Below are 230,686 nucleotides of genomic sequence, written 5' to 3'. Positions count from 1 at the left end.
TCGCGATGCTGCAGTTGAAGCCAGGTTGCCGCGCCGTCACCACCGACGTCTGCGTGCCGATCTCGCGCCTCGCCGAATGCGTGGTCGAAACGGAGCAGGATCTGTTGGCCTCGCCGCTGCCCTGCCCGATCGTCGGCCATGTCGGCGACGGCAATTTCCACGTCGCGATCCTGATCGATCCCGACAAGCCCGAAGAACTGGTCGAAGCCGAACGGCTCAACCATCGCATCGTCGAACGCGCGTTGCGGATGGACGGCACCTGCACGGGCGAACACGGCGTCGGCCTGCACAAGATGGGCTTTCTGCTCGAAGAACACGGCGAAGTCGCGGTCGATACCATGCGCTCGATCAAACACGCGCTCGATCCGCGCAACCTGATGAATCCCGGCAAGATCTTCCTGTGGTCGGCCGCGTAAAGGCACGTACGACGCCGGATTAGTCGCTGTAGGAATCGAGGTTGCGCGGCTGCGGATACATCCGCAAATCCGATAAGAACCGCCCGCGGCCTCGCGCGTGCCACACAATCGCAGCACGTTGCGCAGGAGGAGACGACCCATGAACGCACCCACCGATCTGTCGGCCGAAGTGCTCGCGCAACGCCAGCGCGAAGTCGTGCAGGCGTTGATGGCGGTGCTGCCCACGCATTGCCTGCTGTATCGCGAAGAAGACACGGTCGCGTACGAATGCGATGGGCTCGCCGCCTACCGACGGCTGCCGCTTGCCGTCGCGCTGCCCGAAACGGAATCGCAGGTGCAGCGGATCGTGCAGATCTGTCATCGGCTCGATGTGCCGATCGTGCCGCGCGGCGCGGGCACCGGTCTGTCGGGCGGCGCGATGCCGATCCGTCACGGCGTGGTGGTGTCGCTCGCGCGCTTTCGCAAGATCGTCGATGTCGATCCCTACGCGCGCATCGCAATCGTCCAGCCGGGCGTGCGCAACCTTGCCATTTCCGAAGCCGCCGCACCTTACGGGCTGTACTACGCGCCCGATCCGTCGTCGCAGATTGCGTGCACGATCGGCGGCAACGTGTCGGAAAACTCCGGCGGCGTCCATTGCCTGAAGTACGGTCTGACGGTGCACAACGTGTTGCGCGTCAGAGCGGTCACGATGGAAGGCGAGATCGTCGAGTTCGGTTCACTTGGGCCGGACGCGCCGGGGCTCGATCTGCTGGCGGTGCTGATCGGCAGCGAAGGCATGTTCGCGATCGTCACCGAAGTCACGGTTCGCCTGATCCCGAAGCCGCAAACCGCGCAGGTCATCATGGCGAGTTTCGACGACGTCGTGAAAGGCGGCGATGCGGTGGCCGGCATCATCGCGGCGGGCATCATCCCGGCCGGTCTCGAAATGATGGACAAGGCGGCCACGCAGGCGGTCGAGGAATTCGTGAAGGCCGGTTACGACCTCGACGCGGCGGCGATCCTGCTGTGCGAATCGGACGGCACGGCGGAAGAAGTCGCCGACGAGATCGTCAGGATGACGGCCGTGCTGCGCGAACATGGCGCGACGCGTATCCAGATTTCGCGCAACGAGAGCGAGCGGCTGCGCTTCTGGTCCGGCCGCAAGAATGCGTTTCCGGCGGCGGGACGGATTTCGCCTGACTACTACTGCATGGACGGCACGGTGCCGCGTCGCAGTATCGGGCCGCTGCTCGCGCGCATCGAGGCGATGGAAAAGACCTACCGGCTGCGCTGCATCAACGTGTTCCATGCGGGCGACGGCAACATGCACCCGCTGATCCTCTTCAACGGCAACGATCTCGACGAGTGGCATCGCGCGGAGGCATTCGGCTCCGACATTCTCGAAGCCTGCGTCGAACTGGGCGGCACCGTGACGGGCGAGCACGGCGTCGGCATCGAGAAGATCAACTCGATGTGCGTGCAGTTTTCGCCGGAAGAGCGTGACGCGTTCCATGCGGTGAAACGCGCCTTCGACCCGCCCGGCCTGCTTAATCCCGACAAGGGCATCCCCACCCGCGCGCGCTGCGCCGAGTACGGCAAGATGCACGTGCGCGGCGGACTGCTGCCGCATCCCGATCTACCCCGCTTCTAGGCCACCGCCCGGCAGCCCGCCGCCTTCGCGGCTGCGGGCTCCGTGGCGCAACGCTTTCAAACCCTTCCCTGATTACCCGATACGGGTCCGTTCCGGGTTGTCAGCATGGTCGTGCCAGGTACAATCGAACGACAAACAACGAAGGACACCATGGAAGAGGACGACATCGTGGCCGGTTGGGCCGGGCGCATCCGCTCGGCAAGCGGGGAAGGCCGCACGCTGCGCATACGCGGCGGCGGTACCAAAGACTGGTACGGCCAGGCCCTGGAAGGCGAACTCCTCGACACCTGCGCTTACCGCGGCATCATCGCGTACGACCCGGCCGAACTGGTGATCACCGCGCGGGCCGGTACGCCGCTCGTGGAGATCGAGGCAAAGCTCGCCGAGCATCATCAGATGTTGCCGTTCGAGCCGCCGCACTTCGGCCCGGACGCCACCTTCGGCGGCTGCATCGCGGCGGGGATCGCCGGGCCGCGCCGGCCGTCGGCGGGCGCGGCGCGCGACTTCGTGCTCGGCGCGGTCGTCATGAACGGACAAGGCCAGGTGCTTCATTTCGGCGGTCAGGTCGTCAAGAACGTCGCGGGTTACGACGTGTCGCGGCTGATGGCAGGCTCGCTCGGCACGCTCGGGCTGATCCTCGAACTGTCGGTCAAGGTGCTGCCGCGTCCGCAGGCGGAAGCCACACTCAAATTCGATATGAACGGCACCGACGCCGTGCGCAAGCTCAACGAATGGGGCGGTCATCCGCTGCCGATCACCGGCAGCGCGTGGCGCAACGGCACGCTCGCCGTGCGTCTCGCGGGTGCGGAGAGCGCGGTGAAAAGCGCGCGCACGTCGCTGGGCGGCGAAGTCGTCGATGCGGTCGAAGCCGATCGTTTCTGGGCCGGCCTGCGCGAACAGACCGATCCATTTTTTGCGGCGATCTCGCCGAAAGCCGCGTTATGGCGACTGTCGTTGCCGACGGTCACCGAGCCGTTGCAACTGCCCGGCGCGCAATTGATGGAATGGGGCGGCGGCCAGCGCTGGTGGATCACCGACACCGACGCGCAAACCGTGCGCATCAGCGCGAAACAGGCCGGCGGCCACGCGACGATCTTCCGTACCGGCGCAGGCTTCGACCGAAGCGCCGGGGTGTTCACGCCGTTGCCCGCACCGCTGATGAAAATCCATCGCGGCCTGAAGGCAGCGTTCGACCCCGCGCGCATCTTCAACCGCGGCCGGCTGTATCCCGACTTTTGAGCACGCGATGCAAACCAACCTCGCGGACTTCGTTCGCCACACTCCCGACGGCGTCGAAGCGGACGCCATTCTGCGCAAGTGCGTGCATTGCGGCTTTTGCACCGCGACCTGCCCGACCTATCAACTGCTCGGCGACGAACTCGACGGTCCGCGTGGCCGCATCTATCTGATCAAGCAGATGGTCGAAGGCGCGGAAGTGACGCGCAGTACGCAAGTGCATCTGGACCGCTGCCTGACCTGCCGCAATTGCGAGACGACGTGCCCGTCCGGCGTGGAATACGGAAGACTGGTCGAGATCGGCCGCAAGCTGACCGAAGAAAAAGTGCCGCGTCCGTTCGGCCAGCGTCTGACGCGTCGTCTGCTGGCGAGCTTCGTGCCGAACGAAGCGCTGTTCACGCCCGCGATACGCATCGGACAGCACGTGCGCGCGCTGCTGCCGAAGAAGCTGCGCGACAAGGTGCCCGCGCGGCAACGCCCGCTCACGTGGCCGACCGCGACACACGCGCGCAAGATGCTGATGCTCGCGGGTTGCGTGCAACCGTCGATGATGCCGAACGTCAATATCGCGACCGCACGCGTGCTGGACCGGCTCGGCATCGAGACGGTGATTGCGCCGGAGGCCGGTTGCTGCGGCGCGATCCGTCTGCATCTCGGCTACAACGACGACGCGCTCGACGACATCCGCGCGAATATCGACGCGTGGTGGCCGTATGTCGAACAGGGTGTCGAAGCCATCGTGATGAACGCGTCGGGCTGCGGCGCGACCGTCAAGGAATATGCGCATCTGCTGCGCGACGATCCGGCGTATGCGCAAAAGGCCGCGCGCATCACCGGGCTGACCCGCGATCTCGCGGAAATCCTGCCCGAATTCGAGGACGCGCTGGCCGCCGCGACGCGTCAGCGTTCGGTGCATACCGTCGCGTTTCATCCGCCGTGCACGTTGCAGCACGGCCAGCAGATTCGCGGCAAGGTCGAGCATCTGCTCGGCGCACTCGGCATCGATGTCCGGCTGCCTGCGGATAGTCACTTGTGCTGCGGATCGGCGGGCACGTATTCGCTGACGCAACCAAAACTGTCCTATGCGCTGCGCGATCAGAAACTCGATCGGCTGCATGCCCAGGATCCGCAAGTGATCGTGTCGGCGAACGTCGGCTGCATCGCGCATCTGCAAAGCGGCACGTCTACGCCGGTCGCGCATTGGATCGAACTCGTCGAGCACATGCTGTCTCCCACCGACCACGGGTGAAACGATCGGCGCAGCGTCCGTATAATCGGGGATATCGCTTTCTGAACGACACCTCAGGTTCATGCCCGATCTCGTACACAACCTCGACGCGGTGCAGCAGCGCATCGCCCTCGCCGCGCACGTGGCCGGACGCGATCCGCGTTCGGTGACCCTGCTGGCCGTCGCCAAAACCTTCCCCGCCGAAGACGTGCGCGCCGCGCATGCCGCCGGTCAACGGGCGTTCGGTGAAAACTACCTGCAGGAAGCGCTGACCAAAATCGACGCGTTGGCCGATTTGCGGACATCGCTCGAATGGCATTTCATCGGGCCGTTGCAGTCGAACAAGACGCGCCCGGTCGCCGAGCACTTCGACTGGGTGCATTCGGTCGATCGTCTCAAGATCGCGCAACGGCTGGCCGAACAGCGCCCCGCGTCGATGCCGCCGCTCAACGTCTGTCTGCAGGTCAACATCAGCGGCGAAGCGTCGAAAAGCGGCGTAACGGCCGCCGAAGCATCCGAAGTCGCCCACGCGATCGCCGCGATGCCGCAACTGCGTCTGCGCGGCCTGATGGCGATTCCCGAACCGGCCGGCAGCATCGAGACGCAACGCGAGCCGCACCGGAAGTTGCGCGAACTGTTCGAGCAGTTGAATGCGGACGGCCTTGCGCTCGACACGCTGTCGATGGGCATGTCCGACGATCTCGAAGCCGCCGTTCTCGAAGGCGCCACCATCGTGCGGGTCGGCACAGCCATTTTCGGCGCACGCGACTACTCCAACTGATTACCCGGAACATCATGAAAATTGCATTTATCGGCGGCGGCAACATGGCTGCGGCGCTGATCGGCGGCCTTATCAAACGCGGCGTCGCGCCGTCGGATGTCTATGTGATCGACCCGAACCAGGCGGCGCGCGAGCGCAACGTGCAACAGTTCGGCGTCACGACCGGCGAAGCCATCGACGGAACGCTGTCGAACTTCGATGCAATCATGCTGGCCGTCAAACCGCAAGGCGCCAAAGATGTCGCCGGGGCGCTCGCGCCGCATCTGAACGGCTCGCAACTGGTGATCAGCATCATGGCCGGGATTCGCAGCATCGACCTGGCGCGCTGGCTGAACGGCCATGCACGGATCGTCCGCGTGATGCCGAATACGCCTGCGCTGATCGGCATGGGTGTGTCGGGCCTCGCGGCCACCGGCGATGTCGACGAAAGCGGTCGCGCGCTCGCGACGCAAGTGCTCGGCGCGGTCGGCGAAACCGTCTGGTTCGACGATGAATCGAAGATCGATGCGGTCACGGGCATTTCAGGCAGCGGCCCGGCCTACGTGTTCTATTTCATCGAAGCGTTGCAGGAAGCCGCTCGTCAGCTCGGCTTGGACGACGAGCAAGGCCGCGCGCTCGCGGTCGCGACCTTCACGGGCGCGGCGCAACTGGCCGCGCAATCGGACGAACCGGCGAGTGTGTTGCGTGAACGCGTGACGTCGAAAGGCGGCACGACAGCCGCTGCGTTGGCCGCCTTCGACGCGCTCGGCGTGAAGGATGCGATCGTGCGCGGCGCGCTCGCCGCCGACGCCCGCGCGAAGGAAATGGGCGAGGAATTCGGTCAGCAGTAACGCGGCGCGTTCGCGCGGTAACCGGAAATGAAAAAGGCGACGGGATTTCCCGTCGCCTTTTTTGCATTCGTCCAGCGAAACCACCGCCTAGAACGATGCGATCGCGTAATGCGCGGCGATCCCGGCGAACAGCGCGCCGCCCAGCCAGTTGTTGTGTTTGAACGCGGCGAAACACGGCATGCGTTCGCGGTTGCGAATCAGCGTGTAGTGATAGACCGCACACCCCGCGGCCGCCGCGAGTCCGAGCCAGTACAGCACGCCGAACGCGAGCGAAACCCCGATCCACGCGTAGATGCCCAGCGTGACCGCGTAGCACAGCATGATCGCGGCGACGTCGAAGCGGCCGAAGGTCAGCGCCGACGTGCGAATGCCGATCTTGATGTCGTCGTCGCGATCGACCATCGCGTATTCGGTGTCGTACGCGACCGACCAGAACACGTTGGCAATCAGCATGATCCACGCGAGCATCGGCACGTGATTCTGCACGGCCGCGAACGCCATCGGAATCCCGAAGCCGAACGCGATGCCCAGATACGCCTGCGGAATGGCGAAAAAACGTTTCGTGAACGGATAGCTACCCGCGACGAACAACGCCGCCACCGACAACTCTTTCGTCAGCGCATTGAGCGGCAGGATCAGCAAAAACGCGACCAGCGCGAGTCCAGCGGCGAGCGCGACGGCTTCCCACGAACGGATCTTGCCGGAGGTCAGCGGACGGTTTTCGGTGCGCTTCACGTAGCGGTCGAAGTCGCGGTCGGCGTAATCGTTGATCGCACAGCCGGCCGAGCGCATCAGCACCGTGCCGACCGCGAAGATCAGCAATAGCGACAGCGACGGGCGTCCGTCCGACGCAATCCACAACGCGTTGAGCGTCGGCCACAGCAGCAGCAGGCTGCCGATCGGCTTGTCCATCCGGATAAGACGCCAATAGAGCGGGAGTCGGGCTAGCATGATGAACCTGAGGCGTTGAGCGATGCGATAAGTGGCGCGATGCCACGCGATGCCGCTATTTTAGCGGCTATCGCGATGCGGACCGGTTGTCGGCTGCATCGCGGCGACGGACAGGCGCGAAGGCGCACCCGTCAACGAAAAAGCCCCGCGCGGGGCGGGGCTTTTCGCTGTGCTGCGTGTGCATCGGAACCCGCGGTGTGTCGCGATGTTGCGCGTGACGTGCCGGGTTCCGGTTGCGCTCAAGCCAGCATCGAACGCAACATCCACGCGGTTTTTTCGTGCGTTTGCATGCGTTGCGTCAGCAGGTCGGCAGTCGGTTCGTCGTTCGCGGCTTCCGTCGACGGGAAGATTGCGCGTGCGGTACGGACCACGGCTTCCTGACCTTCCACCAGCTGGCGGATCATTTCTTCGGCAGCCGGAACGCCGTCCGCTTCCGGGATCGACGACAGCTTTGCGAAATCACGATAGCTGCCCGGCGCATGCACGCCCAGCGCACGGATGCGTTCCGCGATCGAATCGACTGCGAGCGCGAGTTCGTTGTACTGCGTCTCGAACATCAGATGCAGTGTGTTGAACATCGGACCCGTGACGTTCCAGTGGAAGTTGTGGGTCTTCAGGTAAAGCGTGTACGTGTCGGCCAGCAGATGCGACAGACCTTCGGCAATTTTCTTGCGGTCTTTGTCGCTGATACCGATGTTGACGTGCTGGACGGGTGCGGCTTCTTTCTTGGCCATGATGACTCCTTTGAAGAGTGATTCGAACCAGTCGGCGGTTCTATGGTGATGTGTGTGAAAGCATCAACGCTTGAACGACCGATAGTTTAGCCTGAATCAACGCAGCGACAACGCGGGACTCGCTGCTGCGCGCTGTGGCGCAAGCGCGCAGCAGCGCCCGGTCAGCCGCCGAATGCGTGCTGCACGCCCTGCGCGACGATGACCGCGAAACCGCTCGTGACGATCGCGAGGCCGAGCGCGGTGCGCGACATCGCGCTGTTCGTGACCAGTGTGCGCTGAATCGCATGGACCATGATTCTTCTCCTTGAGTCTGCACGGTTCAGAACGCGCGCCCGACGCGCGCGTTCTGCTTACTTCGTTTCCGCGAGCGCCGCGATCGCGGCGATCACACCTTCGGCATAAGCCGGGTCCGCCTTGCGGAAATGCTCGATCTGACGCGCGACGATCTCCTTCGGCACGCCGGCGACGTGACGGGCGATGTTGCCGAACAGCCGTTGACGTTGCGCATCGTCGAACAGCGCGAACAGCATGCCCGGCTGCGTGTAGTAATCGCCGTCATCACGATGATCGTAACGGTCCACCGCGCCCGCTGCGAGCGGCGGCTCCGACGCGTTGCGGTCTTGCGCGAAGTCGCCGAAGCGATTCGGCTCGTAGTTCACGTTGCCGCCCAGATTGCCGTCCACGCGCATGCCGCCGTCACGATGGAACGAGTGCGGGTTGGCGACGCGCGACGCATTCACCGGAATCTGGTGATGGTTGATGCCAAGGCGATAACGCTGCGTATCGCCGTACGAGAACAGACGCCCTTGCAACAGACGGTCCGGCGAAAAGCCGATGCCCGGCACGACGTTGGCGGGCGTAAATGCAGCCTGCTCGACGTCCGCGAAATAGTTCTGCGCATTACGGTTCAACTCGATCGTGCCGACGTCGATCAACGGATAGTCTTTCTGCGACCAGACTTTCGTGATGTCGAACGGGTTGAAGCGGTAGGTCGCGGCTTCGGCTTCCGGCATCACCTGGATGGCGAAGCGCCACTTCGGGAAATTGCCCTCGTCGATGTTGCCGATCAGATCGCGCTGTGCGCTTTCACGGTCGTTCGCGACCACTTGCGCCGCTTCGGCATCCGTGAAGTTCTCGACGCCTTGCATCGACTTGAAGTGGAACTTCACCCAGAAACGCTCGTTGTTCGCGTTGATAAACGAGTACGTGTGCGAACCGAAACCATGCATCTGACGGAAGTTCTGCGGAATGCCGCGATCACTCATCAGGATCGTCACCTGATGCAGCGATTCCGGATGACGCGACCAGAAGTCCCACGCGGCGACGTTGCTGCGCATGTTGGTGTACGGATCGCGCTTTTGCGTGTGGATAAAGTCCGGAAACTTCAGCGGATCGCGGATAAAGAACACCGGCGTGTTGTTGCCGACGATGTCCCAGTTGCCCTCTTCCGTGTAGAACTTGATCGAGAAACCGCGCACGTCGCGTTCGGCGTCTGCGGCACCGCGCTCGCCGGCAACCGTCGAAAAGCGCATGAACATCGGCGTTTGCTTGCCGACTTCGGCGAACACATTGGCCTTCGTGAAACGCGAGATGTCCTGCGTGACGGTCAGCGTGCCGAATGCGCCCGAACCCTTCGCGTGAACGCGGCGCTCGGGAATCACTTCGCGGTCGAAGTGGGCGAGCTTTTCGAGCAACCACACGTCTTGCAGCACGACCGGGCCGCGCGGGCCGGCGGTGACGGAGTTCTGGTTATCGGCGACGGGTGCGCCGGCAGCGGTGGTGAGATTGCGTTCGGTCATCGTGGGAACTCCAGGTCTTATTGTGGGAATCGACGGAACGTCGAAGCAAAAGCGAATGGACGGTAACGGGAGGGCTCAGCCTGCCAGCGCGCGATCGACCAGCAACGACACCGCGACGGTGCGCAAGCTACCGAACGACGCGGCAAAACCGGTCGAGGCCGCGGCAGGTTGCGTAGCAGTGGGCTGGGATGGCTGCGTGTGGGGTTGCGTCATGGTGTCCTCCGGTGTGGTCGGATCAGGCGACCCGTGAGGAACACTATAACAATGCTATCGAATTAGCGTGGTTGATTAACTTAATCTATTCGATAGGGGGCGGCATCAGCCGCCTTTTTGCGCTCGCGCGCGGTGCGCGCGGCGCACGGAATCACCGGGCGGGCGCCCGGCTCCGTTCAGTTTCCGCTCAGTTGACGGCAGCGGGCATGTCGAGCTTTTTGACGCCCGGCAGGTCGCACGCGGCGATCGCGTCGCAGATTGCATCGATGGCGGGCATGCGTGTGAAGCTCTTGCGCCACGCGAGCACCACGCGGCGATCCGGCACCGGATCGTCGAACGCGACATAGCTGAGCAGACCGGCATCGATCCCGCCCGCATGCGGCTTGACCTCATGCACCGACATGCGCGGCAGCACGGTAATGCCCACGCCGCTTGCCACCATGTGACGAATCGTTTCCAGCGACGAGCCTTCGAACGTTTTCTGGATACCGTCCGCGTTTTGCGAAAAACGCATCAGTTCCGGACAGACGCCGAGCACATGGTCGCGGAAGCAGTGACCACTGCCGAGCAGCAGCATGGTTTCCTGCTTGAGGTCGTCCGGATCGATCTTCGGACGCGTTTCCCACGCATGACCCGACGGCAGCGCGACGACGAACGGTTCGTCGTACAGCGAACGCAGCATAAGACCGGTTTCGGGGAACGGCAACGCCATGATCGCGACGTCGATTTCACCTTGCTTGAGCAGTTCGATCAGCTTCAGCGTGTAATTTTCCTGAAGCATCAACGGCATCTGCGGGACGCGCTTGATCATCTGCTTGACCAGCGTGGGCAGCAGATACGGCCCGATCGTATAGATCACGCCCAGACGCAGCGGCCCGACCAGCGGATCCTTGCCCTGCTTCGCGATTTCCTTGATGGCGAGCGTCTGTTCGAGCACGCGTTGCGCCTGCGTGACGATCTGCTCGCCGATCGGCGTCACGCTGACTTCGCTCGTGCCGCGCTCGAAGATCTGCACGTTGAGCTCGTCTTCGAGCTTCTTGATTGCGACCGACAGCGTCGGCTGGCTGACGAAACACGCCTCGGCCGCGCGGCCGAAATGCCGTTCGCGGGCAACCGCGACGATGTATTTCAATTCAGTGAGCGTCATTGGGGACCAATCAGTGCGGTGGATCGATAGGTTTCAGTTATGTGAGTTATACACTGTATGGGGTCGATTCGCCAAGTTCTGGCCGCTCGGTGCGCAGCGGGTCCGTGCGAGGCTTGTGCGGCGGCTCGTCCGCGACCGCACCGCCAGTCGGTTTGCAGCTTTTTACCGTTCGATGACGCGTCAGGGTTTCTTTGCAAAAGCGTGTCGAAATCGTTAGAAAGTGCCAACGCATCACGCGCATGCCGCTCAGGCCTTGAGAAACTGCTCGCGGTTCGCGAGCCAGCGCGTCAGGTGCTGCGTGACCACCAGCGGGTATTCCGCCAGCAGCACGCCCGCGGCTTCCCGCGCAGGTTCGATCAACCAGCCGTCGTTTTCGAGGTCGGCGAAGCGCAGCATCGCCGCGCCCGACTGCCGCGCGCCGAGGAATTCGCCCGGACCGCGAATCTCCAGATCCCGCCGCGCGATCTCGAAGCCGTCGGTGGTTTCGCGCATCGTCTGCAATCGCGCGCGGCCGGTCATCGACAGTGGGCCGGTGTAGAGCAGCACACACACCGACGCCGCCGTGCCCCGCCCCACGCGTCCGCGCAACTGATGCAACTGCGCGAGCCCGAACCGCTCGGCGTGTTCGATCACCATCAACGACGCATTCGGCACGTCCACGCCGACTTCGATCACCGTCGTCGCGACCAGCAGTTGCACTTCGTTGCGCGAAAACGCATCCATCACCGACGCTTTCTCGCCTGGCGCGAGGCGTCCGTGGACCAGTCCGACGTTCAACTCCGGCAACGCGGCGACCAGCGTTTCGTAAGTCTCGACCGCCGTCTGCAGCTGCAAGGTCTCGCTTTCCTCGATCAGCGGACACACCCAATACACCTGACGCCCCGTCAACGCTGCCTCGCGCACCCGCGCGATCACTTCTTCGCGGCGCGCGTCGGACACCAGCTTGGTCAGGATCGGTGTGCGGCCGGGCGGCAATTCGTCGATGGTGGAGACGTCGAGATCGGCGTAGTACGTCATCGCGAGCGTGCGCGGAATCGGCGTCGCGGACATCATCAGTTGATGCGGCTGAAAATCGTGCGCGCCGTCCGACGCGTTCTGCGCCTTGGCCCGCAACGCAAGCCGCTGCGCAACGCCGAACCGGTGCTGTTCGTCGACGATCACCAGACCGAGGCGCGCGAATTCCACTGCGTCCTGAATGATGGCGTGCGTGCCGATCACGAGTTGCGCCGTGCCGAGCGCGGCGGCTTCGATCGCGGCGCGCTTCTCTTTCGCCTTCAGACTGCCGGCCAGCCATGCCACCGACACGCCCAACGGTTCCAGCCAGCCGCGCAACTTGCGCGCGTGCTGTTCCGCGAGGATTTCGGTGGGCGCCATCAGCGCGGCCTGGTAGCCGGCGTCGATGGCCTGCGTGGCGGCGAGCGCGGCCACGATGGTCTTGCCGCTGCCGACGTCGCCCTGCAACAGACGCTGCATCGGATGCGGCTGCGTCAGATCCAGCGCAATCTCGCCGCCGACGCGCTGCTGCGCCGCCGTCAGCGAAAACGGCAAGGTGTCGAGCAAACGCCTGACGAGCGAAGTGGGATCGTCCGACGCGCGACGCGGCATTGTCGGCGCGGTGCGTCGGCGGCGCTCTTCGTGCGCGCGCTTCAGCGACAGTTGCTGCGCGAGCAATTCCTCGAACTTGATACGCGTCCACGCCGGATGCGTGCCGTCGATCAGCGCGGTTTCGTCCGAGCTCGCGTCGGGATGATGCAGCGTGCGCACCGCGTCCATCAGGCCGGGCACGCCGAGCGGCGCCATGTAGGTTCGGGCGATCGCGTCGGGCAGCAATTCGGGCAAGGACGTGCGTGCGAGCGCGCTGTCGATCGCCTTGCGCAAATAGGCTTGCGACACGCCGGCCGTGCTCGGATAAACGGGCGTCAGCGCTTGCGGCAACGGCGTGTCGTCGTCTACGACGCGTACGGCCGGATGCACCATCTCCATGCCGAAAAAGCCGCCGCGCACGTCGCCGCGCACCCGCAGACGCTTGCCGATCGCCATTTGCGAGACTTGCGAGCCGTAGAAATTCAGAAAGCGCAGGATCAGTTCGTCGCCGGCGTCGTCGTGCATCTTGACCAGCAACTGGCGACGCGGCCGGTACGCGATTTCGTTGTCGTACACGACGCCTTCGGTCTGCGCGATGCCGCCCGGCAGCAGATGGCCGATCGGCGTCAGCGAGGTTTCGTCCTCGTAGCGCATCGGCAGATGGAGCACCAGATCGATGTCGCGCGTGAGCCCGAGTTTCGCGAGTTTGTCGACGGTTTTGGCGGGCGCCGGTTTCCTCTTCGCGTCTTTGGCCGCGGACTTCGCCTGGGCCTTCGAGCTGTCGTTCGCGGTGGCCTGAGCGGATTCGCTCGCGGCTTCTTTCGTGCGGTCCATCATGGGCGCGTCGCCGCCCGCGCCCGGCTCGCCGCTCGCCGTCCTGCCTCGCGCGGCGCGGCGCTTCGGCGCGGCCTCGACTTCATCGGCATCGGGAGACGGACGGTGTTCGGACAAGGGCATGGGTCGCTTCGCAAGTACAATATCGGCTTTCAATGGTATGGCCGCTCAGCGCGCCGGTACGCGGGTCGCTGCGGCGTCCCGCAATCATAGCCGCTCGCTGCACGGCTTCGCGCCATTCCGTTCCGTTTTCGCATCCAGTTGGCCCGCATGTTCACGCTTTCCGATTTCGATTTCGACCTGCCGCCCGAATTGATCGCGCAGGTCGCGCTGCCCGAGCGCAGCGCCAGCCGTCTACTCGAAGTAGACGGCACCCGCACGCCCGCGCACTTTACCGACCGCGGTTTCGCGGCACTGCCCGCGTGCATCGCGCCGGGCGATCTGCTCGTCTTCAACGACACCAAGGTGTTGAAGGCGCGTTTCCTTGGCCAGAAGGCCAGCGGCGGCAAGATCGAAGTGCTGGTCGAACGGTTGACCGGAGAACGCACCGCGCTCGCGCAGATTCGCGCCAGCAAAAGCCCGGTGACGGGCACCACGCTGCGTCTCGCCGACGCGTTCGACGTCACGGTCGGCGAGCGTGTCGAGCCGTTCTACACGCTGCATTTCCCCGACGACTGCCTGACGCTGATCGAGCAGTTCGGCCGTCTGCCGCTGCCGCCGTACATCGAGCACACGCCCGACGCCAACGACGAAACCCGCTATCAGACCGTATTCGCGCAGAATCCGGGCGCGGTTGCCGCGCCCACGGCCGGTCTGCATTTCGACGACGCCCTGCTCGCGCAACTCGACGAGCGCGGCGTGCAGCGTGCCGCGCTGACGCTGCACGTCGGCGCGGGGACGTTCCAGCCGGTGCGCGTCGACAATATCGCCGAGCACAAGATGCACAGCGAGTGGTATCAGTTGCCGCAAACGCTGGTGGACCGGATTGCCGAGACGAAGGCGCGCGGCAACAAGGTGATCGCGGTCGGCACGACATCGATGCGCGCGCTCGAAGCCGCCGCACGCGACGCCGCCGACGCAGGCCACCCGCTCGCCGCCACCGCCGCCGAAACCGATATCTTCATCACGCCGGGTTATCAGTTCCGCGTGGTCGACCGGCTGGTGACGAACTTCCATCTGCCGAAATCGACCTTGCTGATGCTGGTGTCGGCATTCGCCGGCGTCGAGACGATTCGCGCCGCGTATCGCCACGCAATCGAAGAGCGTTACCGCTTCTTCAGTTACGGCGACGCAATGCTGCTGACGCGCAGCGACACGCCGCTGCAGGCTTGAACGCGGCCGCGATCCGCTGAGTTTGCACACCGGACGGGCGGCCCGCCGCCACGTCCGGTACGCGAAATCGTGAAACCGTGACGCCGCACCACCGTAACACCCGCAGCGTTCTCCGCCACCGCGCCCCGCGCGACGGCGTTTATTGTTTGCGCCGGACTGTTCTCCGGTAGCACGAGGAGTTTCCCCATGACCGACGGTCATCTGCATGCCCCGGCGGCCGACAACGCCGCCAACGCGCACGTTCCGCCCGCGAACGGCCTCAAGTTCGATCTGCTCGCCACCGACGGCCAGGCCCGTCGCGGCCGGCTGACGCTGAATCACGGCGTGGTCGAAACGCCGATCTTCATGCCGGTCGGCACTTACGGCACGGTGAAAGCCGTGCAGCCGCGCGAACTCGAAGAGATGCACGCGCAGATCATTCTCGGCAACACCTTCCACCTGTGGCTGCGCCCCGGGCTCGAAACGATCGGCGCGCACGGCGGCCTGCATCGCTTCATGGGCTGGAACAAGCCGATCCTGACGGATTCGGGCGGCTTTCAGGTGTTTTCGCTCGGCGATCTGCGCAAGATCACCGAAGATGGCGTCACGTTCGCATCGCCGATCAACGGCGACAAGCTGTTCCTGTCGCCGGAAGTGTCGATGCAAGTCCAGAAGGTGCTGAATTCGGACGTCGTGATGCAGTTCGACGAATGCACGCCCTACGCAACCAACGACATCCCCACGTCGCATCAGGACGCGGCCGATTCGATGCGCATGTCGATGCGTTGGGCCCAGCGCTCGATCGACGAATTCAAGCGTCTCGACAATCCGAACGCGCTGTTCGGCATCGTCCAGGGCGGCATGTTCGAAGACCTGCGCGACGAATCGCTGGCCGGTCTGGCGGACATGGATTTCCACGGCCTCGCGATCGGCGGCCTGTCGGTCGGTGAGCCGAAGGAAGACATGATGCGCGTGCTGAATCACATCGGCCCGAAGCTCCCGGCCGACAAACCGCACTATCTGATGGGCGTGGGAACGCCGGAAGATCTGGTGGCCGGCGTCGCGGCCGGCGTCGATATGTTCGACTGCGTGATGCCTACTCGCAACGCGCGCAACGGCTGGCTGTTCACGCGTTTCGGCGACATCAAGATCCGCAACGCGGCGCACAAGAACTCGCTGCGCCCCCTCGACGAACAATGCGGTTGCTATACGTGTCGCAATTTCACGCGCGGCTATCTGCATCACCTGCATCGCGTCGGCGAAATCCTCGGTGCGCAACTGAACACGATCCACAACCTGCACTACTACCTCGAGTTGATGCAGGAAATGCGCGATTCGATCGAAGCGAAAATGTTCGACGCATTCCGCAAGCGCTTTCACGAAAATCGCGCACGGGGTGTCGAGCAGCCCGGCTAGCCGCGCACAGCAAGGCTTGCGGCCGGCGTGACCGGCCGCGCGCGGCGATTCGTCCGGTGAATTTCCGTGTATGCGGCACCAGACCTTACAATCCCACTACAGCGCGTCCGGCAAAGGGCTTTAACAGCTTGATCGTAAAGCCGATTTGCGGCGCGTTCGTCGCAAAGGCCGGTGGTAGAATAACCGGCTGATTTTTTTAGTCGTTTTATAACGGAGAGACCAACGTGTCGTTCATTTCAAACGCCTTCGCCCAAGGCAGCGCAGGTGGCGCTGAATCGAGCCTGATGAGCTTCCTGCCGCTGATCCTGATGTTCGGCGTGCTGTACTTCATCATGATCCGTCCGCAGATGAAGCGTCAAAAAGAACATCGCAACATGCTGTCTGCGATGGCAAAAGGCGATGAAGTCGTGACGAACGGCGGCATCGTCGGCAAGGTGACGAAGGTCGGCGAAGCTTACGTCGGCGTCGAAATCTCCGAAGGCACTGAAATCACCGTTCAGAAAGCGTCGGTCACGACGATTCTCCCGAAGGGCACGATCAAGTCGCTGTAAGGCCTGCTCTCTCGCGTCCGGCGCGGCCTCGCCGGGGCTGAAGCGCCAGGTCATCCAACCTCGCTTCGGCCCTCGCGCTCATCGCCGGACGCATCGCTTCCAAGCCAACCTTCCCGTTGGACCACTCCATGAATCGTTACCCCCTCTGGAAATACGTCGTGATGCTGGTGGCGCTCGCCATCGGCCTCGTGTACACGCTGCCCAATTTCTTCGGCGAAGCGCCGGCGGTGCAGGTGTCGAGCGGCAAGGCGACGGTCAAGCTCGACTCGTCCACGTTGTCGGCGGTCGAAGCCGCGTTGACGTCGGCGCAGGTCAAGCCTGACGACATCACGTTCGACACCTCGTCGAGCAACGCGAACATCCGTGTGCGTCTGCCGGACACCGACACGCAACTGCGCGTGAAAGACCTGCTGCAAAAGTCGCTGAACAGCGACCCGAACGATCCGCAATACATCGTCGCGCTGAATCTGCAAAGCGCCTCGCCGCGCTGGCTGACCGCGCTGCACGCGTTGCCGATGTACCTCGGTCTCGATCTGCGCGGCGGCGTCCACTTCCTGCTGCAGGTCGACATGGCCGGCGCGCTGAACAAGAAGCTCGATTCCGACGCTTCCGACGCACGCACGACGCTGCGTGACCAGAACATTCGCGACGGCGGCGTGAACCGCGTCGGGCAATCGGTGGTGATCAATTTCGCCGACGAATCCGTCGCCGAAACCGCGCGCAAGCAGCTCACCACGAGCCTCTCCGAACTCCAGTGGGAGACGCAACCCGCATCCGGTGGCGGCTTCCAGCTGGTCGGCACGTTCACGCCGGCAGTGCAGAAGGCCGTTCAGGACGCAGCGCTCAAGCAGAACATCACGACGCTGCATAACCGGGTGAACGAACTCGGCGTGGCCGAACCGGTGATCCAGCAGCAAGGCTCCGACCGTATCGTGGTCGAACTGCCGGGCGTGCAGGACACCGCGAAGGCGAAGGACATCATCGGCCGCACGGCGACGCTCGAAGCGCGTCTGGCCGATCCGGTCAACCTGCATCCGAACCCGTCCGATCCGGTCCCGCCGGGCGACGAACTGTTCACGCAGGGCGCGCAAACGCCGGTGCTGTTGCGCAAGCAGATCATCTTCACGGGCGACCGCATCATCGACGCGTCGTCGGGTTTCGACGAACATCAGCGTCCGTCGGTGAATATCCGCCTCGACGGTCCGGGCGGACGCGCCGTGCGTGCCGTGTCGCGCGACAACATCGGCAAGCCGATGGCGATGGTGCTGTTCGAAAAGGGCAAGGGCGAAGTGCTGACGGTGGCGACCATCCAGTCGGAACTGGGCGACCGCTTCCAGATCACCGGCCAGCCTAACCCGCAAGCCGCCGCCGACCTCGCGCTGCTGCTGCGCGCCGGTTCGCTGGCCGCGCCGATGGATATCATCGAAGAACGCACAATCGGCCCGAGCCTCGGCGCGGACAACATCAGCAAGGGCTTCCATTCCGTCGAATGGGGTTTTGTCGCGATCGCCGTGTTCATGGTCGCGTACTACATGCTGTTCGGCGTGATCTCGATGATCGGGCTGTCGGTCAACCTGTTGCTGCTGGTCGCGGTGCTGTCCATGTTGCAGGCCACGCTGACGCTGCCGGGTATCGCCGCTATCGCGCTCGCGCTCGGTATGGCGATCGACGCGAACGTGCTGATCAACGAGCGCGTGCGCGAAGAACTGCGTAACGGCGCGCCGCCGCAACTCGCCATCCAGAACGGCTACGCGCACGCATGGGCGACCATTCTGGACTCGAACGTCACGACGCTGATCGCTGGTCTTGCGCTGCTCGCATTCGGCTCCGGCCCGGTGCGCGGCTTCGCGATCGTCCACTGTATCGGCATCCTGACGTCGATGTTCTCGGCGGTGTTCTTCTCGCGCGGTCTCGTGAACCTCTGGTACGGCGGCAAGAAGAAGCTGAAGTCGCTGGCGATCGGTCAGGTGTGGCGTCCGGAGACGGCAGGCAACGCGGCCGCGTTGACGTCGGACGAAGACACCCAGGCCGCCGACGCCGCCCGAGCCGTGATGGCGTCGAGCGCGAACCGCGCGAAAGCGCAGGCGCGTGCCGGCAAGCCGACCGTGCGTCGTCGCACCGACGCGGACGGTTCGCCGCGCAAACCGGGTTCGCCCCGCTGAGCCCCGGAGATCAGGAACATGGAATTTTTCCGCATTCGTAAAGACATTCCGTTCATGCAGCGCGCGTTGGTGTTCAACGCGATCTCGCTGCTGACGTTTATCCTCGCCGTGTTTTTCCTGCTGCATCGCGGGCTGCATCTGTCGGTGGAATTCACCGGTGGCACGGTCATCGAAGTGCAGTATCCGAACGCGGTGCCGCTCGAACCGCTGCGCGATTCGCTCGGCAAGATGGGTTACGCCGATGCGCAGGTACAGAACTTCGGCACCTCGCGCGACGTGCTGATCCGTTTGCCGCTGAAGCAGGGCTTGACCTCGGCGCAGCAGAGCGATCAGGTGATGGACGGCCTGAAGTCGCAAGACGCGTCGGTGAAATTGCAGCGCGTCGAGTTCGTCGGACCGCAGGTCGGCAAGGAACTCGCCACCGACGGCCTGCTCGCGCTCGCGTGCGTGGTCGCCGGCATCGTGATCTATCTGTCGTTCCGCTTCGAATGGAAGTATGCGGTGGCCGGCGTGATCGCCAACCTGCACGACGTGGTGATCATTCTCGGCTTCTTCGCGTTCTTCCAGTGGGAGTTCTCGCTGTCGGTGCTGGCTGCGGTGCTCGCGGTGCTCGGCTACTCGGTGAACGAATCCGTGGTTATCTTCGACCGGATTCGCGAGACCTTCAAACGCGAACGCAAGATGACGGTCATGGAAGTCATCAACCACGCGATCACCAGCACGATGTCGCGCACGATCATCACGCACGGTTGTACGCAGATGATGGTGCTGTCGATGTTCCTGTTCGGCGGTCCGACGCTGCACTACTTCGCGCTCGCGCTGACGGTCGGTATTCTGTTCGGTATCTACTCGTCGGTGTTCGTCGCGGCGGCGCTGGCGATGTGGTTCGGCGTCAAGCGTGAAGATCTGGTGAAAGACAAGAAAGAACGTCACGATCCGGACGATCCTAACGCCGGCGCGCAAGTCTGATCGCGCACGCGTAGTCCACGCTCGCGCATAAAAAAAGGCCGGTTCTGTCGAACCGGCCTTTTGCATTTCAACGCCGGAATCGAGCCCGGCATGTGCGCGTCGGATTACCGGAAACCCAACCGGCGACGCGCCATCAGCAACGCGATCAGACTGATGATCGCCGCGAAGATCAGGTAGAAACTCGGCGCCGCTTTCGAGCCGGTCGCACCGATCAACCACGCGATGATGAACGGCCCGAAGCCGCCGAAAATCGTCACCGCGACGTTATACGCGAGCGACATGCCGGTGGTGCGCGTCTGCACCGGAAACATCTCCGACAGCAATCCCGGCAAGGCGATCCGAAATAGCCAGTCATCAGCAGACCGAAGACCGCCTGCAACGCCAGCAAGGTGCCGAAAGTGGGATGCGCGATCAGATACAGGAACGCCGGGTAGATCAGCACCAGCAGCAACACGGCGGGCAGCAGCATGATGCGCACGCGCCCGTAACGGTCCGACCAGTGTCCGACGATCGGCGCGAACACCAGCTGGATAGCGCCCGTCAGCCCGATCGCCGTGAACGCAACCGACGGCGCGAGTCCCAGTTGTCTGATGCCGTAGGTCGGCATGAACAGCACCAGATACGTCGCCACCGTGCCCAGCACCACCGTACCGATTGCGATCAGCAGCCGTTCGGTTTGCCCGGTCAGCGTGTCGCGGATCGGCGTGCGGGTCGGTTCGACCGCGAGAAACTCAGGCGTTTCGTCGAGTTGCGTGCGGATGTACCACGCCACCGGCCCGATCAGCAGCCCGAAAAAGAACGGCACGCGCCAGCCCCACGCCGCCATCTGAGCCGCGCTCAGCTGGGTCGTCAGCAATACGCCGAAGCCTGCGGCGAGCAGCGTCGTGAGACCTTGGCTCGCAACCTGCCAGCTCGCGAAAAAGCCGCGTCGCTCGGGCATATGTTCGGCGAGAAAAGCCGTCGCACTGCCGAACTCGCCGCCCGCCGAGAAACCCTGCATCAGCCGCGCGAGCACGAGAATCACCGGCGCGGCGAGGCCGATGCTTTGATACGTCGGCAAGATCGCGATCACCAGCGTGCCGGTCATCATCAGCAGGATGGACAGCGTCAACGCCGCCTTGCGCCCGGCCCTGTCCGCGTACGCGCCCAGCACGATCGCGCCGAGCGGCCGCATGAAGAACGCCACGCCGAACGTGCCGAGCGTCACGAGCAGCGACACCGTGTCGTTGCCCGCCGGAAAAAACAGCTTCGCGATCACGACCGCGAAGAAACCGTAGACCACCAGATCGAACCATTCGAGCGCGTTGCCGATCGATGCCGCGACCACCGTGCGCCATGAACCCGTTCGGCCTGCCGCGAGCGGCGAGGACGTCGTTGCTTGCATGCGGATCTCCATCCTGTAAGTTTGTTGTGATGCGCCACATGTACCTTAAAAATTAAAAGCACGCGAGCGGCAAAAACCCATCCCGGACGGCGCGGCACGGCACGGCGTCGCAAAACGCGCGCCGATAAAAAAACCGCTTCGTCGCAAAGCGAACGAAGCGGTCTGGCGGTCATGCGCCGACGCGGCGCGCCGGCGTGAATCCCGCGTGGCGACGCTTACTGCTTGATGCCTTCGGCCTGGATATGCAGCTTGGTGTCGAGGTTGAAGCCGTACTTCTTGCCGAATTCCATACCGTAATCGCCACGGTCGAAATGCGCGCTGGCTTCGACGCCGCACACTTCACGCTTGAGCATCGGATGCGGCATGCACTTGAACGATTCGATGGTCAGGTTCAGCGGCTTCGTGATGCCGTGCATCGTCAGCGTGCCGACCACTTCGACCGGCTTGTCGCCGTCGAAACGGATCGACGTGCCCTTGTATTCGGCGCTCGGGAATTTCGCGACGTCGAAGAATTCCGGCGTCTTCAGATGGTCGTCGAGCTTCGCGTTGCCGGTCTGCACCGACGCGGGATCGATCGTCACGTCCACCGTGCCGGTTTTCGCGGCGCGGTCGAGCGTCACCGTGCCCGAGCTTTTCGTGAACTTGCCGCGCCACACCGACAGGCCGCCGAAGTGATCCGCCTCGAAACTCGGATAGGTGTGGGTCGGATCGAGCATATAGGTGTCGGCCGCAAACGCGCCGAACGAAGCCGAAGCCGTCACTGCACCTACGATGCCCACTGCGATCAACAGGTTCTTTTTCAACTCAATCTCCTTGCAATTGCATGCTGCCGCACGCGCCGGCAACGCATTGCCGATGGCGCGCGGCCCAGGTTATCGATGCCGGACGCGCTGCTTCACGATGTCACGATTTGCGTGCGGCGACGATATGAAACTTGATCAGCACTTCGTCGGCGACCACCGACGTATCTTTCCATTCGCCCGTACCGATATCGAATTGCGAGCGTTTGATCGGCAGGCTGCCGTCGAACGTCTGGGTTGCGCCCTGCTGCGTCACCGTGACCGGCACCACGACCGTCTGCGACTTGCCCTTGATGGTCAGCTTGCCCGTCACCTTGAACTGGTTCGGGCCGCCGGCCGGTGCAATCGCGCTGGAGACGAAGGTGGCGCTCGGATAGGTCTTCGCGTCGAACCATTCCTTGCCGCGCACCTGTTCGTTGTAGCTTTCGTCGCCGAGATCGTAGCTCCCGGTGTCGATGGTGAATTGCGCGCTGCCGTCGGCGGGTTTGGCCGGATCGAACTTCACCTGTGCGCTGAACTTGCCGAACTTGCCCTCGACCGGCACATTCATCTGCTTCGAGGTTGCCGTGACGGTGCTTTTCGTGGCGTCGACCTGAGCGAGCGCACTGCCCGCCGCCGTCAACGAAGCCGCCGCAAACGCGGCCAGCATGTAGCGATAGAACGAAACCTTCATGTCTTTCCTTTTGTCCTTATTTGATGAAAGGGATCATCCGCGACAGCAAGCCGTCGCGGTCCAGCCATTGATGCTTGAGCGCGGCCACCACGTGCAGGATCACCAGCACGAGCAGCGTGTAGTTCAGCGTGATGTGAACCGTCTTCAGGATTTCCTTCAGCGCGGGATCGGGCGCAATCAGCCGGGGCAACGGCACGAGGCCGAGATAGACGACCGGCACGTTCGCCGCCGAGCTGTACAGATAACCCGACGCCGGAATTGCAATCATCAGCACATACAGCAGCAAATGCACGAAGTGCGCGGCACCGCGCTGCCACACGGGCATGCGCCGGGGCATCGGCGGCGCGGCATGGGTGGCGCGCCAGAGAATGCGAAAAATTGCCAACGCGAACACCGTCACGCCGATCCATTTGTGCCACGAGAAATATTTGAGCTTGGTGGGCGTGAAGCCGGGGATATCGGTCATCACCCAGCCGAGTGCGAAGCCGCACACGATCAGCAGCGCAATCAGCCAGTGAAACGCGATGGCGGTGCGCGTGTAAGTCTCGCGGCTGCCGAAGGAAGGACTCATTGCCATGACGGGTCGACGCACGTTGTAGAGCCCGCCGAAAAGCGGCCTCCGGGTTTAACGACATATGAACGACACAGGCAGGCCGCTTATTCCGTTGCGGTTTCCGGCATGTCGGGTCGGACTGTTTTCTTTCTAAGCCTTTCGTCGCGCGCGGGGTTCGCACGGCCGCCACCGACTGCCGTGCGACCGGTCTCCACCCCCGGCTGCGATTTGCCCGTGACGGACGTCACGGCCGCCATGCTACCGCATGCGCGAAAAGCGCGTGAGCGCATCGCTTCGCCTTCTATCATGGGGCTTACAGCCGGCATGCAGTCTGTTGCAGGACAGCTTCGCCATGCCGGAATCCGGCCGCATCGGAAATTGAACAATTGGGGCCACACATTGTCCGACAAGCCAGAGCATTCCGTTGCTGCCGACGTGGCCTGGCCCGTGCTAGCGCATCCTCAGGGTTGCCTTTGGTACTATTGCTGGACGTTTCTCGCCGGCCCTTGCCGTGTCCGTCTGCGTTACCTGTAACGCCCACAATGCCTCGCCCTTCTGCCGCATGGACCATGAGAATCTGATCGCGTGTCATGAGTGCGACACGCTGTTTCGCAAGCCACGGCTCCTGGGCCGTCGCACCGTCGCGCGTTGCCCGCGCTGCGGTGCATCGTTGTATCGCAGCGTGTCGGCGCGGCTCGACCTCGTCACCGCGATGACAATGGCCGCGCTGATCACCTTCGTGATCGCGCAGGGCTATCCGATCGTCGAACTCGAAACCAACGGCATCACGTCGCAAACCACGCTGTTCGGCGCGTTGATCGCGCTGTGGAACGAGGATATGCAGATCGTCGCCGTGATGGTGTTCTGCTCGACGCTGCTGTTTCCGCTGACCGAACTCGTTGCGCTGCTGTACGTGCTGATGCCGATCCGCGCGGGCTACGTGCCGCCCGGCTTCAATACTGTGCTGCGCGCCATCCAGTTCGTGCGGCCGTGGGGCATGATCGAAGTGTTCATGCTCGGCGTGCTGGTCACGCTGGTCAAAATGGTCAGTCTCGCGCGCGTGATTCCCGAAGCCGCGCTGTTCGCGTTCGGCGTGCTGACGCTGATGTTCGCCGTCGTCGTGGCGTTCGATCCCCGCACGCTGTGGGATATCGCCGACGAAATCGCCGGTGGCCGCCGCCGCGTGCCGCCGCGCACCGCGGCCGACAGCGCCGCGATCGCCGTCGCCGACATGCAACCGGACGTCGCCGAGATTCCCGATACGCCCGATACGCCCGATACTCGAGCCGAGCCTGCGGCCCCGAGCGGCCCAGGCGCCGTCGGCGGCCCGGCCGCCGCCCCTCGCAACGGATGAGCGCCGGATGAAATACATCACCGCGTCCCGCGCGGGCTACGTTTCCTGTCACGCTTGCGGACGGGTCGAGCCGCGTATCCGCTCCGTGACCACCCAGCATTGCGGGCGTTGCGGCGCCGTGCTGCACCGGCGCAATCCCGACAGCCTCACGCGCACATGGGCGCTGCTGATCGCGGCCGCGCTGCTCTACATTCCCGCCAATCTGTTGCCGGTGATGCACACCGCGTCGCTGATCGGTTCGGAAGACGACACGATCATGAGCGGCGTCGTCTATTTCTGGACCTCCGGCGACTGGCCGCTCGCGGTGATCGTGTTCATCGCCAGTATTCTGGTGCCGATGCTCAAGCTCAGCGTGCTCGGGCTGCTGACCATCACCGCGCAGCGCCGCTCGCGCTGGCGGCCGTTACAGCGCACCAAGCTGTACCGGATCGTCGAGAAGATCGGCCGCTGGTCGATGCTCGACGTATTCGTCGTCACGCTGACGGTGGCGCTGGTGCGCTTCAACTCGCTCGCGGTGATCACCGCCGGACCCGGCGCGATCGCGTTCGGCTCGGTCGTGATCCTGACGATGCTCGCGTCGATGCAGTTCGATCCGCGCCTGATCTGGGACAACGTCCGCACCAGCTTCGACGAACCCGAAGAAGCGCACGCCGAATCGACCGGCAACGAAGCCGAAGCCCATCCCGAAGCCGCCGACGCTGACGCGACGGACGCCGCGCAGACAGCGCACGCGCCCGACGCGCCCGACGCACCCCCGCATTCTCACGACAACAGCGCGACCGGCGACGCCGCCCGGAACGCGCGACGCAGCACCCCAAACTCTCAGGATCCCGACCATGACTAGCCCGCAAGGACCGACGCCCGCCAACGCGCCGCGCAACGATTCGAACGGACCCACGTTGCCCCCAAATCTGCCCGATCCGGAGATCGAACCGCGCAGCCGCTGGCTGCCGTCGCTGGTCTGGGTGATACCGCTGGTGGCCGCGCTGATCGGCATCGCGCTCGTGATCAAGTCGGTGTCGGAGAAAGGTCCGACCATCACGATTTCGTTTTCGAGCGCCGAAGGGCTGGAGCCGGGCAAGACCAAGGTCAAGTACAAGGACGTCGATATCGGTTCGGTGAAAACCATCCGTCTGTCGAAGAATCTCGCGCGCGTGCTGGTCGAAGTGCAACTGACCAAGGAAGCCGAAAACTTCGCGGTCAAGGACACGCGTTTCTGGGTCGTGCGTCCGCGCGTCGGCGCGAGCGGCGTGTCGGGCTTGAGCACGCTGCTGTCCGGCGCGTACATCGGCGTCGATGCCGGACGCTCGCCCGACGAGCTGAAAGACTTCGTCGGACTGGAGACGCCTCCACCCATCACCACTGACCAGAAGGGCCATCAGTACACGTTGCACGGCGATTCGCTGGGCTCGATCGATATCGGCTCGCCGGTGTTCTATCGACGCGTGCAGGTCGGTCAGGTGGTCGGTTTCTCGCTGGACAAGGACGGCACCGGCGTGACGATGCAAGTCTTCGTGTCCGCGCCGTTCGACCAGTACGTCGGCTCGAACACGCGCTGGTGGCACGCCAGCGGCGTCGATCTGCGTCTCGATTCGAGCGGCTTCAAGCTGAACACGCAATCGCTCGCGACGGTCCTCGTCGGCGGTTTGTCGTTCCAGTCGCCGCCGGGTCAGGCAATGGGTCCGCAAGCCGCGAACAACATGACCTTCCGTCTCGGCTCCGACGAATCCGACGCGATGCGCGAACCGGACGGCGAACCGCTGCGCGTCGTGATGAACTTCAACCAGTCTCTGCGCGGCCTGTCGGTCGGCGCGCCGGTCGATTTCCGCGGCATCGTGCTTGGTCAGGTGACGAACATCGGCATCGACTACGATCCGAAAACCCGCAGCTTCACGATGCCGGTGACGATGAACGTGTATCCGGACCGACTCGGCAAACGCTTCCGCGACACCGCGCCGGAGCCGGGCAGTTTCGCCGGACAGCAACTGCTGCAACAACTCGTCAAGCATGGTCTGCGCGGCCAGTTGCGTACCGGCAACCTGATCACGAGCCAGTTGTACGTGGCGCTGGATATCTTCCCGAAGGCGGCGCCGGTCACCGTCGACGTGAAGCGTGAACCGCTCGAACTGCCGACCATTCCGAACACGCTCGACGAACTGCAACTGCAAGTCGCCGACATCGCGAAGAAGCTCGACAAGGTGCCGTTCGACGAGATCGGCAACAACCTGAACAGTGCGCTCGGCAACGCCGACAAGCTGTTCAAGCGCCTCGACACGGAAGTCGTACCGGAAGCGCGCGACACGCTCGCCGCCGCGAAGCAGACCTTCGGCTCGGCGCAGGCCACACTGCAACAGGATTCGCCGCTGCAATCGGACGTCCATCAGGCGCTTCAGGAACTGACGCGCACGCTGCAATCGCTGAATGCGCTGTCGGACTATCTGGAACGTCACCCCGAATCGCTGTTGCGCGGTAAATCAGGAGATAAATAATGACCATTGCCCGCCCGACCGCCAAACGGACCGTCCCGCCGACGCTGGCCCGCACGGGCTTGCGCGCGAGCGCATGCGCCGCCGTGCTGGCGCTGGCCGCATGCGCGTCGCCGCCCAGCAACTTCTACACGCTGAGCGGCAGCGACGCCGCGACGGGCGCGACCGCGGCCGTCCCGACAGCAGCCGCCGCGTCGAACACGGCGAATCCGTCGCTGCTGATCGAAGTCGCGCCGGTCGATGTGCCGCCGCAGGACGCGAAGAATCAGATGGTCGTGCAGACCGGCCCGACCCAGGTGAAAGTGCTCGAAGACGAACGCTGGGCGTCGCTGCCCGGCGACGAAATCCGTCGCGCGCTGTCGGCCAGCCTGACGCAGCAACTCAATACCATCGACGTCTACGGTACCGCCTACACGCCGGGCAAAGCGGCGTATCGCGTCAGCATGAACGTGCAGCGCTTCGAATCGTGGCCCGGCTCGCACGCGTTGATCGACGCGGTGTGGAGCGTGCGTTCGCTGCGCAGTCAGGCCGTGATGACGTGCCGCAGCGTGGTCCAGGAGCCGGTATCGAGCGGTTACGCGGCGCTGGCGGGCGGTCATCGTCTGGCCGTGCAGGAAATCTCCACGCAGATCGCCGGTGCCGTGCGCGCATTCGATTCGATACCGCAAGCCGCGATGTCCACGACCACGGGCAAGAGCGCGTCCGGCAGCGCGTCCAGCCCGTCGCCGGCTACGCCGCCGTGTCCGATGACCGGCGCGAGCGCCGCACCGAGCGCTTCGGCGATCGGCATCGGCGGACGGTCGAACGGTTGAGCCCGTGCGGCGCGACTCCGGTCGCGCCGCCTGAACACCGCGCTGCACGCCGCACGCGTTCGTCACATTCTCCGTCGCCCGACGCCGCCCACGCGCGGTGTCGCGTGCGCACTTTCAGCCATTTCCGATGCGCGGACGCGATACGATCCTCCGCGGGATTGCGCATCGTTGCGCATGGCAACGCTTCTTCCATTTTTCCGCCCGACACGCAGACCGATCCCGCTCCACCGGTTCGGCCCGCTTGTCTGACGGCGTTTCAGGTCGCCTTTCATGTTTCACTCCATCACCACGTTCATCAGAAAATGGCGCGCGTCGCGTAACAGCGGTCAGCAACTCGACGCGCTACTCGCCACCGCGGATCGTCACGCGCCCTATCCGGAGCGCAGCGAATGGCTGATCGAACTCGCGCACTGGCTGCAGCGCGGCGGCACCGTGCAGGGCGAGCCGCTCGACGCCGCATCGTCCGGGCAACCGGAGCAACCGGTTCGTCCGCTCGCCGCGCATACGCGGCTGCGTTATCTGCTGAACGTGCTCGACCGCAATCCCGCGTGGCGCGCGAACGTGGCCGGCATCCTGCGCGGCCTGCTGCGCGACAGCGACTCGATCTCGTTGCTGTGCGACGCGGGCATGCCGGTGCACTCGGGCTTTTTCGGCGCGTTGTTCGAACGGCTCGAAGCGTCGCTGGTTTCGCCCGCGCCGAACCGGCGCGATCTGGCGGCAATCTGCACGCTGATGTTTCCGGCCGGTTGCGACGCCGGATGGATCGCGTCGCTGCCCGTCGATCTGCTGACGCGGGTGCGGGCGCTGTTCGACTACGCGGTGCACGACGATCCGGGCGCGAATCATCGATCGCAACCGGCAAATCCGCACGACAGCGCGTTCTCGTTCGATCTGCTGGCCGCGCTGCACAACCTGACCTGCCAGATCAGTTCGACCGGTCTGTCGCAAACCGTTCGCAGCCGTCTCGACGACGCCGACGCGCACGTCGCGATGACGCGTCAGCCGTTCTACCGGCTGACGCGCGCGATGCTCGCCGTCGAAGTCGCGCACCAGGCGCTCGACAGCGGCGGCGATCCGGTCGCGTTGCTGCGCGAGGTCAACTATCTGCGGGTGCTGCTCGACGAATGCCGCAACGCGACGCACACCGTGTTCGCGCATCTGGACCGCAACGGCGTCAGCGTCGATATCGTGTTTCAGGTCGAGCGGATGCGGATGCGCATCGAGCGCGCCGAACGGCTGCTCGACGCGTGGCTCGCGTCGTCCGACCCGCACGCCGATCCGCACGCAGCCGCGCGGCTCGCGGCGGAACTGTTGACGGCCAATCAGGCGAGCCAGAGCGTCGCGCATTTGCTGCGCAGCAATTTCTCGCTGCTCGCGCGCAAGGTGGTCGAATACAGCGCGGACACCGGCGAGCACTACATCACGCGCAATCGCGCCGACTATCTGAAGATGCTGCGGCTCGCGGCGGGCGGCGGCCTCGTCACGGTCGTCACCGTGTGCGTGAAGTTCGCGATCACCGGCCAGCACTTCCAGGCGATGTTCGAAGGCGTGCTGGCCGGGATCAACTACGCGGCCAGCTTTCTGCTGATGCACTTTCTGCACTTCACGCTCGCCACCAAGCAACCCGCAATGACCGCGCCAACGCTCGCGCGCGAACTCGACGAAACCGGCAGCGCGGACGGCGTCGAGCGTTTCGTGACGTCGGTGGTGGCGCTGATCCGTACGCAGGCGGCCGCCGTGCTCGGAAACGTGCTGGTGGTGTTGCCGGTGTGTCTCGCGGTGCAGGTGCTGTGGCGTCTGACGTTTCACTCGGACCTGATCACGCCCGCGAAGGCGCACGCCACGCTGCATTCGTTCTCGCTGCTCGGCCCGACACCGTTCTACGCGGCGCTGACCGGCGTGTTGCTGTGGTCGTCCAGTTTGCTGGCCGGTTGGGCGGACAACTGGTTCATGCTGCATCGCGTCGGCGATGCGCTCGCGTACAACCGCCGTTTGCGGCTGACGCTCGGCGCGGCGGGCGCGGCGCGGTTCGCGCGTTTTTGCCGCTCCAACGTGGCGGGCGTAGTGGGCAATGTGACGCTCGGAATGATGCTCGGCCTCGTGCCGGCGATCGTCACGGCGTTCGCGTTCAGCTTCGAGGTGCGTCACGTGACGCTGAGCGCGGGGTCGATCGGCGTGGTGCTCGGCGTGCTCGGCAGTGGCGCGCTGCGGCTGCCGGAACTGTGGTGGGCGGTGGCGGGCGTCGGCAGCATGGCCGTGCTCAACGTGGCCGTGAGTTTCGCGCTGGCGTTCCAGATGGCGCTGCGTTCGCGCGATGTCCGCTCGGCCGGCGCGCGCGCGTTGCGACGGGCGATCTGGCAACGCGTGTTCCAGCGTCCGCGCGATCTGGTGTGGCCGATGCGCGAGCGTCAGCCGACGCACCCCGACCGCGTACAATAGCGCCTTATTCAACGCCTCCTGGCAAGCTCAATGTCATTCGATTTTTTCCTCCCCTGCCCACGCGGCCTCGAAGCCGCCCTCGCGGCTGAACTCGCCGACATCGCCACGCGCCATCTGAACGGCGCGGCGTTCACCGCTGGCGCGCAGGTGCCGGGCGGCGTGCATTTCCGTGGCGGCTGGGCGGCCGGCATGGCCGCCAACCTGCATTCGCGTATTGCGAGCCGCGTGATGCTGAAGATCGCGCACCGTCCGTATCGCAGCGAACAGGATATTTACGCGCTCGCGCTCGAACAGCGCTGGGAACAATGGTTCTCCGCCAACGAGACGCTGCGCGTGGACGTCACCGCGATCAAGTCGCCGCTGCGCAGCCTCGAATTCACCACGCTGCGGGTGAAGGACGCCATTTGCGACCGTCTGCGCGACGTCAGCGGCGCGCGTCCGAACATCGACACCGCGACGCCGGATGTGCGCGTGTTCGCGTTCCTGACCGCGACAGATTGCACGCTTTACCTGGACACGTCGGGCGAGCCGCTGTTCAAGCGCGGCTGGCGTCTGGACAAGGGCGCGGCGCCGCTGCGCGAAAATCTCGCGGCGGGCATCCTGCGTCTGACCGGCTGGGCGCCGGGCACGCCGCTGTACGACCCGATGTGCGGCAGCGGCACGTTCCTCGCGGAAGCCGCGCAAGTGGCGCTGAACATCGCGCCGGGCGCCGACCGTCAATTCGGTTTCGAGAAGTTCAAACAGTTCGAAACGAAGGTGTGGCAATCGCTGAAAGGCGCGGCGCAGGAGGCCAAGCGTTCGGCCCGCAGCGCGCGCGACGACTTCCAGATCTACGGCAGCGATATTTCCGGCGACATGCTGATCAAGGCGCGCGCGAATTTCGAACGCGCGGGTTTGCCGGCAATCGCGTTCAAGCAGCTCGACGCGCGTGGCATGACGCCGCCGTCGAAGGAACCGGGCATTCTGGTCGCGAACCCGCCGTATGGCGAGCGGATCGAAGTGCGCGGCCGCAACGCGCGCGGCGAATTGCGCGAACCGCGCGAACCGGCCGGCGGCCGCGAATCGCGTGGCCGTGAAGAAGAACGTTTCCATCGGGTTCAGGAAGACGCGCCGGATCCGGAGTTCTTCAATGCGATGGGCGATGCGCTGAAGCAACGCTTTACCGGCTGGCACGCGTTCATCCTCACGTCCGACCGGAAGTTGCCGGGCCAGATGCGTCTGCGTGAATCGACGAAGACGCCGCTGTTCAACGGCGCGCTCGAATGCCGTCTGTTCCGCTTCGATCTGATCGCGGGCAGCGTGCGGCAACGTCCGGCGGCGGATAAGCCGGCGGAGTAAGCGTCGGCAACACGCAGCAAAAATGCAAACGGCAGCGGACTCAACATCCGCTGCCGTTTTTCTTTGCTGGAGCGTGTCGGCTAATCGACCGCCTTCACCATATCTTCGATCACTTTCTTCGCGTCGCCGAACACCATCATGGTTTTGTCCATGTAGAACAGGTCGTTGTCGAGACCGGCGTAGCCCGCCGCCATCGAACGCTTGTTGACGATCACCGTGCGCGCCTTGTACGCCTCGATGATCGGCATGCCCGCGATCGGCGATTTCGGGTCGTTCTTCGCGGCCGGATTCACCACGTCGTTCGCGCCCAGCACCAGCACGACGTCCGCCTGACCGAACTCGCCGTTGATGTCGTCCATCTCGAACACCATGTCGTACGGGACTTCGGCTTCGGCCAGCAACACGTTCATGTGACCGGGCATCCGGCCCGCGACCGGGTGGATCGCATATTTCACCTCGATGCCCTTCTCGACCAGCTTGTCCGTCAATTCCTTCAGCGCATGCTGCGCGCGTGCGACCGCGAGACCGTAGCCCGGCACGATCACGACCGTTTCCGCGTTGCCGAGCATGAACGACGCATCGTCCGCCGAGCCGGATTTCACCGGACGCTGCTCGGTCGCGCCGCCCGTCGCCGTCCCCGCTTCGTTGCCGAAGCCGCCCAGGATCACGTTGAAGAACGACCGGTTCATCGCGCGGCACATGATGTAAGACAGGATCGCGCCGGACGAGCCGACCAGCGAACCCGCGATGATCAGCATCGGATTGTTCAGCGAGAAGCCGATACCCGCCGCCGCCCAGCCCGAGTACGAATTGAGCATCGACACGACCACCGGCATATCCGCGCCGCCGATCGGGATGATGATCAGCACGCCCAGCACGAACGCGATGATCGTCATCACGATAAACGGCAGCCACGCCTGCGTGAGAAAGAAGATCACGCCGAAGCCGAGCATGGCGATCGCGAGCAGCAGGTTGATCAGGTGCTGGCCGGGATAGACCACCGGCGCGCCCTGAAACAGCCGGAACTTGTACTTGCCCGACAGTTTGCCGAACGCGATCACCGAGCCCGAGAACGTGATTGCGCCGACGAACGTGCCGATAAACAGTTCGATCCGGTTGCCGTACGGCAGAAAGCCTGGAAGCGGATTATCCGGATCGATCAGGCCGAACGCCGACGGTTCCGACACGACCGCATACGCGATGCAGACCGCCGCGAGACCGATCAGCGAGTGCATCGCCGCGACCAGTTCGGGCATTTTGGTCATCTCGACGCGCGCCGCGACGAACGCCCCGACCGCGCCGCCGACGATCAGCGCCGCGAACAGCAGGCCGAGTCCGAGCGACAGGTTCGAGCCGAGCGCGGTGGCCTGTCTGGCGATCAGCGCGATGGTCGTGAGGATGGCGATCGCCATGCCGGCCATACCGAAGGTATTGCCGATGCGCGCCGTTTTGGGATTGGACAGCCCTTTGAGCGCCTGGATAAAACACACCGACGCGACGAGATACAGCAGTGTGACGACGTTCAGACTCATCGTGCGTTCTCCTTGCTGGCGGCGATCAGTTTCTTCGGTTCTTTTTTCCTGAACATTTCCAGCATTCGACGGGTGACGAGGAAGCCGCCGAACACGTTGACCGCAGCGAGCGCGACCGCGAGCGTGCCGAAAAATTTGCCGGTACCGCCGAGCGTGAGACCCGCCGCGAGCATGGCGCCGACGATCACGATCGCGGAGATGGCGTTGGTGACAGCCATCAGTGGCGTGTGGAGCGCGGGCGTCACGTTCCAGACCACGTGATAGCCAACGTAGATTGCGAGGACGAAGATGATCAGGTTGATCACCGTGTGATTGATGATTTCCATCGCCAGTCTCCTGTGTCGGCCGGAGTTGGGGCTTTAGCCCCTTACTCCGGCCCCATGCAATTTATTGCCGTCGACGGGAGTTAGGGCTTTAGCCCTTACTCCCGTCCCATGCAATTTATTGCGGTCGGCCGGAGTTGGGGCTTTAGCCCCTTACTCCGGCCCCATGCAATTTATTGCGGGCGACGGGAGTTGGCGCTTTAGCGCCCGACTCCCGTCCCATGCAATTTATTTGCGGTCAGCCGGAGTTAGGGCTTTAGCGCCTTACTCCCGCCCGATACATCAACGTTCCGTTCAACCCTTACGCGTCACAACGCCATCACGGGCCAACAGCGTGGCGGCGACGATATCGTCGGCGAGATCGATGTTCAGCGCGCCCTCTTTCGTGACGATCAGCTTCATGAAATCGAGCAGATTGCGCGCGTACAGCGACGACGCATCCGACGCGACCATCGACGCGAGGTTCGTGTAGCCGACCAGTTGCACGCCGTGCCTGATCACCACCTTGTCGGGTTCGGTGAGCGGACAGTTGCCGCCGCGCAGACCCGAGCCGGGTTCCGTTTCCGGGCCGCGCCCGGCGGCGAGATCGACCAGCACGGAGCCGGGTTTCATCGCCATGACGGTTTCGGTGGAGATCAGCGTCGGCGCGGGGCGGCCGGGAATCAGCGCGGTCGAGATGACGATATCGGCCTGCTTCGCGCGCTCGTGGACCAGCGCGGACTGGCGTTGCAGCCAGCCGGGCGGCATCGGCCGCGCGTAGCCGCCGACGCCTTGTGCGGCGTCGCGTTCTTCGTCGGTTTCGTACGGGACATCGAGAAACTTGCCGCCGAGCGATTCGATCTGCTCTTTCACGGCGGGTCGGACGTCGGACGCTTCGATCACCGCGCCGAGGCGTTTGGCCGTCGCGATTGCCTGCAAGCCGGCGACGCCCGCGCCGAGAATCAGCACGCGCGCGGCTTTGACCGTTCCCGCCGCCGTCATCAGCATCGGCATGAAGCGCGGATAGAGCGTGGCGGCGATCAGCACCGCCTTATATCCGGCGATATTCGCCTGCGACGACAGCACGTCGAGGCTTTGCGCGCGCGTGGTACGCGGCGCGGCTTCGAGCGCGAAGGCGGTGACGCGCGCCGCGGCGAGTTTCGCGGCGTTATCGAGGTTAAACGGATCGAGCATGCCGACCACCGTGGCACCCGGTTTGAGCAGAGCCAGTTCGGGATCGGTCGGAGATTGGACCTTGAGGACGATTTCAGCACCGAACGCCGTACCGACATCGACGATTTCGGCACCGGCCGCGGCAAAGGCGTCGTCGGGAAAGCTGGCGCCGGTTCCGGCACCACTCTGTAGGGAGACCCGATGACCTTGGGCGACGTATTTCCTGACCGTCTCGGGCGTCGCGGCAACGCGGGTTTCGTGCGCGCGTGTCTCTGCTGGCACTCCGATATGCATCGTTGAATCCTCCACGGTTCGGGGCCGGCGCGGACGCCGGCGTGGTGTTGCAACGGCTACGGTTTTGATTCTTTGTGCTTTTTTCTGGATTCGGCGAGACGGTTTCTGGTTTTACTTTTGTTTCCGGCTTGCTGGCACTTTAACTTAAACGGTCGGGGAAATGGGGGTAGGGTTGATGCGCGGTGGTTTGGTTTTTTTTGGTTTGTTTAAGGTTTGGCTTTTGGGTTGGTTTGGTTGTCCCGTATTCACGTCGGTCTGCCTGGATCGTCCCTGTGCGGGACCGCACCTACTTTTCTTTGCTCGCGCAAAGAAAAGTAGGCAAAAGAAAGCGCGTTTACCTCGCGCTTCGTAGCGAGTGGCGTCTAGTATTTTTCGGGTAGTGGTCCGCGCACGATTTGAGTTGCCGCACCGCTTAACTCGGTGACAAGGCAGTCATTCGTTCCGGCTGTTCGCTCCGCGACAGCCGACGGGCACAGCCCCGTCTTTCACTCCCAACGCCATTCGCGCGCCCCACTCCGTCCGTCACAAAACCCACTTTCCTGGCAGGCTCCAGGCGCCAGGCTGGTCTCGCGCGCAAATTCCTGGCAACCCGGAACGTCGAAACCATTAAAGGCGAATCAATGCCCTGGCGCATTCCGGACCTTGAGTCGGGCGCTGGAACGGACGTGAACGCGGGCGAATGGTGTGGCGAAAACCGGGCTTTGGTCCGGGCGCCGGAACCGTCGAAAGGGTGTGCAAGTGACGTGGTGAAAATGGGCTAATGCCGCGGGGGCAAACGGGGCTTTGAGCTAGGCGCCAGAACCGTCGAAGAAGCAGGGAATGCCGGAGCGCAAACGGGATTTTGAAGTGGGCTACCGCCGCGAAGCGGGCGGGATGTGCGGGCGCGGACCACCGCGCCAGGCGGCGCGGCAACTCCAAACGTGCGCGGTCCACTACCCGTTCTGGAAGGACGCCACTCGCTACGAAGTGTCGGTGTAAACGCGCTTTCTTTTGCCTACTTTTCTTTGCGCGAGCAAAGAAAAGTAGGTGCGGTCCCGCACAGGGACGATCCAGGCAGACCAGCGTGAAACCGGGACACGCACAAAACCAGAACCAAAACCGCAATCAAAAAACCCCACTAAACCCTGGAAAAGCCAGAAAAAACCGCCCCCCTGCACCCTCCCCCCGAACCCGGTAAAATCCCCACCCATGGAAAACTGGTCAGCCCACGTCACAGTCGCGTCGATCATCGAGCGCAATGGTCGCTTCCTGCTGGTCGAGGAGCACACCCCGGCGGGCTTGCGCCTGAACCAGCCGGCCGGCCACCTCGAACCGGGCGAAACCCTCGAACAGGCCGCGATCCGCGAAACCCGCGAGGAAACCGGCTTCGACTTCGTTCCGCAAGCGCTGACAGGCGTCTATATGACCCATTTCCCCCATCCGGAAGGGCAAAAAGACGCCGGGCCCGGCACGACCTATCTGCGGTTCACGTACATCGGCAGCGCCGCCGAACCGCAAGAAACGCGAGCGCTCGATCCCGATATCGTCCGCACCGTCTGGATGAGCGCCGACGAACTCCGCGCATGCACCGAACGGCATCGAACGCCGCTCGTCATGCGCTGTATCGACGATTGCCTCGCCGGCCAGCAATTTCCGCTCGACTTCGTGCATACGCATTCGGTCGGGCCAGTCCGATCAAGCCAGTCAGGCACGTAGCAAGCACGCAGTGAGCAACCAATGAGCAAGCAGAAAGTCGTAGTAGGCATGTCGGGCGGCGTCGATTCGTCGGTCACCGCGTGGCTGCTCAAGGAACAAGGCTACGACGTCGTCGGCCTGTTCATGAAAAACTGGGAAGACGACGACGACGGCGAGTACTGCTCGACCCGTCAGGACTGGATCGACGTCGTGTCGGTCGCGGACCTGATCGGTATCGACGTCGAAGCCGTCAACTTCGCCGCCGAATACAAAGACCGCGTATTCGCCGAATTCCTGCGCGAATATTCGGCCGGCCGCACGCCGAATCCCGATGTGCTGTGCAACGCCGAAATCAAGTTCAAGGCGTTTCTCGATCACGCCATGTCGCTCGGCGCGGCAACCATCGCGACGGGCCACTACGCGCGCGTCCGCGAAAACAACGGCCGCCACGAACTGCTGAAAGCGTTCGATCACACCAAAGACCAGTCGTACTTCCTGCATCGCCTGAACCAGGCGCAACTGTCGAAGACGCTGTTCCCGCTCGGCGAGATTCCGAAGACGAAAGTGCGCGAAATCGCCGAACAGATCGGGCTGCCGAACGCGAAAAAGAAAGATTCGACCGGCATCTGCTTTATCGGCGAACGACCGTTCCGCGACTTCCTCAACCGCTATCTGCCCACCCAGCCCGGCCCGATGCGCACCACCGACGGCAAGCGCGTCGGCGAACACATCGGTCTCGCGTTCTACACCTTCGGCCAGCGCAAAGGCATCGGACTCGGCGGCAGCAAGGACGGCAGCGGCGAACCGTGGTTCGTCGCGGGCAAGGACATCCCGTCGAACACGCTGTACGTCGCCCAGGGCCACGAGCACCCGTGGCTGCTGAGCCACACGCTGACAGCCGGCAATACCAGCTGGGTGGCGGGCGAAGCCCCCGCCGAAGGCCTCGTCTGCGGCGCGAAAACCCGCTACCGCCAGGCCGACGCGAACTGCGCGTTCAGCGCCGCGAACCAGCCCGCCGGCCTGTTCGAACTGCGTTTCGACGACGCGCAGTGGGCTGTCACACCAGGGCAATCGGCCGTGCTCTACGATGGCGACGTTTGCCTCGGCGGCGGCATCATCGAATCCGCGGCAACCGGCCAGCCCGTCGCGCGCAAACCGCAAACCGCCGCGCTCCTGAGCGCGCGCTAACGCGGTTTTAGCGTCCCGGCGCATCGCGCGCGGCCCGACCGGCCGCGCGCGATGCGTGGTCAGCAACACGCACACCTTCAGTCTTTCGTTTCACCTCACGCGGACCCGTTCTGCGCCGAAACCTGGCCATTCAGGGCGACCCCGCTGTGAGCATACTCATAGAAAAATGGAGTCCCCATGCTGTCCAGACGTTATCTCGCCATGTGGTGCGCGTTCGTGTTGCTCGCGATCTGCGTGGCGCTCGCCGTTACCCACCACCTAGCCTGGTATTGCGCAATCGTCCCCGCGCTGCTGGTCGCGCTCGGCCTCGCCGATCTCACGCAACAACGTCACGCGATCCTCCGCAACTATCCGTTGTGGGGCCATTTCCGCTTTATGTTCGAGTTCATCCGGCCGGAAATCCGCCAGTATTTCGTCGAAAACGATACGGACGAAAAGCCGTTCTCGCGCGCGCAACGCAGCATCGTCTATCAACGTGCGAAAAACGACGTGGATAGCCGTCCGTACGGCACCGAACTCGACGTCAAGGCGGTCGCGCACGAATGGATCAGCCACTCGCTCGCGCCAACCCGGCTCGACAGCGCCGACTTCCGGATCGTCGTCGGACCGGATCGCGCGCAACCCTATTCGATGTCGATCTTCAACGTATCGGCGATGAGCTTCGGGTCGTTGTCGGCCAACGCGATCATGGCGCTGAACCTCGGCGCGAAAAAAGGCAACTTCGCGCACGACACCGGCGAAGGCTCGATGTCGAAATATCACCGCGAACACGGCGGCGACATCATCTGGGAAATCGCGTCGGGCTACTTCGGATGCCGCAACGACGACGGCACGTTCAACCCGGAAAAATTCGCGAAGCAGGCCAAAGAGCCGCAAGTGAAGATGATCGAAATCAAGCTGTCGCAAGGCGCGAAACCGGGCCACGGCGGTGTGTTGCCGGCCGCGAAAATCACGCCGGAAATCGCGGAAACGCGCGGCGTGCCGATGGGTCGCGACTGCATTTCGCCCGCCACGCATTCCGAGTTTTCCACGCCGCGCGAACTGCTCGAATTCGTCGAGCGGCTGCGCAACCTGTCGGGCGGCAAGCCGACCGGTTTCAAGCTGTGCATCGGTCATCCGTGGGAATTTTTCGGTATCGCGAAGGCGATGCTGGAGACCGGCATCCTGCCGGACTTTATCGTCGTCGACGGTGCGGAAGGCGGCACGGGCGCTGCGCCGCTCGAATTCACCGACCACGTCGGCGTGCCGTTGCAGGAAGGCTTGCTGCTGGTTCACAACACGCTGGTCGGAATCGGCTTGCGGCAAAAAATCCGCATCGGCGCGAGCGGCAAGATGATCACGGCATTCGATATCACGAAGACGCTCGCGATCGGCGCGGACTGGGTCAACGCGGCGCGCGGCTTCATGTTCGCGGTGGGCTGCATTCAGGCGCAGACGTGTCACACCGGCCGTTGTCCGACCGGCGTCGCGACGCAAGACCCGGTCCGCCAACGTGCGCTGGTGGTGCCGGACAAAGCGGATCGCGTGTTCAATTTCCATCACAACACCTTGCACGCGTTGCAGGAAATCATTCAGGCCGCCGGGCTCAAACATCCCGCTGAACTGCGCGCCCATCACATCGTGCGACGCGTGTCGTCGCATGAAGTGCAATTGATGTCGGAGCTGCTGAAGTATCTCGAACCGAACGATCTGCTGAACGGCAAGCTGCGCTATTCGCTGTACGAAAAGTACTGGCCGGTCGCGCGGACCGATTCGTTTGCGCCGGCCGTCGAACTGATTGCGACCTGACGCATATCGATGTATCGATAGCGGCCCGCTGAGCATCTGCGTCGCGGCGCGCATGGCGCGCGCCGCGAGCGGATCGTACCGGACCGATCAGATCAGCACGGTATCGATAAACGACTGACGCTGCGCGAGCTTCTGATCGTGCTTGTCGAGGTTCGGGAACTGCTCGCGCCAGTCGAGTTCCGGCATCCGGAAATCGAGGTAGCCGAGCGCGCAACCCACAGCGATATCCGCCAGCGAAAAGCGGTTGCCCGCGCACCAGGTTTTGGCGGCAAGCCCGTGCGACATCGCGACCAGACCGTCTTCGATCTTATGCCGCTGACGTGCGATCCACGCGTCGCTGCGCTGCTCCGGCGTGCGCTGCGTGCCTTCCAGACGGATCAGCACGGCGGCGTCCATCATCCCGTCGGCGAGCGCTTCCCAGCAGCGCACTTCGACACGTTCGCGGCCTGACGGCGGAATCAGTTTTCCGACCGGCGACAAGGTATCCACGTACTCGCAGATCACGCGGGAATCGAATACTGCTTCGCCGTCGTCCATGACCAGACACGGCACTTTGCCGAGCGGGTTGAACGTATGGATGGCCGTATCCGGACTCCAGACGTTTTCCAGCTCCAGCTTGCAGTCGATCTTTTTCTCGGAGAGCACGATTCGCGCCTTGCGGACGAACGGGCTGGAGAGCGAACCGATGAGTTTCATTCCATCTGCCTCTTCTTGAATTGGCCGGAAGTATACGTGCTAAGCGCGCCGGTTCGATGCGAATGCCGAATCTTCGCCGGACGAACGGCTCGCGGCGCGGTCCATGTGCAACATTGCGGCCGCCCGCGCGCGGCGTCCATAGACCGAACAGCTAACGTCGAGGCGAGCGCGTGCAGCGCGGCGAAACAAACGTTTATTGAGCGCTACAATCGCACGATGAACTCGCACCTCGACATCAAGACCGAACCGGTCGCCGCCCTTGACGTGTACCGCCAGCGCCGTGAGCGCGTGCTCGCCGCGCTCCGGGCGGCCGGCGGCGGCGTTGCGATCGTCCCCACCGCGCCCGAAGTGCTGCGCAACCGCGATGCCGACTACCCCTATCGGCACGACAGCTACTTCTACTACCTGACCGGCTTTACCGAACCCGAAGCGACGCTCGTGCTCGACGCGAGCGCCGCGTCCGGCGAGCCCGCATCGGTGCTGTTCTGCCGCGCGAAAAACGTCGAGCGCGAAACGTGGGAAGGCTTCCGCTTCGGGCCGGACGCGGCGCGCGATGCATTCGGCGTAGACGCAGCGTTCACGGTCGATGAAATCGACACGCAGTTGCCGCGCATACTGGCCGGCAAACCCGCGCTGCATTACGCGCTCGGCAGTTCGCCCGCGCTCGACGAAAACGTCCGCCGCTGGCTCGACAGCGTGCGCGCGCTGGGCCGCAGCGGCGTGGTCGCGCCGTCGGCTGCGCACGACCTGCTGCCGCTGCTCGACGACATGCGGCTGATCAAGGACGCGCACGAACTCGACATCATGCGTCGTGCGGGCAAAATTTCGGCGCAGGCGCATCGCCGCGCGATGTCCGCGTGTCATCCGGGCGTGCACGAATACGAACTGGAAGCCGAGCTTCTCTACACGTTCCGCAAACACGGCGCGCAAGCGCCGGCTTACGGGTCGATCGTCGCGGCGGGCGCGAATGCGTGCGTGCTGCACTACCCGGCCGGGAACGCCGTCGCCGCCGAAGGCGACCTGATCCTGATCGACGCCGCGTGCGAACTCGACGGTTACGCGTCCGACATCACGCGCACCTTTCCCGCCAGCGGACGTTTCACGCCGCCGCAGCGCGAGCTGTACGACATCGTGCTGGCCGCGCAGCAAGCCGCGATCGACGCAACCCGCGCCGGCGCCACGTTCGATGCGCCGCATCAGGCCGCGTTGCGCGTGCTGTCGCAAGGCTTGCTCGACACCGGCATTCTCGACGCGCAGAAGTTCGCGAGCGTCGACGACGTGATATCGCAGCGCGCGTATTCGCCGTTCTACATGCATCGCACCGGGCACTGGCTCGGCATGGACGTGCACGATTGCGGCGACTACCGCGACCGCGGTCCGGATGCGCAACCCGACGAACAGGGCGCGCTGCCGTGGCGCACGCTGAAACCCGGCATGACGCTGACCATCGAGCCGGGCTTGTATATCCGTCCGGCGCCAGGCGTGCCGGAGCAATACTGGAACATCGGCATCCGGATCGAAGACGACGCCATCGTCACCGAAACCGGCTGCGAGCTGATCACACGCGACGTGCCGGTCGAAGCAGACGCCATCGAAGCGTTGATGCAACACGCGCAGCACGCGTGATGCACGGTCACGTCCGCGCAAGGGAAACACACTGATATGAACGAAGCTTTGTCATCGGACGCGCACACGGCGCACACCGGCGCACCGTTCGATTTCGACGTGACGATCGTCGGCGCGGGGCCGGTCGGGCTCGCGCTGGCCGGCTGGCTCGCGCGACGCAGCGCGACCCGGCCGATGTCGGTTGCGCTGATCGACGCACGCGATCCCGAAGCCGCCGCGTCCGATCCCCGAGCCATCGCCGTGTCGCAAGGCAGCCGGATGATTCTGGAGCCGCTGTGCTGGCCCGCCGACGCCACCACGATCCAGCGCATTCACGTGTCGCAACGCGGTCATTTCGGACGCACGGTGATCGACCATCGCGAACACGGCCTGCCGGCGCTCGGCTACGTGCTGCGCTACGGCGCGATCGTCCACGCGCTCGCCGACGCGGTCCGTCCTACTCCCGTCCACTGGTTTCGCGGCACGTCGGCGCAAACGCCGGTGCAGGACGCCGACGGCGTCACGCTGTCCATCGAAACCGCGCATGTCACGCGTACGCTGCGCACGCGCATTCTGGTCAATGCCGAGGGCGGCCTGTTCCATCAGCAGAAAACCGGTGACGGCGGCTCGCGCGATTACGGACAAACCGCGCTGGTCGGCACGGTCAGCGTGTCGGCGCCGCAACCGCACGTCGCGTGGGAGCGTTTTACCCGCGAAGGTCCGATTGCGTTGCTGCCCATCGGCGGCGTGCGCGGCGGCGACTACGCGCTGGTCTGGTGCTGCACGCCGGACGAAGCGCAACGACGCACGGCGCTGTCCGACGAAGCGTTCCTGCACGAACTGGGCGCTGCGTTCGGCGACCGCATGGGCAGCTTCACGCAGATCAAGGGGCGCGCATCGTTTCCGCTCGGACTGAATGCGGTGGATGCGCTCGTCAAAGGCCGCGTCGCGGCAATCGGCAATGCGGCGCAGACCTTGCATCCGGTTGCCGGACAAGGGCTGAATCTCGGTTTGCGCGACGCGCACGCACTCGCCGACGCGCTTGCGCAATTCGGCGCGCGTCCGCTGGCGCTGGCCGCGTTCGCACAGCGTCGCGCGCTGGATCGTCGTCTGACGATTGGCGCAACCGACACGCTGGCGCGGCTTTTTACGGTCGATTTCCCGCCGCTCGCCGCTCTGCGCGGCCTCGCGCTGACCGCGCTCGAATTCGTCCCACCGGTGAAAACCGCGCTCGCGCGGCAGATGATGTTCGGGCAGCGTCGCTGACGCCGACGCGCCGGCCACAGGCCCAGCGCGAGTGTCGTCGCGGGCGCTTGCCGGGCGGCTCGTCACACCGCAACAACAAATTTGTTCAAAGTTTTAGCAGCGCTGATCCGGCCCAAAACAGGTACGGGATATTCGTTAACGCTAAAATAGCGGTTTCCCTTGCACCATTTTCGCCATTCCGGACGTCACGGCTTCGTCACGTCCGGCTCGGCTACCTGTCCGCCATGCCCACAATCGGCTCCCACAATTTGCGCAACAACCTGTTCGTCGCCCCGATGGCAGGCGTGACCGACCGGCCGTTCCGCCAGCTGTGCAAACGGCTTGGCGCGGGTTACGCCGTGTCGGAAATGGTCGCGTCGAACGCGCAGTTGTGGAAAAGCGAAAAGACCATGCGTCGCGCGAACCACACGGGCGAAGTCGAGCCGATTTCCGTGCAGATCGCAGGCGCAGATCCGGCCATGATGGCCGAAGCGGCGCGCTACAACGTCGCGAACGGCGCGCAGATCATCGACATCAATATGGGTTGTCCGGCCAAGAAAGTGTGCAACGTCGCGGCGGGTTCCGCGCTGTTGCAGAACGAGCCGCTGGTGCAACGCATCGTCGAGGCGGTGGTGAATGCGGTCGGCGTCGGTCCCGACGCCGTGCCGGTCACGCTGAAGATCCGCACCGGCTGGGACCGCGACAACAGGAATGCGCTGATGATCGCGCATATCGCCGAAAGCGCCGGCATTTCAATGCTGACGGTACACGGCCGCACCCGCGCCGACCTCTATCACGGCGATGCGGAGTACGACACGATTGCCGCAGTCAAGGCCGCCGCGCGCATTCCGGTGGTGGCCAATGGCGACATAACGTCGCCGCAAAAAGCGCGCGACGTGCTGGCCGCGACCGGCGCGGACGCCATCATGATCGGCCGTGCGGCGCAGGGGCGCCCGTGGCTGTTTCGTGAGATCGAGTATTTCCTGCAAACGGGCGAATTGATGCAGTCTCCGCGCATCGATGAAATCCAGCAGGTGATGAACGAGCATCTAGAGGATCACTACGCTTTTTACGGTGAATTTACCGGTGTGCGCACTGCACGCAAGCACATCGGCTGGTACACTCGCGGCCTTTCTGGCGCCAATACGTTCCGGCATCGCATGAACACGCTGGACACCACGCGCGAACAATTACTCGCCGTCAACGAATTTTTCGACGCTCAAAAGGCACTGTCCGACCGTCTCGTCTATGTCGACGACACGCAAGGTCCGAACGGCGAGCCAGACCATACCGACCGACTGGCAGCATGAGTAAAAATAATATTGAACAATCTGTCCGCGACAGCCTGGGGATGTATTTTCAGGATCTCGACGGCTCTAATCCGCACGACGTCTACGACATGGTTATCTCGTGCGTAGAAAAACCGATGCTCGAAGTGGTGCTCGAGCAGGCCGGCGGCAATCAGTCGCTGGCAGCCGAGTATCTCGGCATCAACCGCAACACGTTGCGCAAGAAGTTGCAGCAGCACGGCTTGCTGTAGTTTCCGGCGCCCGCCTTCGTCTCTCATCGGCTTTTCAGTCTTCATCATGATCAAGCAAGCGCTCATCTCCGTTTCCGACAAGTCCGGCATCGTCGATTTCGCCAAATCGCTGTCCGGTCTCGGCGTCAAGATCCTGTCCACGGGCGGCACCGCGAAACTGCTCGCAGACGCGGGCCTCGCCGTCACCGAAGTGGCGGATTACACGGGTTTCCCGGAAATGCTCGACGGGCGCGTGAAAACGCTGCATCCGAAAGTTCACGGCGGCATCCTCGCGCGCCGCGACCTGCCGGAACACATGGCTGCGCTTGAACAGCACGACATCCCGACGATCGATCTGCTGGTGGTGAACCTGTATCCGTTCGTGCAGACGGTGTCGAAAGAAGAGTGCTCGCTGGAAGACGCGATCGAAAACATCGATATCGGCGGTCCGACCATGCTGCGTTCCGCCGCGAAGAATCATCGCGACGTCACCGTGGTGGTCGACCCGGCCGACTACGCGGTCGTTCTCGACGAAATGCGTGCGAACGGCAACGCGGTCGGCTATCCGACCAACTTCCGCCTCGCCACCAAGGTGTTCGCGCACACCGCGCAGTACGACGGCGCGATCACGAACTACCTGACCAGCCTGACCGACGAACTGAAGCACTCGTCGCGCAACACGTATCCGGCCACGTTCAACCTCGCGTTCAACAAGGTGCAGGATCTGCGTTACGGCGAAAACCCGCATCAGAGCGCGGCGTTCTATCGCGATCTGACGGTGCAGTCCGGCGCATTGGCTAACTACAGCCAGTTGCAAGGTAAGGAACTGTCGTACAACAACATCGCGGATTCCGACGCAGCGTGGGAATGCGTGAAGACGTTCGACGTGCCGGCCTGCGTGATCGTCAAGCACGCGAACCCGTGCGGCGTGGCGCTCGGCGCTGACGCGCACGAAGCGTATTCGAAGGCGTTGCAGACCGATCCGACCTCGGCGTTCGGCGGCATCATCGCGTTCAACCGCGAAGTGGACGAAGCAGCAGCGCAAGCGGTGGCCAAGCAGTTCGTCGAAGTGCTGATCGCGCCGTCGTTCAGCGCGGCGGCTCGCCAGGTGTTCGCGGCCAAGCAGAACGTGCGTCTGCTCGAAATCGCGCTCGGCGACGGTCACAACGCATTCGACCTGAAGCGCGTCGGCGGTGGTTTGCTGGTGCAATCGCTGGATTCGAGGAACGTGCAACCGCACGAACTGCGCGTCGTCACCAAGCGTCACCCGACGCCGAAGGAAATGGACGATCTGCTGTTCGCATGGCGCGTCGCGAAGTACGTGAAGTCGAACGCCATCGTGTTCTGCGGCAACGGCATGACGCTCGGCGTCGGTGCGGGCCAGATGAGCCGCGTGGATTCGGCGCGCATCGCGAGCATCAAGGCGCAAAACGCCGGTTTGACGCTGAATGGATCGGCGGTCGCGTCGGATGCGTTCTTCCCGTTCCGCGACGGTCTCGACGTGGTGGTGGCTGCGGGCGCAACCTGCGTGATCCAGCCGGGCGGTTCGATGCGCGACGACGAAGTGGTCGGCGCGGCTGACGAGCACAACATCGCGATGGTGATGACGGGCGTGCGCCACTTCCGTCACTGATCGCACGCGACGGACGCGGCAGATGCACTGCCGCTCCGCCGCTCCGTATTGCAACGGCCCGACCGGTTCACCCGTCGGGCCGTTTTGTTTGATGCGCGGTGTCGCGATTCCGGATGCGTTGTGGCGTCACGAAGTCCGCGATGTTTCCGCGGCGACTGCCGCTCAGTTGCGTTGGCCGTCGGGTGGGCCATTCAGTCTTCCGGCGCCTTGCTCGCGTAGTTGTCGTGCACATCACGATGACTGCTGATGTAAGTCGCGAGTCCGCGTCCCTGCGCCGCAAGCCGCTTTAACGCCGCCAGATGCCGCGCCCCGACGCTCGCCGACGTGTACGTGTAAACGGTGCCCGCGCGAAACCGTACGTCGATGTAATCGTCACCGGTTTCGTACGCATCGACGCCCGACTGACCGTCGAGATTCAGATAGCGCTTCATCCGCGCCCCAGGTTTTCTCGCGCAAGCGACCAGGCCCCGTCCGCCGCACGCCGGGTTCGTTGTAGTATCGCAAGCACTTCGTTCGTATCGCATCTCATGAGAATTCTCGGCATCGACCCCGGCTTGCGCGTCACCGGCTTCGGCGTGATCGAGCAACACGGTCAAAAGCTCAGCTACGTCGCCAGCGGCGTCATCAAGACCGCCGACGGCGACTTGCCGTCGCGCCTCGGCACTATTTTCGAAGGCATTTCGACGCTGATCCGCCAGCACGCGCCCGATCAATCCGCGATCGAAAAAGTGTTCGTCAACGTCAACCCGCAATCGACGCTCCTGCTCGGCCAGGCGCGCGGCGCGGCGATCTGCGGACTGGTGGCGGGCGGCGTGCCGGTTGCCGAATACACCGCGCTGCAACTGAAGCAGGCGGTGGTCGGCTACGGCCGCGCCACCAAAGAGCAGATGCAGCAGATGGTTGTGCGGCTGCTCGCGCTGTCCGGCGTGCCCGGCACCGACGCCGCCGACGCACTCGGCATGGCGATCTGCCATGCACACGGCGGAAGCACGCTCAGTACGCTCGGCGGCATCGCGCCCGCGCTCGCCAAAAAAGGCTTGCGCGTGCGACGCGGAAGGCTGGTCGGCTGACGCTCGCGCCCGTACACTCAAGCTCGCCTTTTCTCTCACTTTCTGACTACTCGAACTCCCCATGATCGGTCGCATTGCCGGCGTCTTGCTGGAAAAAAACCCGCCGCATATTCTGGTCGACTGCAACGGCGTCGGTTATGAAGTCGACGTGCCGATGAGCACGTTCTACAACCTGCCGTCCGCCGGCGAGCGTGTCGTGCTGCTGACGCAGCTGATCGTCCGCGAAGACGCGCATCTGCTGTTCGGCTTCGGCACCGCGCAGGAACGTGCGACCTTCCGCGAACTGCTGAAGATCACCGGAATCGGGGCGCGCATGGCGCTCGGCGTGCTGTCCGGCATGAGCGTCGCCGAACTCGCGCAAACCGTCACGATGCAGGACGCCGCGCGCCTCACGCGCGTGCCCGGCATCGGCAAGAAAACCGCCGAACGCCTGCTGCTCGAACTGAAAGGCAAGCTCGGCGCAGATCTCGGCGCGATGGCGAATGCGGCTTCGGCGTCGGATCATGCGTCCGACATCCTGAATGCGTTGCTGGCATTGGGTTACTCCGAAAAAGAAGCGCTTGCGGCCGTCAAGAACGTGCCGGCCGGAACCGGTGTATCCGAAGGCATCAAGCTGGCATTGAAGGCGCTGTCCAAAGCGTGATTTCGCGTTGCCGCGGCCCACGCGGCACCGCAACGCGTGAAGCATCGCACGACGCATCGGGCGGCGCACCCTGGCCATTCGGCCAGCTTTCGCGGCGAACGTCGCGCGGTACAATGCACGCATGATCGAAACCGACAAACTAGCCGCCGAACGCATCATCGCCGCCACGCCTGTGTCGTCGAACGAGGAAGCTTTCGAGCGCGCGTTGCGCCCGCGCCAGCTCGACGAATACGTCGGCCAGGAAAAAGTGCGCGGCCAGCTCGAAATCTTTATCGAGGCGGCTAAACGCCGTTCCGAATCGCTCGATCACGTGCTGCTGTTCGGGCCGCCGGGTCTCGGCAAAACCACGCTCGCGCACATCATCGCGCGGGAAATGGGCGTGAATCTGCGGCAGACGTCGGGGCCGGTGCTGGAGCGCGCCGGCGACCTCGCCGCGCTGCTGACCAATCTCGAAGCGAACGACGTGCTGTTTATCGACGAAATCCACCGTCTGTCGCCGGTCGTCGAAGAAATCCTGTACCCCGCGCTCGAGGATTACCAGATCGACATCATGATCGGCGAAGGGCCGGCGGCACGCAGCGTCAAGCTCGACTTGCAGCCGTTCACGCTGGTCGGCGCCACCACGCGCGCGGGCATGTTGACCAACCCGTTGCGCGACCGTTTCGGGATCGTCGCGCGGCTGGAGTTTTACAACTCGGAAGAACTGGCGCGCATCGTCACGCGCTCGGCGTCGCTGCTGAATGCGCAGATTCATCCTGACGGCGCGTTCGAAATCGCCAAGCGCGCGCGCGGCACACCGCGTATCGCCAACCGTCTGCTGCGTCGCGTGCGCGATTTCGCCGAGGTCAAGGCGGACGGCAATATTACCGCCACCGTCGCCGACGCGGCGCTGCGCATGCTCGACGTCGATCCGGTCGGCTTCGACCTCATGGACCGCAAGCTGCTCGAAGCGATCCTGTACAAGTTCGACGGCGGCCCGGTCGGCGTCGACAATCTGGCGGCTGCAATCGGCGAAGAACGCGACACGATCGAAGACGTGCTCGAACCGTATCTGATCCAGCAAGGCTTCCTTCAACGCACGCCGCGCGGCCGCGTCGCGACGATGCTGACGTATCGTCACTTCGGTCTGTCGGCGCCGGAAGCGACCAGCCCGGTTCGCGGTGCGTGGGATTCGGGCACGGGAACGGGCAACGGCTCGGGTCCCGGTTCGGGCTCCGGCAAGGCTGGCTGAGTCCGCCGGCTCACAACGGATGTCGGACCAGGCCAGCCAATCCCGCGCACGCGCCAGTTTTGCGCAACAACTCGCACAGCGCGTGCGAACAAAACTGGCGCAAGGCGTAACGAATCTGACAAGCGGCAGCGGTCCGACACTCGACTATTCGTCACCGCCGGGCGATCCCGGTCTTTTCGGTCCCGACGCCGTCTGCTGGAAAGTCCACGCCGACTTCACATCGATGATGGCGGGCGGCATCAGCGCTTTGCTGCTGCAAGCGCTTCACCCGCTGGCGCTCGCCGGCGTCTGGGATCACTCCACGTTTCGAATCGACATCCTCGGCCGTCTACGACGGACCGCGACGTTTATCGCCGGTACGACTTACGGCAACCGGCACGACGCGCTCGCACTGATCGAACGCGTGCGCCTGATCCATCTCGGCGTGACCGGCACCGCGCTCGACGGCACGCCCTATCGCGCGAGCGACCCGTCGTTGCTGACGTGGGTCCATGTCGCGGAGGTGTCGAGCTTCATGGCCGCGTATTTGCGCTACGTGAATCCGGCCTTGCCGGAGGCCGAGCAAGATCGCTACTTCGCCGAAACCGCATCCATCGCAGCGCAGCTGGGCGCTCCGGACGTTCCGCGCACGCGCGCCGCCATCGACGCCTATCTGCTCGCCATGCAGCCTCAATTGCTCGCCAGCGAGCGCACGCGGGAAGTCGTGAAAGTGTTGATGAACGCGCAGCCGCCGAGCGCGCTGATGCGTCCGGCGGGCACGCTGATGCGTCATGCCGGAATCGATTTATTGCCTGACTGGGCTCAGACCATGCTGGGCTTTGCGCGATTTGCCAGGCTGCGGCATGCGCTGGTTCAACCGGGCGTCAAGACGGTCGCTCCGGTGATGCGTTGGGCGCTGGTGAATGGTGTGTCGAAGCGTGCGCGTCGACGGGTTGCGGCGGGGTCGCACGACTAGTCGCCGTGTTCCCGCCATCGTCGCCTCGTCCGCTGTGACGCTTACGACGCTTTCTTCAAGCCGTCGTCGTCGCTTTGACCGTCCAGATGCGTGACGTCGCCCCAGCTTTCGATCGTTGCCTTGCCGTCCGCGAAACGGACCACGTTGAGGCTGGTGTTCAGCAACGGATAGTTGCGCGGCGCGTCGAGCGAACGGCCGGTCGCAAACCGATAGATGCAATCCAGTACGCCGCCATGCGCGACACATGCGATCCGGCCATCGGGATGCGCGGCCACTAACGGTTCGACTGCGTGCAACACGCGGTGATAGAACATCCGCAGCGACTCGCCTTCCGGCGGCGCAAAACCCGGATCACGCGTTTGCCACTCGGCGTACTCGTCCGGAAAACGGGCGGCGATTTCGTCGCTGTCGTGCCCCTGAAACGCGCCATAAGAACGCTCGCGCAAACCTTCACGCAATTGCAGCGACAAACCCAACGCGTCGGCGAACGGCTGCGCGGTTTGCTGCGCGCGTTGCAGGTCGCTCGAATAGACGGCGTCGAGTCGTGCGCCCTGCTTCGCTTCGCGCGCAAAACGCGCGGCCAGTTTTTGCGCCTGTTCGATGCCGCTGGTCGCAAGCGGAATGTCGATATGCCCCTGGATACGCTTGATGCGGTTCCAGTCGGTTTCGCCGTGACGGATAAAGAGGATCTGCGTCGACATGTGGGAGGCGTTGTCAGCCGGTAGAAATAGATCCGCCATTGTCGCAAATATCGCGGCGCGCGATTGCGCCGCCTTGCTGTCGACGCACGCGCGGGGCGTGGTTCACGGCGAGTTCGAGTGGATTGGGTGGATCTGCGCGTCATCGACGCGCTTCATGCGGCGCGCTTCGTTTAGCGCGCTATGACGGCGCTTAAGGCCACGCTTTAAGGCCGCGTTTGCAGCCAGAACGTCACCGGGCCGTCGTTGACGAGCGACACCTGCATGTCGGCGCCGAATTCACCGGTCTCGACGATCGCGTGTTTCGCACGCGCCGCGTTCACGAAGTAATCGAACAACCGACGGCCTTCGTCGGGCGGCGCTGCGGGCGTGAAGCTAGGACGCAGACCGCTGTTGGTATCGGCCGCGAGCGTGAACTGCGACACGAGCAGCAAGCCGCCCGCGCGCCCTTCCCCGTCGATGTTCTGCACGGACAGGTTCATCTTGCCCGCCGCGTCGCTGAAGACGCGGTAGCCGAGCACCTTGGCCAGCAGCTTGTCGGCGGCCGCTTCGGTGTCGCCGCGTTCCGCGCAGACCAAAGCGAGCAGACCCGCCTCGATCGCGCCGGTCACCCGCTCGCCGACGCGTACGTCGGCGCGACGCACGCGCTGGATTAACGCGATCACGCCGTCAGCGTCACGCGTGCAAAGCGGCGCTTGCCGACCTGTACGACGTATTCGCCGGCTTCGATCTTCAAGCCCTTGTCCGACACGGCCGTGCCATCGATCTTCACGCCGTTCTGCTCGATGTTGCGGACCGCTTCGCTGGTCGACGGAACGAGACCGGCCTGCTTCAGCAACTGACCGATGGCCAGCGGCGCGCCGGCCAGCGTGACCGACGGAATATCGTCCGGCACACCGCCCTTCGCGCGATGGTTGAAGTCTTCGAGCGCGCGCTCAGCGTCGGCTTGCGTATGGAAACGGGCAACGATTTCCTGCGCCAGCATCACCTTGAAGTCGCGCGGATTGCGCCCGTCTTCGATCTCGCGCTTGAAACCGCCGATCTCGGTCATCGGGCGGAACGACAGCAACTCGAAGTAACGCCACATCAGCACGTCGGAAATGCTCATCAGCTTGCCGAACATGTCATTCGGTTTTTCGCTGATACCGACGTAGTTGTGCTTCGACTTCGACATCTTTTCGACGCCGTCGAGCCCTTCGAGCAGCGGCATCGTCAAGATGCACTGCTGTTCCTGGCCGTACTGCTTCTGCAGTTCGCGACCAACCAGCAGGTTGAATTTCTGGTCCGTGCCGCCCAGTTCCAGGTCTGCATTCAGCGCGACCGAGTCGTAACCCTGCATCAGCGGGTACAGGAATTCGTGGATCGAAATGGGCACGCCGCCCTGGAAGCGCTTGGTGAAATCTTCGCGTTCCAGAATGCGCGCGACCGTGTAGCGCGACGCCAGTTTGATCATGCCGTCTGCGCCGAGCGGCAGCGACCACTCACTGTTGTAGCGGATTTCGGTCTTCTCGCGATCGAGCACGAGCGCGGCCTGGTCGAAATACGTGCGTGCATTCGATTCGATCTGCTCGCGCGTCAGCGGCGGACGCGTGGCGTTACGGCCCGACGGATCGCCGATCAGCGACGTGAAATCGCCGATCAGGAAGATCACCGTGTGGCCGAGATCCTGAAGCTGACGCATCTTGTTCAGCACGACGGTGTGGCCGATGTGAATGTCGGGCGCCGTCGGATCGAGACCGAGTTTGATGCGCAGCGGCGTACCGGTCGCCGCGCTTTTCGCGAGCTTCTGTGCGAATTCTTCTTCGACCAGCAGTTCGTCGACACCGCGTTTGGTGACGTCGAGCGCGTGACGGACTTCGTCGGTGATCGGGAAGGCGGGAGTGGGCTTGGTGGACTCGGTGCTCATGCTGGAACGTGAGGTCGACAAAAGAAGGATTGTCCCATAGATGTACGCCGCCGCGTCCGCCGACGACGTCGTGCGGCGCTGTTTTACGCCGATCCGCGCACGATCGCGCGGATTGCGGGCGCGAAAACGCGCTGGCGCGACGAATAAACGCAAAACAGTCGTGAATGATGCTCGCGCGCCAGGCTGCACGATGCGTTCCGCACTACCTCGCCCGACGTTGCGCTGCTAATCTGCTGGAAAGTCGCAATCGACGCAAAAAAGGAGCAACAACGTGGCGCAAGCTGTGGCGCAGGAACCGGCAGACGGCGTGTATCTGGGCTTGATGTCCGGCACGAGCATGGACGGCGTGGACGGCATCGCCGTCGAATTCGCGGAAGGCAAACCGCCGGTCGTGCTGGCCGAGGCGTTCGTCGGCTTTTCGGAAGGCGTGCGCAATGCACTGTTCGCGCTTCAGCAACCCGGCGACAACGAGATCGAACGCGAGGCGCTGGCCGCCAACGCGCTCGCCACCCGCTACACCGTGTGCTGTCATGAGTTACTGCGCGGGGCCGGTTTATCGGCGACGGATGTCAGGGCGATTGGCGTGCACGGTCAGACGGTTCGTCACCGACCAGAAAAAGGCTACACGCGACAGATCAACAATCCGGCTTTGCTCGCGGAAATGACGCACATCGACGTGATCGCGGATTTTCGTAGCCGCGATGTCGCGGCCGGCGGTCAGGGCGCGCCGCTGGTGCCCGCGTTCCACGCCACCGTGTTCGGCGCGAAAGACGAGACGCGCGTGGTCTGCAATCTGGGCGGCATCAGCAACATCACGATCCTGTCGGCGACGGGCAGCGTGCGCGGCTTCGATTGCGGTCCGGCGAATGCGTTGCTCGATGAATGGGTGCATCGTCATCTGAAGAAACCGTTCGATGAAAACGGGCAGTTCGCGGCGGCCGGTCAGGTCGATCGAACGCTGCTCAACGCATTTCTCGACGAGCCGTTCTTCGCCGAACAACCGCCGAAAAGCACCGGTCGGGATCTGTTCAATGCCGCGTGGCTCGACGCGAAGCTTGCGCCGTTCGCCGCGTTGTCGCCGGAAGACGTACAGGCGACGCTGGTTGCGCTGACAGCGGTGACGGTCGCGCGTGAAATCGAGCGGCATGCGTCCGATGCGCGCGCGGTATATGTCTGCGGCGGCGGCGCCCGAAATCCCGAGGTCATGAAGGCGCTTCAGACGGCGCTGGAGGAAAGCGGTGTCAGCGGCGTGCCGGTTCTCACCACCGACGCGCTGGGCGTGCCACCGAATCAGGTCGAGCCGCTGGCGTTCGCGTGGCTGGCGATGCGGTGCGTCGCGCGATTGCCGGGCAATTTGCCGGCGGTGACGGGCGCGGCGGGCGAACGCGTGTTGGGCGCGATTTATCCGCGTTAGGCGGACGTTGCGGATACGGCGTGGGCGCGACGACGCTCCCATGCGCGAAAGCCAATAAAAAACGGGGCCGCAGCCCCGTTTTCTTTAGCGAATCGACTTGCGGCCGATACGGCTTACACCGAGAACGACGAACCGCAACCACAGGTGGTCGAGGCATTCGGGTTCTTGATGACGAACTGCGCGCCGTTGATATCGTCCTTGTAGTCGATCTCAGCGCCGACCAGATACTGGTAGCTCATCGAGTCGATCAGCAGCTGGACGCCGCTTTTGTTCATCACGGTGTCGTCTTCGTTGACGGCTTCGTCGAACGTAAAACCGTACTGAAAGCCCGAGCAGCCGCCGCCTTGCACGAAGACGCGCAGCTTCAGGTCCGGGTTGCCTTCTTCTTCGATCAGCTGCTTGACCTTGTCAGCCGCTGAGTCGGTAAACACGAATGGCGCCGGCATTTCGGCCACGGCGGTATCGGTGACTGCGTTCATTCGAACTCTCCAAAAAAGCTTCTAGACGCTATTGTAGGGCTGATCTCGATATCGTGCTGAAGCCCATAAAATCAATAGGTTCTTCAATGAATTCGCAAACCTTTTGCGAAGCATCAAACGACGTGCTCGCGGGGGCTTTGCCGGTTGCCCACGGAGCGCGCGACAACGCCGCGAAATGAAAAAAGCCGCCGACGCGTAACGCGTGGGCGGCTTTTTCGCGACGATTCCACCCGAGGGCGGAACCGCACGAAGCGCGATTAACGCTTCGAGAATTGCTTCCGGCGACGTGCCTTGTGGAAGCCGACCTTCTTTCGTTCGACTTCACGAGCATCACGCGTCACGAAGCCAGCGCTCGACAGCGTGGGCTTCAGCGTTGCGTCGTAGTCCATCAGCGCGCGGGTGATGCCGTGGCGAACCGCACCGGCTTGACCCGTTTCACCGCCACCCGTCACGTTCACCTTGATGTCGAACGTGCCAGCGTGGTTCGTGAGTTCGAGCGGCTGGCGCACGATCATCAGCGAGGTTTCACGCGAGAAGTAGTCAGCGATGGGCTTGCCGTTGACAACGATGGCGCCCGTACCTGCCTTGATGAAGACACGTGCGACGGCGCTCTTGCGGCGGCCCGTACCGTAGTTCCAGTTACCGATCATGTGGGCTCCCCTTAGATCTCGAGCGCTTTCGGCTGTTGTGCCGAATGCGGATGCGTTGCTTCAGCGTAGACCTTCAGCTTCTTGATCATCGCGTAACCGAGCGGGCCCTTCGGCAGCATGCCCTTGACCGCTTTCTCGAGCGCGCGGCCCGGGAAGCGTTCTTGCATTTTGCCGAACGTCGTTTCGTAAATACCGCCCGGGTAACCCGAGTGGCGATAGTACTTCTTGTCCGTCGTCTTGTTGCCCGTGACACGGAGCTTGCCGGCGTTGATAACGATGATGAAATCACCGGTGTCGACGTGCGGAGTGAATTCAGGCTTGTGCTTGCCGCGAAGACGGTGTGCCACTTCGCTGGCGACACGCCCGAGAACCTTATCCGTCGCGTCAATCACGTACCATTCGCGCGTAACCTCATGGGCTTTTGCGGAAAACGTCTTCATGATCGATCCAAAAAAATTGCCGCGCCCTGTGTTTTTTTCCTGCTTGTAGTGTGCGCATCGAGGCGCGTGCAGGCTCTCCCTGTTCTTCCTCCGCGGGCACGAATGCGGAAAAGCCTTGAATTATAGAGGATTTTCGCGATGGAAGTCAAAGTGACGCGGCTTCTGCGGCGAACCGGTCGATTTCGGACGTTTTCACCGTGAAAATGCGTCGGCATCGACGCGTCCGCCAACCCCATCCCTCGTGACGGACGAAAAAAAACCCGAACGATTGGTTCGGGTTTAATCCACCTTTTGGAGGAGGGTGGAGGAGACAAGCGAAGATTGTCGAACTGCGACAACCAATGCAAACGATTATATGGTTTCCCCTAATTCGACGCAACATGATTTGCATTGCGAAATCGACAATCACAATGTGAAATTTCAATCGCACCGATAGTTTTAGACAAGGCCAACCTGAAGCGACCCGAGCCCGTTTCCCATCAACCGATCGGCGACGCGCGCTTTAGAGTTAAACACCTGGAAGCGTGCGAATAATCCCCGAAGCGCCCAGCATGCGGCGCTGCAACATCCTTCCCGCCCCCTGCCCGCCTCCGACACCAGTTCACGGGCGGCGGGCAATCTGGCAAGCCGCTACAATTCCCGTCTTAATTTCAAGCAGAGCAGCAGGGGAATCGCAATGGAATGCAAAGTGAGCTGGATGGGTCAGGACGGGATGGCTTTCGCCGCGGAAACGGGCAGCGGACATCTGGTGACCATGGACGGCGCACCTGAAGGCGGCGGCCGCAATCTCGCCCCGCGTCCGATGGAAATGGTGCTGCTCGGCACCGGCGGCTGCACCGCATACGACGTCGTGATGATCCTGAAGAAGAGCCGTCAGGAAGTGCAAGGTTGCACGGTAACGCTGAAGGCCGAGCGCGCCAGCGAAGATCCGAAAGTCTTCACGAAGATTCACTTCCACTTCACCGTGACTGGCAAGAACCTGAATCCGGCGACCGTCGAGCGCGCGATCAATCTGTCGCACGACAAATATTGCTCGGCGTCGATCATGATCGCGAAAACGGCCGAACTGACGCACTCGTTCGATATCGTCGCGATCTGAAGTCGCAAAAAGCTGCGTCGGAAAAACAAAATGCCGGCGTCCTCACGGACGCCGGCATTTTTACATTCAGTGGCAAAGCAGGTCGATAAGCCGGATTCTGTGCACGCGCCGCGCCGAAGCGCCACGCGCGTGGCAGTCATTCCTCTAGACGCGCCATTGCTGACGCGCTCAAGCTTCCTACCCGCAGACGTGACGGGGGCCCCATCCTGCATCTCGAAGATGCTAGCCTGCCTACTTGGAATTGCTCCGGGTGGAGGTTACCGTGCCGGTCTGCCTCGCAGCAGCCGCGGTGCGCTCTTACCGCACCGTTTCACCCTTACCTGATCCCGACTTGCGCCGGGCCATCGGCGGTTTGCTTTCTGTTGCCCTGTTCCGCGTGTCACCACGGATGGCCGTTAGCCATCACCCTGCCCTGTGGAGTCCGGACTTTCCTCGCCCTCTTCGGCCGAAACCTCGGAGGCCGCGACTGCCTGACCTACTTTGCTGGCCGCGATTCTAACATCGTGAGACTGCGGTGTCGGCGCTTTAGCTGAATCGGCAGGGTGTGCGCGGGATTTTGGGTCAAGCATGAAGCCGTGGACGAATCAGCCGCCAACCGCCCGCGCACCATATCGACCCGCACGGAACACCGACGCGTCGTCGTAAAACGACGCCGTTTCGTTGTCGCGCCACCAGCCCGGAACGCCGAGCACCGGCAATGGCGCGAAACGTCGGCTGCTGAGTTCGCCGTCGCGGGACAGCGCCGCGCTGACCGTGTCGTCCAGCCACGCGTCACGCTCGCCGGACGGCCACGCAAAATAACCGGACGGCGCATCGACGATCCACGCATGGCCGGTACACGCCTTATACGGCCGGATCAGCTTTTCGAGCAGCGCGTGTCCGAAGCAGCGGACCTCGCAGCGCGCGCCCCACGCCGCGCGGTTGTCGACGAACAGGTTGCGCCACGCGAACCCGCGCAGCGCGTCGCGCAAGGCGGGATCGGTGCTGACAAACAACAGCGCGTTTTCGTCGAACAAAGTCAGCGCGTCGCGCAAACCGCCGCGCGTCGGCCCGATGCCGCCTTGCGCGATCGCGTCGGCCTGGCGCGCGTTCAACACCGCCTTGATGCGCGGAAACGCAAACCAGATCGAACCGTTGAAGAAATCGTGGAGATTGTGCCGGGTCGGCACGCAGCCGGTCGCGGCGATATGCGCTTCGTAGGCCGCGCCCGGCGGCAGATCGCCCTGCGCGATAAACGCGAGCGGCTTGCCGCCGCCGGTCGGATGACACGCATTGCGCGCGTCGGCGTTCATCGTGGCGAGCATCGCCGCTTCGCTGTCGAGCGCCGCCGACTGCCAGCGCGCGCCGCGTCCGGCCAACGCGGCAAACCACGGCGCCGACCAGTCGATATCGCCGAAACCCGGCGCAACGTCGGCGCCCGACACGCCGGCAATTCCCAGCGCGCCGCCAGCCCGAGTCCCGACGTTCACCGCGCCGCCCGCACTCAGGCGAGGCGCCAGCCGATCGATTCACCGCCGCGCAACGGCACGACCGGTGTATCGCCAACCGCGATTTCCACCGGCAGCGTCCACTCCTCGCGCAGCAGCGTGACCTGCTCTTCGCTCCGCGGCAGACCGTAGAAGTCTGCGCCGAAGAAACTCGCGAAACCTTCCAGCTTGCCCAGCGCGCCCGCCTTGTCGAAGGCTTCCGCGTACAGCTCCAGCGCGTGCAGCGCCGTGTAGCAACCGGCACAGCCGCACGCGTGCTCCTTCAAACCCTTCGCATGCGGCGCGCTGTCGGTGCCGAGGAAGAATCGCGGATTGCCCGACGTCGCCGCCTCGACCAGCGCGACCCGATGCGTCTCGCGCTTCAACACCGGCAAACAGTAGTAATGCGGGCGAATGCCGCCCTGGAAAATCGCGTTGCGGTTGTACAGCAGATGATGCGCGGTGATCGTCGCGCCCAGCAGGCCCGGCGCGGACGTATCGTCGCGCACGTAATCGGCCGCATCTTTGGTCGTGATGTGCTCGAACACCACCTTCAGACCCGGGAACGCGGCGCGCAGCGGCGTCAGCACACGGTCGATAAACACTTTCTCGCGATCGAACAGGTCGATCGACGCATCCGTCACTTCGCCGTGGATCAACAGCGGCATGCCCACGTCCTGCATCGCTTCGAGCGTTTTCGCGCACTTCATGATGTCGGTGACGCCCGCGTCGGAATTGGTCGTCGCGCCGGCCGGATACAGCTTCACGCCGTGAACGAAACCGCTTTCGCGTGCGCGGCGGATTTCGTCGGGCGGCGTGTTGTCCGTCAGATACAGCGTCATCAGCGGCTCGAACTTCACGCCGGCCGGAATCGCGGCGACGATCCGCTCGCGATACGCCTGCGCCATCGCCGTCGTGGTCACGGGCGGCTTCAGGTTCGGCATGATGATCGCGCGGCCGAACTGGCGCGCGGTGTGCGGCAGCACCGCCGCGAGCATCGCGCCGTCGCGCACGTGCAAATGCCAGTCGTCGGGACGGGCGATGGTCAACGAGGCGGCGGACAGACTGGAAGTGGAAGACGAAGTGGCGGCGGTCATGGCGGAAAGTGAGGGCTTTCTGAAGGCTTTGGCGGCATCACGCGTTCGACAGGTAAAAAGTCCCGCGAACTCGTAAGTTGCGGCATTTCCACATGTCAATTTCGCTTTTTGCCGTTTCTGGCTCGATGATATGCTTGGCTAAACCAATATTGTAACGGGTCACCCTGACCAGGTCGTTCCGGACCGGGCCATCGCCTCGTTCTTCACGCCCTGTTCAAGCATCATGTGCCAACTTCTCGGAATGAACTGCGCCGCGCCCACGGACGTCACGTTCTCGTTCACCGGTTTCGCTGCGCGCGGCGGCGTCACCGATCATCACGCTGACGGGTGGGGCATCGCTTTCTTCGAAGAAAAAGCGTGCCGGCTGTTTATCGATCATCAGGCATCGGCCACATCGCCTATCGCCGAAATGGTCAAGCGTTATCCGATCAAATCCAAAAACACCATCGCGCATATCCGCAAGGCCACGCAAGGCCGGATCGTGCTGGAAAACTGCCATCCGTTCATGCGCGAACTGTGGGGACGTCACTGGATCTTCGCGCACAACGGCGACCTGAAAGACTATTCGCCGTTCCTGACCGGCGTATATCAACCGGTCGGCAGCACCGACAGCGAACTCGCGTTTTGCGCGCTGCTTCAAGGTCTGCGCAAAGCGTTCCCGTCGTCGGAACCGCCGCTCGACGAACTGTTCGCCGCGCTCGAATCGCTGACGCGCGAGATCACGCAATTCGGCGTGTTCAATTTTCTGATGTCCAATGGCCAGGCGCAGTTCGCGCATTGCTCGACGCATCTGCATTACATCGTGCGCCGCTGGCCGTTTTCGACCGCGCATCTGGTCGATGCCGACGTTTCGATCGACTTCGCGAAGTACACGACGCCGGAAGATCGCGTCGCGGTGATCGCCACCCAACCGTTGACCGACAACGAAATCTGGACCGCCTTCAATCCCGGCGACCTGCTGATGTTCCAGCACGGCGAAGTGGTCGGACGCGTGAATATTCCGGTGCCGCAAGTGGTGCTCGACAAGCTGCGCAATCCGTCGAGCGATCCGTCCGCGTCGGCGACCACGGTTGCGCAGCAACAGCAGATCGTCGAAGTCGACCTCGAAGCCGCCGACGACGCCGCCGCGTTCGAGTCCTGAGATCATGACGTCCTGAACCCACGCGGCTTCGACCGCCCAATAAAAAAGCCGCTTCTTTCGAAGCGGCTTTTTTTTGCTGCGGCGGCTGAAACCGCCGCGACAGCATGCAGGCAGAAACGATCAGTGCAGGATTTTCGCCAGAAAATCTTTCGCACGATCCGATTTCGGATTCGCGAAAAAGTCTTCCTTGCGGTCGTCTTCGACGATCAAGCCCTTGTCCATGAAGATCACGCGGTGCGCGACTTTCTTCGCAAAGCCCATTTCGTGCGTGACGCACATCATCGTCATGCCTTCCTGCGCGAGTTCGACCATCACGTCGAGCACTTCGTTGATCATTTCGGGATCGAGTGCGGACGTGGGTTCGTCGAACAGCATCGCGATCGGGTCCATCGACAACGCGCGCGCAATCGCCACGCGTTGCTGCTGTCCGCCGGACAGTTGGCCCGGGAATTTATCCGCATGCGCACGCAGGCCGACGCGATCCAGCAGCTTCAGGCCCTTCGCCGACGCTTCGTCTTTCGAGCGGCCGAGCACCTTGATCTGCGCGAGCGTCAGGTTCTGGACGATCGACAGATGCGGGAACAGTTCGAAATGCTGGAACACCATCCCGACCTTCGAACGCAGCTTCGACAGATTGGTTTTCTTGTCGCCGAGCGCCTGACCGTTGATCACGATCTCGCCCTTCTGGAACGGTTCGAGACCATTGACCGTTTTGATCAGCGTGGATTTGCCCGAACCCGACGGTCCGCACACCACCACCACTTCACCTTTTTTCACTTCCGTCGTGCAGTCGGTCAGCACCTGGAACTGGCCGTACCACTTCGAAACGTTTTTGATAGAGATCATCTTGCGACCTTTTTCTGAAGACCTTTGACAAGGCTCGACGCGACCACGCAGATCACGAAATAGCACGCGCCCGCGAACAGTACCATCTCGACATTCGTCCCGTCACGGTCGCCAATATTCGTGGCGGTGCGGAAGAAATCGGCGAGGCTGATCACGTAGACGAGCGACGTATCCTGAAACAGCACGATGGCTTGCGTCAGCAGCAACGGCACCATCGCGCGAAATGCCTGCGGCAGCACGATCAGGCGCATGGCGGTTGCGTAGTTCATGCCCAGCGCGAACGCGGCATTGACCTGCCCGCGCGGCACAGCCTGAATCCCGGCGCGGATGATTTCCGAGTAATACGCGGCTTCGAACAGCGAAAACGCGACCATCGCCGACGCCAGCCGGATGTCGATATCCGCCGACAGGCCGAGCACGTTCTGCAACAGCTGTGGCACGATCAGGAAGAACCACAGCAGAACCATCACCAGCGGGATCGAACGGAACACCGTGACGTAAATCTTCGCGAACCATTCGAACGGCTTGAACGACGACAGCCGCATGATCGCGATCACGGTGCCCCACAAGATGCCGAACACGATCGCGATCAGCGTGATCTTGAACGTGACGATCGCGCCCGTCCACAGCGTAGGCAGTGCGCCCGGAATACCGCTCCAGTCGAATTGGTGCATTACTTGCCTCCGATATAGCCGGGCAGCCGGGTCTTCGTTTCGACCCAGCGCATCAGTTGCATCACGACCAGATTGATCAGCATGTACGCCACCGTGACCGCGATAAACGACTCATACGTCTGCGACGTGTAGTCGACCAGCTGACGCGCCTGCGCGGACAGTTCCAGCAAGCCGATCGTCGATGCGACCGCCGAGTTCTTGAACACGTTCAGAAACTCGGACGTGAGCGGCGGCACGATGATCCGGTACGCGACCGGCAGCAGCACGTAGCGATACGTCTGCCATTGCGTGAAACCCATCGCGAGACCGGCTGCGCGCTGGCCGCGCGGCAACGCGTTGATGCCCGAGCGCACCTGCTCGCAAACCCGCGCGGCGGTGAACAGTCCCAGACACAAAATGGACGACGAGAAGAACTGCGCGCCCGGCGGCAGTTGCTTGAACCAGTTGCCGATCGAAACCGGCAACAACTCCGGTATCACCAGATACCAGACGAAGAACTGAACGATCAGCGGAATATTGCGGAAGATCGCAACGTAGACGGTGCCGATTCCAGCCAGGGTTTTGTCCGGCACCGTGCGCAGCACGCCGAACAGTGACCCGACGATCAGTGCGATCACCCACGCTGCCAGCGACACCGTAATCGTCACCCAGAATCCGGACAGCAGCCAGCCGAGGTACGTCGTCGGCTCGCCGGTGGAGACCGGACTCAGCAGAATGCCCCAGTTCCAGTGATATGACATGACCTAGACTCCAACAAAAAGAAACGGAAGAAGCGCTTGGCCCCTTCCGTTTCGTGCGACGCAATGAACTGACGGAGGACGGTTAGTCGATCGCCTTGTCGTTCGGGCTCTTGTACAGCGCCTTGATATCGTCGCTTTCCGGGAAGTTCAGGTTCAAGCCCTTCGGCGGGATCGCCGATTCGAACCACTTCTTGTAGATCTTGTCGGCGTCGCCCGAGGTTTCGACCTTGGCGATTGCGTCGTCGACGACCTTCTTGAACTCCGGATCATTCTTGCGCAGCATGCAGCCGTACGCTTCACGCGATTGCGGCGCACCGACGATCACGTAGGTTTCCGGATCCTTCGCCTTCGCACGTTCGCCGGCCAGCAGCGCATCGTCCATCATGAACGCGACGGCACGACCGCTCGACAGCGTCAGGAACGATTCACCGTGATCCTTTGCGCTGATGATGTTCATGCCCATGTTCTTGTCCTGATTCATCTTGCGCAGCAGACGTTCGGACGTAGTGCCAGCCGTCGTCACGACGGTCTTGCCCTTCAGGTCCGCCCAATCCTTGACGCCGGAATCTTTCTTCGTCATCAGGCGCGTGCCGATCACGAAGATGGTGTTCGAGAACGCAGCCTGTTGCTGGCGCTCGAGGTTATTCGTGGTCGAGCCGCATTCGAGGTCGACCGTACCGTTCTGCACCAGCGGAATACGGTTTTGCGACGTGACCGGCGTGAGCTTGACCTTCAGGCCGGGCATGTTCAGCTTCTGCTTGACCGCCTCGACCACCTTCAGCGCGAACTCTTGCGAGTAGCCGATGACTTCCTGCTTGTCGTCATAGTACGAAAACGGAATCGACGATTCGCGGTGACCCAGCGAAATGACGCCCGTATCTTTGATTTTTTTCAGCGTGCCTGCGTCTTGCGCTTGCGCGCCGACAGCGAACAGTCCGAGCGTCGCGAGCAGCAGCGCGGCTTTTTGCATCTTCATTGTGGTGATCTCCTTGGCAGAAACAGCCGCAGTTTAGCAAAGTAACTGTTTTGAAAGTAATCGCTGTGAACCCTGTGTGCATTGGGCCACAGGCTATCTGAAAAAAAAACGGGCGCCATCAGAAAGATGGCGCCCGCCGGGTCATGCGCGCGGTCTTACGAACCATGGCCGGACGTGTCCAAACCGGTCAAAACGACCGGCCGAACGCGTCACGGAAAGATCACGCAAGATTCATCTCGCGCGATGGATCACGGATACAGACCGCGCAGTTCGCGCGCTTGCAAAATCCGTTTGCACGCGACGATAAACGCCGCCGTACGCACCGACACGTTCTGCTCGCTCGACACTTGCCACACGGCCGCAAACGCTTCGCGCATCACGCGATCCAGACGCTGGTTGATCTCGTCTTCGGTCCAGAAGAAGCTGGAGAAGTCCTGCACCCATTCGAAGTACGACACCGTCACGCCGCCCGCGTTGGCCACGACGTCAGGAATCACCAGCACGCCCTTGTCGCGCAGGATGTCGTCGGCGGCGGTCGTGGTCGGGCCGTTCGCGCCTTCGACCACGATCTTCGTCCTGATCTGCGACGCGTTCTTTTCGGTGATCTGGTTTTCCAGCGCGGCCGGAATCAGGATGTCCGACTCGACGCGCCAGAAGTCTTCAGCCGCGATGCTGTCCGCTTCCGCGAAACCGCCGACGCCACCGTTCTTCGCGACGTGATCGAGCAACGCGACCGCGTCGATGCCGTTGGCGCTATACAGCGTGCCGGTGTGATCCTGCACGGCCACGACCTTCGCGCCCGCTTCCTGGAACAGCCGCGCGGCGATGCCGCCGACGTTGCCGAAGCCCTGCACGGCGATCCGCGCGCCTTCGATGTCGAGGCCGGTGCGGCGAGCCGCTTCGGTGCCGACCACGAACACGCCACGGCCGGTCGCTTCCTTACGGCCTAACGAACCGCCGAGCGCGATCGGCTTGCCGGTTACAACGCCCGTGGCCGTTTGGCCCTGGTTCATCGAGTAGGTGTCCATCATCCACGCCATGATCTGTTCGTTCGTGTTGACGTCCGGCGCGGGAATGTCGGTATTCGGTCCGATGATGATGCCGATCTCGCTGGTATAGCGACGCGTCATGCGTTCCAGTTCACCGCGCGACAACGTGCGCGGATCGACACGAATACCGCCTTTCGCGCCGCCGTACGGCACGTTGACCGCCGCGTTCTTCACCGACATCCACGCCGACAAGGCCATCACTTCCGACAGCGTCACGTCCTGGTGATACCGCACACCGCCCTTACCCGGACCGCGCGACACGTTGTGCTGCACGCGATAGCCTTCGAAGTGCGCCACCGTGCCGTTGTCGAGTTCGATCGGTACATCGACGATCAGGATGCGCTTCGGGCGCTTCAGCGTTTCGAGCCAGCGCGACAGCGAGCCGAGGTACGGCGCGACGCGATCGACCTGGCGCAGATAGTTGCCCCAGGGGCCGAGATCGTCGCTATGCAGATAAGACGGGATGGACTGATTGGTGACTGCGGAAGAGGCGGACTGCGGTGTGGTTGACATGCACGCTCCAAGCGTTTTTGACCCGATGCGCCATTGTCGAAAAACCCCTTTTTGAAATCCAATGCCGTTTGATTATCCCATTATGTTTTTTTTGCATAACGCTGCGGAAGCTGTAAATTCGTGTCGCTAACGTCATGAGCGGCAAGGCTTTGCGCGGTGCATGCGCGCATCAACGCCAGCGTCGAAACCCGGGTTTCAAACGCTGCAAAGATCTATTGCGGGTTCGAGGCCAATTCCGCCGCGACCACGTCCCACAGTTGCCGGACCAGCACATGACGCGGATCGTCGCCTTGCGCGGCGAGCTTGTCGCGATACAGGCGAATCTCCATTTCGAGCGTGAACTGACCTTCGGCGACGCCGCGCGTGGCGCGGTCGAGGCGAATCAGACGCCCGTCGGCGACGGCATCTTCGACAGCGCTGTGCGGCAGAAACGCGATGCCGTGTCCGGCCAGCGCCATCGCCTTCAGACCTTCGGCCATATCCGTTTCATACAGACGATCCAGATACAGCCGCTCCGGCGCGGTCGCGAAGATCACTTCGGTCATCCGGCCGAGATAGGCGTTCGGCGTGTACGACAGATACGGCGCCGGTTCGTCGGGCGTGCCCGGCAATGCGTAGCGCGCGCGGCCCGCGCGTGCCGGCGCGGAAAACGGGCTGATCGCTTCGACGCCGAGCGTGAGCATGTCGTAGCGCGCCGGATCGAGTGCAACCGGATGGCTCGGATGGTGATAGCCCATCACCAGATCGCAGCCGCCTTCGACCAGCGACAACACCGCGTCGTGCACGTTCAGCGCGCGCAAACGCGTGTGGATCGGCCCGAGCTGCGCCTCGATACGCTGCAACCAGCGCGGAAAATACGTCAGCGACAACGTATGCGGCACCGCGAATTCGATCGTCGCGGCGGGCGTTGCGGTATGACCGCGCAGCAAGGTTCGCGCTTCGTGGAACTGCGACAGCATCGCCAGCGCCTGCTCGTAGAACACCTGGCCCGCCGCCGTCAGCCGCGTCGGATAGACGGAACGGTCGATCAACTCGGTGCCGAGCCACGCTTCGAGCGCCTGGATGCGCCGCGAAAAAGCTGGCTGCGTCACGTGACGCAATTCCGCGGACCGGCTGAAACTACGCGTCTCCGCGAGCGAAACGAAGTCTTCGAGCCATTTCAGTTCCATGCGGGTCCCGGCGATGAATGCAAAATAGACGGCTGACGAACGCCAGTCAGGAACCCGCCATTCTAGCGGCGCGCCGCGTCCGCGCGCCGGTTCGCGGCGCAACGGTTGCACGGTGGTAAAATTCGCGGTTCTCCCTGCTTTTCCATCTGTTCTATTGCGCCTTCCGGCAGCCCATCATGTCCGATACTCGCCCCGACACTCTGTTCGCGCTGACCGCGCTCTCCCCGCTCGACGGCCGTTACGCGTCGAAAACCGAAGCCTTGCGCGACTGGCTTTCGGAAGCGGCTTTCATGCGCCATCGCGTGACGGTCGAGATTCACTGGCTGATCGCGCTGTCGCGCGCCGGTTTCGCCGAAGTGCCCCGCTTCTCCGACGACGCCGAGCAATTCCTGCTGCAACTGGTCGAGCGCTTCACCGCGCACGACGCCGCGCGCATCAAGGACATCGAGCGCGTGACGAATCACGACGTGAAGGCCGTCGAATACTGGCTGAAGGAATCGGTCAAGGGTCAGCCGGAACTGGAACGCGCGAGCGAGTTCATCCACTTCGCGTGCACGTCGGAAGACATCAACAACACGTCGCACGGTTTGATGCTGGCCGGTGCGCGCGAGCACGTGATTCTGCCCGCGCTGCGCTCGGTGCATCAACGTCTCGTCAAGCTCGCGCACGCGCAAGCCGAACAGCCGATGCTGTCGCGCACGCACGGCCAACCGGCCAGCCCGACCACGCTCGGCAAGGAAATCGCGAACGTCGCGGCGCGTCTGGCTCGCGCGATCGAACGTGTCGAGAAGGTCGAACTGCTCGGCAAGATGAACGGCGCGGTGGGTAACTTCAACGCGCATCTGTCGGCGTATCCGGAATTCGACTGGGAAGCGTTTTCGAAGGAAGTCGTCGAACAGCGGCTGAAGCTGACGTTCAATCCGTACACGATCCAGATCGAGCCGCACGATTACATGGCCGAACTGTTCGACGCGATTTCGCGCGCGAACACGATCCTGCTCGACCTCGATCGCGACGTGTGGGGCTACATCTCGCTCGGTTACTTCAAGCAACGGCTGAAGGCCGGAGAAATCGGTTCGTCGACGATGCCGCACAAGGTCAACCCGATCGACTTCGAGAACTCGGAAGGCAATCTCGGCCTCGCGAACGCGACGCTGCGTCACCTCGCCGACAAGCTGCCGATCTCGCGCTGGCAGCGCGACCTGACCGATTCGACGGTGCTGCGCAATATGGGCGTCGCGTTCGGTTATTCGCTGCTCTCGTACGACGCGCTGATTCGCGGTCTGGACAAGCTCGAAGTGAACCCGGCGCGTCTGAACGAAGATCTGGACAACTGCTGGGAAGTGCTGGCGGAGCCGGTTCAAACGGTGATGCGCCGTTACGGCATCGAAAATCCGTACGAACAGTTGAAGGAACTGACGCGCGGCAAGGGCATCACGCGCGAAGCGCTGCAAAGCTTCGTCACGGGTCTCGCGATTCCGGACGACGCGAAAGCGCGTTTGCTGGCGATGACGCCGGCATCGTATGTCGGCAAGGCGGTTGAACTGGCGAAGCGCATCGCCTGATGCGGTAGCGGCGCTGCGCCGGATGTGAAAAAGGGCTCGCTTGCGCGAGCCCTTTTTTATTGCAGCCGATGCGGGTAGGTGCTTCGGCGGCGGTTCAGCTTAGTACGTGTAGCGGGTTTGAATCATCACCGGTTGGGCTTGCGGCGCGTAGCTGACCTGCTGCGCCTGCTTTGCGTCGTACTGGGCCTTTGCATCGGCATAGCGGGCGGCGAGTTCCGCCTGGAAGGCGGCGTCGGCATCGGCGCTGCGCTGTGCGTCCGCACTCGCGATCTGCTCTTGCATTTGTTGCTGGGCGGCAACCTTCGCTGCGTACTCGGCGTTCTGGCGATCGAACTCCGCACGTTGTGCCGCGGCCTGTTGCTGTGCCGCTGCTGCCTGCGCAGACGCGGCAGCCTGTTGTGCTTCGTATTGCGCCTTCGAAGCGGCCATCATCGCCTCACGTGCTGCGGCCTGTTCGGCTTCGTACGCGATCTGGGCCGGCGACTTCATCACGCCGTTATCGACGACCGGCGGTTGTGGCTGGTTGCCCGAATCCGCTTGCTGCGGATCGACCGGGTTGACCGGCGGCACAGGCGTGTCACCGCCCGCCATTGCCGCTTGTTCAGCGTCCCAGCGCGCCTTCGCTTCAGCTTCGCGTGCTGCACGGTCGGCTGCTGCCGCGACATCGGCCGCTGCCTGACGGTCGGCGTCGGCCTTCGCGATATCTGCGGCGGCTTTTTCGTCGGCGGCGATCTGTGCCGCGTGCTCGGCATTCTGCCGTTCGATCTCGGCACGCTGCGCCGCTTCGGCTGCGTTGCGGGCGATTTCATCCGGGTCCGTCGAAGGATCCATCCGGGCCTTCGCGAGTTGCGCTTGCGCGTACACGTCGTTCACCAACGCGATCTTTTCGGGGTTGCTCAACAACGCGTCGTCCGACGACGGATGGAAGTTGCGCGCGTTTGCCTGTTCGGCAGCAACCGCCAGTTCCTGTTTTTGCAGTTGGAAAATCTGCGCTTCATCGAGGCCGCGATACTGCGTCGGGCGCCACATGTCCAGCGTTTCCGCCATCGACGCGGCGTCCACCGTATAGCTCGCCCCGGTGGAGGTGATCATCCCCTTCGTGGTTCTGTTGAGGTCGGCGTTTCCGAACATCTGCACCGCAAGGCCCCCATGACCCGCAGCAATCACGCCCGCGTTATTCACGCCCAGACCATGCTCCGATCCTTCCAGCACGATCTTGTTCGCGTACATGCCGCCCAGTTCCGACACGTCCAGCGCCACCGTCGGTGCATTCGGCGCCTCGGCGCTCAGCTTGCCGGTGAAGTTGCCGTTCGCGTCGCCGTCGAACTGCGTGCCGTTCTGCGAGTTGATCTTCCAGCCCTTGACCGCCGCGTTCACCAGCGTCGCGCGCGACAGCAGGTTCACCTGACCGGCGCCCACGTCCAGACCCGCTCCGTCGATGGCGATCGTGGCCGGCGTCGCGCGGCTCGTGTCGACCGTCAGGCTCAGCGGATTGGCCGCCGTCGGGTTGAAGCTCGCCGCAGCCAGCGACAGCACCGGCGCGTTGATCGTCGTTGCGCCGTTCACCGAAATGCCCGCCGCATTCGCGATCAGCAGATGCGCCGGCGCGCCTGCCACTTCCATCGCGCCGTTCAGCTTCGAGGCTGTAGCCGAGTTCACGTCGGCAACGATCACCTTCGCGGCCGTGCCGTTCAGGTTCGCGTTCGCCGCCAGCTGACCGGCCAGCTGGCTCACGCCGGCTGCGGTCAGGTTGTTGAAGACCACGCCGTTTTTATCCACGTCGAAGCTGCTGAACGCGTTACGCGAAATGCCTGCGGCATTCGCGCCGGCGATGTTGACGACCGGCGTATTGCCCGGCGTGCTGACCTGCGTCTGGCCGCCCGTGGCGACGATGCCGCCCGCCATTGCGGTGCTCGCTGCACCAACCGTGGCCAGTGCCGCGAGGCTCAGCATATTGAGACGATGTTGTTTCATGGGTAAAACCTTTGATAATTAAAACGAAGAACTCAACTTGAGGTTGAGGACAATCGGATCGGCGTTCAAACGTCGGGGTGCGACGAGCGGCGTGCCGACCGAAACGGTTGCGGCGACGCCTTTCCACGACGCCGACGCGCCGATCGCCGCGCCGACGACGTTGCCGCCTGAATTGGGTTCACCCTCGACGGGCACGACGCGGCCGATATCGACGCCGGCCATCACGGTCATGCGCGCGCCGGACGCGGGCAGCGGCACGGTCCAGTTCACCTCGTTGCGCAGATACGCGCCGGTGTTGCCGTACAGGTACTGATCGCGAAAACCGCGCACCGACGTGTCGCTGCCGACCAGCACGCGCTCGCTGCTGTAGAGCGTCCTCGGCGCAACCTGCGCGTACACGGACGACAGCAGCGCGACGTTTTGCGTGGCCTGCGTGTAAAAGCTGGCGCTTGCCGCCAGCTTCGTGAAACCAGACGACGGGCCGCCACCTTCGCTCATGTCGTGCGTGGCGAACGGCAGGCCTTGCGTGAGTGCGGGACTGAACGTGAAATAACTTCTGCTGCCCACGCGCGTCGCGAAGTTGACGCCGATCTGCGCGGTGCTGGTTCGCTCGGAACTGTTCTGAAGCTGGAATTCTTCGAGGTAGGTCTTGCCGACGTAATTCGATACCGACGCGAACACGTCGATCTTGCGCGACGCGTTGCGCGTGACCGTGCGCGTGACCGTGAAGCGGTTTTGCAGACTGCTGCCGTGGTAGCGCAGCTTCGCGCCGTAGAAATCGAGCGGGACCGCATAGTTGCCCGCCGCGCCCGCATAGCTGAAGCTCCAGTAACCGTACGGCACGGTGGCCCATGCATTGAAGCTGCGGCGAAACCGGTCGCCGTGCAACGCAGGCGTCGTCGACACCGATCCGCCGATCTGTTCCGCGAGGCCGAGCGCGTTGTTCATCGTCGCGGCGGCGCCGAGCATCTCGCGCCCGGTATTTTTCTGACCGCTGTTGTCCACGCTGACGGCGGCATCGAACAGCTTGACCGGCTGGCCGGACAGCACGATGTCGGAATATCCTTGCTGCGGCGCCGCCCGCACCGACGCTTTCACGCCGCCCGGCACGATGCGGTCGATCTGATCGACGCCCTGCTCGACGTCGCGCAGATTCAGCGGCTCGCCGGCCGTGCCACCGAACGCCATCTGCGCGGCGTCGTCGGCGCGGGGCGTGCCGTCGCGGAAATAGACGCGCGACAGCCTGCCCTCCACCGATGCAATCGTCAGCTCGCGGCTGTCGCCGTCACGCTTCGGCAGAAAAGCGTGGCTCGTCACATAGCCATGCGCGACGTACCAGTCGTTGACCGTGTCGAGCAGATGGGCGAGCGCGGCGGTATCGAGACAACGGCCGGATGCGTCCTGCGAGACCGCCTGCTTCAGCGCGTCGGGCAACAGCGCCGCACCGCTGAAACTCACGCTGTCGACCGGCACGCATGCGTCGCCGCCGAGCGCGGCGCGCGTTTGCGCGTCGGTGGCGCGCGGCGCGGCGGCGGGCATGGCCGGCGCCTGCCCGCTCAAACCTTCACGCTGTTCGCGCGCCTGATCGAGCAGGCGTTGCTGCTGCTGATCGAGAATGGCGTGATTGGCCGGGTCCATCGGCTCGAACGCGTGCGCGGCGCCTGCCGCGCTCGCCAGCAACGCGCCGGCATACGTCATCGACGCGAACGTCGGGCGGCCGCGCGGCGACAGGCGAGCGGCCGTCGCACGCAGCGCGCGCGCACGTGCACCGGAAACGTCGCCGCTCGGGCTCGTGGATTGGGGAAATTTCGTTACAGCGTGCACATCTCGTCCGCGAATCAAACGATGCGCCGGGTGGCGCAATCAGTCGCAAACTGTAAGCTGAACGTAGTGTTGGAAGTCTGGGAAACGTCCCAATTGCATGCGCAGAAATTCGCTTCCGCAGAAGACGTCAATCGGCGTTAACACGGTAAAACCCGACAGCGGTTGAGCCCTCAAAAACCGGGCGAAGCACATGCCGACAATAGCGCTGCATTTGCTGGCAAAAACCGGGATATCACGTTGACGCAGACACGCGAGAGAGGCGGAGATCGGGCATGGCGTGGCGAGCACGCCGCGGATCATTGTGCTGTCCAACGCAGGACAGCGACGGTCCGCCTTACCTCGCGCGGTAAGGCGGATCGTCAGCAGGGCAACGAAATATCCTCGCGCCCTGTACGACAAACGCTCAGCGAGCGTCGAGCTGCTTCAGCACTTCATCGACCATCTGTTCCGGCGTGTGCTCGATGCTCACCGTGATCGCTTCGTCCGCGCCCGGTTCTTCGAGCGTATCGAGCTGGCTTTGCAGCAGCGACGGATCGAAGAAATGGCCGGTGCGAGTGGTCAAACGCTCTTCGAGCACTTCACGCGAACCCTTCAGATAAACGAAGCAGACATCCTTGTCGCCATCACGCAGGATGTCGCGATACGAGCGCTTCAGCGACGAACACGTGAACACCGCCGTTTCGCCCGCGTTCTTCTTTTCCTCGATCGCGGCACGGATCGTTTTCAGCCACGGCCAGCGGTCTTCGTCGGTCAACGGAATGCCGTGATGCATCTTTTCCTTGTTGGCCGCGCTGTGGAACGTGTCGCCGTCGGTGAACGCGCACTTCAGCCGTTCGGCGAGCAGCTCGCCGATTCTCGTTTTGCCGGCGCCCGACACGCCCATTGCGATCAAAATCATCAAAAACTCCTTACAGGACCGCCGCCAGAGCGAAGGTCAAACCCAAACCCATCAACGAGATGATGGTTTCCAGCAGCGACCACGTCTTGAAGGTCTGCCCCACCGTCATCCCGAAGTATTCCTTGATCAGCCAGAAACCGCCGTCGTTGACGTGCGAAAAGATCAGCGAGCCCGAACCGGTGGCCAGCACCAGCAATTCCGGCTTGACCTGCACGCCGCTCGCTGCGGCGATAGGCGCAACGATACCGCAAGCGGTCGTCATCGCGACGGTCGCCGAGCCGGTGGCAAGGCGGATCAGCGCGGCGACCAGCCAGCCGAACAGCAGCGGCGACAGATGCATCGCGGTCGCGACGTTGACGATTTCCTTCGAAATACCGCTATCCATCAGCACGCGGCCAAAGCCGCCGCCCGCACCGACGATCAGCGTAATGCCCGCGATCGGCGCGAGACATTCGGAGCAGAACTTCTGGATCTGCTCGCGATTGAAGCCGCGCGATGCGCCGAAGGTCCAGAAGCTGACCAGCACGGCGATCAGCAGCGCGACGTCGGAGTTGCCGGCGAAGCGCAACAGGTCGTTGGGCAGCGTTTTCGGCGTGAACACGAGGTCGGCCCAGCTACCCGCCAGCATCAGGATCACCGGCAGCAGGATCGTGAACAGCGTGATGCCGAAGCTCGGCAACTCGCGCGTCTTGCCTTCCTCGGCGTTGCCGAGGAACTGCTTCGCGAGCGCGTTCTCGTTGGGCAGCTTCACGAAGCGATGGATCAGCAGCGCGAACAGCGGACCGGCGACGATCGCCGTCGGAATCCCGACGATCAGCCCGTAAGCGATCGTCTTGCCGATGTCGGCGTGATATTGCTGCACGGCGAGCATCGCGGCCGGGTGCGGCGGAATCAGACCGTGCACGACCGACAGACCGGCGATCATCGGCAGGCCGATCAGCAGCAGCGATTTGCCGGTGCGCTTGGCGACGTTGAACGCGATCGGAATCAGCAGCACGAAGCCGACTTCGAAGAACACCGGCAAACCGACGATGATCGCCACGCACATCATCGCCCAGTGAATGTTCTTCTCGCCGAACCAGTCGATCAGCGTGGTGGCGATCCGTTCCGCACCGCCCGATTCGGCCATCATCTTGCCGAGCATCGTTCCAAGGCCGACCACGATCGCGATGTGTCCGAGCGTGTTGCCGTTACCGGTTTCGAACGATTTGACGATCGTGCCCATCGGCATGCCGGCGACCAGCCCGAGCAGCAGCGACACGATAATCAGGACGAGAAACGGATAAACCTTGTAGCGCGTGATCATCAGGATCAGCGCGGCGATCGCGATGACCGCATAAACGAGCAGAATGCTGCCGTGAACAGCTTCCATGAAGCTCCTCCTTTGTGTTTGTTAGTCGCGGAACGGAACCGGATTCGCCGCGCTGCGTGGGTTCGCCACGCCGTGTATGACAGGTTGCGCGGGTGTCGCGTGATCCGCGGTCCGCCGGTCTTGTGAACAGCGACATGCGCGAAAATCGCCTGTCGCCTTAGCCGCTGAATTTTACTGTTTGTTGTCGATTAACGCGCGGCTTCCTGACGAAAGCCCTTACATCGTTTATGCGGATAGCAAAAAAAGGAGCCTCGCCGGCGCATTCCGATGGATGCGCGACGAGGCTCCTCGAGTCGAGCCTGACAAGGCGGAGCCGAAACCATCGCAACGACGGCTTCGACCGCGCGCTCAGTTCAATGCGCCGGCGGCGCGAGTTCGGTGGCGGCGCGCGCGAGACGCGTGACTTCGTCCCAGTTTTGCGCGGCCAGCGCGGCCTTCGGCGTCAACCACGAACCGCCGACACACACGACGTTCGGCAGTGCGAGAAAGGTCGGCGCGGTTTCGGCGGAAATGCCGCCGGTCGGGCAGAACTTCAGCGTCGGGAACGGACCGTTGAGCGCCTGCAGCATCGACACGCCGCCTGCCTGCTGGGCCGGGAACAGCTTGACGATTTCATAGCCGAGATCCATTGCGACGAGGATATCGCTCGGCGTCATGACGCCCGGCAGCAGCGGCAAACCGCAGTCGAGCGCGGCCTGATGCAGTTCCTTCGTCAAACCGGGCGACACGCCGAACTGCGCGCCCGCTTTCTTCGCTTGCGCGCAATGCTCGGGCTTCGTCAGCGTACCGACGCCGACCACGATGTCTTCCGCGAGCTGGCTCGCCCGTTCGATCGATTTCAGACCGGCTTCGGTGCGCAGCGTGATTTCCAGCACCTTGACGCCGCCGGCGTGCAGCGCGCGCGATACGTTTTCGCCCTGCTCGACCGATTCGAACGCCAGCACCGGAATCACCGGGCCGAGGCGCACGATGTCGCTTACTTTCTTCATCGTCATAGTCACACTCCTTTGTTCTGCAATGCGGGATTCGCGTGATGCGATCAGGCAGGCTGCCGGGTCTCGTGCGTCACCGGCGCGTCGCTGTGCGCGGGTGCTGCGTGATGCACCTCGCCCACCATAGGGCCGAAGATCGACGCGCCGAGTTCCGCAGGTGCCGCCGCCGCGCGGAACACACCGAACAGTTCGCGACCGAAACCGACTTCGTTTTCCGCCTGATGCAGCGGCTGCGCGACCGGGCGCGCGGCCCATTCGCCGGCATCGATCTCGATGTCGAGCATGCCCGCTTCGGCGTCGATCACCAGCATGTCGCCCGTGACGACCTTGCCGAGCGGCCCTTGCAACAACGCTTCCGGCGACACGTGAATGACGGCGGGCACCTTGCCCGATGCACCGGACATCCGGCCGTCCGTCACCAGCGCGACGTGAAAGCCCTGATCCTGCAACACGCCGAGCAGCGGCGTCAAACGATGCAACTCCGGCATGCCGTTCGCACGCGCGCCCTGGAATCGCACCACCGCGATGAAGTCGCGCTTCAGTTCGCCGTTGTCGAACGCTTCCTGCACGGCTTCCTGCGAATCGAACACGATCGCGGGCGCCCTGACCTTGCGATGCGCCGCCGCGACCGCCGAAATCTTGATCACGCCGCGACCGAGTTTGCCCTGCATCAGACGCAAACCGCCGTCCGGCTGAAACGGTTCGTGAATCGGGCGCAGCACGGCCGTGTCATGGCTTTCCTGCGCGCCGTCGGTCCACGTCAACGCGCCGTCGATCAGCTTCGGTTCCTGCGTGTACAGATGCAAGCCGCGACCCGCAACGGTATTCACGTCGTCGTGCAGCAAACCGCCTTCCAGCAGATTGCGCACCAGGAAACCGACGCCGCCTGCCGCGTGGAAGTGGTTCACGTCGGCCTTGCCGTTCGGGTAGATCTTCGCGAGCAGCGGCACGACTTGCGACAGCGTGTCGAAATCGTCCCAGTCGATCACGATGCCCGCAGCGCGTGCAATCGCCACCAGATGCAGCGTGTGATTGGTCGAACCGCCGGTGGCCAGCAGCGCCACGATGCCGTTGACGATCGCCTTTTCGTCGATCACATGCCCGATCGGCATGTAGTTGCCACGTTCGACCGTCAGATCGAGCACGCGACGCGCGGCTTGCGCAGTCAGCGCGTCACGCAGCGGCGTGTGCGGATGCACGAAAGCGGAACCCGGCAGATGCAGGCCCATCACTTCCATCAGCATCTGGTTGCTGTTCGCGGTGCCGTAGAACGTGCAGGTGCCGTGGCTGTGATACGCGGCGGCTTCGGCTTCGAGCAGCGCGCCACGGTCGCATTGACCGGTTGCGAACGCCTGGCGCGTCTTGGCTTTGTCGTCGTTCGACAAGCCGCTCGTCATCGGGCCGGCCGGCACGAAAATGGTCGGCAGATGGCCGAACTGCAATGCGCCGATCAGCAGGCCCGGCACGATCTTGTCGCAGACGCCGAGGCACAACGCGGCGTCGAACATGTTGTGCGTCAGCGCGACCGCCGTGCTCATCGCGATCACTTCCCGCGAAAACAGCGACAGTTCCATGCCCGCGTTGCCCTGCGTGATGCCGTCGCACATCGCCGGCACGCCGCCCGCGAATTGCGCGACGCCGCCGTTTTCGCGCGCGGCCTTCTTGATGATGTCGGGGAACGTGATGTACGGCGCGTGCGCCGACAGCATTTCGTTGTACGACGACACGATGCCGATATTCGGCTCGCGAATCTGTTTGATGACGAGTTTGTCGTTGCCTTCGAGGCCGGCAAAACCGTGCGCCAGATTTGCGCAGGACAGCGCGCCGCGCGCCGGGAATTTGCCTTGCGCGCGGTCGATCTGCGCGAGATAGGCAGCGCGGGTCGGCTTGCTGCGTTCGATCACGCGCTTCGTGACCTGGGTGAGTTGCGAATGCGGGGAAACCATCGAAGCTCCTTCGTCGCTGGACGGGGCAAACACGCGCAGCGCCAGTTTTAGGTATCGCGGGGGACGTCGGAGTGTTCCGACGCCGTGAGTTTAGTAGAAAAACTACACGATCGCAATGCGCACCTCGATCCAAACCGAACCCTTGACGATCAGGCTACAAGCCAATGTTCATGCCGCACTGCGCCAAAACACCGACAACCTAGGGAATACACCTAGACCTAGCTATGTAGTTTTTGTACCTATTTAGACAATCAGCTATAGTCCACGCATCTTTCAGCATAGTGCGAGTTGTTCAATGATGCTGTCCCAAGTGGAAGCGATGCGCGACCAGCTTCGCCCCTCCGAGCGAAAGCTGGCCGACTACGTGATCGAAGCGCCGCGTGAAGTGCTCGATCTGTCGATGACCGAAGTGGCTGCGCGCGCGGGCGTCAGCCAGCCGACGATCGCGCGCTTTTGCCACGCGCTCGGATTTTCGGGATTTCGCGAGTTCAAGATCCGGCTCGCGCAAGGCATCGCGGCGGGCGTGCAGACGGTATATCGCGACGTGCGGCCGGACGAAGGCGCGCCCGGCTTGATCGCTAAGGTTTTCGACCGGACCATCGGCACGCTGATTCAGGTTCGCAACGGTTTATCGCCGGACAGCGTGGAGTCGTCCGTCGAACTGCTCGCGAACGCGACGCGGATCGAGTTTTACGGTGCGGGCGGCTCCGGCATCGCTGCGCAGGATATCCAGCACAAGTTCTTCCGGCTGGGCATGCCGAGCGTCGCGTATTGCGACCCGCACACGTACTCGATGTCGGCCGCGCTGCTGAAACCGGGCGACGTGGTGGTCGTGGTCTCCAATACGGGGCGCACGCGCGACATCATCGACGCGGCCCGTTCGGCGATCGCGCGCGGCGCGAAGGTCATTGCCATTACCCATGGCAGCTCGCCGCTGGCGCGCGTCGCGACCATTTGCCTGTTCTCGAACGTGGTGGAAGAAGAAGACGTGTTTTCGCCGATGACGTCGCGGATGTCGCATCTCGCGATCGGCGATATTCTCGCGGTCGGCGTGGCGCTCAAGCGCGGTCCCGAGCTGGTCGAGCGTCTCGGTCAGGCGAAAGGCGTGATTGGACGGCTGCGCGTCGACGGCTAACGCTGACGGAAAAGCGAGCGCAAAAGAAAAGGGCCCGCACGATGCGGGCCCTTTGTTTTGGCTGTGTTCACTACGCGGCGAATCGCGATTTATTCCGCGAAAACCTGAACTTCGACGCGGCGGTTAGACATGCGCCCTTCGGCCGTTGCGTTCGATGCGACCGGATCGTCGCTCCCCTTGGCTTGCGCGAGAAACTGCTCGGCTTGCAGACCGCCTTCGCGAAGGTAGTCCGCGACGGAAATCGCGCGCGCCTGCGACAAGGTCCGGTTATGCGCTTCCGGACCGGTGCTGTCGGTGTAGCCCGTCACGGCGACGCGGTGGAAACGCGCACCCTGATTCGCGCTCAGAAAACGGTCGAGACTCGCCGTTGCGGTCGGGTTCAGTTGCGCGCTATCCGTCACGAAGTTTGCGTTGCCTTGCAACATCAATTGACGCTGCGGCGCGGCCTGGCTGACCGGCGGCTGCGGAGCCGGTGCCGGTTGCGCTGGCTTCTGCACGGTGCGCTGACCGCAGAAGAAGGTCAGTTCACGCGGGTCGCTCTTCGGTGCGGCGTCGCTGACGCCGTCGACGAATTCGAGCAACGATACGGGTTGCGCCTTGCAGATTTCCTCCGCCACACGCACGCAGCTCTTCGAGCTTTCAAACAACCCATCGCAGCTGACCCGATAAATCGGTGCCTGCTGATTCGGCATGTTGAGTGCCTTGAGCGTGTAAGTCGGACCGGACTGCGTGGTACACGCGGCAAAACCCGTTACGAGCGCACCCAGCAACGGCGCGCGAAGAAATTTCATCAGATTCATAATTTACTTCCAGAAAACTTGATCAGGTGAAGCGGCGCCCTGCGGCCTGTCCGGCCGACAGGAGCGCGCTCCCCTGCTACATCAACGACCTGCTATCCGGCTGGCGGGACGCGTGTCCCGCCAGCCCCCGACGCTTACCACTGATAAGCGGCACCTGCGCCAACCGTCGTTCCTGTGGCGCTGACACCTGCACCGACCTTCACTTTCAGGTTTTGCGTGATACGCGCCGATGCGCCGACTGCGACAGCCTGGTAGCCCTTATAGCCCGCCGTGCCGACACCGATCGAGAGGTTCTTGTTCGCATCGACATCCGGAATCATCGTCAGCGCAGTGGCTGCCGCGATACCGCTGTACGCATTACGCGACACTTCGCTCATTCCCGACTGGAACTGACGCATGTTGACTGCGTCGGTGCCGGCCTTGCCGTCGGCGACGTTCGTCAAGCGACGCTCGTTGCCTTCGGAACCGAACGACACCGAATTCGCATCGCTCGCCACCGAACCCGAACCGATTGCGACCGAGTTCGCGCCGCTTGCCTGCGCATCGCCACCAATCGCCACCGCGCCGGAGCCGGTTGCCGATGCAGCCGAACCACCGCCGATATCGACCGCCACGCCAGTGCTACCGGTCGTCTGCGCGTTCTGGACAGAATGGCTCAGATCCGACAACTGCTGGTTGGTGCTCCACAACTGCGAACCGGTCACCGCGTCGCTGCTCGTCGCGGACAGATCCGCGTCTTGCAGGTTGGTCAGCTTCACCTTCGCTGCATCGGTCGATCCACCGAGCGTGATCTTGTCGTGCGACGACGCGTCGTACTGCACTGCGTTCGCCACCGATCCGCCGATGTTGTTGATCGTCGTCTGCATGCCGGCGATCTCCGACGAGTTTTGCGACGTACGGTTATCGATGTTGCTGATCGCGTCGCCCATGTTCGTCACGGTCGTGCCACCGACGACATACGTCGGGGCCGTGATCGTGCCGTCCTGGTTGACCGTCGAACCGCCACCCAGCGCCGCCGCCGTGCTGGCCGCGTTCGCATACAGCTGCGAACCGTTGACAGCATCGCTGCTCGACGCGTTGACCGCGCCGGCCGCCACGCCCGTCACCACACGGTTGCCCGCCGTGCCGGCGATGTTGACCCGCGTGCCGTTGGTGCCGGCTGCGATCAGGATGTCATGCGACACCGCATCTTGCGTGACCAGACCGACACCCGCGCTGCCCATCTGCGATTGCAGCGTGGACAGGTTGGCGTCGAGCGAATCGAGCGCACCGCCGACCGTGGTCTGCGTACCGCCTTGCATGTGGTACGTCGGACCGGTCACCCACGTTCTTCGCGATGTCCGACGTGTTCGCTGCGATGTCGGTCGTGTTCTTCGCGATGTCCGACGTGTTCGCTGCGATGTCGGTCGTGTTCGTCGCGATGTTCGACGTGTTCGCTGCGATATCGGTCGTGTTCGTCGCGATGTTCGACGTGTTCGCTGCGATGTCGGTCGTGTTCGTCGCGATGTTCGACGTGTTCGCTGCGATGTTCGACGCGTTCTGATCGACCTTCGCGTTCGTTGCAAACAGCTGCGAACCGTTCACAGCGTCCATGCTGGTCGCCGACAGCGCGCCGGCCTTCACGTTGGCGATCGTCGTACCGTCCGTGCCCTTGAGCGTTACCACGCCCTTGGATGCATCGTCGTAAGCAACAGCGTTCGGATCCGTACCGCCGCCCGTGCCGTCACCGCCGGTTGCTGCCGCAGCCGTGATTGCGTCACCGATATTGGTGTACGTGCTGCCGTTGATCGTGTAGGTCGGCGCCTTCACCGAACCGTCCGCGTTCACCGTCGAACCGCCACCCAGCGCGGTCGTCACACCCTTCAACTGCGATACGTTCACGGCGTCGGTGTCGTTTTGACCCGCTGCCATGTTCACCAGACGACGCGTGTTCGCCTGATTCTGGATGGTGTACGCCTTGCCCTTTGCGTCGTACGCGGTAAACGAACCCGTACCGTCACTACCGATCGAGAACGTGTTGTCCAGGTTCGCTACCGAGCCGGAGCCCACTGCGATCGAATCCGTACCCGAAGCAAGCGCCTGCACACCAACTGCCGTCGACTTCGCACCCTTGCCGTACGCGTTCGAGCCGATCGCGATCGATGCCACACCATCAGCGCGTGCCACGTCGGACGGCGCGGTCGAACCCGTGCTGTCGCCTACACCCGAGACCTGCGAGTAGTACGCGGACGTCTTGTACGCGTAGGTCAGACCCGTCGTATCGATGCCCGAGCCACCGCTGCCAGCCTTCAACACATGAGTCGCCGAGACGCTGTTGTCGCTGGTCTGGTTCATGATGTCGTAGATCTGGCCGACGTTCGCTGCATCGGTATCCTGCACGCCGTTCGCGACGTTGCTGATCACCGTACCCTTCGGCAGCAGACCCTTGCGGCGGTCGCCATCGACGAAGTACTTGCTGTCGCCGTCACCTGCATTCAGCGTGATCTTCGCCGCGCCCGCTTCGATCGAACCCGCGTCGTAAGTGACGGCCGGGTTCGTAACCATGCCCTTGTCGTCGAGCGCGAAGCCCGCCGACTTGAGCTGCGATACGTTCAGCGCGTCGGTATTCGCGAGACCTGCCTTCACGTTCGACAGCATCGAGCCTTCCGCGCCAGCCAGCGTGACCGAGTCGTGCGCCGACGAGTCGTACTTCACGAAGTCGCCCATCTCGCCAGTCAGGTTCGTCACCGTCGTGTTGAGCGTGGTGATGTCGCCTGCGTTCTTCGCGATGTCAGCGGTGTTCGCTGCGATGTCGTCTGCGTGCTTCGCGATGTCGGCGGCGTTGGTCGCGATGTCAGCCGTGTTGGCGGCAATGTCATCTACGTTCTTCGCGATGTCGGCCGTGTTCTGGTCGACCTTGCCGTTCGTGGCGAACAGTTGCGAACCGTTCACTGCGTCCGTGCTCGTTTCCGACAGCTCGCCTGCCTTGACGTTGGTAATCGTCGTGCCGGTCGTGCCGCCCAGCGTCACCAGATCGTGAGCCGACGTGTCGTACTTCACGACGTCGTTCATTGCGTTGTCGAGATTCGTGACACGCGTGTTGACCTTGGTGATGTCGCCGGTGTTCTGAACAACGGTCTGATTGGTTGCGTACAACTGCGAACCGTTGACCGCGTCCTTGCTGGTCGAGGACAGCGTGCCCGCCTTCACGTTGGTGAGGGTCGTGCCTGCCGCGCCGGCCAGCGTCACCTTGTCGTGCACCGAGCTGTCGTACTTGACCACGTCCGCCATCTTGCCGCTCAGCGACGCGATATCGGTGGTGTTCTGGCTGACAACCTGGTTGGTCGCGAACAATTGCGAACCGTTCACCGCGTCCGTGCTCTTTGCCGTGACAGCGCCAGCCTTCACGTTCGAGATCGTCGTGCCGTTTTCGCCGCCGAGCGTCACCTTGCCTTGCGAGACGTCGTCATAAGCAACGAACGCGTTGGTCACATTGCCATCGGTATCGGTCATGAGACCAGCCGACTTCAACTGCGCAACATTCACTGCATCCATATCGGCAACGCCAGCCTTGACGTTGCTGATGGTCGTACCGTTCTCACCGGCAAGGTTGATCGAGCTCTTCGATGCATCGTCGTACGCGACCGCGTTCGGATCGGTGCCCGCACCGGATGCTGCAGCCGCCGTCAATGCATCGCCGACGTTGCTGTAATCCGTACCGTTGATCGTGTACTTCGGTGCCTTGACGGAACCGTCTGCGTTCAGGTCCGAACCACCGCCCAATGCGCCCGTCACACCCTTCAACTGTGCAACGTTCACCGCGTCCTTATCGGCCACGCCTGCGTTCACGTTCTTGATGGTCGTGCCTGCTGCGCCGCCGAGCGTGATCACATCGTGTGCCGATGCGTCGTACTTGACTGCATCGCCCATCTCGCCGCTGAGGTTCGTCACCGTCGTGTTGAGGGTGGTGATGTCGCCGGTGTTTTTGGTGATGTCCGATGTGTTTGCTGCGATGTCGCCGGTGTTCTTGGTGATGTCTGCGGTGTTCGCTGCGATGTCAGTCGTGTTCTTGTCGACGTTCGCGTTCGTGGCGAACAGCTGCGAGCCATTCACTGCTTCGCTGCTATCGGCCGACAAGGTCGCTGCCTTCACGCCGCTAATCGTGCGGTTGCCTTCGGTACCTGCAACGTTCAGTACCGTGCCGTCCAGATCCTTCGCCACCGTAATCGACTTCGTTTCAGCATTCTGCTGCACCAGACCGACTTCGCCTGCGTTCAGCTGATTCGTGATGTTCGTCACCGAACCTTCGACATTCGTGACACGTGCATCCACGTTCGAGATGTCGCCGGTGTTCTTGGCGATGTCCGAGGTGTTCGCTGCGATGTCGGTCGTGTTCTTGTCGACGTTGGCGTTCGTGGCAAACAGTTGCGAACCGTTCACTGCGTCCGAGCTGTCAGCCGAGAGTGCACCTGCCTTCACGTTGCTGATGGTCGTGCCGTCAACGCCGCCAAGCGTGATCACATCATGTGCCGATGTGTCGTACTTGACTGCATCGCCCATCTCGCCGCTTAGGTTCTTCGTCGCGCCTTGCACAACGTAGCTCGGGGCCTTGACCGAGCCGTCTGCATTGACTGCCGCTCCGCCGCCCAGTGCGCCCGTCACGCCCTTGAGTTGCGACACGTTCACCGCATCGGTGTCCGCCGTGCCCTTGGCCATGTTCACGATCTGGCGGGTACTCGCCGTTTGTGTAACGTTACCGTCAACATCCTTGATTTCCTGACGGCCCACCGAGATGGTGTTGTTGCGGTCCGCAACCGAGCTCGAGCCTAATGCCACTGCATCCCAAGCAGTTGCGGAACTGTCGATACCCAATGCCACATTCCTGCGGCCGCCACCTGACGTGTTCGCGCCCGCACCGATCGCAATGCTGGTGAAGTTCGCAGTGGCCGTGTCGCCGATCGCGATCGCACCGCCACCGGCACTCTTTGCGCTATTACCGATTGCGACCGTATTGGTGTATGACGTGGGGTTAAAGTCCGAGTGGGCACTGAAAGCATTGGATCCAGCGCCGATCGCCACCGATTGCGCCTCTGCATACGCATCGTCCGTACCATCCGCCTTGCCGCCAGTCTTGAAATAGCGGGAACCGGAGCCATTGCTGATGTTGTTGACCGTTGTCTGCAGGGTCGAGACGTTCGCGTTGGTCGCAAACAGCTGCGAACCATTCACCGCGTCCGTGCTGGTCGCGCTCAGTCCACCTGCCTTCACGTTCGTGATCGTCGTGCCTGCTGCGCCACCCGCCAGCGTCACCTTGTCTTTGGACGTGCTGTCGTAGGCGACGAATGCGTTCGTGATGTTGCCTGCCGTGTCGGTGCTCAGACCGGCCGACTTCAGTTGTGCAACGTTCACTGCGTCGGTGTCCGTTGTGCCCGCTGCCACATTAACAACCTGACGCCGCTGACTGGAAGAGCCTACCGAGACAGTGTTCGCACGATCCGCCGTTGCATTGACCCCCAGCGCCGTGCTATTTGCAGCGGTCGCATTGGCGCCGCCACCGAACGAACTGGCGCCAGCCGCGCTCGCGTTGGCACCCGCACCAACCGCGGTCGCAAAAGCATTGGATCCATTCGCCGACGCGCTAGCGCCCAACGCCAAATCTCCTACACTCTGCGCTTTCGCAGATTTGCCCACTGCAACCGCATTTGTGGCGCTAGCGGTAGCAAAGGAACCTAATGCATCTGCAAAGTCAGCTGTCGCGTAAGCGTTGAAACCTAAAGCAACCGAGGCTGCTCCCAATGCGTGTGCGGCCGGACCGATTGCAGTCGCACTATTGGCGGTAGCGGAGGCCGAGGGGCCGAATGCTGCGCTTCCCGCTTCGGCATACGAGGACTGACCCACCGCTTCGGATGCACCAGCCGTCGTCGCGCCAACGGCCGTGCCCCCGTCAAGACCGCCGGCGTGGGCCGAGCTCATTACACCTGCCACGGCGAGAGCAGCACTTGCGAGAGCCTTGCTGCTTTTCGTGCGCTTCCCCCGACCCTTCGCACTCTCCGGAGCTGCCACATACGTTCCGGTTGTTTCATTCCAAACTGTCTTGTACGACTTATTCACGATTTCGTCCTGTTGAAAGTGTGATAACTGGTTCTGTTCTGCGGCGGGCCAGGTGGGCGCAGCTCGCGTATCAGTGGGTTACCGAAGGAATGAAAAAGTGGTCGTATGAATGAGAACTTCCGAAACCATCTCATTAACCCCTCGGTTGACAATCCGAATATAGATTTGCATCCATTGAGGTTTAATAAGAGGACTCTTAAAGAGGATTATCCAGAATCAAAACCATCCAAATTTTTTACTACTCTGTTCCTATATTCGCGCATAAACGCCTGCTCAAGATAAATTTATCAGGACCAGTTTGATAACGCTGACACAGACAACACGAACGCCACCCACGCCGTCTAAAGGAGCAAACCGAACGAACCTGGCAAGTCGACTGCCGCATCGGGAACTGGCAAAAGAATCGAGAACGACGAACGAACATCAAAACCAGTCTTAACATCACCCTCAGAAAATAAGAATCTTCCCAGGGCAAATCGGGAAAAACACTCTCAAAATAACTTTCACACAAACAGCGCCAACAAATCACGCAGACGATATTCAAATGCATTTACCAAAAACCAATAACCCGCACCTTAATATCCAGCACACAACAAAACACCCTCTATAAATCAGATCAATTAACCCCCCTCAAAAGGAATCACCATGAAACCCACTCTCCACCTAATCGCAATCGCCTCCCTCGCACTCTCCGCCGCATTCCCGGCCCATGCCGCCGCCGACGACGAAGCCACCTTAAAAACCATCGAACAAACCTGGATCACCGCCGCCTCCACCGCGAATCGCGCCACACTCGACACACTCCTCGACGACACCTTCGTCACCACCACGCCGAGCGGCGCGCGTCGTAGCAAGAGCGACGTATTGCTCGCGCCGCCCACGCCGCCGGGTTCCACCCAAACGCTGATGAATATCGAAGTGCACGTCACCGGCGACACCGCCGTCGTCACCGGCACGAACCACTTCAATCCCGGCGCCCACGCCCAGCCCAGCGACTACGCATTCACCGACGTCTTCGTTCGTCGCGAAAGCGGTTGGCGTGCGGTATCCGCACAGCTGACGCGCCGGTAAGCGTGTCGTCCGCCGTCAAACCCGTCCATTCGAGGAAACAATCATGAAACGCCTGGCTTTTCTGGCCGCTATGGGCCTGTCCACGTGCGTGCTGGCCGTCGGCCTTCACACCGAGGTTCAGGTCGAAGCAAGCCTCGTCGCGATCGAACAGGCGTGGATCGACGCCGCGATCCGCGGCGACCGCGCGACGCTCGACGAACTGCTCGACAGCTCGTTCGTCGAAACGATGCCCAACGGCGCGCGTCGCAGCAAAGCCGACGTGCTGTTCGCGCCCGCGCTGCCGCCGGGCTCCGTGCAGACGCTCAGTGACGTGAAAGTACGTGTAGTGGGAAGTGTCGCGATGGTGTCCGGTGTGAATCACTACACACCGGCATCGGGATTGAAAACGATCGATTACGCGTTCACCGACCTGTATGTGCGTCGTGGCGACACATGGCGTGTCGCGTCGTCACATATGACGCTGGGTCAGGCGCATAACGTCTAGCAGATTGGCGCACAGCCGCACGATGCGGCCGCCGCTTGTAACTGGAAGCCCAGATTAGCCTGAGACTTCGAAGCCGCATCAGAACGGCTTGATCACCACCAGCGCAACCGCTGCCAGCATGCCCAGAACGGGCAGTTCGTTGAACATCCGGTACCACTTGTCCGAGCGACGATTCTCGCCACGCTCGAAGGTCCGCAGCAGCACGCCGCAATACGCGTGATACACCAGCAGCAGCACGACCACGCCGACCTTCGCGTGAATCCAGCCCTGCCCGCGTCCAATCCCGACCGCAAGCCACAGCCACAGCCCGCATGCCAGCGCCGGCACCGCGATAATCGACATGAAGCGGAACAGCTTGCGCGCCATCGTCAACAGACGCGCCGTTGCCGCGGGTTCCGTTTCCATCGCCAGGTTGACGAAGATGCGCGGCAGATAAAACAGTCCGGCAAACCAGGAAGCCACCAGAACGATGTGAAACGTCTTTACCCAAAGCATCGGCGGGTCCTTGTGCGGCTTGTTATGTTGTGGGGAAATCGACGCGGCGCGGCAACGCGCGCCGCGCGGTATTACTGACGGCCTTCGCCGTGTCCAAGCACCACGTATTTCAGCGACGTCAGTCCGTCCAGCCCAACCGGTCCGCGCGCGTGCAGCTTGTCGTTGGAAATGCCGATTTCCGCGCCCAGCCCGAATTCGAAACCGTCCGCGAAACGCGTCGATGCATTGACCATCACGCTCGCCGAATCCACTTCGCGCAGGAAACGCATCGCGCGATCGTGATCTTCGGTGACGATCGCGTCGGTGTGATGCGAGCCGTATTCGTTGATGTGTTCGATCGCCGCGTCGAGGTTCTCCACCACTTTGATCGCCAGCACCGGCGCGAGATATTCGGTGCGCCAGTCTTCTTCCGTCGCATCGACGAGCGGACCCACGCGCGCCGCGTCGAGAATCTGCCGCGCGCTGGCATCCACGCGCAACTCGACTTCCTTGCTGCGATACAGCTTGCCGAGCGCCGGCAAGACTTCCGCTGCAATCCCGCGTGCCACCAGCAACGTTTCCATCGTGTTGCAGGTGCCGTAGCGGTGCGTCTTCGCGTTGTCGCACACCGTCAGCGCCTTCGTGATGTCGGCACGGTCGTCGACGTACACATGGCAGATACCGTCGAGGTGCTTGATCATCGGCACGCGGCCTTCTTCGATCAGGCGCGCAATCAGGCTCTTGCCGCCGCGCGGCACGATCACGTCCACGTACTCGGTCATCGTGATCAGCTTGCCGACCGCCGCGCGATCCGCCGTGCCCACGACCTGCACCGCGTCCTGCGGCAAACCGGCCGCTTCTAGCCCTTCGCCGATCAGTTTCGCCAGCGCCGTATTGCATTCGAGCGCCTCTGAACCACCGCGCAGAATGGTCGCGTTGCCGGATTTCAGGCACAGCGCCGCGGCGTCGATCGTCACGTTCGGACGCGATTCGTAGATGATCCCGATCACGCCGAGCGGCACGCGCATCTGGCCGACCTGGATCCCGGTCGGGCGGAACTTCATGTTGCTGATTTCGCCGATCGGGTCCGGCAGTGCCGCGACTTGCCGCAACCCTTCGACCATCGTTTTGAGCGCCTTGTCCGACAGCGTCAGACGATCGATAAACGCCGCGTCGTGGCCTTTTTCACGGGCCTTCGCGACGTCGCGCGCATTCGCTTCCTTCAGTTGCGCCGCATCGCGCTCGATCGCGCGGGCGACCGCATCGAGCGCCGCGTTCTTGGCTGCCGTCGACGCCCGTGCCATCGCGCGCGATGCGTGACGGGCGCGGCGGCCGAGGTCGGTCATGTACTGGTCGATATCCATGGTGGTTCTCGCGGTGTCCCGCTGACGCGTATCGCTCGATATCGCGTGTCGCGGACAGAAACAATGAGCGTAATCGTTCGGAGGATTGTAAGTCGGGTGACGGCGCTTTGCTCGGCGCCCGTCAATCGCCGCAGCGCGCCCGGCTGGCGTTCAGCGACGCGCGGGCAGTCCTGGCATCGCGCCTGGCCGTGCGCGCGACGGCGGTGGCGACGGCCGTGCTGCCACCGACATCGCCAGTTCGAACAGCCCGTCCCACGGATCGGGCGGCGGATCGTTACGATGATTGCCCGGCGTCGCGCCCGACAAACCCTTCACCTGACGATCGATCTTCGCTGCCAGCGCGAGCGCCTTTTCGAGCGCGGCTTCCGTCACGCGCGACAGCGCCGGTCCGACCAGCCGCTCGCGCGGGCCCCAGACGCGGTTTTCACGCAATAGCACCGCGAGCGGCTTGCCCGCCGCCGCGCCGCGCTTCACCCGCAACAGCGTGCGCACTTCTTCGACGACCGCCCACAGCACCAGCACCGCCGCTTCGCCTTCGCCGCGCAGACCGTCGAGCATCCGCGCCAGACGCCCGACATCGCCGGCCAGCATCGCCTCGTTCAGCTTGAACACGTCGTAACGCGCGACGTTCAGCACGGCATCGTGAATCTGTTCGAAGCTCAACGAACCGGCCGGATACAGCAGACCGAGCTTCTGGATTTCCTGATGCGCCGCCAGCAGATTGCCCTCGACGCGCTCGGCGATGAATTGCAGCGCGCGCCGCCCTTCGTCGCCGGCCGCGACGCGTTGACCTTGCGCCGACAAGCGTTGTCCGACCCAGTTCGGCAATTGCGCACGCTCGACCGGATCGATCTTCAGCGCGACGCCCGCATCGGCGAGCGCGGTGAACCACGCGGCTTTTTGCGTTGCGGCGTCGAGACGCGGCAACGTCACGAGCGTGAGCACGTCGGGATTGACGGCCGACGCGAGCGTTTTCAGCGCGTCGGCGCCTTCCTTGCCGGGCTTGCCGGACGGGATACGCAACTCGACCAGCTGACGGTCGCCGAACAGCGACATCGACTGGCTCGCGCCCAGCAGCGAACTCCAGTCGAAGCCACGCTCGACCGTGAACACGGAACGGTCGGTATAGCCCGCCGCACGTGCCGTCGCGCGAATGCGGTCGCACGCTTCCTGCGCGAGCAGATGCTCGTCGCCGTACACGACGTACAGACCGGCGAGACCTTTCGCGAGGTGCGCTTCGAGCGCGTCAAGACGCAGTTGCATGGCGACAGTTCGACAGAAATAACGGGACCGGCACGACGATGACGACCGTGACGCTCACAGCGGCGGCGGCGGCAACGGCGCGCGCGGATTGACCGCCGGCGCCTGCTGTCCCGGTCCCGGATTCAGCGAGTGCACGACGCCCAGACGGCGCGTCAACTGGTCGACCGCGTCGTTCTGCATGTCGGCGTACAGAATGTCCGCTTCCGCCGACTTCGCCTGCGAGTACTGGTCGCTGTACGTCATGGCCCGATTCAGCGCGATCGAACTTTGCGGAATCAGCTGCACGCCGTTCTTGCCGATCAGCGAATAGATCAGCGTGTAGTTCAGCGCGTATTCCTCGACGACGCCGAGCGAATTCAGCGTCAACGTGGACGTGCCGCGCACTTCCGCGACGTTCAGCACGGCGTCGGCATTCGCCGCCGAATTGACGATCACGGTGTCGCTGCCGCCCTGCACGATCCGCGTCAGACGCGCGGCGAAGGCAGCGGGCGCGCCCGAAATGGCCAGCCGCTTGAACGCGTAATCCTGCTGGCCCCGCAACTGGAAGCCGCAAGCGGACAGCATCATCGCACTGCACGCCAGCGTCAAAAACGATCTGCGAGTCACATTGGCTCCTGGTTCGCAGTAGATCCCGCGCTGCATCGACGTGCCGCCTGACGTGGCAGCACGCGATCGATTGCAGCACTCATTGCACCGCTCATTACACTTCGGATGGCGCGAGCCGTCAGACGACGACGTTCACCAGACGGCCCGGCACGACGATGATCTTCTTCGGCGGATTGCCTTCGCTGAATTTCGCGACCATTTCATGCGCGCGCGCGAGCTGTTCGATCGCCTCGCGCGTCGCGTCTTTCTCGACCTTCAACGCGCCGCGCACCTTGCCGTTCACCTGCAGCACGAGTTCGATTTCGGCCTGTTCGAGCGCCTGTTCGTCGACCTTCGGCCACGGCGCGTCGAGCAACGCGCCGAATTCGTCGGCGTAACCGAGTTCCTGCCACACCTGGAAGGTGATGTGCGGAACCACCGGATACAGCACGCGCAGCATCACGCCGTAGGTTTCGCGCAGCACGGCCGGCGTCGCGTTCTTCGCGCCGTCGATCGCGTTAAGCATCTTCATCGCGGCCGACACGACCGTGTTGTACTGCAGACGCTGATAGTCGAAATCGGCCTGCTTCAACACGGTGTAAATCTCGCGACGCAGCGTCTTGTCGGCTTCGGTCAGTTGCGCCGGATCGAACGATCCGCGCTGGGACAGCGCCGCTTCGTTAGCCTGCGCGAACGACCACACGCGACGCAGGAAGCGGCTCGCGCCTTCGACGCCCGAACCCGACCATTCGAGTTGCTGCTCCGGCGGCGCCGCGAACATCACGAACAGACGCGCGGTGTCGGCGCCATGCTGATCGATCAGCAACTGCGGATCGACGCCGTTGTTCTTCGACTTCGACATTTTTTCGACGCCGCCCAGCACGACCGGCTGGCCGTCCGCGTGCAGCGTTGCACCGACCGGACGACCCTTGTCGTCGAACGTCACGGTGACGTCGGCCGGGTTGTACCAGGTCTTCTTGCCTGCATCGTTTTCACGATAGTAGGTTTCGTTCAGCACCATGCCTTGCGTCAGCAGGTTCTTTGCCGGTTCGCCGAACTTCACGACGCCCAGATCGCGCGACGCCTTGGCCCAGAAACGCGAGTACAGCAAGTGCAGAATGGCGTGTTCGATGCCGCCGATGTACTGGTCCATCGGCATCCAGTATTCGGTGCGCGCATCGACCATGGTCGTCGCGTTGGGCGCGGCGTAGCGGTAGAAATACCACGACGAATCGACGAACGTGTCCATCGTGTCGGTTTCGCGCTTCGCCGCCGTGCCGCAGGTCGGGCACGCGCAGTTGACAAACGCTTCCGACTTCGCGAGCGGGTTGCCCGTGCCGTCCGGCACGAGGTCTTCCGGCAACACGACCGGCAGATCTTTTTCCGGCACCGGCACGTCGCCGCACTTCGGGCAGTGGATGATCGGAATCGGCGTGCCCCAGTAACGCTGACGCGAAATACCCCAGTCGCGCAGACGATACGTGATCTGCTTGTCGCCGAGACCGAGTTCCTTCAGGTCGCCGGCGATCGCATCGACAGCCGCGTCGTACGTCATGCCGTCGTACTTGCCGCTGTTGATCAGCGTGCCGGATTTGTCGCCGTACCACTCCTGCCATGCGTCGTCGGAGAAGGTCTGGCCTTCGACCGCGACGACCTGCTTCAGTGCGATGCCGTATTTCTTGACGAAAGCGAAGTCACGCTCGTCGTGCGCCGGCACGCCCATTACCGCGCCTTCGCCGTAGCTCATCAGCACGTAGTTGCCGATCCACACCGGCACCTGTTCCTGCGTCAGCGGATGCGTGACGAAGAAGCCCGTTGCCATGCCCTTCTTTTCCATCGTCGCGACGTCGGCTTCAGCGACGCCGCCGCGCTTGCATTCGTCGATGAACGCCTGCAATTCCGGCTTGTCCTGTGCGAGACGCGTGGCGAGCGGATGCTCGGCGGCGACTGCGCAGAACGTCACGCCCATAACCGTATCGGCGCGCGTGGTGAACACGCGCAACAGCTTCTGTTCGCCGTCGATTTCATACGGGAAACCGAAGTTCACGCCAAAGCTTTTGCCGATCCAGTTCTGCTGCATGATCTTGACGCGCTCGGGCCAGCCGAGGCCTTCGAGGTCGTTCAGCAGTTCGTCCGCGTACTGCGTGATGCGCATGTAGTACATCGGGATTTCGCGCTTTTGGACGAGCGCGCCCGAGCGCCAACCGCGACCGTCGATCACCTGCTCGTTCGCGAGCACGGTTTGATCGACCGGGTCCCAGTTGACGGTGCCGGTTTTCTTGTACGCGATGCCCTTTTCGAGCATCTTCAGGAACAGCCACTGGTTCCACTTGTAGTAGTCCGGGCTGCAGGTGGCGATTTCACGCGACCAGTCGATCGCGAGACCCATCGACTGCATCTGCTTCTTCATGTAAGCGATGTTGTCGTACGTCCACTGCGCGGGCGGCACGTTGTTGGCCATCGCCGCGTTTTCCGCCGGCATGCCGAACGCGTCCCAGCCCATCGGCATCAGCACGTTGTAGCCGTTCATCCGCAGGTAGCGGTACATCACGTCGTTGATCGTGTAGTTCCGCACGTGACCCATGTGCAGCTTGCCCGACGGGTACGGCAGCATCGAGACGCAATAGAACTTGGGCTTGTCGGTGGTTTCCGTCGTCTTGTAGGCGTCAGTGGCGCGCCATTGCCCTTGCGCGGCGGACTCGACGTCGGAGGGAACGTATTTTTCGTGCATGGTGTGATGGGATCGCTGGGTTCGGTGCTTTCGCACCGGACGGGTGCTCTGCGTGATGGATATGCCGTTTCCCCTTCTGCGAGGGGAAAGGGCTGATTATACCGCCCGCGGACGGGGGTGGCGGCGCAGGGGTGAGGGGTTGAGCCGCCGGGGCGACACGGGTGGATAAACGGCTTTCGATCCCGGCCGGTACTGGTCGATACCGCCCGTTACCGGCCGTTATGCCGGACTCTTCGCCCGCGTCGGCGTGGATTCGGCCAGGAAGGCGTGGTATGGGCGCCGCACTTCTCGCTCTCGGACCTGTCTGCGGCCCCATTTTCGATACAAGCGACATCGCGGACGGCCAATGCTCATCGCCCTTTCCGCGTATTTCGAGATGCTTTAAGAATCCTCTGATCGAGTCTTATACGAGCAATCCATAGACTGGTTTCTGTCGCGCCAAGTTTGTTTAGCACAGTCACTTAGACGGGCGGTTGCAACGTGCAGCCTCCCCTTTTCCGCCGCAGCCAGCGCACTGCACAGAAATCTCGTTATCAGGATCGAATCATGAACGCATCGTTTAAGAGCATTTGGAATGCAGTTACTGGGACTTATGTGGCAGCGCCGGAGAGTGCGAAGGGACGGGGGAAGAAGAGTAAGAGCAAGAAGGTGTTGCTGGCTGCGGTGTTGGCAACTGGCGCGAGCGCTGGTGCTTCGATGGATGCGTATGCCAGTGGGTTGGATGGCGGCACGGTTGCGGTTTCGAATCAGGTTGCGATTGGAACCGGGGCGAAGGTGACTTTGGCTTCAGGTGATGGTGGTCGGGGAGTCGCGATCGGTTGGAATGCGCAGTCGAATGGTGCTTATTCGGTTGCGCTGGGCGGTGATTCCGACGCATCGGGAAACCAGAGTACGGCATTGGGTGTTAAGGCCAATGTTGGGGCGGGCACGGTCAGCAGCACTGCAGTTGGTTATAGCGCGACAGCTACGGGTAGTGGTGCGACCGCGCTTGGCGCTCTATCGCAAGCGTCGAATCTCATGAGTTCGGCCGTAGGTTTGTCTAGCGTTGCCTCGGGATACGTTTCTACTGCGTTAGGCGCAAACAGTGTTGCTTCTGGAAGTAACTCGGTGGCGATCGGTAGCTATTCCGCCGCAACCCGGGATAACACAGTGTCCGTCGGTACGTCTGGGGCAGAGCGCCAGATTGTCAACGTCAAGGCTGGCACGTCGGATACGGATGCAGTGAACGTTGCGCAACTGAAGTCAGCGGGTCTGAGCACCGACACCGCCGGCAACATCACAAACGCATTCGTCGCCTACGACAGCACGTCGAAAGACAAGGTGACGCTGGCGGGTGGCGCAGCAGGCACGACGATCACCAACGTGAAGGCAGGTGGACTGAGCGCGACCAGCACGGACGCGGTGAATGGTTCGCAGCTGTTTGCGACCAACGCGAACGTCTCGACCCTGCAGACAACGGTCAACAACATCAGCAATGGCTCCGGTTCCCGCTATTTCAAGACTGGCGGCAAGGCGGATGGTACGGACGATGCGTATGCAGAGGCGCAATCGGTGGCGATCGGCGCTGGATCCAATGCTTTCAGTGCCCACTCGGACTTTAACCCCACGTCATACACCAATACGGTCGCAATCGGTAATAGCGCAAAGAGTGCCGGTGGCGGTGCGATCGCGATCGGCGACACGGCCACTGCGAACTTCACCAGCATTGCGATCGGTGCGGGCGCGAACACGTCAGGTGGCGGCCGCAGGAATGTGGCATTGGGTATCGACAGTTCCGCAACTGCTTGGGATGCAGTGGCATTAGGCTCGAGCTCGGTTGCGGACCGCAACAACACCATCTCGGTGGGCCGTCAGGAAATCAAGGATGTTGACGGTAACGTTACACAAACGGCGAGTACCCGCCAGATCGTGAACATGGCCAAGGGCACGGCGGACACCGATGCGGTGAACGTGTCGCAACTCAAGGGCGTGACGGGCGCACTGGGCGGCGGAGCGGCAGTCAATGCAGACGGCTCGGTCAAGGCCCCGAGCTACGTTGTGCAAGGCGCGACGAAGAGCGACGTTGGCTTGGCACTGGCCTCGCTGGACACGGCAACGACGAAGAACGCCGGCGATATCACGACGCTGAACACGACGGTCAACAACATCAGCAACGGCACGGCCGGCCTGGTGCAGCAGAACGCGACGACCAAGGCGATCACGGTTGCGGGCACGACGGCAGGCACGACGGTGGACTTCACCGGGACGGCCGGCACGCGTCAGCTGAAGGGTGTGTCGAAGGGCACGTCGGATACGGATGCAGTGAACGTTGCGCAACTGAAGTCAGCGGGTCTGAGCACCGACACCGCCGGCAACATCACGAACGCATTCGTGGCCTACGACAGCACGTCGAAAGACAAGGTGACGCTGGCGGGTGGCGCAGCAGGCACGACGCTCACCAACGTGAAGGCAGGTGGCCTGAGCGCAACCAGCACGGACGCAGTGAACGGTTCGCAGCTGTTCGCAACCAACACGAACGTGTCGACGGCACAAACCACGGCGGATGCAGCGAAGACGGCAGCATCGACGGCGCAGACGACGGCTGACACGGCAGCGGCCGCAGCCTCGAACGCAGTGCAGTTCAGTGCGACCGGCGGTAACGCGGACGTGAAGAACAAGAAGCTGGTGAACGTGGCCGCAGGCACGTCGAACACGGATGCAGTGAACGTCGCGCAACTGAAGGCCGCAGGTCTGAGCACGGACACCGCAGGCAACATCACGAACGCATTCGTCGCCTACGACAGCACGTCGAAAGACACGGTAACACTAGCAGGCGGCGCAGCAGGCACGACGATCACCAACGTGAAAGCCGGCACCCTGAACGCCACGAGCACCGACGCAATCAACGGCTCCCAACTCTTCGCCACCAACGCGAACGTGACGAAAAACACCACCGACCTCACCACCCTGCAAACAACCGTCAACAACATCAGCAACGGCGCAACCGGCTTGGTCCAACAGGACGCAACGACCAACACAATCACCGTAGCCAGCAAAACCGCAGGCACGACCGTCGACTTCACCGGCACCGCAGGTCCGCGCAAACTCGTCGGCGTGGCATCGGGCGCAGCAGACACCGACGCCGTCAACATGTCGCAACTCACAGCGACAAACGACCGTGTCATCGCAGGCGAAGCCGCCATCACCAACCTCGACACCCGCGTCACACAGAACGAATCCGGCATTTCGACGCTGAACACCAATGTCAGCAACCTCGACGGTCGCGTCTCCACTGTCGAAAGCAGCGTCACCAACCTGACTCAACAGTTGAATTCCGGCGACGTCGGCCTCGTCCAGCAAGACGCCTCGACGGGCAACATCACTGTGGCGCACGCTCTCTCCGGCGCAAGCGTCGATTTCGCGGGCACCACGGGCGCGCGCGTTCTCACCGGCGTCGCCGCGGGCACGGTCGGCGCATCCAGCAAGGACGCGGTCAACGGCACCCAGCTCTACAGCGTGAGCACGTCGGTTGCCGACGCGATGGGCGGTGGCTCGACCGTCAACGCGGACGGCTCGATTTCCGCGCCGAGCTATGTGATCGACGGTCAGACCGTGCACAACGCCGGCGATGCGATCGCAAACCTGAACACGCAGATCAGCAACATCAGCACTCAGATCAACACGGGTGGTCTCGGCCTGGTCCAGCAGAACGCGTCCAACGGTTTCATTACGGTCGGCGCGGCCTCCTCGGGTTCCGTCGTGGATTTCAGCGGCACGCAAGGTGCACGTGTCCTGACGGGCGTCGCTGACGGCGCAGTCAACAGCGCCAGCGTCGATGCGGTCAACGGCAGCCAGTTGTTCGCCGTGCAAGAAAATCTCCAACAACAGATCGCCAGCATCGGCACGCAAATGACGATGATCGACGGCCGGGTAACCAACGTCGAAGTCAACGGCATCAGCAATGCCACGGCATCGGGTGACAACAGCACCGCGACCGGCTCGAATTCGACCGCGTCGGGCAGCAACGGCACAGCCAGCGGTGCAAACTCGACGGCTTCGGGCGACAACAGCACGGCGACGGGCGCAAACTCGGCCGCTTCGGGCAACAACAGCACAGCCAGCGGTACAAACTCGATGGCTTCCGGCGACAACAGCACGGCGACGGGCGCAAACTCGACCGCTTCGGGCAACAACAGCACGGCGAACGGTGCGGACTCGATCGCGTCTGGCAACAACAGCACCGCGATGGGCCATCACGCCAAAGCCACCGGCGACAACTCGGTTTCGATCGGTGCGGATTCCGTCGCCGACCGCGACAACACGGTATCGATGGGCACGTCGGGTCACGAGCGTAAGATCACCAACGTCGCAGCGGGCACGCAGGCAACGGACGCGGTCAACCTCGGCCAGATGAACGATGCGCTGAAGAACGCAGTCGGCAATCTGCCGGCCGGCATGTCGGCCAAGGACTACACCGATCAGCAGATCAACACGGTCCAGCACTCGGTCAACACAGTCGCGAAGAACGCATACGCCGGTGTTGCCGCGGCAATGGCCATGCCGAATATGACGCCTTCGGCACCGGGCAAAACGGTCGTCGCCGCCGGCGCGGGTTCTTACAAAAGCGGCGCGGCATTGGGTGTCGGCGCAACGTATCGCTCGCGCAATAACAAGTGGCTGGTCAACGGTGCGGTATCGACGACATCCACGGGCGATATGGGCGTGCGTGCACAGGTCGGCCGTGAGTTCTAAGCGATGAATCCGTCGGAGCGCGCTGCAAGTTAGCGCGGCTCCCGTCGGAAGAAAATGAAGATGTACTTGAGCGCGGCAGGCTGGAAACAGCGTGCCGCGTTTTTATTTGTCGATTCGACTAACGATGCGTGGTTTCACGCAATCACCGATATTTCGCAGGCTGCATCGCGAGCGGCGATCGATCGTTTGATCGCCGCCGACGGGACTCAAGGTGCGAGCTGCGCCGCGCCTGCCGGCGGCGGCGGGTCGGTCACAAAACCAATCCGCTCGAGTCCAGCCTGCTGCGCCGCGCCCATCACCTGCGCGATGACCTCGTAACGCGTCGAACGCTCGGCGCGCAGATGGATTTCGGGCTGATTCGCGGCCGGATCGGAGGCATCGGAGGCATCGGCGGCATCGGCGGAATCGGCGGTGTTTGCGTCTTTGGCGGCTTGCGCGAACTGTGTGCGCATCTGCGCGAGTGTGATCGGCGTGCCGTTCCAGTACAGCTTTCCGGCGGCGTCGATAGACAGCGAAATGGTTTTGGGCGTCTGCTTCACGGGCGCGGCGGCGACCTTCGGCAGATCGAGCCGGATCGCGTGCGTGAACAGCGGCGCGGTAATGATGAAAATCACCAGCAACACCAGCATCACGTCGATCAGCGGCGTCATGTTGATTTCCGCCATCGGCGCTGCCGTCTGTTTCTTGTCGAGTCCGCCGAATGCCATCGAGATCTCCGGATGCGGGACGAGGCTTGGGAGCCGTTTGCGCCGTTTGCGCCGTTTGCGCCGTTTGCGCCGTTTGCGCCGTTTGCGTCGTTAGCGGACGCGGTCCGCCGTCACAGCGCTGGAACGCGTCGTATCGACGCTTTTTTCGGCGGGCGCGCACACGTAGGCGTGCAGATCGTGCGCGAAACCGTCGAGTTCTTCGGACAGTTGACGCGCGAGCCGCCCGAGCACGTTGTAAGCCAATACAGCGGGAATCGCGACGACGAGACCGAACGCGGTCATGATCAGCGCCTCGCCGACCGGACCGGCGACGTTTTCGATCATCGCCTGTCCGCTCGACGCGATGCTACCGAGCGCGTGATAAATGCCCCACACCGTGCCGAGCAAGCCGACGAACGGCGCCGTGCTACCCACCGACGCCAGCAGCACCTGCCCGAACTCCAGCCGGCGTTGCGACGCGTTGAGCGCCTGACGCAACGCGCGCAGCACGCGCTCGCTACGCTCGACGCGCGCCAGCAACGCACCGGGAATCTCGATTTCCGCCGCGGTCAGCGCGGCTTGCGCGAGCGGCGTGAAGACGCGCTCGCTGTCGGTGCGCCGGATTACCGCGACGCCGTCGGCCAGCGTCGACGCTTGCCAGAAACCGGCGATCGCGCGAGCGGCCTGGCGTTTCGCGCGGCCCAGCATCCAGCTTTTGACGAAGATGAAACACCAACTCGCCACCGACATCGCGAGCAGCACGTAAGCCACCGCATGCGTTATCGCGTCGCTGGTTTGCAGATAGTGAACGATGCCTGTGCCTGCCATCGGATCTCACGGTGAATGCTGCGTGAAAGGAATCGGCGAGGAAACGGTGAAGCATTGCGGTTCGGCGCGCGGCAACGATCCGCGCGGCCGGACGACGCCGGATTTACCGCAGGCCGAGCACGTCCTGCATATCGAACAGGCCGTTCGCGTGGCCTTCGAGGAAATGCGCCGCGCGCAACGCGCCTTGCGCGTACGACAGACGGCTTGCCGATTTGTGCGTGATTTCGATGCGTTCGCCGATACCCGCAAACAGCACCGTATGATCGCCGACGATGTCGCCGCCGCGAATGGCCGCGAAACCGATCGTGGACGGATCGCGTTCGCCCGTCACGCCTTCGCGACCGTAGACCGCGCAGTCGTCGAGATTGCGGCCGAGCGCATCGGCGATGACTTCGCCCATGGCCAGCGCAGTGCCCGACGGTGCATCGACCTTATGGCGATGATGCGCTTCGATGATTTCGATGTCGTAACCGGTGGACAGCTGTTTGGCCGCGAATTCGAGCAGTTTTAGCGTGACGTTCACGCCGACGCTCATATTGGCCGCGAACACGATGCCGACCTTTTCCGACGCGGTGCGCAGTTGCGCCTTTTGCGCGTTGTCGAAACCGGTGGTGCCGATCACGAGTTTCACGTCGTGGCGCAGCGCAGCGTCGATGTGCTTCAGCGTGCCTTCCGGACGCGTGAAATCGATCAGGTAATCGGATTCCGCGAACACACGGTCGATGTCGTCCGTCAGCTTGACGCCGGTCTGTTTGCCCAGCAACGCGCCGGCGTCCTCGCCAACGTGCGATGAGCCCGCGGGAACCAGTGCGCCGGACAGCGTGGCTTCGGGATCGTTGAGAACGGTTTCGATCAGCATCCGGCCCATACGGCCCGACGCGCCGGCGATAGCAATTTTCATGGCGGTCATTGTGCGAACGGTGTGCCCACTGCGACGCGCAGGCGCCACAACGAACGAAAGAGCAGAGGAAACGAAACGGATGAAGCGGTGAAACGGTGTGAATGACGGGCCCGCGTTGCGAAGCCCGTCATGGTGACGGACAGCGGAATCAGCCGCCCGTTCCCGACGTCGTCGGGTTGGAGGTCAGCGGCGCGTTGTGCGTCGGACCACCGTTGCTGCTGCTTTGCGTGCCGGACGTGTTGCCGTTGCTGCTGCTCGGCGACGATGCCGGCGTCGGGCCGACCGGATTGTCTTGCGGCTCGCCCTGAATGACCGGCGGCGCCGGACGCTGGATCTGGATCTGCGGCTTGCCGGCCGTCGTGGCGCCCGGCGGCACACCGCCGCCGTTGGCCGTCGGCGTGCTGGCGCGGGCCGACGACGTGATCTTGCCAGTCGGCGCTTGCACCGCGTTCGTCAGACGGTTCGCGGCTTGTGCGGCTTCCGCGTTGGCATCCACTGCTCCCGATGCACCGCCCGCAGGCTGCGCAGGCGCCGTGGCGCTTGCAGCGGCCAGCGGCGCGCTGGCTGCGGCCGGCGCGCTTGCCAGCGTGGTCGGCTTCGCTTTCTTGCCCGCCTTGTCGCCGTCGATTTCCGCGAGCAGTTCGAGGTTGGACGGCAGATCTTCGCCGCCCGTCCAGCTGGCCAGACGGTCACCCGAGAACAGCAAGGTCAGGTCGCGCTGTTGCACGACATTGGTCGAGCCACGCTTGAAATAGAACACGTAGTCCCAGCGGTCCGCATGGAACATATCGGTCAGAAGCGGCGTGCCGAGCAACTGGCGCACTTCCGTCCGCGACATGCCAGCCTTCAGCTGTGCAGCGGTTTCCGCCGACACGAAATTGCCTTGCACGACGGTAATGCGGTACGGCGTGATGCTTTGAGCGACGCGTTGCGTAAGGCTGTCGTAGGTAGAGCAACCCGCCAGTACCGAGACAATTGCCGCGGCGATAAAGGTACCCCGCATGCGGCTCCCCCGGTAGATCAGTTGAGATTTTGAAATCATTTCACTCACCGTGCGGGCCTTCTCAGCCACGCGAGTTTCATTCCATCGAATGATGACCTGAACAGCAAAAACACATTACTATTAGAACCCTGCATTGTACTCTAGGGATCCCTTGTCATGACTAATCCAACCGATCTCAAGAACATCGGGCTCAAGGCGACCCTCCCCCGCCTCAAGATTCTGGAAATTTTCCAGCACAGCCCGGTGCGCCACCTGACCGCTGAAGATGTCTACCGTAATTTGCTGCACGAAGAACTCGATATCGGGCTTGCAACCGTGTATCGCGTTTTGACCCAATTCGAGCAGGCAGGCCTGCTTTCCCGTAGCAACTTCGAATCCGGCAAAGCCGTGTTCGAGCTGAATGAAGGCACGCACCACGACCATCTGGTGTGCCTCGACTGCGGTCTCGTCGAAGAATTTTTCGACCCCGAAATCGAGCGCCGTCAACAATCTGTCGCAACCGAACGCGGCTTCAAGCTGCAGGAACATGCGCTGGCACTGTACGGCGCCTGCACAAAAGAAAACTGTCCCCACCGAAAGCATTGATTGCGTCGGCTGTCACCGGCTTGCACCGGTGACATCTTCGCCGCAAATGAAAAAAAAGCCGCTCATCCGAGCGGCTTTTTTGCTTGCTGAAGCTTACGACGTAATGCCTTACTGACGAAAGCCGTACGTCGCCTTGCCGATGCTTACTTCGCGTTAGCGAGCGCCACTGCCGTATCCAGCATGCGGTTCGAAAAGCCCCATTCGTTGTCGTACCAGCTCGACACCTTCACGAGACGACCCGACACCTTCGTCAGCGTCGAATCGAACGTCGACGAAGCCGGATTGTGGTTGAAGTCGATCGACACCAGCGGTGCGGTGTTGTAACCGAGGATGCCCTTCAACGCGCCTTCCGATGCTTCCTTCATGATCGCGTTGACTTCTTCGACCGTCGTGTCGCGCGCGGCGATAAACGACAGATCGACGACCGACACGTTGATCGTCGGGACGCGGATCGCGTAGCCGTCGAGCTTGCCGTTCAGTTCCGGCAACACCAGACCGACCGCCGAAGCCGCACCGGTCTTGGTCGGGATCTGGCTATGCGTGGCCGAACGCGCGCGGCGCAGGTCTTCGTGATAGACGTCGGTCAGCACCTGGTCGTTCGTGTACGCGTGGATCGTCGTCATCAAACCGTTGACGAGACCGATCTTGTCGTTCAGCGGCTTGACCATCGGTGCCAGGCAGTTGGTCGTGCACGATGCATTCGAGATGACCGTGTCCGATGCCTTCAGCACGTTGTGGTTCACGCCGTAGACGATCGTGGCGTCGACGTCTTTGCCGCCCGGCGCCGAGATGATCACCTTCTTTGCGCCGCCCTTGATGTGCGCGCTGGCCTTTTCCTTGGTCGTGAAAAAGCCCGTGCATTCCATCACGACGTCGACGCCCAGCTCGCCCCACGGCAGTTCTGCCGGGTTGCGGTTGGCCAGCACGCGGATCCTGTCGCCGTTGACGACGAGGTAATCGCCATCCACCGACACTTCGCCCGGGAACTTGCCGTGCGCCGTGTCGTATTGCGTCAGATGGGCGTTGGTCTTGGCGTCGCCGAGGTCGTTGATGGCAACGATCTCGATGTCGTGCTTCTTGCCGTTTTCATAGAAGGCGCGCAGCGTGTTGCGGCCGATCCGGCCGTAGCCGTTGATTGCGACGCGAATCGTCATGGTCTATCTCCTGATGGCTGAAAAAAATTTCGTCCAGACTACATTCGTTGAGTCCGTCGTGGCGCGCTCATAGCGCGGCACGACGACATGCGCTAATCAGTCGAGCGCGGCCTTCGCCGTATTCACCACGTTCTCGACGGTAAAGCCAAAATGCTTGAACAGCACGCCAGCCGGGGCCGATTCGCCGAACGTGTCGATTCCGACCACGCCGCCTTCCAGACCCACGTACTTGCGCCAGAAATCGCTCACGCCCGCTTCGATCGCGACGCGGCGCACGCCCTTCGGCAGCACGCGTTCGCGATATTCGGCGTCCTGGCGATCGAACACCGTCGTAGCCGGCATCGACACCACACGCGCCGCGATGCCTTCGCGCGCCAGCGGCTCGACCGCGTTCAACGCGAGTTCGACTTCCGAACCCGTCGCGATCAGGATGATCTTGCGCGCGACGATTTCGTCGTTCCAGTCGCGCAGCACGTAACCGCCCTTCGCGATATTCGCGATCTGTGCGTCGGTGCGTTCCGAGAACTTCAGGTTCTGACGGCTGAAGATCAGGCACGACGGACCCTTGTGCTCGATAGACTGCGTCCACGACACGGCCGTTTCGACCGTATCCGCCGGACGCCACACGTCCAGATGCGGAATCAGACGCAGGCTGGCGACGTGCTCGATGGACTGGTGCGTCGGGCCGTCTTCACCAAGGCCGATCGAGTCGTGCGTGAACACGAAAATGGACGGCGCCTTCATCAATGCCGCGACGCGCAACGCGTTGCGGCTGTAATCGGAGAACGTCAGGAACGTGCCGCCGAACGGCTTGTAGCCGCCGTGCACGGTCATGCCGTTGATCGCCGCGCTCATGCCGAATTCGCGCACGCCGTAGTTGATGTGGTTGCCCCACTGGATGCCGGTTTCGCCAGCCTTGGGCGCGCGGACCGGCTTCGAGGCCTTCCAGTTGGTCAGGTTCGAACCGGTCAGATCGGCGGAACCGCCCAGGAGTTCCGGCAATGCTGCGGCGAGGCCTTCGATAGCCTGTTGCGATGCCTTGCGGGTGGCGACGGTTTCCGCGCGCTCGTTCGCGCCGGCGATGATCGCCGCGGCCTTTTCCGACCAGTCGGCCGGCAGCTTGCCAGCGGCGCGGCGTTCGAACTCGGCGGCTTCCTGCGGATACTTCGCGCGGTACGCGGCGAACGCGTCGTTCCACGTGCCTTCGAAACGCGCGCCGGCGTCCTTCGCGTCCCATGCGGCATAGACTTCTTCCGGAATGACGAACGGCTCCCACTTCCAGCCGAGCGCTTCGCGGGTGGCCGCGATTTCCTTGTCGCCGAGCGCCGCGCCGTGCACGTCGTGGCTACCCGCCTTGTTCGGCGAGCCTTCGCCGATCACCGTCTTGCAGCAGATCAGCGTCGGCTTGTCCGATGCCTTGGCCTTGACGATTGCCGCGTCGATCGCGTCGACGTCGTGGCCGTTCACGGCCGGGATCACGTTCCAGCCGTACGCTTCGAAGCGCTTCGGCGTGTCGTCGTGGAACCAGTTGACGACGTCGCCGTCGATCGAGATGCCGTTGTCGTCGTAGAACGCGATCAGCTTGTTCAGCTTCAGCGTGCCGGCAAACGAGCAGGCTTCGTGCGAGATGCCTTCCATCAGGCAGCCGTCGCCGACGAACACGTATGTGTGGTGATCGACGATCTTCGCGTCGGCCTTGTTGAATTCAGCCGCGAGCAGCGACTCCGCGAGCGCCATGCCGACAGCGTTCGCCAGACCTTGACCCAGCGGGCCCGTGGTCGTTTCGACGCCCGGCGTGATGCCGAATTCCGGGTGACCCGGCGTCTTCGAATGCATCTGGCGGAAGTTTTTCAGCTCGCCGATCGGCAGGTCGTAGCCGGTCAGATGCAGCAACGAGTACAGCAGCATCGAGCCGTGCCCGTTCGACAGCACGAAGCGGTCGCGGTCGGCCCAATGCGGGTTCGTGGGGTTGTGGCGCAGGTGACGCGACCACAGCGCCACGCCGATCTCGGCCATGCCCATCGGCATGCCGGGGTGACCGGAATTCGCTTGTTGAACGGCGTCCATGGCCAGAGCGCGGATTGCATTGGCCATCAGGGAGGTGGGTGCGGAAGACGGGATCGTCATGTCGAGTCCGGAGAACGAGAAAGCGGTGCGCGCGGCGGTCCGGTTGCTCGGCGGCCAGTCTGCTTCGGCGCACGATGCGGCGCCGGAAGACGCGAAACGGGCAAAGCAATCGGACAAGGCTGCAAAGCAGAGCATTCTAGCAGAAGGCAGCCCGTATTCCCCGCCGAACAGACCGTCGGAAAGCGCCGTCGAGCATTGCCGGGCGGGCCTGACGGATAAAAATGCGGGCGTGCCGGGGACGCGGACGGCGCGCGGACGATCTGTCGATCGCGTGTCGTCGGGGCGTGACGACGTTGCCGAAACCGTGTTGCCGCGCGAGCGATGGTCGGCACCGATCGCGCGGTTGACGGATGCGCTGACGCTGGCCCGTCGCGCGTTGCATGGTTTGGCGGCCCCGTCCGGCCGCGCACCGACGCGCCTCTATAATGTCCGCATCACCGCCCTTCCGCGTTCGACCGCGCCTCGTTTTGAGCCACTCACTCGTGTTTCAGCCGTCTGCGGACGCGATCTACGGTTTTCCCGGCGCGCAGTTGCTCGAACGCGTGGACTCGCCGTTTCAGCGGATCGAGGTGTGGGACACGCCGCGGCTCGGACGTCTGTTCACGCTCGACGGCCGCCCGATGACATCGACCGGCGACGAATTCATCTATCACGAGTCGATGGTGCATCCGGGCGCGATTGCCCATCCCGGACCGGCGCGCGCGCTGGTGCTCGGCGGCGGCGACGGCGGCGCCGCGCGGCAATTGCTGAAGCATCGGGAGATCGAGCGGATCGTCGTCGCGGAACTCGACGCCGACGTGATCCGTCTGACGCAGCAGTATTTGCCCGACGTGCACGGCGGCGCATTCGACGATCCGCGTGTCGAGGTGGTCGTCGGCGATGCCGCGGATTTCGTCGCTCGCGCGAGCATCGATCCGCAGGAGCGTTTCGATCTCGTGATCTTCGATCTCACGCCGCCCGACTCACCTGCCGCCAGCCTGTACACGCCGGCGTTTTACGCACAGATCAAGCGCGTGATGAACCCGCAGGCAACGCTGTCGCTGCACCTCGGTTCGCCGTATTTTCACGCGGCGCGTGTGGCCGCACTGCTCGACGATCTGTGCGCGTCGTTCGACACGGTGCGACCGCTCGCGACGTTCGTGCCGCTGTACGGATCGCCGTGGATGATGGCGTCCGCGAGCGACGCGCTCGACCCCGCCGCGTTGACGGGCGCAGATGTTGCGGACCGGTTGTCCGCCCGACAGATTGAGCATCTGAAGTGGTACGACGCGGCGTCGCACGTGAGCCTGTTCGCCTCAGGTGCCGCGGCCCGCGATAAACTAAGTCAATTCTTAAAGCCATTGAGATAGCGCGGCAGGAGAATGCGTGGTTCGGTTGACCTTTGCAGTACAAGTTGACCTTTCCTGGCATTGCAGTCTTGCTGCGCGTACCAAGATCCGGAGTATTCCATGACCGCCTTCCGCCCAGCCGGTGTGCCCTGGTTGACCCCTTATCTGACGGTCCGCGACGCGCGGACCGCCATTGCGTTCTTCGAGGCCGCGTTCGGCTTCGAAGTGCGCGACAGCGTCCAGGACGACGGTGTCGTAATGCATGTCGAGATGACGTATCAGGATCAACTGATCGTGATGTTTGCGCCGGAAGGCGCGTTCGGTTCGACGGCACGCACACCACGGAGCGCGGGCGCGATTGCACCGCAATCGTTTTATCTCTATGTCGACGATGTCGACGCGGTTTATGCGCGGGCCCTCGCGGCCGGCGCGAAATCGCTGAGCGAGCCACAGGATCAGTTCTGGGGCGACCGGTTCGCCCAGATCGAAGATCTGGACGGCTACCGCTGGGCGCTCGCTCGCCACCTTTCGTGAACTAATGAGTATTTTTCTGATGCCTCGCTTCTTCGTCGGTACCACTCTGAGGCCCGGCGACATCATGCAGCTCCCCGATGACGTCACGCGCCACATCCAGGTTTTACGCCTTCAGGCCGGTGATTCGATCGTGCTTTTCAACGGCGAAGGCGGCGAATACAGCGCCGAACTCGTCGAAGTCGAGCGCCGTTCGGTCACCGTCAAAATCCGCGACTATCGCCAGATCGAGGTCGAACCGCCATACCAACTGACGCTGGCGCAAGGCATCGCGGGCGGCGACAAGATGGACTGGCTGATCGAAAAGGCCGTCGAACTCGGCGTGTCCGGTTTCATCCCGCTGACCACCACGCGCAGCGTCGTGCGCCTGTCCGGCGAACGCGCGCAGCGCCGTCACGCGCATTGGCAAGGCATCGTGCGCGCCGCGTGCGAGCAGTGCGGCCGCAACCGGCTGCCCGAAGTCGCGCCGGTGCGTGAAATCGCGACATGGCTCGGCGCGTTGCCGCGTTCGCCGGAAGAAGGCGAAATGCGTCTGCTGTTGTCGCCGCGTGCGAGTATCAGCTTTTCCGCGCTGCCCACGAGTCCGCCGCATGGCCGCGTGACCTTGCTGGTCGGGCCGGAAGGCGGCTTTTCCGCTGCCGAAGAAGCCGCGGCCACGAGCCACAACTTCACTGCCGTCGGGCTCGGTCCGCGCGTGTTGCGCACGGAAACGGCCGGTATCGCGGTGCTCGCCGCACTCGCCTCGCGATGGGGCGGCTGGTGATTATCCCGCCGTAACTCGTGGGTGAAAATCACACGCAAAAAAAGAAAGGCCCGCATCTGCGGGCCTTTCTTTTTGACGCCGAAGCGTCTGGTTCACGCAAACGAATAGAACACGCGGAACGGCACCTTGCGCTCCGCCCAGAATTCCGCGGCTTCGCGGAACACGTCGAGCAGCGTCTCGCGCCCTTCCTTGTCGAACTTCTGCGCGACCGGCAACGCTTCCAGCACGATCACGAAGCCCGGCTGCGCGCCCGCCTTATGCACGGACTCGGTCAGGCAGTCGTACAACGCGTCGTAGTTCTTGCCAAAATGCTTCGGAAACAGAAACGACGTCGAAATCGTTTCGAGCACTTCCTGCTTGCTTTGCGCGTTCGCCGTGTAGGCGTACAGAAAATGCTGGCCCAGATGGGCCGCTTCGTCGGCCAGATCCTGCACGCGGAACGCGCGAATCGACTGTACGATGTTCGGTCGCACGGTCTTGAAAAGACTCATGGGCTCCTCGTTCGATGTTGGCACAGTGCTGGTTTCGCTCTGGGCGTCCGTGCCCTGGCCGACGCTGCGCATCTGCATGACGCGCTGGAACAGGTTGCCGTCGCCGGCCGCGAACAGATCCGTCGCGACTCCGGTGTCGTGCGCGTAGATGTTGTCGCTCATGCCGTTCATCCCGATGTCATTCAACAATACGTTTAAAACTGGTGTAGTGGTCGTCTGAGTAGTAACAGTTGTCGGTCCGCTGCAATGGACCTCCGCAGACGATGCGGCGCCCGCCGCGATTGCGCGCGCGAGGCGTGGGAACGGTGTATTCGTGGTAATAGCCGCGCCGGTGAGACGCCAGCAACCGCTCGCGATTGCCGAATACGATGCCGTCCTTCTCATACGGATAAGGCCCGCCTGCGGCAATCAAGTTCAAAGTATTGACTGCTTCACGCGGCAATCGCGCCGCCGCGATGGTGGTTTGTGTGTCAAAACCGTTGCTGGCGGATGTTGCATCGCCACGTGCCCACGCCGTCGTGACGCCAGACCCGTAAAAAGTACCGAACATCACAGCGCCCATCAGCACGCTGCCGTAGACCCACTTGCGTGCCATCTTTCAGGTTCCCCGCAATCAAAATCACGAGCTTGACGACCATGAAAGACGTAAGGGTATCGCTAATGGCCTTTGGAATCAACGCTCGTTCGGCAAACGAACAACCGTGCCCGGTTGCGAACGACGCTTCCATCGGCCCAAAAGCCGCGCGGACCGTCGATTTGACAACTCTTGACAGACCTTTCTAGCTTACGCGAGATAAGATTCAACCAACGACGTGTCGATGCAAAAAACCGACGCGTCGGACCTCGGCGTTTTCAGGTTGATCTTTTGGGTGGCAGTCCCCGCTCGCCCGACGGCGTGTCCATTGCGGACACGCTTTTTTTCGGATGAAGCGCGCGGGCAGGCAGCAGACGCTGCGCAAGCGGTAAAACCGGGGCGAATCACCCCAAACCGGCTAAAACAATGCAGTGCGCCGGTCAACCGGCGCACTGTACAGCGCTCAAACTCAGCGCGCCGCCATCACGTCGGCGACCAGCAGCGCCGTCATGTTGACGATCCGGCGAACCGTAGCCGACGCCGTCAGCACGTGCACCGGCTTCGCCGCGCCGAGCAGCATCGGCCCGATCGCAATGTTGTTGCCGGCCGCCGTCTTCAGCAGGTTGTACGAGATGTTGGCTGCGTCGATATTCGGCAGCACCAGCAGGTTCGCGTCGCCTTCCAGCGTCGATTCCGGCAGGATCTCGCGGCGAAGATTCGCGTCCAGCGCGACGTCGCCGTGCATTTCACCGTCAACCTGCAAATCCGGCGCACGTTCTTTCAGCAATTCGAGCGTTGCGCGCATCTTCAGCGCGGTCGGCGCATTGCTCGTGCCGAAGTTCGAATGCGACACCAGCGCAACCTTCGGTTCGATCCCGAAGCGACGCACTTCCTCGGCTGCCATGATCGTGATCTCGGCCAGCTCTTCCGGCGTCGGATCGACGTTCACGTGCGTATCGACGATGAAAATCTGACGGCCCGGCAACACCAGCGCGTTCATCGCGGCGTACACGCTGCAACCTTCGCGCTTGCCGATCACCTGATCGATGAAGTGCAGGTGACGGTGCGTCGTGCTGATCGTGCCGCAGATCATGCCGTCCGCTTCGCCCTTCTTCACCAGCATCGAGCCGATCAGCGTCGTGCGGCGGCGCATTTCCAGCTTCGCCATCTGCGCGCTGATGCCCTTGCGCGCCATCATCTCGTGATACGACTTCCAGAAATCGCGATAGCGCTCGTCGTGATCCGTGTTGACGACCGTGTAATCCTGGCCTGCGACCAGACGCAGGCCATAACGCGCGATACGCTGCTCGATCACCGCCGGACGGCCGATCAGGATCGGCTTCGCAAGCTTTTCGTCGACGACGATCTGCACCGCGCGCAGCACGCGCTCTTCCTCGCCCTCGGCGAACACGATGCGCTTCTTGTCCGACTCGACGCTGCGCGCCAGTTGGAAAATCGGCTTCATCGTCGTACCGCTGTGATAGACGAATTGCTGCAGATGCTGCTCGTACGCGTCCATATCTTCGATAGGACGGGTAGCGACGCCCGAATCCATCGCCGCCTTGGCCACCGCCGGCGCGATCTTGACGATCAGACGCGGATCGAACGGCTTCGGAATCAGGTATTCCGGTCCGAACGACAGATCCTGAATGCCATACGCCGTGGCGACGATATCGCTCTGTTCCTGACGCGCCAGTTCCGCGATGGCATTGACCGTCGCGATTTCCATTTCACGCGTCACCGTCGTCGCGCCCGCATCCAGCGCGCCGCGGAAGATGAACGGGAAACACAGCACGTTGTTGACCTGATTCGGATAGTCCGTGCGGCCCGTGCACAGCACCGCGTCCGGACGCACTTCCAGCGCCAGTTCCGGCAGGATTTCCGGCGTCGGGTTGGCAAGCGCGAGAATCAGCGGCTTGTCACCCATCTTCTTGACCATGTCTTGCTTCAGCACGCCACCGGCGGACAGACCCAGGAAAATGTCGGCGCCTTCGATCGCTTCGGACAGCGTGCGCGCGTCGGTTTCGCGGGCGAAACGCTCCTTGTCCGGGTCCATCAGTTCGACGCGGCCCTTGTAGACCACACCGGCCAGATCTGTCACGAGGATGTTTTCGAGCGACAGGCCGAGGTCGACCAGCAGGTCCAGACAGGCCAGCGCGGCAGCACCTGCGCCCGACGCGACCAGCTTGACCTTCGAAATTTCCTTGTTGACCACTTTCAGGCCATTCGTGATGGCCGCGGCCACGACGATCGCGGTACCGTGCTGGTCGTCGTGGAAGACCGGGATCTTCATGCGCTTGCGCGCTTCGCGTTCGACGATAAAGCAGTCCGGCGCCTTGATGTCTTCGAGGTTGATCCCGCCGAAAGTCGGTTCCAGCGCAGCGATCACATCGACCAGCTTGTGCGGGTCCGATTCGTTCAACTCGATGTCGAACACGTCGATACCGGCGAACTTCTTGAACAGGACAGCCTTGCCTTCCATGACCGGCTTCGACGCGAGCGGGCCGATATTGCCGAGCCCCAGCACCGCGGTGCCGTTGGTCACCACGCCCACGAGGTTGCTGCGCGCGGTGAAGCGGGCTGCGTTCAGCGGATTTTCGACGATCGCTTCGCACGCGAACGCGACGCCGGGCGAATAGGCCAGCGCGAGGTCGCGCTGATTGATCATCTGCTTGGTCGGTGCGATTGCGATTTTCCCGGGTGTCGGGAATTCGTGATAATCGAGGGCTGCTTCGCGGAGTTTGCTATTGGCGGGAGTCGACATAAGGCGGGCTTTGAAGGCAGATTAGAATAGGTGTTCGACCGCATTGTAGCGCCAATCCCCCGGCCAATTCCTTCAATCGAAACACAACTGCCAGGACCGAAACAGCACGACAGATAGCGCAAAGCACATTTGCGAGACACTTGCTGCGTCGCACAAATCGCGCGTCCGGTCCGCCGTCCATGCGTTTGTCGCGCTTATCGCTCCCGGTTTAACCGTTTTTGCTGCACGGACCCTTCCTCATGCTTTCCGAGTTTTCGCTGATCGAACGTTTCTTCGCGCGCCGCGCCGCCACCCGCGCTCACGCTGCGCGCCACCCGGTGCCGGACGCCGCGTCCGCGTTGCTCGGCATCGGTGACGATTGCGCGCTGCTGAGCCCGCGTCCGGGCGAAATGCTGGCCGTTTCGACCGACATGCTGGTCGAAGGCCGCCATTTCTTTCCCGATGTCGATCCGCACGCGCTCGGTCACAAGACGCTCGCGGTGAACCTGTCGGACCTCGCCGCGATGGGCGCCGCGCCGCAAGCGTTCACGCTGGCGTTCGCGTTGCCGCGCGCCGACGAAGCATGGCTTGCCGCCTTCAGCGCCGGGCTGTTCGAACTGGCCGAGCGGTTCGGCTGCGAACTGGTCGGCGGCGACACCACGGCCGGTCCGTTGAATCTATGCGTGACAGTGTTCGGCAGCGTGCCGGCCGACGTCGCGTTGCGCCGCGACGCCGCGCAAGCCGGCGACGACATCTGGGTGTCCGGCACGCTCGGCGATGCGCGCGCCGGTCTCGGCGCGATTCGCGGCGAGTGGTCGGTGGATCATGCGAATCCGGCCTTTGCCGATGCCGATCACGCGCAATTTCGGCGCGCGCTCGAACGTCCGGAGCCGCGCATTCTGCTCGGGCTCGCGTTACGCGGCGTCGCGCGCGCGGCGCTCGATCTGTCGGACGGACTGGCCGGCGATCTGCGCCATATCCTCGAACGGTCGAATATGGCCGCAATCGTCGATGCCGATGCCGTGCCGCGTTCCGACGCGTTGCGCCGGCTAACGCCGGAGATCCAGCGACGTTGCACGCTGTCCGGCGGCGACGATTACGAACTGTGCTTCACCGCGTCGCCGGCGATGCGCGACGCGGTCGAAAACGCGGGGCGCGCAGCGGGCGTCGCGGTGACGCGCATCGGTACAATATGCGCACCGTACAGTGCGCCGCACGCGGCCGCGCCTCACGCCATTGTCTGGCACGACGCAGACGGCGCACCGCTCACCTTGACGTTGCAAGGCTTCGATCATTTCCATGCAGACTGAACTTCCGCTCGGCTCCGCCGACGATCACCCGCCGCTCGCGATGTCCGGCGATCCCACGCCCGCACCCGCGAGCCCGACCGGCCCGGCCTCGTTCGACGGTGCGAGTGGCTCAAACGGCTCAAGCGGCGCCAACGGATCAGGTGGATCGAGCGGCTCCAATGGTCCGAATGGCCCCAACGGCCCCGGCAGCGCGAACCGGCCGAACGGCCCGGACGGCGCGAAAGGCGCGCCGTCCGCCGCGCAGAAACGCCGCGCGACCGCCCGTTTCATGCTGTCGCATCCGCTGCATCTGTTTTCGCTCGGCTTCGGCAGCGGGCTGTCGCCGATCATGCCGGGCACGGTCGGCACGCTGTTCGCGTGGGCGTCGTTCGCGGTGCTCAATCCGCATCTGACCGTTCTCGAATGGGCGGTGCTGATCGTCGTTGGCTTTTTCGCCGGGATCCCGGTCTGCGATTTCACCGCCAGGAGAATGGGCATCGACGATCCGTCGCCGGTCGTCTGGGACGAAATCGTCGCGTTCTGGCTGGTGTTGCTGATGGTGACGCCTGCGACGCCGGTGGGTCAGTTCTGGGCGTTTGTCGTGTTCCGCTTCTTCGACATGGTCAAACCGCCGCCGATCCGTTATTTCGACCGCAGATTGAAAGGTGGATTTGGGATCATGTTCGATGATCTGGTCGCCGCGTTTTTCACGTTGCTCGTGATTGCGTTGTGGCGCATGGCCGTTTGACCTTTAACCCGGCTTCTCCGACCGTTTCCGCCTCGCTGGATACATCATGCCTACCGATTCCGTGGTTCACCAACTTGCAATCCGCGCCGGCAACCGGTTGCGCGACGAACGGCTGATGTTGACGACGGCTGAATCGTGCACCGGCGGCATGGTCGCGACCGCGATCACCGATATTTCCGGCAGCAGCGGCTGGTTCGACCGTGGTTTCGTCACGTATTCGAATCAGGCCAAGAGCGAGATGATCGGCGTGCCCGCCGATCTGATCGACCGACACGGCGCGGTCAGCGAACCGGTGGCGCGTGCGATGGCCGAAGGTGCGTTGCGCAACAGCCGCGCGCAGGTCGCGCTGTCGATCACCGGCGTGGCCGGTCCGGGCGGCGGCACCGAGACGAAACCGGTCGGCATGGTGTCGTTTGCGTGGTGCAACCGGCTGCATACGAACATCGAGACCATCGTATTCAAGGGCGATCGCGAGCAGATTCGGGTGCAGGCGGCCACGCACGCGTTGCGCGGGCTGCTGAAGCTGCTCGACGAGCGCGAGCGCTAGGAAACCGGAGTCCGTCCATGTCGTTCGATCCGTGCGCAGCTTCGACCGTTGCGGCCACGCAAGCCGCACTGATCCGCGAACTCGATCTCGTGCCGCATCCGGAAGGCGGGTTTTATCGCGAGACGTACCGGTCGGCGGCACGCGTGACCCGCGAAGCCGATGCCGATACCGCCGACGCGACACGGTCGGCATCGACGGCGATCTATTACATGCTGTGCGACGGCGCGCACTCGGCGTGGCATCGGATTCGCTCCGACGAGGTCTGGCACTTCTATGCAGGCGATCCGCTCGACGTCCACATGATCGACGACGCGGGCGTCCTGACGACGCATCGGCTCGGCAATCCGCTGACGCAGGCGGGGACGGTGTTTCAGGCGGTCGTGCCGGCGGGTTTCTGGTTCGCCGCGGAATGCCGCGACGCGACCGGTTTCGCGCTGGTGGGCTGCACCGTCGCGCCGGGATTCGAATTCAGCGAATTCGAGATGGCGGACGTGAGTGCGTTGCGCGACGCGTATCCCGCGCACGCGACGTTGATTGCGCGGCTGGGATAGGACGGGTGCGACGGGCGATCAGGCCGCCAGCAATTCGATATGCACACGTCGTCCGAGCGACGTTGCGATGTTCACCAGCGCGTCGAGCGAAAATCGCGATACCCGTCCACGCAACAAGTCGTTCACGCGCGGTTGCGTGACACCGCAGTGCACGGCGGCCTCGGCTTGCGTCCATTCGCCCTGCTGGATCACCGCTGCAATCTGCTGCATCAATTCTGCGCGTGCGCGCAGATTGGCAGCCTCCTCCGGCGTATCGGCGAGTGCATCCCAGACGCTGGTGTAGGTTTCGGTTTTCGTCATTTCATCCCTCTGATCAGTTCATTAAACCGGGTCTTCGCGACATCGATGTCGCGCTGTGACGTGGCTTGAGTCTTTTTCTGGAAGGCATGTAAAACATAAACCGCATCCGCAATTCGCGCCGTGTATACGACGCGCAAATGTTCCGGAGTCGTCCCACACACGGAGTTCCTCAACGCCCCTGCCGATGGTCGGCATGGGTTTGAAGTCGTCCGGCTGCTGGCCGCGCTGGACCTTGTCGAGTTGATAACCCACGTCATGCCTGGCGTCTTCCGGAAACTCGCGCAAGCACTTCAGCGAGTCTCCGAGAAATCGCATTGGCTTCATGCTTCAATTATATCCAAACGGATATAAATCGCAAATTCACCGCCTGACATGTTGTTGACCCGGCGTCCACGGGTCAACGGGACTACGCGGAACATCACCGGTACGCATTGATCCGGTCACGCGTTTCCATCGCCGCTTTCGCCGCTGCGTCCGCGAAATCGTCGCCTTTGCCGGCATAGATGATCGCGCGCGACGAGTTGATCAGCATGCCCGTGCCGTTTGCCGTGCGGCCGGCCTGGACGGTTGCCTGCACGTCGCCGCCTTGCGCGCCGATGCCCGGAATCAGCAAGGGCATATCGCCGACGATCCCGCGCACGATTTCGATTTCCTTCGGGAAGGTCGCGCCCACCACCAGCGAGAGTTGTCCGCTCGCATTCCACTTTTCCGCCGCGAGCTGCGCCACCGTCTGATACAGCGGACGCCCGCCCACATCCAGAAACTGCAGATCGGAGCCGCCCGGATTCGAGGTCCGGCACAGCACGATCACGCCCTTGCCTTCATGCGCCAGATACGGCTCGATCGAGTCGAAACCCATGTACGGGTTCACCGTCACCGCATCGGCGTTATAGCGTTCGAACGCTTCGCGCGCATATTGCTCGGCGGTGCTGCCGATATCGCCGCGCTTCGCGTCGAGCAACACCGGCAAGCCCGGATGATTGGCGTGGATATGCGCGATCAGCTGTTCGAGCTGATCTTCCGCGCGATGCGCGGCGAAATACGCGATTTGCGGCTTGAACGACGACGCATACGGCGCAGTCGCATCGACGATCGTGCGGCAGAATTCGAAAATCGCGTCGGGCCGGTTGGCCAGTGCGCCGGGGAACTTGCTGGGCTCGGGGTCGAGGCCGACGCACAGCAGCGATTGGGTACGCTGCCACGCGTCGTTGAGTGTCTGGATAAAGTTGGACATGGTGAGTCTCGCGCGAGCCAAAGAGAAGGCGCGTATTTTACCCGTCCGCGCCCGCGATACTCATCCGCCGCCGCGCGTTATTGCTGACGACGCCCGGCCTTCGCGCCCGCCATCGCGCGCAAACCCGTGCGCTCGACGGTAAAACGGAACGACCGCGTCAGGCACTCGCCGCGGCCGAGCAGCGTCATGCCATGCGCGACGCCGCCGCCAGGCAGATTCACCGCATTGATCGGATGATCGACCGGCTCGAAGCAGAAAAAGTCTTCGCCGGGCGGCGTGTACAGCACGTAGTAATCGGTATCGGCGGACACCGTCAGCGACAACCGGCGTTTCGGCCACACCACGCTCGCGGTGCCGCTCCACTCGGTGAACGCGTGATTGACGATCGAATCCGGCAACGGATACGCGACGCCGAATTGCCACGCCGGCGGCGCCTGAACGTGACGCGTCGGCAGCCAGTCGCCGCCCGACAGCCACAAGCCGCCCGCCGCCGCCGACAGTTCCGTGCTCGCGTCACGCACGAAATACGGATGGATGCCAAGCCCGAACGGCAACGCGTCGCGTCCGGTGTTTTCGATGTCGAGCGTGATCACGAGCGTCGGGCCGTCGAGCGCGTAGGTTTGCGTCGCGCGATACGCGTACGGCTTGCCGTCGCGACGATCGAGCGTCAGCCGCACGCTTTCACGCTCGACCACGTCGGCGACTTCCCAGTTCGCGAGCCAGCCGTCGCCGTGAATCGGCAGCGTTTCGCCGTCACGATTGCGCGGCACCTCGACGCGCCGTCCGGACGCGCTGAAATGCCCGCCGCCGATCCGGTTCGAATACGGCAGCAACGGATAACACGCGAGCTGTTCGGGATCGGTGTCGACGGCGACGTGGCGGCAACGGCGGAAGATCGGCGTCAACGCGCCGTCGTTGCGATAGTCGAAGCGCGTGAGCCCGCCGCCGAGCGACGGCGCGACGTCGAGCCGCAAATGCGCGTTCGCGAGCGTGACGCAGGCCACTTCGCCGCCGCTCGTCTCGCCGACGGCAACCGCGGAGGTACTCGGACCGGCCAGCACCGGATTGGCCGCAGCAGCCAGCCGCGAGCGGCGCGTCTGCGTGGAAGGAGAAACGAGATGCGCGACAGTCATATCAGGCTCCATCGAGAGGCGTGGGACTTTCCCGTCATCGCTGACAGGGGGTGGTGGGCGACTTGCCGACATCACGTCGCGGCCGCCTCTTCAGGTCCGAACTGCATGCTGCTGGATGCTTTCTTATGGTGTTCACCGCGACTGCATCTACACAACCCAAAACATGGAAAACGGCACAACTGAACCGCGACTGCCCGGATTACCCCGTCGATCGGTCAGTCGACACGCGGCGAACCGGCAAACACCGGTTCCGGCAGACCGCGACGGCCGGGCGTCGCGCTGAACACGCCGCCCGCGTGCGGATCGCCGGCGAGCGCTGCCGCGTCGAGACCGACGCTCGCGCTCGTAATGTACAGCGTGTCGCCGTCCGGACCGCCAATCGCGACGCAACTCGGTTGCGCGGTCGGTACGCTCACGCGTTCGGTCTCGACGCCGTCGGCGCCGTACCGCACCACCCGCGCGCCGCCCCATTGCGCGTTCCACAGGCCGCCGTCGGCGTCGATGGTCGAGCCGTCGGGTTCGCCGCTCGGGTCGGTCAGCGTGACGAATTCGCGGTCGTTCGCGATGCTGCCGTCAGCGCGATAGTCGCATGCGCGGATCGCCAGATCGGGCGAATCGCAGTAATACATCGTCGCGCCGTCGGGACTGAAAGCAATCGAATTCGCAATCGACGGCGCGGGCAACGGCAAGCGTTCGAGCGTCAGATCGTGATTCAGACGATAAAACCCGCCCACTTTCCTCACCGGCGACGCCTCGTCTTTCGTGCCGAACACGAAGCGTCCCTGACGATCGCAGCGACCGTCGTTGGTGCGCGTATTCAGCCCCGGCTCGACATCGACGATCGCCGTGAGCGCTTCGGTCGCAAGATCGAAAAACGCCAACCGCGACGCGAGTCCGAGCAGCAACACGCCCGGATCGTCGCACAACGCGAAGGTGGCGAGACGCTCGGGCATCGCCCACGCGACGACGCTGCCGTCGCGCGGATCGTAACGCGACAGCTGCCGCCCTTCGATATCGGTCCAGTAGAACCGGCCGGTGCGCGCGCACCACGTCGCGCCTTCGCCGAGCGTGTTCTTCGCGTCGATCAGCAAGCTGGCTTGCAGGGATGCCGGTGTGCGTTCGCCCGAACTCATGCCCAGCCTCCGTCCACGATCACGTCTTGCGCGGTCAACATCCGGCTGTCGTCGGCGGCGAGGAACAGCGCCATCCGCGCAATATCTTCCGGCGCGAGTTCCGCGTCGATGCACTGCCCTTCCGCGATTGCCCGGCGGCCCGCGTCGTCGAGCCACAGCTTGCGCTGCTTGTCCGTCAGCACCCAACCCGGCACCAGCGAATTGACACGGATATTGAACGGCCCGAGATCGCGCGCGAGGCCGCGCGTCAAACCTTGCACTGCCGATTTCGACATCACGTAGACCGGATAACCGCCGTTCTTCAACATCCAGCTGATCGAGCCGAGATTGACGATGGAACCGCCGCCCGCCGCTTTCATGTCGTCGATCACGGCTTGCGCGGCGAAAAACTGATGCCGCACGTTGACCGCGATACCGGCGTCGAACGATTCCGGCGTGACGTCGGCGATGGTGTGACGGCGGTCGTTCGCGGCGTTGTTGATCAGCACGCCGATCGGACCGATCGCCGCACGCACGTCGGCGATGGCTCGCCTCAGCGCGTCGATATCGGTCAGATCGCACGACAGAAACAGCGGCGCATGACGCGAATCGCCGAGCCGGCCGGCCAGCGCTTCACCAGCGCTCGCGTCGATATCGAAGAACGCGACGCGCGCACCCTGCGCTGCGAAATGCTCGACGAACGACGCGCCGATGCCGGTCGCGCCGCCGGTGATCAGCACCGTGCGGTCTTCCAGGCTCGGATAGCGCGCGTAAGGGCTGTGGGCCTGACGGGCGGTCGCGTTGGCGGGTGACGACATCGTTACGGTTCCTTGTTTGCGGGTTTCGTGAATGCGGATGCGTGCGCTCAATCGCGCGAGCCGCGGTTCTTCAACTGGTCGAGCAGCACGGCGGCCAGCAGGATCGCGCCGCGCACGAGGTATTGATAGAACGCGTCGATGTTCAGAAGGTTCATCACGTTTTCGACGGTGCCCATGATCAGCACGCCGATCACGACGCCGGAAATCGTCGCGCGGCCGCCGAGCAGCGACACGCCGCCCAGCACGCACGCCGAAATCACGTTCAGCTCGAAGCCTTCCGCCGCGTTCGGCTGACCCGATGTAATACGCGATGCGAGGATCACGCCGGCCAGCGCCGTCACCGCGCCCTGGATCAGGAAAATGTAGACGCGCGTGCGTTCGACATTGATACCGGCCAGTCGCGATGCTTCCGGATTGCCGCCGATCGCCAGCGTGTTACGGCCGTAGACGGTCTGGTTCAGCATCACGCCGAACACGATGAAGCACAGCAGCGTGACCCAGATCGGCAGCGACACGCCGAACATCGACAGTCCGCCCAACGCGATAAACGTATCCGACGACACGCCGACCGCCTGACCGTGCGACACGATAAAGCCGAGGCCGCGCACGATTTCCATCGTGGCCAGCGTCGTGATCAGCGCGTTGATGCGCAGATACGCGATCACCGCGCCGTTGACGAAACCGATCACGCCGCCCGCCGCCACCGCCGCGACGATCGCGATAAACGTGTTGCCGGTCGCGTTGAGCACCATCGCGCACAGCACACCCGCAAACGCGACCGTCGAGCCGACCGACAGGTCGAAGTCGCGCGATGCGAGACAGAACATCATCGTGCACGCGACCATGCCGATCTGCGAGATCGACAGCGCGAGGCCGAGCATGTTCTCGATCGAGAAGAAGTGATCGACGGTCAGCGACATCGTCACGAACATCACGACGAAAATCACGATCAGGCTGTATTCGGTGATCTGCTGCCACCATTTCGCCTTGTCGTTCGGTTGCGGAATCAGCGCATCGGCGGCGCTCTTGGCGGCCTGTTGCGCGAGGTTTTCTCTGGCTTGCATGTGATTGCTCCTCCCGTTCGTCACGGGTCGATCGGTCAATTCGGTGTGGTGTCTACGTTGCTTTATGCCGCTTCCGGCACGGACCGCAATTCGGTCGAGCTTTGCGGCAACGCCAGGCTCAGCACGGACTGCTCGTTCGCCTGCGCGCGCGGCAGTTGTCCGGAAATGCGCCCTTGCCGCATCACGACGATCCGGTCGGACACGCCGAGCACTTCCGGCAATTCCGACGAAATCATCACGATGGCGCAGCCGCGTTCGGCCAGTTGATAAATCACGTTGTAAATTTCGTGCTTCGCGCCGACGTCGATGCCGCGTGTCGGTTCGTCGAGGATCACGACTTTCAGGTCCGGCTCGGCCAGCCAGCGCGACAGAATCGCTTTCTGCTGATTGCCGCCCGACAGAAAACGGATCTTCTGACGGCGGCTCGGCGTCTTGATCTTCAGCAGCTTGATAAACCGGTCGGCGGTTTCCGCTTCCTTCTTGCGGTCGAGGAAAATCCCGCCGCGAAGGTAATGGCGCCGGCAACTGATATTGATGTTTTCCGCCACGGTCGCCATCGCGACGATGCCTTCTTCCTTGCGGTCTTCCGGACACAGCACGATGCCGTGACGGATCGCTTCGCCGGCGCTGCGCACCTTGATCGGCTTGCCGTCGAGCATCAGCTCGCCGGCCTTCTTGCTGTCCGCGCCGTACACGAGGTGCATCAGTTCGCTGCGGCCCGCGCCGACCAGCCCGAAAAAGCCGACGATCTCGCCGCGACGCACTTCGAAGCTCGCCGGTTCTTTCAGCGCGTGACCTTCGATCGCTTCCGCCGCGAAGCGCACTTCGCCGAGTTCGCGCGGCGAGTAGTTATAGATGTCCGCGATTTCGCGCCCGACCATCTCCGAGACGATGGTGTCGCGCTTCACGTCGGCCAGCGACGGATGCGACGCCACCTTGCGGCCATCGCGGAAAATCGTGCACGCGTCGCAGAGTTCGTAGATCTCGTCCATCCGGTGCGAGATATAGATCAGCGCGCGATTGTCGGCGCGCAGATCGCGCACCAGCTTGAACAGCACTTCGGTCTCGCGATGCGACAGCGAACTGGTCGGTTCGTCGAGCGCGATCACGCGCGCGTTGCGCAGCAAGGCCTTGCAGATTTCGACCATCTGACGCTGCGCGATCGACAGCTTGCGCAGCTTCGCGTTCGGATCGAGCCCGACGCCCATCGCCTGCAGACGCTCCTGCACGAAACGCTTCGCCTCGCGCTTCTTCACCCAGCCGAGCGCGTTCGGCAACGCGCCGAGCAGCAGGTTTTCCGCGACTGTCAGGTCGGGGACGTATTGCAGCTCCTGGTGAATCACCGCGATGCCCGATGCGATCGACGCGGCCGCGCTACCGAAGCGCACCTCGTTGCCGTCGATCAGGATCTGGCCGGAATCCGGCTGATATTCACCGCCGAGAATCTTCAGCAGGGTCGATTTCCCTGCGCCGTTTTCGCCCATCAGGCCGTGAACCTGGCCGGCGTTCACGTCGAATGACACGCCGTCGAGCGCACGCACGCCTGGAAACACCTTGCCGATATTGTCAAAACGCAGCGTCGCTGACACTTTGCCTCCTGTTCCATCGAATGAACCGCGCAGCGCCTCGTGGGCGCGGCGCGGTCTGTCTCTACTGCTTCGTCGATTGCTTCTGTTTTTTTGCGTTGCAGCTACGTCACGCCACGCTTACTTCGACGCGAGGCCCATCTTTTCGCGGACTTCGCCGACGTTGTCGCGCGTCGCCAGCATGCCGGTCGTCAGCGTCAGCTTCGGCGGTTCCTTGCCGGCCGTGATCCAGTCGTACATCAGTTCCGAGGTTTCTTCGCCGTGGCGCTTCGGGCTGATGATCACCGTGCCGTAGAAACCGGTCGGGTTCGGCTTCTTGAATTCGTTCATCGCCGATTCCGAACCGCCAATGCCGATGCCGATCATGTTGTCCGCCTTGAAGCCGCGGCCTTCCGCTGCGCGCACTGCGCCGAGCACGCCTTCGTCGTTCAGCGCGTAAGCGACCCAGTGCTTGTACTTCGGGTTCTTCGTCAGCGCGATGTTGGCTGCGTTGAACGCGTTTTCCGTGTCGGTCTTCGCTTGCGGCGCCATGATGATGTTCGCCTTCGGGAAACCGGCGGCGACCAGCGCGTCGGTCGCGCCCGACGTGCGGTCATGCGCGGTCGGCAGCTGTTCGTACGTGACGTCGATGGCACCGACGTCCGCCATGTTCCAGCCGCGCTTCTTGATTTCCGCCGCCAGGCCGTCGCCGACCTGCTTGCCGATGTTGTAAGCCGAGATGCCCATGTGCGGCACGGCTTCGATCGGCTTGCCCGCGCCGTCGACCAGACGATCGTCGACCGTCATCATCTTCAGTCCGTCAGCCTTCGCCTTCGCGACGATGCCCGGTCCGAGCTTCACGTCCGGCGTGCAGATCACGAAGCCTTGCGCCTTTTGGGCGGCCAGGTTGTCGATTGCGCTCATCACCTTCTCGCCCGAAGGCGCGCCGATCTTCACCAGCGTGAAGCCCTTCGCCTTGGCGGCCATTTCGGCGAACTTCCACTCGTCCTGGAACCACGGCTCTTCCGGCTGCTTCACCAGAAAGCCGATCTTGACCGGGTCAGCCGCCTGCGCGACCGGTGCGTTGAACATCACGGCAGCCGCTGCCGCCGTCAGCGTGAGGAAAATCCTGCGTTTCATAATCTTTGTCTCCTGACTATCAGATAACGAGAAGGTATCGGCCGCGTCTTCTTATCCCGGTGTGACGCACGCGGCCAGCGCGTCGTCCGGTAACCGCACTATCTTTTCCGCTGCTACTTTCGTTACTTCGTTATTCGGTGATACGTGTGTTCAGTCGTGATACAGCGCCGAACGACCGCCATCGACGGTGATGCAACTCGCGTTGATAAACGGCGCCTCGTCCGACGCGAGGAACACCGCCGTCATCGCGACTTCTTCCGGCTGGCCGATACGGCCCATTGGTTGCAGATCGAGCGTCGCCTGTTTCGCGGCGACCGGATCGGCCTGGCCGTTCCACCAGTCGAGCGTCAGTTGCGTTTCGATATAGCCGGGCGCAATCGCGTTCACGCGCACGTTGCGCGGCGCGTATTCGATGCCGAGCGCGCGCGTCAGGCCGATCACGCCGTGCTTGGCGACCGGATACGGAAAGCAGCCTGGAATGATCTTGAAACTGTGTGTCGATGCGATGTTGACGATGCTGCCCGCGCGACGTTCGACCATGCCCGGCAACACCGCGCGGCAACCGTTCCACACGCCGTCGAGATCGACCGCGAAGCAGCGGCGCCAGTCGTCGTCGGTCATCGTCAGCGGATCGCAGAACACGTTGATGCCCGCGTTGTTCACCAGCACGTCGATCTTGCCGAACGCATGCTCCGCTTCGCCGACCGCGTGCTGCACCGACGCCGACAGCGTCACGTCGGTCTGGACCGCCCGCACCCGCGCGCCGGAGACGCCGTTCGCCGCGCACGCGTTTTCGATCTGCTTCGCGGTTTGCTGCGCCATGTCGAGATCGAGTTCCGCGAGCACCACGGCCGCGCCTTCGCGGGCGAACGCGAGCGCGATCGCCGCGCCGATGCCGCGCCCGGCGCCGGTGATCATCGCGACCTTGTCGGCGAGACGGTTCATTTCGCCGCGCCTGCCCGCGCGATCCGCAAACCGTTGATGAACGCCTTCGCGTGCGACGCGGTCACGGCCGGCGTCTGGCCCGGCTTGTACAGCGCCGAGCCGAGACCGAAGCCGTTCGCGCCCGCGCTCAGGAACGGGCCCATGTTGTCCGGCGTGATCCCGCCGACCGGCACCAGCGGCACTTCTTTCGCGATCACCGCGCGCCATGCTTTCACGACGATGCAACCGAGTTGCTCGGCCGGGAACATCTTCAGCACGTCGGCACCGTTTTTCAGCGCGATAAACGCTTCGGTCGGCGTGGCGACGCCGGGCGCGCATGCGAGCCCTTGCGCTTTCGCGGCGCGCACCACGTCCGGATCGCTATGCGGCATCACGACCAGTTCGCCGCCCGCCGCTTTCAGATCGTCGACATAGCTCGCGTGCAGCACCGTGCCCGCGCCGACGATCGCGTCGGCGGGCAACACCTGACGGATCGCCGCGATGCTGTCGAACGGCCGCGGCGAATTCAGCGGCACTTCGATGATCCGGAAACCGGCTTCGTACAACGCCTGACCGTGCGCGGCGGCATCGTCGGGCGTGATGCCGCGCATGATCGCGATCAGCGGACACGCGGCGAATGCGGCCATCAGACCGGCGTGCGGTTCGTACGGGCCAGGCAGATTGATGTGAGGTTGCATATCGGTTCCTTGTGTCGTGGCGGCGTTCGTCTGCGGTGTCGCGTGCTGTGTATGTTCGGGCTTCGGGTCTGCGGTCGTGGCGGTCGTGGCTGGCGCTTGGGCGTCGCGCGCTCAGCCCGCGCGCGGCGCGGCCGACGCCGCGTGCACCAGACCTGCTTGCGTGGCGACGCGCCAGAGTCCGCGCTCGGTGGCGTTATCGACCGGCGCTGCATCGACGCAGCCGAATTCGGCCAGCGCGACGCGATAGCGTTCGCACAATCCTTCGTTGCCGATCAGTTGCAGCGACCGGCCCGCGAGCCCGCCCTGCTGCTGCTCGACCAGCGCGGCGTCCAGTCCGGCGAGTTCGTGTCCGATCAGCAGGCCCGACAGATAGTCCGGCTGCCGATCGCCGGCGAGCTGACCGGTCAAGCCCAGCGTGCGCGTGCTGAAAATCGTTGCGAGAACAGCCGGCGCGGCCTTCGTCGCGCGCGATCCGCACGCCGCGCAGAAACGCGTCGCCGTCCGGATGCGCGGGAAGCTGCATCGTGCGTCCGAGAATCGTGTGGTCGCGCAGCGCGGCAAACACTTCGCCCGTCATAAACGTGTGAAAACGTTCGATCCGGCCGGCGCGCACCGTCACCCATTTCGCGTGCGTGCCCGGCAAACCGATCAACGCATCGGGCTGCGCGGCCGCGGCGTTCGCGGCATCGTCGGCGCGCTCGCTCAATGCGCCGAAAATCTGCGTTTCCTCGCCGCGCATCACGTTCGGCAGCTCGCCGCGTTGCAGCACGCCCGGCACGATATTGACGGTCGCGCCCGAAGCGGCCGTCACGCGGACGATGCCCGCGACCAGCGCGTCGGCGGTGGCCGGTGCATCGACATACGGCGCTTCGGTCCAGCCTTGCGCGCTGCCGACCATGCCCGCCGCGATCACCGGCAAACCCGGCGTGCTCGCGAGCCAGTCGCCGCAGACTGAATCGAACGCAGCGTCGAAACCGCCTTCGGCAGCCGGACGCGGCAGATTCATGATGCCCGCCTTCGATTCGCGGGTCGCGAGCACGTTGCCGGTCGCATCGAACAGATAGGCGCGCAGCGAAGTCGTGCCCCAGTCCAGCGCGATCAGCGCGGCCTCGTGTGCGGCTGCGGCGGAAACGCTTGTGACGGGCGTTTCGGCGATGGATTCGGCAGGTGTCACGGTGGCGGGTCGGGTCATCGTTTGATCCTGCGGGTCGCGGGTTGCGGCGCGCGCCAACCGAGTTCCTCGGAGATCGCGCGCGCTTCGCGCTGCACGACTGGAATCAGCTCGTCCATCCGTTCGAGCGACATATACGGAATCGTGCTCGCCACCGACAGCGCCGCGACGATCGCACCCGACGCGTCGCGCACCGGCGCGGCCACGCAACGGATCGACGCTTCGTTTTCTTCCAGATCGAACGTGAAGCCGCCCGTCGAATAGTTCGTCATCCGCTGCATGAAGGTGGTCGCGTCGGGACGGTTGTCGGGCGTGAAGCTGACACCGGCCAGCGCGCGGCGCGATGCGTCGAACATCGACTGCCATGCGTCGGGCGTGAGATCGAGCATCATCGCCTTGCCGATTCCGGTCGATGCGAGCGGCATCCGGTGGCCAACGCGCGAGCGCATTTCAAGGCCGCGCGTGCCGGGAATCTTGTCGATATACAACACGTCGTCGCCGTCGCGCACGCCGAGGTGAATCGTGTCGAGCGTGTGGTCGGCAAGCGCTTCGAGGTGCGGGCGCGCTACCGCCGTCAACGGCATCTGTTCGAGCGCGATGGTGCCGAGTTCGATCAGCTTCGGTCCGAGCAGATAGCCGCCTGGCACCTGGCGCAGATAGCGCGCCTGGACGAGGCTACTGACCAGCCGATGCGTGGTGCTGCGGGTCGTGCCGAGCGCAGCGCCGAACGTACGCAGATCGCGCACGCCGGCGGCCGCGGCTTCGAGAATCGCGAGACCGCGCAACAGCGTTTGCGTGCCGGCCTGCTGCGGCGTGATGTCGAGCAACGTGCTCGGCAAACCGATGCTGTCGCCGGTGGCGGGAAGTGCGGCGAGCTTGCGGGCGGCCTGGCCGCCGTTCGCGCCGTTCGCTGCGGTTGATCCCGTCGAATCGACGGCGGCACGCTCGTGGACGGCGTCCGCTGCCTCGTTTCGCGGCTGCGGCGCGGCGGAGCTTGCGGCTCCGGCGGCGTCATTGGACATCGCTTTGTTCATGGCGAATGACGTTTGCGAGAGGTTGACGTATCGACGTTAGCGCGCGAATTGCGCGGAACGGCCAGTGATGGCGGGCGCCTGAGCCGACGCGCTGACCGCGAACGCGGACGGGCGAGGCTGGGCTGGCAGACGTGCAGCGGACGAAGCGCAGCGTGCGCGTGCGTCCGGTCTGAAAGACTTGAGCATGGTGACTGTCTCCGATTCGTCGCCGGGCGCCCGGTGCAGAGTCTGCAGCGGATCACGCCTGGCACTTTTGCCTGTTGGCTTGTTGGTTCGGATTGTAGGGCGCTTTTTTAGGATTCACCAATATGTGAATGTAAGCGTCAGATAGTGGGATTTCTACGACACGGCGAGCGCTCGCGCCGGTGCGCGCCGCCCTAATCTGACAACGATCGATTATTTCCTGGCGGGGCCTGCAATTTTTCCCGACTTCTTAATTAACGCTCAGCAAATCTGAGGTTAATCAAAAATCCACACGGTGTTGTTTGAGATTCGTCCTATACGATCTCAAGACACGCGCAATTAGTCTCGCTGCAGTTTGGAATTTCATCAGACAGCGCGTCTGAAATCCGGAATTTACATTCCAATAACATTTCAGAATTAGCAGACCTTATTGGGCGTATCGATTTATTCAACTATGTTTAATCTCAAGAAATATCTGATCACTGCGTCAGTTTTAGCGCTCGCAGGTGTAGTACACGTTAATGCACATGCGGATACCGCGACCGACGCACCGACCACGGCAAAGATCGCGGGCGCCGATTTTTCCGGCGTCTATGTGGGTATGAAAACGGGCCGGAATCTTTCGAATGCAGCGGGTCATGTCGCGTTGCCGCGTCACGGCTCGAATTTCGTCGGCGTGACCGCCGGCTATGGCTTCGACGTCGGTCCGCTGATCGTCGGTGCGGAAGCGTTCATGGATCTGCACAACGGTTCGACGACAGGCAAAGACGGCGGCATCGACGCGAAAGTCGGCATGCCGTTTGGCCGCTTCATGCCATATGCGCGCATCGGCATTACCGGTTCGTATCCGAATGCGCGGCTGCATTACGGCATCGGCACCGAGGCGCACGTTTATCGACACCTCAACGTCGCCGCCGAATGGACCACCGATACGTCGCGCACCGAAGGCACGAATCGTCGCAATGACAGCTTTACCATCGGCGTCAAGTATTACTTCGAGTAAATCAGCCAGGTTTATTGGTTCAATCGAAAGCGGCATTCACCGTCCAGTGAATGCCGCTTTTATTTTAGATGGCAAACCGGGCTGCGCGATTCGGCCCGATTGGGCAGAGTCCGATTAACGGCGTCGCGCGTCGCAGGTACTGTCGATAACTCTTAAATAGCAGGAAAAAGACAGCGCCCCGCGAGCCCTTCTCACTGCGCGCCTGTCCACACGTACCATGCAAACCCTGATCGTCACCGCCACCAGCGACGCGTACATGCCGCTGTTTCGTGGGCTCCTCGCGTCGCTGAAACACGCCGGCCAGTTACATCCGTTCGACGGCATCGCCTGCCTGGATGTCGGCTTGAGCCCGCTGAACCGCCATTGGGTCGAGCAGAACGTCACGCACGTCGTCGCGCCCGGCTGGGAGTTGACCGGCATCCACGAGTCCATCAAAGACCGCTCGCCGCATTTGCGTGCGATGACCAGCCGCCCGTTCCTGCCGCGTCATTTTCCCGGCTACGACCTCTATGTGTGGATCGACAGCGACGCCTGGGTGCAAGACCCGTCCGCGCTGCACGCGTTGATCGACGCGGCCACCGGCGGCGCGATCGCGATCGTCCCGGAACTCGATCCGTCCTATGCGGAAGACAGTGAGCGTGATCGGCGCGAGACGCAATTGCGCGAATATTTCGGCGACGCCGCGGCACCGCTTCTGCACTCGAACTTCTATTACAACTCGGGGGTATTCGCGTTGTTGCGCGACGCGCCGCACTGGCAGGCGTGGGCAAACGACATGCAGAAAGGGGTGTCGGCGAGCGGCGGCACCATGCTGTGCGACCAGACCGCGCTGAATCATGCGCTGTGGACGCGGCGGCTGACCGTGCATCCGTTGCCGTCAACCTGCAACTGGATGTGTCATCTGGCCGTCCCGGTGTTCGATCCACAACGGCGCACGCTCAACGATCCGCTGCCGCCGCACGCGCCGATCGGCATCGTGCATCTCGCGGACGAAAGCAAAGATACGCTGGTCAACTACGGTCCGCGTTTTCAGCGGTCGTTGCGCTATCCGCACGACGAAGCGGTGACGGCAAGCTGAGTCACGCGGCCATGCGGGTGTATTGCGTGGCCGCGCAACTTACTGCGGCAATTCGGCCGCGCCCATCCGCCGGGCGATCACGCCGGCGCGCTGGGCCAGATATGCGGAACCGCGATGTTCGTCGAAGTATTTCGGGCGCGGCAGCATCACCGCGAGCCGCGCCGACTGTCCCGCCGTCAGCTTCGACGAGGTCGTCTTGTAGTAGTAATGCGCAGCGGCCTCGGCGCCGTACACGCCGTTGCCCCACTCCACCGAATTCAGATAGATCTCGAAGATACGTTCCTTATCCATCAAGGTTTCGAGCATCCACGTGATGATCAGCTCCTGGCCTTTGCGGATATAGCTTTTCTCGCGCGACAGAAACAGGTTGCGGGCAAGTTGCTGCGTGATCGTCGAACCGCCGCGCACGATCTTGCCGCGCGACTTGTTTTTCTCCCACGCTTGCAGGATCGCATCGGTTTCGTAGCCGTTGTTATTGACGAAGTTCGCGTCTTCGGACGCGATGATCGCGCGCTTCAGATTGCGCGAAATCTGGTCGTACGGCACCCATTGCCGCTGGATCGCGAGGTCGGGCCGATCTTGCGACAAGCGCCACGCGTCGGAGCGGATAAACGCGGTCGACTGCGGATTCACCCAGTTCCATACGGCAATCTGCGCGAAGTAGAACGCCTGCGTCGCCAGCCACGCGAGCGCGACCACGCCCACCAGATACACACACCACCGTGCCGGACCGGGCCGGCTGACGCGTTTTGTCGTTGTCATGTTGGTGCGGGTCGCGTGAGGTTGGCGGGAGAGTGATGTTGATACTGGATGCTCGGGCGGCCGGCCGCGAAATGGACGCGAAACGGACGCGAAACGCACGCTAACCGGGTGCGTCCGGTGCGATCAGCTGTCGGCGTGCGCGTTCAGCATCGCGCGCAATTCCGCCAGCACCGGCGCGCCGTCAGGCCGCACGCCGCGCCAGACGAAGAACGATTCCGCCGCCTGCTCGACCAGCATCCCGAGCCCGTCCGCGGCCCGCGCGCCGAGCTTGCGCGCGTGCTCCATGAACACGGTCGGATGCGCGCTGTACATCATGTCGTACGCGAGCGTGCCCAACCCGAACGCACGATCGTCGCACTCCGGCAGCGACGCGTCGAGACTGCCCGCCGTCGCGTTGACGATCACGTCGTATTGACCCGGCTCGATGGCCTGCGCGCTGCCGCCGCCGATCTTGCACGATGCGTCGCGCGCCGACGTCGCAAACTGTTCGACCAGTTCGCTGGCCCTGGCTGCCGTCCGGTTGACGATCGTCAGCGTATGCGGCGCGCGTTCCAGCATCGGCAACACGACGCCGCGCGCCGCGCCGCCTGCGCCGAGCAGCAAGATACGCGCGCCTTTCAGCGACGTACCGAGATTCGCTTCGATATCGTGGACGAGGCCGAAGCCGTCGGTGTTATCGCCATACACACCCGACGCATCGAACTTCAGCGTTATTGACCGCGCCCGCCGCCGCCGCACGCGCCGACAGGCGCGTGGAAAACGCATGCGCGTCGAGCTTGAACGGCACCGTGACATTCATCCCGCGACCGCCGGCGTCGATAAACGCGCGCACGTGCGGCACGAAGCCGTCCACCGGCGCGAGCAGCCGGCCGTATTCGACGGCCTCGCCGGTTTGCTCGGCAAAGCGCGCGTGAATGGCGGGCGACTTGCTATGCGCGATCGGATTGCCGATCACCGCGTAACGATCGCGCGGCTGACTCGATGACGTGCTCATTGCTCGCGCTCCTGCTCGGGTTGCGGTGCGGCATCGGAGGCATCGGCGTCGGCCGCTGCGCTGTCGGCTTGCGGCGATGCGGCCGCGTTGTCGAGATCGGCTTCGGCCTGCGCTTCGGCTTCGCTTTCCGCCGATGCATCGGCCGCGTCGATCACCTCTTCGTCGCTTTCGTCCGCTTCTTCGGCTTCCGCCTCAGCGCCGCTCGACACGACCGGCGCGTCGAGCACATGCAGCGGACGCACCGACGCTTCCACCGTCAGTTCGTCGATGCCCATCACTTCGAGCATGATCCGCGTACCGCGTGCATGCACGCCGAGACCCGGCACGTGCAGCAGCAGCGGTACTTCTTCGAGACGAACCAGATCGCCCTTCACGACCGACGCGACGACCTGCTTCTTGCCTTCCTGCTTCAGCCAGCGCAAGCACCAGAAATATTCCATCCGGCGCTGATGATCGGCGTATGCCGTGTAAGTGTCGTCAAAACCCTGGACCACCGCGAACAGATCCGCGTCTTTCGGCTTGAACGGCGCGGCCAGCTTCGCGGTGACGCCATGCTGCACGCACGCGAGCAATTGCCACTGATTCACCAGATCGACGTAACGGCGCAGCGGCGACGTGCTCCACGCATATTGCGACACGCCCAGCCCTTCGTGCGGCGCGGCGTTGGTCTGCATCCGCGTGCGCTTCGGGCCGGTCGGCGTGCCGAACGCGCGTTGCGAGCGATAGATGCCCGGCACGCCGTGATCGTGCAGGAACGCGCCCCACGACGAGTTCGCGAGAATCGCCAGTTCCGCGACGATCGTGTCGAGCGGCGAACCGCGACGGCGCGGCGTGATCGTGATGTGTTCTTCGTCGACGTAGAAGTTGAAGTCGGTATTGCGCTGAACTTCGCGCTTCAGCCCGTAACCCGCGCGCGCCGCCTGACGCTTTTCGAACAGCGCCTGCGCGAACGGCCACAGCACCGCGATGTCTTCCTTATGCGGATAGTCGCCGGTGCCGGCGGCCAGCGCCTCTTCCGTCACGAGTTCATCCAGCGTGTTGTGGCGCAGATTGCTCTTGATAAACACACGTTCCGCGCGCGTTTCGCTCGCGACGATTTCCTGCGTCTCGCGATTGACGATCGAATACAGCGACAACGCCGGACGCAACGCGCCTTCACCGAGCGTGAACGCTTCGACGACGCTGTCCGGCAGCATCGTGATCTTGTCGCCGGGCATATAGACGGTCGACAGACGCGTGCGCGCGATCGAATCGACGTCGTCGCCGCGCGCGATGCCGAGCGCGGGCGCGGCAATGTGCACGCCGATCCGCAAGCGACCGTCGGCCAGATGCTCGACCGAGAACGCATCGTCGATTTCGGTGGTGGTGATGTCGTCGATCGAAAACGCCTGGACGTTCGCTTCCGGCAGATCGTCAGGCAGCGCGCCCGGCTTAACAGCCGGAAAACCGACGCCGTGCGGGAAGTATTCCGACAGGAAACGCGCCTCGTGCAATGCACGCGCTGACGGAATGCCGCCGCATTCGAGCATCAGACTCGCCTGCGAAATACCACGCGCGGCGGCGGCGGCTTCGAGCGCCTTGTATTCGATGGTGTTCTTGTCGGGATGCGTCAACAGGCCGAGCGCCTTGCCGACCAATGCGTCCGGCAGTGTGCCGGCCTTCAGTTCTTCCTCGTATTGCGCCTGCACCAGACCTTGCTGACGCTTGCGCTCCAGCGACGCCAACGCCATTTGCAACTGCTCGTGCGGCGCGCGCTGATATTGGCCACGCCCTTTGCGACGGAAATAGATCGGCGCGCCGTGCATTTTCAGCACCAGCGCTGCACGTTCGACCGCGCCGAAACGCTCGCCGAAGTAGTCGGCGCCGAGCGTGGCGAACGGGAATTCGTCGTCGGGCGCGCATTCCCACAGGAAGTCCAGATCGATTTCCTGTGCGGCCGCGTCGGCCTGCTGCATCAGTTCGCCCGCACTCGGCTTGTCGAACTCGATCAGCACATCTTTAGCGCGCACTTTCGCGCGACGGCCGCCCGGCAACTCGACCTGGAACGCGTCGCCCTGCTTCGACAGCACGCTGCCGGCCTTGAAACTGCCCGATTCCTCAAAGAAGACGTTCACTCAATACTCTCGTTCTGGCTTGCTTCTGCCGTCGCGTGACGCTGCGTGATCCTGCCCGCAAGGCCTGCGACGACAACGTGTTCGTGGTGTCCGCCGTGCGCGGCGCGAGTGCGGCTCACGTGGCTGCGTGGCTCGCGGGCTTGCGTCGCGCGGATCGGCGGGATGGTTCTATCTAGTTAGTGGCTCAGTGTGCTTTCGGTGCCTCGCTGCCTTTCGCGTGTCAGGCTGCGGCGCGCGGTGCGTCGGTTGCGGGCGGCGTCGGCGATGCCGCGACGCCGTCGCAAAAGGCGAGGACGTCGTCGAGATACTGCGGAAACTCGCTGATCGCATGGTCGCTGCCTTCGATCAGCGTGGTGCGCGCGCCGGGATAATGCGCGAGCATTTCACGGTAGTCGAGCACCTCGTCGCCGGTCGCGGCAATCAGATAATAGCGTTCGGGACGCGTGACCGACGCCACCCCAAGCGCGCGCAATTCGTCCAGATGACGCGGTTCGACGACGATACTGCCGCCGCCGTGCCACAACGGCTGCTCGCCCAGATACTGGCTCAGGTCGCGCTGCGGCACGACCGCCGGATTCAGCAATACCGCCGGCCAGCCGTGCTTTTCGGCGAGATGCGTGGCGAAATAACCGCCCAGCGAACTGCCGACCACGGTGACGCGTGAAGGCGCGCCGGCGTCGAGCGCTTCTTCGACGCATCGCTCGGCCAGCGCGATCGCGTCGAACGGCGACACGGGCAGCATCGGACAACGCCATTCGGCGCTACGGCCGAGTTCCGCGAGACGCGCCGCCATCACGCGCGCCTTGAACGAATCCGGCGACGAGCGAAAACCGTGCAGATAGAGAATCACGCTGTGCCTCTTACAGTAGCTGATGCGGCGTCCGACGACGTCCGCGACGACAACGCATCGAGCAGCTTCTGATGCACGCCGCCGAAACCGCCGTTGCTCATCACGAGCACCTGATCGCCCGGCCGCGCGACCGTAACCACGGCTTTGACCAGCGCGTCGAGGTTGTCGAACGCCTGCGCTTTCGCGCCGAGCGGTGCAAGCGCTTCGCCCAGATTCCAGCCGAGCGCGTCGCGGCCGGCCGGTGCGCCGTAGCCGAAGACGAGATCGGCATCGGTCAGGCTGGCGGGTAGTTGCGCCTTCATCACGCCGAGCTTCATCGTGTTCGAACGCGGTTCGAGCACGGCGAGAATGCGCGTGTTGTCGCGACCGACGCGCGTGCGCAGTCCGGCGACGGTGGTTTCGATCGCCGTCGGGTGATGCGCGAAGTCGTCGTACACGGTCACGCCGTCTACGCTGCCACGCACTTCCATGCGGCGCTTGACGTTACGGAACGTGGACAGCGACTGCGCGGCTTGGGCGGGCGGCACGCCGACACTGCGCGCGGCGGCGATCGCGGCGATCGCGTTCAGCCGGTTATGCTCGCCCTGCACCTGCCACTCGACGACACCGACGCGCGCGGCATTGTGATACACCGCAAAGCGCTCATCGACGGCGACGCCGTCTTCGGCGGCCAACGCTTCCCAGCCGCCCTGCACGCCGAAGCGTTCGACTTCGCTCCAGCAACCGCGCGACAACACGCGTTGCAACGCGTCCTCGCGGCCATTGCTGACGACCCGGCCAATGCCCGGCACCGTGCGAACCAGGTGATGGAATTGCGTTTCGATGGCCGCGAGATCCGGGAAGATGTCGGCGTGATCGAATTCGAGATTGTTCAGGACAGCAGTGCGCGGCCGGTAATGAACGAACTTGGAACGCTTGTCGAAAAAGGCCGTGTCGTATTCGTCCGCTTCGATCACGAAGAAACTCGAATCGGTCAGCCGCGCCGATACGCCGAAATTCAGCGGCACGCCGCCGATCAGAAAGCCCGGATTGAGGCCGGCGTCTTCGAGCAGCCAGGTCAGCATCGAACTGGTGGTCGTCTTGCCGTGCGTGCCGGCCACGGCCAGCACCCATTTGCCGTTCAGCACGTGCTCGCCGAGCCATTGCGGACCGGATACATACGGCAGACCGCGATTCAGGATCGCTTCCATCAACGGATTGCCGCGCGACACCACGTTTCCGATCACGAACAGATCGGCATCCAGGCCGTTCAACTGATCCGCATCGTAACCCTCGATCAGGCCGATGCCCTGGGCTTCGAGCTGGGTACTCATGGGCGGATAGACGCCGGCATCGCAGCCCGTCACCGTGTGACCGGCCTCGCGCGCGAGAACCGCGAGACCGCCCATGAACGTGCCGCAGATGCCGAGGATGTGGATATGCATAAGCCTGTCGCGCCGCGCGGGCGATGTGTGCGTAGGAAGAGTGCGCCGGAACGGTCCCGCCGGTTCACGCGGACGCCGGTGGTGCGCTGCGACTGTTGCCGCCAATGCGCCCGGAAGCCGCTGAAAGGACCGTCTCGTAAAGAAGGCTATTGTAACCGACCGACTTGCGCCGCCCCACGGGAACGGGGCGCTCCGTCCCCATCGGTTTTCCGGGCGGACCGCCCGGCCCGTGGCCGGTCGAGCGTCGCCGCGCCGCCGACCGCCCGCCTCAAAAGACCGGCCGGGATTCTCTAGTATGATTAAGACATGGTTCGCAAATCACATTTCGATCCCACGCGGGTGCGCGAGGAAATCGCAATCGCCGCGGCGAGGATGATCGCCGAAGACGGTCTGGACTACGCGACGGCAAAGCGCAAAGCGGCGCGTCAGGTAGTGGGAGAGTCGCGCGTGGCCGGTGAATGGCTGCCCGACAACGATCAGATCGAGGAAGAAATCCGCGAGTATCAGGCGCTGTTCCAGGGCGACAGCCAGCCCGCCGTGCTGCGGCGGCTGCGCCAGGTCGCACTCGAATGGATGCGGCGCTTCGAACCGTTCAACCCGTATCTGACGGGCGCGGTGCTCGGCGGCACGGCTGGCGAGCATTCGGACGTGCATCTGCAGGCGTTCTGCGATAACCCGAAAGAAGTCGCGATCTATCTGCTGAACGCCAATATTCAGTACGACGTGTCGGAAACCCGGCATTTCGCGGGACGCGGCTACGTCGAAACCCTCAGTTTCCTGTGGCGACCGCCTCACGAGGGCCGCACCGCCGACCCCGTCGGCGTGCACGTCGCGCTTTACAGTACCGACGACCTGCGCGGCGCAGTGCGCGCCGATGCGCGCGGACGCACCGCGCGCGCGGGCGTGCAAGTCGTTCAGGCGCTGCTCGCCGAGAGCGGCACGGCCTCCTCTCCTAATTAAGCAGACCAGCATGAAAACATCCCGATTTCTGGCAGGCATCGTGGTCGCGGGCATCGCGGGCATCGGCGGTGCCGTGGCGAGCCACTGGCTTTTCAACGACGCCGAAGTCGCGCACGCCGCCGCGCCGTCGCATAGCCCGGTCGATCAACTGTGGGCCGCCCAGGTCACCAACGTCGACGGCAAGCCGCAATCGCTCGCGGCATTCAAAGGTCATCCGGTTGTGATCAACTTCTGGGCGTCGTGGTGCGCGCCGTGCGTCGAAGAGATGCCGTCGCTGTCGGCGCTGCATCGCGAGTATCAGAAAAAAGGCATCGAATTCGTCGGACTCGGCGTCGATTCCGACAAGAACATCAAAGCCTTCCTACAGAAAGTGCAGGTCGATTACCCGGTCTTCGTCACCGGATTCGGCGGCGCCGACCTCGCCCGCGCCTTCGGAAACAACGCCGGCGGCTTGCCTTATACGGTCGTAATTGACGCGAAAGGCAACGTTCGTTCGACAAAATTAGGTCAAATTGTCCCGAAAGAGCTGAAGCAGACGCTCGACGCACTTTGAAACGCAGATTCGCGAGTGCTTGCGTTACAGACCGGAAGCGCGAAATAACCGGCTAATATCGCGAAATTGCCTGAAGTTCGGCGTTCTCCGCGCAGCGCGGAAGCGGCGGAAATGGGTCCGCGACCGCAGGAAACTAGACAAGTTTCTCTAATCGGCGCTAAAGTGCGCCCAATTCCACGGAAAAAGAAGCGACCATGATCCGACTGCAGGCCCGCCACGGCCACCACCCCGATCGTCCCGGCAAGCGGGAATCCGGGGTCGACGGCTGGGCGACGCTTTCGCAGACCGGTTGGACGCAACGCCAGCATCACTCGTATTTCTCCGCGCGTCCGACGGCCGATTCTTACGGCAACGGCGCAACGAGCTATCTGTACGCACGCGATTTCGCGCCCGTCTTTCCGGCAGCGTTGCCGGACGGTTCGTCGCGCGGCTGACTCCAACACACCAATTCGGCGCCGGTTGTCCTGTGACGACCGGCCCTCCACGCATTGAAAGGGGATGCTCATGGATCTACGTAAACTCAAAACTTTGATCGACCTCGTGTCGGAGTCCGGCATTTCCGAACTCGAAGTGACCGAAGGCGAAGGCAAGGTCCGCATCGTCAAGAATGCGCCGCCGGTTTACGTGCAGCCGTCCACTTCGTACGCGCCGCAATTCTCGCAACCGATGCCGATGCATCCTGGTGCCGAAGCCGCTGCAGCCGCACCGGCAGCGCCGGCCGTCGCTGCGCCGCAAGGCCACGTCGTGACGTCGCCGATGGTCGGCACGTTCTACCGCGCGCCGTCGCCGGGCGCCGAGCCGTTCTTCCAGGTCGGCGATACGGTCAAAGAAGGCCAGACCATCTGCATCATCGAAGCGATGAAACTGCTGAACGAAATCGAGTCGGACACGTCCGGCGTGGTGAAGGAAATCCTCGTCGAGAACGGTCAGGCCGTCGAATACGGTCAGCCGCTCTTCGTGGTCGGCTAAACGCGGCACGTCGTTCGTTTGCCGCCCGCGCGCCCGCATCGAGGCGCGCGCCGATCCTCTGGGGCAGCCGCCGTTTAGTCGTCGCGGCGCCTATTGATGAGTCGAAACCCGCTATGTTTGAAAAAATCCTCATCGCCAATCGCGGCGAAATCGCGCTCCGGATTCAACGCGCGTGTCGTGAGCTCGGCGTCAAGACGGTCGTCGTCTACTCCGAAGCCGACAAGGAAGCCAAGTATGTGAAGCTCGCCGACGAAGCCGTCTGTATCGGCCCGGCGCCTTCCAACCTGAGCTACCTGAACATGCCGGCGCTGATCAGCGCCGCCGAAGTGACCGACGCCGAAGCGATTCACCCCGGCTACGGTTTCCTGTCGGAGAACGCCGACTTCGCCGAGCGCGTCGAGCAATCGGGCTTCGTGTTCATCGGACCGCGTCCCGAAACCATCCGCATGATGGGCGACAAGGTCACGGCCAAGCAGACCATGATCAAGACCGGCGTGCCGTGCGTGCCGGGTTCGGAAGGCGCCTTGCCGGACGATCCGAAAGAGATCGTGAAGATTGCCCGCCAGGTCGGCTATCCGGTCATCATCAAGGCGGCCGGCGGCGGCGGCGGTCGTGGCATGCGCGTGGTCCACACCGAAGCGGCGCTGGTCAACGCGGTCAACATGACGCGCGAAGAAGCCGGCCGTGCATTCGGCAATCCGCAGGTCTACATGGAGAAATTCCTGGAGAACCCGCGGCACATCGAAATTCAGATCCTGTCCGACTCGTTCAAGAACGCCGTCTGGCTGGGCGAGCGTGACTGCTCGATGCAGCGTCGTCACCAGAAGGTGATCGAAGAAGCGCCGGCGCCGGGCATCGCGCGCCGTCTGATCGACCGGATCGGCGATCGTTGCGCGGACGCGTGCAAGAAGATGGGCTACCTGGGCGCGGGCACGTTCGAGTTCCTGTACGAAAACGGCGAGTTCTACTTCATCGAAATGAACACGCGCGTGCAGGTCGAGCATCCGGTCACGGAACTGATCACGGGCATCGACATCGTCCAGGAACAGATTCGCATCGCCGCGGGCGAAAAGCTGGCGTTCCGTCAGCGCGACATCCAGTTCAAGGGTCATGCGATCGAATGCCGGATCAACGCAGAAGATCCGTTCAAGTTCATTCCGTCGCCGGGACGCCTGACGTCGTGGCATATGCCGGGCGGCCCCGGCATCCGCGTCGATTCGCACGCGTACAACGGCTATTTCGTTCCGCCGAACTACGATTCGATGATCGGCAAGCTGATCGCCTACGGCGCGACGCGCGAGCAGGCCATCAAGCGGATGCGGATCGCGTTGTCGGAAATGGTGGTCGAAGGTATTTCGACCAACATCCCGTTGCATCGCGAGCTGATGCTGGACGCGAAGTTCGTCGAAGGCGGCACCAGCATCCATTACCTCGAAAACCGTCTGGCCGCGAAGCAGCAGGCCGCACCTGAAGAAGCGTAAGCATGAGCTACCGGGAACTGATCGTCGAGCTGGAACGCGACCGGGCTGAAGCGCTGTCCGATGCATTGCTCGACCTGGGCGCGCTGTCCGTGTCCGTGGAAGACGCGGACGCCGACACGCCCGACGAGCAGCCGCTCTTCGGCGAACCCGGTCTCACGCCGGAACGCACCGCGTGGCAGCACTCGCGCGTGATCGCGCTGCTCGCGGCGGAGCATGATCCGGCGTTGCTGCTGGCGGCCGCCGCGAACGAGCTGTCGCTCGTGCCGACGCCGTCGTTCAGCGTGCGCGATGTCGAGGAACAGGATTGGGTGCGTCTGACCCAATCGCAATTCGATCCGATCAAGATCGGCGAACGGATCTGGGTCGTGCCGTCGTGGCACGACGCGCCGGACCCCGACGCGCTGATCCTCGAACTCGATCCGGGCCTTGCATTCGGCACCGGTAGCCACCCCACCACGCGTCTGTGCATGGAATGGCTCGAGCAGAACGTGACGCCGGAAATCTCGGTACTCGACTACGGTTGCGGCTCGGGCATTCTCGCGATTCTTGCGAAGAAATGCGGCGCCGACCCGGTGACCGGTATCGATATCGACCCGCAAGCGGTCGACTCCGCGCGTCAAAACAGCGAGCGGAACCGCGCAGACGTGACCTACGGCCTGCCCGATGATTGCCCTGCCGGCGAGTTCGATATCGTCGTCGCCAACATTCTGTCGAACCCGCTGAAGCTGATGGCGTCGATGCTGTCGTCGAAGGTAAAACCCGGCGGACGCATCGCGCTGTCGGGGATTCTGGCGCGTCAGGCAGAGGAAGTGGCGCAGGTGTACCGGCAGTGGATCGACATTGCTGTCTGGCGTGAACACGAAGGCTGGGTATGTCTGGCCGGAACACGCCGCGAAAATCATTAGAATAAGCCGTATTGTCAAACCAACGGCCTTCGGGTCAACCGGCTCAATATGCTCCTGGCGACGCGCTGTCCCTTCTGCGAAACCGTTTTCCGGCTCCAGCCCGCGCAGTTGTCGCTGCGTCGCGGGTTGGTCCGGTGCGGACATTGTCAGGAAGTCTTCGACGCATCGAGCAGTCTCTACGAAACCGCCGACGAAGCCGACTTCTCGACCGCCACGCCCATCTCGGCCAGCACTGCGGCAACGCTGGTTGCAGGCCCGCAACCGTTCTCACTGGATTTCTCCGCTGAAGCCTGGAACCCGTGGGCGCCCGCGCCCGACGTAAGGTTCGACGACAGGCTGCGGCATAGCGTCGACAACGTGCCGCTCGCGTCCGTCGCGGCAGGCGTGGCCGTCACGCCGCGTCAGCCGGAGGTCGTGCCGCGCGCACGGGCGGAAGCCCAGGCGTTCGAACCCGAGCTTCGCGAGACTCACGAAGAGCCGGCGTTCACGCACGCGCCCGAACCGGCGATGCCCGACAACGAGCCGATGCTGCATCCCGTCAGTCCGGTCATCGAAGAGCCGGTGGCGGACGAATGGCCGACTGTCTGGCGTCCCATTTCGCGTACGTCGGAAGATCCGACGCTGCATCGCACGCTCGAACCCACGCCGTACACGTCGATCGACGAGCCGCATCTGCATCGCAGCGGCGAGCCCGCCGTCGCCGCTGCCGCCGAACCCTTCACGGTCCATCCGCCGATCGATCCGGTCAATCCGTTTCCGGTCGTGCGCGAAATCCGCGAGATGCCGCCGATGCATCGCGGCCGGATGATGGCGGGCATCGCGATTGCGGTGTTGTTGCTGATCACGCTGCTCGCGCAGATCGCGTGGTGGCAGCGCGAAATGGTGATGGTGTTCTGGCCCGGCGCGCAGGACGCGTACCGCACGGTGTGTGCGCCGCTCGGTTGCCGGATCACGCCGCCGCACGATATCGACGGCTTGCAGGTCGAACCGTCTGATTTGCGTCAGGTCGACGGCGCGCACAAGCTCGAACTGAAGATGCCGCTGCGCAACCGCTTCAACGTCGCGCTCGCGTATCCGGCGATCGAACTCACGCTGCTCGACGCACAGAACAACGTCGCGATCCGGCGCGTGCTGTGGCCGCAAGACTACGTGACGCCTGGCACGTCGATCCCTGCCGGCTTGCCGCCGCGCACCACGCAGACGATGATCGTGCGCCTCGATACCGGCCCGGTCGTCGCATCGAATTTCCGCGTACAGATTTTCTATCCGTAACGCATCCTGATGCGCCCGCTCGCCGTGCGGCGGTGGGCGCATCCCATGTCTAGCGTCGTCATCCGACGACGTCCAACTTTTCGGAGCACAACATGAGTCAGGTCACGCTGGGTGGCAACCCGATCGAAGTCGCCGGTACGTTCCCGTCGGTGGGTGCGAAGGCGCCCGCTTTCTCGCTGGTCGGCAAGGATCTGAAGCCGGTCACGCTCGCCGATTTCGCCGGCAAGCGCAAGGTGCTGAACATCGTGCCGAGCCTCGACACGCCGACCTGCGCCACGTCGACGCGCAAGTTCAACGAAGCCGCAGCGAAGCTGACGAACACGGCCGTGATCGTCGTGTCGGGCGACCTGCCGTTCGCAGCCGGCCGTTTCTGCACGACCGAAGGCATCGAGAACGTCGTCACGGCCTCGACCTTCCGCGGCCATGAGTTCGCGCAAGCTTACGGCGTGGACGTCACGAGCGGCCCGCTGACGGGTCTGACGGCACGCGCCGTCGTCGTGCTGGACGAGAACGACAACGTCGTTCACGCCGAACTGGTCGGCGAGATCAAGAACGAGCCGAACTACGACGCAGCACTCGGCGCATTGAAGTAAATTGACGAACGGCGGGCGGCGCGAGCGTATCGTTGAATACGCCGCCTCGCCCGCCGTTGCACATCTGAAGAATTTTTAGAGGAACGTTTGCCTTGTCTACGCTGATTTGCGGTTCGCTCGCCTACGACAACATCATGACTTTCGAAGGCCGTTTTCGGGAGCAGATCCTGCCCGAGCAGGTGCACATCCTGAATGTGAGCTTTCTCGTGCCGACGATGCGCCGTGAATTCGGCGGTTGCGCCGGCAACATCGGCTATTCGCTGAACCTGCTGGGCGGCGACGCACGCATCATGGGAACGCTCGGCGCGATCGACGCGCAGCCGTACCTCGACCGCTTCGATGCGCTCGGTCTGTCGAAAGACAGCGTGCTGGTACTGAAAGACACGTACTCCGCGCAAGCCATGATCACCACCGATCTCGAGAACAACCAGATCACCGCCTTCCACCCGGGCGCGATGATGCAGTCGCATCTGAATCGCGCCGACGAACCGAAAGGCGTCACGCTCGGCATCGTCGCACCTGACGGCTTCGACGGCATGGTCCAGCACTGCGAGCAGTTTGCCGCCGCGGGCGTGCCGTTCATCTTCGATCCGGGCCAGGGTTTGCCGCTGTTCGACGGCGAGACGCTGCGCCGCATGATTGAACTTGCCACTTACGTTACGGTCAACGATTACGAAGCTAAACTGGTTAGCAACAAGACGGGCTGGTCGGAGCAGGAGATCGCAAGCCGGGTCGACGCACTGATCGTCACGCGCGGAGAACACGGCGCGCAGATCCATCACGCGGGTGGCGTCGAAGAGATTCCTGCCGTTACGGCACAGCAGGTGCTCGACCCGACCGGTTGCGGCGATGCATTCCGCGGCGGCTTGCTGTACGGCATCGAGAACAGCCTCGGCTGGGCCACCACGGGCCGTCTCGCGAGCCTGATGGGCGCGCTGAAGATCGAACACCAGGGACCGCAGAACTACGCGCCCACCCGCGCGGATATCGAAGCACGGTTCAAGCAGGCGTTTGGATACGACCTGCCGTAATACCGTAGACCGAGTTAATTGGAGTACTGGGTATGAAAACAATGAGTCGCTTCGTCGTGGCCGCGCTGGTGGTCAGTTCGCTCGCGATGTCGGGCTGCGCGTACAACAGCAGCTCCGCCGACGTCTACACGGCCTCGCAGGCACAGCGCGAAGAAACGGTCCGCATGGGCACGGTCGACAGCGTGCGTGCGGTGAAGATCAGCACGAACAACGGCCAGCCTAGCGGCCTCGGCGCGATCGGCGGCGGCGCACTCGGCGCGGTGGCCGGCAGCGCGCTCGGCGGCGGTCGCGGCTCGATCGTCACGGGCATCATTGGTGGCCTGGCCGGCGCGATCGCCGGTAACTCGATCGAAAACGGCGCCGCCAATCGCGACGGCCTCGAGATCACCGTGCGTCTGGACAACGGCGATTTGCGCGCCATCACGCAGAGCGCCACCGGCGAGATTTTCCGTGCCGGCGACCGCGTACGCCTGCTGTCGAGCGGCGGCGTGACCCGCGTGACGCACTAACGCATTCAGGCAACCGGGCGAACAGACAGGCACACAGGCACACGCTAACGGCCTCCCGCTTTCCCCACAGCCGAAGCGCCTCTGGCGCAACGGCTGACCTCGAAACGCATGCGCTCCCCTGTGCATGCGTTTTTTTTCGTCTGTGCATCGTGAACGCGCCGGATGCGCAGACGAAAAAAAATCCCGCCGCCGGCAAGCCGGTCGACGGGATCTGATTGAGTAGGTACTACTCAACCGACGGACACATCGCGATGTGTCTGATTCACTGCATCAGATTGTTACGGACGGCTGCCGGTCGGGAACGGCCATGCTGCAGCCGGATTCAACGCGGTCTTCACCGTTGCTGCCGGTGCGCTCGATGCAGCGGGAGCAGCCGGAGCCGGTGCAGCTTTCTTCGCAACAGCCTTCTTCGCAGGCGCAGCCTTCTTGGCCGGTGCAGCAGCCTTCTTGGCCGGTGCCGGTGCCGATGCGGCCGGTGCCGGAGCGGCAGCCGGTGCAGCAGCAGCCTTCTTCGCAGCAGGCGCAGCCTTCTTCGCGGCAGCCTTCTTCGCAGCCGCCGGAGCCTTCTTGGCAGCAGGGGCCTTTTTAGCAGCAGGCGCCTTCTTCGCGGCGGCCTTCTTCGCAGGCGCAGCCTTCTTCGCCGCTGCCTTCTTCGCCGGTGCAGCCTTCTTCGCCGCTGCCTTCTTCGCCGGTGCAGCCTTCTTCGCTGCTGCCTTCTTGGCCGGCGCTGCCTTCTTCGCTGCAACCTTCTTCACTGCAACCTTCTTGGCTGCAACTTTCTTCGCCGGTGCTGCTTTCTTGGCCGGTGCTGCCTTCTTCGCCGCAACCTTCTTCACTGCGACTTTCTTGGCTGCAACCTTCTTCGCCGGTGCTGCTTTCTTCGCCGGCGCTGCCTTCTTCGCTGCAACCTTCTTCACTGCGACTTTCTTTGCAGCAACCTTCTTCACTGCAACTTTCTTCGCTGCAACCTTCTTGGCCGGTGCTGCTTTCTTGGCCGGTGCGACCTTCTTCACTGCTGCTGCCTTCTTGGCGACAGGTTTTTTCTTGGCAGTTGCCATGTTGTGCTCCTTCAGGTTTCAGATGAGAGTCAGTTCAAACTACACCCTTCGTCAAAACCCGCTTCTCGCAGACGCTTCTCAGGGCGCGCGCTACGAAGCGGGCTATTCATCGGCGTACGCAGGTGCTGCGCGCTTACGCTAATGAATACGGCAAGGCGCGCCGTGCCATCGGGCACCGCGCGCCAAATCCAGTCGGCGTCGGATCTCGACGCCGGCAATCGCTTGATCGTGCCGCCGGCCATCCGGCCAGCGGCATTTTCCGGGGGGAAGTTTGCCCAACCCACTGAAGGGCACGCAAAGGGTCTGTCATGTATGTGGACCGCGAAGCCACGCGGCGCACCGGACACGCTTTGCATCAGGCGTTTAAGCTCCTAACCAATTCCGCCGCGGCCGAAGCCGGCGGCATCCCCATCAAAAATGATGTGACGTGCAACACGCTCAGGGTCATTCCCAGGTCAGCGCGCCGCCCGTCTGATATTCAATTACGCGCGTCTCGAAGAAGTTGCGTTCCTTCTTCAAGTCGATCATTTCGCTCATCCACGGGAACGGGTTTTCCTCGTTCGGGTACAGCGGATCGAGACCGATCTGCTGGCAACGGCGGTTGCAGATGAAGCGCAGATAGCTCTTGAACATCGACGCATTGAGGCCGAGCACCCCGCGCGGCATCGTATCTTCTGCGTACCGATATTCCAGCTCCACGGCCTCTTTGAAGATGTCGCGGATTTCCGCGCGGAACTCAGCGGTCCACAGCTGCGGATTTTCGAGCTTGATCTGGTTGATCAGGTCGATGCCGAAATTGCAGTGCATCGACTCGTCGCGCAAGATGTATTGATACTGTTCCGCCGCGCCGGTCATCTTGTTCTGGCGGCCAAGCGCCAGGATTTGTGTAAAGCCGACGTAGAAGAACAGGCCTTCCATCACACATGCGAACACGATCAGCGAGCGCAGCAGCGTCTGGTCGGTCTCAAGCGTGCCGGTCTTGAAACCCGGATCGGTCAGCACGTTGATGTACGGAATCAGGAATTCGTCTTTCTCACGGATCGACTTGACCTCGTGATAGGCGTTGAAGATTTCACCCTCGTCGAGACCCAGCGATTCGACGATGTACTGGTATGCGTGCGTGTGGATCGCTTCTTCGAACGCCTGGCGCAGCAGGAACTGGCGGCATTCGGGCGCCGTGATGTGGCGATAGGTGCCCAGCACGATGTTGTTGGCGGCCAGCGAATCTGCGGTCACGAAGAAACCGAGGTTGCGCTTGACGATGCGGCGCTCGTCTTCGGTCAGCCCGTTCGGGTCTTTCCACAGCGCGATGTCGCGGGACATGTTCACTTCTTGCGGCATCCAGTGGTTGGCGCAACCAGCCAGATACTTTTCCCACGCCCATTTGTATTTGAACGGCACCAGCTGATTGACGTCAGTCTGGCCGTTGATGATGCGCTTGTCGGCAACGTTCACGCGCGCTTCGGTGGATGCAACCGGAGCAGCCGGTGCAGGCACTGCGAAGTCGGCAGCGAAAATGTTTTGAGCCGAAGGCGCCTGGTGAGTGGAGAGTACTCCGCCAGCCGAAACCGCAGCGTCGCGCAACACGTTTTGTTGCGAAGCGCTCGACGGTGTTACGGCAGTGATCTCGTCATCCCAGTTGAGCATAAATGTCACCATCAATTTAGATCGGTTTGTACCATCTTTTCGTGAGCGTTAAAAGAGTTTGCTCACGAAAAATCTTGTTTTCGATTCGCGTTGCCACCTTCATACAACACTTTGTTCAACAGACTGTGAGAGCCATGTTGCGTGATGCTTCGTGAGAAGCGATCGGCTGATGTGTTGAAGAGGTGCTTCGCTGTATCGAACATGCATCGCGTCGTCGTGATTCGATGCACGTCGAAGCTCTGCTACTGCATACGCTGCGCGTACGTTTTGCGTGAGCTTCATGTGTCGTTGCGAATGTGTTGCCGTTGCCTTTTCGTCAGCGCGAGCGAGTCGAAGTTCAACGTTTCGAGAGAGCGCGGTGAAGAAAGTGCGGACCGCCTGGCCGGTGATGCGTGTGCTGCGTACCTGTGTCGCGTCGTGCGATGAAGCGATCACGTTGCGGCGATCGTCGCGTGAGAGGTACGGTGAGTGCAGCGGCATGCTGCGTGCTGCACTCACCATCCTTCTTCTTATCTCCTGCTGCTACTGCGCGCGGACAGTTACCGGTCGACTACTGTCCGCTCCCCGTACCCCGTCTTTATCCTGTTGCGAGACGAAGCGGCGACGCTGCGGTGTTGCGCTGCCGGGTTACTGGCAAGCCTCGCATTCGTCGAAACCCGCATCGCCCGGACGCATCATGCAGACCGGACCTTCCGCTTCCGGCTGCTCCGCGACCGACGCTGCTGCGACTGCCGGTGCTGCCTGAGCGGCTGCCTGATAGCCGCCGTTCGCGCCGCCGTTCGACGACGCGCCGCCGCCGAAGCCGCCTGCTGCACCGCCCGAACCTTCGCCGCCGCCCGAGCTCACCGCGTTCAGCGCGCCGTGTGCCACCGTCGACTTCTCGACGTGCGTTGCCGCCATCGTGCGGAGGTAGTACGTGGTCTTCAGACCGCGCAACCATGCAAGCTTGTAAACCTCGTCGAGCTTCTTGCCCGACGCGCCGCCCATGTAGATGTTCAGCGACTGCGCCTGATCGATCCACTTCTGACGACGCGAGGCCGCTTCGACCACCCACTTCGCGTCGAGTTCGAACGCCGTCGCGTAGATCGCGCGGAGGTCGGCCGGGATGCGGTCGATGCGCGACAGCGTGCCGTCGAAGTACTTCAGGTCGGCGACCATCACTTCGTCCCACAAACCGCGTGCCTTCAGGTCGCGCACCAGGTAGTCGTTGACCACCGTGAATTCGCCCGACAGGTTCGACTTCACGTACAGGTTCTGGAACGTCGGCTCGATACACGCGGACACGCCGATGATGTTCGAGATCGTTGCGGTCGGTGCAATCGCCACGCAGTTCGAGTTGCGCATCCCGTACGTTGCAATGCGGGAACGCAGTTCGGTCCAGTCCATCGATTCGCTGGTGTCGACTTCGACGTAACCGCCGCGCGCTTCTTCCAGCAGCTTCAACGTGTCTTGCGGGAGGATGCCGCGATCCCACAGCGAACCACGGTAGCTGGAGTAACGGCCGCGCTCTTGCGCCAGTTCCGTCGACGCGTAGTACGCGTAGTAGCAGACCGCTTCCATCGACGTATCGGCGAACTTGACCGCTTCGTCCGACGCGTACGGCGTGCGCAGCAGATGCAGGCAGTCCTGGAAGCCCATGATGCCCATGCCGACCGGACGGTGCTTCAGGTTCGAGTTACGTGCCTTGGCGACCGCGTAGTAGTTGATGTCGATCACGTTGTCGAGCATCCGCATCGCGACGCTGATGGTGCGCTTCAGCTTGTCGTGGTCGAGCGTCAGCGAACCGTCGGCTTCTTTCTTCAGGTGAGCGACCAGGTTCACGGAACCCAGGTTGCACACCGCGATTTCGGTGTCGCTGGTGTTCAGCGTGATTTCCGTGCACAGGTTCGACGAGTGCACCACGCCGACGTGTTGCTGCGGCGAACGGATGTTGCACGGATCCTTGAACGTGATCCACGGATGGCCGGTTTCGAACAGCATGCCCAGCATCTTGCGCCACAGTTGCGCCGCCGGAATCTTCTTGAACAGCTTGATCTCGCCGCGCGCTGCCTTGTCTTCGTAAGCGGTGTAAGCCTTTTCGAACGGTGCGCCGAACAGGTCGTGCAGGTCCGGGCAGGTGGACGGCGAGAACAGCGTCCAGTCGCCGCCTTCGTGCACGCGCTTCATGAACAGGTCGGGAATCCAGTTCGCCGTGTTCATGTCGTGCGTACGGCGACGGTCGTCACCGGTGTTCTTGCGCAGCTCGAGGAATTCCTCGATGTCCAGGTGCCACGTTTCCAGGTACGCGCACACCGCGCCCTTGCGCTTGCCGCCCTGGTTCACGGCCACTGCCGTGTCGTTGACGACCTTCAGGAACGGCACGACGCCTTGCGACTTGCCGTTGGTGCCCTTGATGTGCGAACCGAGCGCACGCACGCGCGTCCAGTCGTTGCCCAGACCGCCGGCGAATTTCGACAGCAGCGCGTTTTCCTTCAGCGCTTCGTAGATGCCGTCGAGATCGTCCTCGACCGTGGTCAGGTAGCACGACGACAGTTGCGAGCGGCAGGTGCCCGAGTTGAACAGCGTGGGCGTCGACGACATGAAGTCGAAGCTCGACAGCACGTTGTAGAACTCGATCGCACGCGCTTCACGGTCGATCTCGTTCAGCGACAGACCCATCGCGACACGCATAAAGAATGCCTGCGGCATTTCGATGCGGGTGTTTTCGATGTGCAGGAAGTAGCGGTCGTACAGCGTTTGCAGGCCGAGGTAACCGAATTGCAGGTCGCGATCCGCGTCGAGCGCGGCGCCCAGGCGCTTCAGGTCGAACTGCAGCAGCTTGTCGTCGAGCAGACCGGCTTGCGCGCCCTTCTTGATGAATTGCGGGAAGTACTCGACGTAGCGCTGGCCCATTTCGCCTTGCGCGACTTCTTCTTCGAGGATTTCGCGGCGGATCGTGTGCAGCAGGATGCGAGCGGTGACCTGGCTGTAAGCCGGGTCTTTTTCGATCATCGTGCGCGCAGCGAGAATGGCCGAGTCGTAGACCTGCGTGAGCGGCACGCCGTCGTACAGGTTCTTCACCGTTTCAGCGATGATCGGATCGGCGCTCACGGCGTCGCCGAGGTTCGCGCAGGCGGCTTCGACGATGCCGCGCAGCGCCTGCATGTCCAGCGGACGCACGATACCGTTGTCGGTCACGGTCAGACCCGGCGCGCCGCCCGTCACTTCCGCGTCGTGGTGACGCTCTTGCGAGCGCTTCTCGCGATACAGCACGTAAGCACGCGCGACGTTGTGTTCGCCGCCGCGCATCAGCGCGAGTTCGACCTGATCCTGGATATCTTCGATGTGGAACGTGCCGCCGTTCGGACGGCTGCGCAGCAGTGCGCGCACGACGCTTTGCGTCAGTTGTTCGACCAGTTCGCGCACACGCGCCGACGCTGCGCCCTGACCGCCGTTGACGGCCAGAAATGCCTTGGTCACCGCGATCGCGATTTTCGACGGCTCGAACGACACCACGCTGCCGTTGCGGCGGATCACCTTGTAGTCAGCAAAGGTTGCCTGCGGCGCGAGTGCCTGAGCGTCCTGGCTGCCGGACGGCATGCCGGTGGAAGCGCCCTCGAACCGGGTCGTCACGTTGTCGGTGGTTTGCATGTGCAAAGCTCCTGGTCTTGATAATGTGCGGAGAAACCGCGGATTAGTTCGATCGCTGCGCTGCCGCGCGCGCAAGCGTGAAAGTACGGAAGGCATTGATTTTTTAGTTGCCTGGAATGCGTGCGGCGCCGTGCTCGTCGAGCCGGGCGCCGCCTTGAAACACTATATGTAGTGCCGAAATCTGTTTCCGGCACCAAGTATAGTTAAATTACGAGATGGATCAACGGATTTATTTGGCCACGCGGCCTTGACAGAGCGCGAAGCCAATACGGGCGGGGAAATGCGGCCTGGCGCACATTTGTCGCAGCCCGCGACCCTTGCCGCGAGCGGGACTCAGGCTGCTGAAGGATTGTGCAGATAGGGAAAGAAAGGATTCGCGAGCGCGGTATCGCGTTGCAAACGCGACCAGTCGAAGTGCGGACCGGGATCGGTCTTGCGACCCGGCGCGATGTCGGCGTGACCGGCGAGCGCGCTCACCGGATAACGCGCGGCAAGCGCGTTCACGAGCGCGCCGAGCGTCGCGTATTGCGCGGCTTCGAACGGCGTCGTGTCGCTGCCTTCGAGCTCGATACCGATCGAGAAATCGTTGCAACGTTCGCGGCCGAAAAAATTCGATACGCCCGCATGCCATGCACGCGCGTTGCACGACACGAACTGTTCGAGTGCGCCGTCGCGATGGATCACGAAATGCGCGGACACGCGCACGCCGCGCAGATGCGCGGTCGTAGTACGGATGCGCATCGCAGTCGAGACGGTTCTGGAACAGTTCGGCAATCGCGCTGCCGCCGAATTGATCCGGCGGCAGGCTGATGTTGTGGACGACGATCAGCGTCGGCGCGACGCCTTCCGGACGCGCCTCGCAATTCGGCGACGGCAGGTGCCGCGCGTGCCCGACCCAGCCGTTTTCATCGACGGCGAAGCGGCCGTCCTGCACGACGCTCATCGAGCGTCGCGACCGGTCGGACGCGACGCGTGACGTTGCGCGTGCGCAGTGCAGCAAAACGGCTGCCCAGCGATCACGATCGAATCGCTTTTCGGCGCGTGCACGCCGCACTCGGCGCAACGGATCATCGGCTCGGGGAGTTGCGGCGAGCCGGACGCGCGCTTTTGCGCACCCGGGGCCGCGCCTCGCGCACCTTGATTCGCCTGCGCGTCGTTAGCCGCGCCGTTGCGTTGCGCCGTACGGGCATCGTTACGACGCAGCCCCTTGACGAGCCACTGGCCGACGATGAACAGCAGGATCAGCAGAAAAATTTGTCGCATGAACGTTCACACCACAGGACGGTGCAGCAGCACCTCGAAGACGAACCGGCTGCCGACATACGCCAGCAGCAACGCCACGAACGACGCGAGCACCCAGCGCAACGCCGCGCGACCGCGCCACCCCGACACGCGACGCGCGGTCAGCAGCGCGCCGAACATCACCCACGACAGGATCGCGAACACGGTCTTGTGATCGAGCGACAGTGCGCGGTCGATCAGCTGTTCACTGAACACGATGCCCGATACGAGCGTCAGCGTCAGCAAAACGAAACCGGCGGCGATCAGACGGAACAGCAGCTTTTCGAGCGTCAGCAGCGGCGGGAGCGTGTCGAGCCAGCTCGACAGCCAGCCGTTTCCGGCAGCCGCGGACGCCGCCGCCAGGCGCTGAGCGTTCGTGCCGCGCATCGCATGCAGACGACGCTCGACCAGCAGCATCAGGATAGCGTGCAGTGCGGCGATCGCGAACAGGCCGTACGCGATGTTCGCGATCAGGAAGTGCAGCTTGAACATCGGCGCGGCGGCGTACGGCAGCACGCGCACACCGTTGAAGCCGAGCGGCAGCAGCGACGCGACGAAGGCAAGCGGCAACACCAGCAGCCGCAAACCGTCGAGCGGGAAGAAAAAACTTTCGATCCAGTAGATGCCGGCGCCGAGCCAGAACATCGCCGACAACGCGAACGCGAAACCGAAGTACATCGCGTTGGCCTGGAAAATCGTGGTGTGCAGCAACACGCCGTGCGCGAGCAGCGCCACGGCCAGCAACGCGCGCCCCGTCGCGCTCATGCCCGACGCGGCGGAAATCGCGGTTGCGCCGACAGCCACGCCGCCGACCGGCATGGGCGGCACGCTTTCCATCAGCGGACGCATCGCGGCGTTGCGATGCGAGCGCCACCCTGCGACGGCAAGACCGCCATAGAGGAGCGCAGTGAGGGCATACAGTACAATATCCATATTCGAAGTTTACACTAGGCCCCTTGTCCGCGACGTCTTCCGCTTCGCACTTGCAGCGGGCCCCATCGCTCATCGCTCCCCATGCTCGACAATCTCACTCAACGGATGGCGCGCGTCGTCAAGACGCTGCGCGGCGAAGCCCGGCTCACCGAGGCGAACACGCAGGAAATGTTGCGCGAAGTGCGCCTCGCCCTGCTCGAAGCGGACGTGGCGCTGCCCGTCGTCCGCGACTTCATCGCGAAGGTCAAGGAAAAGGCCCTTGGCGAAGAAGTGATCAGCAGTCTCTCGCCGGGTCAGGCGCTGGTCGGCGTGGTGCAGCGCGAGCTGACCGCGGTGATCGGCGGCGACTACGAAGGCAAGGCGGTCGAGCTCAATCTCGCCGTTACGCCGCCGGCAGTCATCCTGATGGCCGGCCTGCAAGGCGCGGGTAAAACTACCACGGTCGGCAAGCTCGCCAAATTACTGCGCGAGAAGTACAAGAAGAAAGTCCTGACGGTTTCGTGCGACGTTTACCGCCCTGCCGCTATCGCGCAGTTGAAGACGGTGACGGAACAGGTCGGCGCCGACTTCTTCCCGTCGGAACCGGATCAGAAACCGGTCGATATCGCGCGCGCCGCGGTGGATTGGGCCAAGCGCCACTACCACGACGTGCTGCTGGTCGATACGGCCGGCCGTCTCGGTATCGACGAGGCGATGATGGCCGAGATTTCGGCGCTGCACACGCTGCTGAACCCGGCTGAAACGCTGTTCGTCGTCGACGCGATGCTCGGTCAGGACGCGGTCAACACCGCGAAGGCGTTCAGCGACGCGCTGCCGCTCACCGGCGTCGTGCTGACCAAGCTCGACGGCGACTCGCGCGGTGGCGCGGCGCTGTCGGTGCGTCACGTGACCGGCAAGCCGATCAAGTTCGTCGGCGTCGCCGAAAAACTCGACGGTCTCGAAATTTTCTATCCGGACCGGATGGCGAACCGGATCCTCGGCATGGGCGACATTCTCGCGCTCGTCGAGGAAGCCCAGCGCGGCGTCGATGTCCAGGCCGCGCAAAAGCTCGCCGACAAGGTCAAGAAAGGCGGCGATTTCGATCTGAACGATTTCCGCGCGCAGCTTTCGCAGATGAAGAACATGGGCGGTCTGTCCACGCTGATGGATAAACTGCCCGCGCAATTCCAGCAGGCCGCTGCCGGCGCCGACATGGGCCAGGCGGAAAAGCAGATGCGCCGGATGGAAGGCATCATCAATTCGATGACGCCGCAGGAACGCGCGAAGCCCGATCTGATCAAGGCGACGCGCAAGCGTCGTATCGCTGCGGGCGCGGGCGTGCAGGTGCAGGAAGTCAACCGGATGCTGAATCAGTACGACCAGATGCGCACGATGATGAAGAAACTGAAGGGCGGCAATCTGCAAAAGATGATGCGCGGCATGAAGGGCATGATGCCCGGCATGCGTTGAGCGCGTGCCGATCGACGCGGAATTGATGCGTCGATCCACCTGGCGTCGCGGCGCACATCTTCTATGCTATAACGTGCGCCGCCGTTTTCCTCACACTATGTATACAGTCACCGCCTGCCCCACGTCATGAACCGCGAAGAAGCTCTCCACGTTTTTAGTCACTCCGAAGAAATCGTTTCGGCCGCCGACGTCAATGCGTCGATCAGCGGCATGGCCGCTGCGATCCGTGCCGAAATGAGCGAGGACTTCCCGCTCGTGCTGTCGGTGATGGGCGGCGCGGCGGTGTTTACCGGCATGCTGCTGCCGCACCTCGATTTCCCGCTGGAGTTCGATTACATCCACCTCACGCGCTATCGCAACACCACCAAGGGTGGCAGCGAAATGCAATGGCGTGTCGCGCCGGCGGAATCGGTGAAAGATCGCGTCGTGCTGGTGCTCGACGATATCCTCGACGAAGGCGAAACGATGGCCGCGATCCGCGACCGCATTCTCGCGATGGGCGCCAAGCGTTTCATGAGCGCGGTGCTGTGCGAGAAGATCATCCCGAAGGCGAAGCCGTTGCGTCCGGATTTCACGGGTTTCGAAGTGCCGGACCGTTACGTGTTCGGCTGTGGCATGGACGCGCGCGGTTACTGGCGCAATCTGCCGACCATTCGCGCGCTGACCGAAGGCGCGTGATCGCGGTGCTCCGGCGTCGCATAAAAAAAGCGGCCCCGAGGGCCGCTTTTTTTACGTCTGCTGCATGAATGCAGGTTGGGTCGCCGACACGTGTGGTCAAAGCTGATGCACGAAACTGCGGATACCTTCGAGCATCATCTCCACGGAAATCGCCACCAGCACGAGCCCCATCAAGCGCTCGAACGCGGTCATCGCGCGCTCGCCGAGCCATTGCTGAATCCGCTCCGACAGCACCAGCACCAACGCGCAGACGATCATCGTGACCGTCAGCGCGCCGATCCATTCGAGCATCTTGCCCGGCGCCTGTGACGTCAGCAGCATCACCGTGGCCAGCGCCGACGGGCCGGCCAGCGCGGGAATCGCGAGCGGCACGATCAGCGGCTCGCCACCGCGCGCATCGCCGCCGAACGGGCCGTCGGGATGCGGAAACACCATCCGCAGCGCGATCAGGAACAGCACGATGCCGCCACCGATCCGCAGCGACTGATCCGTCAGATGCATCGCACGCAGGAACGTGTTGCCGAGCACCATGAACACCAGCAGGATCACGAACGCGATCGCCACTTCGCGCAGAATGACGATCGCCCGACGATGCGGCGCCACGCTGCGCAAACAGCTGATGAAGATCGGAATGTTGCCGAGTGGATCCGTGATCAGCAGCAGCAGAATGGTGGCGGACAGGAAGGTGTACTCCACCGTCCGCTCCGCTTAGTGCGCCAGCGCCGCGCGGATTTTCTCCGTGACGGTTTGCCCCGCGATGTCGACCGGCAGCAACGTGGCTTCGGTGTCGCGACGACCTTGATACTCGATCTTGCCGTCTTTCAGACCACGATCGCCGATCACCAGACGGTGCGGCACGCCGATCAGTTCCCAGTCGGCGAACATCACGCCCGGACGCTCGCCGCGATCGTCGAGGATCACGTCGATGCCCGCCGCGACCAGTTCCGCGTACAGCTTGTCGGCCTGCTCACGCACGGCTTCGCTGCGGTCGTAACCCATCGGGCACAGCACGACTTCGAACGGTGCGATCGATTCCGGCCAGATGATGCCCTTGTCGTCGAAGTTCTGTTCGATCGCCGCACCCAGGATACGCGTGACGCCGATCCCGTAGCAGCCCATTTCCATCGGTTGCGGCTTGCCGGTTTCGTCGAGGAAGGTTGCGCCCATCGCTTCCGAATACTTCTTACCGAGCTGGAACACGTGGCCCACTTCGATGCCGCGCAGGATGTCGAGCACGCCTTCGCCGTCCGGCGACGGGTCGCCCTTCTGCACGTTGCGGATATCGGCCACGACCGGTTCCGGCAGATCGCGGCCCCAGTTCACGCCGGTAATGTGGAAATCCACCTCGTTCGCGCCGACCACGAAGTCGCTCATGTTCGCGACCGTGCGATCCGCGACCACCTTGACCGGCTTCTTCGTGTTGATCGGGCCGAGATAGCCCGGCGGCGTACCGAAGGTTTCGATGATTTCGGCTTCGGTGGCCATGCGGAAATCGGCGAGGCCCGGCAGCTTGCTAGCCTTGACCTCGTTGAGATCGTGATCGCCGCGCAGCATCAGCAACCAGATGGTGGCGGGCGCGCCTTCGTTTTCCGTGGCGACGATGATGGACTTGATCGTGCGTTGCAGCGGAATGGCGAGCAACTCGGCGACGGCTTCGCACTTGGCCTTGCCCGGCGTGGCCGTTTTCTGCATCGGCTCGGCGGCGTCGGCGCGCGACAGCAGCAACGGCAGTGCGTCGGCCGCTTCGACGTTGGCCGCGTAGCCTGACGTCGTGCTGTACGCGATGTCGTCTTCGCCAGTGTCGGCGATCACGTGGAACTCGTGCGAACCGCTACCGCCGATCGAGCCGTTGTCGGCCGCGACCGCGCGGAAATCCAGACCGAGGCGCGTGAAGATGCGCACGTACGCGTCGTACATCTTCAGATACGAATCCTTCATGCCGGCCGCGTCTTTATCGAACGAGTACGCGTCTTTCATGATGAATTCGCGGCCACGCATCACGCCGAAACGCGGACGGATTTCGTCGCGGAACTTGGTTTGGATCTGATAGAAGTTGACCGGCAACTGACGGTAGCTCTTGATCTGGTTGCGCGCGATGTCGGTGACGACTTCTTCGTGCGTCGGTCCGATCACGAAATCCGTTTGCTTGCGATCCTTGAAGCGCAGCAGTTCGGGGCCGTACTTCACCCAGCGACCCGACTCCTGCCACAACTCGGCCGGTTGCACGGCCGGCATCAACAGTTCGAGACCACCTGCCCGGTTCATTTCTTCACGCACGATCGCTTCCACCTTGCGGATCGAACGCAGACCGATTGGCAGATAGTTGTAAATGCCGCCAGCCACGCGACGGATCATGCCCGCGCGCACCATGAGTTTGTGACTGACGATCTCGGCGTCGGCGGGGGCTTCTTTCAACGTGCCGATAAAGAAACGGGAAGCTTTCATTCAGATTTTCCAAAAGCGGCGGCACCGGTTGGACCGCCCGACAAGATGAAACGGAGGATTCGTGACAGACCCGCACGCGACGCCTTCACGCTGCGTTGTGCCGCGCGTGGCGCACCTGAGGCGCCGTAGACGCCCAGTGTGACCCCGGACACCGACCTCGACGACGAATCGTTCCATTCTGGTGCGAAACGGTGCGTCGGGTCCGTTATCTGTTTATAATCAAAGCAATTTTAAAGGATTCGAAGGTGGTTGTATGCTGGATCGTGAAGGCTTTCGCCCGAACGTCGGCATCATCCTCTTGAACGCGCACAACGAGGTGTTTTGGGGCAAACGGCTGCGTGAACATTCCTGGCAGTTTCCGCAAGGGGGCATCAAATACGGTGAGACCCCCGTGCAAGCGATGTATCGGGAGTTACACGAAGAAACCGGGCTGCTTCCTGAGCACGTCAAGGTGATCGGTCGCACGCGCGACTGGTTGCGTTACGAGGTGCCTGACAAGTTCATCAAGCGTGAAGTCCGCGGGCATTATCGCGGTCAGAAACAGATCTGGTTCCTGCTCAGGATGGTTGGACGCGATTGCGATATCTGCTTGCGCGCCACTGACCACCCCGAGTTCGACGCCTGGCGCTGGAACGAGTATTGGGTGCCGCTCGACTGTGTGATCGAGTTCAAGCGGGATGTATATCAGTTGGCGCTAACGGAGTTATCCCGTTTCCTGCGCCGGGCTGCGCCGCGTACGGAAAAACCTGGCGGGCATCATGGACCTCGTTATCCGCGGATAGCGTCGTCGATGTCGGGGCCGCCGGACTCGTCGGTGACAACCGTGACGGTCGAAACGTCGGTTCGTGTGACGTTCGAAACCGACTGCGGGCCCGCCGACGCATCACCTGGTCGCTCTGGTCTGGGCGATTGACAAACCTGGCGGCTATTCAGGCTGCCCCAGTCGACGCGGCATTGGTTTGCCGCGTCGGCGTTTCGAGGAAACCATATTGAAAGCATTTGCTCTGGCCGTGGCGTGCGTCGCCACTGGCGCCCTGCTGGCTGGTTGTTCGAGTACGAAAGCGCCCTCCAATAAAGACGATAGCGCCTTCACCTATTTGCTGGACCGCCAGGGCAACTGGGTCGAGAACAAGGTCGACACGCTGCCGGCGCTGCCGCAAGACAGCAACCTGATGCCGTTCGAAGTATCGGGCAACACGCCGCTACATTTCTCGATCGACTCGCAATCGTTGACTGTCGGCACCGACGGCGTGGTGCGTTACACCGTCGTCGTCACCAGCCCGAGCGGCGCGCGCAACGTCAACTACGAAGGCATCCGCTGCGATACGTACGAATGGCGTCTGTACGCCGGCCTCAACGCCGACCATAACGGCTGGGACCGCACGGTTCAGAACGACTTCACGCGCATCGAGAACGGCGAACTGAACGCGTATCAGGCGGCGCTGTATCAGGACTATTTCTGCGCGAACAAGATGCCGCAAGGCAAAGCGCCGCAGATTCTCGAGAACATCCACTACAAGCGCACTGCCCGCTCGCAGATTCGTTGATGATTCGCCGCGTCGACGTATCGACGCGGCGATGCTCTAAACGTTGCGCCAAAGAAAAAGCCGTTCCAGCTTGCGCTGGAACGGCTTTTTTTTTCTTCCGCAGAGGCGTCGAAGCGCGCGATTACGCGTTCAAACCAGCACGAGATTGTCGCGATGGATCAGCTCGGGTTCGAGCATATAGCCGAGAACCGATTCGATCTCGCCGCTCGGGCGACGCTGGATCAGCCGCGTTTCCGCGCTGCTGTAGTTCGTCAGGCCGCGCGCCACTTCGACACCCGACGCATTCAGACACGCGATCACCTCACCGCGTGCAAACGCGCCCTGCACACCGACGATGCCGATGGGCAGCAAGCTCTTGCCGCCGTCGGTCAGTTTCTCGACCGCGCCATCGTCGATCACCACGTGTCCGCGAACTTGCAGATGATCGGCCATCCATTGCTTGCGTGCGGCCATGCGTGCCGTGCGCGCGATCAACTGCGTGCCGATCGCCTCACCCGACGACAACCGCACCAGCACGTCCGGCTCGCGACCGCTTGCAATCACCGTGTTCGCGCCGCTGTGCGCCGCGCGTTTCGCCGCCAGAATTTTGGTCAGCATGCCGCCGCGACCCAGACTCGAGCCCGCGCCACCCGCCATCGCCTCGAGATTCAGCGCGCCTGCGTCGGCGTTTTGCACCAGCGTGGCGGTCGGGTCCTTGCGCGGATCGGCGGTGAACAAGCCTTGCTGATCGGTCAGGATGATCAGCGCATCGCCTTCGATCAGGTTCGCCACCAGCGCGCCGAGCGTGTCGTTATCGCCGAACTTGATTTCGTCGGTGACGACGGTGTCGTTCTCGTTGATGATCGGCACCACGCCAAGGCGCAACAACGTCAGCAACGTGGAGCGCGCATTCAGATAGCGCTCGCGGTCCGCGAGGTCGGCGTGTGTCAGCAGAATCTGCGCCGTGCGGATCGAATGCTCGGCAAAACGGCTCTCGTAGACCTGCGCGAGTCCCATTTGTCCGACGGCCGCAGCGGCCTGCAACTCATCGATTTCCCGCGGACGCTTCGTCCAGCCAAGCCGCTGCATACCCTCGGCGATCGCACCGGAACTGACCAGCACGACCTCTTTGCCTTGCGCGCGCAACGCGGCGATCTGCCCGGCCCAACGGCCGATCGCGGCATGATCGAGCCCGCGCCCGTCGTTCGTGACAAGGCTCGAACCCACTTTCACTACCAATCGCCTGGAATCTGCGATGACGGAACGCATTGTGCGTTGTCTCCCAAGATGATGCGTGCGTGATGCGGATGTCGCGCGACCGCCGCGCAAACTTCGAGCGGATGCCGGCGACGATCGCGGCGCTGACTCTCTTACTGCAAACGCTTATTGCTGATGTCCGGCGGATTCGTCCGGCGCATCCGGGACGTCCGCCGCAGCTTCCGGCTTCTCACGGAAACGCACGTCAGCGGCCAGATCTTCGGCCTCCGCCGCACGCTGCGCATCGGAATGCGCTGCGATGTGGTCGTAGACCGCGTAGATCAGCGCCTCGCAACCCTGACCGGTCAGAGCCGAAATTTCGAACACCGGACCATCCCAACCGAAGCCTTCCAGGAACGTGGATACACGCTCCGCACGCTCTTCCGCGGGGACCATGTCGAGCTTGTTCAGCACGAGCCAGCGCGCCTTTTCGTACAGCAATTCGTCGTACTTGCGCAATTCGTTGACGATTGCCTTCGCTTCCGCGACCGGATCGACGGCGTCGTCGAACGGTGCGAGGTCGACGATATGCAGCAACAAGCCGGTGCGCTGCAGATGGCGGAGGAACTGGTGGCCCAAGCCGGCGCCTTCCGCCGCGCCTTCGATCAGGCCGGGAATGTCGGCGATCACGAAGCTTCGGCTCGGACCGACGCGCACCACGCCGAGATTCGGCGCGAGCGTCGTGAACGGGTAGTCGGCGATCTTCGGCTTCGCATTCGACACCGACGCGATGAACGTGGACTTGCCCGCGTTCGGCATGCCGAGCAAACCGACGTCGGCCAGCACCTTCAATTCGAGACGAACCATCCGGCGCTCGCCGGGCTTGCCGTCCGTCTTTTGACGCGGTGCGCGGTTCGTACTGGATTTGAAGTGCAGGTTACCCAGGCCGCCCGAGCCGCCCGCAGCAATCTGCACCGACTGGTTGTGCTCGGTCAGATCGGCGATCAGTTCGCCGGTTTCCATATCTGTGATGGTCGTGCCGACAGGCATGCGCAGCGTGATGTCGTCGCCGCCCTTGCCGTAGCAATCCGCGCCACGGCCGTTTTCGCCGTTACGCGCCAGATGCTTTTTCGAATAGCGGTAGTCGATCAGCGTGTTGATGTTGCGGTCTGCCACCGCGTACACGCTGCCGCCTTTACCGCCGTCGCCGCCGTCCGGTCCGCCAAATGGGACGAACTTCTCGCGGCGCATCGACGCGCTGCCATCCCCTCCGTCGCCGGCGATGACTTCAATCCTCGCTTCGTCAATGAACTTCATGAGTAACTCCGTCCCGTGTGTTTCGCTATTTTGCCGTGCCCGGCATGCGTTGACCAATCGACCGAATGGCCATCCGCGCGGTCATCCGGCAGATGCCTGCGTGAGCCGGGCAATCTGCCCCGCTTCGCGGCAAGACCCTTCCGGATCAAATTCTGTACAACAAATTCTGTGACGCAAAGAAAAAGGCCCCGCTAACTTCGCGGGGCCTTTTTCCGGTCCTGAAGCCCGTGCCTGACTAAACTCAGACTGCTGCCGGGACGACGTTGACCATGTGCTTCTTGGCTGCGCCCTTCGTCGAGAAATTGACGTGGCCGTCCGTCAGCGCGAACAAGGTGTGATCCTTGCCGATGCCGACGTTTTCGCCCGGGTGCATACGCGTGCCGCGTTGACGCACGATGATGCCACCGGCGTTGATAGCCTGGCCGCCGTAAACCTTCACGCCGAGGCGCTTCGATTCAGAGTCGCGGCCGTTGCGGGATGATCCGCCTGCCTTTTTGTGTGCCATTTTTTAGCTCCTTAACCGGTGCGCTTACGCGTTGATCGCGTCGATGCGCAGTTCGGTGTAGTTCTGGCGGTGGCCGCCATGCTTCTGGTAGTGCTTCCGGCGACGCATCTTGAAGATGGTCACTTTTGCGTGACGACCTTGCGACACGACGGTAGCCTTGACGGAAGCCCCACTGACCAGCGGCGTACCGAACTTAATCGATTCGCCTTCGCCCACTGCGAGAACCTGGTCGAGCGTGATTTCAGCGTCAATGTCTGCCGGTATCTGTTCTACTTTAAGTTTTTCGCCGACGGCAACTTTATACTGCTTGCCACCGGTTTTTATGACCGCGTACATTGAGAACCTCACTCTGTGTTCATTTTTCCCGCGCACAGCGCGCGGAAACCCGTGATTATACATAGAGTTAGCGTCTCAGTCAAAACCCATTGACAGGCACGGGAATCCCCTTCCGGCAGCCCCTTCGCGCCCAGTGTGCGGCGATCTTGCAGGCTGCTGGCCGGATTTGTTGCGATTCGCCTTATAATTCGCGGCACTACCCCTATTCGCCATCATGTCGTCGACCGCCATCCCCTCCTCCAACGCCGCCAGCCTGCTCGCCCCGATTGCCGAAGACATGCAGCAGGTGAATCGCGTCATCCGGCACCGTCTGTCGTCCGAGGTGATGCTGATCAATCAGATTTCCGAGTACATCATCGGCGCGGGCGGCAAGCGTCTGCGGCCCGCGCTGCTGCTGCTGGTGGCGGGCGCGCTGGGCGAAACCACCGGTCACCGGCACGAGCTGGCAGCAGTCGTCGAATTCATCCATACGGCTACGTTGCTGCATGACGATGTCGTCGACGAGTCGGATCTGCGGCGCGGCCGGCAAACGGCAAACGCACTGTTCGGCAACGCGGCCAGCGTGCTGGTCGGCGACTTCCTGTATTCACGCTCGTTTCAGATGATGGTGGGCGTCGGCAAGATGCGCGTCATGGAAATCCTGTCGGAAGCGACCAACATCATTTCCGAAGGTGAAGTGCTGCAGTTGCTGAACATGCACGACGCCGACGTCGACGAAGAACGTTACATGCAGGTGATCCGCTATAAGACAGCCAAGCTGTTCGAAGCGGCAGCGCAGCTCGGCGCCGTGCTGGCCGGCGCAGACGCGAGCATCGAAGCGGCCGCGGCGGAATTCGGCCGGCGCATCGGCACGTCGTTCCAGATCATGGACGACTGGCTCGACTACACGGGCACGGCGGAATCGATGGGCAAGAACGCCGGCGACGATCTGCGCGAAGGCAAACCCACGTTGCCACTGATCTGGCTGATCGAACACGGCACGCCCGAGCAATCGGCACTGGCACGCGAAGCAATCGAGCAAGGCGGCACGGATCGCTTCGACACGATCTTCGAAGCGATCACGCGCTCCGGCGCGCTCGACCACACCCTGGAATGTGCGAAAAATGAGGCTCAAGCGGCTGCCGCAGCAATTTCATCGTTTCCCCATTCCATTTACAAAGAAAGCCTGCTAGAATTATGTTCTTACTCGACGACGAGACAGTCTTAAACAAGACTAAAACGAAGTTGGAGTCCAAGCAGTACTGTAGTAAAGATTCGGGGTGTAGCTTAGCCTGGTAGAGCGCTACGTTCGGGACGTAGAGGCCGGAGGTTCGAATCCTCTCACCCCGACCAGAATTTCCTTGTCGAACAAGGCCGAAACCGCCCAACTCTGTTGGGCGGTTTTTTGTTTTCCGCTCCGGTTTTTCTTTGATCGCGACGAGACTTGGTGTTGCTCCGGTCCAGCGCCACATTTCTTTTCCACGTCTTGAACCAACTCAGTCTCACGCAAAAACAATTGCGCTGAGCGACCTCTCGCGCCCGGCCAGTCGTCAAATCGCTTCGGCTTAGACATTCCACTTCTCGCCGTTCGGCCTCAACCGATTGCCTCGAAGGTCAGCGGCCGCCTCGCTGGTTTTCGATCGCCTCGATTCGACGCCCACGGCATTCACATCCCGCATTGATGGCTCATGACGCAATGTCATCGGCCCACACGCTCATTCGTTGTGCACTCAATACCGTCTTCACAAAAAACCACTTTTCTCCCTCCCAAAATAAAGATCGATTCGCATCACTCACAAACATCAAATAGATCAGTCCGTTATAAATAGCAAAGCACCAAGATAAAATCCGCTCGCATTAGATCCAAACTTCATCAACCATAAATTCGCCATCAAATAAATAAGATCAAAATCCCAACAGTTCATTTGCATTGCGAATTATCAAGCAAGTCGATATCTAATTAATTGCAATCGAATTGCCTCCCATCTACCATGATTTTACGCAATCAAATCGCCGATCACTTCGGCATGCAGATTACCGCAATCCATTCATTGTTGAGTAACTCGCTTCATCGTTACCTGCACGACGAACGCGTCTGACCAACAGTGAGTACATATAGGACTCGCAGATGAACGTCGTCCGCACCGAATTGCTTAGCCCTGTTACGCCTGATCGCCCGTGTGGCGAAGCGTTGGACTATGACGCGGCGTTCCTCGCGCTGCAGCGTTCCTCGATAGGCGCCCCCGAGCAGCAATTTGGCGACGCGCTCATTCCGGCTGTCACGCCGGACTGGCAACACATCGGTGTGGAAGCCCTTGCGTTGCTCGAACGCAGTATCGATTTGCGGATCATCGCGCTTTTGACTCGAGCGTGGACGGAAACCCAAGGGCTAGAGGGTTATGCGAAAGGTCTCTCAATCGCAGTCGCTGCAATCGAGGAATACTGGGATTATTTTCACCCACAAATCCAGACAGACGGCGAATTCGACCCACTCGCACGCGTCAACGCAATTACCGCATTCGCCGATCGCCTCGAACTCGGACGTGCGTTACGCGCTGTGCATGTAGTAAGTCTGAGAGGAGTCAACTTACCGCTTCGCGACGTTGCAAGCATCCTCACCGGAAACGCTGTCGGTGGCATGAGCGCAGCACTCTTTTCCTATCCCGGAATTGGCGCGGAATTGCGCGCGGCGCTGGCAACAGAAAGTAAAAAGCTCGAAATAGTCTCGCAGATTATCGGAAGTCTGGATCGCATCGTCGAGCAGTTCAGTTCGAAACTCGGTGCTGAATGGGCGCCCGATTTCAGCGCAGTCCATACGCCGTTGCATATCGTAAATCAGGCATTGAACGTGTCCGGTGCCCCGTCAGGTTTATCCCAGAGCCAGCTTACGGATTTCAGCAATTCGTATTCGCCCACGCGCGACCACCCAAATCACGCCAACGTCTACAACGCCGACGCCGCAATCAATCCGGCCAAACAAACCAACCCGGCTCACTCGCGCAACGAAGCGATGCGCGCGCTCGAAAGCGCATGCCTTTATTTCGAATCGGCGGAGCCCGGGCATCCTGCGCCGCTTTTGATACGCCGCGCGCAACGTCTGATGCGCATGAATTTCTACGAAATTCTTCAGGACATCGCCCCGAACGCACTGCCGCAAATCGACGCGCTCGTCGGCAACGCCGAAGCCCATTCGCCCGCGACGCATCTTTGATGCGCCGCCCATCGCGCCTGCACCTCGCAGTCAACTGAACGGAAACAACTATGGCCAACCGGAATGCGTTATCAGCGAAAGCGACAGGGCAAAAATTCATCGCCCGAAATCGTGCGCCGCGGGTGCAGATCGAATACGACGTCGAGTTGTACGGAAGCGAACATAAGGTCGAAATTCCGTTCGTGATGGGCGTTATCGCCGACCTCGCGGGCAAATCGTTGAAGCCCTTGCCTGAATTGGAGCAACGCAAGTTCCTCGAAGTCGACATCGACAATTTCGACGAGCGGCTGAAATCCATCCAGCCTCGGGTCGCGCTCGACGTCGTCAACAGAATCTCGGGTCAAGGCATGCTCGCCGTCGATCTGAAGTTCGACAGCATGGACGACTTTTCGCCCGCGAGCATCGCCCGGCAAGTGCCTGCGCTCAATCAACTTCTGCAGGCCCGCTCCCAGCTGTCAAACCTGCTGTCCTATATGGACGGCAAAAGCGATGCGGAAGAGTTGATCACACAAGCGTTGCAAAACCCCACGTTACTCGCGGCGCTAGCTGGTACGCCGAAAGCGCTGTCGTCGGATACGGACATGGAAACGGACATGGACAGGTATGCGTCGAACCCCGACGCCGCGCCGGACGCGTCCGGTTCGAACTGACACGCACGCCTACCGTCCAGAACCTCACGCCAGAACTCCGATGAATCACGCCCAGACCGTCACGCACGATCCCATGCTCACGTCGCTGTCGCCGAGCGGCTTTTCCGCCACCTTGGTCAAGGCGCTGAATCCGCGCAGTGAGCAAGCCCAACACGCTATCGACGGCGCGGTGAAAACGCTCGCGCTACAGGCGCTCGAAAATGCCGTGACGATTTCCAACGATGCCTACGAAACCATTCAGGCCATCATCGCGGAGATCGACCGCAAGCTGTCGGAGCAGATCAACACCATCATCCATCACGACGCGTTTCAGAGACTGGAATCGTCGTGGCGCGGGCTGCACTATCTCGTCAACAACACCGAGACAGACGAACAACTCAAAGTCCGTTTTATGCCGCTGTCAAAAACGGAGTTGAGCCGCGTGCTCAAGCGTTACAAAGGGGGCGCGTGGGATCAGAGTCCAATCTTCAAGAAAGTCTACGAAGAAGAATATGGACAGTTCGGCGGGGAGCCGCTCGGTTGTCTGGTCGGCGACTATTACTTCGATCACAGTCCGCCGGATGTCGAAATCCTCGGTGAAATGGCGAAGATCGCGGCGGCCGCGCATTGCCCCTTCATCACTGGCGCATCGCCGTCTGTCATGCAAATGGAATCGTGGCAGGAACTGTCGAACCCTCGCGATCTCACCCGGATATTCCAGAACAGCGAATACGCCAGTTGGCGGGCGTTACGTGAATCCGACGACGCGCGGTATCTCGGCCTCGCACTGCCCCGTTTTCTCGCGCGTTTGCCGTATGGCATCCGCACCAATCCGGTCGATGCGTTCGATTTCGAAGAAGACACCGACGGCGCGAATCACGAACGCTACGCGTGGGTCAATTCCGCGTATGCGATGGCGACCAATATCAACCGTTCGTTCAAGCACTACGGCTGGTGCACGTCGATTCGCGGCGTGGAATCAGGAGGCGCGGTGCCCGATCTGCCGGCGCACACGTTCCCGACCGACGACGGCGGCGTCGATATGAAGTGCCCCACGGAAATCGCAATCAGCGACCGGCGCGAAGCCGAACTCGCGAAGAACGGGTTCATGCCTTTCGTGCATCGCAAGAACTCCGACTTCGCCGCGTTCATCGGCGCGCAATCGCTCCAGCAGGCACACGAGTATCACGATCCGGTCGCCACCGAGAACGCGCGGCTCGCAGCACGTCTGCCCTATCTGTTCGCGTGCTGCCGGTTCGCCCATTACCTCAAATGCATCGTCCGAGACAAGGTGGGTTCGTTCCGGGAGCGCGGCGACATGGAGTCCTGGCTCAACAACTGGATCATGAATTACGTAGACGGCGATCCCGTCAACTCTTCGCAAGACACGAAGGCGCGAAAGCCGCTTGCATCCGCCCAGGTGGTGATCGAGGACGTCGAAGACAACCCCGGCTACTACCGCGCGAAATTCTTCCTGCGTCCGCACTACCAGCTCGAAGGGCTGACCGTTTCTCTGAGGCTGGTTTCGCGCTTGCCCGCACTGACAGACGGCAACACGACCACGCAGGCGCTTTAACGCAGTGAACTTTTCGCTCACACAGGAGCTTCAATCATGTCTGTAGATATGTACTTGCGCGTAGACGGCGTCGTCGGCGAATCCAAGGATGCGAACCACAAAGGCTGGATCGACATCCGGTCCTATTCGTGGGGGGCGGAGCAGCCCGGCAGCATGGCCACCGGCAGCGGCGGCGGAATCGGCAAGGCGAGCTTCAACGATCTCGTCGTCGACACCTTCCTCGACAAGGCAGCGCCAGCCGTTCTCAAGTACTGCGCCAACGGCAAGCACCTGCCCAAGGTCGAAGTGTCGGTATGCAAGGCCGGCGGCTCGCAGATCGAATATCTCCACATCACGCTCTCTCAGGTACTCGTGACATCCGTGCGGCAAAGCGCATCGCGCGGATCGGAAGCGGTCGGCGTCACCTATCAGTTCCAGGCGGCGAAAGTACGCAAGCAGTACTGGGAGCAAACCGATCAAGGCACGAAGGGCGGCGAAAGCGTGCTCGCGTGGGACATCAAGGAAAACCGCGAAGTCTGACCGCGCCGAAGCGCCAATTGCTGAACGTGTTGGCGCCCGTGAAGCCCATGCAGTCGAGCGGCCGTGCAACCGTGCATCGGCTCGGCGACACACGCTAAGGCCGTCCGCGCTCACGCCCTCGCGCCCTCACATTCAACGAGAACCGAAGAGAACCTCTGTGGATCAACTTCACCCCTTGCTCGCGCCGCGCGGCGATCGTACGCAACGGCGCGACGTGCAAACCGACGCGCCGCCGTGTCTGCTCGACCGTCTGACCGCGCGACGTTCGCCGCTCGCGCATGCAGCGTCGTCGGGCGCGGCACGCGCGCAGTTGCGCGACGCCGTGTTGCGCGATCTGGGCTGGTTGATGCACTGCGAGAACCTCACCTCCACCGACGATCTCGCCGCGTTTCCCCACGTCAGGCGTTCGGTGCTGAACTTCGGTGTCGGTGGACTGGCTGGCGTGCGAGCGGTCGATGCAGACTGGCGTACGATCGAAGCCGACGTCCGCGAGGCAATCCTTCGCTTCGAGCCGCGTGTCGTCGCGGACAGTATCGAAGTACGGTGTGTCGTCGGCCGCGAAGCGACGTCCCAGCGGCAAAACCGGTCGCTTGAAATCCTCGGTCAGCTCTGGCCGCGCCACGCATCGCACGCATTCACGTTGCGTATCGACCTCGATCCCGAAAGCGGCGGTCTCGCGCCGGGTCTCGGTGGAGGGACGTGATGGACACACGCTTACTCGATTACTACAACCGCGAACTCGCCTATTTGCGCGAGTCAGGCGCCGAGTTCGCAACCGAATTCCCGAACGTCGCCGGCGAACTGGGAATGCGCGGCAGCGAAATCGACGATCCATACGTCGAGCGTCTGCTGGAAGGCTTCAGCTTTCTGACAGCGCGTATCCATCTGAAGATGGATGCGGAATTTCCGCGCTTTTCACAGCGCATGCTCGACATGGTGTATCCGAACTACGGCGCGCCGTTACCGTCGATGGCAATCGTCGCGATCACGCCGAATCTGCGCGAAGGCAGCTTGCTGGCAGGTCACACCTTGGCCGCCGGAACCTCATTGCGGGCCAATCTGACGCCGGGCGAACAGACCTCGTGCGAGTTCCGCACCGCGCACGAAGTCACGCTATGGCCGCTGCGAATCGTCGACGTCAAACTGACAGGCGAACCATCCGAGCTTCCGCTGTCGCGTCTCGTCGGCACGCAGGTTGCCGCGCAGGTACGCAGTGCGTTAACTATCCGGATCGAGGCAACCGGTGTGCAGACGCTGGGCGAACTGTCGATCGACCGCCTCGCATTCCACTTGAGCGCGCCGGAAGCTCAGGCATTGCCACTGCTCGAACTGATGGTCGGCCATAGTCTCGGCGTGATCTGTCATCCGGCACCGGACGCTGACGGCCCTTGCACACCCCTCGACGATGCGATCCGCCACGAGGGCTTCAACACCACGCAGTCGTTGTTACCGTACGGCACGCGCTCGTTTCAGGGTTACCGGCTGTTGCACGAATATTTTGCGTTTCCCGCGCGCTATCTGTTCGTCAGCATCGGAGATTTGCAACGCGCGCTGCCCGCCATCCGGGGTACCGCTTTCACGCTGACAATCCTGCTAGACAAGGCGGCCCCCGAGCTTGAGCGCCCCATCGGGCAGCACAGTCTCGCGCTCTTCTGCACACCAGCCGTCAATCTGTTTCCGAAGCAGACAGACCGGGTAGCCGTGCTACCGAGCCATCACGAACAGCACATCGTGGTCGATCGCACGCGTCCTCTCGATTACGAAATTTACGGGATCGAATCCGTCACCGGGCATCTGGCGTCCGACGGGAAAAGCTGTCCATTCGAGCCGTTCTATCGGACCCACTCAGAAACTTCGGACAGTGCCGGTCATCATGGCCGTTACTTCACGATGCGCCGTGAACCGCGTCTCGTCGCCAATCGTGCGCAAGCGAATCGGAATGGCGCACGGTCCATGTATAACGGGACGGAAGCCTATGTCTCGCTGGTCGATCAGCGCGAGGCTCCATTTTCGGACGACTTGCGCCATCTGTCGGCCCATGCGCTGTGCACGAATCGCGACCTCGGCGCACTGATCCCACTCGGCGGTGGCAGTGATTTCAGCTTGCGCGTGTCCGCGCCGGTCGCGTCAATCAATGTCTTGCGCGGGCCGACACCGCCGCGCGCCGCGTTGGCCGAAAACGAAACCACGTGGCGTCTGATCAGCCACCTCGGGCTGAATTACCTGACGCTAACCGACCTCGACGACACTCAGGGCGCACACGCGTTGCGCAGCCTGCTCGAACTGTACGCCGGCGCCGCCGATCCGACCGTGTTGCCGCAAATTCACGGCGTCCGGCAAGTCCGCGTCGAACCCGTGCACCGCGCGTTACCGCATCCAGGGCCGCTGATGTTCGGGCGCGGCGTCAACGTGTCGTTGCTACTCGATGAACTCGCGTTCGCGGGCGCGAGCACATATCTGTTCGGCGCGGTGATGGATCAGTTTTTCGCGCGACATGTGTCGATGAACAGTTTCAGCGAGCTCTCCGTGGCGACATTGCAGCGCGGCGAGGTGAAACGGTGGCCGCCGCGCATCGGTCGCAGGCCGACAGCATGATCACGCGCGCTCACCTGTCGCAGTCGCAGTCGGCGCAACCGCGGCAACCGCCGTCGTCCGCTCAAACGGCTACGCCCACGCAAGAACCCCAGGCCGCACGCACGCGCCCGAATGAACCGCATCGGCCTGCGGCGCTCGCGCAATTCTGGCAACGCGTCGCTGACGCGCCCTATGCCTACGACCTGTACACGCTGCTGCGCCACATCGATGCGCGCGCCGGAAGCGTCGCGCGTCTTGGCCGGGCATCGCACCCTGGCGACGAGCCGTTGCGAATCGGTCAGACCGCGTCGCTGGCCTTCGCGCCGGCTACGCTCGCCGACGCCACGCCGCCATCAAAAAATGGCATGGCCCGCGTGTCGATTTACAGCTTCGGCCTGTTCGGACCTAATGGACCGTTGCCGCTGCACCTGACCGAGCTCGCACGCGACCGGCTGCGCAATCACGGCGACCGCACGTTCAGCGCATTCGCCGATCTGTTTCATCACCGGTTGATCCTGCTGTTCTATCGCGCATGGGCCGACGCCCAGCCCACGGTCAGCCTCGACCGTAGCGCCCCCACCCGCCACACCCGCCACATCAACGACGACTCACCGCAGCCGTTCGACCGCTATCTCGCGAGCCTGATTCATCTCGGCCATCTTCCCGCGCGCGAAACCATGGCTCGGCCGGCCGGCGCGCTGCCCAGTCACGCGATGTACTTCGCCGCCGGCCATCTCGCGCGGCAAACCCGGAATCCCGAAGGTTTGACGCAGATCCTGCGGTCCTATTTCAGGGTGCCGGTCGAGATCGTCGAATGGGTTGCGCATTGGGTATTCGTGCCGCCCGCTCAGCGCACGAGGCTGCGCGCGGCAAGTGCCATGCAACGGCTCGGCGCGGGGGCGCGACTCGGCGTCGCCGTTCGCGATGTCAGCGGCAAGTTCGAGATTCGACTCGGCCCTCTTTCTCACGAGCAATACGCCGGGTTTCTGCCTGGTTCGCGCCGCGCGCGGGAACTGATGCATTGGGTTCGCGTGTACGTCGGTGTCGAATGGGCGTGGGACGTCCGGTTGTTGCTCGCGGCCAATCAGGCCCGCGGCATCACGCTCGGCAACGCATGCGCGCATCCGCGGGGAGGTCCGTCGGATCGACCGCAACCGTTGGGCTGGGGCAGTTGCCTGGGCACGCGCAGTGAAACCACGCCCATTGACGATCTCGTCTATTCGCCCGAATCCGGTCCGCAATACGTCGCGGGCAGCATCGACCAACCCGGCAGTCACACGTCATGACGCATCTCATCACGGCCGATACGCCGCTCGCCCCTGACACGCTGATGTTCCGATCGCTGGCGGGATCTGAGACCTTGTCGTCCGTCTATGCATTCGACGTGCAGATGGTGAGCGCGTCGGCCGCACTCGATCTCAATGCTTTGCTCGGCAAACCGGTGACATTGCGTATCACCACGCTCAACGGTGCCACGCGCTTCCTCGGCGGTCAGATCGTCCGGTGCGAGTTGTCCGGTCGCGAAACCAGCACGTCGCGCAGCTATATCTACACGCTGACGCTGCGCCCGTGGCTCTGGTATTTGACCCGCACCTCCGATTGCCGGATTTTCCAGAACCGTTCCGTCGTCGAGATTTTGCGGGAAGTCTTCGGCAAGTACGGATTCGCCGTCGAAGAGCGGCTGCTCACGCAGTACCGGCGTTGGGATTATTGCGTCCAGTTTCAGGAGACCGACTTCGCGTTCGTCAGCCGTCTGATGGAACACGAAGGCATCTATTATTTTTTCCGGCACGAGGCCGATCAGCAGGTCCTGATCCTCGCGGACGACATCAGCGCGCACACATCGCTCGCGGCCCACGAGAGCGTGCCCTATCTCTCGCCCGACCGGCTCGCGTTGCCGGGCGAAGAAGGCATCGATGCATGGCGCCCGTCGGCGGAGATTTGCACCGGGGCGTACGTCGTCGACGACTACGACTTCCGCAAGCCACTCGCCGATCTGTCGCAACGCCGCTCGAATCCGCTGTGCGCCGAGCATGGCCACTACGCTGCCTATCAATGGCAAGGCTGCTATATCGAAGCCGATCAGGGCGAACACTGCGCCCGGATCCGCCTGGAACAGGAACAGGCCGGTCACGCGCGCGTTCACGCGCACAGCCGCGTGCGTGAAACCGCGCCGGGCTATCGCTTTACGCTGAGAAATTGCCCAAGAGACAGCGAAAACCGCGAACACCTGATCGTCGGCGTCACGTACCGCTTGCAGGCAGGCGGCTATGCGAGCGGCAGCAGCGAAGCGCAATACGACTTCGATCTGATCGCGCAACCGTCGTCGATACCGTATCGCGCACCGGGCGTCACGCCGATCCCGAAAGCAACCGGCCCGCAGACCGCGATAGTCGTCGGACCGACCGGACAGGAAATCTGGACCGATCAATACGGTCGTGTGAAGTTGCAGTTTCGTTGGGACCGTTATGGCAACAACGATGAAAACAGTTCGTGCTGGGTGCGCGTGTCCGATACCTGGGCGGGGTCGAACTTCGGCAGCCTGCATGTGCCGCGTATCGGCCAGGAAGTGGTGGTCGATTTTTTGAACGGAGAACTGGACCGGCCACTGATCACCGGGCGCGTGTACAACGCGAGCCAGATGCCGCCGTTCGGACTACCGGCGTCGGCCACGCAAAGCGGGTTCGTCACGCGCACACCGGGCGGCAGCGGCGCGAACGCCAATATGCTGCGTTTCGAAGACAAATCTGGCGCCGAGCAGCTTCTGATGCACGCGGAACGCAACTACGACGTCTCCGTCGAACGCCACGCCACGCATACGGTCGGCGGCGATCAGAAGACGGATATCGCGCAGAATTCGACCACGTCGATCGGCGCAAGCCAGACGACCGAGATCGCGGAAGACTCGAACATCACCGTCTCCGGTACGGAGACGCTCACGATCAACCACGAGGTGGCGCTCGTCGTGAATGCGCAGACTGTCACGGGCTCTGTGATAGGCGTCACGGGTTCGGCCATTGCGATGACCGGCTCCGATGTCTCCATGACCGGCAGCGCGATCAGCATGGTCGGTTCGGAAGTCGGAATGACCGGCTCGTCGGTGTCAGTGACGGGAATTTCCGTTCATCACGTCGGTTTGTCGGTGACGTTCTGAAGGCGGCCGCACGATGAAAATCATGAAGCCCACTCAAGCCGGCATCCTCACCCGCACTTATCGCCGGTTCGGACGCGAACATCTCGGGATCGCGATGCCGGTAATGGCGTCACTCGGCCACGCGTCAGCGGTCGTCAGCGAGAGCGAGTTGTGGGATACGGTCGGTGCCGAACTGCGCGGCGTTTCACTTGACGCCGCGTTGCCCAAACCGCACCCGGAATTCGTCGTGTCGGGCCATGCATACGGCAAATATGGCGACGCGTCGCGCGTGTGCCGCATCGGTGTGCGTTTCGCGGGCATCGACAAGGCCTTGCTCGTCTTCGGCGAACGGCATTGGAACGGCGACACGCCATCGGCCACGCAGCCGTTCGAATCCGTTCCGGTTGACTGGCCGTTTGCATACGGCGGCGAAGGCTACGCGGACAACCCGTCGGGCATCGGCTTTCCGCAGCGGGATGACGGCAGCTCGCTTCCGCCACGGCTTCCGCATATCGAATACCCGTCGCACCGAATGCGCTCCCGTCACGATCACGTACCAGCTGCCTCATTCGCGCCCGTCGCGAGCAGCCGACCGCAGCGAATGGCGCGTTACGGCACACCAGACAGTCAATGGCTCGACGACGATTGCCCCGGCTTTCCACGGACGATGGACCCACGCTATTTCAACGTCGCGCCGGACGATCAGCAATTGCTGGAAATCGACGCCCTGCCCGTCGCCGCCGCCTACGAGATCCGCCACATGCATCCGGATCACGCCACATTGAGCGGCAGGTTGCCACCGCTGCTGGCGCGATGTTTCGTGAAACGAACATGTGACGATGGATTGACGCCGGTTCCGATGCGGCTGACCACCGCGTGGTTCATCCCGCATCGCGAGCGCGTCGTGATGATCTTTCACGGCGCCCTCGAAATCGAAGCGTTCGACGCGCACGATGTCGAATGCATTCTGCTGGCCGCGGAACCCGCCGACGCGCCTCGTGAAGACACGCACTATCAACAGGTCCACGCATGCCGGTCCGACCCGAAGTACGGCGCGCTGCATGCGCTGCGCGACGACGACCTGATGCCGCAAGCACTCGTCGCGGTGAACAAAGACGGCGAGCCGGTCGTCACGCAAGCCGACGCGCTGCAGCGCGCGCTTGCACGACGCGCACGCCGACATGCCGACGAAGCGAAAACGCGTGGCGTCGATTTCGGTTCGTTCTACGCCGTCCCGCGCGAGCCATTACGCCGCGATGAACTGGCTTCGTTCGTGCTGGAACGCGAGGAACAGGCGAACGCACAACGCGTCGCGCTGGAAAATCTCCGGCATCGGGCCGAAACCGAACATCCGGCTGCGTTGTCGCGGGAAAAAGCGGCTCGTCGCGGACCGCCACGCTTGAACGCCGACGGCAACGTCGCGGCCGGTGTCGTGAATGCCGTCGCCACTCGGGTCAACCTCGACATCGACCAAAAACTGCGCGACGCGTATCGGCTGACCGCACAGTGTCAGGACGCCGCGCCGCCGCTCGACGTCGCGGAGTCGCGTCGTTTGCGAGCGCGTCTCGAAGCCGGGCTCGCGCGTGGCGAATCATTCGCCGGATTCGATCTAACCGGCACCGATCTTAGCCGGATGAATCTGCGTGGTGCCCAACTGGCAGGCGCGTTGCTCGAAAGTGCAAATCTGACCGACACCGACCTGACAGGCGCACACCTGCGTGACGCGTTGCTCGCGCGCGCCACGCTCGAAGGCAGCCGCTTCGACGGCGCAGACCTGACCGGTGCAAACCTGTCGCTCGCGCGGTGTCACAACGCGGATTTCACCGCTGCTACGCTCGACCGGTGCCTGTTCGAAGGCACCGCGTTTCGCGCATGCCATTTTCTGCGCGCGTCGATTCACCATGCGCAATTTCGGGAATGCCGGTTCGACACGGTCGATTTCTCCGGTGCGTCATTGGCCGGTTTAACGTTTAGCGCTCAGACGTTTCACGACCTCGTGTTTCACGGAGCGACGCTCCGTAAGCTCGCGTTCGTCGAGTGTCGCTTTACGCGGGTCGATTTCGGCCAGGCCGACATCGAAGGCTTCGCCTGTGTCGAGACGACCGCTGACAACATCCGGTTCACGCGCGCGTCGCTGCGCAAAGCCTGCTTCGTCAAAAACAGCCGCCTCGTCCACGCCGACTTCACGGAAGCCACTCTCGGCGAAGTGAACTTTCGCCACACGCACGCGCCCGGTGCGAGCTTCCGTGAAAGCCGCGTTGGTGTTTGCGATTTTTCGGATGCGGTGATGCCTCGCAGCGACTGGCGGCACGCGAACGTGACAGATACCCAACTGATCCGCACCGATCTGACCGATGCGGATTTGCGCTGCGCCGACCTGATTGGCGCGCAAATGCGGTGCGCGTTGCTGGCAGGTGCCGATTTTCGCGAAGCCAACCTGTTTCGCGCGAATCTGGCGGAAACCTTGTCGAACGCAGACACCCGCTTCGACGACGCGTATCTCGAACAAACCACGTGGCGTCCTTTGCGCGCCATTGACCGGACCGATCCCGGCCGTTGCGCCATGCCGCGAAATCCATCGTCGGGGTGCGTTGCATGAGCATCGATCGTGAATCACTGCGACGCGCAATCGCTAACGGCGAGTCTGTCAGCCGCGTATCGATCGGCCCGCTCGATCTATCCGGCTGCGATCTGTCGGGCGGCATGTTCGACACCGTATCGTTCGACGGCACCCGTCTTTCCGGCGCGCGTCTGACGCATTGCGTGTTCGACAACTGCGTATTCACGGACGTTGACCTGTCGCATGCGGACCTGTCCGGCACGTTGTTTCGCGGCGGTGCGATCGTACGCACCGCGCTCTGTCGCAGCGTGCTCGACGGCTGCAACCTCAACGCGACACAAGCACGTGATGTCGATTTTTCGGGCGCGCGCGCCGACCGCTTTCTGTGCGTGAACGCCGACCTCGCCGGCAGCCGTTTCGACGATGCGCACATCGCACGCGCCTATTTCGACCAGACGCCGCTGCACGACGCGAGCTTTCAAAACGCGCGAATCCAGACGAGTCTGTTTTACCGGCTGGATCTGCGCTTCACGGTGTTCGCCGGTGCGCAATTCGATCGCGCGGTTTTTACGGAATCCGACCTCAGCGAGCAACGCTTGAGCGGCCAGCATCTGAACCGGTGTCAGTTTATTTCGAGCCGGTTGCGCGTTGTCGATCTGTCTCACGCGCATCTGGCGAACTGCAACTTCCAGGACGCGGTACTCGACGGCGCGTGCCTCGACGGTGTCGATGCACCGCACACGGTCTTTTATCGCGCAAGCGGCGCGGCACTGCAATGCCGTCACGCGCAACTCCAGAACAGCCTCTGGGTCGATGCGCAGGTACCGCGCGCCGACTTCTCCGATGCCAACCTGCGCGGCGCGGTATGGCATCGGGCGAACGCGAGCGACGCGCAGTTCGTCCGCACCGTGCTCGAAGGCGCCGACTTTTCGGACGCCACGCTGACCGCCGCCCGCTTCGACCAAAGTTCGTTATCGGGCACCTGCTTCGACAACGCCGTCGCAGACGAAACCTCGCTGGCGCAGTGGGCAAACCTGTCCGGCGCACACGGCCACGACCCGGCAGCCCACGCCGCCAAAGGGTGGTCCCGACAACGCAATGCCCGGCGCATGCATTTATCCAATGGAAGCCCGTCATGACATCCTGGATTATCGAGTTGCGGCCCCGCGCCGCCGCTTCTTCGGCTACGTCTTCGGCTACATCGTCGGCTACGTCGTCCGCCGCACCACCGATCGCGGACGCGAACGCGGCGATCGGCACCGTCGCTGAAATCTCCGCTGACGGAATCATGCTCGTCGCGATCGACGACGACGACGAACCGTTACCCTGTCGTCGCGCATTCAGTTGCCTCGTCGCGCCGGAAACCGGCGATCGCGTCGCGGTGTGCGTTACCGGGTATCGGCTGGGCTTCGTGGTCGCGATTCTCGAACGGCCGCAGGTAACCATGACCCGCATCAGCATCGAAGGCGATCTGCTGCTCGAAGCCACGCGCGACTTGCGCTTTCACGCCGCGCACCAGTGCGCGTGGCGCAGCGACGGCGAACTCAGCGTCGAAGCCGAACGGGTCGTCGTCAGTGCGACGCACACGGAACTCGCGAGCGGGTCGAGCGCGGTGGCATGCGACGAACTGCATGGCCGGATCGGTGTCGCGCGGCTGATCGGCAAGACCTTGGAAACCGTGGTCGAGCGCGTTGTCCAGTTGAGCCGGACCAGCTTCCGCTCGATCGAATCCGTCGATCACGTGCGGGCCGCGCACGTCGATTACGCGGCGACGGACACGCTTCGTCTGCACGGCAAAAACACGCTACTCACCGCCGAACATCTGTCGAAAATCGACGCCGCTCAAATTCATCTCGGATAAACCGCACTCATGGTCATGGTCAACTCCAGCGCAGCCGGCTGCAACGACGCCGTTAGCGTCAACAAGACACCGCCGGTCGGCGTACCGGTGCCCTATGACAACAACGCGCAACGCCCGCTCGCGATTCCGAACGTCAGCAACGTTCTCGTCGCGGCCGCGCCCGCGCACAACCTGGCCACGATCATTCCCGTCACCACCGGCGACGCGCCCGGCTCGATGGGCGGCGTCGTGTCGGGCACCGTGTCGTCGCTGTCGCGCAATATCAACGGCGCGAATACGGTGCTGCTGCACGGCATGCCCACCACGCGCATGACCGATCCCACGCAACAGAACGCGACCAATGCAATCGGCACCGGCTCGCCCAGCCAGACCCATATCCTGAATCTGGCCGGCTGACGTCTAATGGATATTGGCTAACGCATCGATGTCAAACGTCCTATCGCTGCCGGATCGGCCCGCCCGCATTGCGCTGTTTGCTGCGTTTGCGCTGCTCGCATCGTGCGCAACGGCGCCGCGTCATCCGGCTGACGGCTACGACCTGAATCTGGTCGCCAGTGCCCGCGTCAATCCGGACGGCGCGGGTCGCGCGTCGCCGATTCTCGTCGGCATTTACGCACTCAAATCGACAACCACGTTCGACACGAGCGACTTCGGGTCGCTTCAGGATCGCGCGAAGGCCACGCTGGGCGACGATCTCGTGTCGTTCGAACAGCTGATTCTGCTGCCGGGCGAACACAAGCTGATCCGTCGCAACGACGGCCCGTCCGTCCATGCGCTCGGCGTGGTCGCCGGTTATCGCGAACAGGACAGACGCGCATGGCGCGCCACCTACACCTTCCCCGACCGTGGTGAATCCGCGCTGTTTTCGCTCTGGCCGTTCACGCCGGAGCGGCTCGCGCTGCGCGTCAACCTGGGCGCGGGCGGTCTGATGGTTAGCCCTCTCGACGGAACACAGCAATGAAACATGAAGATTTGCCGCTGCAAGACGCAAGTGCGTCGCGCGCAAAAATCATCTGGTCGGAAGGGATGTATTTGCGTCCCCAGCATTTTCAGCAACTCGAACGCTATGTCGAAGCGTATGTGCATCAACGCAGCGTCGGGTCGCTCGGATTGTTCTGGGGTTTTCTGAGTCTCGACCTCGACCACGACGCGCTGGCGCTCGGCAAGGTGGTGTTGACGTCGGCGCAAGGCGTGATGCCTGACGGTACGCCGTTTCTGCTGACCGCACCGCACGATTTGCCCGCGCCGCTCGATGTGCCGCCGCACACCACGAACGAGCGGGTATTGCTGGCGCTGCCGGTCAGGCGAGCGGGCGCCGAAGAGGCCATTTTCGACGAGCAGCCCGGCTCGCTGGCACGCTACGGTGTAGACACGCGCGAGATCGCCGACACCAACGCCGTCGCGCTCGGACCTGCGATGGTGCAAACCGGCCGTCTCCGGTTGCGGTTGCTGCTCGAATCGAACCTCGGTAGCGAATGGCAGGCAATCGGCGTGGTGCGGGTGATCGAGCGCCGCAGCGACCATCATCTGATCCTCGACACGCACTACATCCCGCCGATGCTGATCGCCAACCGGCATCCGGTATTGAGCGGCTATCTGCGCGAGCTTCACGGCTTGCTCGAACAGCGTGGCGACGCACTGGCGAAGCGTCTGTCGGCGCCGGGGCGCGGCGGCGTCAGCGAGGTTGCCGACTTTTTGCTGCTCGCGCTGGTCAATCGCGCGCAGGCCGACACCGGTCACGCGCAGACGCCCGGCCAGCATCATCCCGAAAGACTGTTCCAGCAATGGCTGCGAATCGCATTCGACCTCGCCACTTACACCGCTGGCGAACGGCGTCCGCTCAACCGTCCGGTGTACCGGCACGACGACCTTCAAGGCAGTTTCGCGCCGTTGATGGCCGACTTACGCCGCGCGCTGTCCACCGTGTTCGAACAGAACGCGATCGCAATCGACTTGCAGGAGCGCGCGCACCGGGTGTGGGTCGGGCAGATTCACGACAGCGAACTGCTGCATACCGCCAGTTTCGTGCTGGCCGTGCATGCCGATCTCCCCGCCGAAACAGTGCGCTCGCACTATCCGGCGCAGGTGAAGATCGGCCCGCTCGAACGGATCGCCGATCTCGTGCATCTGCACTTGCCGGGCATCGCGCTCCGTTTGCTGCCGGTCGCGCCGCGACAGATTCCGTATCACGCCGGCAGTCACTACTTCGAACTGGATACCAGCGGCGATCTCTGGAAACAGCTTGCGCAATCGAGCGGTCTCGCGTTGCACGTCGCCGGCGACATGCCGGGCCTGACGATGGAATGCTGGGCGATCCGCGGGTGATCGCGCATGGAGAAAAGCCGCGCATGACGCTCGCCCCAAGCCCGCAACCGGCTACCGTCAACGCGCTCGTGATCGCCGCGCAACCGCTGCTCGATATGCTGGCGCAGATCCGCCTCGGCTTGCAGGCGGCGCCGGCGCGGATGCGCGAATATCTGATCGACGAAATACGGCGCTTTCAGACTCGCGCGCAACACGCGGCGATCCCCGTCGAAACCATCGTCGGTGCGCGCTATTGCCTGTGCACCGCGCTCGACGAAGCGGCGGCGCTCACGCCGTGGGGCGGCGGCGGTGCGTGGTCGGCACATAGTTTGCTGGTCGCGTTTCACAAGGAAACGTGGGGCGGCGAAAAATTCTTTCAGCTGCTCGCGCGACTGTCGGCGCGGCCTCGCGAGCATCGTCATCTGATCGAGCTTCAGTACTACTGTCTCGCGCTGGGTTTTCAGGGGCGCTACCGCGTGATGCAGAACGGCACGGCGCAACTCGACACGCTGACGCGACGGCTCCATGCGCTGCTGCACGGAATCGGCAACGGCTACCCGCGCGCGCTGTCGCCGCACTGGCAGGCCGCCGATCGTACGCATGCGCTGCCGGTGCGTCTCCGGTTGACCGCGTGGGCGTGGCTGCCGGGCGCGGGATTGATCGGATGCGTCAGCTTTATCGGCTTTCTGCTGGCGTCGAACAACGCGGCGGACCGCACCGCGAACGCAATCAACGCAATCCGTCTGCCGGACATCGCCGTGCGCAATCCGCTGCCGCCCGCGTCGGATCTCGCGCGTCGGCTCGATGCGGACATCGCCGACGACGCGCTGTCCGTGCATGACGACAACGGTCGCAGCGTGATCTCGATCCGTGGCGACGGGCTGTTCGCGTCCGGCTCGGCGGTCGCGAACAACGCGCTCGTGCCGATGTTGTCGCGCGTGGCGCAGGCACTCGAACGGATCGACGGCAGCGTCGTCGTCACCGGTCATACGGACGATCAACCCATCCATACGCCGCTGTTCGCGTCGAACCTCGCGCTGTCGGAAGCGCGCGCGGCCACGGTCAGACGACAACTGCTGTCGTCGGGCCTCAGCCGCGCGGAACGCGTGACGATCGCGGGGCGCGGCGACCAGCAACCCGTCGATACCAACACCACCGCCGAAGGCCGCGCACACAACCGGCGCGTCGAGATCGTCGTGTTGCCGCCGCCCGGAAGCGACGAACGTCACGCGGAACCGGACAGCCGATGAACGCGCTCAAACGCCTGTTGCGTCTGCTCGTCTCGCGCATGGTGTGGCGTGCGCTCGGCGTCGTGCTCGGTGTTGTGCTGGTGGTCGCGCTAATCTGGTGGATCGGGCCGCTGCTGGCAATCGGGGAAATGCGGCCGATCGAAAGTGTGGCGTCCCGCTGTGTGCTGATCGGCGTCGTGTTGTCGGTCTGGGTGCTGCGGGCGCTTCGGCGCGCGCATCGGCGCGGCGTGTTCGCGGGTTGGCGTGTGGGCAACGCATCATCGGTCGGCGCACCTGGCGCGCCCGACCCCGAACTCGAACGGCTCGAAGCACTTCGCGCGCGGTTTCGCGATGCGCTCGCGGTACTGCATCGACCGCCGCACCGCACCGGCCGTCTCGCAGCATTGCGCGATGCCCTCACCGGCCGGTCGAGCGATAACCTGCCGTGGTATCTCGTCGTCGGCAGTCGAGGCGCAGGGAAAACGGCGGCGCTCGTCAATAGCGGTCTCGCGCTACCTATTGCCGATCAGGCCGCGCGCGCCGCCAGCGGCCGCGTCGAGCCAACCACGCAATGCGAATGGTGGTTCTGCGACGACGCCGTGCTGATCGATACGCCAGGCGATCTCCTCGACGCAGCCGGTCACGCCGAATGGCGCGAATTGCTGACGCTGCTCAAAAAGCACCGGCCGCGACAGCCGGTCAACGGCGTGCTGCTGACCGTGCCCATCCACACCTTGCTCGCGCTCGACGAAGCCGGATGCAAGGCCTACGCGACGCGGCTTCGTCAGCCTTTGCAGGCGCTGCAAGCCACGCTCGACGTTCGGGTTCCGGTGTATCTGTGCTTTACGCAGATGGATCGCATCGGTGGGTTTTGCGACTATTTTTCGAGCCTGAATCGCGATGAGCGCGCGCAGGTCTGGGGCACCACGTTCGAAGCGAACGATGCAGCCGTCACGGAATCGGCAAGCCAGGCATTCGACGCGTTGCGCCGCCGTCTCGACGAAGGACTATCCGACGTGCTGCTGAGCGAACCCGACGTGACGCGACGCGCGCGGGCGTTTCTGTTCCCACAACAGTTCGCGAGCGTGCGTCAGGCGCACGACGACTTCTGTGCCGCGCTGTTCTGCGCGTCGCCGCTCGACGTCGAGTTGCATGCACGCGGTATCTATTTCACGAGCGCTCAACAAGGCGCTCCGGAAATCGACCGGGTCTTGGCGCCAATCCACGACCGCTTGCGGATCGAAGAGACTGCCGTACCCACCCGCGCGAACGTTGGCCATGCGTCCCGTCACGGTTTCTTTCTGACGCGCCTGCTCCACGACGCACTGTTTGCCGACGCGGGCTTTGCAGGCGTCAGCCGCGCGGTACGGCGGCAGCGCCGCGTGCAGGTCGCGGCCGTGATTGTCACGGCGCTGATGATGGCGACGCTGCTCGCCGGATGGACCATTAGCTACTCGAACAATCGCGCCTATCTCGACGAGGTAAATGCCCATGTCGTCGCGCTCGGCCGTTTGACCGGTGCGGCCGCCCAGCAGCCCGTCGCCGATCTGCCGTCGTTGACGGCGATTCTCGACGGCTTGCGCGGGTTGCCCGACAGCGCACGCTTCGATGTCGCCGCGCCGCCGTGGAGCAGTTACCGGATGGGCCTGTATCAGGGCGACCGGATCGACGCCGCGAGCCAGGCGGTCTACCGTCGCGCGCTCGACGAAAAGCTGTTGCCGCTCGCCGCCGCCCGGATCGAGACGCTGCTGGCCAACGCGCCCGCCGCCGATGCTGAATATTCTTACGACGCGTTGAAGGCCTACCTGATGCTGTACACGCCCGCGCATTACGACGCGGCCTTTCTCGCCGCCTGGCTGATTCTCGACGCCGAAGCCGCGTTGCCGTCCGGTATGCCGCAAGACGAACGTGCGCGCGTCGAAGCTCATCTCACGCGCCTGTTCGAATCGCGCAATGTGACCGCGCCGTTTCCGATGAATGCAACGCTGGTCGAACGGGTGCGAGGGCAGCTTGCGCAGTCGTCGGTGGCGCAACGCGCGTATCGTCTGCTTCGTCGTGAACTGCTGCGCTCGATGCGCGACGATCCGGTGACGCTCGCGGGTGCAGGCGGCCCGCAGGCGGCGCTCGTCCTGACACGCAAAAGCGGCCGGCCGCTGACCGAAGGTGTCGCGCCGCTCTATACGTATCGCGGCTACTGGGACGTGTTTTCAACCCAGGTAGACGGCGTGACCGCACGATTGCGTCGCGACGATCCGTGGGTGCTCGGCATCGCGGCGACACCGGAGCGCGAGCAGAACCCACTCGCCGTCGAAGTCAGGCGTGCGTATTTCAACGATTACATCGACGTATGGGACGCCTATCTCGACGACGTGACCCTGGTGGCGAGCACGTCGATCACGCAAAGCACGCAGATTGCGCGCACGCTGTCCGCGCCTGACTCGCCGCTCAGACAGTTCCTGCAGGTTGCATCGAACGAGACGAGCCTGGTGCGCAAACCCGAGGCCACGGTCCGTCAGGTCGCCGAGCCGTTGCAGCGGAAAGTCGGCGAAGCGCGCGAGGCGTTGGTCGCGATGTTCGGTCGTGCGGCACCGGTCGCCGTGCCCGCTGAAGACAGCCATCCTGAAGCGATGGTCGATCGGCATTTCGATGCGTTGCACCGGCTGGTCGGCGGCGACGCGGGCAACACGCCGCTCGACGGCACGCTACGCACCATCGACGCGCTTTACGGCTATCTGACGTCGGCGAACGCGGCGCTCGCAAGCGGCACCCCGCCGCCGCAAACCGACGTGTTCGACAAACTGCAAGCCGACGCCGGCCGTCTACCGCTGCCGTTGCGCACGCTGTTCGGCGCGTTGGGGCAGACCGGCGCCGGGCAACTCAGCGGGGCGATGCGCCAGAACGTGCGCAGCAGGCGCAGGGTGGCATCGGCGGCACGTGCAGGCACCTGATCGCCGGGCGCTATCCGTTCGTGCGCGCATCGACGCGCGACGTCGCCCTCGACGATTTCTCGCGTTTGTTCGCCTCGGGCGGTTTGATGGACAGCTTCTTCAAATCGAATCTCGCGGCGCAAACCGACGTCGGCAAAGGCCGCTGGGTCTTCCGACGCGACGCGTCGTCCGGCGTGTCCAGCGCATCCGGTTCATCCGGTTCACGTGACGGCGGCGCACGTTTGCTCGGATCGTTTCAGAACGCCGAAGCGATCCGCTCGGTCTATTTCGCCGGAAACGCGCCGTCACCTTCGCTGGAAGTCGAACTGACGCCGCTCGACGTCGATGCCGGCATCCTGCAATACACGCTGGACGTGGACGGTCAGACGCTGCGCTACGCGCACGGACCGCCTATTCCAACCCGAATCCGCTGGCCGGGCGCGCGCGGCACGAACCTCGTGGCCTTGCAGATTGCCACGTCACGCGGCACCGACACGCTGCAGACGCAAGGGCCGTGGGCGCTGCACCGCTTGCTCGACAAGGCGCGGATCACGCCGGGCGGCGCGCCGGAAAGCATGATCGCGAGCTTCGATTTCAACGGGCAAAAGCTGGCGTTGCGCGTCACCGCCAGCAGCAGCGACAACCCTTTCCAGCTTGCACAGATGAGCGCGTTTTCATGTCCGTGATCCGCGCGGACTCTTCGCTGAAAATTCCAAACATGTTCTTATCCAATCTGAAACTGAGCGCGATTGCATGCCACGGCCGTGCGCATCCTGACGGCACGAACGCGACGTTCGACGCGCGCGGTGGGACCATCGGGCGTTCGGCGGACAGCACATTGACGTTGCCTGACGACGATGCAATCGACGAGCGGCACGCGGCGGTTCGCGCGTCCGCCGACGGCTGGCAGTTCGTCACGCTCAGCGCGACCACACGCGTCGCCGTCAACGGACGGGTAATCGCGGCGGGCGAGCAGACCCGCCTGCAATCCGGCGACGTCGTGATGATCGGCGCATACGTGTTGCTGGCGGCATCCGGCGAACCGGCAACGGCGCAGACGGCACCTGAAACGTCGCACGCGTCGCCGTGGGATTTCTCGGTGCGCGCGCCGCTAGACCTGACCGACGCTTCCCGCGCATGGCCGGAACGGCCGAGCGCCGATACGCCGGAACCGTTTCCGTCGATGTCGGCGGCATTCGCGCCATCCAATGATCCGTTGGACCCGACCGGCGCGACGACCGGTCTCGACGACCTGCTCGACACGCCGGTCGATCCGCTGGCGTTGTTCGGCGCGCCGCGACAGCCGTGGTCACATGCGGACGGCCTGGATGACGCGGCACTATTCGACGATCTGCCGTCCATCGCAATCGATGCGCCGGTGCCACCGCAACCGCGACCTCAACCGCCCACAGCGTTTGCGCCGCCGTCGCTGGACTTCGGCCGCGCCTCGATCATCACCGAACCCGCGATGCAATGCGTCGTGCGGGTCGGCGTGCCGCAGTACGGCGGATTGCGCAACGTCAAAGCTGCGCCCGCTCAAACCCAACCGGACGTCACCAACCACGATCCAGCGCTCGCACGGCTTGCACACGCGTTCCTCGACGGCGCGGGCGTCGCCGCCGACGCCCCTGCGCAGGCGGGCGTCACCGTCGAATTCATGCACGCGCTCGGCACGTTCACGCGCGCCCTGCGCCAGTCACGAGAATCGTCATGAGACCCGTCATAAGGCTGGCCATGAACCTCTGCGTGATCCGCCCGGCGAGGTGTCACCGGCCCCTCTGTTATATTTCCCCCATCCTTTCCCCTTACTTCGCGACGCGTGGACCACATTCCCTTATGGGCGCAAATTAGCGCCGTTTGTCTACTGATCATCTGCTCCGGATTTTTCTCTATCTCCGAAACGGCAATGATGGCGCTCAACCGCCACCGGTTGAAACATCTCGCCAGTCAGGGCGCACTCGGCGCCAAGACGACCCAGCTTCTGTTGACCCACACCGATCGGCTGCTCAGCGTGATCCTGATCGGGAACAATCTGCTGAACACCATCATTCCGGTACTGACGACGTCGATTGCGCTGCACACGTTCGGGCAGAACAATATGGTGCTGTCGATTTCGACCGGGATCGTCGCGTTTCTGATCATCGTGTTCGCGGAAATCACGCCGAAAATCGTCGGTGCAACGTTCCCGGAAAAGATCGCACTGCCCGCCAGTCTGCTGATCGCGCCGATGATGCGCGTCGCGCGGCCGCTGGTGTGGTTCGTCAACCTGTTCGCAAACGGCACGCTGCGTCTGCTGCATATCAACACCAAGGGCGGCCGCGACCAGCGTTTGTCCACGGAAGAATTGCGCAGCATCGTGCTCGAGTCCGGCAGCTTCATGCCGACCAAACACCGCAGCATTCTGTTGAACCTGTTCGATCTGGAAAACATCTCCGTCGACGACGTGATGATTCCGCGCCGCCGCATCGAGGCGCTGGATTTCGACGCGCCGTTCGATCAGATCCTGCATCAGCTGGAAACCTGCTATCACAACAAGCTGATCGTTTATCAAGGGCGACATCGACCGTGTGCTCGGCGTGCTGCACGTGCGCAAGACGCTCTCGGCGCTGCATAACCAGGAACTGGAGCGGGAGACGTTGCGCGGACTGCTCGCAGAACCCTACTTCGTGCCGACCGGCACGCCGGTGTTCCAGCAGCTTCAGTATTTCCAGGAAAGCCGTCATCGAACCGCGCTGGTCGTCAACGAATACGGCGAACTCCAGGGCCTCGTGACGCCGGAAGACATCATCGAAGAACTGATCGGCGAATTCACCACATCGATTCCGCGCGGCGCCAATACGCGCGGCGGCTGGAACGACGCGGGCGAATGCATCGTCGCGGGCAGCATGCCGTTGCGCGAACTGAATCGCTGGCTGCAACTGCAGTTGCCCACCGACGGCCCGAAAACCCTGAACGGGTTGATCCTCGAAATTCTCGAAGAGATTCCGGAAGGCGACGTGTGCGTGCAGATCGGCGGCGTCAAGCTGGAAGTGATGCGCAGCGACGATCAGGCGATCCGCACGGTCAAGATCTTCAAGCCGCGTGCGAAGGGCGCGACGAAACTCACGAAGGCGCTGAGCGGCTGAACGCCGGGACGCGGGACTACCGGGCCATCCATCGGCAATCCGGAACCGCGAGCCCGGCATTCGACGTAGACCGTTTGGCTGAATGGTGCGCACCGCCGCGCTGCCGGATGATGAAGCCGTCATGTTCTACAGGCGGCTTCCGGCCGGTCTTCGATGCAGTCTTCCAGTACGTCCAACTCTCCGTCCGGCGAGCGCGCATCGCCGCGTCCCATTGCGTCGCCGGATGCAGATCCCGCGCCGCATCCGTTCGCCAGCGGCGCGCGTCGCGACGCGTTGTCCGCACCGTCGAACGCCAGCGCCGCGCATCCTGCGCCCGACTCTCGCGACGACAACACACCCGCCGTCAAACTGTTGACCGACACGCTGCGCGAAGCGTCGCGACGCAATGCATCCGACCTGCATATCGAACCCGCCGAACACGGCTGGCGCATGCGTTTGCGAATCGACGGCGTGCTGCATCAGATTGCGCAACCGCCTGCGCATTTGCGCGATGCGTTTATCACGCGCGTGAAGGTGCTCGCGCGCATGGACATTGCCGAGCGGCGCGTGCCGCAAGACGGACGGTTGCGGATCGCGAGCGCGCCGGGCCGCATCGAGGACTATCGCGTCAATTCGTTGCCCACGCTGTTCGGCGAGAAACTCGTGCTGCGCCGGCTCGACGCTTTGCCCACCGATCTGTCGCTCGACGCGCTCGGCCTCGATGCGCTGCAGCGCGCCACCGTCGATGCAGCGATCCGCGCGCCGCATGGACTCGTTCTCGTCACCGGACCGACGGGCAGCGGCAAAACCCTGTCGCTGTACTGCTTTTTGCAGATGCTGAACGGTGAGTCGCGCAATCTGTGCTCCGTCGAAGATCCAGCCGAAATCCAGCTCGAAGGCATCAATCAGGTCAGCGTGCGCGAGAAGGCGGGACTGACTTTCGCGGTCGCGCTTCGTGCGTTTCTCCGGCAAGACCCGGACGTGATCATGGTGGGCGAGATTCGCGACGAAGAGACCGCCGATGTCGCCGTCAAAGCGGCGCAAACCGGTCACCTGGTGTTGTCCACGCTGCACACCAACGACGCGCCCGCCGCCATCGCGCGGCTGCTCGATATCGGCGTCGAGCCGTACAACCTCGCGGCGGCATTGAGAATGGTGACGGCGCAACGGCTGGTGCGACGTTTATGCGTCGCGTGCCGGACGCCCGTGCAGGAAACGGCGGCGGCATTGCGCGCGGCCGGTTTCACCGACGATCGACTCGACGGCTGGCAGCCGTGGCGCGCGCCAGGCTGCGCCGCGTGTCATGGCATCGGCTTTCGGGGGCGGGTCGGGATTCACCAGGTGATGCCGGTGTCCGACGCGCTGCGCGAACTGATCGTTGCGAAAGCGGACACCCAGGCACTTGCGCGCGTCGCGCAGGCCGACGGCGTCGGCAGCTTGCGCGATGCGGCGCTTGCACGCGTGCGCGACGGCACCACCAGTCTCGCCGAAGCGCTCGACGCCACCGAGGTCGCATGATCGCCGCTGCTGCTACGGCCAGGTCACCTGCTGCGCGTCGCGATCTGCGCTTTGCATGGCGTGGCGTCGATGGCAACGGCACACCGCGTCGCGGCACGCTGATCGCCGCTGACGACGACACGGCGCGCGGCATGCTCGCGCGCGACGGGTCGCTGTTCGTCATCGAGATCAAGCCGCAAGGTCGTGCGCCAAAACCGAAAGCGCATGACGCCGACGTATCGGTTTTCACGCGCCAGCTCGCGAGTCTGTTGCGGGCAGGACTGCCGCTCGCGCCGTCGCTGGATATGCTCGCGCAGGCGTCGGAAGGCACCGCGCCATCGACCCGCGCGCCGCGCGGCATGTCGCGGATCGTCGCCGCCGTGTCGCGCGACATCACGGCAGGGCTGCGATTTTCCGCTGCGCTCGAACGTCATCCGGCGCAGTTCAACGCGCTGTATTGCCAGCTGGTCGCCGTGGGCGAAGCGTCGGGCGCACTCGCGGCGGTGCTCGAACGTGTCGCCGACGACCGGGAACGCGCGGCCCAGCAACGTGCAAAAGTGCGTGCCGCGCTCACCTATCCGGTCGCGATCCTGTTGCTCGCGCTGACGATTACCGCGGCTTTGCTGATCTGGGTCGTGCCGACGTTTCAGCAGATCTTCGATGGCTTCGGCGCGAAGTTGCCCGCGCCCACGCAATTCGTGATCGCGCTGTCAGGCGCCGCCGCGCGCTGGAGCGTGCCCGCTGTCGGCGCGGCGCTGACGACGGTGTTCGGCGTGTCGATGCTGTTGCGTCGCTCGGAAACGGCGCGCCTCCGGTTCGCGCGCGTGTCGCTCGCGTTGCCCGTCGCCGGCCCGTTGCTGAAAACCTTGTGTGCGGCGCGCTGGAGCCGCGCGCTCGGTACGCTGCTGTCCGCCGGCACGCCGCTCGCCGACGCGTTCGACTCCCTGACGCACGCCACCGGCAACGCGCTCTTCGATCGCGCGAGCGGCGATATCGCCGCGCGATTGCGGCGCGGCGAACGACTCGCGGCGGCAATGCGCGCGGTGCGCTGCTTTCCGCCCGACGTGGTCCAACCGGTAGCCGTCGCCGAAGAGTCGGGCACGCTCGATACGATGCTGATCGATATTGCGTCGCTAGGCGACCGCCAGGTCGACGACCGGATCGGCACGCTGTCGAGCCTGTGCGAGCCGCTGGTGATCGTCGTGCTCGGCGCACTGGTGGGCGGTCTCGTGGTGGCGATGTATCTTCCCATCATTCAGCTCGGTAACGTGGTGTAGCATCGCTGCCGACCCTACACTTCTTGCCATGTCTTCGATCCTCTCACCCGTGTCAGATCACTCGTTCAGCCTGCTCGCCAGCCATTCGGCAAGCGGTGTCGGCGCAAGCTTCGGCTTGCTGCCGGCAAGCATCCAGATTGCATTTGCCGCAGTGATCGGGCTGGTGATCGGCAGCTTCCTGAACGTCGTCGTGCATCGCGTGCCGATCATGCTCGAACGCGCATGGCGCGAAGAAGTGCATGACGCGCTAACCGTTGCCGACGACGAAACGAACGACGGCGCAAGCCTCGATACGCACATCAGCGGCAACCACGTCGCGCCGCCCGTTCACGACGACGGCCTGCCGCGACGCTACAACCTGTGGGTGCCGCGCAGCGCATGCCCGCATTGCGGCCACACCCTGCGCACGTGGGAAAACATTCCGGTGCTCAGCTATGTGCTGCTGCGCGGTCGGTGCTCGGCGTGCAAGACGCGCGTCAGCGCACGATATCCGTTACTCGAAATCGCCAGCGCCGCATGTGCGGTCGGCTCGCTGATCGCATTCGGACCCGGACTCGCCGCGCTCGCCGCGTTCGGTTTGTGCGCAGCGTTGCTGGCGATGAGCGCCATCGACATCGACACGCATCTGTTGCCTGACTCGATCACGTTGCCGCTGCTGTGGGCCGGGCTGATCGTCAACTTCAACGGCATGTTCGCGAGTCTGCACACGGCCGTCGCGGGCGCGATCGCGGGCTATCTGGTGTTGTGGGCCGTGCACTGGGTGTTCAAACTGGTACGCGGTGTCGAAGGCATGGGTTACGGCGACTTCAAACTGCTGGCGGCGCTCGGTGCATGGCTCGGCTGGACAGCGTTGCCGCAGATCGTGTTGCTCGCTGCCGTGTCGGGCGCGGTGGTCGGACTGGCGGCCACGTGGCGCGGCCGGATGCGCTTCGAAGAACCGTTGCCGTTCGGTCCGTTCCTCGCGGCCGGTGGCGCGATCACGCTGTTTCTCGGCACGCCGCTGTTCGCGGTTTTGGGAGGCTGACGCATGTTTGCAGTCGGATTGACGGGTGGAATCGGCAGCGGTAAATCGACGGTCGCCGATCTGTTCGCGGTGCACGGCGTGCCGATCGTCGATACGGATCTGATCGCGCATCGGATCACGGCGCCGCACGGAATTGCGATGGCGCCAATCGAACGCGAATTCGGCGCGGCGTTCGTCGCGCCCGACGGCTCGCTCGACCGCGCACAGATGCGTTCGCTGGTATTCAGCGACGACAGCGCGCGTCATCGCCTCGAAGCCATTACGCATCCGCTGATTCGCGCGGAAACGGAGCGGGAACGCGCCGACGCGCAAGGCGCTTACGTGATCGTCGTGGTGCCGTTGCTGGTCGAATCGGGAAGCTGGAAAACGCGCGTGAACCGGGTGCTGACGGTCGATTGCAGCGTCGATACGCAGGTCGCGCGGGTGATGCAGCGCAACGGGTTTTCGCGCGAACAGGTGCTGGCGATCATGGCGCGGCAAGCCACGCGCGAGGCCCGTCTTGCCGCCGCCGACGACATCATCGTGAACGAAAACGCACCGCTCGACGCGCTCACCGCGCAGGTCGAAAAGCAGCATCGCGCTTATCTTTCACTGGCCGCTGCGTGAGGCTCGCGCAGAACCCATTCGCTGCCAACGTGGGATCGTTAGCAAAGCTTGCTCCCGAACCCGCGTGCGGCGCGGAAAATATTGCGCGGCTACGTTGGAAAAGTGTGCGATTGCTAGGGTAGTCGCGCAGCATTAGAATGTCCTGCAATCCCGTCACCGACCACGCCCGAGGCGAGCCCGCTTGATTCTTTACGAGTATCCGTTCAACGAGCGAATCCGGACGCTGCTGCGCCTCGAAGATCTGTTCGAGCGCTTCACGTTCTTTCTCACTCAGGAAGACGCCAGGGAACATCACGTCGCGCTGACGACGCTGTTTGAAATCTCTGAAGTCGCCGGTCGCGCAGATCTGAAGTCGGATCTGATGAAGGAGCTTGAGCGCCAGCGCCAAACGCTCGCGCCGTTTCGCGGCAACCCGGGCATCGAGCAGAATGCGCTCGAAGCGGTCCTCGGTGAAATCGAGCAGACGCTCGCAGGGCTTACGCAGATGCAAGGCAAGACGGGCCAGCATCTGACCGATAACGAATGGCTCGCCAGCATCCGCAGTCGCGCGATCATTCCCGGCGGCACCTGCAAGTTCGATCTGCCCTCGTATTACGCATGGCAGCAACTGCATCCGGATCAGCGTCGTCAGGACATCGCGAAGTGGGTCACCCCGCTGTTGCCGTTGCGCGATGCCGCGACCATCGTATTGCGGCTCGCACGCGAATCCGGTCAGGCGTCGAAGGTCATGGCAATGCAAGGCAGCTATCAGCAGATGCTGTCGGGTCGCTCGTATCAGTTGATGCAGGTGCGCGTATCGCCGGAGTTGCGCGTGATCCCGGAGGCGAGCGCGAACAAGTACATGCTGTGGGTACGATTCACGGTGCAGGACGGCGATCTGCGCCCGCGTGCGGTCGATGTGGATGTGCCGTTCCAGCTGACGCTCTGCAGCCTGTAGCCGGGCGAGATAAGCGGGACCGATATCGCGCCGGCGCCGGTTCAAAAGCAGGCGGCGCAGAAATGCGTGAAAATGCGCAAACCGCCCATACATTCGAAACTCGTTCCGTTTCCGATAACTGCCTGACCCGTATGCCTTCTGTCGTCAAATGCCCGACTTGCGGCAAGGATGTCCGCTGGACACCCGAGAGCCGCTTCCGTCCGTTCTGTTCCGATCGCTGCAAACAGATCGATCTCGGCGCCTGGGCCGCCGAAAAGTACAAGATCGGCGGCACCGATGAAGAGGCGCCGTCCGACGAATCGCCGAGCGGCGATTACAACCCGCATTAACCGCAATCGCGTCGTTCGCGAAAACGACGCCGAATGTGACAACGCCGTGGCGTGCTTCTGCGCGTCACGGCGTTTTTCGTTGAATCTGCTTCGTGCAAACTGCTCGCGCTTATTTCTCCGCGAGCCACTCCAGCACGGGGATGGTCGCGGGCAGCAACGGCGCGACGTCCGCCGGCAGCGACTGCCACGCGAACGCCTGACCTTCGCGACCGTGCGGCTCACCGTTCCAGCGCGTCACCTTGCAGAAATACAGGCGCACATACGCATGCGGATAGTCGTGTTCGAGAACACGCCACCGCTCACTGGTGACCACGTCGATGCCTAATTCCTCGTGCAGTTCCCGCGCGAGCGCCGCCTCGACGGTTTCGCCGGGTTCCAGTTTTCCGCCCGGAAATTCCCAATAACCCTCATACGGTTTGCCAGCCGGACGCTGCGCCAGCAGGTAGCGGCCTTCGGGCTGGACCATCACGCCCACGGCCACTTCCGTCACCGGACGGCCCGTCGTGTTGACGGCGGGGTTGCCCGCTACATCGACAGCGTCGGTCATGCCTGTGCCTTGCGGCCCGAGCGGTCGCGGGCGAATTGCCACGCAACGCGGCCGGAACGCGAACCGCGCTCCAGCGCCCACACCAGCGCATCGCCGCGCGCGGCTTCGACGTCGGCGTCGTCGCAACCGAAGTGCTTCAGCCAGTGGCCGACGATCGTCAGGTAATCGTCCTGCTTGAACGGATAGAAGCTGACCCAGAGGCCGAACCGTTCCGACAGCGAGATCTTTTCTTCGACGACTTCGCCCGGATGAATCTCACCGTCCGACGTGTGCTTGTAGGTCTCGTTGTCGCTCATGTACTCCGGCAGCAAATGGCGGCGATTCGACGTCGCGTAGATCACCACGTTGTCGGATTGCGCGGCCACCGAGCCGTCGAGCGCCACTTTGAGCGCCTTGTAGCCCGACTCGCCGTCCTCGAACGACAGGTCGTCGCAAAACACGACAAACCGCTCCGGACGCTGCGAGATCAGATCGACGATATCGCCGAGATCGTGAAGGTCGTCTTTGTCCACTTCGATCAGACGCAAGCCGTCTTTCGAATACGCGTTCAGGCAGGCCTTGATCAGCGACGACTTGCCGGTGCCACGCGCGCCCGTTAGCAGCACGTTGTTCGCGGGCTGGCGGTTCACGAACTGCTTCGTGTTCTGCTCGATCAGACCCTTCTGGCGGTCGATGTTTTGCAGATCGTCGAGCGAAATATCGGAAATGGCCGCGACCGGTTGCAGAAAACCGCGGCCCTGACGCGTGCGCCAGCGGAATGCGACGGCCGACGACCAGTCGACGTCCGGCGTGGCGGGCGGAAGCATGCCTTCGAGACGGCCGAGCAGTGCTTCGGCGCGCGTCAGAAACTGTTCGAGTTTGTCCATGAGCTCAAAAGCTTAAGAAAGAGTGACGAATCAGGAGCGGTAATCGGCGTTGATGCTGACGTAATCGTGCGACAGGTCGCAGGTCCAGATGGTCGCCTGCGCGTCGCCGCGCCCGAGCACCACCCGAATGCCGATCTCGGCTTTCTTCATCACGCGCTGGCCGTCTTCTTCGCGATAGTCGGGGTTGCGGCCGCCCTTGGTGGCCACCAGCACGTCGTCGAGATACAGATCGATCTTGCCGACGTCGAGATCGGTCACGCCCGCGTAGCCGATCGCGGCGAGAATCCGGCCGAGGTTCGGGTCCGATGCGTAGAACGCGGTCTTGACCAGCGGCGAATGGCCGATTGCATAGGCAATCTGGCGGCATTCGGCGACGTTCGCACCGCCTTCGACGGCCACCGTCATGAACTTGGTCGCGCCTTCGCCGTCGCGCACGATCAATTGCGCGAGCGTCTGCGCGACGTCGGTAACGGCATCGCGCAAGGCGGCATAGGCGGCGGAATCCGTGGACGTCACCGCCGGCAGGCTCGACTTGCCCGACGCGATCAGGATGAAGGAATCGTTGGTGGACGTGTCGCCGTCGATCGTGATGCAGTTGAACGAGCGGTCGGCCACGTGCTTGACCAGCGCGTCGAGCACCGGCTGCGACACCGCCGCGTCGAACGCGAGGAAACCGAGCATCGTCGCCATGTTCGGCTTGATCATGCCGGCGCCCTTGCTGATGCCCGTCATCGTCACCGTATGGCCGTCGATCGTCACCTGACGCGAGGTCGCCTTCGGCAACGTGTCGGTGGTCATGATGGCTTGCGCGGCGTCGAACCACGCGGCTTCCTTGCGGTTCGCGAGCGCGGCAGGCAGACCGGCCTTCAGACGATCGACCGGCAACGGTTCCAGAATCACGCCCGTCGAAAACGGCAGCACCTGTTGCGGCGTGATGTCGGCGAGACGCGCGAGTTCGTCGCAGGTTTCACGCGTGTGCGCGAGGCCCGATGCGCCGGTGCCCGCGTTCGCGTTCCCCGTGTTGATGACCAGCGCGCGAATGCCCTTGCCGCCGTGCTTCACCTGCTCCAGGTGCTCGCGGCACACCGTGACGGGCGCTGCGCAGAACCGGTTCGACGTGAACACGCCGGCCACCGTCGCGCCTTCTTCGACGGAAATGACCAGCAGGTCCTTGCGGTTCGGTTTGCGAATGTTCGCCTCGGCCCAGCCGAGCGTGACGCCGGCGACGGGATGGAGTTGAGCGGGATCGATCGAGGGGAAATTGACAGCCATGAGTGCGACCTGTCGAAGTTGAAAATGCCGGCGAGCGCCGGCATTGGTGGTCAGAAGAGGTGACGCCGACGAGCATCGGGCCACCGCGAAATCTAGCGGCAAAGCGACCGGTAAAACGACGCGGCGCGCTTCACGCGCGCCGCCTTCGCCATTACGCGATCTTGCCGTGGCACTGCTTGTACTTCTTGCCGCTGCCGCACGGGCACGGATCGTTGCGGCCGACCTTCGGCACGGCATCGCCGGCGAATTGCACCGCCGCTGCCGACGGCGCATGGTTCATCGCGTCGCCAACCAGTGCGGCCGTCGCGGCTTCCGCCGCAACCGGTGCAGCGGCGGCGGCTGCGGCCTCGGCGAATTCGGCATGGCGGAATTCGACGTTTTCCAGATGGCTGCCTTGCTCTTCGTACTCTTCGGCAGCCTGTTCGAGCTGCTCCGGTGACTGGATCTGCACGTTCATCACGATGCGCGTGACTTCGAGCTTCACCGCGTCGAGCATGGCTGCGAACAGTTCGAACGCTTCGCGCTTGTATTCCTGCTTCGGGTTTTTCTGCGCATAGCCGCGCAGATGGATACCCTGGCGCAGGTGATCGAGCGCGGCGAGGTGTTCGCGCCAGCTACGGTCGAGCGTCTGAAGCATGATGGAGCGCTCGAAACCGCTGAACGATTCGCGACCCACCTGCTCGACCTTCGACTCGTACGCTTCGTCCCCGGCGGCCGTGACGGCTTCGAGGATTTCGTCCGAGCTGATCGAGTTCGACTCGTTGATCATTTCCTGGATGGCGAGGTCGAGCTGCCAGTCGTTGCGCAGCGCTTCTTCGAGTTCAGGCACGTCCCACTGTTCTTCGATGCTGCCCGCCGCGACGAACTGATGCACGATGTCGGCGATCACGCCATGACGCATCGCGCCGATGGTTTCCGTGATGTCGTTCGCTTCGAGCAATTCGTTGCGCTGCTGGTAGATCACCTTGCGCTGATCGTTCGACACGTCGTCGTATTCGAGCAATTGCTTGCGAACGTCGAAGTTACGCGCTTCGACCTTGCGCTGCGCCGATTCGATCGAACGCGTGACGATGCCCGCTTCGATCGCCTCGCCCTCCGGCATCTTCAGACGATCCATGATGGCGCGAACGCGATCGCCGGCAAAAATGCGCAGCAGCGGATCTTCCAGCGACAGATAGAAACGCGACGAGCCCGGATCGCCCTGACGGCCCGCACGGCCGCGCAACTGGTTGTCGATCCGGCGCGATTCGTGGCGTTCCGTGCCGATGATGTGCAGGCCGCCCGCGGCCTTCACCTGATCGTGCAGCGTTTGCCATTCGTCGTGCAGCTTCTGGATACGGCGTTGTTTTTCGTCGGCGGGGATCAGCTCGTCCGCATCGATAAACGCAGCCTGCTTTTCCGCATTGCCGCCGAGCACGATGTCGGTACCGCGACCGGCCATGTTGGTGGCGATCGTCACGCGCTTCGGACGGCCCGCTTCCGCGACGATTTCCGCTTCACGCGCGTGCTGCTTCGCGTTGAGCACTTCGTGCGGCAAACCGGCCTGCTTCAGCAGATGCGACAGCAATTCCGAGTTTTCGATGGACGTGGTGCCCACCAGAACCGGCTGACCACGCTCGTAGCAGTCGTGGATATCGCGAATGACCGCGTCGTAACGCTCTTTCGCGGTCTTGTAGATCTGGTCCTGCTTGTCGATCCGCTTCGGCACACGGTTGGTCGGAATCACGACCGTTTCGAGGCCGTAGATTTCGTTGAATTCGTATGCTTCGGTGTCCGCCGTGCCGGTCATGCCGGACAGCTTCGCGTACATCCGGAAGTAGTTCTGGAACGTGATCGAAGCGAGCGTCTGATTCTCGCTCTGGATCTTCACGTGTTCCTTCGCTTCGACGGCCTGATGCAGCCCGTCCGACCAGCGACGACCGGACATCAGACGGCCGGTGAATTCGTCGACAATCACCACTTCGCCGTTCTGGACGACGTAGTGCTGGTCTTTGTAGAACAGCGTGTGTCCGCGCAGCGCGGCGTACACGTGGTGCATCAGCGTGATGTTTTGCGGCGCGTACAGGCTTTCGCCTTCACCGATCAGGCCCCACTCGGCGAGCAGACGCTCGGCCTTTTCGTGGCCCGATTCCGTCAGGAAAACCTGACGGCCTTTTCGTCCAGCGTGTAGTCGCCCGGCTTTTCGACGCCGGTGCCGTCCGCTTTCTCTTCGCCGATCTGGCGTTCGAGCAGCGGCGGCAGCGCGTTCATGCGCACGTAGAGTTCGGTGTGATCTTCGGCCTGGCCGGAGATGATCAGCGGCGTACGCGCTTCGTCGATCAGGATCGAGTCGACTTCGTCGACGACCGCGAAATTCAGCGAGCGTTGCACCCGTGCGTCGGTCTCATAGACCATGTTGTCGCGCAGGTAGTCGAAGCCGAATTCGTTGTTGGTGCCGTACGTGATATCCGACGCGTAGGCTTCCTGCTTCATGCCGTGATCCATCTGCGAGAGATTGATACCGACCGACAGACCGAGGAAGTTGTACAGACGCGCCATCCATTCGGCGTCGCGCTGTGCGAGGTAGTCGTTGACCGTGACGACGTGGACGCCGCGACCCGACAACGCATTCAGATAGACCGGCAGCGTGGCGACGAGCGTCTTGCCTTCGCCGGTGCGCATTTCGGCGATCTTGCCGTAATGCAGCACCATCCCGCCAATCAGCTGCACGTCGAAGTGACGCATTTTCAGCACGCGCTTGCTCGCCTCCCGGCAGACCGCGAAGGCCTCCGGCAGCAGCTTGTCGAGCGCTTCGCCGCTAGCGACGCGCTGGCGGAATTCACCCGTTTTCGCGCGCAGTTGGTCATCCGTCAATTGCTCGATCTGCGGTTCGAGCGCATTGATCGCCATGACGGTCTTTTGATATTGCTTGACTAGCCGTTGGTTACGGCTGCCAAAAATCTTCTGTAGAAAACCGGTGGTCATCGGATCGGTGTCTGCGTCGCGCGCTTCGGCTGGTTCACGGCATGCGAGACTCCACATGCAGGCCCGGTGACGGAAGTGCCTCGGCGGCTTAGTCCAAGAGTGAATTCGAATCGGGGATTTTAGCACGCGCCCCCGGCCGCGCCTGTGTCAGAGGCGAGACTGGGCGGTACTGCATCCGGCGTCGCGATTTTCGCCGCAAACCCGCGCCGCCAAAGCCGGCGACGGGCGCAACGCACGCGGTACAATCGGCTCGTGAGCGGGCATCCTGCGCGCTCGCGTCGACAACACATCACATGAGCCGCTTTTCGTCGTTTTCAAGGTCCGGTTCGGGGCCCCAGTCGTCGTCGAACAGCCGGCAATCGAGGCCGTTCAACAAGTCGTACGACACGCGTCGCCCGCAACCCGTCGCCGAAGTGCTTAATCGCACCGATGCGTATGCGGCACTGCGCGCGGGCGTCGAGCAGATCGCCGCGCTCGAAGCCGATCTCAAGCAATTGCTCCCCGATTATCTGGCAACCAGTGTCGAGCCGGGCTTTATCAAGGACGGCGTGCTGGCGCTGTTCGCCGGTCATAACGCGCTGGCCGCACGCCTGCGACAAATTGAACCGCGTCTGCTGTCCGAATTGCAGCAACGCGGCTGGCCGGTGACGTCGCTGCGCATTCGCGTGCGCCCGCAAGCAGTGAAAGAGCCGCCGCCCATCAAGCAGGCACGGATGACGGCAGCGGGTGCGGGCGCGTTGCAGGCGCTGAGCGAGTCGCTGGCGCCGTCGCCGCTGCGGGAAGCGCTCGCTAAAATGGCCGCGCGTCATCTGCGAAAACGCTGAGATTTCACCGCGCGCGGGGCTTATCTTCGCGCCAACGCAGGACGAAAAAAAACGGCCCGTACGGGCCGTTTTTTCATTGACTGCAAATTCGTTGCCGCAGATCACGCAAAGGCAGTTTGCGCTTCGTAACCAAAACCGCGCGGCGCTTTTTCCTTATCCTCGAACGTGACGATTTCGTACGCGTCTTCATGCTTCAGCAACTCGCGCAGCAGCATGTTGTTCAGGCCGTGACCCGACTTGTACGCGTCATACGCGGCCAGCAACGGATGACCGACCACGTAAAGATCGCCGATTGCGTCGAGCATCTTGTGCTTCACGAATTCGTCGTCGTAACGCAGGCCGTCGTTGTTCAGGATGCGGTATTCGTCGAGCACGATCGCGTTGTCCATGCTGCCGCCGCGCGCCAGACCCAGCTCACGCATCATCTCGACTTCATGCGCAAAACCGAACGTGCGTGCACGTGCGATTTCGCGAACGTACGACGTGGTGCCGAGATCCACTTCCAGCGCCTGACCGGTTTTATCGACGGCCGGATGACGGAAATCGATCGTGAATTTCAGCTTGAAACCGAAATACGGTTCGAGACGCGCGAATTTATCGCCGTCGCGGATTTCGACCGGCTTCGTGACCTTGATGAATTTCTTTGCCGCGTTCTGTTCTTCGATGCCCGCCGACTGAATCAGGAACACGAAAGACGCCGCGCTGCCGTCCATGATGGGAATTTCTTCGGCAGTTACATCGACATACAGATTATCGATGCCGAGACCGGCGCAGGCGGACATCAGATGCTCGATGGTCGACACACGCGCGCCGTCTTTCTGCAACACGGAAGCAAGACGCGTATCGCCGATCGCCATCACCGACGCGGGAATATCGACGGGCGTGGCCAGATCCACCCGCGAAAACACGATGCCGGTGTTCGGGCCAGCCGGACGGAGCGTCAGGTCGACCTTGCGACCCGAGTGCAAGCCGATACCAACCGTCTTGACGATCTGTTTGATTGTGCGCTGCTTCAACATGGTGGTCTTCTTTCGATTGAAAATCCCTATTGGGATTTTTTATTCCATAGCGCGAATTATACTCCATCCGCACAAACGCGTCGTGGCGCGGAACGTATCAATCTGTTTCGCTGCATTACGCTTCTGTGAAAAAACGCAAGGCGTGACGGGCCGACGGCCGGAATGGAGGCGTTTCCGGTCATCGGCCCGCGTAAGGGCCAGTCAGGTTGGCGTTTTCAGCCCGGTGGAGACTGTCGCTGCAGCGCAACAAAACAGTCACCGACGGCCTGAGCCCGCGGTCGAAACTAGCTCAACGTCGCGAGGATACTTGCAGCATCGCTCACTTCGAATTTGCCTGGCGCCTCGATGTGCAGCGTCTTGACCACGCCGTCGTCGATCACCATCGCGTACCGCTGGGAACGGATTCCCATGCCGCGCGCGGACAAATCCTGCTCGAGACCGAGTGCCCGGGTGAACGCTGCGCTGCCGTCCGCCATCATGCGCACCTTGCCCGAGGCGTGCTGATCGCGTCCCCACGCGCCCATTACGAACGCGTCGTTGACGGATACGCACCAGATTTCGTCGATACCGGCCGCGTGCAACGCGTCGGCGGCTTCGACATAACCCGGAACGTGTCTGGCTGAGCAGGTCGGCGTGAAGGCGCCGGGCAATCCGAAGATCACCACGCGCTTACCCGCCGTCTGCTCGCGCACGTCGAAGCTGTTAGGCCCGATCGTGCAACCCGCGCGCTGCTCGTCGACGAACTCGAAGAGCGTCGCGTCGGGCAGCGTGTCACCCACCTGAATCATGCTCGATCCTTTGCATCGATGCAGTTCGTTTCCGCACGCCGTCGTGCGCAGAGAAAACCGTCGCTATCCGCCAGGATCGCGCCATACGGCCCGATTTTCGGCAACAGTCGCCCGATCCGCTTCGCGAATACGAAGAGGGCAGCTGTCCTTGCCGCGTTTCTCGCGAAACGCAGCGCTTCGGTTCGATCCGCCACGCTCGTGCGCTTCGCTGCCGGCGCGCAAATCGCGTGCCGCAGCGCAAGTCCGCCTGCGTGTCAGTCGGCCTGCTTGCGCAGGAACGCCGGAATATCGTACGTGTCGACGCCCTTTTCCTGCAGCGCCTGCACATGCGAAGCCGCCGTGTCGCGCGACGTGCGCCACACTGCCGGCGTATCCAGCGCGCCGTAATCCGCCGCGCTTGCGTGGTGTTGCTGCGGCGCGTACGCGTGCTGCATCGTGCCGACCGGCTGGTTGTCCGTACCGGTGCGCAGCAGCGTCATCGGCGCGGCTTGCTGCTTCTTCGCCGCACGGCCGAGACCCGTCGCCACGACGGTCACGCGTAGTGCATCGCCCATCGCGTCGTCGTACACGGCACCGAAGATCACCGTCGCGTCTTCCGCGGCGTAGCTCTTGATGGTGTTCATGACTTCACGCGTTTCCGACAGACGCAGCGAACGGCTCGACGTGATGTTGACCAGCACGCCACGTGCGCCCGACAGATCCACACCTTCCAGCAGCGGGCTGGCGACAGCCTGCTCGGCGGCCAGACGCGCGCGATCGACGCCGGCAACCGTCGCCGTGCCCATCATCGCCTTGCCCTGCTCGCCCATCACCGTCTTGACGTCTTCGAAGTCGACGTTGACCAGACCGTCGACGTTGATGATTTCAGCGATGCCTGCGACTGCGTTGTTCAGAACGTCATCGGCGCACTGGAAGCATTTGTCCATCTCGGCGTCATCGCCCATCACCTCGAACAGCTTGTCGTTCAGAACGACGATCAGCGAGTCGACGTGATCCTCCAGTTGCTGCGAACCGGCTTCAGCGACGCGCATGCGCTTGCCGCCTTCGAACTCGAACGGCTTGCTGACCACACCGACGGTCAGAATTCCCATTTCCTTGGCGATCTTCGCCACGACCGGGGCTGCGCCCGTGCCGGTGCCGCCGCCCATACCTGCGGTGATGAACACCATGTGTGCGCCGCGCAGTGCGTCCGCGATGCGTTCACGGGCTTCTTCCGCTGCCGCCTGGCCCATCTCCGGCTTGGCGCCCGCGCCGAGACCGGTATTGCCGAGCTGGATCACAGCGGTTGCGCGCGAGCGCGACAGCGCCTGCGCATCCGTGTTCATTACGATGAAGTCGACGCCTTGCACGCCGCGGTTGATCATGTGCTGCACAGCATTGCCGCCAGCGCCGCCGACGCCAACCACCTTGATGATGGTGCCGTTGGTTTCGGTTTCCAGCATCTGGAATTCCATTGTTGCCTCCGTCAAGAAAAAAAGTAGTGCACGCGGCCGTTATTCGGCAGGAGATCGGGCAACCTCCTGTCGCGCGCCAGCCGCCGGCACCGACGCGAATTTTTATAACCGTTCAAACACAAACTCGAACAACATCAGACGCAAACTCAAAAGCTGGAACTCAGAAATTGCCGAGGAACCAGTCTTTCATCCGGGTCAGAACCTGCCCCATCGACCCGGACTGCACGGCAACCTTGCGCCCGCGCATGCGCTGCGAGCGTCCTTCAACCAGCAGGCCCATCGCAGTCGAGTAGCGCGGGTTGCGCACCACATCGGCCAGACCGCCCGCATATTCCGGCACGCCGATTCGCACCGGCTTCAGGAAAATGTCTTCGCCGAGTTCGACCATGCCGAGCATCATCGACGCGCCGCCGGTCAGCACGACGCCGGAGCTGAGCAATTCTTCGTAACCCGACTCGCGCACCACCTGCTGCACCAGCGAGAACAGTTCTTCGACGCGCGGTTCGACCACCGCCGCCAGCGCCTGGCGCGACAGCGTGCGCGGACCGCGCTCGCCGAGACCCGGTACTTCGATCATTTCGTCCGGATCGGCCAGTGCCTGTTTGGCGATGCCGTAATCCACCTTGATGTCTTCCGCGTCCGGCGTCGGCGTGCGCAGCGCCATCGCGATGTCGCTGGTGATCTGGTCGCCGGCGATCGGAATCACCGCCGTATGACGGATCGCGCCTTCGCTGAAAATCGCGATGTCCGTCGTGCCGCCGCCGATATCCACCAGCACTACGCCGAGTTCTTTTTCGTCTTCCGTCAGCACCGCCAGCGACGACGCCAGCGGTTGCAGGATCAGGTCGTTCACCTCGAGGCCGCACCGGCGCACGCACTTGACGATGTTCTGCGCCGCGCTGACCGCGCCCGTCACGATATGCACCTTCACTTCGAGACGGATGCCGCTCATGCCGATCGGCTCGCGCACGTCTTCCTGCCCGTCGATGATGAATTCCTGGGTCAGGATGTGCAGCACCTGCTGATCGGTCGGGATGTTGATCGCCTTCGCCGTCTCGATCACACGCGCCACATCGGCCTGCGTGACTTCCTTTTCCTTGATCGCCACCATCCCGCTCGAATTGAAGCTGCGGATATGGCTACCGGCGATACCGGTGAATACGTTAGTGATCTTGCAATCGGCCATCAGTTCCGCTTCTTCGAGCGCGCGCTGAATAGACTGCACGGTGGCCTCGATGTTCACCACCACGCCTTTTTTGAGCCCCTTCGATTCGCTCTGGCCGAGGCCGATCACTTCGTAGTGACCTTCGCCCTTCAGTTCGGCGACGATGGCCACCACCTTCGACGTCCCAATGTCGAGAGCGACCAGCAGATCTTTATAGTCTTTACTCATAGCGTGCTCATTGCGTGTGATGTCCCATTACTTCTTGCCCTTGTCGGGTTCGGCGATGAAGCGCATGTTTGCCGCGCGAATCGCAAACCCGTTCGGATAGCGCAAGTCCGCATACTCGATGTCGTTCCCCCAACGTTGCGTCACCGCCGACCACGCCGCCGTCAAACGGCGGCTACGGTCCATCAATGTGTCCTGATTGCGTTCCCGCCCAAGCTCCACCTGCATTCCGTTCGACAGCTTCACCGTCCACGCATAACGCGGCGACAACGTCACCTCGTCCGGTGTCGCGCCGATCGGAGCGAACCACTTCCTGAAATCGCGATACCGCGCGACCACTTCTTTCGCCGTGCCGTCGGGACCGTCGAACGCCGGCAGATCGTCGTCGAGCTCGCCCTGATTCGCGGTGAACAGTTCGCCGTCCACGCTCACCAGCTGATTGCTGCCCCACGTTCCCAACGGTTTGTACTCGTCGAGCGTGACAACCAGCGCGTTGGGCCACACGCGACGCACGCTGGCGTGACGCACCCACGGCATCTGCTCGAACGCCTGACGCGCGACATCGAGATCGACGGTGAAGAAGTTGCCCTTCAGCCGTCCGACCACGCCCGCACGCACGGTCGGCGTGTTGATGTGATCCGTGTCGCCGTCGATCCGGATTTCGCGCAACGCGAAATTCGGCCGCTGGATCAGCCAGTAACCGCCCGCCGCCACCAGCACGAGCACCAGCAACGCGTGCAACGCGTTGGTGGCGAGATTGAGCTGGCGAACGTTGTTCCACATGACGGAGCTTCGAGGTTGCCGTTAGTCTTTCAAGGTCAGCGCAAGCACGCCGACCACCAGATCGCTATAACTGATGCCGACCGCGCGCGCCGCTTTCGGCGGCAACGAATGATCGGTCATGCCGGGCGCCGTATTCACTTCGAGGAAATACGGGTTGCCGTCGGCGTCGAGCATGAAATCCGCGCGGCCCCAATCGGTGCAGCCGAGCACGTCGAACGCACGACGCGCGAGCTTCTTCAGCCGCGTTTCTTCGTCCGGCGTCAGACCGCACGGAATCAGGTACTGCGTGTCGTCTGCGATGTACTTCGCGTGATAGTCGTAAAACTCGCCGGCCGGCACGATGCGGATCACCGGCAGATCCATGTCGCCGGCGATGCACGCGGTAAATTCGCCGCCGCCTTCGATACTCTTTTCCGCCAGCACGATCGTGTCGAACTTCGCCGCTTCTTCGAGCGCGGCCGCGAGCGTGTCACCGGTTTTCACCTTGATGACCGCGACGCTCGATCCTTCGCTCGCGGGCTTCACGAACAACGGCAAGCCGAGCTTCGCAACGATCTCGACAGCGCGCGCGGCGTAGTCGTCGCCCCGCATCACTGTGTCGAACGGCGGCGTCGGAATGCCGAGTTGCTGCCACACGAGTTTCGTGCGGAATTTGTCGAGCCCGAGCGCCGAGCCGAGCACGCCGCTGCCGTTGTACTTGATGCCGTAAAAATCCAGCGCGCCCTGAATCTGGCCGTTTTCGCCGTAGCCGCCGTGCAGCGCGATGAACGCGCGGTCGAAACCTTCTTCTTTCAACGCGCCGAGCGGACGCTCGGACGGATCGAACGGATGCGCGTCGATACCCGCGTCGCGCAGCCCTTGCAGCACCAGACGGCCGGAATTGAGCGACACCTCGCGCTCGGCGCTGACGCCGCCGAGTAGCACTGCCACCTTGCCGAACTGTTTCGGATCGATACTGCTCATCTCAGTCACACCTTCGTTTCCTGCGCGAGGCGACCCGGCACACCGCCGATCGAACCCGCGCCCATCGTGATCACCACATCGCCGTCGCGCACAACCGCGCCCAGCGCATCCGCAACTTCATCCACCGTTTCGACGAACACCGGCTCGACCTTGCCCGCGACGCGAATCGCGCGCGCCAACGCGCGGCCGTCGGCGGCGACGATCGGCGCTTCACCGGCCGAGTACACCTCGGTCAGCACCAGCGCATCGACCGTGGACAGCACGCGAACGAAATCCTCGAAGCAATCGCGGGTGCGTGTATAGCGGTGCGGCTGGAATGCGAGCACCAGACGCTTGTCCGGAAACGCGCCGCGCGCAGCCGCGACCGTCGCGGCCATTTCGACCGGGTGATGACCGTAGTCATCCACCAACGTATAAGCGCCGCCCGCGTTGACCGGCACTTCGCCATAACGTTGAAAACGACGTCCGACACCGTTGAAATCGGCGAGCGCACGCTGGATATCGGCATCTTTGACTTCCAGCTCGGTCGCAATGGCAATCGCTGCCAGTGCGTTCTGCACGTTGTGCGTACCCGGCAGATTCAGTTCGATATCGAGCGGCGGCGCATCTTCGCGCATCGTCGTGAAGTGCATCTTGCCGTTCTTCGCGACCACGTTGACCGCGCGCACCTGCGCATCGGCGCCGAGACCGTAACGGATGATCGGCTTCGAGACGAACGGCAGGATTTCCCTCACGTTCGGATCGTCGACGCACAACACCGCGATACCGTAGAACGGCAGACGATGCGTAAATTCGATAAACGCCTGCTTGAGCCGCGCGAAGTCGTGGCCGTAGGTGTCCATGTGATCGGCGTCGATATTCGTGATGACTTCGATCACCGGGAACAGGTTCAGGAACGACGCGTCCGATTCGTCCGCTTCGGCGACGATGAAGTCACCCGTGCCCAGACGCGCGTTCGCACCCGCGCTGATCAGGCGGCCGCCGATCACGAAGGTTGGATCGAGCCCGCCCGCCGCCAGCACGCTCGCCACCAGCGACGTGGTCGTGGTCTTGCCGTGCGTGCCCGCAATCGCGATGCCCTGCTTCAGGCGCATCAGTTCCGCGAGCATCGCCGCGCGCGGCACGATCGGGATGCGTCGATGACGCGCCGCGAGCACCTCGGGGTTGTCGCTGCGCACGGCTGTCGACACGACCACCGCGTTCGCGCCTTCGATGTTCTGCGCGTCGTGACCGATCGCGATCCGTGCGCCGAGCGCCGCGAGACGATCCGTCACCGCGTTCTTCGACAGATCCGAACCGCTGACGTGATAGCCGAGATTGACGAGCACTTCGGCGATGCCGCTCATGCCTGCGCCGCCGATCCCGACGAAATGAATGTGTTTGACGATGTGTTTCATTATTGCTTTCCTTCCTGGCTCGGGACCACACCAGCCACGGCCGCGCAAATCTGCGCGACCTGTTCGGTGGCATCGGGTTTCGCGAGCGAGCGCGAACGCTCCGCCATCTCCGCGAGGGTTTCTCGCGTCTGGCTGTGCAACCAGTCGGCGAGTTTTTCCGCCGACAGATCGCGTTGCTGCACGAGCAGCGCCGCGCCGTTGTCGGCGAGAAACGCTGCGTTGGTTGTCTGGTGATCGTCTACTGCATACGGAAACGGCACGAAGAAAGCCGCCACGCCGACCGCCGCGATTTCCGCGACCGTCATGGCGCCCGAGCGGCAGATCACCAGATCCGCGTTCGCGTACGCGCTCGTCATGTCGTCGATGAACGGCACGAGTTGCACGTCGTCGCCCGGCTGAAAACCGGCCGCTGCGTAGTTTTGCTTCAATGCGTCGATATGCTTCGCGCCCGCCTGATGTACGACGCGCGGACGCTCTTGCGGCGCGAGCAAGGCCAGCGCGCGCGGCACGACTTCGTTCAATGCCGCTGCGCCCAGACTGCCGCCCACCACCAGCACGTTCAGCCGACCGCTGCGTTGCGCGTAGCGTGCTTTGGGTGGCAATGTGCGCGCAAGTTCCTCACGAATCGGATTACCCGTCCATTCGCCGTGCGGCAGCGCGCCCGGAAACGCGACGAGCACCCGTTTCGCCACTTTCGCGAGCACGCGATTCGCGAGCCCGGCAATCGAATTCTGTTCGTGCAACACCAGCGGACGACCGCTGAATGCGGTCATCAGACCCGCGGGGAACGTGATGTAACCGCCCATTCCCAGCACCACGTCCGGCTTCACGCGACGCAGCACGCCGAGGCTTTGCGCGCACGCGCGCAGCAGCGCGACCGGCAGCATCAGCTTGGTTTTCATGCCCTTGCCGCGCAAACCGCCGAAGCGCACGTATTCCATCGCAATGCCGTGCTTCGGCACCAGCGTCGCTTCCATGCCCGACGGATTGCCGAGCCATACGACCTTCCAGCCGCGCGCCTGCATCAGGTGCGCGACCGCGAGGCCCGGGAACACGTGTCCCCCGGTGCCGCCGGCCATCACCATCAGCGTGCGTTGCGCGAGTGCGGTCATACCTTGCCCCCGCGCATCAGCACACGGTTTTCGTAATCGACGCGCATCAGCACCGCAACCGCGACGCAGTTCAGCAAAATGCCCGAGCCGCCGTAACTGACGAGCGGCAACGTGAGCCCTTTGGTCGGCAACAGGCCGAGGTTCACGCCCATATTGATAAAGGTCTGTGCACCGAACCAGATGCCGAGACCCTTCGCGACCAGCCCGGCGAACGTACGATCGAGCGCGAGCGCCTGACGGCCGATCTCGAACGAGCGACGCACGATCCAGTAGAACATCAGGATCACCACCATCACGCCGACAAAACCGAGTTCTTCGCCGATCACCGCGAGGATGAAGTCGGTATGCGCTTCGGGCAGGTAGTTGAGCTTTTCGACGCTGCCGCCGAGACCCACGCCGAACCATTCGCCGCGACCGAAAGCGATCAGCGAGTGCGTCAACTGATACGCCTTGCCTTGCGCGTAACGGTCGTCCCACGGATCGAGGTAGGCGAAGATCCGCTCACGACGCCACGGCGACGCCCACACCAGCAAGCTGAACGTGCCGACCGCCGTGGCGACGAGACCGCCGAACAGCTTGCCGTTCACGCCGCCGAGAAACAGCACGCCCATCGCGATCGCCGCGATCACCATGAACGCGCCCATGTCCGGTTCGAGCAGCAGCAACGCGCCCACCACGCCGACGGCGAAGGCCATCGGCAGGAAGCCTTTCGCGAAGCTGTGCATGTATTCCTGCTTGCGCACCGTGTAGTTCGCCGCGTAGATCGTCACCGCGAGCTTCATGATTTCCGACGGCTGCATGTTCGTGATGCCGAGCGGAATCCAGCGACGCGCGCCGTTCACGCCTTTGCCGATGTGCGGAATCAGCACGACCACGAGACTCAGCAGCGCGAGCAGAAACAGCTTCGGCGCATATTTGTCCCACGTCGAAATAGGGATGCGGAACGCGACCGCGCCGACCACCGTGCCCATCACGACGAAAATGCTCTGGCGCACGAGGAACGCGTAATCGCGATACGACGCGTACTTCGGCGAGTCCGGCATGGCGATGGAAGCCGAATACACCATCACGATGCCGAGTCCGAGCAACGCGACCACCACCCACAGCAGCGAGTGATCGTAGTCGAGCATGCGCGAGCGCAACGGACGCACGCCGTTGACCGCGCTGGCGAGGCCGCTCGCCGTGCTGCGCGCTGCCGAGCGCGCCATGCCCGCCGCGGCGCCGCGCGTCCCCGTTTCCGATGCCGAGCCGCCTGCGCCCGTCAGCCGCGAACCGAACCGTTCCGACCAGCTCATATCATCGTCCCCCGTTCAGCCGCGATGTCTTCGACCGTGCTGCGGAACACGGCCGCGCGATGCGCGTAATTCTTGAACATATCCAGGCTCGCGCAGGCCGGCGACAGCAACACGGCGTCGCCCGGTTCGGCCAGCGTGGTCGCGGCGCGCGTCGCTTCTTCGAGCGTCGCGTAATCGGCGAGCGCGATACCGGTGTCGGCGAGCGCCGCGCGAATCTGCGGCGCGTCGCGGCCGATCAGCAGCACCGCCCGGCACCAGCGCGTCACCGGCGCGGCGAGCGGCTCGAAATCCTGGCCCTTCCCGTCGCCACCGGCGATCAGCACGATGCGCTGCGCCAGACCGTCGAGCGCGGCCACGGTCGCGCCGACATTGGTGCCTTTGCTGTCGTCGACGAAATCGATACCTTCGACCGACGCGATCAGTTCGACGCGATGCGGCTCGCCGCGATACTCGCGCAAGCCGTGCAGCAGCGGCGCGCCCGGCAGGCCGATCGCGCGCGTCAGCGCATAGGCGGCGAGCGCATTCGCGGCGTTGTGCAGACCGCGAATCCGCAATGCGTCGGCGGGCATCAGACGCTTTTGCATGATGTTCGGCGTTGCGGCGACTTCGTTCTTGCGACGGCGCACCGGTTGCGGCTCGTCGTTCACGTCGCGGTCTTGCGCCTGAACCAGCCAGATCATCCCGCCGTCGCGATGCAAGCCGAAATCGCCGACGCGGGTCGGCTCGTTCAGGCCGAACGTGACGACCGGCGCGGCATCGGCCGCGTGCGCGGCAGGTGCGAGCGCCATCACGCGCGCGTCGTCGCGATTCAGCACGCGGATCGTTCCGCGCCCGAAAATGCGGCCCTTCGCGGCGGCGTATGCGTCGAGTCCGCCGTGCCAGTCGAGGTGATCCTGCGTGATGTTCAATACCGCCGCGGCATCGGGCGCGAAGGTGTGCGCCGTTTCCAGCTGGAAGCTCGACAGTTCGAGCACCCAGATTTCCGGCAACGCAGTCGCGTCGATCGCTTCGGTGAGTTTGTCGAGCACGGCCGGGCTGATATTGCCCGCCACCGCGACCGTCTTGCCCGCGCGTTCGCACAGCAGGCCGGTCAGGCTGGTGGTGGTGGTCTTGCCGTTGGTGCCGGTGATCGCGACGACCTTCGGCGCGTAACCGGATTCGCCCAGTTGCTTCAGCGCCTGCGCGAAGAATTCGAGTTCGCCCCACACCGGGATATCGCGCGTGCGGGCTTCGGTGATCAGCGGCAGGAGATCGGCGGCGAGCGGCGACAGACCGGGGCTGATCGCCACCAGATCGACACCTTCGAGCAGTACGGGCGAGAACGGGCCGCCGGTGAAATCGGCATCGATCCCATGCGCGGCGAGCCCCGACAGATTCGGCGGCACTTCGCGCGTGTCGGCAACGCGCAGACGGCAACCGTGCCGCGCGCACCAACGCGCCATCGCGAGACCGGATTCACCCAGTCCCAGCACGAGCACCATCGGCTTTTGCCGATCCCGAAACTTCTCGCCAAACATCGCTTGCTTCCCTTGATTTCGCTTCAGTGTTTCTGGTTACGCCAACCGCCGTTCACGACGGTCGATGCAGTTTCAACGCGGCTTTAGCGCAGCTTCAGCGTGGACAGACCGAACAGGCACAACATCAACGTGATGATCCAGAAACGCACGACCACCTGCGTTTCCTTCCAGCCCGACAATTCGAAGTGGTGATGCAGCGGCGCCATCTTGAACAGGCGGCGCCCTTCGCCGAAGCGCTTTTTCGTGTACTTGAACCAGGTGACCTGCAACATCACCGACACCGTTTCCGCGACGAAAATGCCGCCCATGATGAACAGCACGATTTCCTGACGGACGATCACCGCGACCGTGCCGAGCGCGCCGCCCAACGCCAGCGCGCCGACGTCGCCCATGAACATCTGCGCGGGGTGCGTGTTGAACCAGAGGAACGCGAGCCCGGCGCCGCCCATTGCGGAACAGAAGATCAGCAGTTCGCCCGCGCCGGCGATATGCGGAAACAGCAGATACTTCGAATAGACCGAGCTGCCCATCACATACGCGAACACACCCAGCGACGCGCCGACCAGCACGACCGGCATGATCACGAGGCCGTCGAGTCCGTCGGTCAGGTTGACGGCATTGCTCGCGCCGACGATCACCAGATACGTCAGCACGATGAAGCCCCACACGCCGAGCGGATAGGAGATCGACTTGAAGAACGGCAGCATCAGGTCGGCACGCGCGGGCAGGCCCATCGAAAGACCGCTGCGCACCCACGCCATGAACAGGTCGTAGACGCGCACGTTGCTCGCTTCGGACACGCTGAACGCGAGATACACCGCCGCGAACAAGCCGATCACCGATTGCCAGAAATACTTCTCGCGCGACGACATGCCGCGCGGGTCTTTGTAGACCACCTTGCGGTAATCGTCGACCCAGCCGATCACGCCGAAGCCGAACGTCACCAGCATCACGATCCAGATAAAGCGGTTGGTCAGATCGGCCCACAGCAACGTGGCAACGGCGATGCCGAGCAGAATCAGCACGCCGCCCATCGTCGGCGTGCCGGATTTGATCAGGTGCGATTGCGGGCCGTCTTTACGGACAGCCTGACCGACCTTCATCGCGGTCAGCGTGCGAATCACCCACGGGCCGCAGACGAGCCCGATCAACAGCGCGGTGATGGTCGCCGCCACTGCACGAAAAGTCAGATAACTGAACACGCGCAAGAAGCTTGCGTCATTCTGCAGCCATTGCGCCAGCGCCAGTAGCATGCTTCGGTCCTTCTATTTCAATGTGCACCGGGCGCTGCGCCCGGTGCGATGGGTTGTGGACTCGTTACGGCGTCCACCACGCGCTCCATCTTCATGAAGCGCGAGCCTTTCACGAGATACGTGGCCGCTGCGCCGTTTCCGGCTGACTGCGCGGCCTGCAGCAGTTGCGCGACGATTGCCGCGTGGTCGGTGGCGTGATGCGCGCCTTCGCCGAATGCCACGCACGCGTCGCGCGATGCGTCACCGAGCGCGTACAGCGCGTCGATGCCGCGTTCTTTCGCGTAGGCGCCGATCTCACGATGGAACGCCGGACCGTTATCGCCCACTTCACCCATGTCGCCCATCACCAGCACACGCGGCGATCGACACGCGGCGAGCACGTCGATGGCCGCGCGCATCGAATCCGGATTGGCGTTGTACGTGTCGTCGATTACGGTCGCGCCGGCCAGCACGCCGAGCGCCGCGCGCTTGACCTGCAGGCGGCCCTTCACCGCGCCGAACGCTTCGAGACCGCGCCTGATCGCGTCGAGCGACACGCCCGACGCCAGCGCCGCCGCGACCGCCGCCAGCGCGTTGTGCGCGTTGTGATCGCCGAGCACCTGCAACGTGATGTCGACATGGCCTTGCGGCGTATCGACGGACAACCGGTTGCCGGTGAAAGTGCCGGTCACGGCTGCTTCGGTGTGGCGGGTGTCGGTGTTCAGCGCGAAATCGATGATCGGGTTGCCGGTTGCGGCCACGCGCCAGATGCTCGCGTACGCGTCGTCGGCGGGAAATACCGCGATGCCTTCGGGCTTCAGCGCGTGAATCACGCTCGCATGCTCGAGCGCGACCGCTTCGACGGTCGCCATGAATTCCTGATGCTCGCGCTGCGCGTTATTGACGACGGCCACTGTCGGCTCCGCGATCTTCGCGAGCAACGACGTTTCGCCGGGATGATTCATGCCGAGTTCGACCACGGCGAGCGCGTGCGCGTCGTTCAGACGGAACAGCGTCAGCGGCAGGCCGATGTCGTTGTTGAAGTTGCCGTCCGTCGCAAGGCGCGCATCGTCGGAACCGACCGCGGCGGAGAAGATCGACGCGATCATTTCCTTCACGGTCGTCTTGCCGTTGCTGCCGGTGACGGCGACCAGCGGCATCGTGAACCGGCGACGCCAGCCGCGCGCGAGCGCGCCGAGCGCAAAACGCGTGTCGGCGACATGCAGCGCGGGCGCACCGAAACCGTCGGGCGCGTGGCTGACGAGCGCTGCGCTGATGCGGCGCGCCGCCACGTCGGCGAGGAAGTCGTGCGCGTCGAAACGCTCGCCTTTCAATGCAACGAAGAGATCGCCCGGACCGGCGGTGCGGCTGTCGGTCGACACGCGCTCGAAGCGTACGGTGTCGTCGCCGACAACCGTGGCGCCGGGAATCAGCGCGGCGGCTTCGCGTAGGGAAAACATCGTCATTCCGCGCCTCCACGGGTGTGCGTCACACGGGCGGCCAGCGCGAGGCGAGCGTGGTCCTGATCGGAGAACGCGCGCTTCTTGCCCATGATTTCCTGAGTGGCTTCGTGACCTTTACCGGCCAGCACGACCACGTCTTCGCGCGCGGCGCAGCGAACCGCTTGCAGGATCGCGCTCGCGCGGTCTTCGATGCGGCGCGCGTGCGTCGCATCGGCCATGCCGCCGACGATCTGGTCGATGATGGTCTGCGGATCTTCGCTGCGCGGATTGTCGCTGGTCACGACCACGCTGTCGGACAGCCGTTCGGCGATCGCGCCCATCAGCGGGCGCTTCAGCGCGTCGCGGTCGCCGCCGCAACCGAACATGCAGATCAGCTTGCCGCCGCGAGCGAGCGCCATCGGGCGCAATGCTTCGAGGGTTTTTTCCAGCGCGTCGGGCGTGTGCGCGTAGTCGATCACGACCATCGGTTCGTCGCTTTGCACACGGCCGCCGAGACGCTGCATCCGGCCGTTCACCGGTTCGAGCTTCGACAGTTCGGCAAGCGCGGCCGCGAACGGCACGTCGGACGCGAGCAACGCGCCGAGCACACCGAGCAGATTGCTGACGTTGAACTTGCCGAGCGTCTGCACTTCGACGTCGGCCGCACCCCAGTCGGACGTTTCCAGATGGAATGCCGTGCCGGTTGCGGTGGCGCGCACGTTCGACGCGAGCAGCAGCGCATCGGCCTGCGGCGCGGCGTCGAGCGCGTCGAGACCGTAGGCGATCGTGCGGGCGTGGCCGTGCGTGGCGGCGATCAGCCGGCGACCGGCTTCGTCGTCACGATTGATGACCGCGCACTTCAGCTCGGGCCACGCGAACAGCCGCGCCTTCGCGGCTTCGTACGCGGCGAACGTGCCGTGGTAGTCGAGGTGGTCTTGCGTCAGGTTCGTGAACACGGCGATGTCGAACGACGTGCCGTTGACGCGCCCCTGATGCAGCGCATGCGACGACACTTCCATCGCGACCGCCTTCGCGCCCGCATCGCGCAATTGCGCGAGACTGCGTTGCAATTGCGGCGCGTCGGGCGTGGTGAAACCCGTTGCGACCAGCTGACCCGGCATTCCGCTGCCGAGCGTGCCGATGATCGCGCAACGCTGGCCAAGCGCGGTCAGCGCCGCCGAAATCCATTGCGTGCACGACGTCTTGCCATTCGTGCCGGTCACGCCGACCACGCGCATCGCGTCGCTCGGATCGTTGTACCAGGCGCTCGCGATCGAGCCCGCGAGTTCGTTCAGCGCGGGAACGGCAAGCGTGGTCGCGGCGTCGAGCGCACCGGTGAAACCTTCGGGCTGCACGAGCGCGACGGCCGCGCCGCGTTCGAGCGCAGTGGCGATAAACGGGCGGTTATCGGCGCCATCGACGGCGTACGCGAGAAACACGTCGCCGGACGCGAGCGAGCGCGTATCGGCGTGCAAATGCGCGGAAGGCTGCACGCGAACGTGCAGCCAGTCGAGGGCGTCGGCAATCTGCGCGTGCGCCGGGTGATTCGACCGGAGCGCGCTCATCGCACGACTCCCGGGTGACTTTTTGGCGTGGCGGCGATCGTCATCTTGCGTGCGTTACCGCTGGTAGAAAGCTTTTTGGCCGCCGATGACGGCACGGCGTTATTGGGTTGCGACGTGGGTGGCGGGTCGTCGGACACGACCATCTGCTTGATCGGCATGTCGGGCGGGACGTTCAGCGAGCGCAGGGTGTCGCCGGCAATTGCCGAAAACACCGGGCCGGACACCTGACCGCCGAAGTGGCTGCCGGCGGTCGGTTCGTCGACCGACACCGCGACGACGATGCGCGGATTCGGCATCGGCGCCATGCCGACGAACGAGGCGCGGTATTTACCTTTGTCGTAGCCGCGGCCGACGTGCTTGTACGCCGTACCGCTCTTGCCGCCGACGCGATAGCCCGGCACGGCCGCGTCCGGCGATGTGCCGCCCGGCGCAACGACGGTTTCGAGCATGGCGCGCACTTCACGCGCGGTCACCGGCGAGAACACTTGCGGACCCGTGACCGGGGCATCGCCCGGCGTGCGGAAAATCGACACCGGCAGCACCTGACCGTCGTGCGCGATGGCCGTGTATGCGCGAGCCAGCTGGAACAGCGACGCCGACAGGCCGTAGCCGTACGACATCGTGGCCTGTTCGATGCGACGCCAGCTTTTCCACGGACGCAAACGGCCCGCCGCCGCGCCGGGGAACCCGACTTTCGGCGCCTGACCGAGACCGATGCTGGTGTACATGTTCCACATCTCTTCGGGCTTGAGCTGCATCGCGATCTTCGTCGCACCGATGTTGCTCGACTTCTGGATCACGCCGCCGACCGTCAGCACGCCGAATCCGGCGTCGTCGGAGATCGGTGCGCCGTCCAGCACGAAACGGCCGGACCCCGTATCAACCAGTGTAGTCGGCGACACGCGGTGCAGATCCAGCGCCAGCGAGATCGTGAACGGTTTCATGATCGACCCCGGCTCGAAGGTGTCGGTCAGGATACGGTTGCGCAACTGGTCGCCGGTCAGGTGAGTGCGGTCGTTCGGGTTGTAGGTCGGATAATTGACCAGCGCGAGCACTTCGCCCGTGCGCACGTCCACGACCATCGCCGCGCCGGCTTTCGCCTTGAATTTTTCGACGGCGGCTTTCAGGTTCGTGTACGCGATGTACTGGATCTTGCTGTCGATCGCCAGATCGACGTCCTGGCCGTTGTGCGGCACGACCTGCTCATCGACGTCCTCGATGATGTGGCCCATCCGGTCCTTGATCACGCGACGGCTGCCCGACATGCCCGCGAGCAGTTTCTGGTCGCTGAGTTCGACGCCTTCCTGGCCTTCGTCCTCGACGTTCGTGAAACCGATCAGGTGAGCCGTGATTTCGCCTTCCGGATAGAAGCGCTTGTATTCGTCACGCTGATAAATACCGGGAATGCCGAGCGCGCTGACCTTCTGCGCGATGTCGAGCGGCACCTGGCGCTTCACGTAGACGAAGGTCTTGTCTTCGGACAGCTTGCGGCGCAGTTCCTTGTCCGTCATGCCGAGCAGCTTGCCGAGCGCGGCGAGCTTGTCGGCGCCGAGATCGTCCGGCACGGATTCGGGAATGGCCCAGATGGCGCGCACCGGCAGACTCGTGGCGAGCACGAGGCCGTTGCGGTCGAGAATCTTGCCGCGCGTGGCGGGCAGTTCGAGCGTGCGCTGATAGCGGCTTTCGCCCTGCTTCTGATAGAACGCGTTGCCCGGACCCTGGATCCAGAACGCGCGGCCGGCCAGCGCGACGAACGCCATGAACAGCATGAACACGACGAGCTTCGAACGCCACATCGGCAGACGCACCGACAGAATGGGGTTCGACGAGAACGCGACGCTCTTGCGGGCCGACGATTTTTTCATCGCACGGCTCCCCGGCCCGCAGCACCGGATGCAGCAGGCGCGGACGTCGGGATAGGCGTGTCTTCCGCCTTCGCGGCGCCCGGATCGAGTGTCAGATATTGAGTCCGGCCCGTGGTGCCGGGCTGCATCTTCAGCGAATCGTTCGCAATCTGTTCAATACGCGACGTTTTGGACAACGCGCTTTGCTGGTATTGAAGCTGCGAATAATCGAGCTGCAACTGGCGCTCTTGCGATTGCGCGCGCTGCAACTGGATAAACATCTGCCGCTGCTGGTTGGTTGCGTTAACAACCGACAATGCGCAGCCCATCACGACGATCAGCAGGAAGATGTTGAGACGGTTCATGGCGCGATCCGCTCCGCCACGCGCATCACGGCAGAACGGGCGCGCGGGTTCGCCGCGACTTCGGCGTCGCTGGCGAACACACGACCACGCAGCTTGAGCGGCGGGCTGGGCAGATCGACCGCGCGAATCGGCAGCCGACGGTCGATCACAGGCGCATTGGAATGCGTCTGCATGAACCGTTTGACGATGCGGTCTTCGAGCGAATGAAAGCTGATCACGACCAGCCGCCCCCCTTGCTCCAGCAGCGAGAGTGCTGCTTCTAAAACGACTTGCAGCTCCGCAAGCTCTTGATTGACGTGAATCCGTATAGCTTGAAAGGTGCGGGTTGCCGGATCCTTGCCCTTCTCACGGGTTTTGACGACGTTAGCCACGATTTGGGCAAGCTCGCCCGTGCTGACGAGAGGCCCAAGACGGTCGGACTCTGCCCGGCGAGCAACAAGCGCCTTTGCAATCTGAAAAGCAAACCGTTCTTCCCCATAATCTCGTATCACCTCCGTCAGTTCCTGCACCGTGGCCCGAGCGAGCCAGTCTGCTGCGGACTCGCCGCGCGTCGGGTCCATCCGCATGTCGAGCGGGCCGTCGGCGCGGAAACTGAAACCCCGCTCCGGGTCGTCGACTTGCGGCGACGACACGCCCAGATCCAGCAAAACACCCGATATGCGCCCTACCCCGCGCTCCGCCATCGCGTCGCGCAGTGAAGCAAAACTCTCATGGACGATTTCAAAGCGCGGGTCGGCGATCTGCTGTGCCGTGGCGATGGCGAGCGGGTCTTTGTCGAACGCGATCAGACGTCCGTTTTCACCCAGCTTGCTCAGCACCAGACGGCTGTGACCGCCACGCCCGAACGTACCGTCCGCGTAGATGCCGTCGGCGCGCATGACCAGCGCATCGACCGCTTCATCCAGCAGCACCGTGCGATGCTGCAATTCGTTTCCCATCGACGGTGCCATATATGTAAACCGCGATCAGAACGTGAAATTCTTTAAGGCTTCGGGCATGCCTTGGGCCATCGCCGCCTGTTCCTTCGCGGCGTAGGTCTGGGCATCCCACAATTCGAAGTGACTGCCCATGCCGAGCAACATCACTTCTTTTTCCAGCGACGCAGCCATTCGCAATTCCGGTGAGACCAGAACGCGGCCGGCGCTGTCGAGTTCCACATCCGATGCGCTGCCAAGAAAAATGCGGCGCCACCAATGCGCGTCGAGCGGCAAGGCGGCGATCTTGGTGCGAAAGACTTCCCATTCGGGGCGCGGAAACAGCAACAGGCAGCCGTCCGGATGCTTTGTCAGCGTCATCCGTCCTTCTGCCTGTCCTTGCAGCGCATCCCGATAGCGTGAGGGAACCGACATACGTCCCTTCGCATCGAGCGTCAGCGCCGACGCCCCTTGGAACACTTCGCTCTCCCCTCACGCGACGCAACGCGCCGTTCGCCTGACCCCGGAAATTTACCGCAAACCGTCCGGTAAATCACACAAATGTACACTTTCTCACACTGTCTCCCACTTTAGAGGAACGAGAAAGTCGGGTCAAGGGAGATTGGCGGTTTTGTGACTGAATTTGTTTGTTAGAACAAGGACTTAGCGCACGACCTTGACGTGATCCGCCAAATCGGAAAAGCGTTATAAATGAATGGACTACCGAAGCTTCTGAAGGTGAAAGATGAGAAGAACTTGGGAAGTGCGCGAATCTAGAGGGTTCACGCGTGCGGCGGGCGCGGTCTGGCGGGGTTCGGGTGGCGGATGGAAGTGGGACGCGCGGGTGCGCTGTCCCACTTCGGCATTTCAGGTGGGAATCAGACGTAATAGGCAGTGCGGGTCATGACTTTCGACGCCGCGCGCATCAGCGCCCGCGCCGGAAACGGCAACTCGATGCCGCCGGCATCCGTCGCGGCTTTGCTGTGATTGGCTTCATCGGCGCGCATCTGCTCGACGATCGCCCGCGATTCGAGGTCGCCGACAGGCAGCTCCTCCAGATGGCCGTTCAGATGCTGCTCGACCTGGCGTTCGGTCTCGGCCATAAACCCGAGGCTGACGCGATCGCCGAAACGCCCCGCAACCAGACCGATCGCGACGGCGCCCGCGTACCACAGCGGATTCAACAGACTCGGACGCGATTCGAGCGCTTCGAGACGCTTCGCCGTCCATGCAAGGTGATCTTCTTCTTCGCGCGCGGCGTGTTCGAAGGCCTCTTTCAGCGCCGGCGAACGGGTTGCCAGTTTTTGCGCCTGATACAGCGCTTGTGCGCACACTTCCCCGACGTGGTTCACGCGCATCAGACCTGCCGCATGCGCGCGCTCTTGCGGAGACAATTCAGCAGGCGCTGAGGAATCCTGTGGAACCGGCACCGGACGGGTCATGCGAGACACGCCAGTGATTGAGCGTAAACCCCGATCGAACTCACTAATCAAATCATCAAACAGCATGTAGCCCTCCTCTATTCATCGACCACCGGCGCTCATCGTAGAGCCTTGTCTCGCGGGCGTTTGCGACACAAAACGAATCACCGCCTGGCAAAAAAACGCGCCATTCCGGTGGCTAATTTTCGATTTTAGACCATGTTGCGTAAACGAAACATCGCGCCTGGAGCCTATCTGCTTTTACTTTGTGCAGCCTAAGCACTTTGTTACATTACCTGCAACTTCTCGCGAAGTTACATGGCAGAGGTCAAAGCAACCTAAATATTCTGCCTCGCAAAAAAAAGACTCGTATTTTCTTGGAGATCATTCGATGAAAAAGTCGCTTCTCGCTCTCGCAGCATTGGGCGCATTTGCAGGCACCGCTCAAGCGCAGAGCAGCGTGACCCTGTACGGCATCATTGACGAAGGCTTCAACTTCAACACCAACTCCGGCGGCAGCCATCTGTACAACCTGTCGAGCGGCGTGCTTCAAGGCAGCCGTTTCGGCTTGCGTGGCACGGAAGACCTCGGCGGCGGTCTGAAGGCAATCTTCGTGTTGGAAAACGGTTTTGACGTAACCAACGGCAAGCTGGGTCAAGGCGGCCTGATGTTCGGTCGTCAAGCCTATGTCGGTTTGAAGAGCGACTTCGGCACGGTCACGATGGGTCGTCAGTACGACTCCGTCGTCGACTACGTCGGCCCGCTCGAAGCAGGCGATCAATGGGGCGGCTACATCGTTGCTCACCCGGGCGATCTCGACAACTTCAACAACGCTTACCGTACGAACAACACGGTCAAGTACACGAGCGCGAACTACGGCGGCCTGACGTTCGGCGGCACGTATAGCTTCGGCGGCCAGGCAGGCAACCTCACCGGCAACCAGATCTGGTCGTTGGGCGCAGGTTACAACAACGGTCCCCTCGTCCTCGGCGTTGGTTACCTGAACGCACGTACGCCGTCAGCATCGGGCGGCCTGTTCAACAACGGCGGCACGATCGCAGCAGTGAACGCAACGACCGGCGCGCAAACCGCCGTGACGTCGCCGGTGTACAGCGGCTTCTCGTCGGCTAACACGTACCAGGTCATCGGTGCAGGCGGCGCATACACGTTCGGCGCAGCAACGCTCGGCCTGACCTACTCGAACGTCAAGTTCATGGGTCTGGGCGCAGTCGGCACGACGGCTTACTCGCACGGCGACACGGCTACGTTCAACAACGGCGAAGTCAACTTCAAGTATCAGTTGACCCCGGCTCTGGTGCTCGGCGCAGCGTTCGACTACACGCGCGGCAGCAGCATCGCGTTGACGAACGGCACGGAAAACGCAGGCGCGAAGTACTACCAAGGCGCACTCGGCGCGGACTACTTCCTGTCGAAGCGCACGGACGTCTACTTCGTCGGCGTGTATCAGAAGGCTTCGGGCACGGATTCGCGCGATCGCGAAGCTGTTGCTTCGGTCAACGGCCTGACGGCATCGTCGAGCGACCGCGTGTTCACGGCTCGCGTCGGTATCCGCCACAAGTTCTAATAAGTAGTCAAAAAGCAGCTTCCTCAAAGGCGCCTTCGGGCGCCTTTTTTTATTGGCGTTTTGCTGCCGGATTGCGGCTCGTCCGTTGCCCGCCTTTGCCGCACGCGCCACGCGCTCAACAAAAAAAGGCCCGGCAAACAGCGTTTGCCGGGCCTTCCGTCCTGCTCGTTTTTATCGTGATGTCTCTCAGGTCACAGCCCAACGCGTTGCTGTCCGTCCAATGCTCACGACGGATCTGCTATGCCCGACCGTCGCGCAATTCGCGCCTCAGAATTTTTCCGACATTACTCTTAGGCAATTCGGCGCGAAACTCAATAATGCGCGGCCGCTTGTAGCCGGTCAGTTGCTCTTTGCAGTAGATTTGCAGATCGACGTCGGTCAAGGCCGGATCTTTCCTCACGACGAACAACTTCACCGCTTCGCCCGAATGCTGATCCGGCACACCCACTGCCGCCACCTCGAACACGCCGGGATGCTTCGCGACCACATCCTCGATCTCATTCGGGTACACGTTGAAGCCGGACACGAGAATCATGTCCTTCTTGCGATCGACGATCTTCACGAAGCCCGCCGCGTTGATCACCGCGACGTCGCCCGATTTGAAGAAACCGTCGCGCGTCATCACGTTGGCGGTTTCATCCGGACGATTCCAGTAACCCGCCATCACCTGCGGGCCGCGAATGCACAGTTCGCCGGGTTGGCCGAGCGGCACTTCGTTGCCGTCGTCGTCACGAATCGAGACTTCGGTGGACGGCAACGGCAAACCGATCGTGCCGCTGTATTCCGTCACCGTCACAGGATTGCACGTCACACACGGCGACGTTTCCGACAGACCGTAACCTTCGACGATCGGCGCATTCGTGGCCTGATACCACCGTTTCGCGACCGCTTCCTGCACCGCCATCCCGCCGCCGTTCGCGACGAGCAGGTTCGAGAAGTTCAGTTGCGAGAAGTCCGGATGGTTGAGCATCGCGTTGTACAGCGTGTTCACGGCCGGAATCGTGGTGATCGCGTAACCCTTCAGATCCTTGATCATTCCGCCGATGTCACGCGGATTCGGAATCAGCACGCCAAGCGCGCCGGTGCGGATGGTCAGCAGCCCGCAGACCGTCAGCGCGAACACGTGATACAGCGGCAGCGCGACAACCGTGACGAATTGCTGAATATCAGGACGTTTGGCGCGCGCGGGATCGAGCCACGCATGCGACTGCAATACGTTCGCAATCACGTTCCGGTGCAGCAAGGTCGCGCCCTTTGCAACCCCGGTCGTGCCGCCTGTGTACTGGAGAAACGCGATGTCGTTCGGACTGGATTTAACCGGCTTGAACGCCTGACGGCCGCCTTCGGCCAACGCGGCGTTGAACTTGACGTGGCCGGGCAAATTCCACGCGGGCACCATCTTTTTGACATGCCGCACGACGTAATTGACGATCCAGCCCTTGACGCCCATCAGGTCGCCCATCGTACCGACGAGCACGTGCTTGATCGACGTGTTCTGAATGACCGCCTGCAAGGTGGTGGCGAAATTCTCGAGCAGGATGATCGCTTCGGCGCCGCTGTCCTTTAGCTGATGTTCGAGTTCGCGCGGCGTATATAGCGGATTCACGTTCACGACCACGTAACCCGCGCGAAGAATCGCGGCCAGCGCGACCGGGTACTGGAGGACGTTCGGCATCATGATGGCGATTCGCGTGCCGCGCGCCAACCCCTTCGACTGGAACCACGCGCCGAGTTTGCGCGACAGTGTATCGAGCTGGCCATAACTGATCTGCTTGCCCATGCAGACGAAGGCCGGCTTCGTTCGGTGCTCGTTGAAGCTCTCCTCGAGCAGATCGGCAATGGATGCGTAGCGGCTCGTATCGATCTCAGCGGGAACGCCGGGTGGATACGAATTCAGCCAAGGTTTGTCCATGCGGCGTCTCCTCCTTTATTTTCGAATGGTCGTGCTAAAAATGAATCGTAGCATGCTGGCCGCTCCGCACAGCGCGAAAAGCGGTTGAGTTAGACGCCGCCCTCCAACCGGAAAACCGGCTGGAAACGGCTTGGGACAGGGGTTTGAAAGGAGAGTCAGACCGACTCGACTTCGACGAGGCAGTCATAGAAAGTCGCGGAGCCGCCGAGGTCGGTCAGCGCCTGGCTCGTCACCTGGTTCGCGTTGCGGCCGTCGGGCGCGAGCTTTTTCCACCAGATCGACAAACCGACGACGAGACCTTCGCGCGCTTTGTCGGTGACGCGGGCGCGGGCCTGCATCGAACCGCGATCGTTGAAAATGCGCACGATCTGGCCGTTGGCAATCTGACGGTCGAAGGCGTCGGTGGGGTGAATGTCGAGGTGCGGCTCACCTTCCGTCGAGCGCAGACTTTCTACGTTGACGAAGGTGCTGTTCAGGAAATTGCGCGCCGGCGGCGAGATCATTGCCAGCGGATAACGGGCGGCCAGTTCGGGCGAGCCGTCCGCGGATTCATACGGCGCCAGGTAATCCGGCAACGGGTCGAGTCCTTGCTGCGCGAGGCGCTCGCTGAAAAATTCGCACTTGCCCGACGGCGTGCGGAACGCGCCGTTCGCGAGCGGCGCATCCGGCAAATTGAGCCTGGCCCAACGATTCTCCTTCAGTGTCGCCCAGTCGACGCCTTGCAACGCGTCGTCATCCCAGCGAAACGCGTGCGCCGCGACCTCTTCATCCGACTCGTACAACGCAGGATGCTGGAGACCCATGCTGCGCGCGATCCCACGGAAGATTTCGGTGTTCGGCCGCGCGTCGCCGACCGGCGAAATGGCCGGCAGATTCGCCATCACGTGCGTGTGACCGTAGGACTTATGGACGTCAAGGTGCTCAAGTTGCGTCGTGGCGGGTAGGAGCAGATCGGCGTAATCGGCGGTATCTGTCTGGAAATGCTCCAGTACGATCGTGAAAAGATCGTCGCGCGCAAAACCTTCCGCGACGCGCTCGGAATCCGGTGCAACAGCCACCGGGTTCGAGTTATAGACGACGATCGCCTCGACCTTCGGTCCGAATGCGTCATCGCCGGGATGCGTCAGCGCATCGCCGATCTGATTCATATTGATCACGCGCGGTTGTCGCGCCGGCCAGCCGGGCATCAGATCCGGACGCTGAAGCGCGTGCGTATCGACCGGCGCCCAACCTGACGACGACAGCAACACGCCACCCGCGCGCTCGCGCCAGGCGCCCGTCAACGACGGCAAACAGGCAATTGCCCGCGCCGCGTTGCCGCCGCCGCGCACGCGTTGCATGCCGTAATTCATGCGGATCGCGGCTTTTTTGGTCGAACCGTAAAGACGCGCCAGATCGATCACCGTTTGCGCTTCGATCCCGCAAATCTCCGCGACGCGAGCGGGCGAATACGTCAACGCTCGCGCTTTCAGACCGTCGAATCCCAGCGTGTGATCGGCGATGTACGCGTGATCGAGCACATCCTCCGAGATCAGCACGTTCATCATGCCGAGTGCCAGCGCGCCGTCCGTGCCGGGCTTCAATGCAATATGCTGATGGCATTTCTCTGCAGTGAGCGACCGATACGGATCAATCGCGATCAACTGCGCGCCGTTGCGTTTTGCCGCCTGAGCGCGCGTCCAGAAATGCAGGTTCGATGCAATCGGATTGGCACCCCAGATCAAGATCACTTCGCTTTCCGCGAAAAACTCGTTGAGCATGCCAATGCTCGAACCATACGTATATTTGAGACCTGCGGCGCCGGCCGCAGCGCAAATGGTGCGGTCGAGTTGCGACGCGCCGAGCGCATGAAAAAAGCGCTGCGCGATGCTGTCGCCTTGCACGAAACCCATCGTTCCGGCGTAGCTGTAGGGGACGATCGCCTCGGGCGCGCGTGATGCAATTTCGGAAAGCCGGCTTGCCGCGAGTGTCAGTGCCTCGTCCCAGCTGATCGGCTCGAAACGGCCCTCGCCTTTCGGACCGACGCGCTTCATTGGCGTCGTCAAGCGTTTCGGATGATGAACGCGCTCGGCGTACCGACTCACCTTCGTGCACAACGCGCCCTGCGTGGGCGGATGGTCGGGATCGGCCGTCACCTTGATTGCACGCCCGTCTTCGACAGTCACGCGCATCGCGCACGTGTCCGGGCAATCGTGCGGACACACGGCGCGGGCGAATTCGGTCGGAGCATTCATGGCGTTATCGGAAAAACAGACGTGACGAATCCGCAATTTTATACGTCCGGCGCCAGCCGGTCGGGCTTTCCCTGGCCGGGCGCGAAAAATATCGGTGGGCGTAGAATGGGTCATTCTTCAGCGCGGGCTGTATTGCCTTGCGCATCCCAACGCTTCTCTCAGACAACGCACCATGAAACTGATCCCCGAAATCCAGGCAGCACACGGAGAAATTCAGACGCTGCGACGAACGATTCACGCTCACCCGGAACTCCGTTACGAAGAGACGCACACGGCCGATCTGGTCGCGAAAAAGCTCGAAGAATGGGGCATTGAAGTGCATCGCGGCCTTGGTAAAACCGGCGTCGTGGGTATTTTGAAACGTGGATCGGGAGCGAGATCGATCGGCTTGCGCGCTGACATGGATGCGCTGCCGATTCAGGAACTGAACAGCTTCGATCACCGCTCGCGCAATGCCGGGAAGATGCACGCGTGCGGTCACGACGGACACACCGCGATGTTGCTGGGCGCGGCCCGGCATCTAGCGAAACACGGTGAATTCGACGGTACGGTCGTCTTCATCTTCCAACCCGCGGAAGAAGGCGGTGCGGGCGCGCAAGCGATGATCGACGATGGGCTGTTCACGCGCTTCCCCGTCGATGCAGTATTCGGGATTCACAACTGGCCGGGCATGCCGGCGGGTCACTTCGGCGTGACCGAAGGCCCGATCATGGCGTCGAGCAACGAATTTCGCATTGAAATCAAAGGTGTGGGTTCGCATGCAGCGTTGCCGCACAACGGACGCGATCCGGTGTTCACGGCTGTGCAGATCGCGAATGGCTTGCAGAGCATCATCACGCGAAACAAGAAACCGTTGGACACAGCCGTCCTGTCGATCACCCAGATCCACGCGGGCGATGCGGTGAACGTCGTACCGAATGAGGCGTGGATTGCGGGAACGGTACGGACGTTTACGACCGAAGTGCTGGATCTAATTGAAACCCGACTGCGGAAAGTCGCCGAAAGCACGGCTGACGCTTACGACTGCGCGGTCAATGTCACCTTCTACCGCAACTACCCCCCGACGATTAACAGCAGCGAGGAAACGCGATTTGCTGCGTCGGTGATGAAAGAGGTGGTGGGCGCAGAAAACGTCAACGATACAGTTGAACCCACGATGGGCGCAGAAGACTTCTCTTTCATGCTTTTAGCGAAACCGGGATGCTACGCGTTCTTGGGGAATGGCGAGGGTGGGCATCGCGAAGCCGGACATGGAGCGGGTCCGTGCATGTTGCACAACGCGAGTTATGACTTCAACGATGAATTGCTGCCGGTTGGGTCGACGTATTGGGTGAAGATGGTTCAGCGGTTTTTTGAGCGGGCGTGAGTGGGGTTTGTGAGACTGCCACGTCCGCAAGATTGTGATCTGTGCCGCGGAGCGACTTCTGGCGCTGGGGATTGGTCAGCGAATGGTGTTCGCGCGGGTCTTGATGATGGCTGATCGGACGCCTGAACCGGATATTTGATTCGGGATTCGGGGATGGTCGAGTTAATGGCTTGAGCGCGCGGTGCGACTCTGCCTTGGGGACGACAAACTCAGGCGATTTGAGTGAGATCTTAAGACGCCTGCGCATGATGCGCGGGCGTTTGTTTTTGGGTTTGCGCATGATCGTTGATCATTTTCCCGCCCTGAAACGCAAAAACCCCACCTCTTTTGGGAGGTGGGGTTTCTGTTTCTGCTTGGGAGCCTGACGATTACCTACTTTCACACGGGAATCCGCACTATCATCGGCGTGGAGTCGTTTCACGGTCCTGTTCGGGATGGGAAGGGGTGGTACCGACTCGCTATGGTCATCAGGCATGACTTGTTGTCGTGTCGCCTGTGGGCGGCACAACCAATCTGGAAGAAGTAGCTGAGAGGATGCCTCTCGGTGTTACTTTGGGTTGTGGGTGTACTGCACAACACTGATCTCAACCTGCGTGTGTCGAGAGAGACACACCTGTGTTATAGGATCAAGCCTTACGGGCAATTAGTATCAGTTAGCTTAACGCATTACTGCGCTTCCACACCTGACCTATCAACGTCCTGGTCTTGAACGACCCTTCAAGGGGCTCGAAGCCCCGGGGATATCTCATCTTAAGGCGAGTTTCCCGCTTAGATGCTTTCAGCGGTTATCTCTTCCGAACATAGCTACCCGGCGATGCCACTGGCGTGACAACCGGTACACCAGAGGTTCGTCCACTCCGGTCCTCTCGTACTAGGAGCAGCCCCCTTCAAATATCCAGCGCCCACGGCAGATAGGGACCAAACTGTCTCACGACGTTTTAAACCCAGCTCACGTACCTCTTTAAATGGCGAACAGCCATACCCTTGGGACCGGCTACAGCCCCAGGATGAGATGAGCCGACATCGAGGTGCCAAACACCGCCGTCGATATGAACTCTTGGGCGGTATCAGCCTGTTATCCCCAGAGTACCTTTTATCCGTTGAGCGATGGCCCTTCCATACAGAACCACCGGATCACTATGACCTGCTTTCGCACCTGCTCGACTTGTCGGTCTCGCAGTTAAGCACGCTTATGCCATTGCACTATCAGCACGATTTCCGACCGTACCTAGCGTACCTTCGTACTCCTCCGTTACACTTTGGGAGGAGACCGCCCCAGTCAAACTGCCTACCATGCACTGTCCCCGACCCGGATAACGGGCCAAGGTTAGAACCTCAAACAAACCAGGGTGGTATTTCAAGGACGGCTCCACGCAGACTGGCGTCCACGCTTCATAGCCTCCCACCTATCCTACACAGATCGGTTCAAAGTCCAATGCAAAGCTACAGTAAAGGTTCATGGGGTCTTTCCGTCTAGCCGCGGGGAGATTGCATCATCACAAACACTTCAACTTCGCTGAGTCTCGGGAGGAGACAGTGTGGCCATCGTTACGCCATTCGTGCAGGTCGGAACTTACCCGACAAGGAATTTCGCTACCTTAGGACCGTTATAGTTACGGCCGCCGTTTACCGGGACTTCAATCAAGAGCTTGCACCCCATCATTTAATCTTCCGGCACCGGGCAGGCGTCACACCCTATACGTCCACTTTCGTGTTTGCAGAGTGCTGTGTTTTTATTAAACAGTCGCAGCCACCAGTTTATTGCAACCCCTTCACCCTTCTGGCGCAGGCCAGTCAAGCTACAGGGGCGTACCTTATCCCGAAGTTACGGTACCAATTTGCCGAGTTCCTTCTCCCGAGTTCTCTCAAGCGCCTTAGAATACTCATCTCGCCCACCTGTGTCGGTTTGCGGTACGGTCTTGTTAAACTGAAGCTTAGAGGCTTTTCTTGGAACCACTTCCAGTTGCTTCTTCACCTAAGTGAATGGCCTCACACCCTTGAATTCCGCGCCCGGATTTGCCTAAGCGCCTTCTCCAATGCAAGGACCGGGACTTCCAACACCCGGACAACCTTCCGCGATCCGTCCCCCCATCGCATTTAACAATGGTGCAGGAATATTAACCTGCTTCCCATCAGCTACGCATTTCTGCCTCGCCTTAGGGGCCGACTCACCCTACGCCGATGAACGTTGCGTAGGAAACCTTGGGCTTACGGCGAGGGGGCCTTTCACCCCCTTTATCGCTACTCATGTCAGCATTCGCACTTCCGATACCTCCAGCGCACTTTTCAATGCACCTTCGCAGGCTTACGGAACGCTCTCCTACCATGCACATAAATGTGCATCCGCAGCTTCGGTATATTGCTTAGCCCCGTTACATCTTCCGCGCAGGACGACTCGATCAGTGAGCTATTACGCTTTCTTTAAAGGATGGCTGCTTCTAAGCCAACCTCCTGACTGTTTTAGCCTTCCCACTTCGTTTCCCACTTAGCAATATTTGGGGACCTTAGCTGGCGGTCTGGGTTGTTTCCCTCTTGACACCGGACGTTAGCACCCGATGTCTGTCTCCCGTGATTGCACTCTTCGGTATTCGGAGTTTGCTATGGCGTAGTAATCCGCAATGGACCCCACAACCATGACAGTGCTCTACCCCCGAAGGTGATACACGAGGCACTACCTAAATAGTTTTCGGAGAGAACCAGCTATTTCCAGGTTTGTTTAGCCTTTCACCCCTATCCACAGCTCATCCCCTAACTTTTCAACGTTAGTGGGTTCGGACCTCCAGTACGTGTTACCGCACCTTCATCCTGGCCATGGATAGATCACCTGGTTTCGGGTCTACACCCAGCGACTGAATCGCCCTGTTCGGACTCGCTTTCGCTACGCCTGCCCTAATCGGTTAAGCTTGCCACTGAATGTAAGTCGCTGACCCATTATACAAAAGGTACGCAGTCACCCCTCAAGGAGGCTCCTACTGTTTGTATGCATGCGGTTTCAGGATCTATTTCACTCCCCTCCCGGGGTTCTTTTCGCCTTTCCCTCACGGTACTGGTTCACTATCGGTCGATCACGAGTATTTAGCCTTGGAGGATGGTCCCCCCATCTTCAGACAGGATTTCACGTGTCCCGCCCTACTTGTCGTACACCTAGTTCTTCCTCGCTGTTTTCGTCTACAGGGCTATCACCTGCTATGGCGGCACTTTCCAGAGCCTTCGACTAACAATGAAGATAAAGAGTACAGGCTGGTCCCATTTCGCTCGCCACTACTCTGGGAATCTCGGTTGATTTCTTTTCCTGCGGTTACTTAGATGTTTCAGTTCACCGCGTTCGCTTCGCATGACCTATGTATTCAGTCATGGATACTCCATTCGGAGTGGGTTTCCCCATTCGGACATCTACGGATCAAAGCTCGTTTGCCAGCTCCCCGTAGCTTTTCGCAGGCTACCGCGTCCTTCATCGCCTGTGATCGCCAAGGCATCCACCACATGCACTTGTTCGCTTGACCCTATAACGGGTGTGTCTCTCTTTACTCGCACACCCATCTCTAAGTATGCTTTCGTGAATCTCTTTACTACTTCTTCCTGATTGTTAAAGAACGACAGCCGATATGGTTTTACTCATATCACTCTGACTGGCTCAATCGCCAATGCCAAACATTCAGCCGTTCAAATCTGAACCCTTGGCATTGAAGATTGGTGGAGGATGACGGGATCGAACCGACGACCCCCTGCTTGCAAAGCAGGTGCTCTCCCAGCTGAGCTAATCCCCCAGTCATGCA

At 62.9% G+C, this 230,686-nt stretch carries 190 protein-coding genes, 1 tRNA gene, 3 rRNA genes, 1 other RNA gene and 9 pseudogenes (2 of these 204 only partly in view); 91 read left to right on the top strand and 113 right to left on the bottom strand.

Annotated features, from left to right (window positions below):
- The 6 genes from PW947_RS23425 to proC form a co-directional block, all read left to right on the top strand.
- On the top strand, window positions 1-416 hold the end of the coding sequence (locus PW947_RS23425; protein WP_299634788.1) for an FAD-linked oxidase C-terminal domain-containing protein. 1,003 nt of this gene lie to the left of the window's left edge; only the last 416 of its 1,419 coding nucleotides appear in the window; its start codon lies off the left edge, out of view; the stop codon is at window positions 414-416.
- A gap of 139 nt (window positions 417-555) precedes the next feature.
- Entirely contained in the window at window positions 556-2,049 is a 1,494-nt protein-coding gene (locus PW947_RS23420) for an FAD-linked oxidase C-terminal domain-containing protein (RefSeq protein ID WP_299634787.1), read from the top strand.
- 150 nt (window positions 2,050-2,199) lie between these two features.
- Complete coding sequence (gene glcE, locus PW947_RS23415) at window positions 2,200-3,288, top strand: glycolate oxidase subunit GlcE (protein ID WP_299634786.1); 1,089 nt, start codon at window positions 2,200-2,202, stop codon at window positions 3,286-3,288.
- Between the two features lie 7 nt (window positions 3,289-3,295).
- Window positions 3,296-4,534 carry a glycolate oxidase subunit GlcF gene (gene glcF / locus PW947_RS23410; RefSeq protein ID WP_299634785.1) on the top strand — a complete coding sequence of 413 codons (1,239 nt, stop codon included), beginning with the start codon at window positions 3,296-3,298 and terminating at the stop codon, window positions 4,532-4,534.
- A 61-nt stretch (window positions 4,535-4,595) separates the two neighbouring features.
- Entirely contained in the window at window positions 4,596-5,294 is a 699-nt protein-coding gene (locus PW947_RS23405) for a YggS family pyridoxal phosphate-dependent enzyme (RefSeq protein ID WP_299634784.1), read from the top strand.
- Between the two features lie 14 nt (window positions 5,295-5,308).
- Window positions 5,309-6,124, top strand: a complete 816-nt coding sequence (proC, locus tag PW947_RS23400; protein ID WP_299634783.1) for a pyrroline-5-carboxylate reductase — start codon at window positions 5,309-5,311, stop codon at window positions 6,122-6,124.
- Between the two features lie 87 nt (window positions 6,125-6,211).
- Here the strand turns inward: proC and ubiA are convergent, their stop codons facing one another.
- From ubiA to recG, 7 genes are all read right to left on the bottom strand, one after another.
- Window positions 6,212-7,075: a 4-hydroxybenzoate octaprenyltransferase gene (ubiA, locus tag PW947_RS23395; protein WP_299634782.1), complete on the bottom strand. Its 864-nt coding sequence runs from the start codon at window positions 7,073-7,075 to the stop codon at window positions 6,212-6,214.
- A gap of 239 nt (window positions 7,076-7,314) precedes the next feature.
- On the bottom strand, window positions 7,315-7,809 hold the full coding sequence (locus PW947_RS23390; protein ID WP_299634781.1) for a Dps family protein: 495 nt from the start codon (window positions 7,807-7,809) through the stop codon (window positions 7,315-7,317).
- 161 nt (window positions 7,810-7,970) lie between these two features.
- Window positions 7,971-8,102 carry a hypothetical protein gene (locus tag PW947_RS23385; RefSeq protein ID WP_299634780.1) on the bottom strand — a complete coding sequence of 44 codons (132 nt, stop codon included), beginning with the start codon at window positions 8,100-8,102 and terminating at the stop codon, window positions 7,971-7,973.
- Between the two features lie 57 nt (window positions 8,103-8,159).
- Window positions 8,160-9,608, bottom strand: a complete 1,449-nt coding sequence (locus tag PW947_RS23380) for a catalase (protein ID WP_299634779.1) — start codon at window positions 9,606-9,608, stop codon at window positions 8,160-8,162.
- 75 nt (window positions 9,609-9,683) lie between these two features.
- On the bottom strand, window positions 9,684-9,821 hold the full coding sequence (locus PW947_RS23375) for a hypothetical protein (RefSeq protein ID WP_299634778.1): 138 nt from the start codon (window positions 9,819-9,821) through the stop codon (window positions 9,684-9,686).
- 187 nt (window positions 9,822-10,008) lie between these two features.
- Window positions 10,009-10,968 carry a LysR substrate-binding domain-containing protein gene (locus PW947_RS23370; RefSeq protein WP_299634777.1) on the bottom strand — a complete coding sequence of 320 codons (960 nt, stop codon included), beginning with the start codon at window positions 10,966-10,968 and terminating at the stop codon, window positions 10,009-10,011.
- Window positions 10,969-11,214: 246 nt separating this feature from the next.
- On the bottom strand, window positions 11,215-13,509 hold the full coding sequence (gene recG / locus PW947_RS23365; protein WP_299634776.1) for an ATP-dependent DNA helicase RecG: 2,295 nt from the start codon (window positions 13,507-13,509) through the stop codon (window positions 11,215-11,217).
- A gap of 147 nt (window positions 13,510-13,656) precedes the next feature.
- On the opposite strand from recG, the gene queA reads away from it, so the two are divergent.
- The 5 genes from queA to secF all read left to right on the top strand — a co-directional run bounded on the left by queA (window position 13,657) and on the right by secF (window position 19,795).
- Complete coding sequence (gene queA, locus PW947_RS23360) at window positions 13,657-14,718, top strand: tRNA preQ1(34) S-adenosylmethionine ribosyltransferase-isomerase QueA (RefSeq protein WP_299634775.1); 1,062 nt, start codon at window positions 13,657-13,659, stop codon at window positions 14,716-14,718.
- Window positions 14,719-14,904: 186 nt separating this feature from the next.
- Entirely contained in the window at window positions 14,905-16,113 is a 1,209-nt protein-coding gene (gene tgt, locus PW947_RS23355) for a tRNA guanosine(34) transglycosylase Tgt (protein WP_299634774.1), read from the top strand.
- 224 nt (window positions 16,114-16,337) lie between these two features.
- Window positions 16,338-16,664: a preprotein translocase subunit YajC gene (gene yajC, locus PW947_RS23350; RefSeq protein WP_299634773.1), complete on the top strand. Its 327-nt coding sequence runs from the start codon at window positions 16,338-16,340 to the stop codon at window positions 16,662-16,664.
- A gap of 128 nt (window positions 16,665-16,792) precedes the next feature.
- Entirely contained in the window at window positions 16,793-18,826 is a 2,034-nt protein-coding gene (gene secD, locus PW947_RS23345) for a protein translocase subunit SecD (RefSeq protein WP_299634772.1), read from the top strand.
- Between the two features lie 18 nt (window positions 18,827-18,844).
- Window positions 18,845-19,795 carry a protein translocase subunit SecF gene (gene secF / locus PW947_RS23340; protein WP_299634771.1) on the top strand — a complete coding sequence of 317 codons (951 nt, stop codon included), beginning with the start codon at window positions 18,845-18,847 and terminating at the stop codon, window positions 19,793-19,795.
- A gap of 104 nt (window positions 19,796-19,899) precedes the next feature.
- On the opposite strand, the pseudogene PW947_RS23335 reads toward secF, so the two are convergent.
- The 4 genes and pseudogenes from PW947_RS23335 to PW947_RS23320 form a co-directional block, all read right to left on the bottom strand.
- Window positions 19,900-21,179, bottom strand: a pseudogene (locus PW947_RS23335) (MFS transporter).
- A 215-nt stretch (window positions 21,180-21,394) separates the two neighbouring features.
- A complete protein-coding gene (locus PW947_RS23330) occupies window positions 21,395-21,970 on the bottom strand; it encodes a YceI family protein (RefSeq protein WP_299635974.1) in 576 nt (191 codons plus the stop codon).
- Between the two features lie 112 nt (window positions 21,971-22,082).
- Window positions 22,083-22,652, bottom strand: a complete 570-nt coding sequence (locus PW947_RS23325; RefSeq protein WP_299634770.1) for a YceI family protein — start codon at window positions 22,650-22,652, stop codon at window positions 22,083-22,085.
- A gap of 16 nt (window positions 22,653-22,668) precedes the next feature.
- On the bottom strand, window positions 22,669-23,229 hold the full coding sequence (locus PW947_RS23320) for a cytochrome b (RefSeq protein WP_299634769.1): 561 nt from the start codon (window positions 23,227-23,229) through the stop codon (window positions 22,669-22,671).
- Window positions 23,230-23,767: 538 nt separating this feature from the next.
- On the opposite strand from PW947_RS23320, the gene PW947_RS23315 reads away from it, so the two are divergent.
- The 6 genes and pseudogenes from PW947_RS23315 (at window position 23,768) to PW947_RS23290 (ending at window position 31,634) form a co-directional block, all read left to right on the top strand.
- Window positions 23,768-24,559, top strand: a complete 792-nt coding sequence (locus PW947_RS23315; protein WP_299634768.1) for a paraquat-inducible protein A — start codon at window positions 23,768-23,770, stop codon at window positions 24,557-24,559.
- A 7-nt stretch (window positions 24,560-24,566) separates the two neighbouring features.
- Window positions 24,567-25,175, top strand: a pseudogene (locus PW947_RS23310) (paraquat-inducible protein A); the annotation flags it as partial.
- Between the two features lie 220 nt (window positions 25,176-25,395).
- Window positions 25,396-27,048 (top strand): MlaD family protein, encoded by a 1,653-nt coding sequence (locus PW947_RS23305; RefSeq protein ID WP_299634766.1) that lies wholly within the window; start codon window positions 25,396-25,398, stop codon window positions 27,046-27,048.
- Complete coding sequence (locus PW947_RS23300; RefSeq protein WP_299634765.1) at window positions 27,048-27,857, top strand: PqiC family protein; 810 nt, start codon at window positions 27,048-27,050, stop codon at window positions 27,855-27,857. The genes PW947_RS23305 and PW947_RS23300 overlap by 1 nt, the downstream gene beginning before the upstream one ends.
- 270 nt (window positions 27,858-28,127) lie before the next feature.
- A complete protein-coding gene (locus tag PW947_RS23295; RefSeq protein WP_299634764.1) occupies window positions 28,128-30,296 on the top strand; it encodes a site-specific recombinase in 2,169 nt (722 codons plus the stop codon).
- A gap of 30 nt (window positions 30,297-30,326) precedes the next feature.
- Entirely contained in the window at window positions 30,327-31,634 is a 1,308-nt protein-coding gene (locus PW947_RS23290) for a class I SAM-dependent RNA methyltransferase (protein WP_299634763.1), read from the top strand.
- An 80-nt stretch (window positions 31,635-31,714) separates the two neighbouring features.
- Here the strand turns inward: PW947_RS23290 and PW947_RS23285 are convergent, their stop codons facing one another.
- The 3 genes from PW947_RS23285 to PW947_RS23275 form a co-directional block, all read right to left on the bottom strand.
- Entirely contained in the window at window positions 31,715-33,166 is a 1,452-nt protein-coding gene (locus PW947_RS23285) for an NAD(P)(+) transhydrogenase (Re/Si-specific) subunit beta (RefSeq protein ID WP_299634762.1), read from the bottom strand.
- Entirely contained in the window at window positions 33,163-33,492 is a 330-nt protein-coding gene (locus PW947_RS23280) for an NAD(P) transhydrogenase subunit alpha (RefSeq protein WP_299634761.1), read from the bottom strand. Before PW947_RS23280 ends, PW947_RS23285 begins: the two co-directional genes overlap by 4 nt.
- 291 nt (window positions 33,493-33,783) lie before the next feature.
- The gene (locus tag PW947_RS23275) at window positions 33,784-34,935 is read right to left on the bottom strand and encodes a Re/Si-specific NAD(P)(+) transhydrogenase subunit alpha (protein ID WP_299634760.1); all 1,152 of its coding nucleotides are present in this window, start codon (window positions 34,933-34,935) and stop codon (window positions 33,784-33,786) included.
- 1,188 nt (window positions 34,936-36,123) lie between these two features.
- Between PW947_RS23275 and PW947_RS23270 the strand changes: the two genes are divergently transcribed.
- The 3 genes from PW947_RS23270 (at window position 36,124) to PW947_RS23260 (ending at window position 39,585) form a co-directional block, all read left to right on the top strand.
- The gene (locus tag PW947_RS23270; RefSeq protein ID WP_299634759.1) at window positions 36,124-36,630 is read left to right on the top strand and encodes an NUDIX hydrolase; all 507 of its coding nucleotides are present in this window, start codon (window positions 36,124-36,126) and stop codon (window positions 36,628-36,630) included.
- Window positions 36,631-36,651: 21 nt separating this feature from the next.
- A complete protein-coding gene (gene mnmA, locus PW947_RS23265; RefSeq protein WP_299634758.1) occupies window positions 36,652-37,797 on the top strand; it encodes a tRNA 2-thiouridine(34) synthase MnmA in 1,146 nt (381 codons plus the stop codon).
- Window positions 37,798-37,974: 177 nt separating this feature from the next.
- Window positions 37,975-39,585: an FMN-binding glutamate synthase family protein gene (locus PW947_RS23260; protein WP_299634757.1), complete on the top strand. Its 1,611-nt coding sequence runs from the start codon at window positions 37,975-37,977 to the stop codon at window positions 39,583-39,585.
- A gap of 87 nt (window positions 39,586-39,672) precedes the next feature.
- On the opposite strand, the gene PW947_RS23255 is transcribed toward PW947_RS23260, so the two are convergent.
- Window positions 39,673-40,281 carry a glutathione S-transferase N-terminal domain-containing protein gene (locus tag PW947_RS23255; RefSeq protein ID WP_299634756.1) on the bottom strand — a complete coding sequence of 203 codons (609 nt, stop codon included), beginning with the start codon at window positions 40,279-40,281 and terminating at the stop codon, window positions 39,673-39,675.
- Between the two features lie 216 nt (window positions 40,282-40,497).
- Here PW947_RS23255 and PW947_RS23250 point away from each other — a divergent pair, with 216 nt between their 5' ends.
- From PW947_RS23250 to purH, 5 genes are all read left to right on the top strand, one after another.
- A complete protein-coding gene (locus PW947_RS23250; RefSeq protein ID WP_299634755.1) occupies window positions 40,498-41,907 on the top strand; it encodes an aminopeptidase P N-terminal domain-containing protein in 1,410 nt (469 codons plus the stop codon).
- A 36-nt stretch (window positions 41,908-41,943) separates the two neighbouring features.
- Complete coding sequence (locus PW947_RS23245) at window positions 41,944-43,152, top strand: UbiH/UbiF/VisC/COQ6 family ubiquinone biosynthesis hydroxylase (protein WP_299634754.1); 1,209 nt, start codon at window positions 41,944-41,946, stop codon at window positions 43,150-43,152.
- Between the two features lie 224 nt (window positions 43,153-43,376).
- Window positions 43,377-44,441, top strand: coding sequence for a tRNA dihydrouridine synthase DusB (dusB, locus tag PW947_RS23240; RefSeq protein WP_299634753.1), 1,065 nt, complete (start codon window positions 43,377-43,379; stop codon window positions 44,439-44,441).
- Window positions 44,438-44,671, top strand: coding sequence for a Fis family transcriptional regulator (locus tag PW947_RS23235; protein WP_299634752.1), 234 nt, complete (start codon window positions 44,438-44,440; stop codon window positions 44,669-44,671). Before dusB ends, PW947_RS23235 begins: the two co-directional genes overlap by 4 nt.
- Window positions 44,672-44,717: 46 nt before the next feature.
- Window positions 44,718-46,283: a bifunctional phosphoribosylaminoimidazolecarboxamide formyltransferase/IMP cyclohydrolase gene (gene purH / locus PW947_RS23230; RefSeq protein ID WP_299634751.1), complete on the top strand. Its 1,566-nt coding sequence runs from the start codon at window positions 44,718-44,720 to the stop codon at window positions 46,281-46,283.
- A 191-nt stretch (window positions 46,284-46,474) separates the two neighbouring features.
- On the opposite strand, the gene PW947_RS23225 is transcribed toward purH, so the two are convergent.
- Window positions 46,475-46,714: a hypothetical protein gene (locus PW947_RS23225; protein ID WP_299634750.1), complete on the bottom strand. Its 240-nt coding sequence runs from the start codon at window positions 46,712-46,714 to the stop codon at window positions 46,475-46,477.
- Window positions 46,715-46,810: 96 nt separating this feature from the next.
- On the opposite strand from PW947_RS23225, the gene ruvC reads away from it, so the two are divergent.
- The 4 genes from ruvC to PW947_RS23205 all read left to right on the top strand — a co-directional run bounded on the left by ruvC (window position 46,811) and on the right by PW947_RS23205 (window position 50,182).
- Window positions 46,811-47,353, top strand: a complete 543-nt coding sequence (gene ruvC / locus PW947_RS23220; RefSeq protein WP_299634749.1) for a crossover junction endodeoxyribonuclease RuvC — start codon at window positions 46,811-46,813, stop codon at window positions 47,351-47,353.
- A gap of 61 nt (window positions 47,354-47,414) precedes the next feature.
- A complete protein-coding gene (gene ruvA / locus PW947_RS23215) occupies window positions 47,415-47,996 on the top strand; it encodes a Holliday junction branch migration protein RuvA (RefSeq protein ID WP_299634748.1) in 582 nt (193 codons plus the stop codon).
- A gap of 121 nt (window positions 47,997-48,117) precedes the next feature.
- On the top strand, window positions 48,118-49,227 hold the full coding sequence (gene ruvB, locus PW947_RS23210) for a Holliday junction branch migration DNA helicase RuvB (protein WP_299634747.1): 1,110 nt from the start codon (window positions 48,118-48,120) through the stop codon (window positions 49,225-49,227).
- 19 nt (window positions 49,228-49,246) lie between these two features.
- Entirely contained in the window at window positions 49,247-50,182 is a 936-nt protein-coding gene (locus tag PW947_RS23205) for an oxygenase MpaB family protein (RefSeq protein ID WP_299634746.1), read from the top strand.
- Between the two features lie 41 nt (window positions 50,183-50,223).
- Here PW947_RS23205 and PW947_RS23200 read toward each other — a convergent pair whose 3' ends face one another.
- The 3 genes from PW947_RS23200 to tyrS form a co-directional block, all read right to left on the bottom strand.
- Window positions 50,224-50,883, bottom strand: coding sequence for a histidine phosphatase family protein (locus PW947_RS23200; RefSeq protein WP_299634745.1), 660 nt, complete (start codon window positions 50,881-50,883; stop codon window positions 50,224-50,226).
- A gap of 203 nt (window positions 50,884-51,086) precedes the next feature.
- Window positions 51,087-51,545: a D-aminoacyl-tRNA deacylase gene (gene dtd, locus PW947_RS23195; protein ID WP_299634744.1), complete on the bottom strand. Its 459-nt coding sequence runs from the start codon at window positions 51,543-51,545 to the stop codon at window positions 51,087-51,089.
- Entirely contained in the window at window positions 51,542-52,786 is a 1,245-nt protein-coding gene (tyrS, locus tag PW947_RS23190) for a tyrosine--tRNA ligase (protein ID WP_299634743.1), read from the bottom strand. The genes dtd and tyrS overlap by 4 nt, the downstream gene beginning before the upstream one ends.
- A gap of 283 nt (window positions 52,787-53,069) precedes the next feature.
- Between tyrS and PW947_RS23185 the strand changes: the two genes are divergently transcribed.
- Window positions 53,070-54,200, top strand: coding sequence for an anhydro-N-acetylmuramic acid kinase (locus PW947_RS23185; protein ID WP_299635972.1), 1,131 nt, complete (start codon window positions 53,070-53,072; stop codon window positions 54,198-54,200).
- Window positions 54,201-54,313: 113 nt separating this feature from the next.
- Here the strand turns inward: PW947_RS23185 and erpA are convergent, their stop codons facing one another.
- From erpA to rplM, 3 genes are all read right to left on the bottom strand, one after another.
- Window positions 54,314-54,679: an iron-sulfur cluster insertion protein ErpA gene (gene erpA, locus PW947_RS23180; RefSeq protein ID WP_299634742.1), complete on the bottom strand. Its 366-nt coding sequence runs from the start codon at window positions 54,677-54,679 to the stop codon at window positions 54,314-54,316.
- Window positions 54,680-54,936: 257 nt separating this feature from the next.
- Window positions 54,937-55,329, bottom strand: coding sequence for a 30S ribosomal protein S9 (rpsI, locus tag PW947_RS23175; protein ID WP_299634741.1), 393 nt, complete (start codon window positions 55,327-55,329; stop codon window positions 54,937-54,939).
- Between the two features lie 11 nt (window positions 55,330-55,340).
- Window positions 55,341-55,769 carry a 50S ribosomal protein L13 gene (gene rplM / locus PW947_RS23170; RefSeq protein WP_090686673.1) on the bottom strand — a complete coding sequence of 143 codons (429 nt, stop codon included), beginning with the start codon at window positions 55,767-55,769 and terminating at the stop codon, window positions 55,341-55,343.
- Between the two features lie 676 nt (window positions 55,770-56,445).
- Here rplM and PW947_RS23165 point away from each other — a divergent pair.
- Complete coding sequence (locus PW947_RS23165; protein WP_299634740.1) at window positions 56,446-56,868, top strand: OsmC family protein; 423 nt, start codon at window positions 56,446-56,448, stop codon at window positions 56,866-56,868.
- A gap of 70 nt (window positions 56,869-56,938) precedes the next feature.
- Here the strand turns inward: PW947_RS23165 and rnpB are convergent.
- The 3 genes from rnpB to pyrC form a co-directional block, all read right to left on the bottom strand.
- An RNA gene (rnpB, locus tag PW947_RS23160) (RNase P RNA component class A) lies at window positions 56,939-57,350 on the bottom strand.
- Between the two features lie 102 nt (window positions 57,351-57,452).
- Complete coding sequence (locus PW947_RS23155) at window positions 57,453-58,307, bottom strand: DUF3025 domain-containing protein (protein WP_299635970.1); 855 nt, start codon at window positions 58,305-58,307, stop codon at window positions 57,453-57,455.
- Window positions 58,308-58,351: 44 nt separating this feature from the next.
- Window positions 58,352-59,431, bottom strand: coding sequence for a dihydroorotase (gene pyrC, locus PW947_RS23150; RefSeq protein WP_299634739.1), 1,080 nt, complete (start codon window positions 59,429-59,431; stop codon window positions 58,352-58,354).
- A gap of 223 nt (window positions 59,432-59,654) precedes the next feature.
- On the opposite strand from pyrC, the gene PW947_RS23145 reads away from it, so the two are divergent.
- Entirely contained in the window at window positions 59,655-60,572 is a 918-nt protein-coding gene (locus PW947_RS23145; RefSeq protein ID WP_299634738.1) for a class II glutamine amidotransferase, read from the top strand.
- Window positions 60,573-60,692: 120 nt separating this feature from the next.
- Here PW947_RS23145 and PW947_RS23140 read toward each other — a convergent pair whose 3' ends face one another.
- The 6 genes from PW947_RS23140 to PW947_RS23115 all read right to left on the bottom strand — a co-directional run bounded on the left by PW947_RS23140 (window position 60,693) and on the right by PW947_RS23115 (window position 66,539).
- Entirely contained in the window at window positions 60,693-61,418 is a 726-nt protein-coding gene (locus PW947_RS23140) for an amino acid ABC transporter ATP-binding protein (protein ID WP_299634737.1), read from the bottom strand.
- Complete coding sequence (gene gltK / locus PW947_RS23135) at window positions 61,415-62,092, bottom strand: glutamate/aspartate ABC transporter permease GltK (protein WP_299634736.1); 678 nt, start codon at window positions 62,090-62,092, stop codon at window positions 61,415-61,417. The genes PW947_RS23140 and gltK overlap by 4 nt, the downstream gene beginning before the upstream one ends.
- A complete protein-coding gene (locus PW947_RS23130; protein WP_299634735.1) occupies window positions 62,092-62,832 on the bottom strand; it encodes an amino acid ABC transporter permease in 741 nt (246 codons plus the stop codon). The genes gltK and PW947_RS23130 overlap by 1 nt, the downstream gene beginning before the upstream one ends.
- Before the next feature lie 82 nt (window positions 62,833-62,914).
- Window positions 62,915-63,808 carry a glutamate/aspartate ABC transporter substrate-binding protein gene (locus PW947_RS23125; protein WP_299634734.1) on the bottom strand — a complete coding sequence of 298 codons (894 nt, stop codon included), beginning with the start codon at window positions 63,806-63,808 and terminating at the stop codon, window positions 62,915-62,917.
- Window positions 63,809-64,056: 248 nt separating this feature from the next.
- On the bottom strand, window positions 64,057-65,370 hold the full coding sequence (locus tag PW947_RS23120) for a Glu/Leu/Phe/Val dehydrogenase (protein WP_299634733.1): 1,314 nt from the start codon (window positions 65,368-65,370) through the stop codon (window positions 64,057-64,059).
- A gap of 212 nt (window positions 65,371-65,582) precedes the next feature.
- On the bottom strand, window positions 65,583-66,539 hold the full coding sequence (locus PW947_RS23115) for a LysR family transcriptional regulator (RefSeq protein WP_299634732.1): 957 nt from the start codon (window positions 66,537-66,539) through the stop codon (window positions 65,583-65,585).
- A 176-nt stretch (window positions 66,540-66,715) separates the two neighbouring features.
- Here PW947_RS23115 and purB point away from each other — a divergent pair, with 176 nt between their 5' ends.
- Window positions 66,716-68,104 (top strand): adenylosuccinate lyase, encoded by a 1,389-nt coding sequence (gene purB / locus PW947_RS23110; protein ID WP_299634731.1) that lies wholly within the window; start codon window positions 66,716-66,718, stop codon window positions 68,102-68,104.
- A 99-nt stretch (window positions 68,105-68,203) separates the two neighbouring features.
- On the opposite strand, the gene PW947_RS23105 is transcribed toward purB, so the two are convergent.
- The 6 genes from PW947_RS23105 to edd all read right to left on the bottom strand — a co-directional run bounded on the left by PW947_RS23105 (window position 68,204) and on the right by edd (window position 77,110).
- Window positions 68,204-70,078, bottom strand: a complete 1,875-nt coding sequence (locus tag PW947_RS23105) for a filamentous hemagglutinin N-terminal domain-containing protein (RefSeq protein WP_299634730.1) — start codon at window positions 70,076-70,078, stop codon at window positions 68,204-68,206.
- A gap of 18 nt (window positions 70,079-70,096) precedes the next feature.
- Window positions 70,097-71,776, bottom strand: coding sequence for a ShlB/FhaC/HecB family hemolysin secretion/activation protein (locus tag PW947_RS23100; RefSeq protein WP_299634729.1), 1,680 nt, complete (start codon window positions 71,774-71,776; stop codon window positions 70,097-70,099).
- 529 nt (window positions 71,777-72,305) lie between these two features.
- Window positions 72,306-72,800, bottom strand: coding sequence for a gluconokinase (locus PW947_RS23095; protein ID WP_299634728.1), 495 nt, complete (start codon window positions 72,798-72,800; stop codon window positions 72,306-72,308).
- A 10-nt stretch (window positions 72,801-72,810) separates the two neighbouring features.
- A complete protein-coding gene (locus PW947_RS23090; RefSeq protein ID WP_299634727.1) occupies window positions 72,811-74,172 on the bottom strand; it encodes a GntP family permease in 1,362 nt (453 codons plus the stop codon).
- A gap of 353 nt (window positions 74,173-74,525) precedes the next feature.
- Window positions 74,526-75,161 (bottom strand): bifunctional 4-hydroxy-2-oxoglutarate aldolase/2-dehydro-3-deoxy-phosphogluconate aldolase, encoded by a 636-nt coding sequence (gene eda, locus PW947_RS23085; RefSeq protein WP_299635968.1) that lies wholly within the window; start codon window positions 75,159-75,161, stop codon window positions 74,526-74,528.
- Window positions 75,162-75,211: 50 nt separating this feature from the next.
- On the bottom strand, window positions 75,212-77,110 hold the full coding sequence (gene edd, locus PW947_RS23080) for a phosphogluconate dehydratase (RefSeq protein ID WP_299634726.1): 1,899 nt from the start codon (window positions 77,108-77,110) through the stop codon (window positions 75,212-75,214).
- A 295-nt stretch (window positions 77,111-77,405) separates the two neighbouring features.
- On the opposite strand from edd, the gene PW947_RS23075 reads away from it, so the two are divergent.
- The gene (locus tag PW947_RS23075; RefSeq protein ID WP_299634725.1) at window positions 77,406-78,245 is read left to right on the top strand and encodes a MurR/RpiR family transcriptional regulator; all 840 of its coding nucleotides are present in this window, start codon (window positions 77,406-77,408) and stop codon (window positions 78,243-78,245) included.
- Between the two features lie 89 nt (window positions 78,246-78,334).
- Here PW947_RS23075 and PW947_RS23070 read toward each other — a convergent pair whose 3' ends face one another.
- The 3 genes and pseudogenes from PW947_RS23070 to PW947_RS23060 all read right to left on the bottom strand — a co-directional run.
- Window positions 78,335-79,045, bottom strand: a complete 711-nt coding sequence (locus PW947_RS23070) for an OmpA family protein (RefSeq protein ID WP_299634724.1) — start codon at window positions 79,043-79,045, stop codon at window positions 78,335-78,337.
- 134 nt (window positions 79,046-79,179) lie between these two features.
- Window positions 79,180-80,346 (bottom strand): YadA-like family protein, encoded by a 1,167-nt coding sequence (locus tag PW947_RS23065; protein ID WP_366146140.1) that lies wholly within the window; start codon window positions 80,344-80,346, stop codon window positions 79,180-79,182.
- 259 nt (window positions 80,347-80,605) lie between these two features.
- Window positions 80,606-85,135 (bottom strand): annotated as a pseudogene (locus PW947_RS23060) (ESPR-type extended signal peptide-containing protein); the annotation flags it as partial.
- A 645-nt stretch (window positions 85,136-85,780) separates the two neighbouring features.
- Here PW947_RS23060 and PW947_RS23055 point away from each other — a divergent pair.
- Both PW947_RS23055 and PW947_RS23050 read left to right on the top strand, forming a co-directional pair.
- On the top strand, window positions 85,781-86,206 hold the full coding sequence (locus PW947_RS23055) for a nuclear transport factor 2 family protein (protein ID WP_299634723.1): 426 nt from the start codon (window positions 85,781-85,783) through the stop codon (window positions 86,204-86,206).
- A 43-nt stretch (window positions 86,207-86,249) separates the two neighbouring features.
- Window positions 86,250-86,690, top strand: coding sequence for a nuclear transport factor 2 family protein (locus PW947_RS23050; RefSeq protein ID WP_299634722.1), 441 nt, complete (start codon window positions 86,250-86,252; stop codon window positions 86,688-86,690).
- Between the two features lie 78 nt (window positions 86,691-86,768).
- Here the strand turns inward: PW947_RS23050 and PW947_RS23045 are convergent, their stop codons facing one another.
- The 5 genes from PW947_RS23045 to leuS form a co-directional block, all read right to left on the bottom strand.
- Window positions 86,769-87,185, bottom strand: coding sequence for a CopD family protein (locus tag PW947_RS23045; protein WP_299634721.1), 417 nt, complete (start codon window positions 87,183-87,185; stop codon window positions 86,769-86,771).
- A gap of 71 nt (window positions 87,186-87,256) precedes the next feature.
- Window positions 87,257-88,528 (bottom strand): glutamate-5-semialdehyde dehydrogenase, encoded by a 1,272-nt coding sequence (locus PW947_RS23040; RefSeq protein WP_299634720.1) that lies wholly within the window; start codon window positions 88,526-88,528, stop codon window positions 87,257-87,259.
- A gap of 150 nt (window positions 88,529-88,678) precedes the next feature.
- A complete protein-coding gene (gene holA, locus PW947_RS23035) occupies window positions 88,679-89,791 on the bottom strand; it encodes a DNA polymerase III subunit delta (RefSeq protein WP_299634719.1) in 1,113 nt (370 codons plus the stop codon).
- Between the two features lie 54 nt (window positions 89,792-89,845).
- The gene (lptE, locus tag PW947_RS23030; protein WP_299634718.1) at window positions 89,846-90,397 is read right to left on the bottom strand and encodes an LPS assembly lipoprotein LptE; all 552 of its coding nucleotides are present in this window, start codon (window positions 90,395-90,397) and stop codon (window positions 89,846-89,848) included.
- Between the two features lie 118 nt (window positions 90,398-90,515).
- Window positions 90,516-93,107, bottom strand: a complete 2,592-nt coding sequence (gene leuS, locus PW947_RS23025) for a leucine--tRNA ligase (protein WP_299634717.1) — start codon at window positions 93,105-93,107, stop codon at window positions 90,516-90,518.
- 546 nt (window positions 93,108-93,653) lie between these two features.
- Between leuS and PW947_RS23020 the strand changes: the two genes are divergently transcribed.
- Window positions 93,654-97,838 carry an ESPR-type extended signal peptide-containing protein gene (locus PW947_RS23020; RefSeq protein WP_366146139.1) on the top strand — a complete coding sequence of 1,395 codons (4,185 nt, stop codon included), beginning with the start codon at window positions 93,654-93,656 and terminating at the stop codon, window positions 97,836-97,838.
- Window positions 97,839-98,044: 206 nt separating this feature from the next.
- Here the strand turns inward: PW947_RS23020 and PW947_RS23015 are convergent, their stop codons facing one another.
- From PW947_RS23015 to bamE, 4 genes are all read right to left on the bottom strand, one after another.
- The gene (locus tag PW947_RS23015; RefSeq protein WP_299634715.1) at window positions 98,045-98,545 is read right to left on the bottom strand and encodes a biopolymer transporter ExbD; all 501 of its coding nucleotides are present in this window, start codon (window positions 98,543-98,545) and stop codon (window positions 98,045-98,047) included.
- Window positions 98,546-98,635: 90 nt separating this feature from the next.
- Window positions 98,636-99,352, bottom strand: a complete 717-nt coding sequence (locus PW947_RS23010) for a MotA/TolQ/ExbB proton channel family protein (protein WP_299634714.1) — start codon at window positions 99,350-99,352, stop codon at window positions 98,636-98,638.
- A gap of 103 nt (window positions 99,353-99,455) precedes the next feature.
- On the bottom strand, window positions 99,456-100,253 hold the full coding sequence (gene dapB / locus PW947_RS23005; RefSeq protein WP_299634713.1) for a 4-hydroxy-tetrahydrodipicolinate reductase: 798 nt from the start codon (window positions 100,251-100,253) through the stop codon (window positions 99,456-99,458).
- A 148-nt stretch (window positions 100,254-100,401) separates the two neighbouring features.
- A complete protein-coding gene (gene bamE, locus PW947_RS23000) occupies window positions 100,402-101,256 on the bottom strand; it encodes an outer membrane protein assembly factor BamE (protein WP_299634712.1) in 855 nt (284 codons plus the stop codon).
- 156 nt (window positions 101,257-101,412) lie between these two features.
- Between bamE and fur the strand changes: the two genes are divergently transcribed.
- On the top strand, window positions 101,413-101,841 hold the full coding sequence (gene fur, locus PW947_RS22995; RefSeq protein WP_299634711.1) for a ferric iron uptake transcriptional regulator: 429 nt from the start codon (window positions 101,413-101,415) through the stop codon (window positions 101,839-101,841).
- Window positions 101,842-101,984: 143 nt separating this feature from the next.
- Here the strand turns inward: fur and gap are convergent, their stop codons facing one another.
- Together gap and tkt are read right to left on the bottom strand one after the other, a co-directional pair.
- Window positions 101,985-102,995, bottom strand: coding sequence for a type I glyceraldehyde-3-phosphate dehydrogenase (gap, locus tag PW947_RS22990; protein WP_299634710.1), 1,011 nt, complete (start codon window positions 102,993-102,995; stop codon window positions 101,985-101,987).
- A 96-nt stretch (window positions 102,996-103,091) separates the two neighbouring features.
- Window positions 103,092-105,122 carry a transketolase gene (tkt, locus tag PW947_RS22985; protein WP_299634709.1) on the bottom strand — a complete coding sequence of 677 codons (2,031 nt, stop codon included), beginning with the start codon at window positions 105,120-105,122 and terminating at the stop codon, window positions 103,092-103,094.
- Window positions 105,123-105,589: 467 nt separating this feature from the next.
- Between tkt and speE the strand changes: the two genes are divergently transcribed.
- The 3 genes from speE to PW947_RS22970 all read left to right on the top strand — a co-directional run bounded on the left by speE (window position 105,590) and on the right by PW947_RS22970 (window position 107,744).
- Window positions 105,590-106,471 carry a polyamine aminopropyltransferase gene (speE, locus tag PW947_RS22980; RefSeq protein ID WP_299634708.1) on the top strand — a complete coding sequence of 294 codons (882 nt, stop codon included), beginning with the start codon at window positions 105,590-105,592 and terminating at the stop codon, window positions 106,469-106,471.
- Between the two features lie 99 nt (window positions 106,472-106,570).
- Window positions 106,571-106,984, top strand: coding sequence for a VOC family protein (locus tag PW947_RS22975; RefSeq protein ID WP_299634707.1), 414 nt, complete (start codon window positions 106,571-106,573; stop codon window positions 106,982-106,984).
- A gap of 19 nt (window positions 106,985-107,003) precedes the next feature.
- Window positions 107,004-107,744, top strand: coding sequence for a 16S rRNA (uracil(1498)-N(3))-methyltransferase (locus tag PW947_RS22970; protein WP_299634706.1), 741 nt, complete (start codon window positions 107,004-107,006; stop codon window positions 107,742-107,744).
- A 92-nt stretch (window positions 107,745-107,836) separates the two neighbouring features.
- Here PW947_RS22970 and PW947_RS22965 read toward each other — a convergent pair whose 3' ends face one another.
- The 3 genes from PW947_RS22965 to PW947_RS22955 all read right to left on the bottom strand — a co-directional run bounded on the left by PW947_RS22965 (window position 107,837) and on the right by PW947_RS22955 (window position 111,573).
- Entirely contained in the window at window positions 107,837-108,397 is a 561-nt protein-coding gene (locus PW947_RS22965) for a barstar family protein (protein WP_299634705.1), read from the bottom strand.
- A 16-nt stretch (window positions 108,398-108,413) separates the two neighbouring features.
- On the bottom strand, window positions 108,414-108,797 hold the full coding sequence (locus PW947_RS22960; protein WP_299635967.1) for a ribonuclease: 384 nt from the start codon (window positions 108,795-108,797) through the stop codon (window positions 108,414-108,416).
- A gap of 481 nt (window positions 108,798-109,278) precedes the next feature.
- Window positions 109,279-111,573: an NADP-dependent malic enzyme gene (locus tag PW947_RS22955; RefSeq protein WP_299634704.1), complete on the bottom strand. Its 2,295-nt coding sequence runs from the start codon at window positions 111,571-111,573 to the stop codon at window positions 109,279-109,281.
- Window positions 111,574-111,812: 239 nt separating this feature from the next.
- On the opposite strand from PW947_RS22955, the gene thiL reads away from it, so the two are divergent.
- From thiL to PW947_RS22935, 4 genes are read left to right on the top strand one after another with little or no spacing between them, the layout of a single operon-like run.
- Entirely contained in the window at window positions 111,813-112,862 is a 1,050-nt protein-coding gene (thiL, locus tag PW947_RS22950; RefSeq protein WP_299634703.1) for a thiamine-phosphate kinase, read from the top strand.
- Window positions 112,852-113,589 carry a phosphatidylglycerophosphatase A gene (locus PW947_RS22945; RefSeq protein ID WP_366146138.1) on the top strand — a complete coding sequence of 246 codons (738 nt, stop codon included), beginning with the start codon at window positions 112,852-112,854 and terminating at the stop codon, window positions 113,587-113,589. Before thiL ends, PW947_RS22945 begins: the two co-directional genes overlap by 11 nt.
- 46 nt (window positions 113,590-113,635) lie before the next feature.
- Complete coding sequence (locus tag PW947_RS22940; protein ID WP_299634702.1) at window positions 113,636-114,136, top strand: CinA family protein; 501 nt, start codon at window positions 113,636-113,638, stop codon at window positions 114,134-114,136.
- 17 nt (window positions 114,137-114,153) lie between these two features.
- Window positions 114,154-114,687 carry a cupin domain-containing protein gene (locus PW947_RS22935; RefSeq protein WP_299634701.1) on the top strand — a complete coding sequence of 178 codons (534 nt, stop codon included), beginning with the start codon at window positions 114,154-114,156 and terminating at the stop codon, window positions 114,685-114,687.
- An 18-nt stretch (window positions 114,688-114,705) separates the two neighbouring features.
- Here PW947_RS22935 and PW947_RS22930 read toward each other — a convergent pair whose 3' ends face one another.
- The 14 genes and pseudogenes from PW947_RS22930 to PW947_RS22870 all read right to left on the bottom strand — a co-directional run bounded on the left by PW947_RS22930 (window position 114,706) and on the right by PW947_RS22870 (window position 126,880).
- A complete protein-coding gene (locus tag PW947_RS22930; protein ID WP_299634700.1) occupies window positions 114,706-114,987 on the bottom strand; it encodes a helix-turn-helix transcriptional regulator in 282 nt (93 codons plus the stop codon).
- The gene (locus PW947_RS22925; protein WP_366146147.1) at window positions 114,984-115,244 is read right to left on the bottom strand and encodes a type II toxin-antitoxin system RelE/ParE family toxin; all 261 of its coding nucleotides are present in this window, start codon (window positions 115,242-115,244) and stop codon (window positions 114,984-114,986) included. The genes PW947_RS22930 and PW947_RS22925 overlap by 4 nt, the downstream gene beginning before the upstream one ends.
- Window positions 115,192-115,302 (bottom strand): annotated as a pseudogene (locus PW947_RS31285) (type II toxin-antitoxin system RelE/ParE family toxin); the annotation flags it as partial. The gene PW947_RS22925 and the pseudogene PW947_RS31285, both read right to left, overlap by 53 nt.
- A gap of 103 nt (window positions 115,303-115,405) precedes the next feature.
- The gene (gene pyrF, locus PW947_RS22920; protein WP_299634699.1) at window positions 115,406-116,221 is read right to left on the bottom strand and encodes an orotidine-5'-phosphate decarboxylase; all 816 of its coding nucleotides are present in this window, start codon (window positions 116,219-116,221) and stop codon (window positions 115,406-115,408) included.
- Between the two features lie 77 nt (window positions 116,222-116,298).
- On the bottom strand, window positions 116,299-117,354 hold the full coding sequence (locus tag PW947_RS22915) for an aldose 1-epimerase (RefSeq protein ID WP_299634698.1): 1,056 nt from the start codon (window positions 117,352-117,354) through the stop codon (window positions 116,299-116,301).
- A gap of 215 nt (window positions 117,355-117,569) precedes the next feature.
- Window positions 117,570-118,487 (bottom strand): SMP-30/gluconolactonase/LRE family protein, encoded by a 918-nt coding sequence (locus PW947_RS22910; protein WP_299634697.1) that lies wholly within the window; start codon window positions 118,485-118,487, stop codon window positions 117,570-117,572.
- Window positions 118,484-119,284: an SDR family oxidoreductase gene (locus PW947_RS22905; protein WP_299634696.1), complete on the bottom strand. Its 801-nt coding sequence runs from the start codon at window positions 119,282-119,284 to the stop codon at window positions 118,484-118,486. The genes PW947_RS22910 and PW947_RS22905 overlap by 4 nt, the downstream gene beginning before the upstream one ends.
- Before the next feature lie 47 nt (window positions 119,285-119,331).
- Window positions 119,332-120,348 carry an L-arabinose ABC transporter permease AraH gene (gene araH / locus PW947_RS22900; protein ID WP_299634695.1) on the bottom strand — a complete coding sequence of 339 codons (1,017 nt, stop codon included), beginning with the start codon at window positions 120,346-120,348 and terminating at the stop codon, window positions 119,332-119,334.
- Between the two features lie 62 nt (window positions 120,349-120,410).
- Window positions 120,411-121,937, bottom strand: a complete 1,527-nt coding sequence (araG, locus tag PW947_RS22895; RefSeq protein ID WP_299634694.1) for an L-arabinose ABC transporter ATP-binding protein AraG — start codon at window positions 121,935-121,937, stop codon at window positions 120,411-120,413.
- A gap of 117 nt (window positions 121,938-122,054) precedes the next feature.
- Window positions 122,055-123,053: an arabinose ABC transporter substrate-binding protein gene (locus PW947_RS22890; RefSeq protein ID WP_299634693.1), complete on the bottom strand. Its 999-nt coding sequence runs from the start codon at window positions 123,051-123,053 to the stop codon at window positions 122,055-122,057.
- A 150-nt stretch (window positions 123,054-123,203) separates the two neighbouring features.
- The gene (locus tag PW947_RS22885; RefSeq protein ID WP_299634692.1) at window positions 123,204-123,998 is read right to left on the bottom strand and encodes an SDR family oxidoreductase; all 795 of its coding nucleotides are present in this window, start codon (window positions 123,996-123,998) and stop codon (window positions 123,204-123,206) included.
- Window positions 123,995-124,675 carry a 2-dehydro-3-deoxy-6-phosphogalactonate aldolase gene (locus tag PW947_RS22880; RefSeq protein WP_299634691.1) on the bottom strand — a complete coding sequence of 227 codons (681 nt, stop codon included), beginning with the start codon at window positions 124,673-124,675 and terminating at the stop codon, window positions 123,995-123,997. The genes PW947_RS22885 and PW947_RS22880 overlap by 4 nt, the downstream gene beginning before the upstream one ends.
- Window positions 124,676-124,786: 111 nt before the next feature.
- Window positions 124,787-125,867 (bottom strand): annotated as a pseudogene (locus tag PW947_RS22875) (2-dehydro-3-deoxygalactonokinase).
- A complete protein-coding gene (locus PW947_RS22870) occupies window positions 125,864-126,880 on the bottom strand; it encodes an IclR family transcriptional regulator (RefSeq protein WP_299634690.1) in 1,017 nt (338 codons plus the stop codon). The pseudogene PW947_RS22875 and the gene PW947_RS22870 overlap by 4 nt, the downstream one beginning before the upstream one ends.
- A 637-nt stretch (window positions 126,881-127,517) precedes the next feature.
- Between PW947_RS22870 and PW947_RS22865 the strand changes: the two genes are divergently transcribed.
- Both PW947_RS22865 and PW947_RS22860 read left to right on the top strand, forming a co-directional pair.
- Window positions 127,518-128,066, top strand: coding sequence for an outer membrane beta-barrel protein (locus tag PW947_RS22865; protein WP_299634689.1), 549 nt, complete (start codon window positions 127,518-127,520; stop codon window positions 128,064-128,066).
- Between the two features lie 217 nt (window positions 128,067-128,283).
- The gene (locus tag PW947_RS22860) at window positions 128,284-129,144 is read left to right on the top strand and encodes a hypothetical protein (RefSeq protein ID WP_299634688.1); all 861 of its coding nucleotides are present in this window, start codon (window positions 128,284-128,286) and stop codon (window positions 129,142-129,144) included.
- A gap of 39 nt (window positions 129,145-129,183) precedes the next feature.
- Here PW947_RS22860 and mtgA read toward each other — a convergent pair whose 3' ends face one another.
- The 5 genes and pseudogenes from mtgA to mpl all read right to left on the bottom strand — a co-directional run bounded on the left by mtgA (window position 129,184) and on the right by mpl (window position 135,288).
- Window positions 129,184-129,906 carry a monofunctional biosynthetic peptidoglycan transglycosylase gene (gene mtgA, locus PW947_RS22855; RefSeq protein ID WP_299634687.1) on the bottom strand — a complete coding sequence of 241 codons (723 nt, stop codon included), beginning with the start codon at window positions 129,904-129,906 and terminating at the stop codon, window positions 129,184-129,186.
- 123 nt (window positions 129,907-130,029) lie between these two features.
- A pseudogene (gene aroE / locus PW947_RS22850) lies at window positions 130,030-130,900 on the bottom strand (shikimate dehydrogenase).
- Window positions 130,897-133,014, bottom strand: coding sequence for an RNB domain-containing ribonuclease (locus PW947_RS22845; protein ID WP_299634686.1), 2,118 nt, complete (start codon window positions 133,012-133,014; stop codon window positions 130,897-130,899). The pseudogene aroE and the gene PW947_RS22845 overlap by 4 nt, the downstream one beginning before the upstream one ends.
- Before the next feature lie 220 nt (window positions 133,015-133,234).
- Window positions 133,235-133,864: a YqiA/YcfP family alpha/beta fold hydrolase gene (locus tag PW947_RS22840; protein WP_299634685.1), complete on the bottom strand. Its 630-nt coding sequence runs from the start codon at window positions 133,862-133,864 to the stop codon at window positions 133,235-133,237.
- Window positions 133,861-135,288 carry a UDP-N-acetylmuramate:L-alanyl-gamma-D-glutamyl-meso-diaminopimelate ligase gene (gene mpl, locus PW947_RS22835; RefSeq protein WP_299634684.1) on the bottom strand — a complete coding sequence of 476 codons (1,428 nt, stop codon included), beginning with the start codon at window positions 135,286-135,288 and terminating at the stop codon, window positions 133,861-133,863. The genes PW947_RS22840 and mpl overlap by 4 nt, the downstream gene beginning before the upstream one ends.
- 306 nt (window positions 135,289-135,594) lie before the next feature.
- Here mpl and PW947_RS22830 point away from each other — a divergent pair, with 306 nt between their 5' ends.
- The 10 genes from PW947_RS22830 to PW947_RS22785 all read left to right on the top strand — a co-directional run bounded on the left by PW947_RS22830 (window position 135,595) and on the right by PW947_RS22785 (window position 143,561).
- A complete protein-coding gene (locus tag PW947_RS22830; RefSeq protein WP_299634683.1) occupies window positions 135,595-136,248 on the top strand; it encodes a UDP-N-acetylmuramate--alanine ligase in 654 nt (217 codons plus the stop codon).
- 10 nt (window positions 136,249-136,258) lie between these two features.
- Entirely contained in the window at window positions 136,259-136,801 is a 543-nt protein-coding gene (locus PW947_RS22825; protein ID WP_299634682.1) for a TlpA disulfide reductase family protein, read from the top strand.
- A 194-nt stretch (window positions 136,802-136,995) separates the two neighbouring features.
- On the top strand, window positions 136,996-137,235 hold the full coding sequence (locus PW947_RS22820; RefSeq protein ID WP_299634681.1) for a hypothetical protein: 240 nt from the start codon (window positions 136,996-136,998) through the stop codon (window positions 137,233-137,235).
- Between the two features lie 70 nt (window positions 137,236-137,305).
- Window positions 137,306-137,770 (top strand): acetyl-CoA carboxylase biotin carboxyl carrier protein, encoded by a 465-nt coding sequence (accB, locus tag PW947_RS22815; protein WP_299634680.1) that lies wholly within the window; start codon window positions 137,306-137,308, stop codon window positions 137,768-137,770.
- A gap of 113 nt (window positions 137,771-137,883) precedes the next feature.
- On the top strand, window positions 137,884-139,251 hold the full coding sequence (gene accC, locus PW947_RS22810) for an acetyl-CoA carboxylase biotin carboxylase subunit (RefSeq protein WP_299634679.1): 1,368 nt from the start codon (window positions 137,884-137,886) through the stop codon (window positions 139,249-139,251).
- Between the two features lie 2 nt (window positions 139,252-139,253).
- A complete protein-coding gene (gene prmA / locus PW947_RS22805; protein WP_299634678.1) occupies window positions 139,254-140,156 on the top strand; it encodes a 50S ribosomal protein L11 methyltransferase in 903 nt (300 codons plus the stop codon).
- Window positions 140,157-140,204: 48 nt separating this feature from the next.
- Window positions 140,205-141,428, top strand: coding sequence for a DUF3426 domain-containing protein (locus PW947_RS22800; protein WP_299634677.1), 1,224 nt, complete (start codon window positions 140,205-140,207; stop codon window positions 141,426-141,428).
- Between the two features lie 92 nt (window positions 141,429-141,520).
- Window positions 141,521-142,021: a thiol peroxidase gene (tpx, locus tag PW947_RS22795; protein WP_299634676.1), complete on the top strand. Its 501-nt coding sequence runs from the start codon at window positions 141,521-141,523 to the stop codon at window positions 142,019-142,021.
- Between the two features lie 92 nt (window positions 142,022-142,113).
- Window positions 142,114-143,052, top strand: coding sequence for a carbohydrate kinase family protein (locus PW947_RS22790; RefSeq protein ID WP_299634675.1), 939 nt, complete (start codon window positions 142,114-142,116; stop codon window positions 143,050-143,052).
- Window positions 143,053-143,084: 32 nt separating this feature from the next.
- Complete coding sequence (locus PW947_RS22785; RefSeq protein WP_299634674.1) at window positions 143,085-143,561, top strand: glycine zipper 2TM domain-containing protein; 477 nt, start codon at window positions 143,085-143,087, stop codon at window positions 143,559-143,561.
- Between the two features lie 278 nt (window positions 143,562-143,839).
- Here PW947_RS22785 and PW947_RS22780 read toward each other — a convergent pair whose 3' ends face one another.
- The 7 genes and pseudogenes from PW947_RS22780 to ccsA all read right to left on the bottom strand — a co-directional run bounded on the left by PW947_RS22780 (window position 143,840) and on the right by ccsA (window position 152,110).
- Window positions 143,840-144,619, bottom strand: a complete 780-nt coding sequence (locus PW947_RS22780; RefSeq protein ID WP_299634673.1) for a histone H1-like DNA-binding protein — start codon at window positions 144,617-144,619, stop codon at window positions 143,840-143,842.
- A 29-nt stretch (window positions 144,620-144,648) separates the two neighbouring features.
- A complete protein-coding gene (locus PW947_RS22775; protein WP_299634672.1) occupies window positions 144,649-144,975 on the bottom strand; it encodes a hypothetical protein in 327 nt (108 codons plus the stop codon).
- 88 nt (window positions 144,976-145,063) lie between these two features.
- Window positions 145,064-146,266 (bottom strand): ribonucleotide-diphosphate reductase subunit beta, encoded by a 1,203-nt coding sequence (locus tag PW947_RS22770; protein WP_299634671.1) that lies wholly within the window; start codon window positions 146,264-146,266, stop codon window positions 145,064-145,066.
- Between the two features lie 627 nt (window positions 146,267-146,893).
- Window positions 146,894-149,896 (bottom strand): ribonucleoside-diphosphate reductase subunit alpha, encoded by a 3,003-nt coding sequence (locus PW947_RS22765; RefSeq protein ID WP_299634670.1) that lies wholly within the window; start codon window positions 149,894-149,896, stop codon window positions 146,894-146,896.
- Window positions 149,897-150,229: 333 nt separating this feature from the next.
- A pseudogene (ampD, locus tag PW947_RS22760) lies at window positions 150,230-150,839 on the bottom strand (1,6-anhydro-N-acetylmuramyl-L-alanine amidase AmpD).
- Window positions 150,836-151,159 (bottom strand): PP0621 family protein, encoded by a 324-nt coding sequence (locus tag PW947_RS22755; protein ID WP_299634669.1) that lies wholly within the window; start codon window positions 151,157-151,159, stop codon window positions 150,836-150,838. Before PW947_RS22755 ends, ampD begins: the two are co-directional and overlap by 4 nt.
- A 6-nt stretch (window positions 151,160-151,165) precedes the next feature.
- Window positions 151,166-152,110 (bottom strand): cytochrome c biogenesis protein CcsA, encoded by a 945-nt coding sequence (gene ccsA, locus PW947_RS22750; RefSeq protein WP_299634668.1) that lies wholly within the window; start codon window positions 152,108-152,110, stop codon window positions 151,166-151,168.
- Between the two features lie 81 nt (window positions 152,111-152,191).
- Here ccsA and ffh point away from each other — a divergent pair, with 81 nt between their 5' ends.
- Both ffh and PW947_RS22740 read left to right on the top strand, forming a co-directional pair.
- Entirely contained in the window at window positions 152,192-153,559 is a 1,368-nt protein-coding gene (gene ffh, locus PW947_RS22745; RefSeq protein WP_299634667.1) for a signal recognition particle protein, read from the top strand.
- Window positions 153,560-153,685: 126 nt separating this feature from the next.
- Window positions 153,686-154,237, top strand: coding sequence for a hypoxanthine-guanine phosphoribosyltransferase (locus PW947_RS22740; RefSeq protein WP_299634666.1), 552 nt, complete (start codon window positions 153,686-153,688; stop codon window positions 154,235-154,237).
- 96 nt (window positions 154,238-154,333) lie between these two features.
- On the opposite strand, the gene PW947_RS22735 is transcribed toward PW947_RS22740, so the two are convergent.
- The gene (locus PW947_RS22735; protein ID WP_299634665.1) at window positions 154,334-154,933 is read right to left on the bottom strand and encodes a MarC family protein; all 600 of its coding nucleotides are present in this window, start codon (window positions 154,931-154,933) and stop codon (window positions 154,334-154,336) included.
- 12 nt (window positions 154,934-154,945) lie between these two features.
- Complete coding sequence (locus tag PW947_RS22730) at window positions 154,946-156,682, bottom strand: proline--tRNA ligase (protein WP_299634664.1); 1,737 nt, start codon at window positions 156,680-156,682, stop codon at window positions 154,946-154,948.
- Window positions 156,683-156,935: 253 nt separating this feature from the next.
- Between PW947_RS22730 and PW947_RS22725 the strand changes: the two genes are divergently transcribed.
- Both PW947_RS22725 and PW947_RS22720 read left to right on the top strand, forming a co-directional pair.
- Window positions 156,936-157,595: an RNA pyrophosphohydrolase gene (locus tag PW947_RS22725; RefSeq protein WP_299634663.1), complete on the top strand. Its 660-nt coding sequence runs from the start codon at window positions 156,936-156,938 to the stop codon at window positions 157,593-157,595.
- 76 nt (window positions 157,596-157,671) lie between these two features.
- On the top strand, window positions 157,672-158,229 hold the full coding sequence (locus tag PW947_RS22720) for a CNP1-like family protein (protein ID WP_299634662.1): 558 nt from the start codon (window positions 157,672-157,674) through the stop codon (window positions 158,227-158,229).
- Window positions 158,230-158,358: 129 nt separating this feature from the next.
- Here the strand turns inward: PW947_RS22720 and proB are convergent, their stop codons facing one another.
- From proB to rplU, 4 genes are all read right to left on the bottom strand, one after another.
- Window positions 158,359-159,477 carry a glutamate 5-kinase gene (proB, locus tag PW947_RS22715; RefSeq protein ID WP_299634661.1) on the bottom strand — a complete coding sequence of 373 codons (1,119 nt, stop codon included), beginning with the start codon at window positions 159,475-159,477 and terminating at the stop codon, window positions 158,359-158,361.
- Window positions 159,478-159,591: 114 nt separating this feature from the next.
- On the bottom strand, window positions 159,592-160,722 hold the full coding sequence (gene cgtA / locus PW947_RS22710) for an Obg family GTPase CgtA (RefSeq protein WP_299634660.1): 1,131 nt from the start codon (window positions 160,720-160,722) through the stop codon (window positions 159,592-159,594).
- Between the two features lie 241 nt (window positions 160,723-160,963).
- Window positions 160,964-161,227: a 50S ribosomal protein L27 gene (rpmA, locus tag PW947_RS22705; RefSeq protein WP_007180330.1), complete on the bottom strand. Its 264-nt coding sequence runs from the start codon at window positions 161,225-161,227 to the stop codon at window positions 160,964-160,966.
- A gap of 24 nt (window positions 161,228-161,251) precedes the next feature.
- Complete coding sequence (gene rplU / locus PW947_RS22700) at window positions 161,252-161,563, bottom strand: 50S ribosomal protein L21 (RefSeq protein ID WP_007180329.1); 312 nt, start codon at window positions 161,561-161,563, stop codon at window positions 161,252-161,254.
- 214 nt (window positions 161,564-161,777) lie between these two features.
- Between rplU and PW947_RS22695 the strand changes: the two genes are divergently transcribed.
- The 27 genes and pseudogenes from PW947_RS22695 (at window position 161,778) to yacG (ending at window position 192,839) form a co-directional block, all read left to right on the top strand.
- Window positions 161,778-162,770, top strand: coding sequence for a polyprenyl synthetase family protein (locus PW947_RS22695; RefSeq protein WP_299634659.1), 993 nt, complete (start codon window positions 161,778-161,780; stop codon window positions 162,768-162,770).
- Between the two features lie 48 nt (window positions 162,771-162,818).
- Window positions 162,819-162,895 (top strand) — tRNA-Pro (locus PW947_RS22690).
- Window positions 162,896-163,670: 775 nt separating this feature from the next.
- Complete coding sequence (gene tssA / locus PW947_RS22685) at window positions 163,671-164,753, top strand: type VI secretion system protein TssA (protein ID WP_299634658.1); 1,083 nt, start codon at window positions 163,671-163,673, stop codon at window positions 164,751-164,753.
- Window positions 164,754-164,803: 50 nt separating this feature from the next.
- On the top strand, window positions 164,804-165,403 hold the full coding sequence (gene tssB, locus PW947_RS22680; protein WP_299634657.1) for a type VI secretion system contractile sheath small subunit: 600 nt from the start codon (window positions 164,804-164,806) through the stop codon (window positions 165,401-165,403).
- Between the two features lie 73 nt (window positions 165,404-165,476).
- Window positions 165,477-166,958 (top strand): type VI secretion system contractile sheath large subunit, encoded by a 1,482-nt coding sequence (gene tssC / locus PW947_RS22675; RefSeq protein WP_299635965.1) that lies wholly within the window; start codon window positions 165,477-165,479, stop codon window positions 166,956-166,958.
- Between the two features lie 36 nt (window positions 166,959-166,994).
- On the top strand, window positions 166,995-167,477 hold the full coding sequence (locus PW947_RS22670; protein ID WP_299634656.1) for a type VI secretion system tube protein Hcp: 483 nt from the start codon (window positions 166,995-166,997) through the stop codon (window positions 167,475-167,477).
- Between the two features lie 157 nt (window positions 167,478-167,634).
- Window positions 167,635-168,180, top strand: a complete 546-nt coding sequence (locus tag PW947_RS22665; RefSeq protein WP_299634655.1) for a GPW/gp25 family protein — start codon at window positions 167,635-167,637, stop codon at window positions 168,178-168,180.
- Window positions 168,180-170,072: a type VI secretion system baseplate subunit TssF gene (tssF, locus tag PW947_RS22660; protein WP_299634654.1), complete on the top strand. Its 1,893-nt coding sequence runs from the start codon at window positions 168,180-168,182 to the stop codon at window positions 170,070-170,072. Before PW947_RS22665 ends, tssF begins: the two co-directional genes overlap by 1 nt.
- Window positions 170,069-171,337 (top strand): type VI secretion system baseplate subunit TssG, encoded by a 1,269-nt coding sequence (gene tssG, locus PW947_RS22655; protein ID WP_299634653.1) that lies wholly within the window; start codon window positions 170,069-170,071, stop codon window positions 171,335-171,337. The genes tssF and tssG overlap by 4 nt, the downstream gene beginning before the upstream one ends.
- Complete coding sequence (gene tssI / locus PW947_RS22650; RefSeq protein WP_299634652.1) at window positions 171,334-173,205, top strand: type VI secretion system tip protein TssI/VgrG; 1,872 nt, start codon at window positions 171,334-171,336, stop codon at window positions 173,203-173,205. The genes tssG and tssI overlap by 4 nt, the downstream gene beginning before the upstream one ends.
- 22 nt (window positions 173,206-173,227) lie before the next feature.
- Window positions 173,228-175,783: a DUF2169 domain-containing protein gene (locus PW947_RS22645; RefSeq protein ID WP_299634651.1), complete on the top strand. Its 2,556-nt coding sequence runs from the start codon at window positions 173,228-173,230 to the stop codon at window positions 175,781-175,783.
- Window positions 175,780-176,883 (top strand): pentapeptide repeat-containing protein, encoded by a 1,104-nt coding sequence (locus PW947_RS22640; RefSeq protein ID WP_299634650.1) that lies wholly within the window; start codon window positions 175,780-175,782, stop codon window positions 176,881-176,883. The genes PW947_RS22645 and PW947_RS22640 overlap by 4 nt, the downstream gene beginning before the upstream one ends.
- Window positions 176,880-177,605, top strand: coding sequence for a DUF3540 domain-containing protein (locus PW947_RS22635; RefSeq protein ID WP_299634649.1), 726 nt, complete (start codon window positions 176,880-176,882; stop codon window positions 177,603-177,605). Before PW947_RS22640 ends, PW947_RS22635 begins: the two co-directional genes overlap by 4 nt.
- A 9-nt stretch (window positions 177,606-177,614) precedes the next feature.
- Window positions 177,615-178,001 carry a DUF4150 domain-containing protein gene (locus PW947_RS22630; protein ID WP_299634648.1) on the top strand — a complete coding sequence of 129 codons (387 nt, stop codon included), beginning with the start codon at window positions 177,615-177,617 and terminating at the stop codon, window positions 177,999-178,001.
- A 28-nt stretch (window positions 178,002-178,029) separates the two neighbouring features.
- Window positions 178,030-178,566: a type VI secretion system lipoprotein TssJ gene (gene tssJ / locus PW947_RS22625; protein WP_299634647.1), complete on the top strand. Its 537-nt coding sequence runs from the start codon at window positions 178,030-178,032 to the stop codon at window positions 178,564-178,566.
- Window positions 178,563-179,930 (top strand): type VI secretion system baseplate subunit TssK, encoded by a 1,368-nt coding sequence (tssK, locus tag PW947_RS22620; RefSeq protein WP_299634646.1) that lies wholly within the window; start codon window positions 178,563-178,565, stop codon window positions 179,928-179,930. Before tssJ ends, tssK begins: the two co-directional genes overlap by 4 nt.
- Before the next feature lie 23 nt (window positions 179,931-179,953).
- The gene (gene tssL / locus PW947_RS22615; RefSeq protein ID WP_299634645.1) at window positions 179,954-181,159 is read left to right on the top strand and encodes a type VI secretion system protein TssL, long form; all 1,206 of its coding nucleotides are present in this window, start codon (window positions 179,954-179,956) and stop codon (window positions 181,157-181,159) included.
- Window positions 181,156-184,086 (top strand): type VI secretion system membrane subunit TssM, encoded by a 2,931-nt coding sequence (tssM, locus tag PW947_RS22610; protein ID WP_299634644.1) that lies wholly within the window; start codon window positions 181,156-181,158, stop codon window positions 184,084-184,086. The genes tssL and tssM overlap by 4 nt, the downstream gene beginning before the upstream one ends.
- 20 nt (window positions 184,087-184,106) lie before the next feature.
- Window positions 184,107-184,751, top strand: coding sequence for a type VI secretion IcmF C-terminal domain-containing protein (locus tag PW947_RS22605; protein WP_299634643.1), 645 nt, complete (start codon window positions 184,107-184,109; stop codon window positions 184,749-184,751).
- Between the two features lie 32 nt (window positions 184,752-184,783).
- Window positions 184,784-185,779, top strand: coding sequence for an FHA domain-containing protein (locus PW947_RS22600; RefSeq protein WP_299634642.1), 996 nt, complete (start codon window positions 184,784-184,786; stop codon window positions 185,777-185,779).
- A gap of 105 nt (window positions 185,780-185,884) precedes the next feature.
- Window positions 185,885-187,190 (top strand): annotated as a pseudogene (locus tag PW947_RS22595) (HlyC/CorC family transporter).
- A gap of 153 nt (window positions 187,191-187,343) precedes the next feature.
- Window positions 187,344-188,687 carry an ATPase, T2SS/T4P/T4SS family gene (locus PW947_RS22590; protein WP_299634641.1) on the top strand — a complete coding sequence of 448 codons (1,344 nt, stop codon included), beginning with the start codon at window positions 187,344-187,346 and terminating at the stop codon, window positions 188,685-188,687.
- Entirely contained in the window at window positions 188,684-189,943 is a 1,260-nt protein-coding gene (locus PW947_RS22585) for a type II secretion system F family protein (protein WP_299634640.1), read from the top strand. The genes PW947_RS22590 and PW947_RS22585 overlap by 4 nt, the downstream gene beginning before the upstream one ends.
- A 28-nt stretch (window positions 189,944-189,971) precedes the next feature.
- Window positions 189,972-190,967, top strand: coding sequence for an A24 family peptidase (locus PW947_RS22580; protein WP_299634639.1), 996 nt, complete (start codon window positions 189,972-189,974; stop codon window positions 190,965-190,967).
- A gap of 3 nt (window positions 190,968-190,970) precedes the next feature.
- Window positions 190,971-191,573 carry a dephospho-CoA kinase gene (gene coaE, locus PW947_RS22575; RefSeq protein ID WP_299634638.1) on the top strand — a complete coding sequence of 201 codons (603 nt, stop codon included), beginning with the start codon at window positions 190,971-190,973 and terminating at the stop codon, window positions 191,571-191,573.
- Between the two features lie 181 nt (window positions 191,574-191,754).
- Window positions 191,755-192,510 (top strand): cell division protein ZapD, encoded by a 756-nt coding sequence (gene zapD / locus PW947_RS22570; RefSeq protein ID WP_299634637.1) that lies wholly within the window; start codon window positions 191,755-191,757, stop codon window positions 192,508-192,510.
- Between the two features lie 131 nt (window positions 192,511-192,641).
- The gene (gene yacG, locus PW947_RS22565) at window positions 192,642-192,839 is read left to right on the top strand and encodes a DNA gyrase inhibitor YacG (RefSeq protein ID WP_299635963.1); all 198 of its coding nucleotides are present in this window, start codon (window positions 192,642-192,644) and stop codon (window positions 192,837-192,839) included.
- Window positions 192,840-192,948: 109 nt separating this feature from the next.
- Here yacG and PW947_RS22560 read toward each other — a convergent pair whose 3' ends face one another.
- The 4 genes and pseudogenes from PW947_RS22560 to secA form a co-directional block, all read right to left on the bottom strand.
- Window positions 192,949-193,386: an NUDIX domain-containing protein gene (locus PW947_RS22560; RefSeq protein WP_299634636.1), complete on the bottom strand. Its 438-nt coding sequence runs from the start codon at window positions 193,384-193,386 to the stop codon at window positions 192,949-192,951.
- The gene (locus PW947_RS22555; RefSeq protein ID WP_299634635.1) at window positions 193,383-194,252 is read right to left on the bottom strand and encodes an ATP-binding protein; all 870 of its coding nucleotides are present in this window, start codon (window positions 194,250-194,252) and stop codon (window positions 193,383-193,385) included. The genes PW947_RS22560 and PW947_RS22555 overlap by 4 nt, the downstream gene beginning before the upstream one ends.
- Window positions 194,253-194,282: 30 nt before the next feature.
- Window positions 194,283-195,524 carry a bifunctional glutamate N-acetyltransferase/amino-acid acetyltransferase ArgJ gene (gene argJ / locus PW947_RS22550; RefSeq protein WP_299634634.1) on the bottom strand — a complete coding sequence of 414 codons (1,242 nt, stop codon included), beginning with the start codon at window positions 195,522-195,524 and terminating at the stop codon, window positions 194,283-194,285.
- 151 nt (window positions 195,525-195,675) lie between these two features.
- Window positions 195,676-198,488, bottom strand: a pseudogene (secA, locus tag PW947_RS22545) (preprotein translocase subunit SecA).
- A 293-nt stretch (window positions 198,489-198,781) separates the two neighbouring features.
- Between secA and PW947_RS22540 the strand changes: the two are divergent.
- Window positions 198,782-199,312, top strand: a complete 531-nt coding sequence (locus PW947_RS22540; protein ID WP_299634633.1) for a DciA family protein — start codon at window positions 198,782-198,784, stop codon at window positions 199,310-199,312.
- 101 nt (window positions 199,313-199,413) lie between these two features.
- Here PW947_RS22540 and lpxC read toward each other — a convergent pair whose 3' ends face one another.
- The 18 genes from lpxC to coq7 all read right to left on the bottom strand — a co-directional run bounded on the left by lpxC (window position 199,414) and on the right by coq7 (window position 219,900).
- On the bottom strand, window positions 199,414-200,331 hold the full coding sequence (gene lpxC / locus PW947_RS22535; RefSeq protein WP_299634632.1) for a UDP-3-O-acyl-N-acetylglucosamine deacetylase: 918 nt from the start codon (window positions 200,329-200,331) through the stop codon (window positions 199,414-199,416).
- Window positions 200,332-200,615: 284 nt separating this feature from the next.
- On the bottom strand, window positions 200,616-201,119 hold the full coding sequence (locus PW947_RS22530; RefSeq protein ID WP_299634631.1) for a peroxiredoxin: 504 nt from the start codon (window positions 201,117-201,119) through the stop codon (window positions 200,616-200,618).
- 254 nt (window positions 201,120-201,373) lie between these two features.
- Window positions 201,374-202,573: a cell division protein FtsZ gene (ftsZ, locus tag PW947_RS22525; protein ID WP_299634630.1), complete on the bottom strand. Its 1,200-nt coding sequence runs from the start codon at window positions 202,571-202,573 to the stop codon at window positions 201,374-201,376.
- A gap of 160 nt (window positions 202,574-202,733) precedes the next feature.
- Window positions 202,734-203,966 carry a cell division protein FtsA gene (gene ftsA, locus PW947_RS22520; protein WP_299634629.1) on the bottom strand — a complete coding sequence of 411 codons (1,233 nt, stop codon included), beginning with the start codon at window positions 203,964-203,966 and terminating at the stop codon, window positions 202,734-202,736.
- A 27-nt stretch (window positions 203,967-203,993) separates the two neighbouring features.
- On the bottom strand, window positions 203,994-204,746 hold the full coding sequence (locus PW947_RS22515) for a cell division protein FtsQ/DivIB (protein ID WP_299634628.1): 753 nt from the start codon (window positions 204,744-204,746) through the stop codon (window positions 203,994-203,996).
- 21 nt (window positions 204,747-204,767) lie between these two features.
- Window positions 204,768-205,709 carry a D-alanine--D-alanine ligase gene (locus PW947_RS22510; RefSeq protein ID WP_299634627.1) on the bottom strand — a complete coding sequence of 314 codons (942 nt, stop codon included), beginning with the start codon at window positions 205,707-205,709 and terminating at the stop codon, window positions 204,768-204,770.
- A 5-nt stretch (window positions 205,710-205,714) separates the two neighbouring features.
- Window positions 205,715-207,106, bottom strand: coding sequence for a UDP-N-acetylmuramate--L-alanine ligase (gene murC, locus PW947_RS22505; RefSeq protein ID WP_299634626.1), 1,392 nt, complete (start codon window positions 207,104-207,106; stop codon window positions 205,715-205,717).
- Window positions 207,106-208,218 (bottom strand): undecaprenyldiphospho-muramoylpentapeptide beta-N-acetylglucosaminyltransferase, encoded by a 1,113-nt coding sequence (gene murG / locus PW947_RS22500; RefSeq protein ID WP_299634625.1) that lies wholly within the window; start codon window positions 208,216-208,218, stop codon window positions 207,106-207,108. The genes murC and murG overlap by 1 nt, the downstream gene beginning before the upstream one ends.
- Window positions 208,215-209,513 carry a putative lipid II flippase FtsW gene (gene ftsW / locus PW947_RS22495; protein ID WP_299634624.1) on the bottom strand — a complete coding sequence of 433 codons (1,299 nt, stop codon included), beginning with the start codon at window positions 209,511-209,513 and terminating at the stop codon, window positions 208,215-208,217. The genes murG and ftsW overlap by 4 nt, the downstream gene beginning before the upstream one ends.
- Entirely contained in the window at window positions 209,510-211,030 is a 1,521-nt protein-coding gene (gene murD, locus PW947_RS22490; RefSeq protein WP_299634623.1) for a UDP-N-acetylmuramoyl-L-alanine--D-glutamate ligase, read from the bottom strand. The genes ftsW and murD overlap by 4 nt, the downstream gene beginning before the upstream one ends.
- Before the next feature lie 83 nt (window positions 211,031-211,113).
- Window positions 211,114-212,283 (bottom strand): phospho-N-acetylmuramoyl-pentapeptide-transferase, encoded by a 1,170-nt coding sequence (mraY, locus tag PW947_RS22485; RefSeq protein WP_299634622.1) that lies wholly within the window; start codon window positions 212,281-212,283, stop codon window positions 211,114-211,116.
- A 17-nt stretch (window positions 212,284-212,300) separates the two neighbouring features.
- Complete coding sequence (murF, locus tag PW947_RS22480) at window positions 212,301-213,728, bottom strand: UDP-N-acetylmuramoyl-tripeptide--D-alanyl-D-alanine ligase (RefSeq protein WP_299634621.1); 1,428 nt, start codon at window positions 213,726-213,728, stop codon at window positions 212,301-212,303.
- Window positions 213,725-215,269 carry a UDP-N-acetylmuramoyl-L-alanyl-D-glutamate--2,6-diaminopimelate ligase gene (locus tag PW947_RS22475; protein WP_299634620.1) on the bottom strand — a complete coding sequence of 515 codons (1,545 nt, stop codon included), beginning with the start codon at window positions 215,267-215,269 and terminating at the stop codon, window positions 213,725-213,727. Before PW947_RS22475 ends, murF begins: the two co-directional genes overlap by 4 nt.
- Entirely contained in the window at window positions 215,266-217,134 is a 1,869-nt protein-coding gene (locus PW947_RS22470) for a penicillin-binding protein 2 (protein WP_299634619.1), read from the bottom strand. Before PW947_RS22470 ends, PW947_RS22475 begins: the two co-directional genes overlap by 4 nt.
- Window positions 217,131-217,478 carry a cell division protein FtsL gene (gene ftsL / locus PW947_RS22465; protein WP_299634618.1) on the bottom strand — a complete coding sequence of 116 codons (348 nt, stop codon included), beginning with the start codon at window positions 217,476-217,478 and terminating at the stop codon, window positions 217,131-217,133. Before ftsL ends, PW947_RS22470 begins: the two co-directional genes overlap by 4 nt.
- Window positions 217,475-218,428: a 16S rRNA (cytosine(1402)-N(4))-methyltransferase RsmH gene (gene rsmH, locus PW947_RS22460; protein ID WP_299634617.1), complete on the bottom strand. Its 954-nt coding sequence runs from the start codon at window positions 218,426-218,428 to the stop codon at window positions 217,475-217,477. Before rsmH ends, ftsL begins: the two co-directional genes overlap by 4 nt.
- Window positions 218,429-218,443: 15 nt before the next feature.
- The gene (gene mraZ / locus PW947_RS22455; protein WP_299634616.1) at window positions 218,444-218,872 is read right to left on the bottom strand and encodes a division/cell wall cluster transcriptional repressor MraZ; all 429 of its coding nucleotides are present in this window, start codon (window positions 218,870-218,872) and stop codon (window positions 218,444-218,446) included.
- Between the two features lie 398 nt (window positions 218,873-219,270).
- Window positions 219,271-219,900 (bottom strand): 2-polyprenyl-3-methyl-6-methoxy-1,4-benzoquinone monooxygenase, encoded by a 630-nt coding sequence (coq7, locus tag PW947_RS22450; protein ID WP_299634615.1) that lies wholly within the window; start codon window positions 219,898-219,900, stop codon window positions 219,271-219,273.
- Window positions 219,901-220,204: 304 nt separating this feature from the next.
- Between coq7 and PW947_RS22445 the strand changes: the two genes are divergently transcribed.
- Complete coding sequence (locus PW947_RS22445; RefSeq protein ID WP_299634614.1) at window positions 220,205-221,398, top strand: porin; 1,194 nt, start codon at window positions 220,205-220,207, stop codon at window positions 221,396-221,398.
- 238 nt (window positions 221,399-221,636) lie between these two features.
- On the opposite strand, the gene PW947_RS22440 is transcribed toward PW947_RS22445, so the two are convergent.
- Window positions 221,637-223,310 carry a long-chain fatty acid--CoA ligase gene (locus PW947_RS22440; protein WP_299634613.1) on the bottom strand — a complete coding sequence of 558 codons (1,674 nt, stop codon included), beginning with the start codon at window positions 223,308-223,310 and terminating at the stop codon, window positions 221,637-221,639.
- A 155-nt stretch (window positions 223,311-223,465) separates the two neighbouring features.
- Window positions 223,466-225,544, bottom strand: a complete 2,079-nt coding sequence (locus tag PW947_RS22435) for a molybdopterin oxidoreductase family protein (protein ID WP_299634612.1) — start codon at window positions 225,542-225,544, stop codon at window positions 223,466-223,468.
- A gap of 172 nt (window positions 225,545-225,716) precedes the next feature.
- Between PW947_RS22435 and PW947_RS22430 the strand changes: the two genes are divergently transcribed.
- Window positions 225,717-226,910, top strand: a complete 1,194-nt coding sequence (locus tag PW947_RS22430) for a M20 aminoacylase family protein (protein WP_299634611.1) — start codon at window positions 225,717-225,719, stop codon at window positions 226,908-226,910.
- A 359-nt stretch (window positions 226,911-227,269) separates the two neighbouring features.
- Here PW947_RS22430 and rrf read toward each other — a convergent pair.
- From rrf to PW947_RS22415, 3 genes are all read right to left on the bottom strand, one after another.
- A 5S ribosomal RNA gene (gene rrf / locus PW947_RS22425) occupies window positions 227,270-227,382 on the bottom strand.
- Between the two features lie 150 nt (window positions 227,383-227,532).
- Window positions 227,533-230,413, bottom strand: a 23S ribosomal RNA gene (locus PW947_RS22420).
- Window positions 230,414-230,671: 258 nt separating this feature from the next.
- Window positions 230,672-230,686: ribosomal RNA gene (locus PW947_RS22415) — 16S ribosomal RNA — on the bottom strand; it runs 1,515 nt beyond the window's last position.
- The 16S, 23S and 5S rRNA genes sit together here, the layout of an rRNA operon.

This window comes from Paraburkholderia sp. (assembly GCF_028283785.1).
In the GTDB taxonomy this organism is placed as follows: domain Bacteria; phylum Pseudomonadota; class Gammaproteobacteria; order Burkholderiales; family Burkholderiaceae; genus Paraburkholderia.
Note: the sequence above shows the minus strand (reverse complement) of the source record. Positions and strands in the feature narration are given on the sequence as shown.

Bases quoted from the DNA above. Each gene is read 5' to 3' on its own strand.
- PW947_RS23420 (WP_299634787.1), top strand. From the start codon at position 556: ATGAACGCACCCACCGATCTGTCGGCCGAAGTGCTCGCGCAACGCCAG.
- glcE (WP_299634786.1), top strand. From the start codon at position 2,200: ATGGAAGAGGACGACATCGTGGCCGGTTGGGCCGGGCGCATCCGCTCG.
- glcF (WP_299634785.1), top strand. From the start codon at position 3,296: ATGCAAACCAACCTCGCGGACTTCGTTCGCCACACTCCCGACGGCGTC.
- PW947_RS23405 (WP_299634784.1), top strand. From the start codon at position 4,596: ATGCCCGATCTCGTACACAACCTCGACGCGGTGCAGCAGCGCATCGCC.
- proC (WP_299634783.1), top strand. From the start codon at position 5,309: ATGAAAATTGCATTTATCGGCGGCGGCAACATGGCTGCGGCGCTGATC.
- ubiA (WP_299634782.1), bottom strand. From the start codon at position 7,075: ATGCTAGCCCGACTCCCGCTCTATTGGCGTCTTATCCGGATGGACAAG.
- PW947_RS23390 (WP_299634781.1), bottom strand. From the start codon at position 7,809: ATGGCCAAGAAAGAAGCCGCACCCGTCCAGCACGTCAACATCGGTATC.
- PW947_RS23385 (WP_299634780.1), bottom strand. From the start codon at position 8,102: ATGGTCCATGCGATTCAGCGCACACTGGTCACGAACAGCGCGATGTCG.
- PW947_RS23380 (WP_299634779.1), bottom strand. From the start codon at position 9,608: ATGACCGAACGCAATCTCACCACCGCTGCCGGCGCACCCGTCGCCGAT.
- PW947_RS23375 (WP_299634778.1), bottom strand. From the start codon at position 9,821: ATGACGCAACCCCACACGCAGCCATCCCAGCCCACTGCTACGCAACCT.
- PW947_RS23370 (WP_299634777.1), bottom strand. From the start codon at position 10,968: ATGACGCTCACTGAATTGAAATACATCGTCGCGGTTGCCCGCGAACGG.
- recG (WP_299634776.1), bottom strand. From the start codon at position 13,509: ATGCCCTTGTCCGAACACCGTCCGTCTCCCGATGCCGATGAAGTCGAG.
- queA (WP_299634775.1), top strand. From the start codon at position 13,657: ATGTTCACGCTTTCCGATTTCGATTTCGACCTGCCGCCCGAATTGATC.
- tgt (WP_299634774.1), top strand. From the start codon at position 14,905: ATGACCGACGGTCATCTGCATGCCCCGGCGGCCGACAACGCCGCCAAC.
- secD (WP_299634772.1), top strand. From the start codon at position 16,793: ATGAATCGTTACCCCCTCTGGAAATACGTCGTGATGCTGGTGGCGCTC.
- secF (WP_299634771.1), top strand. From the start codon at position 18,845: ATGGAATTTTTCCGCATTCGTAAAGACATTCCGTTCATGCAGCGCGCG.
- PW947_RS23325 (WP_299634770.1), bottom strand. From the start codon at position 22,652: ATGAAGGTTTCGTTCTATCGCTACATGCTGGCCGCGTTTGCGGCGGCT.
- PW947_RS23320 (WP_299634769.1), bottom strand. From the start codon at position 23,229: ATGGCAATGAGTCCTTCCTTCGGCAGCCGCGAGACTTACACGCGCACC.
- PW947_RS23315 (WP_299634768.1), top strand. From the start codon at position 23,768: ATGGACCATGAGAATCTGATCGCGTGTCATGAGTGCGACACGCTGTTT.
- PW947_RS23305 (WP_299634766.1), top strand. From the start codon at position 25,396: ATGACTAGCCCGCAAGGACCGACGCCCGCCAACGCGCCGCGCAACGAT.
- PW947_RS23300 (WP_299634765.1), top strand. From the start codon at position 27,048: ATGACCATTGCCCGCCCGACCGCCAAACGGACCGTCCCGCCGACGCTG.
- PW947_RS23295 (WP_299634764.1), top strand. From the start codon at position 28,128: ATGTTTCACTCCATCACCACGTTCATCAGAAAATGGCGCGCGTCGCGT.
- PW947_RS23290 (WP_299634763.1), top strand. From the start codon at position 30,327: ATGTCATTCGATTTTTTCCTCCCCTGCCCACGCGGCCTCGAAGCCGCC.
- PW947_RS23285 (WP_299634762.1), bottom strand. From the start codon at position 33,166: ATGAGTCTGAACGTCGTCACACTGCTGTATCTCGTCGCGTCGGTGTGT.
- PW947_RS23280 (WP_299634761.1), bottom strand. From the start codon at position 33,492: ATGGAAATCATCAATCACACGGTGATCAACCTGATCATCTTCGTCCTC.
- PW947_RS23275 (WP_299634760.1), bottom strand. From the start codon at position 34,935: ATGCATATCGGAGTGCCAGCAGAGACACGCGCGCACGAAACCCGCGTT.
- PW947_RS23270 (WP_299634759.1), top strand. From the start codon at position 36,124: ATGGAAAACTGGTCAGCCCACGTCACAGTCGCGTCGATCATCGAGCGC.
- mnmA (WP_299634758.1), top strand. From the start codon at position 36,652: ATGAGCAAGCAGAAAGTCGTAGTAGGCATGTCGGGCGGCGTCGATTCG.
- PW947_RS23260 (WP_299634757.1), top strand. From the start codon at position 37,975: ATGCTGTCCAGACGTTATCTCGCCATGTGGTGCGCGTTCGTGTTGCTC.
- PW947_RS23255 (WP_299634756.1), bottom strand. From the start codon at position 40,281: ATGAAACTCATCGGTTCGCTCTCCAGCCCGTTCGTCCGCAAGGCGCGA.
- PW947_RS23250 (WP_299634755.1), top strand. From the start codon at position 40,498: ATGAACTCGCACCTCGACATCAAGACCGAACCGGTCGCCGCCCTTGAC.
- PW947_RS23245 (WP_299634754.1), top strand. From the start codon at position 41,944: ATGAACGAAGCTTTGTCATCGGACGCGCACACGGCGCACACCGGCGCA.
- dusB (WP_299634753.1), top strand. From the start codon at position 43,377: ATGCCCACAATCGGCTCCCACAATTTGCGCAACAACCTGTTCGTCGCC.
- PW947_RS23235 (WP_299634752.1), top strand. From the start codon at position 44,438: ATGAGTAAAAATAATATTGAACAATCTGTCCGCGACAGCCTGGGGATG.
- purH (WP_299634751.1), top strand. From the start codon at position 44,718: ATGATCAAGCAAGCGCTCATCTCCGTTTCCGACAAGTCCGGCATCGTC.
- PW947_RS23225 (WP_299634750.1), bottom strand. From the start codon at position 46,714: ATGAAGCGCTATCTGAATCTCGACGGTCAGTCGGGCGTCGATGCGTAC.
- ruvC (WP_299634749.1), top strand. From the start codon at position 46,811: ATGAGAATTCTCGGCATCGACCCCGGCTTGCGCGTCACCGGCTTCGGC.
- ruvA (WP_299634748.1), top strand. From the start codon at position 47,415: ATGATCGGTCGCATTGCCGGCGTCTTGCTGGAAAAAAACCCGCCGCAT.
- ruvB (WP_299634747.1), top strand. From the start codon at position 48,118: ATGATCGAAACCGACAAACTAGCCGCCGAACGCATCATCGCCGCCACG.
- PW947_RS23205 (WP_299634746.1), top strand. From the start codon at position 49,247: ATGTCGGACCAGGCCAGCCAATCCCGCGCACGCGCCAGTTTTGCGCAA.
- PW947_RS23200 (WP_299634745.1), bottom strand. From the start codon at position 50,883: ATGTCGACGCAGATCCTCTTTATCCGTCACGGCGAAACCGACTGGAAC.
- tyrS (WP_299634743.1), bottom strand. From the start codon at position 52,786: ATGAGCACCGAGTCCACCAAGCCCACTCCCGCCTTCCCGATCACCGAC.
- erpA (WP_299634742.1), bottom strand. From the start codon at position 54,679: ATGAACGCAGTCACCGATACCGCCGTGGCCGAAATGCCGGCGCCATTC.
- rpsI (WP_299634741.1), bottom strand. From the start codon at position 55,329: ATGATCGGTAACTGGAACTACGGTACGGGCCGCCGCAAGAGCGCCGTC.
- rplM (WP_090686673.1), bottom strand. From the start codon at position 55,769: ATGAAGACGTTTTCCGCAAAAGCCCATGAGGTTACGCGCGAATGGTAC.
- PW947_RS23165 (WP_299634740.1), top strand. From the start codon at position 56,446: ATGGAATGCAAAGTGAGCTGGATGGGTCAGGACGGGATGGCTTTCGCC.
- pyrC (WP_299634739.1), bottom strand. From the start codon at position 59,431: ATGACCGCCGCCACTTCGTCTTCCACTTCCAGTCTGTCCGCCGCCTCG.
- PW947_RS23145 (WP_299634738.1), top strand. From the start codon at position 59,655: ATGTGCCAACTTCTCGGAATGAACTGCGCCGCGCCCACGGACGTCACG.
- PW947_RS23140 (WP_299634737.1), bottom strand. From the start codon at position 61,418: ATGATCTCTATCAAAAACGTTTCGAAGTGGTACGGCCAGTTCCAGGTG.
- gltK (WP_299634736.1), bottom strand. From the start codon at position 62,092: ATGCACCAATTCGACTGGAGCGGTATTCCGGGCGCACTGCCTACGCTG.
- PW947_RS23130 (WP_299634735.1), bottom strand. From the start codon at position 62,832: ATGTCATATCACTGGAACTGGGGCATTCTGCTGAGTCCGGTCTCCACC.
- PW947_RS23125 (WP_299634734.1), bottom strand. From the start codon at position 63,808: ATGAAGATGCAAAAAGCCGCGCTGCTGCTCGCGACGCTCGGACTGTTC.
- PW947_RS23120 (WP_299634733.1), bottom strand. From the start codon at position 65,370: ATGTCAACCACACCGCAGTCCGCCTCTTCCGCAGTCACCAATCAGTCC.
- PW947_RS23115 (WP_299634732.1), bottom strand. From the start codon at position 66,539: ATGGAACTGAAATGGCTCGAAGACTTCGTTTCGCTCGCGGAGACGCGT.
- purB (WP_299634731.1), top strand. From the start codon at position 66,716: ATGTCCGATACTCGCCCCGACACTCTGTTCGCGCTGACCGCGCTCTCC.
- PW947_RS23105 (WP_299634730.1), bottom strand. From the start codon at position 70,078: ATGAAACAACATCGTCTCAATATGCTGAGCCTCGCGGCACTGGCCACG.
- PW947_RS23100 (WP_299634729.1), bottom strand. From the start codon at position 71,776: ATGACGTATGCCGGCGCGTTGCTGGCGAGCGCGGCAGGCGCCGCGCAC.
- PW947_RS23095 (WP_299634728.1), bottom strand. From the start codon at position 72,800: ATGATTTTGATCGCAATGGGCGTGTCGGGCGCCGGCAAAACGAGAATC.
- PW947_RS23090 (WP_299634727.1), bottom strand. From the start codon at position 74,172: ATGGAAGCTGTTCACGGCAGCATTCTGCTCGTTTATGCGGTCATCGCG.
- eda (WP_299635968.1), bottom strand. From the start codon at position 75,161: ATGAAGAAAGTAAGCGACATCGTGCGCCTCGGCCCGGTGATTCCGGTG.
- edd (WP_299634726.1), bottom strand. From the start codon at position 77,110: ATGGTTTCCCCGCATTCGCAACTCACCCAGGTCACGAAGCGCGTGATC.
- PW947_RS23075 (WP_299634725.1), top strand. From the start codon at position 77,406: ATGATGCTGTCCCAAGTGGAAGCGATGCGCGACCAGCTTCGCCCCTCC.
- PW947_RS23070 (WP_299634724.1), bottom strand. From the start codon at position 79,045: ATGAATCTGATGAAATTTCTTCGCGCGCCGTTGCTGGGTGCGCTCGTA.
- PW947_RS23065 (WP_366146140.1), bottom strand. From the start codon at position 80,346: ATGCAAGGCGGTACGCAGACCACGGTCGGCGGTGCGCTCGATTCGCTC.
- PW947_RS23055 (WP_299634723.1), top strand. From the start codon at position 85,781: ATGAAACCCACTCTCCACCTAATCGCAATCGCCTCCCTCGCACTCTCC.
- PW947_RS23050 (WP_299634722.1), top strand. From the start codon at position 86,250: ATGAAACGCCTGGCTTTTCTGGCCGCTATGGGCCTGTCCACGTGCGTG.
- PW947_RS23045 (WP_299634721.1), bottom strand. From the start codon at position 87,185: ATGCTTTGGGTAAAGACGTTTCACATCGTTCTGGTGGCTTCCTGGTTT.
- PW947_RS23040 (WP_299634720.1), bottom strand. From the start codon at position 88,528: ATGGATATCGACCAGTACATGACCGACCTCGGCCGCCGCGCCCGTCAC.
- holA (WP_299634719.1), bottom strand. From the start codon at position 89,791: ATGCAACTGCGTCTTGACGCGCTCGAAGCGCACCTCGCGAAAGGTCTC.
- leuS (WP_299634717.1), bottom strand. From the start codon at position 93,107: ATGCACGAAAAATACGTTCCCTCCGACGTCGAGTCCGCCGCGCAAGGG.
- PW947_RS23020 (WP_366146139.1), top strand. From the start codon at position 93,654: ATGAACGCATCGTTTAAGAGCATTTGGAATGCAGTTACTGGGACTTAT.
- PW947_RS23015 (WP_299634715.1), bottom strand. From the start codon at position 98,545: ATGGCATTCGGCGGACTCGACAAGAAACAGACGGCAGCGCCGATGGCG.
- PW947_RS23010 (WP_299634714.1), bottom strand. From the start codon at position 99,352: ATGGCAGGCACAGGCATCGTTCACTATCTGCAAACCAGCGACGCGATA.
- dapB (WP_299634713.1), bottom strand. From the start codon at position 100,253: ATGAAAATTGCTATCGCCGGCGCGTCGGGCCGTATGGGCCGGATGCTG.
- bamE (WP_299634712.1), bottom strand. From the start codon at position 101,256: ATGCGGGGTACCTTTATCGCCGCGGCAATTGTCTCGGTACTGGCGGGT.
- fur (WP_299634711.1), top strand. From the start codon at position 101,413: ATGACTAATCCAACCGATCTCAAGAACATCGGGCTCAAGGCGACCCTC.
- gap (WP_299634710.1), bottom strand. From the start codon at position 102,995: ATGACGATTCGCGTCGCAATCAACGGCTACGGCCGGATCGGCCGCAAC.
- tkt (WP_299634709.1), bottom strand. From the start codon at position 105,122: ATGACGATCCCGTCTTCCGCACCCACCTCCCTGATGGCCAATGCAATC.
- PW947_RS22975 (WP_299634707.1), top strand. From the start codon at position 106,571: ATGACCGCCTTCCGCCCAGCCGGTGTGCCCTGGTTGACCCCTTATCTG.
- PW947_RS22970 (WP_299634706.1), top strand. From the start codon at position 107,004: ATGCCTCGCTTCTTCGTCGGTACCACTCTGAGGCCCGGCGACATCATG.
- PW947_RS22965 (WP_299634705.1), bottom strand. From the start codon at position 108,397: ATGAGCGACAACATCTACGCGCACGACACCGGAGTCGCGACGGATCTG.
- PW947_RS22960 (WP_299635967.1), bottom strand. From the start codon at position 108,797: ATGGGCGCTGTGATGTTCGGTACTTTTTACGGGTCTGGCGTCACGACG.
- PW947_RS22955 (WP_299634704.1), bottom strand. From the start codon at position 111,573: ATGTCGACTCCCGCCAATAGCAAACTCCGCGAAGCAGCCCTCGATTAT.
- thiL (WP_299634703.1), top strand. From the start codon at position 111,813: ATGCTTTCCGAGTTTTCGCTGATCGAACGTTTCTTCGCGCGCCGCGCC.
- PW947_RS22945 (WP_366146138.1), top strand. From the start codon at position 112,852: ATGCAGACTGAACTTCCGCTCGGCTCCGCCGACGATCACCCGCCGCTC.
- PW947_RS22940 (WP_299634702.1), top strand. From the start codon at position 113,636: ATGCCTACCGATTCCGTGGTTCACCAACTTGCAATCCGCGCCGGCAAC.
- PW947_RS22935 (WP_299634701.1), top strand. From the start codon at position 114,154: ATGTCGTTCGATCCGTGCGCAGCTTCGACCGTTGCGGCCACGCAAGCC.
- PW947_RS22930 (WP_299634700.1), bottom strand. From the start codon at position 114,987: ATGACGAAAACCGAAACCTACACCAGCGTCTGGGATGCACTCGCCGAT.
- PW947_RS22925 (WP_366146147.1), bottom strand. From the start codon at position 115,244: ATGACGTGGGTTATCAACTCGACAAGGTCCAGCGCGGCCAGCAGCCGG.
- pyrF (WP_299634699.1), bottom strand. From the start codon at position 116,221: ATGTCCAACTTTATCCAGACACTCAACGACGCGTGGCAGCGTACCCAA.
- PW947_RS22915 (WP_299634698.1), bottom strand. From the start codon at position 117,354: ATGACTGTCGCGCATCTCGTTTCTCCTTCCACGCAGACGCGCCGCTCG.
- PW947_RS22910 (WP_299634697.1), bottom strand. From the start codon at position 118,487: ATGAGTTCGGGCGAACGCACACCGGCATCCCTGCAAGCCAGCTTGCTG.
- PW947_RS22905 (WP_299634696.1), bottom strand. From the start codon at position 119,284: ATGTCGTCACCCGCCAACGCGACCGCCCGTCAGGCCCACAGCCCTTAC.
- araH (WP_299634695.1), bottom strand. From the start codon at position 120,348: ATGCAAGCCAGAGAAAACCTCGCGCAACAGGCCGCCAAGAGCGCCGCC.
- PW947_RS22890 (WP_299634693.1), bottom strand. From the start codon at position 123,053: ATGAAACGCAGGATTTTCCTCACGCTGACGGCGGCAGCGGCTGCCGTG.
- PW947_RS22885 (WP_299634692.1), bottom strand. From the start codon at position 123,998: ATGAACCGTCTCGCCGACAAGGTCGCGATGATCACCGGCGCCGGGCGC.
- PW947_RS22880 (WP_299634691.1), bottom strand. From the start codon at position 124,675: ATGCAACCTCACATCAATCTGCCTGGCCCGTACGAACCGCACGCCGGT.
- PW947_RS22870 (WP_299634690.1), bottom strand. From the start codon at position 126,880: ATGAACAAAGCGATGTCCAATGACGCCGCCGGAGCCGCAAGCTCCGCC.
- PW947_RS22865 (WP_299634689.1), top strand. From the start codon at position 127,518: ATGTTTAATCTCAAGAAATATCTGATCACTGCGTCAGTTTTAGCGCTC.
- PW947_RS22860 (WP_299634688.1), top strand. From the start codon at position 128,284: ATGCAAACCCTGATCGTCACCGCCACCAGCGACGCGTACATGCCGCTG.
- mtgA (WP_299634687.1), bottom strand. From the start codon at position 129,906: ATGACAACGACAAAACGCGTCAGCCGGCCCGGTCCGGCACGGTGGTGT.
- mpl (WP_299634684.1), bottom strand. From the start codon at position 135,288: ATGCATATCCACATCCTCGGCATCTGCGGCACGTTCATGGGCGGTCTC.
- PW947_RS22830 (WP_299634683.1), top strand. From the start codon at position 135,595: ATGGTTCGCAAATCACATTTCGATCCCACGCGGGTGCGCGAGGAAATC.
- PW947_RS22825 (WP_299634682.1), top strand. From the start codon at position 136,259: ATGAAAACATCCCGATTTCTGGCAGGCATCGTGGTCGCGGGCATCGCG.
- PW947_RS22820 (WP_299634681.1), top strand. From the start codon at position 136,996: ATGATCCGACTGCAGGCCCGCCACGGCCACCACCCCGATCGTCCCGGC.
- accB (WP_299634680.1), top strand. From the start codon at position 137,306: ATGGATCTACGTAAACTCAAAACTTTGATCGACCTCGTGTCGGAGTCC.
- accC (WP_299634679.1), top strand. From the start codon at position 137,884: ATGTTTGAAAAAATCCTCATCGCCAATCGCGGCGAAATCGCGCTCCGG.
- prmA (WP_299634678.1), top strand. From the start codon at position 139,254: ATGAGCTACCGGGAACTGATCGTCGAGCTGGAACGCGACCGGGCTGAA.
- PW947_RS22800 (WP_299634677.1), top strand. From the start codon at position 140,205: ATGCTCCTGGCGACGCGCTGTCCCTTCTGCGAAACCGTTTTCCGGCTC.
- tpx (WP_299634676.1), top strand. From the start codon at position 141,521: ATGAGTCAGGTCACGCTGGGTGGCAACCCGATCGAAGTCGCCGGTACG.
- PW947_RS22785 (WP_299634674.1), top strand. From the start codon at position 143,085: ATGAAAACAATGAGTCGCTTCGTCGTGGCCGCGCTGGTGGTCAGTTCG.
- PW947_RS22780 (WP_299634673.1), bottom strand. From the start codon at position 144,619: ATGGCAACTGCCAAGAAAAAACCTGTCGCCAAGAAGGCAGCAGCAGTG.
- PW947_RS22775 (WP_299634672.1), bottom strand. From the start codon at position 144,975: ATGCAAAGCGTGTCCGGTGCGCCGCGTGGCTTCGCGGTCCACATACAT.
- PW947_RS22770 (WP_299634671.1), bottom strand. From the start codon at position 146,266: ATGCTCAACTGGGATGACGAGATCACTGCCGTAACACCGTCGAGCGCT.
- PW947_RS22765 (WP_299634670.1), bottom strand. From the start codon at position 149,896: ATGCAAACCACCGACAACGTGACGACCCGGTTCGAGGGCGCTTCCACC.
- PW947_RS22755 (WP_299634669.1), bottom strand. From the start codon at position 151,159: ATGCGACAAATTTTTCTGCTGATCCTGCTGTTCATCGTCGGCCAGTGG.
- ccsA (WP_299634668.1), bottom strand. From the start codon at position 152,110: ATGGATATTGTACTGTATGCCCTCACTGCGCTCCTCTATGGCGGTCTT.
- ffh (WP_299634667.1), top strand. From the start codon at position 152,192: ATGCTCGACAATCTCACTCAACGGATGGCGCGCGTCGTCAAGACGCTG.
- PW947_RS22740 (WP_299634666.1), top strand. From the start codon at position 153,686: ATGAACCGCGAAGAAGCTCTCCACGTTTTTAGTCACTCCGAAGAAATC.
- PW947_RS22730 (WP_299634664.1), bottom strand. From the start codon at position 156,682: ATGAAAGCTTCCCGTTTCTTTATCGGCACGTTGAAAGAAGCCCCCGCC.
- PW947_RS22725 (WP_299634663.1), top strand. From the start codon at position 156,936: ATGCTGGATCGTGAAGGCTTTCGCCCGAACGTCGGCATCATCCTCTTG.
- proB (WP_299634661.1), bottom strand. From the start codon at position 159,477: ATGCGTTCCGTCATCGCAGATTCCAGGCGATTGGTAGTGAAAGTGGGT.
- cgtA (WP_299634660.1), bottom strand. From the start codon at position 160,722: ATGAAGTTCATTGACGAAGCGAGGATTGAAGTCATCGCCGGCGACGGA.
- rpmA (WP_007180330.1), bottom strand. From the start codon at position 161,227: ATGGCACACAAAAAGGCAGGCGGATCATCCCGCAACGGCCGCGACTCT.
- rplU (WP_007180329.1), bottom strand. From the start codon at position 161,563: ATGTACGCGGTCATAAAAACCGGTGGCAAGCAGTATAAAGTTGCCGTC.
- PW947_RS22695 (WP_299634659.1), top strand. From the start codon at position 161,778: ATGTCGTCGACCGCCATCCCCTCCTCCAACGCCGCCAGCCTGCTCGCC.
- tssA (WP_299634658.1), top strand. From the start codon at position 163,671: ATGAACGTCGTCCGCACCGAATTGCTTAGCCCTGTTACGCCTGATCGC.
- tssB (WP_299634657.1), top strand. From the start codon at position 164,804: ATGGCCAACCGGAATGCGTTATCAGCGAAAGCGACAGGGCAAAAATTC.
- tssC (WP_299635965.1), top strand. From the start codon at position 165,477: ATGCTCACGTCGCTGTCGCCGAGCGGCTTTTCCGCCACCTTGGTCAAG.
- PW947_RS22670 (WP_299634656.1), top strand. From the start codon at position 166,995: ATGTCTGTAGATATGTACTTGCGCGTAGACGGCGTCGTCGGCGAATCC.
- tssF (WP_299634654.1), top strand. From the start codon at position 168,180: ATGGACACACGCTTACTCGATTACTACAACCGCGAACTCGCCTATTTG.
- tssG (WP_299634653.1), top strand. From the start codon at position 170,069: ATGATCACGCGCGCTCACCTGTCGCAGTCGCAGTCGGCGCAACCGCGG.
- tssI (WP_299634652.1), top strand. From the start codon at position 171,334: ATGACGCATCTCATCACGGCCGATACGCCGCTCGCCCCTGACACGCTG.
- PW947_RS22645 (WP_299634651.1), top strand. From the start codon at position 173,228: ATGAAGCCCACTCAAGCCGGCATCCTCACCCGCACTTATCGCCGGTTC.
- PW947_RS22640 (WP_299634650.1), top strand. From the start codon at position 175,780: ATGAGCATCGATCGTGAATCACTGCGACGCGCAATCGCTAACGGCGAG.
- PW947_RS22635 (WP_299634649.1), top strand. From the start codon at position 176,880: ATGACATCCTGGATTATCGAGTTGCGGCCCCGCGCCGCCGCTTCTTCG.
- PW947_RS22630 (WP_299634648.1), top strand. From the start codon at position 177,615: ATGGTCATGGTCAACTCCAGCGCAGCCGGCTGCAACGACGCCGTTAGC.
- tssJ (WP_299634647.1), top strand. From the start codon at position 178,030: ATGTCAAACGTCCTATCGCTGCCGGATCGGCCCGCCCGCATTGCGCTG.
- tssK (WP_299634646.1), top strand. From the start codon at position 178,563: ATGAAACATGAAGATTTGCCGCTGCAAGACGCAAGTGCGTCGCGCGCA.
- tssL (WP_299634645.1), top strand. From the start codon at position 179,954: ATGACGCTCGCCCCAAGCCCGCAACCGGCTACCGTCAACGCGCTCGTG.
- tssM (WP_299634644.1), top strand. From the start codon at position 181,156: ATGAACGCGCTCAAACGCCTGTTGCGTCTGCTCGTCTCGCGCATGGTG.
- PW947_RS22600 (WP_299634642.1), top strand. From the start codon at position 184,784: ATGTTCTTATCCAATCTGAAACTGAGCGCGATTGCATGCCACGGCCGT.
- PW947_RS22590 (WP_299634641.1), top strand. From the start codon at position 187,344: ATGCAGTCTTCCAGTACGTCCAACTCTCCGTCCGGCGAGCGCGCATCG.
- PW947_RS22585 (WP_299634640.1), top strand. From the start codon at position 188,684: ATGATCGCCGCTGCTGCTACGGCCAGGTCACCTGCTGCGCGTCGCGAT.
- PW947_RS22580 (WP_299634639.1), top strand. From the start codon at position 189,972: ATGTCTTCGATCCTCTCACCCGTGTCAGATCACTCGTTCAGCCTGCTC.
- coaE (WP_299634638.1), top strand. From the start codon at position 190,971: ATGTTTGCAGTCGGATTGACGGGTGGAATCGGCAGCGGTAAATCGACG.
- yacG (WP_299635963.1), top strand. From the start codon at position 192,642: ATGCCTTCTGTCGTCAAATGCCCGACTTGCGGCAAGGATGTCCGCTGG.
- PW947_RS22560 (WP_299634636.1), bottom strand. From the start codon at position 193,386: ATGACCGACGCTGTCGATGTAGCGGGCAACCCCGCCGTCAACACGACG.
- PW947_RS22555 (WP_299634635.1), bottom strand. From the start codon at position 194,252: ATGGACAAACTCGAACAGTTTCTGACGCGCGCCGAAGCACTGCTCGGC.
- argJ (WP_299634634.1), bottom strand. From the start codon at position 195,524: ATGGCTGTCAATTTCCCCTCGATCGATCCCGCTCAACTCCATCCCGTC.
- PW947_RS22540 (WP_299634633.1), top strand. From the start codon at position 198,782: ATGAGCCGCTTTTCGTCGTTTTCAAGGTCCGGTTCGGGGCCCCAGTCG.
- lpxC (WP_299634632.1), bottom strand. From the start codon at position 200,331: ATGTTGAAGCAGCGCACAATCAAACAGATCGTCAAGACGGTTGGTATC.
- PW947_RS22530 (WP_299634631.1), bottom strand. From the start codon at position 201,119: ATGATTCAGGTGGGTGACACGCTGCCCGACGCGACGCTCTTCGAGTTC.
- ftsZ (WP_299634630.1), bottom strand. From the start codon at position 202,573: ATGGAATTCCAGATGCTGGAAACCGAAACCAACGGCACCATCATCAAG.
- ftsA (WP_299634629.1), bottom strand. From the start codon at position 203,966: ATGAGTAAAGACTATAAAGATCTGCTGGTCGCTCTCGACATTGGGACG.
- PW947_RS22515 (WP_299634628.1), bottom strand. From the start codon at position 204,746: ATGTGGAACAACGTTCGCCAGCTCAATCTCGCCACCAACGCGTTGCAC.
- PW947_RS22510 (WP_299634627.1), bottom strand. From the start codon at position 205,709: ATGAGCAGTATCGATCCGAAACAGTTCGGCAAGGTGGCAGTGCTACTC.
- murC (WP_299634626.1), bottom strand. From the start codon at position 207,106: ATGAAACACATCGTCAAACACATTCATTTCGTCGGGATCGGCGGCGCA.
- murG (WP_299634625.1), bottom strand. From the start codon at position 208,218: ATGACCGCACTCGCGCAACGCACGCTGATGGTGATGGCCGGCGGCACC.
- ftsW (WP_299634624.1), bottom strand. From the start codon at position 209,513: ATGAGCTGGTCGGAACGGTTCGGTTCGCGGCTGACGGGCGCAGGCGGC.
- murD (WP_299634623.1), bottom strand. From the start codon at position 211,030: ATGTTTGGCGAGAAGTTTCGGGATCGGCAAAAGCCGATGGTGCTCGTG.
- mraY (WP_299634622.1), bottom strand. From the start codon at position 212,283: ATGCTACTGGCGCTGGCGCAATGGCTGCAGAATGACGCAAGCTTCTTG.
- murF (WP_299634621.1), bottom strand. From the start codon at position 213,728: ATGACGATGTTTTCCCTACGCGAAGCCGCCGCGCTGATTCCCGGCGCC.
- PW947_RS22475 (WP_299634620.1), bottom strand. From the start codon at position 215,269: ATGAGCGCGCTCCGGTCGAATCACCCGGCGCACGCGCAGATTGCCGAC.
- PW947_RS22470 (WP_299634619.1), bottom strand. From the start codon at position 217,134: ATGAAAAAATCGTCGGCCCGCAAGAGCGTCGCGTTCTCGTCGAACCCC.
- ftsL (WP_299634618.1), bottom strand. From the start codon at position 217,478: ATGAACCGTCTCAACATCTTCCTGCTGATCGTCGTGATGGGCTGCGCA.
- rsmH (WP_299634617.1), bottom strand. From the start codon at position 218,428: ATGGCACCGTCGATGGGAAACGAATTGCAGCATCGCACGGTGCTGCTG.
- coq7 (WP_299634615.1), bottom strand. From the start codon at position 219,900: ATGCTGTTTGATGATTTGATTAGTGAGTTCGATCGGGGTTTACGCTCA.
- PW947_RS22445 (WP_299634614.1), top strand. From the start codon at position 220,205: ATGAAAAAGTCGCTTCTCGCTCTCGCAGCATTGGGCGCATTTGCAGGC.
- PW947_RS22440 (WP_299634613.1), bottom strand. From the start codon at position 223,310: ATGGACAAACCTTGGCTGAATTCGTATCCACCCGGCGTTCCCGCTGAG.
- PW947_RS22435 (WP_299634612.1), bottom strand. From the start codon at position 225,544: ATGAATGCTCCGACCGAATTCGCCCGCGCCGTGTGTCCGCACGATTGC.
- PW947_RS22430 (WP_299634611.1), top strand. From the start codon at position 225,717: ATGAAACTGATCCCCGAAATCCAGGCAGCACACGGAGAAATTCAGACG.